Source organism: Nakamurella alba, assembly GCF_009707545.1.
Classification (GTDB): Bacteria; Actinomycetota; Actinomycetes; order Mycobacteriales; family Nakamurellaceae; genus Nakamurella; species Nakamurella alba.
In genome coordinates this window covers 1-230686 of record NZ_WLYK01000008.1, presented here as the reverse complement: position 1 = coordinate 230686, position 230686 = coordinate 1, and the positions used below count along the sequence as shown (strand labels likewise).

Annotated in this window: 193 protein-coding genes, 1 tRNA gene and 1 pseudogene; 81 read left to right on the top strand and 114 right to left on the bottom strand. The window is 71.6% G+C overall.

The genetic code is table 11. The features are described from left to right. Positions 1-251: 251 nt before the first annotated feature. From GIS00_RS18805 to GIS00_RS18795, 3 genes are all read left to right on the top strand, one after another. On the top strand, positions 252-1559 hold the full coding sequence (locus GIS00_RS18805; RefSeq protein WP_154769983.1) for an acyl-CoA dehydrogenase family protein: 1308 nt from the start codon (positions 252-254) through the stop codon (positions 1557-1559). After that, positions 1556-2317 carry an SDR family NAD(P)-dependent oxidoreductase gene (locus tag GIS00_RS18800; protein WP_154769982.1) on the top strand — a complete coding sequence of 254 codons (762 nt, stop codon included), beginning with the start codon at positions 1556-1558 and terminating at the stop codon, positions 2315-2317. The genes GIS00_RS18805 and GIS00_RS18800 overlap by 4 nt, the downstream gene beginning before the upstream one ends. 94 nt (positions 2318-2411) lie before the next feature. Then, positions 2412-3131, top strand: a complete 720-nt coding sequence (locus GIS00_RS18795; protein ID WP_154769981.1) for a TetR/AcrR family transcriptional regulator — start codon at positions 2412-2414, stop codon at positions 3129-3131. Between the two features lie 6 nt (positions 3132-3137). On the opposite strand, the gene GIS00_RS18790 is transcribed toward GIS00_RS18795, so the two are convergent. After that, the gene (locus GIS00_RS18790; protein ID WP_154769980.1) at positions 3138-3953 is read right to left on the bottom strand and encodes an enoyl-CoA hydratase/isomerase family protein; all 816 of its coding nucleotides are present in this window, start codon (positions 3951-3953) and stop codon (positions 3138-3140) included. Between the two features lie 209 nt (positions 3954-4162). On the opposite strand from GIS00_RS18790, the gene GIS00_RS18785 reads away from it, so the two are divergent. The 5 genes from GIS00_RS18785 to GIS00_RS18765 all read left to right on the top strand — a co-directional run bounded on the left by GIS00_RS18785 (position 4163) and on the right by GIS00_RS18765 (position 9262). Next, entirely contained in the window at positions 4163-5185 is a 1023-nt protein-coding gene (locus tag GIS00_RS18785; RefSeq protein ID WP_322098126.1) for a CaiB/BaiF CoA transferase family protein, read from the top strand. Positions 5186-5347: 162 nt separating this feature from the next. Then, positions 5348-6133 (top strand): crotonase/enoyl-CoA hydratase family protein, encoded by a 786-nt coding sequence (locus tag GIS00_RS18780; RefSeq protein ID WP_154769978.1) that lies wholly within the window; start codon positions 5348-5350, stop codon positions 6131-6133. Beyond that, entirely contained in the window at positions 6130-7320 is a 1191-nt protein-coding gene (locus tag GIS00_RS18775; protein ID WP_322098124.1) for a thiolase family protein, read from the top strand. The genes GIS00_RS18780 and GIS00_RS18775 overlap by 4 nt, the downstream gene beginning before the upstream one ends. A gap of 26 nt (positions 7321-7346) precedes the next feature. Beyond that, on the top strand, positions 7347-8111 hold the full coding sequence (locus tag GIS00_RS18770; protein WP_154769976.1) for a 3-hydroxyacyl-CoA dehydrogenase: 765 nt from the start codon (positions 7347-7349) through the stop codon (positions 8109-8111). Then, positions 8108-9262, top strand: a complete 1155-nt coding sequence (locus GIS00_RS18765; RefSeq protein ID WP_322098123.1) for an acyl-CoA dehydrogenase family protein — start codon at positions 8108-8110, stop codon at positions 9260-9262. The genes GIS00_RS18770 and GIS00_RS18765 overlap by 4 nt, the downstream gene beginning before the upstream one ends. A 356-nt stretch (positions 9263-9618) precedes the next feature. On the opposite strand, the gene GIS00_RS18760 is transcribed toward GIS00_RS18765, so the two are convergent. The 3 genes from GIS00_RS18760 to GIS00_RS18750 are packed head-to-tail and all read right to left on the bottom strand — an operon-like array spanning position 9619 to position 12431. Continuing rightward, on the bottom strand, positions 9619-10734 hold the full coding sequence (locus tag GIS00_RS18760) for a 3-hydroxyacyl-CoA dehydrogenase family protein (RefSeq protein WP_154769975.1): 1116 nt from the start codon (positions 10732-10734) through the stop codon (positions 9619-9621). A 57-nt stretch (positions 10735-10791) separates the two neighbouring features. Then, positions 10792-11256 carry a MaoC family dehydratase gene (locus GIS00_RS18755; protein WP_322098122.1) on the bottom strand — a complete coding sequence of 155 codons (465 nt, stop codon included), beginning with the start codon at positions 11254-11256 and terminating at the stop codon, positions 10792-10794. After that, positions 11253-12431, bottom strand: coding sequence for a steroid 3-ketoacyl-CoA thiolase (locus tag GIS00_RS18750; protein WP_154769974.1), 1179 nt, complete (start codon positions 12429-12431; stop codon positions 11253-11255). The genes GIS00_RS18755 and GIS00_RS18750 overlap by 4 nt, the downstream gene beginning before the upstream one ends. A gap of 158 nt (positions 12432-12589) precedes the next feature. Between GIS00_RS18750 and GIS00_RS18745 the strand changes: the two genes are divergently transcribed. Beyond that, positions 12590-13405: an SDR family oxidoreductase gene (locus tag GIS00_RS18745; RefSeq protein WP_154769973.1), complete on the top strand. Its 816-nt coding sequence runs from the start codon at positions 12590-12592 to the stop codon at positions 13403-13405. A gap of 62 nt (positions 13406-13467) precedes the next feature. On the opposite strand, the gene GIS00_RS18740 is transcribed toward GIS00_RS18745, so the two are convergent. Then, the gene (locus GIS00_RS18740) at positions 13468-14241 is read right to left on the bottom strand and encodes an SDR family NAD(P)-dependent oxidoreductase (protein WP_154769972.1); all 774 of its coding nucleotides are present in this window, start codon (positions 14239-14241) and stop codon (positions 13468-13470) included. Next, the gene (locus GIS00_RS18735; RefSeq protein WP_154769971.1) at positions 14238-15047 is read right to left on the bottom strand and encodes an enoyl-CoA hydratase-related protein; all 810 of its coding nucleotides are present in this window, start codon (positions 15045-15047) and stop codon (positions 14238-14240) included. The genes GIS00_RS18740 and GIS00_RS18735 overlap by 4 nt, the downstream gene beginning before the upstream one ends. Before the next feature lie 211 nt (positions 15048-15258). Here GIS00_RS18735 and GIS00_RS18730 point away from each other — a divergent pair, with 211 nt between their 5' ends. The 4 genes from GIS00_RS18730 (at position 15259) to GIS00_RS18715 (ending at position 19554) form a co-directional block, all read left to right on the top strand. After that, positions 15259-16464: an acyl-CoA dehydrogenase family protein gene (locus GIS00_RS18730; protein WP_322098121.1), complete on the top strand. Its 1206-nt coding sequence runs from the start codon at positions 15259-15261 to the stop codon at positions 16462-16464. A 77-nt stretch (positions 16465-16541) separates the two neighbouring features. Beyond that, entirely contained in the window at positions 16542-17549 is a 1008-nt protein-coding gene (locus GIS00_RS18725) for an NAD(P)H-dependent flavin oxidoreductase (RefSeq protein ID WP_322098120.1), read from the top strand. Next, complete coding sequence (locus GIS00_RS18720) at positions 17546-18526, top strand: LLM class F420-dependent oxidoreductase (protein ID WP_322098119.1); 981 nt, start codon at positions 17546-17548, stop codon at positions 18524-18526. Before GIS00_RS18725 ends, GIS00_RS18720 begins: the two co-directional genes overlap by 4 nt. After that, entirely contained in the window at positions 18523-19554 is a 1032-nt protein-coding gene (locus tag GIS00_RS18715; protein ID WP_154769970.1) for a phosphotransferase family protein, read from the top strand. Before GIS00_RS18720 ends, GIS00_RS18715 begins: the two co-directional genes overlap by 4 nt. A gap of 31 nt (positions 19555-19585) precedes the next feature. On the opposite strand, the gene GIS00_RS18710 is transcribed toward GIS00_RS18715, so the two are convergent. Genes GIS00_RS18710 through GIS00_RS18665 form a run of 10 tightly spaced genes read right to left on the bottom strand, consistent with a single transcriptional unit; the run spans position 19586 to position 30335 of the window. After that, entirely contained in the window at positions 19586-20488 is a 903-nt protein-coding gene (locus GIS00_RS18710; RefSeq protein ID WP_154769969.1) for an SDR family NAD(P)-dependent oxidoreductase, read from the bottom strand. Then, positions 20485-21933 carry an MFS transporter gene (locus GIS00_RS18705; RefSeq protein ID WP_154769968.1) on the bottom strand — a complete coding sequence of 483 codons (1449 nt, stop codon included), beginning with the start codon at positions 21931-21933 and terminating at the stop codon, positions 20485-20487. Before GIS00_RS18705 ends, GIS00_RS18710 begins: the two co-directional genes overlap by 4 nt. Further along, positions 21927-23483, bottom strand: coding sequence for an acyl-CoA carboxylase subunit beta (locus tag GIS00_RS18700; RefSeq protein ID WP_154769967.1), 1557 nt, complete (start codon positions 23481-23483; stop codon positions 21927-21929). Before GIS00_RS18700 ends, GIS00_RS18705 begins: the two co-directional genes overlap by 7 nt. Continuing rightward, on the bottom strand, positions 23473-24261 hold the full coding sequence (locus GIS00_RS18695) for an enoyl-CoA hydratase/isomerase family protein (RefSeq protein WP_154769966.1): 789 nt from the start codon (positions 24259-24261) through the stop codon (positions 23473-23475). Before GIS00_RS18695 ends, GIS00_RS18700 begins: the two co-directional genes overlap by 11 nt. Then, the gene (locus GIS00_RS18690; protein ID WP_196073356.1) at positions 24254-25750 is read right to left on the bottom strand and encodes a class I adenylate-forming enzyme family protein; all 1497 of its coding nucleotides are present in this window, start codon (positions 25748-25750) and stop codon (positions 24254-24256) included. Before GIS00_RS18690 ends, GIS00_RS18695 begins: the two co-directional genes overlap by 8 nt. A gap of 58 nt (positions 25751-25808) precedes the next feature. Further along, a complete protein-coding gene (locus tag GIS00_RS18685; protein ID WP_196073355.1) occupies positions 25809-26513 on the bottom strand; it encodes an ABC transporter ATP-binding protein in 705 nt (234 codons plus the stop codon). Next, on the bottom strand, positions 26510-27301 hold the full coding sequence (locus tag GIS00_RS18680) for an ABC transporter ATP-binding protein (protein ID WP_154769963.1): 792 nt from the start codon (positions 27299-27301) through the stop codon (positions 26510-26512). Before GIS00_RS18680 ends, GIS00_RS18685 begins: the two co-directional genes overlap by 4 nt. Beyond that, on the bottom strand, positions 27298-28212 hold the full coding sequence (locus GIS00_RS18675; protein WP_154769962.1) for a branched-chain amino acid ABC transporter permease: 915 nt from the start codon (positions 28210-28212) through the stop codon (positions 27298-27300). The genes GIS00_RS18680 and GIS00_RS18675 overlap by 4 nt, the downstream gene beginning before the upstream one ends. Next, positions 28205-29092 carry a branched-chain amino acid ABC transporter permease gene (locus GIS00_RS18670; protein WP_154769961.1) on the bottom strand — a complete coding sequence of 296 codons (888 nt, stop codon included), beginning with the start codon at positions 29090-29092 and terminating at the stop codon, positions 28205-28207. The genes GIS00_RS18675 and GIS00_RS18670 overlap by 8 nt, the downstream gene beginning before the upstream one ends. Before the next feature lie 52 nt (positions 29093-29144). Continuing rightward, positions 29145-30335, bottom strand: a complete 1191-nt coding sequence (locus GIS00_RS18665) for an ABC transporter substrate-binding protein (protein ID WP_154769960.1) — start codon at positions 30333-30335, stop codon at positions 29145-29147. A gap of 333 nt (positions 30336-30668) precedes the next feature. Here GIS00_RS18665 and GIS00_RS18660 point away from each other — a divergent pair, with 333 nt between their 5' ends. Beyond that, complete coding sequence (locus GIS00_RS18660; RefSeq protein ID WP_154769959.1) at positions 30669-32315, top strand: AMP-binding protein; 1647 nt, start codon at positions 30669-30671, stop codon at positions 32313-32315. A 43-nt stretch (positions 32316-32358) separates the two neighbouring features. On the opposite strand, the gene GIS00_RS18655 is transcribed toward GIS00_RS18660, so the two are convergent. From GIS00_RS18655 to GIS00_RS18635, 5 genes are read right to left on the bottom strand one after another with little or no spacing between them, the layout of a single operon-like run. Then, entirely contained in the window at positions 32359-32745 is a 387-nt protein-coding gene (locus tag GIS00_RS18655; protein WP_154769958.1) for a DUF6285 domain-containing protein, read from the bottom strand. After that, positions 32742-33752: a phosphotransferase family protein gene (locus GIS00_RS18650; protein ID WP_154769957.1), complete on the bottom strand. Its 1011-nt coding sequence runs from the start codon at positions 33750-33752 to the stop codon at positions 32742-32744. The genes GIS00_RS18655 and GIS00_RS18650 overlap by 4 nt, the downstream gene beginning before the upstream one ends. Continuing rightward, positions 33749-34939, bottom strand: coding sequence for an acyl-CoA dehydrogenase family protein (locus GIS00_RS18645; protein ID WP_154769956.1), 1191 nt, complete (start codon positions 34937-34939; stop codon positions 33749-33751). The genes GIS00_RS18650 and GIS00_RS18645 overlap by 4 nt, the downstream gene beginning before the upstream one ends. Then, the gene (locus GIS00_RS18640) at positions 34936-36174 is read right to left on the bottom strand and encodes an acyl-CoA dehydrogenase family protein (protein WP_154769955.1); all 1239 of its coding nucleotides are present in this window, start codon (positions 36172-36174) and stop codon (positions 34936-34938) included. The genes GIS00_RS18645 and GIS00_RS18640 overlap by 4 nt, the downstream gene beginning before the upstream one ends. Continuing rightward, positions 36171-37274: an acyl-CoA dehydrogenase family protein gene (locus GIS00_RS18635; RefSeq protein WP_322098118.1), complete on the bottom strand. Its 1104-nt coding sequence runs from the start codon at positions 37272-37274 to the stop codon at positions 36171-36173. The genes GIS00_RS18640 and GIS00_RS18635 overlap by 4 nt, the downstream gene beginning before the upstream one ends. Positions 37275-37464: 190 nt before the next feature. Here GIS00_RS18635 and GIS00_RS18630 point away from each other — a divergent pair, with 190 nt between their 5' ends. Continuing rightward, on the top strand, positions 37465-38367 hold the full coding sequence (locus GIS00_RS18630; protein WP_322098117.1) for an SDR family NAD(P)-dependent oxidoreductase: 903 nt from the start codon (positions 37465-37467) through the stop codon (positions 38365-38367). Positions 38368-38426: 59 nt separating this feature from the next. On the opposite strand, the gene GIS00_RS18625 is transcribed toward GIS00_RS18630, so the two are convergent. The 7 genes from GIS00_RS18625 to GIS00_RS18595 form a co-directional block, all read right to left on the bottom strand. Then, complete coding sequence (locus GIS00_RS18625) at positions 38427-39179, bottom strand: ABC transporter ATP-binding protein (RefSeq protein WP_154769954.1); 753 nt, start codon at positions 39177-39179, stop codon at positions 38427-38429. Next, the gene (locus tag GIS00_RS18620; RefSeq protein WP_154769953.1) at positions 39172-39981 is read right to left on the bottom strand and encodes an ABC transporter ATP-binding protein; all 810 of its coding nucleotides are present in this window, start codon (positions 39979-39981) and stop codon (positions 39172-39174) included. The genes GIS00_RS18625 and GIS00_RS18620 overlap by 8 nt, the downstream gene beginning before the upstream one ends. Beyond that, positions 39968-42004 carry an ABC transporter permease gene (locus tag GIS00_RS18615; protein WP_322098116.1) on the bottom strand — a complete coding sequence of 679 codons (2037 nt, stop codon included), beginning with the start codon at positions 42002-42004 and terminating at the stop codon, positions 39968-39970. Before GIS00_RS18615 ends, GIS00_RS18620 begins: the two co-directional genes overlap by 14 nt. A gap of 107 nt (positions 42005-42111) precedes the next feature. Beyond that, positions 42112-43473, bottom strand: a complete 1362-nt coding sequence (locus GIS00_RS18610; RefSeq protein WP_154769952.1) for an ABC transporter substrate-binding protein — start codon at positions 43471-43473, stop codon at positions 42112-42114. 217 nt (positions 43474-43690) lie between these two features. Continuing rightward, positions 43691-45274, bottom strand: coding sequence for a class I adenylate-forming enzyme family protein (locus tag GIS00_RS18605; RefSeq protein WP_154769951.1), 1584 nt, complete (start codon positions 45272-45274; stop codon positions 43691-43693). After that, positions 45274-46182: an enoyl-CoA hydratase-related protein gene (locus GIS00_RS18600; protein ID WP_154769950.1), complete on the bottom strand. Its 909-nt coding sequence runs from the start codon at positions 46180-46182 to the stop codon at positions 45274-45276. Before GIS00_RS18600 ends, GIS00_RS18605 begins: the two co-directional genes overlap by 1 nt. Before the next feature lie 85 nt (positions 46183-46267). Next, positions 46268-47290 carry a phosphotransferase family protein gene (locus tag GIS00_RS18595; protein ID WP_154769949.1) on the bottom strand — a complete coding sequence of 341 codons (1023 nt, stop codon included), beginning with the start codon at positions 47288-47290 and terminating at the stop codon, positions 46268-46270. Between the two features lie 123 nt (positions 47291-47413). Here GIS00_RS18595 and GIS00_RS18590 point away from each other — a divergent pair, with 123 nt between their 5' ends. Continuing rightward, positions 47414-48433, top strand: a complete 1020-nt coding sequence (locus GIS00_RS18590; protein WP_322098115.1) for an MBL fold metallo-hydrolase — start codon at positions 47414-47416, stop codon at positions 48431-48433. Positions 48434-48439: 6 nt separating this feature from the next. Here the strand turns inward: GIS00_RS18590 and GIS00_RS18585 are convergent, their stop codons facing one another. Then, positions 48440-49963 carry a class I adenylate-forming enzyme family protein gene (locus GIS00_RS18585; protein ID WP_154769948.1) on the bottom strand — a complete coding sequence of 508 codons (1524 nt, stop codon included), beginning with the start codon at positions 49961-49963 and terminating at the stop codon, positions 48440-48442. Positions 49964-50085: 122 nt separating this feature from the next. Between GIS00_RS18585 and GIS00_RS18580 the strand changes: the two genes are divergently transcribed. Beyond that, entirely contained in the window at positions 50086-50907 is an 822-nt protein-coding gene (locus GIS00_RS18580; protein ID WP_154769947.1) for an SDR family NAD(P)-dependent oxidoreductase, read from the top strand. 26 nt (positions 50908-50933) lie between these two features. Here GIS00_RS18580 and GIS00_RS18575 read toward each other — a convergent pair whose 3' ends face one another. From GIS00_RS18575 to clpB, 17 genes are all read right to left on the bottom strand, one after another. After that, on the bottom strand, positions 50934-51185 hold the full coding sequence (locus GIS00_RS18575) for a hypothetical protein (protein WP_154769946.1): 252 nt from the start codon (positions 51183-51185) through the stop codon (positions 50934-50936). After that, positions 51186-52169, bottom strand: coding sequence for a hypothetical protein (locus tag GIS00_RS18570; RefSeq protein ID WP_154769945.1), 984 nt, complete (start codon positions 52167-52169; stop codon positions 51186-51188). Then, positions 52166-52714 carry a UGSC family (seleno)protein gene (locus GIS00_RS18565; protein ID WP_154769944.1) on the bottom strand — a complete coding sequence of 183 codons (549 nt, stop codon included), beginning with the start codon at positions 52712-52714 and terminating at the stop codon, positions 52166-52168. The genes GIS00_RS18570 and GIS00_RS18565 overlap by 4 nt, the downstream gene beginning before the upstream one ends. Positions 52715-53050: 336 nt before the next feature. Next, a complete protein-coding gene (locus GIS00_RS18560; protein WP_154769943.1) occupies positions 53051-53800 on the bottom strand; it encodes a crotonase/enoyl-CoA hydratase family protein in 750 nt (249 codons plus the stop codon). Continuing rightward, positions 53793-54584 carry an SDR family NAD(P)-dependent oxidoreductase gene (locus GIS00_RS18555; RefSeq protein WP_154769942.1) on the bottom strand — a complete coding sequence of 264 codons (792 nt, stop codon included), beginning with the start codon at positions 54582-54584 and terminating at the stop codon, positions 53793-53795. The genes GIS00_RS18560 and GIS00_RS18555 overlap by 8 nt, the downstream gene beginning before the upstream one ends. Further along, positions 54581-55780, bottom strand: coding sequence for an acyl-CoA dehydrogenase family protein (locus GIS00_RS18550; RefSeq protein WP_154769941.1), 1200 nt, complete (start codon positions 55778-55780; stop codon positions 54581-54583). Before GIS00_RS18550 ends, GIS00_RS18555 begins: the two co-directional genes overlap by 4 nt. Beyond that, entirely contained in the window at positions 55777-56925 is a 1149-nt protein-coding gene (locus GIS00_RS18545; RefSeq protein ID WP_154769940.1) for an acyl-CoA dehydrogenase family protein, read from the bottom strand. Before GIS00_RS18545 ends, GIS00_RS18550 begins: the two co-directional genes overlap by 4 nt. Beyond that, on the bottom strand, positions 56922-58304 hold the full coding sequence (locus tag GIS00_RS18540; protein ID WP_154769939.1) for a 4-hydroxyphenylacetate 3-hydroxylase N-terminal domain-containing protein: 1383 nt from the start codon (positions 58302-58304) through the stop codon (positions 56922-56924). Before GIS00_RS18540 ends, GIS00_RS18545 begins: the two co-directional genes overlap by 4 nt. A 60-nt stretch (positions 58305-58364) precedes the next feature. Beyond that, positions 58365-59105: an ABC transporter ATP-binding protein gene (locus GIS00_RS18535; RefSeq protein WP_154769938.1), complete on the bottom strand. Its 741-nt coding sequence runs from the start codon at positions 59103-59105 to the stop codon at positions 58365-58367. After that, positions 59102-61027 (bottom strand): branched-chain amino acid ABC transporter ATP-binding protein/permease, encoded by a 1926-nt coding sequence (locus GIS00_RS18530; protein ID WP_154769937.1) that lies wholly within the window; start codon positions 61025-61027, stop codon positions 59102-59104. Before GIS00_RS18530 ends, GIS00_RS18535 begins: the two co-directional genes overlap by 4 nt. Further along, positions 61020-61892, bottom strand: a complete 873-nt coding sequence (locus GIS00_RS18525) for a branched-chain amino acid ABC transporter permease (RefSeq protein WP_154769936.1) — start codon at positions 61890-61892, stop codon at positions 61020-61022. Before GIS00_RS18525 ends, GIS00_RS18530 begins: the two co-directional genes overlap by 8 nt. A 2-nt stretch (positions 61893-61894) precedes the next feature. Further along, entirely contained in the window at positions 61895-63550 is a 1656-nt protein-coding gene (locus tag GIS00_RS18520; protein ID WP_154769935.1) for a class I adenylate-forming enzyme family protein, read from the bottom strand. A 129-nt stretch (positions 63551-63679) separates the two neighbouring features. Then, complete coding sequence (locus GIS00_RS18515) at positions 63680-64972, bottom strand: ABC transporter substrate-binding protein (RefSeq protein ID WP_196073354.1); 1293 nt, start codon at positions 64970-64972, stop codon at positions 63680-63682. A 137-nt stretch (positions 64973-65109) separates the two neighbouring features. After that, a complete protein-coding gene (locus GIS00_RS18510) occupies positions 65110-65565 on the bottom strand; it encodes a peroxiredoxin (RefSeq protein ID WP_154769933.1) in 456 nt (151 codons plus the stop codon). Positions 65566-65590: 25 nt separating this feature from the next. Beyond that, positions 65591-66412: a DUF1295 domain-containing protein gene (locus GIS00_RS18505; RefSeq protein WP_154769932.1), complete on the bottom strand. Its 822-nt coding sequence runs from the start codon at positions 66410-66412 to the stop codon at positions 65591-65593. Continuing rightward, on the bottom strand, positions 66406-67692 hold the full coding sequence (locus tag GIS00_RS18500) for a class I SAM-dependent methyltransferase (RefSeq protein WP_407666891.1): 1287 nt from the start codon (positions 67690-67692) through the stop codon (positions 66406-66408). The genes GIS00_RS18505 and GIS00_RS18500 overlap by 7 nt, the downstream gene beginning before the upstream one ends. A 161-nt stretch (positions 67693-67853) precedes the next feature. After that, positions 67854-70454 (bottom strand): ATP-dependent chaperone ClpB, encoded by a 2601-nt coding sequence (clpB, locus tag GIS00_RS18495; protein ID WP_154769931.1) that lies wholly within the window; start codon positions 70452-70454, stop codon positions 67854-67856. 279 nt (positions 70455-70733) lie between these two features. On the opposite strand from clpB, the gene GIS00_RS18490 reads away from it, so the two are divergent. From GIS00_RS18490 to GIS00_RS18460, 7 genes are all read left to right on the top strand, one after another. Beyond that, positions 70734-71582, top strand: a complete 849-nt coding sequence (locus GIS00_RS18490; RefSeq protein ID WP_154769930.1) for a hypothetical protein — start codon at positions 70734-70736, stop codon at positions 71580-71582. Positions 71583-71627: 45 nt separating this feature from the next. After that, the gene (locus tag GIS00_RS18485) at positions 71628-73193 is read left to right on the top strand and encodes a CYTH and CHAD domain-containing protein (protein ID WP_154769929.1); all 1566 of its coding nucleotides are present in this window, start codon (positions 71628-71630) and stop codon (positions 73191-73193) included. A gap of 180 nt (positions 73194-73373) precedes the next feature. Beyond that, positions 73374-74981: a cellulase family glycosylhydrolase gene (locus GIS00_RS18480; protein ID WP_154769928.1), complete on the top strand. Its 1608-nt coding sequence runs from the start codon at positions 73374-73376 to the stop codon at positions 74979-74981. Positions 74982-75209: 228 nt separating this feature from the next. Continuing rightward, on the top strand, positions 75210-76049 hold the full coding sequence (locus GIS00_RS18475) for a hypothetical protein (protein WP_154769927.1): 840 nt from the start codon (positions 75210-75212) through the stop codon (positions 76047-76049). Between the two features lie 104 nt (positions 76050-76153). Further along, positions 76154-77002, top strand: a complete 849-nt coding sequence (locus tag GIS00_RS18470; RefSeq protein ID WP_154769926.1) for a hypothetical protein — start codon at positions 76154-76156, stop codon at positions 77000-77002. A gap of 348 nt (positions 77003-77350) precedes the next feature. Next, a complete protein-coding gene (locus GIS00_RS18465) occupies positions 77351-78166 on the top strand; it encodes a hypothetical protein (protein ID WP_154769925.1) in 816 nt (271 codons plus the stop codon). A 233-nt stretch (positions 78167-78399) separates the two neighbouring features. After that, positions 78400-79254 carry a hypothetical protein gene (locus GIS00_RS18460; protein WP_154769924.1) on the top strand — a complete coding sequence of 285 codons (855 nt, stop codon included), beginning with the start codon at positions 78400-78402 and terminating at the stop codon, positions 79252-79254. 61 nt (positions 79255-79315) lie between these two features. Here GIS00_RS18460 and GIS00_RS18455 read toward each other — a convergent pair whose 3' ends face one another. The 5 genes from GIS00_RS18455 to GIS00_RS18435 all read right to left on the bottom strand — a co-directional run bounded on the left by GIS00_RS18455 (position 79316) and on the right by GIS00_RS18435 (position 84414). Next, entirely contained in the window at positions 79316-79798 is a 483-nt protein-coding gene (locus tag GIS00_RS18455; RefSeq protein WP_154769923.1) for a heat shock protein transcriptional repressor HspR, read from the bottom strand. Then, positions 79795-80979, bottom strand: coding sequence for a molecular chaperone DnaJ (gene dnaJ / locus GIS00_RS18450; protein ID WP_154769922.1), 1185 nt, complete (start codon positions 80977-80979; stop codon positions 79795-79797). The genes GIS00_RS18455 and dnaJ overlap by 4 nt, the downstream gene beginning before the upstream one ends. A 94-nt stretch (positions 80980-81073) precedes the next feature. Then, positions 81074-81736 (bottom strand): nucleotide exchange factor GrpE, encoded by a 663-nt coding sequence (grpE, locus tag GIS00_RS18445; RefSeq protein WP_154769921.1) that lies wholly within the window; start codon positions 81734-81736, stop codon positions 81074-81076. A gap of 8 nt (positions 81737-81744) precedes the next feature. Continuing rightward, on the bottom strand, positions 81745-83580 hold the full coding sequence (gene dnaK, locus GIS00_RS18440; RefSeq protein WP_154769920.1) for a molecular chaperone DnaK: 1836 nt from the start codon (positions 83578-83580) through the stop codon (positions 81745-81747). A 273-nt stretch (positions 83581-83853) separates the two neighbouring features. After that, positions 83854-84414 carry a hypothetical protein gene (locus GIS00_RS18435; RefSeq protein WP_154769919.1) on the bottom strand — a complete coding sequence of 187 codons (561 nt, stop codon included), beginning with the start codon at positions 84412-84414 and terminating at the stop codon, positions 83854-83856. 129 nt (positions 84415-84543) lie between these two features. Between GIS00_RS18435 and GIS00_RS18430 the strand changes: the two genes are divergently transcribed. Continuing rightward, the gene (locus GIS00_RS18430) at positions 84544-85248 is read left to right on the top strand and encodes a TIGR00266 family protein (RefSeq protein WP_154769918.1); all 705 of its coding nucleotides are present in this window, start codon (positions 84544-84546) and stop codon (positions 85246-85248) included. A 20-nt stretch (positions 85249-85268) separates the two neighbouring features. Here GIS00_RS18430 and GIS00_RS18425 read toward each other — a convergent pair whose 3' ends face one another. Beyond that, positions 85269-85832 (bottom strand): DUF1697 domain-containing protein, encoded by a 564-nt coding sequence (locus GIS00_RS18425; protein WP_196073353.1) that lies wholly within the window; start codon positions 85830-85832, stop codon positions 85269-85271. Between the two features lie 65 nt (positions 85833-85897). Between GIS00_RS18425 and GIS00_RS18420 the strand changes: the two genes are divergently transcribed. Continuing rightward, complete coding sequence (locus GIS00_RS18420; protein ID WP_322098113.1) at positions 85898-87865, top strand: glycoside hydrolase family 15 protein; 1968 nt, start codon at positions 85898-85900, stop codon at positions 87863-87865. 4 nt (positions 87866-87869) lie between these two features. Beyond that, positions 87870-88736, top strand: a complete 867-nt coding sequence (locus GIS00_RS18415; RefSeq protein WP_322098112.1) for a haloalkane dehalogenase — start codon at positions 87870-87872, stop codon at positions 88734-88736. A gap of 28 nt (positions 88737-88764) precedes the next feature. Here GIS00_RS18415 and GIS00_RS18410 read toward each other — a convergent pair whose 3' ends face one another. After that, positions 88765-89190 (bottom strand): hypothetical protein, encoded by a 426-nt coding sequence (locus tag GIS00_RS18410; RefSeq protein ID WP_154769916.1) that lies wholly within the window; start codon positions 89188-89190, stop codon positions 88765-88767. A 169-nt stretch (positions 89191-89359) separates the two neighbouring features. Between GIS00_RS18410 and GIS00_RS18405 the strand changes: the two genes are divergently transcribed. After that, on the top strand, positions 89360-91408 hold the full coding sequence (locus GIS00_RS18405) for a TPM domain-containing protein (RefSeq protein WP_154769915.1): 2049 nt from the start codon (positions 89360-89362) through the stop codon (positions 91406-91408). A 320-nt stretch (positions 91409-91728) separates the two neighbouring features. Here the strand turns inward: GIS00_RS18405 and GIS00_RS18400 are convergent, their stop codons facing one another. Beyond that, complete coding sequence (locus tag GIS00_RS18400; RefSeq protein ID WP_154769914.1) at positions 91729-92109, bottom strand: hypothetical protein; 381 nt, start codon at positions 92107-92109, stop codon at positions 91729-91731. Between the two features lie 470 nt (positions 92110-92579). Beyond that, the gene (locus tag GIS00_RS18395; protein ID WP_322098111.1) at positions 92580-94856 is read right to left on the bottom strand and encodes a (Fe-S)-binding protein; all 2277 of its coding nucleotides are present in this window, start codon (positions 94854-94856) and stop codon (positions 92580-92582) included. Between the two features lie 190 nt (positions 94857-95046). Between GIS00_RS18395 and GIS00_RS18390 the strand changes: the two genes are divergently transcribed. Then, the gene (locus GIS00_RS18390) at positions 95047-95427 is read left to right on the top strand and encodes a VOC family protein (protein ID WP_154769913.1); all 381 of its coding nucleotides are present in this window, start codon (positions 95047-95049) and stop codon (positions 95425-95427) included. A gap of 36 nt (positions 95428-95463) precedes the next feature. Here GIS00_RS18390 and dcd read toward each other — a convergent pair whose 3' ends face one another. Next, positions 95464-96045 carry a dCTP deaminase gene (dcd, locus tag GIS00_RS18385; protein WP_154769912.1) on the bottom strand — a complete coding sequence of 194 codons (582 nt, stop codon included), beginning with the start codon at positions 96043-96045 and terminating at the stop codon, positions 95464-95466. A gap of 73 nt (positions 96046-96118) precedes the next feature. On the opposite strand from dcd, the gene GIS00_RS18380 reads away from it, so the two are divergent. Next, positions 96119-96192, top strand: a tRNA-Gly gene (locus tag GIS00_RS18380). Between the two features lie 294 nt (positions 96193-96486). Next, positions 96487-97125 (top strand): hypothetical protein, encoded by a 639-nt coding sequence (locus GIS00_RS18375; RefSeq protein ID WP_196073352.1) that lies wholly within the window; start codon positions 96487-96489, stop codon positions 97123-97125. Between the two features lie 2 nt (positions 97126-97127). On the opposite strand, the gene GIS00_RS18370 is transcribed toward GIS00_RS18375, so the two are convergent. Continuing rightward, on the bottom strand, positions 97128-97619 hold the full coding sequence (locus GIS00_RS18370) for a pyridoxamine 5'-phosphate oxidase family protein (RefSeq protein ID WP_154769910.1): 492 nt from the start codon (positions 97617-97619) through the stop codon (positions 97128-97130). An 81-nt stretch (positions 97620-97700) separates the two neighbouring features. On the opposite strand from GIS00_RS18370, the gene GIS00_RS18365 reads away from it, so the two are divergent. The 3 genes from GIS00_RS18365 to GIS00_RS18355 are packed head-to-tail and all read left to right on the top strand — an operon-like array spanning position 97701 to position 100147. Continuing rightward, positions 97701-98516, top strand: coding sequence for an arginase family protein (locus GIS00_RS18365; protein ID WP_322098110.1), 816 nt, complete (start codon positions 97701-97703; stop codon positions 98514-98516). Between the two features lie 53 nt (positions 98517-98569). Continuing rightward, positions 98570-99484: an NmrA family NAD(P)-binding protein gene (locus tag GIS00_RS18360; protein ID WP_154769909.1), complete on the top strand. Its 915-nt coding sequence runs from the start codon at positions 98570-98572 to the stop codon at positions 99482-99484. Positions 99485-99505: 21 nt separating this feature from the next. Then, positions 99506-100147, top strand: coding sequence for a DUF402 domain-containing protein (locus tag GIS00_RS18355; protein WP_322098109.1), 642 nt, complete (start codon positions 99506-99508; stop codon positions 100145-100147). Here the strand turns inward: GIS00_RS18355 and GIS00_RS18350 are convergent. Both GIS00_RS18350 and GIS00_RS18345 read right to left on the bottom strand, forming a co-directional pair. Next, positions 100136-100579, bottom strand: coding sequence for a TIGR03668 family PPOX class F420-dependent oxidoreductase (locus GIS00_RS18350; protein WP_154769908.1), 444 nt, complete (start codon positions 100577-100579; stop codon positions 100136-100138). The genes GIS00_RS18355 and GIS00_RS18350 overlap by 12 nt on opposite strands. A 22-nt stretch (positions 100580-100601) precedes the next feature. After that, on the bottom strand, positions 100602-102281 hold the full coding sequence (locus GIS00_RS18345; protein WP_322098108.1) for a bifunctional 3'-5' exonuclease/DNA polymerase: 1680 nt from the start codon (positions 102279-102281) through the stop codon (positions 100602-100604). 175 nt (positions 102282-102456) lie between these two features. Between GIS00_RS18345 and GIS00_RS18340 the strand changes: the two genes are divergently transcribed. The 3 genes from GIS00_RS18340 to GIS00_RS18330 are packed head-to-tail and all read left to right on the top strand — an operon-like array spanning position 102457 to position 105957. Then, positions 102457-104307, top strand: coding sequence for an acyl-CoA dehydrogenase (locus GIS00_RS18340; protein ID WP_154769906.1), 1851 nt, complete (start codon positions 102457-102459; stop codon positions 104305-104307). Positions 104308-104360: 53 nt separating this feature from the next. Beyond that, on the top strand, positions 104361-105026 hold the full coding sequence (locus tag GIS00_RS18335; RefSeq protein WP_322098107.1) for a uracil-DNA glycosylase: 666 nt from the start codon (positions 104361-104363) through the stop codon (positions 105024-105026). Positions 105027-105072: 46 nt separating this feature from the next. Next, a complete protein-coding gene (locus GIS00_RS18330; protein ID WP_154769904.1) occupies positions 105073-105957 on the top strand; it encodes a hypothetical protein in 885 nt (294 codons plus the stop codon). Between the two features lie 35 nt (positions 105958-105992). Here GIS00_RS18330 and GIS00_RS18325 read toward each other — a convergent pair whose 3' ends face one another. Next, positions 105993-107135 carry an MFS transporter gene (locus GIS00_RS18325; RefSeq protein ID WP_154770204.1) on the bottom strand — a complete coding sequence of 381 codons (1143 nt, stop codon included), beginning with the start codon at positions 107133-107135 and terminating at the stop codon, positions 105993-105995. A 267-nt stretch (positions 107136-107402) separates the two neighbouring features. Between GIS00_RS18325 and galT the strand changes: the two genes are divergently transcribed. Both galT and galK read left to right on the top strand, forming a co-directional pair. Then, positions 107403-108485 carry a galactose-1-phosphate uridylyltransferase gene (galT, locus tag GIS00_RS18320; protein WP_407666890.1) on the top strand — a complete coding sequence of 361 codons (1083 nt, stop codon included), beginning with the start codon at positions 107403-107405 and terminating at the stop codon, positions 108483-108485. Next, the gene (galK, locus tag GIS00_RS18315) at positions 108482-109624 is read left to right on the top strand and encodes a galactokinase (RefSeq protein ID WP_322098104.1); all 1143 of its coding nucleotides are present in this window, start codon (positions 108482-108484) and stop codon (positions 109622-109624) included. The genes galT and galK overlap by 4 nt, the downstream gene beginning before the upstream one ends. Positions 109625-109736: 112 nt before the next feature. Here galK and GIS00_RS18310 read toward each other — a convergent pair whose 3' ends face one another. The 16 genes from GIS00_RS18310 to pdhA form a co-directional block, all read right to left on the bottom strand. Further along, positions 109737-111107, bottom strand: coding sequence for a vWA domain-containing protein (locus GIS00_RS18310; RefSeq protein ID WP_154769903.1), 1371 nt, complete (start codon positions 111105-111107; stop codon positions 109737-109739). A gap of 96 nt (positions 111108-111203) precedes the next feature. Continuing rightward, positions 111204-112187 (bottom strand): TerD family protein, encoded by a 984-nt coding sequence (locus GIS00_RS28690; RefSeq protein ID WP_154769902.1) that lies wholly within the window; start codon positions 112185-112187, stop codon positions 111204-111206. A 56-nt stretch (positions 112188-112243) separates the two neighbouring features. Further along, positions 112244-113413 carry a phosphotransferase gene (locus tag GIS00_RS18300; RefSeq protein WP_154769901.1) on the bottom strand — a complete coding sequence of 390 codons (1170 nt, stop codon included), beginning with the start codon at positions 113411-113413 and terminating at the stop codon, positions 112244-112246. Then, positions 113346-113927, bottom strand: a complete 582-nt coding sequence (locus tag GIS00_RS18295) for a DUF1802 family protein (RefSeq protein ID WP_154769900.1) — start codon at positions 113925-113927, stop codon at positions 113346-113348. Before GIS00_RS18295 ends, GIS00_RS18300 begins: the two co-directional genes overlap by 68 nt. Next, the gene (locus tag GIS00_RS18290) at positions 113927-114379 is read right to left on the bottom strand and encodes a MarR family winged helix-turn-helix transcriptional regulator (RefSeq protein ID WP_154769899.1); all 453 of its coding nucleotides are present in this window, start codon (positions 114377-114379) and stop codon (positions 113927-113929) included. The genes GIS00_RS18295 and GIS00_RS18290 overlap by 1 nt, the downstream gene beginning before the upstream one ends. Before the next feature lie 4 nt (positions 114380-114383). Further along, positions 114384-116045, bottom strand: a complete 1662-nt coding sequence (locus GIS00_RS18285) for an MDR family MFS transporter (RefSeq protein WP_230313802.1) — start codon at positions 116043-116045, stop codon at positions 114384-114386. 82 nt (positions 116046-116127) lie between these two features. After that, positions 116128-116583 carry a MarR family winged helix-turn-helix transcriptional regulator gene (locus GIS00_RS18280; RefSeq protein WP_154769898.1) on the bottom strand — a complete coding sequence of 152 codons (456 nt, stop codon included), beginning with the start codon at positions 116581-116583 and terminating at the stop codon, positions 116128-116130. Between the two features lie 132 nt (positions 116584-116715). Then, on the bottom strand, positions 116716-118167 hold the full coding sequence (gene sthA, locus GIS00_RS18275; RefSeq protein WP_154769897.1) for a Si-specific NAD(P)(+) transhydrogenase: 1452 nt from the start codon (positions 118165-118167) through the stop codon (positions 116716-116718). 242 nt (positions 118168-118409) lie between these two features. After that, on the bottom strand, positions 118410-118703 hold the full coding sequence (locus GIS00_RS18270; RefSeq protein WP_154770200.1) for a GroES family chaperonin: 294 nt from the start codon (positions 118701-118703) through the stop codon (positions 118410-118412). Between the two features lie 105 nt (positions 118704-118808). Then, complete coding sequence (locus GIS00_RS18265; RefSeq protein WP_322098102.1) at positions 118809-119249, bottom strand: pilus assembly protein CpaE; 441 nt, start codon at positions 119247-119249, stop codon at positions 118809-118811. Next, positions 119246-120019 (bottom strand): trans-aconitate 2-methyltransferase, encoded by a 774-nt coding sequence (locus tag GIS00_RS18260; RefSeq protein WP_154769896.1) that lies wholly within the window; start codon positions 120017-120019, stop codon positions 119246-119248. The genes GIS00_RS18265 and GIS00_RS18260 overlap by 4 nt, the downstream gene beginning before the upstream one ends. Before the next feature lie 496 nt (positions 120020-120515). Then, positions 120516-120665, bottom strand: a complete 150-nt coding sequence (locus GIS00_RS18255; RefSeq protein WP_154769895.1) for a hypothetical protein — start codon at positions 120663-120665, stop codon at positions 120516-120518. 4 nt (positions 120666-120669) lie between these two features. Next, positions 120670-120810 carry a hypothetical protein gene (locus GIS00_RS26990; RefSeq protein WP_196073351.1) on the bottom strand — a complete coding sequence of 47 codons (141 nt, stop codon included), beginning with the start codon at positions 120808-120810 and terminating at the stop codon, positions 120670-120672. A gap of 937 nt (positions 120811-121747) precedes the next feature. Continuing rightward, entirely contained in the window at positions 121748-123382 is a 1635-nt protein-coding gene (locus tag GIS00_RS18250) for a dihydrolipoamide acetyltransferase family protein (protein WP_154769894.1), read from the bottom strand. Between the two features lie 140 nt (positions 123383-123522). Next, on the bottom strand, positions 123523-124503 hold the full coding sequence (locus tag GIS00_RS18245) for an alpha-ketoacid dehydrogenase subunit beta (protein ID WP_154769893.1): 981 nt from the start codon (positions 124501-124503) through the stop codon (positions 123523-123525). After that, the gene (gene pdhA, locus GIS00_RS18240; protein ID WP_322098100.1) at positions 124500-125738 is read right to left on the bottom strand and encodes a pyruvate dehydrogenase (acetyl-transferring) E1 component subunit alpha; all 1239 of its coding nucleotides are present in this window, start codon (positions 125736-125738) and stop codon (positions 124500-124502) included. The genes GIS00_RS18245 and pdhA overlap by 4 nt, the downstream gene beginning before the upstream one ends. 216 nt (positions 125739-125954) lie before the next feature. On the opposite strand from pdhA, the gene GIS00_RS18235 reads away from it, so the two are divergent. Further along, a complete protein-coding gene (locus tag GIS00_RS18235; RefSeq protein ID WP_322098099.1) occupies positions 125955-126677 on the top strand; it encodes an SRPBCC family protein in 723 nt (240 codons plus the stop codon). 96 nt (positions 126678-126773) lie between these two features. Here GIS00_RS18235 and GIS00_RS18230 read toward each other — a convergent pair whose 3' ends face one another. Then, positions 126774-128642 (bottom strand): phosphoenolpyruvate carboxykinase (GTP), encoded by a 1869-nt coding sequence (locus tag GIS00_RS18230; RefSeq protein ID WP_154769891.1) that lies wholly within the window; start codon positions 128640-128642, stop codon positions 126774-126776. A gap of 604 nt (positions 128643-129246) precedes the next feature. Between GIS00_RS18230 and GIS00_RS18225 the strand changes: the two genes are divergently transcribed. After that, entirely contained in the window at positions 129247-130062 is an 816-nt protein-coding gene (locus tag GIS00_RS18225) for a helix-turn-helix domain-containing protein (RefSeq protein ID WP_154769890.1), read from the top strand. Here GIS00_RS18225 and GIS00_RS18220 read toward each other — a convergent pair. The 6 genes from GIS00_RS18220 to GIS00_RS18195 all read right to left on the bottom strand — a co-directional run bounded on the left by GIS00_RS18220 (position 130043) and on the right by GIS00_RS18195 (position 138347). After that, positions 130043-131104, bottom strand: coding sequence for a class I SAM-dependent methyltransferase (locus GIS00_RS18220; RefSeq protein ID WP_154769889.1), 1062 nt, complete (start codon positions 131102-131104; stop codon positions 130043-130045). The genes GIS00_RS18225 and GIS00_RS18220 overlap by 20 nt on opposite strands. 136 nt (positions 131105-131240) lie before the next feature. Next, a complete protein-coding gene (locus tag GIS00_RS18215; RefSeq protein ID WP_154769888.1) occupies positions 131241-132521 on the bottom strand; it encodes a DUF6802 family protein in 1281 nt (426 codons plus the stop codon). 307 nt (positions 132522-132828) lie between these two features. Continuing rightward, positions 132829-133044 carry a hypothetical protein gene (locus GIS00_RS18210; RefSeq protein ID WP_154769887.1) on the bottom strand — a complete coding sequence of 72 codons (216 nt, stop codon included), beginning with the start codon at positions 133042-133044 and terminating at the stop codon, positions 132829-132831. Further along, positions 133041-134699, bottom strand: a complete 1659-nt coding sequence (locus tag GIS00_RS18205) for a DUF6802 family protein (RefSeq protein ID WP_154769886.1) — start codon at positions 134697-134699, stop codon at positions 133041-133043. Before GIS00_RS18205 ends, GIS00_RS18210 begins: the two co-directional genes overlap by 4 nt. Before the next feature lie 90 nt (positions 134700-134789). Then, positions 134790-138089, bottom strand: coding sequence for a dynamin family protein (locus tag GIS00_RS28685; RefSeq protein ID WP_154769885.1), 3300 nt, complete (start codon positions 138087-138089; stop codon positions 134790-134792). 87 nt (positions 138090-138176) lie between these two features. After that, positions 138177-138347, bottom strand: coding sequence for a hypothetical protein (locus GIS00_RS18195; RefSeq protein WP_154769884.1), 171 nt, complete (start codon positions 138345-138347; stop codon positions 138177-138179). Positions 138348-138372: 25 nt separating this feature from the next. Here GIS00_RS18195 and GIS00_RS18190 point away from each other — a divergent pair, with 25 nt between their 5' ends. After that, complete coding sequence (locus GIS00_RS18190; RefSeq protein WP_322098098.1) at positions 138373-138930, top strand: CGNR zinc finger domain-containing protein; 558 nt, start codon at positions 138373-138375, stop codon at positions 138928-138930. Here the strand turns inward: GIS00_RS18190 and grpE (GIS00_RS27875) are convergent. From grpE (GIS00_RS27875) to GIS00_RS27870, 3 genes are all read right to left on the bottom strand, one after another. Next, on the bottom strand, positions 138903-139661 hold the full coding sequence (grpE, locus tag GIS00_RS27875) for a nucleotide exchange factor GrpE (protein WP_230313801.1): 759 nt from the start codon (positions 139659-139661) through the stop codon (positions 138903-138905). The genes GIS00_RS18190 and grpE (GIS00_RS27875) overlap by 28 nt on opposite strands. Next, complete coding sequence (locus GIS00_RS18180) at positions 139658-141229, bottom strand: dynamin family protein (protein ID WP_154770195.1); 1572 nt, start codon at positions 141227-141229, stop codon at positions 139658-139660. Before GIS00_RS18180 ends, grpE (GIS00_RS27875) begins: the two co-directional genes overlap by 4 nt. Before the next feature lie 106 nt (positions 141230-141335). Then, the gene (locus GIS00_RS27870) at positions 141336-143477 is read right to left on the bottom strand and encodes an Hsp70 family protein (RefSeq protein WP_322098096.1); all 2142 of its coding nucleotides are present in this window, start codon (positions 143475-143477) and stop codon (positions 141336-141338) included. 135 nt (positions 143478-143612) lie between these two features. Here GIS00_RS27870 and GIS00_RS18170 point away from each other — a divergent pair, with 135 nt between their 5' ends. The 3 genes from GIS00_RS18170 to trmB all read left to right on the top strand — a co-directional run bounded on the left by GIS00_RS18170 (position 143613) and on the right by trmB (position 146244). Next, entirely contained in the window at positions 143613-144629 is a 1017-nt protein-coding gene (locus tag GIS00_RS18170; protein WP_154770194.1) for an ABC transporter ATP-binding protein, read from the top strand. Position 144630: 1 nt separating this feature from the next. Next, positions 144631-145392 carry a hypothetical protein gene (locus GIS00_RS18165; protein ID WP_154769883.1) on the top strand — a complete coding sequence of 254 codons (762 nt, stop codon included), beginning with the start codon at positions 144631-144633 and terminating at the stop codon, positions 145390-145392. Between the two features lie 114 nt (positions 145393-145506). Next, positions 145507-146244, top strand: a complete 738-nt coding sequence (gene trmB, locus GIS00_RS28490) for a tRNA (guanosine(46)-N7)-methyltransferase TrmB (protein ID WP_322098095.1) — start codon at positions 145507-145509, stop codon at positions 146242-146244. Between the two features lie 29 nt (positions 146245-146273). On the opposite strand, the gene GIS00_RS18155 is transcribed toward trmB, so the two are convergent. The 3 genes from GIS00_RS18155 to GIS00_RS18145 are packed head-to-tail and all read right to left on the bottom strand — an operon-like array spanning position 146274 to position 149825. Continuing rightward, a complete protein-coding gene (locus GIS00_RS18155) occupies positions 146274-147464 on the bottom strand; it encodes an acyl-CoA dehydrogenase family protein (protein ID WP_154769881.1) in 1191 nt (396 codons plus the stop codon). 10 nt (positions 147465-147474) lie between these two features. Then, complete coding sequence (locus GIS00_RS18150) at positions 147475-149067, bottom strand: 5-oxoprolinase subunit B/C family protein (RefSeq protein ID WP_154769880.1); 1593 nt, start codon at positions 149065-149067, stop codon at positions 147475-147477. Next, positions 149064-149825, bottom strand: a complete 762-nt coding sequence (locus GIS00_RS18145; protein ID WP_154770193.1) for a LamB/YcsF family protein — start codon at positions 149823-149825, stop codon at positions 149064-149066. Before GIS00_RS18145 ends, GIS00_RS18150 begins: the two co-directional genes overlap by 4 nt. An 84-nt stretch (positions 149826-149909) precedes the next feature. Between GIS00_RS18145 and GIS00_RS18140 the strand changes: the two genes are divergently transcribed. Beyond that, on the top strand, positions 149910-150707 hold the full coding sequence (locus tag GIS00_RS18140; protein ID WP_154769879.1) for a VOC family protein: 798 nt from the start codon (positions 149910-149912) through the stop codon (positions 150705-150707). Between the two features lie 24 nt (positions 150708-150731). On the opposite strand, the gene GIS00_RS18135 is transcribed toward GIS00_RS18140, so the two are convergent. Beyond that, the gene (locus tag GIS00_RS18135) at positions 150732-151943 is read right to left on the bottom strand and encodes a CaiB/BaiF CoA transferase family protein (RefSeq protein WP_154769878.1); all 1212 of its coding nucleotides are present in this window, start codon (positions 151941-151943) and stop codon (positions 150732-150734) included. 193 nt (positions 151944-152136) lie between these two features. Between GIS00_RS18135 and GIS00_RS18130 the strand changes: the two genes are divergently transcribed. From GIS00_RS18130 to GIS00_RS18120, 3 genes are all read left to right on the top strand, one after another. Further along, positions 152137-152682: a hypothetical protein gene (locus tag GIS00_RS18130; RefSeq protein WP_154769877.1), complete on the top strand. Its 546-nt coding sequence runs from the start codon at positions 152137-152139 to the stop codon at positions 152680-152682. A 76-nt stretch (positions 152683-152758) separates the two neighbouring features. Continuing rightward, positions 152759-153256 carry an RNA polymerase sigma factor gene (locus GIS00_RS18125; RefSeq protein ID WP_196073350.1) on the top strand — a complete coding sequence of 166 codons (498 nt, stop codon included), beginning with the start codon at positions 152759-152761 and terminating at the stop codon, positions 153254-153256. Further along, positions 153253-154464: a hypothetical protein gene (locus GIS00_RS18120; protein ID WP_154769875.1), complete on the top strand. Its 1212-nt coding sequence runs from the start codon at positions 153253-153255 to the stop codon at positions 154462-154464. Before GIS00_RS18125 ends, GIS00_RS18120 begins: the two co-directional genes overlap by 4 nt. A 17-nt stretch (positions 154465-154481) precedes the next feature. Here GIS00_RS18120 and GIS00_RS18115 read toward each other — a convergent pair whose 3' ends face one another. Further along, positions 154482-155138, bottom strand: coding sequence for a TetR/AcrR family transcriptional regulator (locus tag GIS00_RS18115; RefSeq protein WP_154769874.1), 657 nt, complete (start codon positions 155136-155138; stop codon positions 154482-154484). A 408-nt stretch (positions 155139-155546) separates the two neighbouring features. Between GIS00_RS18115 and GIS00_RS18110 the strand changes: the two genes are divergently transcribed. The 7 genes from GIS00_RS18110 to GIS00_RS18080 all read left to right on the top strand — a co-directional run bounded on the left by GIS00_RS18110 (position 155547) and on the right by GIS00_RS18080 (position 168104). Next, positions 155547-157745, top strand: coding sequence for an MMPL family transporter (locus tag GIS00_RS18110; protein WP_154769873.1), 2199 nt, complete (start codon positions 155547-155549; stop codon positions 157743-157745). Positions 157746-157997: 252 nt separating this feature from the next. After that, positions 157998-159326 carry a glycosyltransferase 87 family protein gene (locus GIS00_RS18105; RefSeq protein ID WP_196073349.1) on the top strand — a complete coding sequence of 443 codons (1329 nt, stop codon included), beginning with the start codon at positions 157998-158000 and terminating at the stop codon, positions 159324-159326. A 181-nt stretch (positions 159327-159507) separates the two neighbouring features. Continuing rightward, positions 159508-160089 carry a Dps family protein gene (locus GIS00_RS18100; protein WP_154769871.1) on the top strand — a complete coding sequence of 194 codons (582 nt, stop codon included), beginning with the start codon at positions 159508-159510 and terminating at the stop codon, positions 160087-160089. 196 nt (positions 160090-160285) lie between these two features. Continuing rightward, positions 160286-161689 (top strand): L,D-transpeptidase family protein, encoded by a 1404-nt coding sequence (locus GIS00_RS18095; RefSeq protein WP_154769870.1) that lies wholly within the window; start codon positions 160286-160288, stop codon positions 161687-161689. Positions 161690-162118: 429 nt separating this feature from the next. Beyond that, on the top strand, positions 162119-164347 hold the full coding sequence (locus GIS00_RS18090) for a hypothetical protein (protein WP_154769869.1): 2229 nt from the start codon (positions 162119-162121) through the stop codon (positions 164345-164347). Beyond that, a complete protein-coding gene (locus GIS00_RS18085) occupies positions 164344-166041 on the top strand; it encodes an ArnT family glycosyltransferase (protein WP_154769868.1) in 1698 nt (565 codons plus the stop codon). The genes GIS00_RS18090 and GIS00_RS18085 overlap by 4 nt, the downstream gene beginning before the upstream one ends. A gap of 5 nt (positions 166042-166046) precedes the next feature. Next, positions 166047-168104 (top strand): glycosyltransferase, encoded by a 2058-nt coding sequence (locus tag GIS00_RS18080; protein WP_230313798.1) that lies wholly within the window; start codon positions 166047-166049, stop codon positions 168102-168104. Positions 168105-168545: 441 nt separating this feature from the next. Here the strand turns inward: GIS00_RS18080 and GIS00_RS18075 are convergent, their stop codons facing one another. From GIS00_RS18075 to GIS00_RS18065, 3 genes are all read right to left on the bottom strand, one after another. Beyond that, complete coding sequence (locus GIS00_RS18075; RefSeq protein ID WP_322098094.1) at positions 168546-169580, bottom strand: zinc-dependent alcohol dehydrogenase family protein; 1035 nt, start codon at positions 169578-169580, stop codon at positions 168546-168548. Next, on the bottom strand, positions 169577-170629 hold the full coding sequence (locus tag GIS00_RS18070; protein WP_154769867.1) for a zinc-dependent alcohol dehydrogenase family protein: 1053 nt from the start codon (positions 170627-170629) through the stop codon (positions 169577-169579). Before GIS00_RS18070 ends, GIS00_RS18075 begins: the two co-directional genes overlap by 4 nt. Before the next feature lie 542 nt (positions 170630-171171). Beyond that, positions 171172-172851, bottom strand: coding sequence for a sugar transferase (locus tag GIS00_RS18065; RefSeq protein ID WP_230313797.1), 1680 nt, complete (start codon positions 172849-172851; stop codon positions 171172-171174). Positions 172852-173573: 722 nt separating this feature from the next. On the opposite strand from GIS00_RS18065, the gene GIS00_RS18060 reads away from it, so the two are divergent. Genes GIS00_RS18060 through GIS00_RS18050 form a run of 3 tightly spaced genes read left to right on the top strand, consistent with a single transcriptional unit; the run spans position 173574 to position 176367 of the window. Continuing rightward, on the top strand, positions 173574-174551 hold the full coding sequence (locus GIS00_RS18060; protein ID WP_154769866.1) for a glycosyltransferase: 978 nt from the start codon (positions 173574-173576) through the stop codon (positions 174549-174551). A 17-nt stretch (positions 174552-174568) separates the two neighbouring features. Next, positions 174569-175525, top strand: coding sequence for a glycosyltransferase family 2 protein (locus GIS00_RS18055; RefSeq protein ID WP_154769865.1), 957 nt, complete (start codon positions 174569-174571; stop codon positions 175523-175525). Beyond that, positions 175522-176367, top strand: a complete 846-nt coding sequence (locus GIS00_RS18050) for a polysaccharide pyruvyl transferase family protein (RefSeq protein WP_154769864.1) — start codon at positions 175522-175524, stop codon at positions 176365-176367. Before GIS00_RS18055 ends, GIS00_RS18050 begins: the two co-directional genes overlap by 4 nt. Before the next feature lie 292 nt (positions 176368-176659). Here GIS00_RS18050 and GIS00_RS18045 read toward each other — a convergent pair whose 3' ends face one another. The 6 genes from GIS00_RS18045 to GIS00_RS18020 are packed head-to-tail and all read right to left on the bottom strand — an operon-like array spanning position 176660 to position 184070. After that, positions 176660-178012, bottom strand: coding sequence for a right-handed parallel beta-helix repeat-containing protein (locus tag GIS00_RS18045; protein ID WP_196073348.1), 1353 nt, complete (start codon positions 178010-178012; stop codon positions 176660-176662). Beyond that, positions 178006-178923, bottom strand: a complete 918-nt coding sequence (locus tag GIS00_RS18040) for an SGNH/GDSL hydrolase family protein (RefSeq protein ID WP_196073347.1) — start codon at positions 178921-178923, stop codon at positions 178006-178008. Before GIS00_RS18040 ends, GIS00_RS18045 begins: the two co-directional genes overlap by 7 nt. A gap of 5 nt (positions 178924-178928) precedes the next feature. Next, positions 178929-180590, bottom strand: a complete 1662-nt coding sequence (locus tag GIS00_RS18035; RefSeq protein ID WP_154769861.1) for a lipopolysaccharide biosynthesis protein — start codon at positions 180588-180590, stop codon at positions 178929-178931. Beyond that, entirely contained in the window at positions 180587-181459 is an 873-nt protein-coding gene (locus GIS00_RS18030; protein ID WP_196073346.1) for a glycosyltransferase, read from the bottom strand. The genes GIS00_RS18035 and GIS00_RS18030 overlap by 4 nt, the downstream gene beginning before the upstream one ends. Before the next feature lie 50 nt (positions 181460-181509). Next, positions 181510-183144 carry an O-antigen ligase family protein gene (locus GIS00_RS18025; protein WP_154769859.1) on the bottom strand — a complete coding sequence of 545 codons (1635 nt, stop codon included), beginning with the start codon at positions 183142-183144 and terminating at the stop codon, positions 181510-181512. Between the two features lie 5 nt (positions 183145-183149). Next, a complete protein-coding gene (locus tag GIS00_RS18020; protein ID WP_154769858.1) occupies positions 183150-184070 on the bottom strand; it encodes a hypothetical protein in 921 nt (306 codons plus the stop codon). A 768-nt stretch (positions 184071-184838) separates the two neighbouring features. Here GIS00_RS18020 and GIS00_RS18015 point away from each other — a divergent pair. The 9 genes from GIS00_RS18015 (at position 184839) to GIS00_RS26985 (ending at position 196377) form a co-directional block, all read left to right on the top strand. Further along, on the top strand, positions 184839-186203 hold the full coding sequence (locus tag GIS00_RS18015) for a glycosyltransferase family 4 protein (protein WP_154769857.1): 1365 nt from the start codon (positions 184839-184841) through the stop codon (positions 186201-186203). Beyond that, complete coding sequence (locus GIS00_RS18010; RefSeq protein WP_154769856.1) at positions 186200-187120, top strand: glycosyltransferase family 2 protein; 921 nt, start codon at positions 186200-186202, stop codon at positions 187118-187120. Before GIS00_RS18015 ends, GIS00_RS18010 begins: the two co-directional genes overlap by 4 nt. Positions 187121-187130: 10 nt before the next feature. Then, the gene (locus GIS00_RS18005) at positions 187131-188453 is read left to right on the top strand and encodes a wax ester/triacylglycerol synthase domain-containing protein (protein ID WP_154769855.1); all 1323 of its coding nucleotides are present in this window, start codon (positions 187131-187133) and stop codon (positions 188451-188453) included. Beyond that, entirely contained in the window at positions 188450-189019 is a 570-nt protein-coding gene (locus GIS00_RS28680) for an acyltransferase (protein ID WP_154769854.1), read from the top strand. Before GIS00_RS18005 ends, GIS00_RS28680 begins: the two co-directional genes overlap by 4 nt. Positions 189020-189023: 4 nt before the next feature. Next, the gene (locus GIS00_RS17995) at positions 189024-189980 is read left to right on the top strand and encodes a glycosyltransferase family 2 protein (RefSeq protein ID WP_154769853.1); all 957 of its coding nucleotides are present in this window, start codon (positions 189024-189026) and stop codon (positions 189978-189980) included. Next, entirely contained in the window at positions 189977-191182 is a 1206-nt protein-coding gene (locus GIS00_RS17990) for a glycosyltransferase (protein WP_154769852.1), read from the top strand. The genes GIS00_RS17995 and GIS00_RS17990 overlap by 4 nt, the downstream gene beginning before the upstream one ends. Continuing rightward, complete coding sequence (locus GIS00_RS17985) at positions 191179-192504, top strand: glycosyltransferase (RefSeq protein WP_154769851.1); 1326 nt, start codon at positions 191179-191181, stop codon at positions 192502-192504. The genes GIS00_RS17990 and GIS00_RS17985 overlap by 4 nt, the downstream gene beginning before the upstream one ends. Positions 192505-192836: 332 nt before the next feature. Continuing rightward, positions 192837-194432 carry an Ig-like domain-containing protein gene (locus tag GIS00_RS17980; RefSeq protein WP_154769850.1) on the top strand — a complete coding sequence of 532 codons (1596 nt, stop codon included), beginning with the start codon at positions 192837-192839 and terminating at the stop codon, positions 194430-194432. A gap of 235 nt (positions 194433-194667) precedes the next feature. Then, a complete protein-coding gene (locus tag GIS00_RS26985; protein ID WP_196073345.1) occupies positions 194668-196377 on the top strand; it encodes a S8 family serine peptidase in 1710 nt (569 codons plus the stop codon). A gap of 392 nt (positions 196378-196769) precedes the next feature. On the opposite strand, the gene GIS00_RS17970 is transcribed toward GIS00_RS26985, so the two are convergent. The 3 genes from GIS00_RS17970 to ilvA form a co-directional block, all read right to left on the bottom strand. Continuing rightward, on the bottom strand, positions 196770-198083 hold the full coding sequence (locus GIS00_RS17970) for an acyltransferase family protein (RefSeq protein ID WP_154769849.1): 1314 nt from the start codon (positions 198081-198083) through the stop codon (positions 196770-196772). 378 nt (positions 198084-198461) lie between these two features. Then, positions 198462-199553 carry a glycoside hydrolase family protein gene (locus GIS00_RS17965; protein ID WP_154769848.1) on the bottom strand — a complete coding sequence of 364 codons (1092 nt, stop codon included), beginning with the start codon at positions 199551-199553 and terminating at the stop codon, positions 198462-198464. Next, a complete protein-coding gene (gene ilvA, locus GIS00_RS29065; protein ID WP_322098093.1) occupies positions 199553-200839 on the bottom strand; it encodes a threonine ammonia-lyase IlvA in 1287 nt (428 codons plus the stop codon). Before ilvA ends, GIS00_RS17965 begins: the two co-directional genes overlap by 1 nt. A 75-nt stretch (positions 200840-200914) precedes the next feature. Between ilvA and GIS00_RS29060 the strand changes: the two genes are divergently transcribed. The 6 genes from GIS00_RS29060 (at position 200915) to GIS00_RS17930 (ending at position 207337) form a co-directional block, all read left to right on the top strand. Further along, on the top strand, positions 200915-201436 hold the full coding sequence (locus GIS00_RS29060) for an NfeD family protein (RefSeq protein ID WP_154769847.1): 522 nt from the start codon (positions 200915-200917) through the stop codon (positions 201434-201436). Between the two features lie 227 nt (positions 201437-201663). After that, the gene (locus GIS00_RS17950; RefSeq protein ID WP_154769846.1) at positions 201664-203274 is read left to right on the top strand and encodes a flotillin family protein; all 1611 of its coding nucleotides are present in this window, start codon (positions 201664-201666) and stop codon (positions 203272-203274) included. A 110-nt stretch (positions 203275-203384) separates the two neighbouring features. Further along, entirely contained in the window at positions 203385-204197 is an 813-nt protein-coding gene (locus GIS00_RS17945; protein WP_322098092.1) for a DeoR/GlpR family DNA-binding transcription regulator, read from the top strand. Beyond that, on the top strand, positions 204194-205144 hold the full coding sequence (galE, locus tag GIS00_RS17940) for a UDP-glucose 4-epimerase GalE (RefSeq protein WP_154769845.1): 951 nt from the start codon (positions 204194-204196) through the stop codon (positions 205142-205144). Before GIS00_RS17945 ends, galE begins: the two co-directional genes overlap by 4 nt. Before the next feature lie 331 nt (positions 205145-205475). Then, on the top strand, positions 205476-206663 hold the full coding sequence (locus GIS00_RS17935) for an MFS transporter (RefSeq protein WP_196073344.1): 1188 nt from the start codon (positions 205476-205478) through the stop codon (positions 206661-206663). A 218-nt stretch (positions 206664-206881) separates the two neighbouring features. Then, positions 206882-207337, top strand: a complete 456-nt coding sequence (locus GIS00_RS17930) for a methylglyoxal synthase (protein WP_154769843.1) — start codon at positions 206882-206884, stop codon at positions 207335-207337. A gap of 252 nt (positions 207338-207589) precedes the next feature. Here the strand turns inward: GIS00_RS17930 and xylB are convergent, their stop codons facing one another. From xylB to deoC, 6 genes are all read right to left on the bottom strand, one after another. Continuing rightward, positions 207590-208981 (bottom strand): xylulokinase, encoded by a 1392-nt coding sequence (xylB, locus tag GIS00_RS17925; RefSeq protein WP_322098091.1) that lies wholly within the window; start codon positions 208979-208981, stop codon positions 207590-207592. A 262-nt stretch (positions 208982-209243) separates the two neighbouring features. Beyond that, positions 209244-210476 carry an ROK family protein gene (locus GIS00_RS17920; RefSeq protein WP_196073343.1) on the bottom strand — a complete coding sequence of 411 codons (1233 nt, stop codon included), beginning with the start codon at positions 210474-210476 and terminating at the stop codon, positions 209244-209246. Between the two features lie 361 nt (positions 210477-210837). Continuing rightward, on the bottom strand, positions 210838-212130 hold the full coding sequence (locus GIS00_RS17915) for a sugar ABC transporter permease (RefSeq protein ID WP_154769840.1): 1293 nt from the start codon (positions 212128-212130) through the stop codon (positions 210838-210840). Then, positions 212127-212912, bottom strand: coding sequence for an ATP-binding cassette domain-containing protein (locus GIS00_RS17910; RefSeq protein ID WP_154769839.1), 786 nt, complete (start codon positions 212910-212912; stop codon positions 212127-212129). Before GIS00_RS17910 ends, GIS00_RS17915 begins: the two co-directional genes overlap by 4 nt. Before the next feature lie 88 nt (positions 212913-213000). Next, a complete protein-coding gene (locus GIS00_RS17905; protein WP_407666889.1) occupies positions 213001-214044 on the bottom strand; it encodes a sugar ABC transporter substrate-binding protein in 1044 nt (347 codons plus the stop codon). Between the two features lie 851 nt (positions 214045-214895). After that, positions 214896-215741 carry a deoxyribose-phosphate aldolase gene (gene deoC, locus GIS00_RS17900; protein WP_230313794.1) on the bottom strand — a complete coding sequence of 282 codons (846 nt, stop codon included), beginning with the start codon at positions 215739-215741 and terminating at the stop codon, positions 214896-214898. A 191-nt stretch (positions 215742-215932) separates the two neighbouring features. Here deoC and pdxY point away from each other — a divergent pair. Continuing rightward, a pseudogene (gene pdxY / locus GIS00_RS29410) lies at positions 215933-216487 on the top strand (pyridoxal kinase); the annotation flags it as partial. A gap of 696 nt (positions 216488-217183) precedes the next feature. On the opposite strand, the gene GIS00_RS17890 reads toward pdxY, so the two are convergent. Then, positions 217184-217702 carry a peptidoglycan-binding domain-containing protein gene (locus tag GIS00_RS17890; RefSeq protein WP_154769837.1) on the bottom strand — a complete coding sequence of 173 codons (519 nt, stop codon included), beginning with the start codon at positions 217700-217702 and terminating at the stop codon, positions 217184-217186. Between the two features lie 13 nt (positions 217703-217715). On the opposite strand from GIS00_RS17890, the gene GIS00_RS17885 reads away from it, so the two are divergent. Beyond that, positions 217716-218705, top strand: a complete 990-nt coding sequence (locus GIS00_RS17885) for a hypothetical protein (protein ID WP_154769836.1) — start codon at positions 217716-217718, stop codon at positions 218703-218705. A 74-nt stretch (positions 218706-218779) separates the two neighbouring features. On the opposite strand, the gene GIS00_RS17880 is transcribed toward GIS00_RS17885, so the two are convergent. Then, the gene (locus GIS00_RS17880; protein ID WP_322098090.1) at positions 218780-219610 is read right to left on the bottom strand and encodes a UbiA family prenyltransferase; all 831 of its coding nucleotides are present in this window, start codon (positions 219608-219610) and stop codon (positions 218780-218782) included. A 69-nt stretch (positions 219611-219679) separates the two neighbouring features. Here GIS00_RS17880 and GIS00_RS17875 point away from each other — a divergent pair, with 69 nt between their 5' ends. The 4 genes from GIS00_RS17875 to GIS00_RS17860 all read left to right on the top strand — a co-directional run bounded on the left by GIS00_RS17875 (position 219680) and on the right by GIS00_RS17860 (position 223724). Continuing rightward, positions 219680-220756 (top strand): type III polyketide synthase, encoded by a 1077-nt coding sequence (locus tag GIS00_RS17875; protein ID WP_154769835.1) that lies wholly within the window; start codon positions 219680-219682, stop codon positions 220754-220756. Between the two features lie 82 nt (positions 220757-220838). Continuing rightward, complete coding sequence (locus GIS00_RS17870) at positions 220839-221372, top strand: isoprenylcysteine carboxyl methyltransferase family protein (RefSeq protein WP_154770185.1); 534 nt, start codon at positions 220839-220841, stop codon at positions 221370-221372. Then, entirely contained in the window at positions 221369-222388 is a 1020-nt protein-coding gene (locus tag GIS00_RS17865) for an NAD(P)/FAD-dependent oxidoreductase (protein ID WP_322098088.1), read from the top strand. The genes GIS00_RS17870 and GIS00_RS17865 overlap by 4 nt, the downstream gene beginning before the upstream one ends. Before the next feature lie 265 nt (positions 222389-222653). Beyond that, positions 222654-223724 (top strand): isopenicillin N synthase family dioxygenase, encoded by a 1071-nt coding sequence (locus GIS00_RS17860; RefSeq protein ID WP_154769834.1) that lies wholly within the window; start codon positions 222654-222656, stop codon positions 223722-223724. A gap of 514 nt (positions 223725-224238) precedes the next feature. Here the strand turns inward: GIS00_RS17860 and GIS00_RS17855 are convergent. After that, positions 224239-225495, bottom strand: a complete 1257-nt coding sequence (locus tag GIS00_RS17855) for a right-handed parallel beta-helix repeat-containing protein (RefSeq protein WP_154769833.1) — start codon at positions 225493-225495, stop codon at positions 224239-224241. A 305-nt stretch (positions 225496-225800) separates the two neighbouring features. Here GIS00_RS17855 and GIS00_RS17850 point away from each other — a divergent pair, with 305 nt between their 5' ends. Further along, positions 225801-227651, top strand: a complete 1851-nt coding sequence (locus GIS00_RS17850; RefSeq protein ID WP_154769832.1) for a Na+/H+ antiporter — start codon at positions 225801-225803, stop codon at positions 227649-227651. A 458-nt stretch (positions 227652-228109) separates the two neighbouring features. Here GIS00_RS17850 and GIS00_RS17845 read toward each other — a convergent pair whose 3' ends face one another. Beyond that, positions 228110-229474: a uracil-xanthine permease family protein gene (locus GIS00_RS17845; RefSeq protein ID WP_154769831.1), complete on the bottom strand. Its 1365-nt coding sequence runs from the start codon at positions 229472-229474 to the stop codon at positions 228110-228112. Positions 229475-230273: 799 nt separating this feature from the next. Further along, positions 230274-230686: HNH endonuclease signature motif containing protein (locus GIS00_RS26980; RefSeq protein WP_196073342.1), on the bottom strand; the 413-nt coding region annotated here is incomplete at its 5' end.

Here is a 230686-nt window from a genome sequence, read left to right as displayed (position 1 = left end):
CCCGATCAATGTGCACCAGGTCACGTCCTGACTCCAAGACCTCTTCGCGAAGTTCTTAGTGAACGTACGCTCAGCCGGCGCGGAAATCACCCTTTCGGCGGAGTTCGGTGCAGCGGGTCCCGCGACCGCCCCCCGGTGACCGCCGGCGGCGCGGGTCCGTTGGAAGTTCTGACAACCACTACCGGACGCCGGGGTTCGCGGTCCGCCGCGGTGCCCCACGCTGCTAGGACACGACGAGGGAGGACCTGGGCATGTGGAGTTTCGCCACGGATCCGGAGTTCCAGCTGGAGCTGGACTGGATCGACGACTTCGTCCGGACGCGGGTGCAGCCGCTCGACGAGATCCTCGGCAGCCAGTGGAACATCCACGACCCCGAGTTCGTCCGCCTGGTCCGCCCGCTGCAGGCGGAGGTCAAGGCCCGCGGGCTGTGGGCCTGCCACCTCGGACCGGAACTCGGCGGCCCGGGGTACGGCCAGCTCAAGCTGGCCCTGATGAACGAGAAGTTCGGCATGTCCCGCTTCGGGCCGATCGTGTTCGGGGCGCAGGCGCCGGACACCGGCAACGCCGAGATCCTGGCTCGGTTCGGCACCGACGAGCAGAAGCGCACGTACCTGGAACCGTTGCTGGCCAACGACATCGTCTCCTGCTTCTCGATGACCGAGCCGCAGGGCGGCGCCGACCCGCTGATGATGCGCACGCTCGCGGTGCGGGACGGTGACGACTGGGTGATCAACGGCGAGAAGTGGTTCGCCTCCGAGGCGGAGACCGCGGCGTTCTTCATCTTCATGGTGGTCACCGACCCGGACGCGGAGTCACCGCACCGGCGGATGTCGATGTTCGTGGTGCCCACCGGCACCCCGGGCATCGAGGTCGTCCGCAACTACGGCTTCTACGGCGAGAAGGACGACACCCACGCACATCTGCGGCTCACCGACGTGCGGGTCCCGGACTCGGCCATGCTCGGCGGACCCGGTGACGGCTTCCTGGTCGCGCAGTCCCGGCTCGGCGGCGGCCGGATGCACCACGCCATGCGCACGCTCGCCCAGGCCACCCGGGCCTTCGAGATGATGTGCGAGCGGGTGGTGTCCCGGTCCACCAAGGGCGAGCTGCTGGCGAACAAGCAGATGGTGCAGGAGAAGATCGCCGACAGCTGGGTGGAACTGCGCCAGTTCCGGCTGCTGGTGCTGGAGACGGCCTGGCTCGCCGACCAGGGTCATGACTGGAAAGCGCTGCGGGCCAATGTGTCCGCGGTGAAGTCGATCATGCCGAAGATCCTGCACGACATCTCGGCGCGGGCCCTGCACCTGCACGGCTCGCTCGGCCTGAGTCACGAGCTGCCGCTGGCGGCGTGGCTGGTCAACTCCTTCCACGTGGGGCTGGCCGACGGGCCGACCGAGGTGCACAAGGTCGTGGTCGCCAAGGAGGTGCTGCGGACCGTCGCCCCGGCCGCCGGCATGTTCCCGGACTACGTCCGCTCCACCCGGCTCGAGCATGCCCGGGAGCTCTATCCCGAGGCGGCACCCACCGCGGAGCCGTCGCCGGAGCCGGCCGCGGTATGACCACCGACGCGCCGGCGCGCGACCTGGCCGGTCGCTGCGCGGTGGTCACCGGGGGCAGCCGCGGCATCGGCCGTGCCGTCGTCCTGGCGCTGGCCGCCCGGGGCTGCGACGTGGTGATCGCCAGCCGGAAGGAGTCCGCCTGCGCGGATCTCGCGGCCGAGGTGACGTCGGAGCACGGGGTGCGGGCGCTGCCGGTGGGCATGAACGTGAGCAGCTGGGACGACTGCGACCGGCTCGCCGCGACCGCGCTGGAGACCTTCGGCGACGTCGACATCCTGGTCAACAACGCCGGTCTCTCCCCGCTCTACGACGACCTGACCTCGGTCACCGCGGACCTGTTCGACAAGGTCATCAACGTGAACCTGCGCGGCCCGTTCCGGCTGACCGCCCTGCTGGGTGGTGCGATGGCCGCCGGCCGCGGCGGCAGCATCGTCAACATCGGCTCCTCGGCCGCGGTGCGGCCGGTCCCGGCGGCGCTGCCCTACTCCGCCGCCAAGGCCGGACTGCACGTGCTCACCGAGGGTTTCGCCCAGGCACTGGCACCGAAGGTGCGGGTGAACACCGTGCACCCCGGCCCGATCCTGTCCGACATCGCCACGCACTGGCGGGAGGGCGAGCAGGAGCGGCTCGCCGCGTCGGTGGCACTCGGCCGGTGCGGCACGGTCGAGGAGGTGGTCGGCGCGGTCGTGTACTTCGCCACCGACGTCTCCGGCTACACCACCGGGGCGGTCCTGCGGGTCGACGGCGGCCTGCCCTGATCACGCACACGCCGCCGCCGCGGACCCGCTCGGTGACGGCCCCGCTGGGCTATCGTGGGCGCGGCCCGACGCCGGAGGAACGGGGGTGTGACCGATGAGCTCGCGACCTGCGCCGGGGCGCACCCGCAAGGCCCGGGTCGATCCGACGACGGCGGGCCCCGCGCTGCCGGTGACACCGCTCCCCGTGGCCGCACCGGCGGTCGACTGGCGATCGGTGCCGCCGACCGCGCTGTCCCCGATCCTCACCGAGGCCCTCGCCGCGTTCCGCGAGAACGGTTACCACGGAACGTCCGTCAGGGACATCGCGCGCCGGGTCGGGGTCACCGTGCCGGCCCTGTACTACCACCACGCCAACAAGGAAGCGATCCTCATCGGCCTGCTGGACCCGGCCATCACCGCGCTGTACGAGCGCTGCCGGCTGGCGCTGGCCGATGCCGGCGACGACCCGGTCCTGGGCCTGAGCAACCTGGCCGAGTGCCTGATGCTGCACGTCACGCACAACACCCACCTGGCCCACCTGGACAACGAGATCCGCAGCCTGTCGCCGTTCGAGCGGGAGTCCTACGTCGAGAAGCGGCGCCGGATCGAGCTGCTCATCCGCGGCACCATCGAGAACGGCGTCCGCAGCAGTGTTCTCGTGGCCGAGTCACCGAAACAGACCGCCCGCGCCCTGCTCGGCATGTTCCAGTCCGTCGCCGTGTGGTTCCGCGCGGGCGGCGAGCGGTCGGCGACCACCGTCACCGCCGACTACGTGGTGACCGCCCTGCGCTCGGTGAACGCCCCGGAGCGGGCACTGCAGCCGTTCCTCGGGTAGGGGTGTTCAGCGCCGGCTGTAGACCGGCGGCCGCTTCTCCAGGAACGCGGTCACCGCCTCGGTGCGGTCCTCGGTCATCGCGGTGTACACCTGCTGCCGGTTCTCGAACTCGACGGACGCCCGGAACGACGGCGTCTCCAGCGCGATCCACATGCCCTGCTTGGTCATCTCGACCGAGAGCGGCGGGTTCTGCAGGATCTCGGCGGCGACGGCCAGTGCGGTGTCCTGCAGGTCCGCGCCCGGCACCAGCCGGGTCACCAGACCGATCCGCTCGGCTCGCTCCGCGTCGATCCGCCGGCCCGTCAGCATCAGCTCGTGGGCGTGACCGGCACCGATCACCCGGGGCAGCAGCCAGGACAGCCCGATGTCACACCCGCTGAAGCCCGCCCGGATGAAGCCGACCGCGAAAGCCGCTTCGGTGGCGGCGATCCGGACGTCCGCGGCGAGCACCATGGCCAGCCCGCCACCGGCGGCCGGGCCGTTGACCGCGGCGATCACCGGCTGCGGCAGCTCGTGCAGCCGCACCGCGATCTCGGCGATCTCCCGCTGCCGGCTCATCGTCCGCCCGGGGAACCCCTGCCGCTGCACCTCGTCGTCGTCGCCGTAGCCGCGCAGGTCCAGACCGGCGCAGAAGCCCCGGCCGGCGCCGGTGAGGACCACCACCCGGCAGGTGGTGTCTACGGCGATCTCGGCCAGCACCCGCAGCAGGGTGCGGGTCATCGAATGGTCGAGGGCGTTGAGCACCTCCGGCCGGTGCAGGGTGATCCTGGTGACCCCCGGGGCGGGGGTGTCCACGACGACCGCGTTGTCCGTGGGGGTCATCCGGGCTCCGTCCGACAGGCCCGATGCGGGCAGCGGTACTGAGCGATCGCTCAGTGCGTCTGGTCCTGCAGCCTAGGTCCGGCCGCCGGGTCCCGCTCCCGCCGTCTGTCGACTTCCACAGACCGGGCCCGACGGGCGGACCCGGCCGGGACGCCCGACCCTGGTCGGATGGCGGGGAGTTCCAGGACGAGCGTGCAGGAGGGTGCAGGGTGACCGGACCGTTGGACGGCGTCGTGGTGGTGGAGTTCGGCGGCGAGGGCCCGGGTCCGCACGCCGCGATGCAACTCGCCGATCTCGGCGCCACGGTGACCCGGATCGACCGACCGGGTCCGGCCGGGTTCCCTGACTCCCCGGATCATCTGCTGCGCGGCCGGCACCGGATCCTCACCGCGGACCTGAAGGATCCGGCCGATCTGGCCTCCGTGCGCGAGCTGCTGGCGGGCGCCGACGTGCTGATCGACGTCTTCCGGCCGGGTGTGCTGGAACGGCTGGGACTGGGTCCGGACGACCTGCACCCCCGGTTGGTCTACGCCCGGATGACCGGCTGGGGGCAGACCGGGCCGTGGGCGAAGGTGGCCGGCCACGACATCAACTTCCTCTCGGTCACCGGTGCGCTGCACGCCATCGGCACCGCGGAGGCACCGGTGCCGCCGCTGAACCTGCTCGGCGACTACGGCGGCGGGTCGGCGTACCTGGTCGGCGGCGTGCTCGCGGCCCTCTACCGGCGGGAACGCACCGGGGTCGGCGGGGTGGTCGACGTGGCGATCCTGGACGGCGTGCTGAACCTGATGCAGATCATCTGGCAGGCCCGGGCCGCCGGTACCTGGTCCGACGAACGGGCGGACAACCTGCTCGACGGCGGCGCCCCGTTCTACCGCTGCTACGAGTGCGCGGACGGGCGGCACGTCGCGCTCGGCTCCCTCGAACCGCGCTTCTTCGCCCTCGCCGCCGCGGGGCTCGGCCTCGATCCGGTGTGGGTGGAGCGGCAGTACGACCGGAGGTACTGGCCGGAGCTGGCCCGCCGGATCGCCGGCGCCTTCGCCGGCCGCACCCGCGACGAGTGGGCCGCGCACTTCGCCGGCACCGACGCCTGCGTCACCCCGGTGCTGGCGCCGTCGGAGGCCGCCGGCCATCCGCAGGTGGCGGCCCGCGAGTTGCTGGTCCCGGTGCCGGGTGGTCGTGACGGTGCCGTGGCGGCCGCTCCCGCGCCACGGATGTCCCTGCGCGACTGACCCGGCCACCCGCGGCCCACCCTGTTGTTTCCCACCCTGTTGTTTCCCACCCTGTCGTTTCCCACGAATGCCAGGACCGCCGGCGCACCGCCGGGCTTCCGCCGGGGCCGATACTGCGACCGGAGAGAGCTGCGTCCGCAGCGTGATCGACGAGGAGCCTGCATGACCGACGAACCCGCCGTCCTGTACCACCGCGACGGCACGGTCGGCGTGATCACGCTGAACCGGCCCAAGGCCATGAACTCCGCGAACGCGGCGCTGTCCGACCTGGTCGGCGAGTACCTGGAGCAGATCGCCGCCGACCCGGAGGTCCGGGTCGGAGTGATCACCGGAACCGGGCGGGCGTTCTGCGCGGGCATGGACCTCAAGGCCTTCGCGGCCGGCGAGGACGTCGCCGGCAAGCACCCCGAGTGGGGTTTTGCCGGGGCGGCCCAGCACTGGATCGACAAGCCGCTGATCGCCGCGGTCAACGGGTTCGCCTTCGGTGGCGGCGCCGAACTGATGCTGGCGTGCGACCTGGCGGTGATCAGCTCGACCGCGTCGATCGCGGTGCCCGAGGTCAAGCGCGGCCTGTTCGCCGCCGGCGGCGGTGCCGTGCGGCTGGCCCGGCTGCTGCCCCGCCGGCTGGCCGCCGAGCTGCTGCTCACCGGCCGCCCGCTGACCGCACCGGAGGCGCTGGCCGCCGGACTGGTGAACCGGATGGTGGAGCCGGACGAGCTGATGCCGGCCACCCTGGAGCTGGCCCGGGAGATCGGCGCCAACGCGCCCCTGGCACTGCAGGTCACCAAGCAGGTCATGTACCGCAGCCTGGCCGCCGGTGACGACTGGACCGACGAGGCCTGGGCCGAGAACGCCGCGGCCTTCGCGAAGATCGCCGTCAGCGCGGACGCCGCCGAGGGCGCCACCGCCTTCGCCGAGAAGCGCGACCCGGTCTGGACCGGCAAGTGACCGAGGTCCGCGATGCGGTGATCGTCGACGTCGTCCGCACCCCGTCCGGGCGCGGCAAGCCGGGCGGCGCACTGTCGGCGGTGCACCCGGTGGACCTGCTGGCCGGGGTGCTGCGCGCGCTGGTCGACCGGACCGGGATCGACCCGGCCCTGGTCGAGGACGTCATCACCGGCTGCGTGTCGCAGGCCGGGCAGCAGGGCCTGAACATCGGCCGGAACGCCCTGCTGTCCGCTGGTTTCCCGGAGTCGGTGCCGGCCACCACCATCGACCGGCAGTGCGGCTCCTCGCAGCAGGCGATGCACTTCGCGGCGCAGGCGATCATGTCCGGCACCCAGGACGTGGTGATCGCCGGCGGTGTGGAGATGATGTCCCGAGTGCCCATGGGATCGGCGATCGCCGGCAGCGACCCGTGGGGTCCCGGCGTTGCCGCCCGCTACCCGGAAGGGCTGATCGCGCAGGGACACTCGGCCGAGCTGATCGCCGCCCGGGCGAAGTTCACCCGGGCCGAACTGGACGAGTACGCCGCCCGGTCGCACCGGCTGGCGGCGGCCGCGGCGGCCGCCGGGGACTTCGCCGGTGAGATCGTCCCGGTGACCCTGCCGGACGGCGCCGTCGTGGACACCGACCAGACGGTCCGGGCCGGCACCACCCCGGAGTCCCTGGCCGGGCTGAAGCCGTCCTTCGCCGACCCGGCGATCGCCGCCCGGTTCCCGGAGGTCGACTTCTCCATCACCGCAGGCAATTCCTCCCCGCTCACCGACGGCGCCTCCGCCGCGCTGATCATGGCCGCGGACACCGCTCAGCGGCTCGGACTGCGGCCGCGGGCCCGGTTCCACGCGCTGTCCGTCGTCGGCGACGACCCGCTGCTCATGCTCACCGGCGTGCTGCCGGCCACCCGCGCGGTGCTCGCCCGGTCCGGGCTGACCATCGGCGAGATCGACGCCTACGAGGTCAACGAGGCCTTCGCTCCGGTGCCGATGCTCTGGCAGCGCGAGTTCGCCGCCGATCCGGACCGGCTCAACCCGCGCGGCGGCGCGATCGCCCTCGGCCACCCGATGGGCGCGTCCGGGGTGCGGATCATGGCGACCATGCTCGGGTTCCTGGAGGCCACCGGCGGCCGGTACGGCCTGCAGACCATGTGCGAGGGCGGCGGTCTCGCGAACGCCACCATCGTCGAACGACTCTGAACCCGCTGCAGCGAAAGGGAAATCGTATGGAGATCAAGGGCACCACCGCACTGGTGACCGGAGGTGCGTCCGGCCTCGGCCTGGCCACCATCCGCCGCCTGCACGCCGCCGGCGCCGAGGTGGTCATCCTCGACCTGCCGTCCTCGCCCGGCGCCGAGCGGGTCGAGGAGCTCGGTGAGCGAGCGAGTTTCGCTCCCGCCGACGTCCGCGACGCCGACCAGGTCGGCGCCGCGCTGGACGTCGCGGGCGCCACCGGTGCGCCGCTGCGCATCGTGGTCAACTGCGCCGGTGTCGGCAAGCCGTCGAAGGTGCTGGGCCGCGGCGGGCCGTTCCCGCTGGACCTGTTCAGCACCACCGTCGGGATCAACCTGATCGGCACGTTCAACGTGATCCGACTGGCCACCGAGCGGATGGCGCAGGTGGAGCCGCACGGCGAGGAGCGCGGGCTCATCGTGAACACCGCCTCTGTCGCCGCCTTCGAGGGGCAGATCGGCCAGGCCGCGTACTCCGCGTCCAAGGCCGGCATCGTCGGTATGACCATCCCGATCGCCCGCGAACTGGCCGCGCTGAAGATCCGGGTGAACACCATCGCCCCCGGACTGTTCAAGACGCCGCTGCTGGCGAGCCTGCCGGAGGAGGCGCAGGCCTCGCTCGGCGCCCAGGTGCCGCACCCGTCCCGGCTGGGCGACCCGGACGAGTACGCCTCGCTGGTCGAGTTCATGGTGGGCAACCCGATGCTCAACGGCGAGACGATCCGGCTGGACGGCGCGATCCGGATGGCCGCGAAGTGAAGCGCGGCCTGTACACCGCGGATCACGAGGCGTTCCGCGAGGTGGTCGCGGAGTTCGTCCGCCGAGAGGTTGTCGACAAGCTGGAGAAGTGGGACGAGCAGCGGCTGATCGACCGGGCCACCTGGCTGGCGGCCGGCGCACAGGGCATCATCGGGCTGTCCGCGCCGGAGGAGTTCGGCGGCGCCGGACAGTCCGACTACCGGTACCGTTCCGTCGTTCTCGAGGAGCTGGCGAAGGTGCACGCCACCTCGCTGGCCTCCAGCTTCTCGCTGCAGGACGACATCATCATCCCGTACGTGGCTGCGCTCGGCACCGAGGAGCAGAAGGACCGCTACGTCCGCGGCATGGCCTCCGGTGAGCTGATCGGCGCCATCGCGATGACCGAACCGGGGACCGGCAGCGACCTGCGCGGCATCCGCACCTCCGGGCGCAAGGTGGACGGCGGCTGGATCGTCAACGGCGCCAAGACCTTCATCACCAGCGGGTACCAGTGCGACTTCGTGATCACCGTGGTGCGCACCGATCCCGAGGCCACGTCCAGGGCGTTCAGCCTGCTGATCGTGCCGGCCGACTCCCCCGGGTTCAGCCGCGGCCGCAAGCTGGACAAGGTCGGGCTGCTCGCCCAGGACACGGCAGAGCTGTTCTACGAGGAGGTCTTCGTCCCCGACTCTGCGGTGCTCGGCGAACTGGGTGGCGGCCTCGGCCAGCTGGCCCACCACCTGCCGCTGGAACGACTCTCGATCGCGGCGCATGCCATCGCGGTGAGCGATGCGGTGCTGAAGGACACGATCGACTACACCCAGCAGCGGGTCGCCTTCGGCCAGCCGATCGCCGACTTCCAGAACACCCGGTTCCAGCTCGCCGAGATGGCCACCGAGCTCGACGTCACCCGGGCCTACGTGGACAAGGCGATGCTCGCCCAGTCCGACGGCGAGCTCACCGCCACCGAGGCGGCCAAGGCGAAGTGGTGGGCCGCCGAGGTGCAGAACCGCATCATCGACCGCTGCCTCCAGCTGCACGGCGGCTACGGCTACATGCTCGAGTACCCCGTCGCCCGCGCCTTCCGCGACGCCCGCATCCAGAAGATCTTCGGCGGCACCAACGAGATCATGAAGATGATCATCGGACGCGAGATCATCGGCCGTCGCTGACTTTTCGCTCCACAACGTCCTGCAACCCGTGAGCCCGGACCCATGGTCGATCTCACTGGTTGCAGGACGTAGTGGTTTCGGCCGGGAAGGGCAAGGACCGCGGTTCGTGTGTGCTCGTCATCCACGGTCCCTCCAACCACATCGTGTGTCGCTGGAGGGACCACGACCCGCGGATCCGGCCGGCCGTCGTTCGTCGGCCTTCCAACCGGGTGTCACACGGAATGAGGGCCAACGAATGTGACACCCGCGGCCCGGTCGTCCGGTAGCCGCCGGCGAGCCCGCCACTCACCCCGGACGCCCGTGCTCTGGTCGCTATGACGACCACGGACGCAACGGGGGTTGCGCCGACGGGCGGGTCAGGGCTTGAGGGCGCCGAGTTCGGTGAGGACGACGGTGATCCCGCGCTCCGGGTACTCGGCCGCGAGGTGCATGGCGGTGTCGATCTCGGCGCGGCCCTCGGCGACACCCTCGTCGAGCATGCGGGTGACCTCGTCGGCGATGGCGTCGGCGACGACCCGGCCGGCCTCGTCGGCGGAGAGCGCGCCGGATCCGGCGGCCTCGGACGGGAAGAGCGCGGCGAACTCCGGAGTGGACCCGGTGCGCTTCCGGTCGGCGTCGCGCTCGAAGAAGGTGGTCAGCTGCCCGACCGCAGCGGACCGCTCACCGACGGCGTACCGCTCGCCGAACGCCGACTCGTGCTCGGTCATCACATGGACACCCACGGCGGGGCCTACCATCTCGAGCAGTTCGAACGGGGTCATCGGCAGCTCCAGCGGGGCCAGGCCCTTCTCCACGGTCTCCACCGGCGTCCCCGCCTCGGCCAGCTGCCAGGCGGCGGCGCCGGCCCGGGTGAGCAGCCGGTTGACCAGGAATCCCGCGGTGTCGGTGACCACCACCGGCGTCTTGCCCAGCGCACTCGCGGTTCCGACGGCCACCTGCACGACGTCCTCGTCGACGCCGGGCGTGCGGATCACCTCGATCAGTCGCATCACGGCCACCGGGTTGAAGAAGTGGAAGCCCACCAGCCGTTCCGGCCGCTGCAGCCGCGCGCCGATCCCCGCCACCGACAGCGAGGAGGTGTTGGTCGCCAGGATCGCCTGCGGCCCCACCTTCGCCTCGTACTCGGCCATCACCGCCTGCTTGACGCCGAGGTCCTCGTACACCGCCTCGATGACCCAGTCCGCATCCTCGAAACCCTCGCCCTGCGGCCGGCCCTCGAGCCGGGAGAGCGCCCGGTCCTTGGCAGCCGCGTCGATCTTCCCGCGGCTCACCTGGCGGTCCAGCACCGACGCCGCGTGCGCCAGTCCCGCGTCCACCCGGGCCTGGTCCAGATCGGTCATCACCACCGGGATGTCGAGCTTCTGCGCGAACAGCACGGCCAGTTGGCTGGCCATGGTGCCCGCGCCGATCACACCGACCTTGCGCAGCGGCCCGGCGTAGGAAGGGGTGTCGGGCTTCGGAGTGTCAGGCATGGTGCGTCCGTTCCGCCGGTCGGCCCGGCCGTCGTGCGAGGGAGCAAGGAGGCAGGTTCAGGGGTAGTACCGGATCAAGGACTGTGCGACACACACCGGCTTGTCGCCGCCCTCCCGGTGGAAGGTGTTGGTGAGCAGGATCTGCACGCCGTCGCCCGGGACGTCGGTCACCTCAGTGAGCTCGACGGTCAGTCGCACCCGGCTGCCCGTGGGCAGCGGGGACGGGAAGCGCACCCGGTCCAGCCCGTAGTTGAGACCGTAACCGAAACCTTGGATGTCGAACATCGACAGCTGCAGCTGGGACACCATCGACAGCGTCAGGTAGCCGTGCACGATGGTGCCGCCGAACCGGCTCGCGGTCGCGCGCTCGACGTCGACATGGATCCACTGGTGGTCACCGGTGAGGTCGGCGAAGGTGTTGACGTCCTGCTGGGTGATCGAGATCCAGTCGCTGGTACCGAGTTCCGTGCCGACCCTGGCGAACAGCTCGTCCCGGCCGGTCAGCACCAGGCCGGCGGTCACACCCGCTCCAGCAGCATGCCGGTGCCCAGCCCGCCGCCGCAGCACATGGTGATCAGCGCCAGCCGGCCCTGCGAGCGCTCCAGCTCGCCCAGTGCCTTGGAGATCAGGAAGGCTCCGGTGGCGCCCAGCGGATGCCCCAGTGCGATGGCACCCCCGTTGGGGTTGACCTTGTCCGGATCGACCGAGAGCTCGCGCTGCCAGGCCAGCACCACGGAGGCGAACGCCTCGTTGATCTCGAAGACGTCGATGTCGTCCACCGTCAGCCCGTTGCGGCGCAGCAGCAGCTCGGTGGCCGGGATCGGGCCGGTCAGCATCAGCTCGGGATCGCTGCCCACCAGGCAGCTGTCCACGATCCGGGCACGTGCGCGCAGACCCAGCGCCGCGGCCTTCGACGCCTCGGCGACCAGCACGGCGGCGGCGCCGTCGGAGATCTGCGAGGCGTTGCCGGCGGTGTGGACGCCGTCCGGGCGGGCCACCGGCTTCAGTCCGGCAAGGGCCTCCAGCGTGGTGGCGCGCAGGCCCTCGTCCTTGCTGATCAGCACCGTGCCGCCGGTCGGGTTGCCCTCCGCGTCCCGCTCGGCCACCTCGATCGGCACCACCTGTGAGTCGAACCGGCCCTCGGCCCAGGCACGGGCGGCGAGGTCCTGCGAGCGCTTGCCGAACGCGTCGGCGTCGGCCCGGGTCACGCCCCACTTGTCGGCGATCCGCTCGGCACCCTCGAACTGCGAGGTCACCTCGTAGTGGTCGGCGTACTCCGGCGGCCACGGCGTGCCGAAGCCGCGGGCCTCGTCCAGCGACGCGCCGATCGGCACCCGGCTCATCGCCTCGACACCGCAGCCCACCGCGAGGTCGGTCAGCCCGGACCCGACCAGCGCCGAGGCCAGCGAGGTCGCCTGCTGGCTGGACCCGCACTGGGCGTCGATGGTGGTCGACGGCACCTGCAGCGGCAGCCCGGCGGTCAGCCAGCCGGTGCGGATGATGTTGGTGGACTGCTCGCCGATCTGCGTCACGCAGCCGCCGATGACCTGCCCGACGGCTCCCGGGTCCACCCCGGTCCGGTCGACCAGCGCACGCAGCACGTGCGCGAGGGTGTTGACCGGGTGGGTGCCGGACAGGCCGCCCCGCCTCCGACCCACGGGCGTACGGACGGCATCCACGACCACGACGTCTGTCATGGTTCCGAACCTATCCCCGCGCGACCCACCACCGGAGGCCCCCCGCGGACCCCGATGTGGAACCCTCCAACGCGGACCGGACCGGACTTTGGACCGAACTCCAACGGGGCCGGACGACTCGCCGGGGCGCGCCGGGGCCGACCGTCAGGATCACCGGCATGAAGATCACCGACCTGTTCCCCTCCGACCTGTTCGCCGGCCGGCCGGTGTTCGTCACCGGTGGCGGCAGCGGCATCAACCTCGGCATCGCCCGGACCTTCGCCGCCCTCGGCGCGGACGTCGGGATCTGCGGCCGGCGGACCGAGGTGCTCGCCGCGGCGGCGGAGGAACTGGGTGCCTTCGGCCACGGGGTGCACACCGCGGTGGCCGACGTCCGGGACCCGGAGGCCTTGCAGGCCGCGCTGGACGGCACCGCCGAGAAGTTCGGGCCGATCGCCACGCTGGTCTGCGGCGCCGCCGGCAACTTCATCGCCCGCGCGGAGAACCTGTCCCCCAACGGTTTCCGCACCGTGGTGGACATCGACCTGATGGGCACCTTCAACGCCACCCGGGCCGCGTTCGCCCAGCTGAAGCAGACCCGTGGCAGCCTGCTCTACATCTCGGCGTCGCAGGCCGACCAGGCCTTCGCGTTCCAGGCGCACGTCGGCGCCGCCAAGGCGGGGATCGACGCTTTGATGCGCAATCTCGCGCTGGAGTGGGGATCGTACGGGATCCGCTGCAACGCCATCGCCCCGGGCCCGATCGAGGGCACCGAGGGGATGAAACGACTCGGCGAGGTGGCCGGCGAGGACGCCTGGCTGTCCATGGTGCCGCTGGGCCGGTACGGCCGGACCGAGGAGGTCGGGGCGATGGCGGCCTTCCTCGCCTCGCCGCTCGCCGAGTACGTCACCGGCGCCCGGATCACCGTCGACGGCGGCCAGAACCTCACCGGCTCCACGGCTTTCAACGCGGCCGCGGCGGGCGCACTGTCCTAGGCACTCTGTCCCGGGCGCACCGGCCCGGCCACCGGTGTCGCGCGGGTCCCGGGGCGACGCACCTACGACTGCAGCGAACCGCCGTCCACGTTGAACGCCTGGCCGGTGATCGCACCGGCCTGCTCGCCGGCGAGGAACGCGACCATGGCACCGATCTCGGCCGGCTCGATGAGCCGGCCGATCGGCTGGCCGCGCAGGAACAGCTTGACAGCGGCGTCGGCGGACACCCCGCGGGCCTCGGCCACGTTGCGTGCCTCGCCGGCCACCATCTCGGTGTCGGTCCAGCCGGGGATCACCGCGTTGGCAGTGACACCCTTGGCGGCGAATTCCGTCGCGATCACCCGGGCCAGCCCGAGCAGGCCGTGCTTGCTGACCGCATAGGCGCCGGAGAACTTGCCGCCGGTGCGCGAGTACAGCGATCCGATGACGACCACCCGTCCCCAGCCGGCCGCGGCCATCGGCGGCAGCACCTGCTGGGAGATGACCATCGCGGAGGTCAGGTTCACCCGCAGCACGGTGTCCCAGTCGGCCAGGTCGATGCCCACCACCGGGGCCGGCCGGGCGATACCCGCGCAGTGCACGAAGATCTCGATCGGCCCGCCGGCCGCCTCGGCAGCGGCCCCGGGCAGCGCGGCGGCCGCGGCGAGGTCGTCCATGTCCGCCGGGACCGGCAGCACGGAGCCGGGACCGGCGGCCGCCTGCTCCGCCACCGCCTGCAGCCCGGCCCGGTCCCGGGACGCCGCCACCACGGTGTGCCCGGCCTCCGCCAGGGCGAGCGCGACCGCGGCACCGATGCCGCGGCTGGCCCCGGTGACCAGGGCCCGCCGGGCGGTCACCGGCCCTCGAAACGGGGCGCGCGCTTCTCGGTGAACGCAGCCGTGCCCTCGGCGAAGTCGGCGGTGCCGATCAGCCGCCCCTGCGCGGTCGCCTCCCGGTCCAGCGCCGCCGGCAGCCCGCCCAGCACCGCGGCGTTGATCGCGGCCTTGGTGGCGGCGTAGGCGGCGGTCGGGCCGTTCGCCAGCCGCACGGCCAGTTCCGTCGCCACGGTGTCCAGTTCGGCGGCCGGCACCACCCGGTCCGCCAGCCCCCAGGCCACCGCCTCGGCCGCCGGCAGCCGCTCGGCGAGCAGCGCCATCACGAACGCCCGACCCAGCCCGATCCGGGCAGGCACCAGCAGACTGGACCCGCCGTCCGGGGTCAGCCCGATGTTGGAGAAGGCCAGCAGGAAGAACGCCTTGTCCGAGGCCAGGACCAGGTCCGCGGCCAGTGCGAGCGAGCAACCGATCCCGGCGGCCGGCCCGTTCACCGCCGCCACCACCGGCTTGCCCAGTTCGCGCAGCCCGATGATGGTCGGGTTCGAGACCTCCCGGAGCTCCTGCTCGATGACGCCCAGCGCGTCGTCCCCGCCGAACTGTGAGTTGATGTCCGCGCCCGCCGAGAAGGCGCGGCCGGACCCGGTGATCAGCACGCTGCGCACCGAGTCGTCGGACGCGGCGTTGCCGATCACCTCCAGCAGGGCCACCGCCATCGCGCTGTCGAAGGCGTTGAGGGCATCGGGGCGGCGGAACTCCACCCGCAGGGCGCCGTCGATCCGGCTCAGGCCGAGGGAGTCAGGTGAGGGCAGCGGCTGCCAATCGTTCATGTCGGCCACGCTAGCGCCGGCCCCCGCCGACCGCCGTCGCGCCGGACCCGCAGGTCAGCGGCATCGCTGGGGAATACTCCAACCTGCCCCGCCGCGGGCCGGGCGACCGGTCCGCCGCCGGTGATTCACTCCCCTTCCAAGGGACGGGCCCGTCACGGGCCCGCCGCGACCGCCCGGGGCACCGCCGCCGGGCACGACGAAGGGGTGTCGCGTGGACTTCGCGCCGAGCCCGCGGGCCCAGCAGCTCGCCACCGAACTCTCCGCGTTCATGGCGGACCACGTCTACCCCGCGGAGGCGGTGTACGAGCAGCAGTTGGCCGACTCCGGCGACCCGCACGGCCACCCGCCGGTGCTCGAGGAGCTCAAGGCGACCGCCCGGGCCCGCGGGCTGTGGAACCTGTTCCTGCCGCACGCCACGCAGTGGACCGACGGTCTGTCCAACCTGGACTACGCCCCGTTGGCCGAGCTCACCGGCCGCAGCGTCATCGGGCCGGAGGTGCTGAACTGCTCCGCCCCGGACACCGGGAACATGGAGCTGCTCACCATGTTCGGCACCCCGGAGCAGCAGCAGGAGTGGCTGGCGCCGCTGCTGGAAGGCACCATCCGGTCCGCGTTCCTGATGACCGAGCCGGCCGTTGCCAGCTCCGACGCCACCAACGTGCAGTGCCGCATCGAGCGGGACGGCGACGAGTACGTGATCAACGGACACAAGTGGTGGATCTCCGGCGCCGCCGACAGTCGTTGCCGCATCGGCATCGTCATGGGCAAGACCGACCCGTCGGCGGCCACGCACCTGCAGCAGTCGATGGTGCTGGTGCCGCTGGACGCCCCCGGTGTGGAGATCGTCCGGGACCTGCTGGTCTTCGGCTACAACGACCGTGAGGGCCACTGCGAGGTCACGCTCACCGACGTCCGGGTGCCGGTGTCGAACCTGCTCGGCGAGGAGGGGGCCGGGTTCGCCATGGCGCAGGCCCGGCTCGGGCCGGGCCGGATCCACCACTGCATGCGGTCGATCGGCGCGGCCGAGCGGGCGCTGGAACTGATGTGCCGGCGGGCCCGGGAACGCGTCGCGTTCGGCGGCCCGCTGGCCGACCAGGGCGTGGTGCAGGAGGCGATCGCGAACAGCCGGATCGAGATCGACCAGGCGAGACTGCTGACGCTGCACGCGGCCTGGCTGATGGACACGGTCGGCAACAAGGCCGCCCGGTCCGCGATCGCGGCGATCAAGGTCGCGGTGCCGACGATGGCGGCCCGGGTGATCGACCGGGCCATCCAGGTGCACGGCGGCGGCGGGCTCGCCCAGGACTTCCCACTGGCCAGGGCCTACGCGCACCAGCGGGTGCTGCGGCTGGCCGACGGGCCGGACGAGGTGCACCGCCGCACGGTGGCCCGGCTGGAGCTCGCCAAGTACCGCTGACCGGGACCGCAGTCCGACAACCGCTGTCCAGAAACAGGACCTGCACCGGATCGCCGCATCCGGGGAACGGGGCACCCGTGTTGCACACCCGCTTCACCGAGACCTTCGGGGTCCGGCACCCGATCACCCAGGGCGGCATGCAGTGGGTCGGTCGGGCCGAGCTCGTCGCCGCGGTGGCCGAGTCCGGCTGCCTGGGCTTCCTCACCGCGCTCACGCAGCCCACGCCGGAGGCGCTGACCCGGGAGATCGCCCGCACCCGCGAGCTCACCGATCAGCCGTTCGGGGTGAATCTCACGATCCTGCCGTCGATCTCGCCGCCGCCGTACGCCGAGTACCGGGCCGCGATCATCGAGGCCGGCATACCCGTGGTGGAGACCGCCGGGCAGAACCCGGCCGAGCACATCCCGGACTTCCACGCCGGCGGGGTCAAGGTGCTGCACAAGGCGGTCGCCGTCCGGCATGCCCGCACGGCCGAACGCGTGGGCGTGGACGGCATCTCCATCGACGGCTTCGAGTGCGCCGGGCATCCCGGTGAGGACGACATCCCTGGCCTGGTACTGATCCCGGCCGCCGCCGACGCGCTGACCGTGCCGATCATCGCCTCCGGCGGGTTCGCCGACGGCCGCGGCCTGGTGGCGGCGCTGGCCCTCGGTGCGCACGGGATCAACATGGGCACCCGGTTCCTGGCCACCGAGGAGTCCCCGATCCACCCGCGGATCAAGCAGCGGATCGTCGAGCAGGACGAGCGGGACACCCGGCTGATCTTCCGGACCATGCGCAACACGGCGCGGGTCGCCCGCAACTCGGTCAGCGACGAGGTGGTCGGGATCGAGGGCCGGGGCGGCACTTTCGAGGACGTCCGGGAGCTGGTGGCCGGTGCCCGCGGGCGGCTGGTCTACGAGGAGGGCGACCCGGAGCGCGGGATCTGGAGCGTCGGGCTGGCCCAGGGGCTGGTGCACGACGTGCCGCCGGTGGCCGTGCTGGTGCGCCGCATCCTGGACCAGGCGGAACTGCTCATCTCCACCGGGCTGGCCGGGCTGCTCCGGTCCGATCCGGTCGCGGCGAGCTCGGGAGTCTCCTCGTGACCGCCCATCTCGGACTCACCGTGCCGCTGGCCGGTGAGTCGCTCGGCGAGCTCGCCGGCATCGTCGAGGCGGCGACATCGTCCGGCTTCACCGACATCTGGAGCGCCGAGGGCACCGGCCCGGACGCTTTCACCCCGCTGGTGGCGGCCGCCACCCTGCACCCGGGTCTGCGCTACGGCACCGCCATCGCCGGTGCGTTCATCCGCAGCCCCGCACTGCTGACCATGCAGGCGGCCGGGCTGGCCGACCTGGTCTCGTCCCATCCGACCGGCGAGACCCTGGTCGGCATCGGCAGTTCCAGCGACATCATGGTCGGTCAGTGGCACGGCATACCGTTCCAGCGGCCCTGGCACCGGGTGCGGGACGTGGTGCGTTTCCTGCGCGCGGCGATGTCCGGCGACAAGGTCGACCTGCACACCGACAGCTTCGACATCACCGGCTTCCGGCTGCAGACGGTCCCGGCCCGGCCGCCGCTGCTGCTGGTGGCCGCGCTGCGCCGGCGGATGCTGGAGCTGGGCGGTACCGAGGCCGACGGGGTGATCCTGAACTGGCTGTCCGCCGGTGACGTCGCCGCGGTGAAACACCATGTGCTGGACAGCAATCCGGATGCCGAGATCGCCGCCCGGCTGTTCGCGATCGTGGCCGACGACCAGGAGCAGGCCCGCATCGCGGCCCGCCGGCAGATCGCCGCCTACCTGAACGTGCCGGTCTACGCCGACTTCCACCGGTGGCTGGGCCGCGGACCGGCGCTGGAACCGATGTGGACCGCGTGGGCCGCCGGTGACCGGCGCGGCGCCCTCGCCGCCATCCCGGACGCCGTGGTCGACGAGCTGTTCCTGCTCGGCACCCCGGCGCAGATCCGGGCCGGGATCGACGAGTACGTCGCGGCCGGGGTGACCAGCCCGATGCTGGCGGTCACCGTGCTGTCCGGCGACCGCAACGACGTCATCCGCTCGCTCGGGCCGGGTGCGGCATGAGCAGCACCACCACGGCCGATCCCACCGGCACCGACGGCCTGCTGGGCTGGCTGCAGGGCCGGGGCGTGCCGTTCGACGGCACACCGGAACTGACGCTGATCGCCGGCGGGCGTTCGAATCTCACCTACAAGATCTCCGACGGGGCCGGGCACGACTACGTGCTGCGCCGGCCACCGATGGGCGAGCTGCTGCAGAGCGCGCACGACGTCGCCCGGGAGCACCGGATCATCTCCGCACTGGCCGGCACCGATGTGCCGGTGCCGGCCGCCCGCGGGGTCTGCGAGGACCCGGCGGTGTTCGGCGGTGCGCCGTTCTACGTGATGGATCTGGTGCCCGGGGTGGTGCTCAACACGGCCGCCGACGGTGCGGCCTTCCCGGCGGACGTCCGCCCGGCGGCCACCGCGGACCTGGTCCGGGTGCTGGCCGCCGTGCACGGGATCGACCCGGACGCCGTCGGTCTCGGTGACCTGGGCCGGCGGGAGGACTACAGCAGCCGGCAGCTGCGACGCTGGCTACGGCAGTTCCACGCCTCTCGCACCCGGGAGATCCCGCTCGTCGAGCAGGTGCACGACCGGCTCGCCGCGAGCGTTCCCCCGCAGCGGTACACCGGCCTGGTGCACGGCGACTACCGGGTCGGCAACGTGCTGCTCTCCCCCACCGGCACGGTGAACGCCGTGCTGGACTGGGAGCTGGCCACCCTCGGCGACACCATGGCGGACCTGGGCTGGCTGCTGGCCACCTGGTACGAACCGGGTGAGCAGCAGGTCTTCGAGTCCCCCACCGGTGCACCGGGTTTCGGCACCCGCAGCGAGCTCGCGGCCACCTACGCCCGGATCACCGGGCACGACGTCTCGGCCGCACCGTGGTACCGGGCGTTCGCGCTCTGGCGGCTCACCTGCATCTGCGAGGGGATCTACGCCCGGTACCGCACCGGGAAGATGGGCGACGACGGCTTCGACGTGGACGCCCAGGGCCGTCAGGTGATCGCGCTGGCCGAGGCGGCCGCCGCCGCCCTCGACGAGAGCTGAGCCACCGCAGACCGTCTCACCCGGCCCCGCGTCACTCCACCCAGGAGGGCCGGTGGGTCCGCTGGGCGACCAGCTCGCCACTGCGGAACGCCTCGGCGACCCCGTCCGCCGTCCAGCCGGACGGACGGTGCGCCACCGAGGTCGTCTCCGGGTGCGACCAGACGCCGAGGTGCCGGCCGTCGAACGAGAACACCTGCCCGGTCAGGTCCGCCGACGCGTCGGAGACCAGATGCACCACCAGCGGGGCGATCTCCTCGACCAGGCCGATGCCCAGGTCGGCCGGGACAGGGGCGGCCTCACCGGCCGCGGCCGCCGCCGTGGTCGCCCGGTCCATCACCACCTGCGACATGTCGGTGAGCGCGGCCGGCGAGAAAGCGTTGACCCGGATCCCCTGCTTGGCCAGCTCCACCGCCCAGGTCAGCGTCAGGGCCACCAGGCCCGCCTTTGCCGCGGCGTAGTTGGACTGGCCGAAGGCACCGTAGAAGGCGACCTCGGACACCACGTTCAGGATCACCCCGCCGGGCCGGTCGCCGCCCCGCATGGCCGCCATGGCCGCCGTCCCGCACAGCCAGGCGCCGCGGAGATTGACCGCGACCACGTCGTCGAACTCGGCGGTGCTCATCTTCAGCGCCGACCGGTCCCGGGTGATCCCGGCATTGTTGACCAGCACGTCCAGCCCGCCGAACTCCTCGACGGCAGCGGCCACCGCGCGGCGCGCGACGTCCTCCTCGGCCACCGACCCGGACACCGTGACGACCCGGGATCCACGTCCGCGCAGCTCGCGTGCAAGATCCTCCAGCGCCTCCGGGTCGCGCCCGTTCAGCACCAGGTCGGCGCCGGCGGCGGCCAGCGCGACCGCGAAGCCGCGCCCCAGCCCGCGGGACGCGCCGGTCACCAGCACCGATCGTCCGGTCAACGGGGTTGCCTCGGTCATCGTGTTGTCCTCTCAGCAGTTCTCACCGGATCATCGGTCCGCGCCGTCACAGTCACCGTCACCGCCCCGGCCCGGCGCACCGGCACGGTCACCGCCGCGACCAGTGCCACCACCGCGCAGCCGGCCAGGAACAGGAAGCCGTTGCGCCAGTCGCCGGCCGACGGCACCAGCAGCTGCGGGTCGCCGGCCACCACGGTGGACATCACCGCGGCACCGACACAGCCGCCGACGGTGCGCATGTTGGCCGACATCCCACTGGCCACACCGGTCTGCTCCGGCGGTACGGCACCGACGACGATCGTCGCCATCGCCGCCACCGACAGTCCCATCCCGGCGCCGAGCACCGCGGAACCGACCAGGATCTCCCACTTCTCGGTGGAGAACCAGGCGAACCCGACGTAGGCCACCACGGTGAGCACCAGGCCGGACAGCAACGATCCCTTCGCGCCGATCCGCCGGCCGATCAGGCCGGACAGCACCCCGAAGAGCGCCATGCACAGTGTCTGCGGCAGCAGGAACAGGCTCGACTCGGTCAGCGAGGAGCCGAAGCCGTAACCGGCGGAGACCGGGGTCTGCACATAGGTGGGCAGGAAGCCGACGACGGTGAACTGCCCGGCGCCGAAGAACACCGCGGCCAGGTTGGTGGTGCGCACCGCGGGACGGCGCAGCATCCGCATGTCGATCAGCGGGTGAGTGGACCGCAGCTCCACCCGCACCCAGCCGGCGAGCAGCAGCGCGGCCGCGGCGAACAACGAGATCACCGGCAGCGGCGCCCAGTCCCACACCGGGCCCTGGCTGACGCCGAGCAGCAGCGCGGTCAGCCCTGCGGACAGCAGCAGCGCCGCCGGTACGTTGATCCGGCTGCGCAGCCGGACCGGCGACGCCGGCACCACCAGCGCCACCAACAGCGCCGCCGGCGCCACCGCGATCGCGGAGAACCAGAAGAGCCACCGGAAGTCGAGCCAGTCGACGATCGGCCCGGCCACCACCGCACCCAGCCCACCGCCGAAGGCGAGCAGGCCGGACACCGCGCCGATGGCGCCGGCCACCCCGGCCGGCGGGAATTCGTCCCGGATGATCCCGAAGCTGAGCGGCAGCACGCCGCCGCCGATGCCCTGCACCGCGCGGGCCGCGATGAGGAAGCCGAGGGACGGCGCGACCGCCGCGAGCACACAGCCGATCGCCAGCACGGCCAGGGTGAGGACCAGCACCTTCTCCTTACCGAAGGTGTCGCCGATCCGGCCCAGGATCGGGGTGGCCACCGAGGCGCTGAGCAGGTAGGCGGTGAGCACCCAGGTGACGTCGTGCTGGCTGGTGCCGAAGTGGTGCTGCACCGTCGGCAGGATCGGCAGCACCAGCGACTGCAGCACGCCGAACCCGATCACGCCGATCGCCAGCACCGCGAACACCCGGCGCGGGTGGGCACCGGAGGCGGGCCTCACCATGCAAGGGGCCACCGGGCGAGCGGCCGGTCCGCGCCGGAGGCGAAGGGCCGCAACCGGTACCGCTCGATGGCACACAGCAGCACCTCCCGGGTGCGCTCCGGGTCGATCACCTCGTCCAGGTGCATCCCGGCCGCGGCCGGGTAGGGCCCGGTGTCGTAGGTGACCGCGCCGACCGTGCCGGCGTCCACCCGCTCGGCGGCCGGACCCGCGCCGTCCGGGGTGAGCACGTTGGCCGCCGCGAGCGGGTCCATGAAACTGATCTCGGCGCCGGGCCAGGCCACCAGCAGGTCCGCCCCGGTGCCCAACCCGCTCATCACGTGATCGGCCAGCCCGAACGACTTCCGCACGATCACCGACAGTCTCGGCACGCCGGCCATCAGCACGGCCTGCTGCAGCAGCATCGCCTTGGCGATGAGCCGCTGGTGCTCGGCCTGCCGGCCGATCACGAAGCCGGGGGTGTCGTGCAGGAACACCAGCGGCAGGCCGAACGCGTCGCACAGCAGGATCAGCCGGGTCGCCTTGTCGCAGGTCTGCGGGGCCAGCACGCCCGCCTGGTGCAGCGGCTGGCTGGCCAGCACGCCGACCGGGTGCCCGCCGATCCGGGCCAGCCCGGTGACCAGGCTGCGGGCGAACTGCGGCTGCAGCTCCATCAGTGATCCGGCGTCGACAATGCCGCGGACCAGCCGCCGGGCGTCGTAGGCGCGGCGGCGCTCGGCCGGCACCAGCGAGGTCAGCGGACCCAGATCCTCCGGCGCCACGGCCGGCAGCACCGGCGGCGGCTGCTGCGCGTTGGACGGCAGGTAGGACAGGAAGCGGCGCACCTGGTCCCAGCTCTGCTGCTCGTCCTCGGCAACCAGGTCGATCTGGCCGGTGGTGCGGGCGTGCACGTCCACCCCGCCCAGTTCCTCCATGGTGATCCGCTCGCCGGTGGCCACCTCGATCACCTTCGGCGAGCTGACCGCCAGTGCACTGCCGCGCACCTGCACCACCAGGTCGCTGACCCCGGCCAGGAACGAGGAGGCGCCGAAGGACTCGCCGACGATCACGGTGGCCATCGGCACGCTGCGGGCCCGTCCGGACGGGTAGAGCAGCGGTCCGATCGCGCCGAACCCGGCCGACCCCATCATGTCCGGGATCCGTGCTCCGCCGGTCTCGCCGAAGAACACGAACGGCAACCCGTCCCGCACCGCGGTCTCGAACAGCCGGCGCATCTTGCGGGCCCCGACCGCCGAGGTGCTGGCCCGCTTCACGGTGATGTCGTCGGCGACCACGGTCACCGGTCGCCCGTCGACCCGCCCGAAGCCGCCGATCTTCCCGTCGCCCGGGGTCGACGCCGCGTCCTCCGGGCGCGCCGAGTGGGCGAAGGTGCCGATCTCGTCGAAGGTCCCGTCGTCCAGCAGGCCGTCGATCCGCTGCCGCGCGGTCAGCCGCCCGGCCGCCGCCAGCGCGGCCACCTTCGCCGCGCCGCCCATCCCGTCGCGGATCCGCGCGGCGCGCTCGTGCAGGTCGGCCACGGCATCGGGCGCCCCGACCACCGGTTCAGCGACCACGGAACACCGGTGCCCTGCGGTCCAGGAAGGCCTGCCGGCCCTCCCGCGCGTCGGCGGTCCGGAAGGTGGTCAGCGACGAGCGCTTCTCGGCATCCGTCCACTGCGCCACTGCCGGGAACGCCGCCGCCAGGTTGCGCTTGGTCTCCAGCAGCGCCACCGGTGGCAGCGCGGCGAGTTCCGCTGCCCGGCGCGCGGTCTCGGTGGCCAGGTCGACGGCCGGCACGTCCCAGGTGACCAGGCCCAGCTCCCGGGCACCGGCCGCGGACAGCACCTCGCCGGTGAACAGCAGGTACTTCGCCACACCCAGCCCGACGTAGCGGATCGCCCGGCCCATCGGCCCCTGGAAGCCGATCCGCGTCTCCGGCAGGCCGAACCGGGCGTCGTCCCCGGCGATCCGCAGGTCGCAGGCCAGCGCCAGCTCGGCGGCATTGCCCAGGCAGGCCCCGGCGACGGAGGCGACGGTGACGAACGGCAGCGCCTCGACCGCGTCGAAGAGCGCGAACTCGGCGTCGATGTAGCCGACGTAGTCCGGCTCGGAGATCCCGGCCAGCATGCCGAGATCCGCTCCCCCGCTGAACACCTCGTCCCGGCCTCGGATCACCAGCACCCGCACGCCGTCGATCCGGGACACCTCGTGCACCGCAGCGCCCAGCGCGTCCACCGCGGCCCGGGTCATCGAGTTCGCCGGCCGACCGGTGTCGAAGGACAGCACCGCGACCCCGGCCTCGTCCGGCCCGGCCAGTTGGACAGTCGGCGCAGGAGTCCCGTTCTCAGGCATCGAACACCGTCCCGTACTGCTGCGCCAGCTCGCCCTTGGCGATCTTGCCCATCCCGGTCCGCGGGAAGTCGTCCACGAAGTGCACGTCCTTCGGTGTCTTGAAGCCGGCCAACCTGGCTCGGACGAACTGCCGGAGCTCCTCGCCGGTGGTGCCGGTGGCGTCGCCGGACCGGCGCACCAGCGCCAGCACCCGCTCCTCGTAGACCGGGTCGGGGATGCCGATCACCGCGACCTCGGCCACCGCCGGGTGCTCGCTCAGCACGTCCTCGACCTCCTTGGGGTACACGTTCTCCCCACCGCTGATGATCATCTCCTTGGCCCGGCCGGCCAGGGTGAAGAAGCCCTGCTCGTCCCGGCTGACCAGATCCCCGGTGCGCAGCCAGCCGTCGGCGGACAGCACCGCCGCCGTCAGGTCGTCCCGCCGGAAGTATCCGGACATCACCGAGTCCGACCGCACCAGCAGCTCGCCGATCTCGCCGGCCGGCAGCTCGCGCGCGGCCTCCGCCGGGTCCACCACCCGGACCTCGGTGCCCGGTACCGGCAGCCCGAGAGTGCCGTAGTGGTCGAGGAAATCCTGGCCGCGCAGCGCCAGCGTGTGCGGGCCGGACTCGGTGGACCCGTAGCCCTGCACCAGGTCCGCGGCGGGGAAGTGGTCCGAGATCGAGCCGAAGAGCGCCTTGCTCGCCACACTGCCCCCCACGTAGCACCCGCGCATCCGGGTGGTGTCGATCTTCTCCAGCACCCCGGAGTCGAAGAGCAGGTGGTAGTGCGCGGGCACACCGATCATGTAGCTGGCCCCGCCCGCGATGGCCGCACCGACCACCTCCGGCTCGAAGGCCACGATGGTCGCGGTGCCGCCCTGCACCAGCACCTGGTTCGGCACCGACGCCCCGCCGATGTGGAACTGCGGCCCGCAGAACACCAGGTTCTCACTGCGCCGGACCTCGAAGGCCAGGGCGGAGAACACCGAGTCCAGGATCCGCCCGCGCTGGCTGCGCATCACGCCCTTCGAGGCGCCGGTGGTGCCGGAGGTGAAAACGATCTCGTGCAGCGCGTTCTCGTCGTCCGGCACCCCGTCCAGGGAGCCGGGCCCGGTGAGCACCTCGTCCCAGCCGGTCCAGCCCGTCGCGGCGCCGCCGAGCACCACCCGGGAGCGGGCTGCGCCGACCGCCGGCATCGCGTCCAGCACGTCGGTCCACTCCCGGCCGGCGAACACCACCGACGGCGCCACCAGGTCGACCAGGCCCTCCAGCTCGGCCGGCCGCAGCCAGTAGTTCAGCGGCGAGAACGCCAGCCCCGCCTTGGCCGTCGCGAAGTAGGCGATCAGGTACTCCAGGCAGTTGCCGCTCAGCCAGACGCTCGTCTCCCCGGGCCGGGCGCCTGCGCCGAGCAGCCCCGCGGCCAGCGCATCGGTCATCCGGTCCAGGTCGGTGTAGGTGATGCGCCGGCCGGAGGCGTCGACCAGGGCGGTCCGCGGTCCGTAGCTCACCGCACCCCGGTCCAGCATCTGCCGGTGGGTCAGCACGGGTACCGCCCGCTGTCACCGCTCATGCCAGGAACTCCTCGAGCAGGTCGGCGGGCAGCTCGCCGCGGCTGCCGGAGGCCCGGACGGTGCCACGCACCAGGATCAGTGCCCGGTCCGCGAGTTGGGTGGCCAGCGCCAGGTTCTGCTCGACGATCAGCACCCCGACACCCGTCTCGGCCGCCCGGCGCAGCATACCGACCAGCTCCCGCACCATGATCGGCGCGAGCCCCATGGACGGCTCGTCGATCGCCAGCAGGCTCGGCTGCGACATGAGACCCCTGGCGACCACCAGCATCTGCTGCTCACCGCCGGACAGCAGCCCGGCCCGGCGCCGCTTCAGCCGGCCCAGCGCGGGGAAGACCTCGTACATCCCGGCGATCCGGCGGTCGGTCTCCCGGGTGTTCTCCGAGAGTGCGCCGAGGCGCAGGTTGTCCTCGACCGTCAGGGGTGCGACGGTGCCGCGCCCCTCCGGCACGTGCGCCAGTCCGGCCCGGGCCACCCGGTAGGCCGGCAGCCCGACGACATCCCGCCCAGCGATGGAGATCCCGCCCGACGCGGGCTTCACCAGGCCGGACATGGTGCGCAGCAGCGTGGTCTTGCCGGCGCCGTTCGGGCCGACCACCGCGACCACCTCACCGGTGCCGACGGTCAGCGAGACGTCCTCCAGCGCCGTGACGTGCCCGTACCGCACGGTCAGGTCCCGCACCTCGAGCACCGGGGCGGTCACGGCTGCACCTCCGCGGGATCCTCGGCGGCGTCGGAGGTCTCGGCGCCCAGATAGGCCGCCCGCACCGCGGGATCGGACCAGACCTCGTCCGGGGTGCCGATTCGCACCACCTTGCCCCAGTCCAGCACGGCGATCCGGTCGCAGACCGCGGTCACCAGGCCGACGTTGTGCTCGATCAGCAGCACCGCGATCCCCTCCCGGCTGGTCCGCCGGACCAGCTCACCGATCTCGTGCGCATCGGTCCGGGTCATCCCGGCCGTCGGCTCGTCCAGCAGCAGCACCTCGGGCTCCATCGCCAGGGTCCGGGCGATCTCCACCCGCCGGCGCATCCCGTAGGACAGGCTCTCCACCGGCAGGTCGGCGACCGCGTCCAGCTCCAGCCGGGCGAGCAGCTCCCGGCAGGCCTGCTCCTGCGCCCGGGCGTCGCGACGGCGGGCCCCGATGCGCCACGGTTTGACCCGGAACAGCTGGTGCCGGCCGACCAGGACGTTGTCCAGCACCGACATCTCGTCGATCAGCCGGAGATGCTGGTAGGTGCGGGCGACGCCGCGCCGGGCCACCGACTCCATCCGCAGCCCGGTCAGCACCTCCTCGCCCAGCCGGACCCGCCCGCTCGCCGGCGGCATGTACCCGCTGATCACGTTGACCAGCGTGGTCTTGCCGGCGCCGTTCGGCCCGACCAGCCCGAGCACCTCGCCCGGGCGGACGTCGAGGGAGACGTCGGTGAGTGCGGCGACGCCCTGGAAGTGCTTGCCGACGTCCTCGACCAGCAGCGTGCGGGTGGTCATCGGGGCGCGTCCTCGAGCTCGGCGTCGGTGGACGTGGCGGAGGCCGGCACGGCCCGCCGGCGCCCGCCGGGCAGGATCCGGCGCAGCAGCCGGGCCAGCCGTGGATCGCCCAGGCCGCGCGGCGCGATGAGCATCAGCAGCACCAGAACGATGCCGTAGCCGATGTTCTCGGCGGTGGTCCCGGCACCGCGGAGCAGCTCGTGGAACAGGCCGAAGACGAGCGCGGCGATGAGCGCGCCGGAGAAGTGGGTGACACCGCCGACGACGGCATAGGTGAGGGCCAGCACCAGGATGGTGAAGTTGTACTGGTCCGGGCTGATCACCCCGACCTCGTGCGCGTTGAGCGCGCCGGCCAGCCCGGCCAGCACGCCGGCCCCGGCCAGCGCCATCAGCTTGAAGGCGCGGACCCGGATGCCCAGCCCACGGGCGATCACCGGGTCCACCCGCAGCGCGTGGATCGCCCGGCCGTTGTGCGAGCGCTGCACCAGCTGCAGCACCACGCCCATCAGCACCAGCGCCGGGATGACGTACCAGGTGGTGACCTCGGTCGGGTAGCCCACCAGACCCTCGACACCGCCGGTGAAGCCGACGGTCTCGATCAGCACGATGATCGCCTCGGCCAGCGCGAAGGTGGCCAGCGCGAGGTAGATCCCCTCGAGTCTGAGCACCATCAGCCCGAACACGAACCCGGTCAGCGCACCGGCCAGCGCCCCGCAGATCACCCCGAGCAGCACCGGCATACCGGTGTGCATGGTGAGCAGGGCCGAGGTGTAGGCACCGACCGCCATGAAGCCGACCGAGCCGAGGCAGAAGATGCCGGCCTGGAAGACCACGAAGAAGCTCATCACCAGCAGCGTGGAGATCAGCGTGATGTCGATGAAGAACTCGTTGCGGGAGAACCACTCAAGCACGGGCCACCACCTGTTGTCCGAAGAGCCCGGTCGGCCGGGCGATCAGCACGATCGCCATCAGCACGAAGGCGAAGCCGTCGCCGAGGGCGGAGCTGACGTAGCTGCCGAGCAGCACCTGGCCGAGCCCGAGCAGCAGGCCGCCGGCCAGCGCGCCCGGTATCGAGCCCATGCCGCCGACGACGACGGCCGCGAAGGTGAGGGTGAGCAGCACGCCGCCGCTGGAGTACGAGACGGTCGCGGTCTGCGCCGCCACGAAGGTGCCGGCCAGCGCGGCCAGCGCGCCGGACACCGCGAACGCGGTGACGAACACCTTCTGCGTGTTCACCCCGAGCAACGAGGAGATCTCCCGGGAGTAGGCCACCGCCCGCAGTTCCCGGCCCAGCCGGGTGCGGCGAAGCCACACCGCCAGCAGCACCATGATCACCACGGTGGTGCCGAGGACCACCAGCTGCAGGTTCGGCAGGTCGACCGGGCCGAGCGAGATGCTGCCGGAGGGCAGGGCATCCACCGGGAATGCCTTGATCTGCGAGTCGGACAGCGTCTTGACCACCGTCTCCAGCACGAGGCCGGTGCCGATGGTGACCACCACGTAGGAGAACTCATCGCTGGAGGCGCGCCGTTGCAGGGCCGAGATCACCGTCAGCTGCAGCAGCACCGCGAGCAGCGCGCCGACGGCGACCCCGACCACCACGGCGAGGATGCCGGGCAGGCCCTGCTGCAGCGCGAACCAGGCCCCGAACGCACCCCAGGTGATGAACTGCGCGTGGGCGAAGTTCAGCACGTTGAGGACGCCCCAGACCAGCGTCACGCCCAGCGCCAGCAGCGCGTAGACGCTGCCCAGGGCGATGCCGTTGACGAGCTGCTGCAGGAACCCGTTCACCGGACGCGCCCGACCCGGCCGGCATCGCGGTGAACCGCGCTGGAGGGTGACATCAGAGCGCGCACTTCGTCTCCGGCGTCCACGCCACGGTCTTGCCGCCCTGGATCTGCAGCAGGATGCCGCCCTGGCTCGGTGTCCGCTTCTCGTTCATGTCGTACGTGCCGAGCACGCCCTCGAAGCCCTTCAGGTTCGCGAGCGCGTCGCGCACGGCGGCCTTGTCGGTGGTGCCGGCGTTCTTGAAGGCGGTCGCCATCAGGTAGATGCCCTCGTAGCCCCACGCCGCGTACTGGCTCGGCGGGGTGCCGTACTTCTTCGTCCACGCATCGACGAACTGCTTGTTCTTCCCGGCCGTGGACGAGACGTCCCAGGTGGTGGCGAAGATCGCGCACTGGGCGGCCGGCAGCTTGACCACCTCGGGGTTCTGGAAGCCGAGGTCGGTCATCATCTGCAGGTTCAGCCCGGCCTGCTCGTACTGGGCCAGGAAGGTCGGGTCCTGCCCGCCGTTGATGTTCACGAACAGCACGTCCGGGTTCGCGTTCTTGATCGTCGTCAGCTGCGCCTGGTACGAGATCGCGTCCGAGGTGACCGTCTCGTCCGCCACCGTCTCGTAGCCGGCCGCCTCGTTCGCCTTCTTGCGGAACTCGTACTGACCGACGATGTTGCTGCTGTCGCTGGTGTGCAGGTACGCGATCTTCTTGGCGCCCAGCGCCTTCAGGATCTCCGGATCGGTCTTCGCGTACAGCTCGGACAGCGCCGGGTAGGTGCGGAAGATGTAGTCGCCGACCTCGGTGACGCCGTCGCCGGACAGCCCGACCGCGAGCGTCGGCATGCCGGCGGCCTGCGCGTTCGGGCCGGCCGCCAGGAACGACGGTGACAGGGTGAACCCGACGATGGCGTCCACGGGGTCCTGCTTGGTCATCGAGATGATCGCCTGCACCGCGAGTTCCTTCGCGGCCTGGGTGTCCACCACCCGCAGGTCGATCTTCGTGCTGCCGAGGAAGCCGCTGCTGTTGATCTCCTCGACGGCGAGTTCCTCGCCCTTCTGCTCGTCGCTGCCCACCACGGCCACGCCGACGCTGCCGGAGGTGTCCAGCGGGGCGCCGATGGTGATGGTGGCCGGGAGGCCACCGGAGCCGCTGCCGGTGCCACCGCCGGACGGCGTCTCCGAGGAGCCGCAGCCGGCCGCGACCAGCGCGCCCACCGTCAGGATCGCCGCCACCGTTGCCGTCGACCGTTTCCGCATCTCGAGTCTCTTTCCCGGGCCGCTTCCTCGCCTGCCCTGTTGTGCCGGACCGCTCTGTCCTGTTGCATCAGTTCTCGGCCGCGCGGCCGGGGCCGGCGGGCACCGGTGGGACCGGTGCCGATCGGCACGAGGGCGGACCGATCGATGGCGCACGACGCTGCGGACACCGGACACCGGCCCTCGGACGGCTCACCCACGGCAGCGACGTGCTGGTGACGCTAGGGACTTCCGCCCGCCGCGGCACCGGAGACCCGCAGCCGCTCTGTGCGCCCCCACAAACACCCCACGACAACGGTGTTGCGGCAGCTCCGGACCGGGACGAGCCTGCCGGTCATGAGCGTGTTGCCCAGGGCTCCGCAGATCCCGATGGAACGCCGGACGGTGCCGGCCCTGCTGGACGACGGCGCCCGGGCCTGGGCGGACCGGCCGGCACTGCGCGACGCGGTCACCACGCTGACCTATGCCGGGCTGCGGGACGCCGCCCGGGCCCGTGGCGCCGCGCTGGCCGCCCTGGGGATCGCCCGCCGGCAGACCTGCCTGCTGATGATGGACAACCACCTCGACCACGTGCTGACCTGGCTCGGCGCCGCCTGCTTCGGCCGGGTGCAGGCGCAGGTGAACACCGCCTACCGCGGTTCGTTGCTGGCCCACGTGGTGAACAACTCCGACGCCGACACCATCGTGATCGAGGACCGGTACGCCACCCGGCTGCTGGACATCGAGGCGGAGATCCCGGCGCTGCGCCGGGTGGTGGTCCGCGGCGCGGCCCCGGAGGCACTGCGGCACAGCCGGTTCGAGGTCCTGGACTTCGAGACGTCCTTGCTGGTGTCCGATGCCGCCGAGCCCGCCGACGCCGACGATCCGGTGCGGCCCTGGGACCCCTACGCGATCATGTACACCTCCGGGACCACCGGCCCGTCGAAGGGGGTGCTGCAGCCGCACGGGCTGCCGTTCAGCTACGTCGATCCGCACCACTGGCCGCTGGTGGACGGCGACGACGTGGTGCTGGAGCCGCTGCCCCAGTTCCACATCGCCGGCCAGTGGACGGGGGTGCTGGCACCGCTGATGGTGGGTGGCAGCTGCGCCCTGGTCGAGCGGTTCAGCGCCTCCGGCTTCCTGGACGAGGTGCGCCGGTTCTGCGCCACCCAGGTGACGATGATGGCGTCCATGGTGACCTTCCTGCTGGCGCAGCCGGTGCGCCCGGACGATGCGGACACCACGCTGCGCAAGGTGCTGATGGCGCCGGTGATCAAGGAGGAGGCGGCCTTCCGGGCCCGGTTCGGGGTCGAGATCGCCTGTGGGCTCGGCCAGACCGAGTCCTCCGCCCCGGTGGTGGCGCAGTACGGGCAGACGGTGCCGGGCGGGTGCGGCTGGATCCGGGACGACTTCGAGGCACGGGTGGTCGACGCCGACGACATCGAGGTGGCGCCGGGCGAGGTCGGCGAGCTGGCGATCCGGCCGCGGATGCCGCACTCGGTGATGATCGCCTACCACCACGCCCCGGACGCGACACTGCAGAAGTGGCGCGGACTCTGGCTCCACCTCGGGGACATGGTCCGGCAGGACGCCACCGGCCAGTTCTTCTTCGTGGACCGCAGCTCGGACGTGATCCGGCGGCGTGGCGAGAACATCTCCTCGGTCGAGGTCGAGTCGGAGATCCTGCGCATCCCCGGGATCAGCGGCGTCGGCGTGGTCGGGGTGCGCAGCGCCGACTACGAGCAGGAGGTGCTGGCCTGCGTCGAACTCGCCGCGCCGGACGCCGGCACCCCGGGATCGGAGTGGACCGCGGAGAGCCTGCACGCCGAGCTGCGCCGTCGGTTGCCGTACTTCATGGTGCCGCGCTACATCGAGGTGTACGACGAACTGCCGCGGACCCCGACGGCCAAGGTGCAGAAGGGCGAGCTGCGCGCCGCCGGGCTGACCGACCGGGTGTGGGACGCGCGGGCGCACGGCGTCGAGGCCCGGCACGACAGTCCCTGAGCCGCGGACGCTGTCAGTTCTCCCCAGGACTGCGGGGCCGCCCTCAGGACGGCAGGCCCGCACCCGGGTGGCCGGGCTTGGCCACCAGCAGCTTCTCCCGCACGGTGGCGGTGACCACCGCCCGCACGGCCGGGTCGTCGTACGCGAGGGCGCCGCTGCGGATGGCCGCGGCCAGCTCCCGCTCGTCCGCCACCCCGAGCCCGGCCAGCGCCCGCGCGTGCCGGGCACTGCGCTCGTCCGCTCCGGCCAACTCGCGCCGGACGACGTCGAGCACGTTCGCCGACACCCTGATGTAGAAACGGGTGTCGTCGCCGGCCGCGGGCAGCAGGGTGCCGGTGAGGAACTCCTGGACCGCCTCCAGCAGATCACCGGCCGACGGCACGTCGTTGGGTGCGCGGGCCGGTTCCGGTCCGGTGTCGGCAGTGCTCATGTGATGGCCTCCAACAGGTCCCACTCGATCTCGCACACCCGGCGGCCCAGTGCCGCCAGCTCCACCGAGCGGGTGGTGGACCGCAGGTGCCGCATGGTCTGGCCGACGCAGAGCACGCCCCAGCGCAGGGTGCCGAGCACCTCGAACCAGTGCAGGTCCGGCGCGGTGACGTCCAGCCCGGTGGCCTCCCGGTACGGGGTGAGCAGCTGCTCGTAGTCACCCACCCCGCCGACCGGCAGCGGGCTGCCGAACCGCCAGCTCGGCGCGCACAGCCAGCCGAGATCCTCACGCGGATCGCCGATGTGGGCCAGCTCCCAATCGAGCACGGCGGCCAGACCCGACGGGTCGACGATGATGTTGCCGACCCGGAAGTCGCCGTGCAGCAGCACCGGCGGCAGCGGCGCGGGCCGGTGCTCCTCCAACCAGCGCATGCCCAGCTCGAAGGCCGGGTGCGGCTGGTCGTAGGAATCGAGGATGTCGCGCCAGACGGCGATCTCGTCGGCGCCGACGGCGAGCCCGTCCAGCCGGGCGACCGTGGACTCCACCGGGACCCCGTGCAGGGCGCCGAGGGCCACCCCCAGCTGGGCCGGCAGCACGCCGCGGGCGGCGGCCAGCCCCGGCGCGGACAGGATGCGCTTGGGCAGCGTGTCGCCGGCGACGTGGTCCATCAGCAGGTACGGCAGGCCGAGCAGCGCCCCGTCGTCCTGCACCGTGCGCACCCGCGGGGCCGGCACCCCGGCCGACCGGGCCAGCTCCAGCAGACCGGCCTCCAGCCGCAGACCGTGGGCGGCGCCGAGGGTGTCGCCCTGCAGCCGCAGCACGTACCGGTCGGCCGGGCCGTCCGGCGGCGCGTGCTCCGGCCGGACCTGCAGCAGGAACATCGCCCGGGACGCCCCCGCGGTCAGCCGGCGCACCCCGACCCGGTCGTCCTCGTCCGCGAGACCGGCCAGCAGCAGCACCTTGCGGGCCGTCTCCTCGTCGACCCGGATCTCCGGCGGTGCGGTCATCGCCAGGGCACCCGCGACGGGTCGGCCAGCAGCCGGCGCGCCACCACCATCCGGTGCACCTCGTCCGGGCCGTCGTAGATGCGCGCGTACCGCGCCTCCCGGTACATCTGCTCGAGCGGGGTGTCCTCGGTGACCCCCATCGCCCCGAACACCTGGATGGCCCGGTCCACCACGTCGTGCAACACCTTCGCGCCCCAGAACTTCACCAGGCTGATCTGCACGGTGGCGCGGCCGTCCAGGTCGTAGGCCCGCCCGGCGTCCAGGGTCAGCAGCCGGGCCGCCTGGATCTCGGCGGCGGAATCGGCGACCATGCGCTGGATCTGGCCCTTCTCCGACAGCAGCGAGCCGTGCGCGAACCGCTGGTTCGCCCGCTCGCACATCAACTCGAAGGCGCGCTGCGCCTGGCCCAGCCAGCGCATCGCGTGGAAGATCCGGCCCGGCCCGAGCCTGCGCTGCCCGACGACGAACCCCTCGCCGCGGGCGCCGACCAGGCTGTCGGCCGGCACCCGCACGTCGGTCATCGAGATCTCGCAGTGGTCGCCAGCGGTGCTGCCCATGGTGTGCAGCACCCGGTCGATGCGCACCCCTGGGGTGTCCATCGGCACCAGGATCGCCGAGATCGCCCGGTGCGGCGCCGCTTCCGGCCCCTCCGTGCGGACGAACACCGTGGTGAAACCGGCCCGGCTGGCGCCGGTGGTGAACCACTTGTGCGCGTTGACGACCCACTCGCCGTCGACGAGCTCGCCGGTGCTGCGGATCAGCGTCGGGTCGGAGCCGGCGACCTCGGGCTCGGTCATCGCGACAGAGGGCAGCACGTCGCCGGTCACCATCGGTGCCAGCCAGCGCCGCTTCTGCTCCGCGGTGCCGTCCAGGTGCAGCATGATCGAGTCCTGGGTGGAGATCGTGCCGGTCGCCGCCTGGCCGTACCAGCTGCGCCCGATGATCTCGTTGACCAGCGCGTAGTCCAGGAAGGGCAGTCCGCCGCCGCCGATCTCGGCCGGGTGACCCAACGCCCAGAGTCCGCGTTCCTTGGCCTGCGCGCGCAGGCCGGTCATCACCTCCGCCGACTCCGGTCCACCGGCCCGCAGCACCGGCTCCGCCGGGATCACCGCGCCGTCGATGAAGTCCCGCATCCTGTCGAGGATCTCGGGGTGTGCGGTCGCAGGGGCCGGGTGCGCGGTGCTCATCGGACCGTCCTGGCGTCGAAGGGCAGGTCCCGGTCCGGATCGGGATCCTTGGGCAGGCCGAGCATCCGCTCGCCGATGATGGTGCGCTGGATCTCCGAGGTGCCGCCGGCGATGCTGATCTTCTTCATCTGCAGGAAGTCGTCGACGGCGGACGGCCGCGGCCCGGACGGGTCCCAGGCGGTGACCGCGTCCGGGTCGATGTCGGCGGCGAGCAGCCCGGCGGTCTCGTCCAGCTCGGCATTGCGCAGTTTGCGGACGGAACCCTCGGCGCCGGGCAGCTGGTGGGCGAGTTCGACGGAGGCCCGGATGGTGGTGGTCTGCAGGGCACGCTCCTCGACGAACAGCTGCACCAGCCGGTCCCGCAGCAGCGGGTCCTGCCAGGCCCCGGTGGCCAGCGCCCGCCGGACCAACCGGGTCGCCCGGCCCGGTCCGATGGAGGGGCGACCGGAGATGCTGCTGCGCTCGGACATCAGGGTGGAGATGGCGACCCGCCAGCCGGCGTGCAGCGGCCCGAGCAGGGCGTCCGGTGGCAGCCGCACGTCGGTGAGGAACACCTCGTTGAACTCGCTGTCGCCGGTGATCTGCCGCAGCGGCCGCACCTCGACGCCGGGGGCGTGCATGTCGACGACGAAGAAGCTGATGCCGTGGTGCTTGGGCCGGCCGGGATCGGTGCGGGCCAGCAGCATCCCGAGATCGGCGATGTGGGCGTAGGAGTTCCACACCTTCTGCCCGGTGACCAGCCACCCGCCGTCGGGCTGCGGCACCGCCCGGGTGGCCAGCGATGCCAGATCGGACCCGGCACCCGGTTCGCTGAACAGCTGGCACCAGCGCTGCGCGCCCCGTGCCAGCGGCGGCAGCCAGCGGGCCTTCTGCTCGTCGGTGCCCCACTCGAGCACCGTCGGCCCGCCCATGTCGATCCCGACCTCGTCGGCCGCCGGCCGGCCGACCCCGAGATCGGCCAGTGCGGCGCGAATCCCGGCGGCATCGGCCGGCGTCAGGCCGAGCCCGTGGTACTCCGCCGGCCAGGTGGGGGTGGCGAGCCCGGCCCGGCCGAGCACCTCGTACCAGGCGCGCCCGTGCTCCGGGTCCAGCCGCAGCCGCTCGAGCGCGGCGGCATCGCCTGCGTCGAGGGTGCGTCGCCACTCGTCGGGAAGGTGCGCTTCCACGAACTCCCGGACCTGTGCGGCGGTCGGGACCGTGCCGGGTGAGGTCACCGGCGTCGCTGTTGTCGTCATGCCCCGGCCTCCACCAGCATCGCGTCCTCCAGCACGGACACCGGCGGCCCGTACACCGCCAGCAACTGCTGGTCGGCCCGGGCGCGGCGCAGGTACAGGTGCGCGTCGTGCTCCCAGGTGAACCCGATGCCGCCGTGCAGCTGGATCATGTCCCGCGAGAGCTGGGAGAAGGCCACGGTGGCGTAGCGTGCGGCGACCGCGGCACCGGTGCGCTGTTCCGGGCTCCCGGGTGGCTGCCAGGCGGCGTGGAACGCGGCGGACACGGCGTTCTCGCTGCGCACGGACATGTCGGCCAGCCGGTGCTTGACCCCCTGGAACTGACCGACGGCCCGGCCGAACTGGCGCCGGGTGCGGGCGTACTCCGCGGTCACCTGCACCACCTGCGCGCAGGCACCGGCCTGCTCGGCGGCGAGGAACAGCGCCGCCGTCACGGCCACCGCGTCCAGCACCGCCCCGGCCGATCCCGGTGTCCCGACCCGCTGCGCCGGCACGTCGGTGAGCGTGACGGTAGCGAGACCTTTGGTGCCGTCGAGCACCTCGAGCGCGGACGTGGTCACCCCCGGGTTGTCCCGGCGCACCGCGAACAGCGACGGGCCACCGTCCGGCTCGGCGGCGACGAGCAGCAGCAGATCGGCATCCGCCCCGTCCGGCACGCCGGTCCAGTCGCCGGTGACCCGGCCGTCGCGGACCCGGGCGGGAGTACCGCCGGTGCGCACGGCCAGGGTCGCGGTCGACGTCCCGTCGGCGATCGCCGGGAGGTGTTCGGCGTTGCAGTCGTCGTCGCCGGCGGTGCGCAGGGCGGCAGTCGCCAGCACCGCGGTGGACAGGTAGGGCCCGCCGGTGAGCCGGCGTCCCATCTCCTCGGCCACGATGCACAGCTCGACCGCACCGGCCCCGTCGGGCCCGGCGGCGCCGCCGTACTCCTCGGGCACCGCCAGAGCGGTCAGACCCGATTCCGCCAGCGCGCGCCACAGCTCCGGGTCCTGCCGCTGCCCGTGCTCGGCCAGCCGCCGGGCCGCGGCCACCGGCGCGTGCCGGTCCAGCAACGCACGCACGGTGCTGCGCAGCTCCAGCTGCTCGGCACTCCATTCGAACTCCACGACCACCTCGCCTCACCGCCCCTCACCGCCCCGTCCGGCTGTCCGGTCATCCTCACGCCCCGCGGGAGCTCGCCGGGCACCGGCGCACGCGGCCGTTGGACTGTTCGACAACGGGTGCGGCCGCCGAGGCTCGCCACCACCCCGCGGCGGACCATCATCGGGCGAGCGCCCGAGGAGAGGACGACCGCCCGTGACGACCGGCGAGCAGCACCAGGAATCGATCCACGACGGACGCACGGGCCCCGGGGTGATCTCGGCCGGATCGGATCTGCTGGCCGGCCGGACCGCGCTGGTCACCGGTGCCGCCCACGGCATCGGCGCCGCCACCGCCGGCCTGCTCACCGCACACGGCGCCCGGGTGCTGCTCGCCGATGTGGACGCCGACGGCCTGGCCGCCACCGCCGCAGCGCTGCCGGCCGGGTCCACCGCGGTCCTCGCCGGTGACCTCACCGCACCCGGCCACCCGGCCGAGATCGTCGCTGCCGCGGTGGACCTCGGCGCCGGCGAGCTGGACATCGTGGTGAACAACGCCGGCTACAACCTGAACGCCCGGCTGGTGGAGATGTCGGACGAGGCCTGGCAGGCGATGCTCGACATCCATGTCACCGCACCGTTCGCCGTGCTCCGCGCCGCCGGGCCGCACCTGATCGCGGCCGCCGAGCGGGACCGCGCCGCCGGCCGGGAGGTGTTCCGCAAGGTCGTCTCGATCACCTCGATCGCGCTGATGGGCAGCGCCTACCAGGCGAACTACGCCGCGGCGAAGGCCGCAGTGGTGGGGCTGACCAAGAGCCTGGCCAAGGAGTGGGGCCCGCACCTGGTGAACGTCAACGCCGTCGGGTTCGGTTCGGTCGACACCCGGCTGACCCGCCCGCGCGATGCGGACAACGTGCTGCACCTGCCCGGCGGCGACGTCCGGCTCGGCCTGTCCGAGAAGGTGATGACCGTGGCGGCACAGTCGATCCCGTCCGGCCGGGTGGCCTCGCCGCAGGAGGCCGCGGGCGCGGTCTTCCTGCTCTGCACGCCGTGGAGCGACTGGATCACCGGCCAGGTGCTGCTCGCCACCGGCGGCCAGGTCTACGGCATGTCGGGCTGAACCCGGCCGACCACCCCGGGAGAGGACCTCTCCCCGGGACCGCTGCTCGGACCCGCTGCTCAGACCTCGGCCGGCAGGGCCTCGTGCTCCTCGTCGGCGTAGCCGCCGGCGCCGAAGTAGGCCTGCTGCACCTTCGTCCGGTCCGCCAGCAGGTCGCGGGCCGCGCCCTCCAGCACCATCCGACCGTGGTTCAGCACGATCGCCCGGTCGGCGACCGAGAGCGCCAGCTCCACATGCTGTTCCACCAGCACGACGCCCACGTTCTCGTCCTTGGCCAGTCGGCGGATCCCGGGCAACATCTCCTGCACGATCTTCGGCGCCAGGCCCAGGCTCATCTCGTCGATCAGCAGCAGCTTCGGCTCCGCCAGCAGGGCCTTGCCGATGGCCAGCATCTGCTGCTCGCCGCCGGACAGCAGCCCGACCCGGCGGTCACGCAGCGGGCGCAACGCCGGGAACCGGTCGAGCACGAAGTCCAGCCGCACCTTGTCCGCCTTCGCGCGGGCCATCCGGAAGTGCTCGCCGACGGTGAGATCGGCGAAGACACCACGGTCGTCGGGCACCAGCAGCACCCCGGCCCGCACCAGCTTGTCGGTGTGCCGGGAGCGGACCGGCCGGCCGAGCGCGGTGACGCTGCCCGCCATCGGCTCCAGCAGGCCGACCATGGTGAGCAGCGCGGTGGTCTTGCCGGCGCCGTTGGGCCCGAGCATGGCGACCACCTCGCCGGCGGACACCGACAGCGTCAGGTCCCGCACCGCGGCGACGCCGTTGTAGCCGGCGGTCACCGCGTCGAGATCCAGCAGTACGTCAGGCATCCTGCACCTCCATCGGAACGCCGAGATATGCGGCGATGACCGCCGGGTCGTTGCGCGCCTCGTCCGGGGTGCCCTGGAAGATCAGCCGGCCGAACTCGAGAACGTAGATCGTGTCGCAGACGCTGAGCATCATCGCCACGTCGTGGTCGATCAGCAGCGCCCCGGGACCGAGCTTCACGATCTCCCGGATCCGCTCGGCGAACTGCACGCTCTCCGCGCTGTCCAGCCCCGCGGCCGGCTCGTCGAGCAGCATGATGTCGCAGCCGCCGGCGATGGCCCGGGCGACGCCGACCAACTTCTGCTGACCCAGCGCCAGGTCGCCGGCCTTCAACCCGCCGGCACCCGGCAGCCCGACCATGTCCAGCACCCGCTCGACCCGCGCCGCGTCGTCGTGGTGCCTGGTGAACAGGTCCTTCCAGATCATCGCCGGACGCATGGGATGTGCTGCGGCCAGGATGTTCTCGGCCACGGTGAGGCTGGCGAACAGCTCACCGGACTGCCAGGTGCGGGACAGCCCGGCCCGGCGCCGCCGGTGCGGCGGCAGCCCGTCGATCCGCTCGTCGCCCAGCCGGATCTCGCCGACGCACTTGGTGAAACCGGTCAGCGCATCGACGAAGGTGGTCTTGCCCGCGCCGTTCGGGCCGATCAGCCCGACGATGGTGCCGGGCTCCACGGTGATCGAGACGTCCTCGTTCGCGACCACGCCGCCGTACCGCACGCCCACGCCGACGGCGCGCAGCGTCTTCCGCTGCTGGGCCGGCGAGATCTGCTGGGCCGGTGGGATCTGCTCAGGAGCTGACATCGGCACTCCTCGGTCCGTTCACGGCGACCTTCTCCGGCGGCGGCTGTTCGGTGGGCGGTGGGGCGCCGGGTTCCTTCGGCGCCTTCCGGTGCGCGAGACGTTCCTTCACCCAGGCGATCTGGCGGTTCGTCTCACCGGCGATGCCGCTCGGGTTGAGGATCGCGGTGAGGATCAGTGCGAGTCCGGAGATCAGCGCGTAGACGTCGCCGGTGTCCCAGATCTGGTTGACGATCGTGTAGACGATGCCCAGCGGCGCCAGCACGCCGGCCACCGCCGCGCCGCCCCAGCTGGTGATGCCGCCGAGGTAGGCGATGGCCAGGATCTGCAGGCCGACGAACACCGAGAACGACTCCGCGGACAGCTGTCCGTGGCTGTAGCCGATGAGACATCCGGCCAGGCCGGCGATGAACCCGGACATCGCGAAGCCGATGAGCTTGGTGAACCGCACGTTGATGCCGGCGGACGCGGCGGCCCGCTCGTTGGCGCGCACGGCCAGGAAGTTCCGGCCGGTGTGCCCGGACATGATCCGGATGAAGGCCAGCACCACCAGCACCGCGATGACCAGCACCATGATCGAGAACAGCAGCCGGGACAGGTCCCGGCCCTGCCGGACGGCGAAGTTCAGGCCGAACAACCGCGGATCGGCCAGCGGGTTGCCCTGCGGCGGGGTGAGGCTGTAGTTGCCGAAGACGAAGCGCTCGATGGCCAGCGCCGCGGCGAGGGTGACGATGGCCAGCTGCGCCCCGCGGATCCGGAAGGCGGGCAGCGCGACGATCATGCCGAGCAGCGAGGCGATGGCCGCGCAGAGCAGCACCGCGATCGGGAACGGGATCGACCAACCGGTGCTGATCTTGGACAGCGCGAACCCGGCGGCCCCGGCGAAAGCTGCCTGTGCCAGCGAGATCTGGCCCAGGTAGCCGGTGATCACCACGTAGGACAAGGCGAGCAGCATCATGATGATCGACGAGGTGATGCCGAACCGGTAGACGCCGTTGGTGACGATCAGCAGCACCAGCACCACCACGACCACCACCGCGGCCGGGATCGCCCGGATCCGCGGGATCACCACGTCCGGCAGCCGCATGGTGCGCAGCGAGCCGCGGGAGGGCAGCCGCTTGCCGAAGGCCAGCAGGATGATCATCACCACGATGAAGGGCACCACCTGGTCGATCCCGGCGGCGGCCCACTTCGGCCACCAGGGGAAGGTGACCATCAGGTTGAGGATCGACTGCACGGCGCCGAGCACCAGGGCCGCCACGGTCGCCCAGACGATCGAGGTCATCCGGGCCACCAGCATCACCGCCAGCGCCGGCACCACGTAGAGCGTGTAGTTGGCCGGGTTGATGCCGGTGAGCGGGCTGGCCAGCATGACACCGATGGTGGACAGGGCCGCGGACAGCACCAGGGCGATGGCGGCCAGCCGGTCCGGCGAGAAGCCCATCAGCACGGTGGCCCGCTCGTTGTCCGCCGCCGCCCGGGTGGCCAGGCCGGCCCGGGTGAACCGCAGGTAGGCCCAGACCAACGCGGACAGCGCGATCATGATGACGGCCATGATGATCTCGCCGGAGGAGAGCCGGACGCCGAACACGGTCCAGCTGCCCTTGGGGATCAGCGCCGCCACCGGGATGGTGTCCGGCCCGAACCGGATGATGACCAGCGCCTGCAGCGACAGCATCAGCGCCACCGACACGACGACCTGGGCCAGCACCGGTGCCCGCCGCACCGGCCGGAACACCGCCACGTGGATCAGCAGGGCCAGCAGCACCGCGGTCACCAGACCGATGACCAGCGCCGGGATCCCGCCCATCGGCCCGTCCGTCAGCTGGACGGAGAAGATCGGGAACACCAGCCGGCCGTCGGTGCGCAGCTGCGCGTAGACGTAGCCGCCCCACATCGCGGTGGCGCCCTGGGCGAAGTTGATGATGCCGGTGGCGCGGTAGAACAGGATCAGGCCGTTGGCCAGGCCGATGTAGATCGCGCCCAGGCCGAGGCCCAGGATCGCGAACTGCAGGTAGGTGTTCACGGACGTGCCCCGATCGTGTGTGGCGGGTCAGGTGCTGCTCTGGTCACCGGCGTGGTGCCGGTGGGACGGCCCCGCCCGGACGGCATGTCCGGGCGGGGCCGGTGTTCTCAGCCCGCCAGCGACGGGTCGAGGTCGAAGTAGCCGTCGCCGCCGACCTTCAGCGAGCCGTCGGCCTGCACCTCGAAGTAGATGGCCTGCTTGGTGCACGCGGTGGGCTTGCCCGGCCACTGCTTGCCGTCGCAGGTCACCGTCGGGCCGGCCATGATGCGCAGGTCCTTGATCTCGCTGAGCGCCTTGCTGGCCGCGGTGTTGGTGATCTCGCCGTCGATGGTGCCCAGCGTCTGGGCCAGCGCGACCACGGCGGAGAAGGAGTACAGCGAACGGGCCGACTGCTCCTCGGCGTGGTTGGTCTGGGTCATCGCGTTGGCGAAGGCGTCCAGGTCGGCCTGCACGTCGGCCGGGGCGTGGTCACGGGAGCCCGGCAGCCACAGCCGCGGCTGCGAGATCGCGCCCGCCGCATCGGCTCCCATCTTGGCGATGAACTGCGAGCAGGACCCGGCGAAGATGGTGCCGGTGTAGCCGGCGTCCCGCTCGGCCTGGAAGAGCTGGGTGCAGCCGTCCTCCGGCAGCGCGATGATGCCGGTGACGTCCGGGTTGCTCTGCAGCTGCGACGCCGCGGCCACCGTGTAGTTGACGTTCTTGGTGTCGATGTACTGGACACCGACGTTGAGCCCGAGCTTCTGCGAGATCGGGGTGATCAGCGTGTCCACGTAGGTGTGGGTGGCGGGCGCGTCGGTGAGTGCCAGCGAGGCGTTCTTCTTGCCCAGCTTCTGCAGGATGGTCATCGAGCCGACCGCGCTGACCGCGCCCGGGCCGGAGAAGTAGAAGCCCAGCGGGTACGGGGTCTCGTCCATGATGTTCGCGCCGGAGAGCATGCCCACCACGGGGATCTCGGCGCCGACCAGGATCGGCTGCGCGCCGCCCATGGACAGGTCGTAGGCGTCGACCACCACCGGGTAGTTGTTGGTGACGAACCCGTTGGCGCAGTTGACCGCGGTTTCCGGGGTGCCGTCACCGGCGCACAGGTCGACCTCGAGCGGCCGGCCCTGCACGCCGCCGAGCACGTTGTTGACGTACCAGACGCCGGCGTCGATGCCGAAACCCGACTGCGGGTACGCCGCGGCGCCGTTCATCGGCGCCATCGCGCCGATCTTGATCGGGTCACCACTGGCGACGGACGGGACCACCGATTCCGGGGCCGATCCGGTCGCCGAGCCGCCACCGGTGGCCGCCGAGGTGCTGGTGCCGCCACTGCTCGCCGGCGCCGCGGTGCTGGTGGCGGCCGGGGACGCAGCGGCGGTGCTGCTGGTGCCGGCACCGGGTGCCGGGTCCGACCCGCACGCGGCGAGCAGCAGGGCGGCAGCCGCCAGACCTGCTGTGCCGGAACGGAAACGCCTCGAAGTCCTCATGTGCTGCTGGCACCTCTTCCGGTGTCGTGGCGACCACCGCCCGGGTGGGCGCTGGTGGTGGGTGGTGCTGGTCGGGAACTCCGCGAAGGGTTCCGGGGTCCCCGGCCGGGCGGTCAGGCCGTCGTAGAAACGTGACGAGCGTCACGCGTGGGTGTTGCGGGTGTCAAAGTCCGGGCACACCGGCTTTGTGGTGCCGCACAAGTGCCGTTCCGGCTGGTCAGGACATGTCCCAGGTGCGCAGTTCGCGCTTGAGGATCTTGCCGCTGGCATTGGTGGGAAGTGCGTCCACCACCAGGAACTCGGCCGGCACCTTGTACCGGCCGAGCCGGCCGTTGCAGTGCTCGCGCAGTTCGTCCGCGGTCACCGACTGGCCCTCGCGGACGGTGACGAAAGCCCGCACGATCTCGCCCCAGTGTTCATCCGGCACACCGATGACCGCGCTCTGCACGATCGCCGGGTGCTCGGCGAGCACCGTCTCGATCTCGCTGGGGTAGATGTTCTCCCCACCGCGGATGATCATGTCCTTCTTGCGGCCGTAGAGGTAGAGGAACCCGTTCGGCGCCCGGTAGGCCATGTCACCGGCCCGGAACCAGCCGTCGCGGAAGGCCCGTGCCGTCTCCTCCGGCATGTCCAGGTACCCGTCCATCAACATGTCGCTGCGGGTGGCGATCTCGCCCACCTCGCCGTCCGGCACGTCGTTCATCTCGTCGTCCACCAGCCGCAGCGCGACCCCGTGGGCGGGCTTGCCGATCGAGCCGAGCAGTTCGGTCTCCCCGGCCGCCGCCCGCTGGTGCTCCTGCACCGACATCACCGCCTGCAGACCGGCTTCCGTGCCGGCGCCGAAGGCGTTGATGAAACCGCAGCCGAAGATGTCCATGGCCTTGCGCAGCAGGGTCGGCGACATCGGCGAGGCACCGTAGTAGATGGTCCGCATGTTCGTGAACGACAGCTCCGCCACGCCCGGCTGCTGGAAGAGCATGCTGATCATGGTGGGCACCAGGAACATCGCCGTCAGTTCGTCCCGGGCCAGGATCGGCACCAGCTCCTTCGCGCTGAACTGCGGGATGATCAGCGACGGGAACCCGTACGAGACACCGGCCAGCAGCGCGCAGATGCCGGTGATGTGGAACGTCGGCGCGGCGACGTAGCGGAAGTCGTCGATCCGCAGGTCGTAGTCGGCGATGTGCCCCTGGATGATCGCCTTCATCATCCGCTGCGACTGGACCACACCCTTGGGCAGCCCGGTGGTGCCGGAGGTGAAGGCCAGCCCGATGGTGTCGGTGTCGGTGCAGACCACCGGCGGCTCGACGTCGCGGCCGGTGCCCAGCAGGTCCTCGTAGTCGGTCTCGAAGTCGACCACCGTGCGCAGGCTCGGGAACTGCTCCGCCATCCCGGCCAGCAGCTCGGAGTACCGGTCGTCGTGGAACAGCATGACCGGCGCGGAACGCCCGATCAGCACCTCGATCTCGGGCCGGGTGAGCCGGTAGTTCAGCGGGACGTACACCGCGCCCAGCTTGAGCGCGGCCAGCACCACCTCGACGTAGCGGTGCGAGTCCAGCGCGAACACCGCCAGCCGGTCGCCCTTGCCGACACCGCCGGCGGACAGCGCATCGGCCAGCCGGTTCACCCGGCTGTTCACCTCGGCGAAGGTCAGGTGCGAACCGTCGGGGAAGACGAAGCACCGCTTGTCCGGATGCCGACGGGCCGAGAGCGGCAGTGCCTCACCGAGACTCACCTGCAGCCGGGCGGCCAGCGCCGGGGTGGCGAGGTGACCGCGATCGGCGTCGAGGAAGTCGGTCATCACACGCCTTCAGGGGCGAGCTGGGAGCGCTCGTAGGCGATCAGCGCCTCGGTACTGCCGAGGCGCTGCCAGTCCCTGACGTACTGCGGCAGGTCGGTCGACACCCGCATCGGGAACTCGGCCGGCCGCTTCTCCAGGAAGGACAGCACGCCCTCCTTCACGTCGTCCGCCCGGCCGAGATGGAAGATGCCGCGGGAGTCCAGCTCGTGTGCCAGCTCGGGGGTGCCGAAGGCCAGCATCTGCCACAGCATCCGGCGCGAGACCGCCACCGAGACAGCGGAACTCGCGTCGATCAGCTCGTGCGCGAGCTCGTAAGCGCGCGGCAGCAGGTCCTCCGGCGCGTGCACCGACTTGACCAGACCGGCCGACAGCGCCTCGTCCGCACCGAACACCCGACCCGAGTACACCCACTCCGCTGCCTGGCTGATGCCGACCACCCGGGTCAGGAAGAAGGACGACGCCGCCTCCGGGACCAGCCCGCGCCGGGAGAAGACGAAGCCGATCTTCGCGGTGTCCGAGGCCAGCCGGATGTCCATCGGCAGGGTGATGGTGGCGCCCATGCCCACGGCCGGGCCGTTGATGGCGGCGATCAGCGGCTTGGTGCTCTCGAAGAAGCGGCGGGTGACGATCCCGCCGTAGTCGGCGTCCCGCTCCATCCGGAACTCGCCCGGGTTCTTGTTCTCGAAGATGGCGGTGCCGTCGGACAGGTCGGCGCCCGCGCAGAAGGCGCGACCGGCACCGGTGACCACCACGGCGCGCACATCGTCGTCGGCGTCGATCCGGTCCATCACGTCGACCAGTTCGACCCCCATGGCGTGGGTGAAGGCGTTGAGCTTGTCCGGCCGGTCCAGCAGCAGGGTGGCGACCCGGTCGGTGACCGAGTAGCTGAGGAATTCGTAGTCCGGCATGTGATGTCCTTCTGGTCCGGGCGGCAGGGCGTGTGCGGTGGTGGGTGTGTGGTGATGGGTGCGGTGGTGACGTGCTGTCGGGGCGCTAGAGGCCGGCGAACACGGCGGCTTCCTCCAGCAACCGGGGCACGTCGGTGGCCAGGTCGCGGGCGTACGGGGAGTCGAGATCCCCTGCGGTGTAACGGGCGTAGGCCCCCTCGACGATCGCCGCGAGTTTGAAGAAGGCGAGCGTGAGGTACCAGTCCAGGTGCTCCACCGACCGGCCGCTCGCGGCGGCGTACCGGCCGGCCAGGTCCTTGCGGGTCGGCGCACCGGGCACCCGGGACAGGGCCTGCACCCGCGGCATCGCCGGTGCCGACGGGCGGTCGTTGCCCCAGAAGGCCAGGAACAAGCCGAGATCCACCAGCGGATCGCCGATCGTGGAGAGCTCCCAGTCGATGATCGCGCTGACCCGGACCGGCGGGCCGGGTACGAACAGCGCGTTGTCCAGGTGGAAGTCGCCGTGCAGCAGCGCGGGCGCGATGTCCGGCGGCCGGTGCCGCTCCAGCCATGCGGCGACGGGGTCGAACAGCGGCAGGTCGCGGGTCCGGTGCTGCTCGTACTGCCGGCGCCAGCGGCCGACCTGCCGCTCCAGGTAGCCGTCCGGTCGGCCGAACTCCTCCAGCCCGGCCGCCCGCCAGTCCACCGCGTGCAGCGCCACCAGGGCGTCGACTGCCGCCTCGCCGATCTGCGCCACCAGGTCGGGGCCGGTCCACTCCGCCGGGACCGCGGCCGCCAGCGGCACGCCGGGGCACCGCTGCATCAGCAGCATGGTCCGAGCGCTCCCGGGCTCGACATACAAACCGAGCACCCCGGGGCTCGGCACGTCGGCGTCCTGCACCGCGGACAGCACCCGGTACTCGCGCGACATGTCGTGGGCCGCCTCGTCGACGGTGGCGACCGGGGGCCGGCGCAGGATCCATTCCTGCTGCGGCCCGGAGCCGGTGACCAGCAGCGTCTCGTTCGAGTTGCCGCCGGTCAGCCGTTGCAGCCGGAACGGCCCGGGCACGCCGGTGGCCTGCTCGAGCCAGTGCCCCAGCGCCTCGTCGGCAGCAACGTCGGACGGCATGCGGCGATCGTCACACCGCCGGGTGGCCCCGGCGAACGACGCGCGACCGGCCTTTGTCCAACTCTCCACACGGTGCCGCACGGGCTGTACGGCGCCCGGTGCGGCGGGCGCGAGAGTGGCCCGGTGACCCAGCACTGGACCGACCCCGGCGTGCACGAGATCGCGCCAGGGGTGCACCGCATCCCCGTCCCGATGCCGCAGGACGGCCTGCGCGCGGTGAACGTGTACGCGATCAGCGACGGCGACGAGCTGGTGATGATCGACGGCGGCTGGGACGTGCCGGCCGCCCGCGCCGCGATGCTGGAGGGCATCGAGACCCTCGGCGCCACACCGGCGGACGTGTCGGCCTACCTGGTCACCCACCACCACAGCGACCACTTCACGCTGGCGACGGCGATGCGCCGGGAGTTCGGCATCCCGGTCGCGCTGGGCGAGGGTGAGCGCGACGGCTCGACCATCGCCACCACCCCGGTCATCGACGGGCTCTTCTCCCAGATCAAGCACCTGCTGCTGATGGGCGCACCGGAGCTGGCGACCGAGATCTCCGCCGGCGGCGCGGACCCGTACGAGGACCGGTTCCGGGTCTGGGAACCGCCGGACAGCTGGCTGGCCGACGGGCAGGTGATCGAGGTGGGCCGGCGCCGGATCACGGTGATCGCCACGCCAGGCCACACCTCCGGGCATGTGGTGTTCCACGAGCCGGCCACCGGGCTGCTGTTCACCGGGGACCACGTGCTGCCGACGATCACCCCGTCGCTGGCCTTCGACGGGGTGCGGGCCGAGCACCCGCTGCGCGACTTCCTCGGATCGCTGGCACTGCTGCGCGAGCTGCCGGACACGGTGATGATGCCGGCCCACGGGGAGCCCGGCGGCAGCGTGCACACCCGGGTCGACGAGCTGCTGGAGCACCACCGGGAGCGGCTGGACCGGACCGCCGAGGCTGTCGCCGACGGCGCGGACACCGGGGCCGCGGTCGCCGGCCGTCTCACCTGGACCCGCCGGCACCACCGGCTCGACGAGCTGGACCTGCTCAACCGGATGCTGGCGATCAGCGAGACCGGCGCGCACCTCGACGTTCTCGTGCAGCAGGGCCGGATCTCGCAGGACCAGCACCGCGGGGTGCTGCACTTCTCGCCGGCCTGAGACCTGTCAGGTGACCAGCAGATCCTTGACCACCTTGCCGGTGGCGTTGCGCGGCAACGACTTCACCACCGTGATGGTGACCGGCACCTTGTAGGCGGCCAGTACCTCGCGGCACCGCTGCCGCAGTGCCTGCTCGGTCGGTGCCGGCTCGCCGGTGGCCTCCACCCAGGCCACCGGCACCTGCCCCCACCGCTCGTCCGCCCGGCCGACCACCGCGGCATCGGAGACCCCCGGCTGCGCGGCGAGCACCGACTCGATCTCGGCCACGTAGATGTTCTCGCCGCCGCGGATGATCATGTCCCGACCGCGGCCGGCCAGGGTGAGATAGCCGTTCGGGCCGAAGGACCCGAGGTCGCCGCTGTAGAACCAGCCGTCCTGCAGCGCCTCCGCGGTGCGCTCCGGATCGTCCAGGTAGCCGCTCATCACCACGTCGGTGCGCGCCGCGATCCGGCCGACCACCCCGTCCGGTACCTCCCGGCCGGCGTCGTCGACGATCCGCAGGTCCACGCCGGTGACCGCCTGGCCGACGGTGGCCAGCAGGTGCTCCTCGCCGGCCAGCGCCCGGCGGTGGTCGGTGGGCCGCAGATAGGTCTGGCTGTTGGACTCGGTCCCGGAGCCGTACATGTTCCAGAAGTCGCAGTGCGGCCACCGGTCCAGCGCCCGGCGCAGCAGCGCGGTCGGCATCGGCGCCCCGCCGTAGAGCAATTGGCGCAGCCGGTCGGACCCGATGTCCAGGCCGGTCTCCGCGGCGTGGTCGAGCACCGCGGCGATCATCGTCGGCACCAGGAAGCAGCCGGTCAGCAGCCCGGAGCCGATGGCACGGGCGGTCACCTCGGGCCGGAACTGGTCGACGATCATCGATGCGCTGCCCATCGCGATCTGGCCGAGCAGCACGAAGAAGCCGGCGGCGTGGAAGAGCGGCGAGGCGGTGTACCGGACGTCGCCGGGTCGCGGCAGGCACTCCCACATCTGCAGGTACACCGACTTCAGCATCCGGTGCGACTGCAGCACGCCCTTCGGCCGGCCGGTGGTTCCGCTGGTGAACATGATGCAGAGGATGTCGTCGTCGGCCAGGTCCGCCCAGCTGCGTTCCGGGCCGCCCGCGGTGATGAGCTGCTCGAGATCGTCGGCCAGGTCGAGGATCTGCAGGGGCGGGTCACCGTCCCGCAGGGCGGTGGCGATCGCCCGGTAGCGCTCGGAGACGAACAGCACGTGCAGCGCGGCGCGCTCGTCGATGTAACGGAGCTCGTCGGCCGTCAGCCGGTAGTTCAGCGGGACCAGGGTGGCACCGACCGCGAAGCAGGCCAGGATCAGTTCGACATAGCCGGGGGTGTCGATCGACAGCACGCCGACCCGGCTCGCCCGGCCGATGCCGATCCCGCGCAACCCGTTCGCCAGCCGGGCCACCCGGTCGTCCACCTCGGCAAAACTGCGCCCGGCGCCGGTGTCGTCGACCAGGCACGGCAGGTCCGGGTAGAGGCGGGCGGACCGGCTGATCAACCGGCCGAGACCGTAGTCGGGGCGCTGCATCTGTCCGACCCTAGGTCCCTTCCTCGTCCCGGACCGCCGGGCGACGCAGTCCGTTGGACCTGCCTCCAACTCCGTCCGCGGCCGGCCCTGCGTCGAGGCCCGCCCGCACCCACGATGAGGTCATGGGCATCGAGGGTCAGGTGGTCGCGGTCACCGGGGTGACGTCCGGGGTCGGCCGGGAGACGGCGCGGGTGTTCGCCGAGCGCGGCGCCGTGGTGTGCGGGATGGGCCGCACCACCGCGGCGGGCGAGGCGCTGGCCGCCGAGATCACCGCAGCCGGCGGCGAGTTCGAGTTCGTCACCGGCGACATCCGCTCCGTCGGCGACTGCGCCGCCTTCGTCGAGCGGGCAGCAGGGCTGCGCGGCCGGATCGACGTGCTGATCAACAATGCCGGCACCCCCGGGGACCCGGTGATCGTCGACTCGCACCTGGCGGAGGAGCAGTGGTGGGACGACATCGTCGACACCAACCTCAAGGGTGCCTTCTTCTGCAGCCGCTACGCGCTGGGCCACATGCTGGAGGCCGGGAGCGGGCTCATCATCAACATCGCCTCCACCAACGCCGTCGCCCCGCTGTCCCGGATGCAGGCCTACAACGCCAGCAAGGCCGGCCTCGTGCACCTCGGGCAGGGGCTGGCCGTGGAGTACCAGGACAAGGGGATCCGGGTGAACACCATCGTGCTGGGCAGCGTGGCCGACGGCGACGCCGGACGCCGCACCCGGCACGCGATCACCGAGTACCTCACCGGTGTGGTGCCCAGCGACGAGCGCAAGGCCTCCAGCACCGTCCGCACCGCCCGCGAGGTCGGTTCCTACCTCGCCTCCCTCTGCGACACCGACGCCGCCGTCCTCACCGGCGCGGTCATCGCCCTCGACGGTGGTGTCTCCGCCGGGCTGCTGGGCAACAAGTACTGGCTGCACACCGCATCCCGGGTGAAGAAGTAGGGGCGGCGTCGGCTACGGCCCGCCATTCAGGCCGGGTCGACCCGGGGGTCGTGGAGGTCGACCGAGGTGACGTCGGGAGCGGCCAGGGCGAGGCGGTCGGTGAGGATGCCGAGCAGCAGCTCCTTGGGCACCACACACTCCGGGCACGACGAGCTGGTCAGATCCAGTTCCAGCTCGACCTTCTCCGTCGTGGCGGTGACCAGCCGCAGCACCGCACCGTCGGCCGCGACGATCCCGTTCAGTTCCTCCAGCACCGGCGCCACCAGCAGCGAGGACACTCAGACCACCCGCTCGGTGATCGGGTTCGACAGGTGCGGGGTGATCAGCCAGGACTCGGCCATGCCGGGGCCGCCGGCGGTGATCACCAGGATGTTGTCCGGCCCGGCCAGGTCGAGGGTGTTGTCCTCGGCGCCGGTGGTCGGAGCGGTCAGCAGCGGCCACAACCGCTGCTGCAGGGTCGGCTTGTCCCAGCCGGCGTCGGCGAACCGGCGGCGGTGTTCCGGACCGACCACGATCGCCAGGCTCCTTCCGGTGCCGAGGAACTCGTCGTGCGGGACGCCCTCGCGCCGCGCCGTGCGGGCGATGGTCGCGACCAGTTCCGCCGGGTCCTCGGAGTACGACGACGCGCGCAGCATCGACATCAGCGACAGCACGGTCACGGCGGACTCCCCGTCGGCCAGTCCCCGCTGCACGTGCAGCGGGGTCCAACCCGAGGTCTCGTCCTCGGCGAAGCAGAACGAGTAGCGCATCGGGGTGCTGAACGACGCCCGGTCCAGCCCGCCGGGCACAGCCAGGCAGACGTTGCGGATCACCAGCCGCAGCGCCCGACCGATGGTGGCGTTCGCCCGGAATCCCGGTCCGAAACAGGCCTGCCCGCCGTGGATCCCGAGCTCACCGGTGATCGGGCCGTTGACCACCACCACCTGCGCGGCCCCGGAGACGGTGGCCGTCGTGGAGTGGCAGTTGCCCTTCGGGTGCAGGTGCGCCCGCACCGCCGCGACCACCACCGGGAAGTACTCCGGACGGCACCCCGCCATCACCGCGTTGATCGCCGCCGCCTCAGCGGTGACCGTCAGCTTGCGGGTCGGGACGGCGCCGAGGACCTCCGACGGGTCCAGGCCGGCCGCTGCCAGCATCGCCTGCACCCGCCCCTCCGTCGGCGGCACGATCGGCAGGCCGTCGGTCCAGCCGCGCTCGGCGTAGCCCTCGGCGACCGCCTCCTCGCTGTCGAAGTCCACCCGGTCGGCGGCCAGCACGCTCATCGCGCGGCCACCAGCGCGTCGATCACCTGTGGCGCCACCTCTTTCGCGGTGGTGAGCGCCTCGTCGGCGGTCCAGGGCGCGAGCGGGCCGTGCGGGTAGCCGACGACCACCATCCGGTAGTCCGGCAGCCCCGCCATCGTCCGGATCACGCTGACCGCCGGCACCAGCGCCTCGTGCACGATGCACACGGCAGGGACGCCGCGGTCCTCGACGTCGAGCGCGTCCCGCATGCTCCGGGTGCTGCAGCTGCCGCAGCCACCGAACCCGGTCACCACCACGTCCGCCCGGCCCATCAACGCGTCCCACTGCTCCGGTGTCGGTGGCACGGACTGGCTGTCCTTCCACACCATGAACACGTCCGCGACGTCGGTGAGCTCGCGGATCCGGTCGGCCAGCGCGTCGAAGAACACCTCGCAGTTGGCCAGCCGGTTCATCAGGATGCCGACCGTCCTCCCCGACAAGGACGGTGGACGCGGGGCGACCGATGTCCGCGAGTCCGACAGGGTGGTGGCCGGCCGGTAGGTCGGGTCAAGAGTGGTGATCACGGCGTGTCCTCTCGTCCGGCCCACCGTACGAACTCCGTCACCACCCCGCGACCAGCGGTTTCCGGCCTTTGGTCCTCCGCACAACTCGCGATGCCGGGTGGTCGGCGGCCGGTGGTCGGGGGTGCTGCGGGCGAGCCCGACAGGTGGGCGCCGGCCGGGTGCGCAGTCGGGGTGGATGTCCCCACGGGGCCAGAGACAGCGAGAACCATTGTCTTGCAAACTCACCGGCCTGACAGCTACAGCAGGTGTCGTTCCGGGGACAGCGACGGCGGAAGGAACCCGGGGCCCGCTCGTACACTCCGCTGGAACTCCGCCAGAGTCCGTCAACAGCCGCACCTACCGGCCGGACCACACCGCCGATCGCTTGTCGACGAAGGCCGCGGCACCCTCCCGCGCATCCGCCGAACCCAGCACCTGCTGGAGCAACGGCTCCTGCCGCTCCCAGAACTCGGCGTCGGTGAGATCGGTGGTGAGGGCGAGGAGATCGCGGGAGTGCTGGACACCGAGCGGCGCACGGGAGGCGATGGTGTCCGCCAGCCGCAGCGCGGCCTCGAGCGCCCCGCCGGCCGGAGTCAGCTCGACGACCAGGCCCATGCGGTGCGCCTCCTCCGCGGTGATCGGGTCGCCGGTGAGCGCCATCCGCATCGCCACCGCATAGGGCAGCTTCCGCCCCAGCCGCAACACCCCGCCACCACCCGCGAACAACCCGACCTTCACCTCCGGGATGCCCAGCAGCGCACCGGATCCGGCGACGATCAGGTCGCAGGCGAGTGCGATCTCCATCCCGGCGGCCATCGCGAAGCCCTCGACCGCGGCGATCAGCGGCCGGCCGGACGACCGTCGGATGACCTCCTCGATGCCGTCCGGATCGCCGTGCTCCAGGAAGCCGCGCAGGTCCATCCCGGCACAGAACCCCTTGCCGGCCCCGGTGATCACCCCGACCCGCAACTCCGGGTCGGTGTCGAGCAGCCGGATCGCGGCCAGCAGCCCTCGGCCGAGGCCGGAGTCGACAGCATTGCGCACCTCGGGACGGTTGAGGGTGATGACCAGCACCGGCCCACGCCGGCCCAGCAGCACCTCAGACATTCATGTACCCGCCGTCCACGAACACCGTGTCCGCGGTGTGGTACGACAGCTCCGGATCGGCGAGAAAGGCTGCCAACCGGGCGAAGTCGTTCGGACTGCCGAAGCGCTGCACCGGCGTGCGGGCGGTGATCTTCTCGTAGAAGGATTCGTTCCCGCCCTCGGTCATCTCGGTGGCGACGAACCCGGGCAGCACCGAGTTCGACCGGATGCCCTTGCGCGCGTACTCGACGGCGATGGACTTCATCAGCGCCACCACCGCCGCCTTGGACGTGGCGTACGGGGCGTAGTTCCGCATCCCGAACCGGGCCGCCATCGACGCCACGCCGACCAGCGCGCCACCCTCACGGTGCTGCAGCATGTGCACGATGGCCTCGCGCAGCGTCCAGCGCAGTCCGTCGACATTGACCGACATGACCGACCGCCACTCGTCGTCGGTCTGCTCGTGGAACGGCCGGAAGGTGCAGGACACACCGGCGTTCGCGAACACCGAGTGCACGGTGCCGAGCCGGTCAACGGTCTCGGCGAAGGCACGCACCACGGCGGCCTGATCCGCCACGTCGCAACGGATCCCGACGATCTCCGCCTCGCCGCCCAGACCGCGCAACACGCCGGTCGCCGATTCCAGGGCGGCCTCGTCGCGGCCCCAGATCGCCACCCGGGCTCCGGCCAGCGCACAGCCCTGCGCCAGTCCGAGGCCGATGCCACGGTTGCCGCCGGTGATCACCACACCGCGCCCGGCCAATGACGTCCCCGGTGCCGGGAGTCGGACCGGTGCCGCGCTCATGCCCGGCTCCCTTCGGGTCGCGGCTCCCGCGGCAACCCCAGCACCCGCTCGCCGAGGATGTTCAGCATGATCTCGTCGGTACCGCCGGCGAAGCGCAGACCCGGTGCGGACAGCAGGAAGTCGGTCCAGGAGAAGGTGCCCCAGCTGCCCTCGTCACCGGTGGCGGCGTCGCCGAGGAAGCGCACTGCGGTGTCCGCCACCCGTTCCAGCTGCCGGCTGAACAGCAGCTTGCTGACCGAGCCCTTGGCACCGGCCGACTTGCCGTACATCTCGTTGACCGCGGCCATCACCCGGTCGGCCACGTACACCTTCGCGAGGTCCTGCCGGGCCAGCACGTCGGCGGCCAGTCCCTGGTGCACCAGCAGCTGGTCCAGCCGCTGCACGTACGGTGCGGCGACGGTGGACTCGCCGGACCCGACGGCGCCGCGCTCGCTGGTGAGAGTGGTCGCGGCCACCTTCCACCCGGATCCCGGCTCGCCGATGAGATTGCCCTCGGGGACGAAGACGTCGTCCAGGAAGACCTCGTTGAAGTGCGAGCCGCCGTTCATCTGGCGCAGCGGCCGCACGGTGATCCCGGGCGTGCTCATGTCCACCACGAACATCGACAGGCCGTGGTGCTTCGGCGCCGCCGGATCCGTGCGGGCCAGCAGCTCGCCCACCTTCGCGACGTGCGCGTAGGAGGTCCACACCTTCTGCCCGTTGACCAGCCAGCCGCCGTCCACCCGCACCGCCCGGGTGGACACCCCGGCCAGGTCGGAGCCGGCGCCGGGCTCGCTGAACAGCTGACAGGCCACCATGTCCCCGCGGAACAGCGGGCGCAGGTACTGCTCCTTGAGCTCCGCGGTGCCGTGCGCCAGCACCGCGGGCGCCAACATGTTCCGGGCGATGCCGAAGAACGCCCGGCCCGGTACCTGGTACTCGCCCTCGATCAGCCGGTACAGCTCGTCGTGCTCGGGGGTGAGACCGGCACCGCCGTACTCCGTCGGGCCGGCCAGCCACCCGAAGCCGGCGTCGAAGACCTGCTGCCGCCAAGCGGTCGCAGCCTCAAGTTCGGCCTTCTCCTGCACCGGGTCCGGCTGCTCCAGCAGCGCCACCCGGTCGTCCCCGCTCCCCCAGTTCTCCGTCGTCACCTCGAGCGGTGCCACATGCGCGTCCAGGAACTCCCGGACCTGCGCGGCGAAGGTGTCCAGGCTCATGCGGCACCCTCCGGGCGGGCCAGTCCGGCGACGGTGACCAGCCGGTCCCGGTGCAGCTCGGGACGGCCGAACATCACCTCGCTGCTGCGGGCCCGCCGGAAGTACAGGTGGCTCACCTGCTCCCAGGTGAAGCCGATGCCGCCGTGCACGTGCAGCGCGTCGGACGCGATCGCCGAGTACGCCTCGGAGCAGGCGATCTTCGCGATGCTCGCCGCCTCCGGCAGCATCGACGGCGGCAGGTGGTCGGCCACCCGCAGCCCGTCGGCCATCACCGCGAGTGCTCCCTCGTAGGAGATCAGCATGTTCGCGCAGGTGTGCTTGACCGCCTGGAACGACCCGATGATGCGGTCGAACTGCTTGCGGGTCCCGGCGTAGGCCACCGCGGTGTCCAGGCAGCGCCCGGCGCCGCCGACCTGCTCGGCCGCCATCAGCAGCATGGCCAGGTCGAGCACCCGCTCGACACCCGGTCCGACGTGCGGTCCGACGGCGACCTCGCGCGCGGCCACCCGGTCCAGCACCAGCTCCGCCTGCCGGCGGGTGAGGTCCAGGGTGCGCATGGCGGACCGGCTCAGGCCGTCGGCGTCCGCCGTCACCGCCAGCACCACGGGGCCCTCGACGGACCCGGCCACCAGCAGGATGTCGTCCGCCGTGGCGCCGTCGATGACGTGCAGGGCCCGGCCGAAGACGACCCAGCCGGCCGGCGTCCGCTCGGCCCGCAGGCCGTCGGTGGCCTCGTGCACCAGCCCGGGGTGCGGGCCGTAGGCGGCGGTCGCCCGCCGCGAGCCGTCGGCGATGCCGGGCAGCAGGTCGGCCTTGGCCTCGTCGCTGCCGAGCTCGGTGAGCAGCACGCCCGCCAGCACCGCCGACGAGTAGAGCGGCGCGCAGAGCAGACTCGCCCCGGTGGCCTGCAGCACCAGCCCCAGCTCGGTCAGCCCGAGCCCGACCCCGCCGTACTCCTCCGGGATCGCGAGGCCCGGCAGCCCCATCTCCGACAGCTGCGCCCAGGTGCCGTCCTCGAACCCGCGGGTGGTGTCCATCGCCCGCCGGACGTCGGCCTCGGTGCAGTGCGCGGCCAGGTACTCCTCGGTGGTGCGGGCGATGTCGGCCTGCTCGTCGGTGAGCCCGGGCCGCACCGTGCCGGTCATGACTTCGGGTCGAGACCGGCGGCGTGCCGGGCCATCTCGACCGCCTCGGCCATCGGGTAGTGCTTGCGGGTGACGATCCGCTGCGCGTAAAGACCGCCGCCGGACTGCACGTTGGTGACGTAGTGCCAGCCACCGAAGGCGTCCGCCACCATGTCCCGGACCGCGTGCATCAGCCGCAGCCGTTCCTCGCCCGGGACCGCGGGGTTGCCGGTCATGTACTGCCGGATGTGCCCCTCCAGCTCGGGCAGTTCCAGGTCACCGATGGTCGGCGCGGTGAGTACCGCGCCACCGGCGATGTCGATGAGATGCCGTGCCATAGTGGTGAACTCGGCCGCACCGTGGTACTTCGCGGCGTTGGTGTAGAGCTCGTCCGGGTAGACGAAGCCGTCCGTGGTGGTGTGCGCGTTGGCGATCGCCGCCTCCAGGCCGGCGCGGATCAGCGTCGCGTAGATGACCATCTCGGAGATCTTCTCCTTGACGTGCGCCACCCGGGTGAGTCCGTTCGCGTCCGCCACCAGCTGCGCCAGACCGACCATCAGGTCGGCGTCGTGCGCCATCTCGGCGACGCCGCCGAGCCGCTCCCACAGGCCGAGCGAGTGGGCGAAGATCGCCGAGAACTCGGTCTGGCCGTCCAGGAAGATCCGCTCGTTCGGCACGAACACGTCGTCGAAGATGACCATGCAGTCGGGCATCTGGCGCACCCGCGACAGCGGGTAGTGCCGGTCGTCCTCGCCGCGGAAGGCGTAGGTGGTGTTGATCGTCTTGACCCCGGGCGCATCGCCCGGCACGGCACAGGCGATCGCGTAGTCCTCCTCGCCCGGGCTCATCTTCTTGGTCGGCATGACGAACAGCTCGTGGGCCAGGGAGGCGCCGGTGATGTGCAGCTTGGCACCGCGGATGACCACGCCGTCCGGCCGCCGCTCGACGACCCGGACGTAGGCGTCCTGGTCCTCCTGCTTCCCGGGCGACAGTGACCGGTGGCCCTTCGCGTCGGTGATGCACTCGGTGACCCGCAGGTCCCGGTCCGCCACCAGGTCGAGGTGCTTGCGCACCCGCGCGGCGTACTCGGGGTAGGCCGCGTCCAACTGCGGCAGCACCGTCAGCAGGGTCATCACCGAGGTGAAGGTGGTGTGCGCCAGCATGTCGACACCGCGCAGCAGGCCGATGATCTCGCGCAGGGACTCGCGGTCGCGCGGCGGGGTGAGCAGCGGGTTCCGCGCGCCGGGGGTGGCGTCGTGGAAGGTGTCGTACCCGGAGGCGACCAGGTCCACCGCGATCCGGGTGGTGGGGTCGGTGGTGAGGTCGGTGATCCGGCGGCCGTCGATCCAGGTCTGCCGGTCGTCCTTCAGGGACGCGACGTACTGTTCACCAGTGAGCATGAAGAGCCTTCCGTAGCAAGCGGTGTCGATTGCGGTTCGTGATGTCGGGTGCGACCCGGGTCAGTGGGTATCGCCCAGGTAGGCGGCTGCCAGGGTCTCCCCGGCGAGCAGCTCCTCGGCAGATCCCTCGGCGGTGATCCGGCCGTGGGCGAGGACGTAGGCGCGGTCGGCCAGCCGCAGCGCGCGGGTGGCCAGCTGCTCCACCAGCAGGACCGTGCCGCCGCGGCGGCTGACCTCCGACAGCGCCTCGAAGACCTCGTCGATGATGACCGGGGCCAGGCCGAGCGAGGGTTCGTCGAGCATGATCAGGTCCGGCTGCCGGACGAGAGCCAGTGCGACGGCGAGCATCTGCTGCTGGCCGCCGGACAGGAACCCGGCGTAGTCGGCGAGCCGGGTGGTGAGCGCCGGGAAGATCGCCAGCGCGCCGTCGATCCGCTCCTGCTCCTCCGCCCGGGTCAGCCGGATGCCGTACATGCCGAGCAGCAGGTTGTCCTGCACGGTCTGCTTGGCGAAGAGCCGGCGCCCCTCCGGCACGTGGCAGAGCCCGCGCCGGGCGATCTTCTGCGGGGCCACCCCACGCAGCGGCGATCCCTGGAACTCCACGCTGCCGCCGAACACCGGGATCATCCCGGAGATCGCCCGAAGCAGGGTCGATTTGCCGGCGCCGTTGCTGCCCAGCAGCGCGACCGTCTCGCCCCGGCGGACCTGCACGCTGACCTGGCGCAGCACCGGCACCGAGCCGTAACCGGCGTCGAGATCCTTGACCTGCAGCACGGTGTCGGTGGTCACGGTGACGCTCATCCGAGCACTCCCAGGTAGGTCTCGCGGACCCGCGGGTCGACGAACACCGTCTCCGGATCCCCGGCGGTGACGACCTTGCCCTGGTCCAGCACGGTGACGTGTTCGCAGAGTTCGCGGACCCAGCCGATGTGGTGCTCGACGAGCAGCACGGTCACGCCGCCGCCGCCCAGGTTGCGCACCAGCTGGTCGAGCACCTGCAGTTCGTCGGCGGACAGGCCCGCCGCCGGCTCGTCCAGCAGCAGCAGGCGCGGCTGCACCATCAGCGCCCGGGCGATCTCCAGCATGCGCTGCAGGCCGTGCGGCAGGTCACCGGCCCGGGTGCCGGCGTGCTCGGCCAGCCCCAGTACGTCGAGCAGCTCGTAGGCCCGGGCACCCAGCCGGCGGGACTCCTTCCGGGCCCGGCCGATCCGCAGCAGCACCTCCAGCGAGGAGGACTTCTCGGCGGTGTACCCGCCCAGCATCACGTTCTCCCAGACGCTGAGATCCTTGAGCAGGCGCGGGGTCTGGAAGGTCCGGGCGATCCCGAGCGCAGCCAGCTTGGACGGCGCCACCCCGGTCAGCAGCTCGCCGTGCAGGTGCACCGATCCGGTGGACGGCTTGTAGATGCCGGTGATCACGTTGAGCAGGGTGGTCTTGCCGGAACCGTTCGGGCCGACCAGGCCGTAGATCTTCCCCGAGTCCAGGGTCATCGAGACGCCCTGCAGGGCCTTCACCCCGCCGAAGGACACGGCGACGTCGTCGACCGTGAGCCGGCCGATGTCGGTGCTCCCGTCGGGCGCCTCGGCCGACCGCAGCAGCGACGCCAGCCGTTCCGCCTTGGCCGCCGACGCGGACACCTCGAGGTCCTCGTCGTACCCGGCCTCACCACTGGATCTCGACCCGGGCCCGGCGGCGTCCTTCGGTGTGCGGCCGCGGACCCGGGCCCAGAGCGCTTCCAGGGCGCCCATGATCCCGTTCGGCGCGAACGCCATGAACAGCAGCAGCGCGGCGCCGTAGATGACCATCCGCCACTCGTTGAGATCGGTGAGCAGCTCGGGCACCGCGAAGAACGCCAGCGCACCGATCACCGGCCCGAGCCACCGGCCGTAGCCGCCGGCCACGATGATGACGATGAAGAAGATCGAGAAGTTGGTGGTGAACTGGTCCGGCGCGATGACCTGCTGTTCGTAGGCGAACAGCGCACCGGCCGCCCCGGCGTAGGCGCCGCTGATCGCGAACACGATGACCTTGATGGAGATCGTCCGGACGCCGGAGACGGTGCCCGCCTCACCGCCCTCCTTGATCGCGATGAGCCCACGGCCGAGACGCGAGTTGACGAAGGTGAAGTACAGCGCCAGGCCGACCACGTTGGCCGCGACGATCACCCAGTACAGCTCGCCGGAGGTCAGGTCGACGAAGATGCCGACGAGACCGTTGGTGCCGCCGGTGTACTCGCTGAAGTACTCGACCAGGCCGAGCACCAGCTCACCGAAGGCCAGGGTGGTCAACGCGAAGTACCAGGTGGACAGCCGCAGCGAGGGCAGGCCCATCAGGATGCCGGTGACCGCGCCGACGACGGTCGCGATGACCAGCGCCGTCCACATGTCGAGTTCGCCGTGCACCAGCGCGATCCCGGCGGTGTACGAGCCGACCGCGACGATCGCACCCTGGCCCAGCGAGACCTGGCCGCCCAGACCGTAGAGCAGGTTCATCCCGACGCCGACCAGGCAGTAGACGCCGATGCCGCCGGCCAGGAAGTAGATGTAGGTGCTGTCGGACAGCACCGGGAAGACCACCCCGGCCGCGACCAGCAGTGCCCACCAGAACCAGGTGCGCTGCAGCGAGTCCCGCAGCCGCGGCGGCCGGCCGGAGGCCAGCCGGGCCGCGGACCGGGATGCCTTGTCGCCCTTGGTGGGCCGGATCCGTTCCATCAGCTCAGACACGCTTGACCTCCCGTTCGGCGAAGATGCCCCGAGGGCGGATGAGCAGCACGACCAGCAGCACCGCGAAGGTGGCGGCCGGCACGAGTGCGGTGTTGACCCGGGCGGCCATCACACCCTCGGCCAGCGCGATGATGTAGCCGGCGACGAGGGCACCCTTGTTGCTGCCCACCCCGCCGATCGCCACGCACATGAAGCCCTTGATCAGCAGCATCGGCCCGAGGGTGACCGACGCGAACATCACCGGTGAGGCGAGGATGCCGGCGGCGGAACCGATCAGCCCACCCAGGAACCAGGAGGCCCGGGTCAGCGAGACCGGGTCGATGCCGCGCAGCAGGGCGCCGGGGCGCTCCTCGGCCACCGCCTTCACGGCGCGGCCCATCCGGGTGCGGTAGATCCAGGTGAGGATGCCGAGCACCAGGAACGGCACGATGATCAGCACGAAGCTGTAGCTGGACAGCCCGCCGCCGCCGGAGCGCACCACGAAGGTCGCGGAGAACGGCTCGGGGTAGGGCACCAGCCGGGCCTCGCCGCCCCAGATCTTGCCCATCAGGTCGTCCAGGATCAGCGACACCGCCAGCGTGGTGATGAGCCAGGAGTGCGAGGCCGCGTCCCGGTGCAGCACCGGTTTGATGGCGACGAGATCGATGACCATGGCCAGGATCCCGCCGGCCAGCATGCCGGCCAGCAGCGCCACCAGCCAGGGCACGTGCCCGGCCAGCAGTGTGGAGGCGAGCAGGGCGCCGATCACCACGACCGAGCCCTGGGCGAAGTTGAAGATGTTCGTCGGCTGGTACATGACGTTGAAGCTCATCGCGACCATGCCGTACAGGCCGCCGTAGACGAGCATGTAGAAGACGGCGTCCATGATCAGACCGACCCGCCGCCGGCGCCGGCGTCCTGCGGGGACCACTGCACCAGTTCGCGTTTCAGGATCTTGCCGCTGGCGTTCTTCGGCAGTTCGGGGACGAACCAGTACTCGGCCGGCACCTTGTAACGGCCGAGGTGCTCCAGGCAGTAGGCGTGCAGTTCGGCCGGAGTGACCGGTACCCCCTCGCGCAGCACCACCCAGGCCCGGACCTGCTCGCCCCAGTGCTCGTCCGGTACGCCGACGACGGCCACCTCGGACACCGCCGGGTGCTCGGTCATCACGTGCTCGATCTCCAGCGGGTAGATGTTCTCGCCGCCGCGGATCACCATGTCGCTGGACCGGCCGTTCAGCCAGAGGAACCCGTCCTCGTCCAGCATGCCGAGATCGCCCGCCCGGAACCAGCCGTCGCCGGGCAGCGACTGCCGGGTCTTCTCCGGCAGGCCCTGGTAGCCGGACATGGTGGTGTTGTTCCGGGTGACGATCTCACCGACAACTCCGGTGGGGACATCGACCAGATCCGGGTCGCAGATGCGCATCTCGTTCCCGATGCCGGGGCGACCGACGGACCCGAGCAGGTGCCACTCGCCGGCCGCGGCGCGCTTGTGGTCGGCCGGGGTGAGCCAGGCGGAGGCGCCGTTCTCGGTGCCGGCGCCGAAGCTGTTCGCGAAGTCGCAGCCGAACATCTCGATGGCGTCGCGCAGCAGGGCCGGCGCCATCGGTGCCGCGCCGTAGCAGATCATCCGCAGCTGGTGGTAGTTCGCCTCCCGCGCGCCGGGCACCGACATCACCCGCTGCAGCATGGTGGGCACCAGGAACACCGCCGTGGGCCCGTCCGGCCGGGCCAGCCAGCCCTGCACCTCCTCCGCGTCGAACTGCGGCAGCAGCAGCACCGGGCAGCCGAGGTAGAGACACATCATCGTCTGGAAGTAGCCGGCCGAGTGGAACAGCGGCGAGGACGTGAGATACACGTCGCTGCGCTTCATCTCGCACTCCAGCAGCTGCACGATGCAGATGCCGTGGAACATCCGGTACGAGGTCATCACGCCCTTGGGCAGACCCGTGGTGCCGCTGGTGAAGGCCAGCACGGCGATGTCCTCGGCCTGCGCCTGCTGCGGCGGCGGCTCGACCGCGGGGCGGCCGGTCATCATCTGCTCGTAGTCCAGGGCGCCGGCGGCCGGGCCGTCCAGGCACACCACCTCGGCGATCGACGGGTGGGCATCGGCGACACCGGCCAGCAGGTCGGCGTAGCGGCCGGAGTGGAACAGCAACGCCGGCCGGCCCCTGCCGAGCAGCACGTCCGCCTCCTGCCGGCTGAGCCGGTAGTTGAGCGGCATGAAGGTGGCACCGACCTTGAGGGTGGCGAGCAGCACCTCCACGTGGCGCAGCCCGTCGGTGGCCATGGTGGCGACCCGGTCGCCGCGGCCGATGCCCTTCTCGTGCAGGTAGTGCACCAGCTGGTTGACCCGGTCGTTGACCTGGGCGTAGGTCATCCGGGTGCCGTCGCCCAGGACGAACGCGGTGTTGCCGGCGGCGCGCCGGGTCTGCAGCCGCAGCCAGTCCCCCGGCAGCACGTTGAACGACCGGTAGCTCTCGTCCGCGAGCACCTCCAGCTCGATCCCCGTGGCTGTGTCCGCCGTCCCCAGGTCAAGGGTCATGTTCCGTGCTCCGCTCGGTCGTCACTTCGGTGTGCTCGTGCCGGTCAGGCCCGCCGCGGGCCGGTACCGGCACACCCGGCGGCGGGCGTGATCATGATCATGACCGCACCAGCCGCCGGTGTCATGTGCTCAGCCCCGCTCGAGCAGGAACCCGCCCTGGGACTTGGCCGCGTCGCCGCCGGAGGCGGCCTTGCAGACGACCAGTGCGTCGTCGGTCAGGCCGTTGTGCGACTCGGCGGTGAACTTGATGGTCCCGGCGACGCCGTCGTAGGGGTCCATCTCCTCGAGAGCCTTGACCACGGCCTCGGTGTCGGTGGACCCGGCCTTCTCCACCGCGATCTTCAGCATGTGCAGGAAGTCGTACGGGCCGTAGACCAGGCCGGCCGTGGTGAGGCCGTTGAAGTTGCCGGCCTGCGCGGTGACCAGCTTCAGGTAGTCCAGGTTCTTCTGCGAGACCTGCTCGGTGGCGGTGTAGCTGAACGACTTCAGGTACACCGCGTAGGTGTTCGCGTAGGCCTCGGCCGGCACCGCGACCCGGAGGGTCTCCGAGCTGATGCTGGTGGTGCCGATCTTCGGCACGTCGAAGCCCAGGTTCTGGAACGCGTTGAACATCGCGGTCTGGGTGGGCACCAGCGCCTGGATGCAGACCACGACGTCCGGCGCTGCCTCCTGGATCTTGGAGACGAACGGGGTCATCTCGGTGGCGTCCACCGCGTGCTCGACGACGGACACCAGCTCGGCGCCCTTCTCCTTGGCGCGGGCGGTGATCGGGTCGACGGCCTGCTGCCCGAAGGTGTCGTTCGAGTGCAGCAGCGCGATCTTGGTCCAGCCCTGGGCGACCGCGAAGTCGACGATCGCATTCATCGCCGGCGTGTTGGTCGGGCCGATCAGGAACGAGTACGGGTACGAGGCGACGTCGTTCAGCTTGTCCGAGGTCGACACGTTCAGGTTGAGGATCTTGCTCTGGGTGGCCAGCGGGACCGCGGCCAGACAGGTGGTGCTGGTGTTGGGCCCGATGACGAAGTTGACGCCCTCCTCGGCGAACTGGCGGAAGACCTGGGTCTCCTTGGCCGGGTCGGCGCCGTCGTCCTTCAGGTTCTCGGTGAGCTGCCGGCCCATGATGCCGCCGGCGGCGTTGAGCTCGGCGACCGCGATGTTGGCCGGGATGAAGTAGTTCTTGTAGGTCGATGCGGCCGGCCCGGTGGTGGCGTGCACCTCGCCGATGACGATGTTGCCACCGCCCCCGCCGCTGCCCGAGCTGGCACCGCCGCCGGTCGTGGTACCACCGGACGGCGTCTCGTCCGAGCCGCAGGCGGTCAGCAGGCCGCCGAAGGCGACCAGGCCGATCGAGCCGACGAAGCTCCGCCGGGTGATGCCCCGGGACAGCGGCGAACGGCTCATCATCGAGTCGTGGGGTGCCATCAGGACCTCTTTCTTGGGTGTGAGCGCTCGCGAGGGTGTGGGCGAGCAGTCCCAAGAGTCTTGATGAGATCCAGGCGACATCGCAGATCGGCCGGTGCCGCCGTTGGAGTTCCCTCCAACGGTCGGCGGCCGCACGATCAGGTGCTGCGCAGGGTCTCCAACGCGCGATCCGCATGCGCGGTCATGGAGAGTTCCGAGGCGAACACGGCGCGGATACGGCGGTCGGGATCGATGACGAAGGTGGCCCGCTTGACCGGGGTGAGGAACCTGCGGCGCACGCCCAGGGACTCGGCCACCTTCCCGTCGACGTCGGAGAGCAGCGGGTAACCGAGCCGGTTGGCCTTGTCGAAGGCCAGCTGGGCGTCGACGGTGTCGGTGCTGATGCCCACCGGTTGCGCGCCGAGGGCGGCGAACTCCGTCGTCAGGTCCCGGAAGTGGCAGGACTCCTTGGTGCAGCCGGAGCTCATCGCGGCCGGGTAGAAGAACAGCACCACCGGGCCGTCGGCCAGCAGGCCGCTCAGCGTGCGCGGGGTCCCGTGCTGGTCCGGCAGTTCGAAGTCGGGCACCTCGGTGCCGGTGGTCGCGGTCTTCAACGGACGCTCCTCCACTGGGGAATCTTCATCGGGGTTCCCCGGCGGTGACCGGCCCCTTCTTCGGCGGCAGCGGCAGGAAACCCGAGGTCCGCGCGACGTACTCGGCGTAGCCGGGCTTCGAGGACGACATGCGCTTCTCGGTGAGTGCCTTGCCGGTCTTGGCGACGATCAGGTACGTCATCGCGAGCGGGCCGACGAAGGCGACCAGGCCGGGCCAGGCCCAGACGACGGTCAGGCCGATCCCCCACCACTGGCAGGCGTCGCCGAAGTAGTTGGGGTGCCGGGTGAACCGCCACAGGCCGCGGTCCATCACCGTGCCCTTGTTGGCCGGGTCCTTCTTGAACGCGGCCAGCTGGGCGTCGCCGATCGCCTCGAAGCCGACCCCGGTGGCCCACGCGAGCAGGCCGACGACCAGCACGATCCGGGCGAACGTGCCCGGGTTCTCGAGCACCATGCCGACCTGCACCGGCAGCGAGACGAACCACATGGCCAGGCCCTGCGGCACCTGGACCTTGCGGACGATGGCGGACGGCCCGGCGCCTTCGAGCATCTCGGTGTAGCGCGGGTCCTCGGGCAGTCCGTGGTTGCGCAGCAGGATGTAGCCGCCCAGCCGCAGCCCCCAGATCGCGATCGCCAGCAGCAGGGCCAACCGCTGCAGGGTGTCACCGTGACCGAGCGAGAGCAGGAAGGACGCCGCGGCGACCACCACGAAACCGGGGCCCCAGATCGCGTCGATCACCGAGTACTTGCCGGTCGCCTTCCCGATCAGGAAGGCCACCGCCATCAGCAGTGCGACGGCGACCAGAGAACCGCCGAGCACCACCAGCAGGGCGGACCAGCTCACCATCCGTAGTCCTTGCGGGAGGCCGGCATCCCGGCGACCCCGTGCTCACCCGGGCGGACGGCGAGGATCTGGTCGACGCCCATCCGGTTCTCGGCGAAGGCCAGGGCGCCGCCGACCAGGTACAGCCGCCAGACCCGGGCGCCGACCTCGCCGATCATGTCGACCACGTCGTCCCAGCGGTCCTCGAGGGTGCGGTGCCAGGCCCGGACGGTCCAGTCGTAGTGCTCGCGCAGGGCGTGCACGTCGCGCACCTCCAGGCCGGACCCGGAGATCAGGTCGACGGTGGTGCCGAGCGACTTCATGTGCATGTCGGGCGCGATGTAGGTCTCGATGAACGCGCCGCCGCCGGGGGCGTTGACGCCGTGCGACATCTGCTGCACCAGCGCGCGGCCGCCGGGCCGCAGCACGTCGTGCAGGATCTGCGTGAACGCCGGGTACTCGGCATCTCCGACGTGCTCGCCCATCTCGATGGTGCTGACCGCGTCGAAGGCACCGCGCACGGCGGGGTCGTCGGCCAGCTCGCGGTAGTCGGCGTGCCGCACGGTGACCCGGTCGGCCAGCCCGGCCGCGGCCACCCGCTTGCTGACGTACTCGTACTGCGCGCGGGACAGCGTGACGCCGGTGGACACCGTGCCGTACTCCGCGGCGGCGTGGCAGATCAGCGATCCCCAGCCGCAACCGATGTCCAGGTGCCGGGAGCCCTCGTGCAGGCCGAGCTTGTGGCAGACCAGGTCCAGCTTCGCCTTCTGCGCCGCGGCCAGGTCACCGGACGGTCCGTCGGTGAAGTAGGCGCAGGAGTAGGCCATCGAGTCGTCGAGCAGCAGCTCGTAGAAGTCGTTGGACAGGTCGTAGTGGTGGGCGATCGCCGCCCGGTCGCGGTCCTTGGAGTGCAACCGGCCCTGCAGCGAGGCCTGCCCGGGGGCCGGCGGGCGCGGGCCGACGGCGCCGAGCCGCAGCGCCTCGGCGGCCAGCCGCGGCCAGTCACCGACGCCCACCTTCGGCTTGTTCAGCGCGCCGCTGCCCACGGCCGACCAGACGGCCGAGAGCCCTTCGGCCAGATCGCCTTCCACGTCGACGTCACCCGCGACGTAGGCCTCGGCGAGGCCCAGCTCGCCCGGGCTCCACAGCAGCCGGCGCAGCGCACGGCGGGAGTGGATCACCAGCACCGGCCCGACGGTCGGACCGGCGGTGGACCCGTCCCAGGCCCGGAGGCCGATCGGGAGCTCACCGCCGGTCAACCGACCGACCAGTTCCGCCAACCGTCCCGCTGTCGTCACACCCACCACGCACCCACCACTCTGCTCGTCGTCCGCAACCGCTCATCCGCACACGGCACTGCTGTCCGGATGATTCCCGGACGGGCGTCTTTCATGCCTCGCGGGGTGCTTCGCCGCCGGGGCCCGGCGGGATGGGTGAACGGCCGGGTGACGGGCGGCCTGCCGGGTCAGCCCCGGGTGACGATCAGCTTCGCCGGGTCCTCCGGCGAGACGTCCACCCGGACGGTGTCGCCGTCCCGGATGATGCCGCCGAGCAGCTCGCGGGCCAGCTGGTCACCGATGGCCGACTGCACCAGGCGGCGCAGCGGCCGGGCACCGTACAGCGGGTCGAACCCGTTGAGCGCCAACCAGTCCCGGGCCTCGGTGGTGGCGTCGAGGGTGAGCCGGCGGGCGGCCAGCCGCTGCGCCAGCGCCTGCACCTGGATGTCGACGATGCTCGCCAGCTCCTCGGTGCCCAGGGCGTGGAAGAACACCACGTCGTCGAGCCGGTTGAGGAACTCCGGCTTGAACGCCGAGCGGACCACGGCCATCACCGCGTCCTGCTTGCCCTTCTCGTCCAGGTCCTGGTTCATGATCGCGGCGCTGCCCAGGTTGGAGGTGAGGATCAGCACCGTGTTGCGGAAGTCGACGGTGCGGCCCTGACCGTCGGTCAGCCGACCGTCGTCGAGCACCTGCAGCAGGATGTCGAAGACGTCCGGGTGGGCCTTCTCCACCTCGTCCAGCAGCACGATGGTGTACGGGCGCCGCCGCACCGCCTCGGTGAGCTGGCCACCCTCCTCGTAGCCGACGTAGCCCGGAGGGGCACCGACAAGCCGGGCCACCGAATGCTTCTCGGAGTACTCGGACATGTCGATCCGGGTCATCGCGCGCGGGTCGTCGAACAGGAAGTCGGCGAGCGCCTTGGCCAGCTCGGTCTTGCCGACGCCGGTCGGACCGAGGAACAGGAAGGACCCGGTGGGCCGGTCGGGGTCGGAGATGCCGGCCCGGGCGCGCCGGACGGCATCACTGACGGCGCCGACGGCCTCCCGCTGGCCGATGACCCGGGAGCCCAGCTCCTGCTCCATCCGCAGCAGCTTCGCGGTCTCGCCCTCCAGCAGCCGGCCGGCCGGGATGCCGGTCCAGGCGGCGATCACCGTGGCGATGTCGTCCGGTCCGACCTCCTCGCTGACCATCGGCGTGCCGTCGGCCTTGACCGCGGACTCGGTGGCGGCGGCTTCGGCGAGCTCCCGCTCCAGGGCCGGCAGCCGCCCGTAGAGCAGCTCGGACGCCATCGCGAGATCGCCGTCGCGCTGGGCCCTCTCGGCCTGCATCCGGACCTCGTCCAGCTGCTTCTTGATCTCGCCGACCCGGTTCAGGCCGGACTTCTCCTGCTCCCAGCGCTCGGTGAGCACGCCCAGCTGCTCGCTGCGGTCGGCCAGGTCACGACGGAGCCGGCCCAGCCGCTCGACGGAGGCCTCGTCCGACTCCTTCTGCAGAGCAAGCTCTTCCATCTTCAGCCGGTCGACGGAGCGTTGCAGTTCGTCGATCTCGACCGGGCGGGAGTCGATCTCCATGCGCAGCCGGGATGCCGCCTCGTCGATCAGGTCGATCGCCTTGTCCGGCAGGAACCGGGAGGTGATGTAGCGGTCGGACAGCGACGCGGCCGCCACCAGTGCGGCATCGGCGATCCGGACGCCGTGGTGCGCCTCGTACCGCTCCTTGATGCCGCGCAGGATGCCGACGGTGTCCTCCACACTCGGCTCACCGACCAGCACCTGCTGGAAACGGCGCTCCAGCGCCGGGTCCTTCTCGATGTGCTCGCGGTACTCGTCCAGCGTGGTGGCGCCGACCATCCGCAGCTCGCCGCGGGCCAGCATCGGCTTGAGCATGTTGCCCGCGTCCATGGCCCCCTCGCCGGTGGCGCCGGCGCCGACCACGGTGTGCAGCTCGTCGATGAAGGTGACGACCTGGCCGTTGCTGCCGCGGATCTCCTCCAGCACGGACTTGAGCCGCTCCTCGAACTCGCCGCGGTACTTCGCGCCGGCGATCATCGCGCCGAGGTCGAGCGAGATCAGCCGCTTGCCGCGCAGGGACTCGGGCACGTCACCCGCCACGATGCGCTGGGCCAGGCCCTCGACGACGGCGGTCTTGCCGACGCCGGGCTCGCCGATCAGCACGGGATTGTTCTTGGTGCGCCGGGACAGCACCTGCACCACCCGGCGGATCTCCTGGTCCCGGCCGATGACCGGGTCGATCTTGCCCTCACGGGCCCGGGCGGTGAGGTCCACGCCGTACTTCTCCAGCGCCTGGAACGAGCCCTCCGGATCGGCGGAGGTGACCTTGCGGTCGCCGCCGCGGACCACCGGGAAGGCCTCGACCAGGGCATCGGTACCGGCGCCGGCGGCGATCAGCAGCTCGCCGACGTCGGTGCCCGGCCGGGCCAGCGCGGCCAGCAGGTGCTCGGTGGAGACGAACTCGTCACCGCCGGACCGCATGATCTGCTCGGCGCCGGTGATCACGTTGACCAGCGCGCGGGACAGCTGCGGCTGGGCAACCGTGGCGCCGCTGGCCGCCGGCATCCGGGCCAGGAGGGACTTGGTCTGGGACTCGACCGATGCGGCGTCCGCGCCGACCGCACGCAGCAGGCCGGGCGCGGTGGACCCCTCCACCGCGAGCAGGGACTGCAACAGATGCGCCGGTTCGACGGTGGCGTTGCCGGCGGTGGTGGCCGCGGAGATGGCGGACGCCAGCGCCTCCCGGCTCTTGGTGGTCAGGATGTCGAGGTTCATGCCTGCTTTCATCTTTCTCGTCTGATGTCGAGGGTGCCCGAACCGCGTCGGCACGGCCACCTCATACCGGTTCCAACGCAGCTAAGTTGAGTCTATTCCACTCAAGTCTGCCGTCGCCCTGCTCGTTCGGGCGAATCAGGCCAGAACTGGTCGGAGCCGAACCAGGAGGTCCGGATCGATCCAGACCGCACGGGGGCTGACCTGCCGTTTCGCAGTGCGTCAGGCTGACCGGGCGCGACCGGTCACCGGGACCGGTGCGCTCCTCCAGGAGGTCCGGCCGTGAACAGGTCCCGTTCCACCGCATGGTCCCGTCTCACCGCACTCGCCATCGGCGTGGTCGCCGTGCTCTCCGTCACCGGGGTCGCCTCCGGTACCGGTGAGTCCCCGGCCGGCGGTCCGCCGTCGCCCTCCGCCCTGGCCGCCGCACCGCCGCCGGCCTCCCGGCAGCCCGTCGCCGAGGCCTCCTACGTCGCGATCACGCCGTGCCGGATCGTGGACACCCGGCTCGGCACCGGGACCGGCGGCACCCCGTTCGCCTCCACGAACGTGCGGACGTACTACGTCGGCGGGACCACCGGGTTCGCCCCGCAGGGCGGGAAGACCGGCGGCTGCGGCATCCCGGTCGGGGCGACGTCCATCGCCGCGGTGGTCACCGCGGTCGATCCCAGCGCTCCCGGCTACGTCCGGGCCTGGCCGAACGGGATCGCCGAGCCCAACGCCAGCCTGCTCAATTACGCCACCGCCTCGAACGGCACCGGCGGCAACGTCGCGATCAACGCCTCGTCCGCCTACGCGCTGAAGATCCGCAACTACGGCGGCCCGACCGACATCGTTATCGACGTCAACGGCTACTACGTCAAGCCCATGGCCGGGATGATCAGCGACGCCGGCACGCCGTACAGCGGCAGCAGCCGGATCACCGCCGGCGTCCGGGTCAGCCAGGGCGTGTACGACGTGACCTTCGACCGCGAGGTGCAGTACTGCTCCGCCGTGGCCTCGGTCTACTACGAGAACTACTACGTCATCACCGACACGTACTTCGGCTCGTCGAACAAGGTCCGGGTCAAGGTCTACGACGCCGCCGCCAACCTCCAGGACGCGTACTTCTACATCACGGTGAACTGCTGACGGGCGCACTTGCCGTCGGCGGCCGGGACCGGGTACCAACGGGGCATGGCCAGGACCGTCGGGGCGACCCGCCACCTCGAGATCGAGACCAAACTGGAGATCGACACCGGACGGTCGCTCGATGATCTGATCACCGGCAAGGTCCGGGATGCCGGGATGGTGGCGGTCGCCGACCCGGTGCGGCACGAGCTCGACGCCGTCTACTTCGACACCGACGGGCACCATCTGCTCGCCGCGAAGCTGACCCTCCGCCGGCGGACCGGCGGCACCGATGCCGGGTGGCACCTGAAGCTGCCGTCGGTGGAGGGGGCGCGGACCGAGATCGGGCTGCCCCTGCAGGACGGTGACGAGCGGAGGGTGCCGTCGGCCCTGGCCGACCTGGTGTCCGGCGCGGCCCGCGGCCTGCCGCTGCGCCCGGTGGCGCGGATCCGCAACGACCGCACCGTCCGGCACCTGCTGGACGCGGACGGTACGGCCCTGGTCGAGATCGCCGACGACACGGTCACCGCGACGGCGATCGACGCCGCCGGCCACGAGGGCGAGCCGGCCGGCTGGCGGGAGCTCGAGGCGGAGGTGCTCGGTGGCGACCGCGGACACCTCGCGGCGGCCGTGACGATGCTGACGAAGAAGGGTGCCCGGCCGGCGTCGTCCGCGTCGAAACTCGCCCGCGCCCTGGCCGACACCGGGGTGGTGGTGCCGGCCGCGCCGCCACGGAAGAAGGACCGCAGCGCCGGCACCGCGGTGCTGACGGCCGTGCGCCGGCAGCTCGCCGTGCTGATCGCCGCCGACCGGGCACTCCGCGAGAAGGTGCCGGGGGCGCTGCACGACGGCCGGGCGGCGACCCGGCGGCTGCGGTCGCTGCTGGGCGTCTTCGGCCGGGTCTTCGAGGAGTGCGGGGCCGGCAGCGACGTCGCCCGGCTACGGGACGAGCTCGCCGAGCACAGCGCGATCCTTGGCGCGGCAAGGGATGTCGAGGTGGTGCGTGGGCGGCTGGAGACCCAGCTGATCGACGAGCCGGCCGAGTACGCGGGGGCGGCCCGGGTGCGGCTGGAGGAGGAGTACGCCCGGCGGATGCCGGCGGCCCTCGCCCAGGTGTCGGTGCGACTCCACTCGGCCGCCTACTTCGCGATGCTGCGGTCGCTGGACGCCCTGGTCGACGGCCCCGTGCTCTCGGCCCGGGCGGCGAAGTCCGCCGAGTCGGAGCTGCCGGCGATGATCGCCGTGGCCTGGGAACGACTCGGCACACTGGCCGACCGGGCACAGGCGGACCCGGAGAACCCGGAGGCGGTGCACGTGGTGCGCCGCCGGGCCCGGGCCCTGCGGTACGCGACCGAATGCGTGGCCGGGGCACTGGGCGAGCCGGCCGAACTGTTCGCCGCCGCACTGGAGGAGATCCAGGAGGTGCTCGGCGAGTACCAGGACGCGGTGACGGCCGCCGAGTTGCTGGCGGACCTCTCGCTCGCGCACGACACCGACGGCACCGCGGGGTTCGTCTTCGGCCGGCTGCATGCCTTCGAGCAGGCCGTCGCGCACGGGACGCTCGAGGACTTCGCCGATGCCTGGGACCGGGTGGAGGACGCCGCACTGCCGGTGCTGCCGCAGCGCAGCTGACCCGCAGTGATCGTCACCGGGCGGGCCTGACGCACCGGCCTGACGGAGCAGACGGTCCGGGTCGGGTCGGTCACTCCCCGTCGCCGAGTTCCACCCGCCCGGGCCGAGGTTGCACCCGTACCATCGTGATGCGTGAAAACGTCTGCGGCACACGGCATCACGGCAGTCCTTGGAGTCGCGGTGGCCACCACGGCCCTCCTGTTGTCGGTGACCGGGGCGGTGCGCCCCGCTCCCGCGCCCGGTACCGCGACCGTCGCGGCCGCGGCGGCGCGCCCCGTGGTGCAGGGCAACGTGCTGGTCGACTCCCGGACCGGCGCGACGTGGAGTCCGCGCGGGGTGAACTACCCGAGCTTCGAGTACGCCTGCGCGCAGGGCTGGGGCACCTCGCGGAGCACCGCCCAAGGCAGTGCCGGCTCCGCGACCGCGGCGGCGATCGGTGCCTGGGGTGCGAACGCCGTGCGGCTGCCGCTGAACCAGGACTGCTGGAACGCCACCGGCGGAGTGCCGTCGGCCTATGCCGGGACGCCGTACCGACAGGCGGTGCAGTCGTTCGTGACCGCACTCAACAACGCCGGGCTGGTCGTGGTGCTGGACCTGCACTCCCGGCGCACCGGCGGCCCGCAGGTCGCCGGGCAGCGGGCGATGCCGGACGCGGCGTCGGTGACGATGTGGTCGTCGGTGGCGGCCGCCTTCGCCGCGAACCCGTCGGTGATGTTCGATGCGTTCAACGAGCCGTACAGCCGGTGGAACGACAGCACCGATGCGTGGACCTTCCAGCTGACCTGGTCGTGCTGGGCCTCCGGCGGTTGCAGTCCGATGGTGGAGGACGACTACACCACCACGTTGAGCGGGAACACCTACACCGCAGCGGGTATGGCCTCGATCGTCGCGGCGGTCCGAGCGGCGGGCGCGGAGCAGCCGATCCTGCTGGGCGGGCTGGACTACGCGAACGACCTGCGCGGGTGGCTGGCGGCGCGACCGGACGACGACCAGCTGGTGGCGTCGCTGCACTCCTACCGCGGGCAGCGCTGCTCGTCCACCGCCTGTTGGAACGGAGAGATCGCCCCGGTGGCGGCGGTGGTGCCGGTGGTGATCGGGGAGTTCGGCGCGACCACGTCCGATGCCGGGACGAACGCCACCTACCTGGAAGCGTTGATGGACTGGGCGGATGCGCACCATGTCGGGTACCTGGCGTGGGCCTGGTGGGTGCTGCCGGACACCTCGGTCGGCACCCTCGCCCTGCTGTCCGCCGACGACGGCACGCCCCGGGCACCGGCCGGGACGGCGCTGCGGACACATCTGCTGGAGGTGGCGTCGCAGCCGACCACGCCCACCACCGTGACGGTGACCTCGACGGCGGTGTCGACCACGACGGTGACCCAGCCGCCCGCGGGCGGTGTGGGCCTGCATCCGCTGGCACCGTGCCGGCTGGTCGACACCCGGGTGGCCGGAGGCATTCTCGTACCCGGGATGGCGCGGACGCTGACGGTCGGCGGCAGCGCCGGCTTCCCCGCGCAGGGTGGTCGGAGCGGCGGCTGCGCGATCCCGACGGGAGCGACGGCGATCAGCGTGGTGCTGACCGCGGTCGGCCCGACCACCGCGGGCTACCTCCGCTCCCGTCCGACCGGCACCTCGGCCACTGCCACGGTGTTGAGTTTCCCCGCCGGCGGGTCGACCGGCACCGGGCTGGTGCTGCCGGTGGCGGCCGGTCGGCCCGATGCCGTCGTGTTCGAGACCGCCGGTGCCCGCACCCATGTGGTCATCGATGTGCTGGGCTGGTTCGGCTGACGGTCTGCACTCCGGGAGCACCCACCCGGTTGCGGCGACAACGGTTCGCGGGCTCCCACGGAGCGTGACGGCTGCGGCCGACGACAGGGCCGAACGGCGGACGATCGCGGTTGTCCGGGTGATGGGCAAGCCGTCGCGTATCCACGACGGCCGATCACCGTCCCGAAGGATGCCGCCCGTCCCCCGCACGCGCGGTGACCCGACTTCCGTGCTCCCGAAAGGTCTGCCATGAAGAAGTTCCCGTCACTGACCACCCCGGCCCTGCTGGTCGCGCTGATCTGCGCACTGATCGTGGGCGCGGGCATGACCGCGTCCGCGGCATCCGACCGGACCGCGGCGGCACCAGCCGCGACGGTGACCCCGGCGGTGTTCGAGCCGCAGGTGCGGGCGCTGCCCGCCAAGGCCGACCACGTCTTCGTGCCGCTGGCCCCGTGCCGGATCGTGGACACCCGCGTCAATTCGACTCCGCTGGGCAGCGAGGTCGCCCGGAACTACTACGTGGGCGGCACTTTCGGCTTCGCCCCGCAGGGTGGGAAGAGCGGCGGCTGCGGGGTGCCGACGACGGCCGTGGCGGTGTCCGCGATCGTCACCGCCGTCGACCCGTCGAACCGCGGATTCCTGCGCGCGTGGCCGACCAACCAGTCCGAGCCCGCGTCGACACTGCTGAACTACGGCACGATCTCGACCGGCACCGGTGCCACCGTGCCGATCGCCATCACCTCCGGCCCGGCGCTGCGGGTGAAGAACTACGCCGGGCCGACCGACCTGGTGATCGAGGTCAACGGCTACTACGAGATGCAGATCCAGGCGCAGGTCGAACCGAACGGGATCCTGCTGGACAGCACGTACCGCTTCCTCAGCTCCAGCAAGCTCGCCACCGGCACCTACCGGATCACCGTCGACACGAACATCACCGCCTGCGCGATCCAGGCCCAGTCGACCGTGTTCTCGTACTACACCTCGGTCGGGACCGTCTCCGGCAGCACCTTCGACATCTACGTCTGGCGGATCGTCAACGGCATCAACACCCTCACCGACGGCCGGTTCCTCGTCACGGTCACCTGCTGACATCTGCCCCGGCGAGTATCTGGCGGCCCCGCAGCACCTCCGGTCGACCACACGACGTTCACGCAGCCGCTCGCGGGCGGCTCGGCAGAGAGGTACCAGCAGTCATGAAGAAGTGGATGACCACCGCGCTGGCAGCGACGACGGCGGCGGCGTGCATCACCCTCGGCACCATGGTCGGACCGGGGTCGGCGGCCGGTTCCGCGCCGCCCCCGGAAGCAGCAGCCTCGCCGGCAGCGGTCGTCGCGGCCGCGAAGGGCGAGCCGGTCCGGGACCAGGGTGGCACCCAAGCGACACCGCCGAACCTGGAGAACCTGTACGTCCCCGTCGAGCCCTGTCGGGTGGTCGACACCCGCAGCGGGTCGCCGTTCGGCAGCGGTACCACCCGGGCCTACTACGTGGCCGGCACCTTCGGGTTCGCGCCGCAGGGCGGCAAGTCCGGCGGCTGCGGGATCCCGACCGGCGCCAAGGCCGTGACGGCCACCATCACCGCAGTGGATCCGTCGAGCGTCGGTTTCATCCGGGCCTGGGCCACCGGCGGCACGGAGCCCTCGGCGACCCTGCTGAGCTACGGCACCTTCAGCATGGGCACCGGCGCGACGGTGCCCATCCGACCCGGCGCCGCGCAGCACCTCACCGTCAAGAACTATGCGGGGCCGACCGACGTGGTCATCGACGTCACCGGCTACTACATCCCGCAGATGGAGGCGTACATCCTGTACAACGGCACCATCAGCGATCAGTCCGGACGGCTGCTCAGCTCGACCAGGACGGCGGCCGGCACCTACACGCTGCAGTGGGACCGCGACGTGACCTACTGCTCGGTCCAGGCCACAGCGGACTACTCGGCGAAGTACGCGACCGCCTACACCTCCGGCACGTACACCTACGTGTACACGTTCGACAGCGCCGGGGCCCCGACGGACTACTACTTCAACATCAACGTGAACTGCTGACGTCGTGAAACCCTGACGTTCGGGCAGGCCCACGGTTCCACCCGGCCGGGCAACGGATTCCTCGGATTCCGTTGTCCGGCCGGGTTTTTGCCGTGCCCGGGTAATCACGTTCGTCCGATCGGGTGCATTGCCCCGGCACACCCGGATCCGACAGAACCTCGACGGCACCCGTACGTCTTGGCTGCACGGTTCGAACGAGGTGCACCCGCCCGGACCGCAACTTCCGATCCGCATTCCGCGGAGGCCGACGGGCCGAGCGTCATCCCTCGTTCCAGGGCTGACATGTTCTGCCATCCATCAGATCTCGTCCGGTGTCCGACCCGACGCCGGGAACAGAAGGGAACTCCGATGAGAGTCCTGACCCGTCTTCTCGCACTACCCCTCCTCGTCGGGGCGGTCCTCGGACTTGCCGCGACCGGTGCCTCCGCCGCCGGCGTGGCCGGGGCCGGCGCGGCACTCGCCGCACCGACCTATCAGCCGACCTCGCCGGAGGCCAAGTACGTGCCCGTCTCCCCCTGCCGGATCGTCGACACCCGGACCGGTACCGGGACGAACGGCACGCCCTACGGGTCCGAGGTGACCCGGCAGTACTACGTCGGCGGCACCTTCGGCTTCGCCCCGCAGGGCGGGAAGTCCGGCGGCTGCGGCGTTCCCGTCGGCGCCGTGGCGATCGCGGCGGTGATCACCGCCGTCGATCCGCAGGCGGGCGGCTTCGTCCGGGCCTGGCCGGCCGACGAGAGCGAGCCGGGGGCCACCGTCCTCAACTACTCCACCCACTCCAACGGCTCCGGGCTGACGCTGACCATCGACCCGGACAGCGCGCAGAGCCTGAAGGTGAAGAACTACGGCGGACCCACCGACCTGGTGATCGACGTCAACGGCTACTACGTCAAGCCGATGGCCGCGATGGTCAGCGGTTCCGGTGCGCTGTACTCCGGCTCGTCGCGGGCGATCTCCTCGACGAAGGTCGGCACCGGCGTCTACGACATCGAGTTCGACCGCAACGTCCGGTACTGCACCGCGGTGGCCTCCCCGTACGTGACCAGCCTGTACGCCTCCACCAGCACCTTCGCCCCGACCAGTGTCAACGCCGTGCGGGTGTACGTCTGGAACGCCGCGGGCGCCGCGACCGACCAGTACGTGTACCTCACCGTCGACTGCTGACCCCCGAGCACCGCACCAGCACCAGCACACCAGCACCGACAGCTCCACCCGGAAAGCCCGGACGCAGTCGCGTCCGGGCCTTCCGGCGTGCCGGGCGGACCTGACCGGATCTCACCGCGGTCAGGGCGGATTCACCCGGGCAGGGCAGTCGGTTGCTCTGATCCGGGAGGGGGGTCCGCCGTTGACTGGGTCCACCACAGCAACCCCCGACCCGAGATCCGATGGAGCCCATGATGTCCCCGTTCCGCCTTCCTGCCGCAGTCACTGCGCTGGTCACCGCCGCGCTGGCCGGTACCGCACTCGCTCTGGCCGTCCCCGCCGCCGCGACCACGCCCGACCCGGCGGCGACGCCCGACGCCCGGTCGGCCGCGGCCGCACCTCTGCTCGCCGAGCCGGGTGTGCTGGCCGCACCGGCCCGGTCCGACCAGGTCTACGTGCCGATCACCCCGTGCCGGGTGGTCGACACCCGTTCCGCCTTCGGGCCTCTCGGCTCCCAGGTCAGCCGCAACTACTACGTGTCCGGCTCGTTCGGCATCGTCTCGCAGGGCGGGCGGCAGGGTGGCTGCGGCATCCCGGAGAACGCCACCGCGGTGGCGGCCACTATGACCGCCGTCGATCCCGCCGCGGTCGGCTTCGCCCGGGCCTGGCCGGCCGGCAGCCCCGAGCCGGCAGCGACCCAGCTGCAGTACCGGGAGACCAACGGCACCGGCGTGGTGCTGACCCTGCGCCCCGGTTCCGCCGCGCACCTGACCGTGCGGAACTACGGTGGCCCGACCGATCTGGTGCTCGACGTCGCCGGGTACTGGGCCCCGCAGATGCAGGCGTCGGTGAGCGCCGCGGGCGTGCTGTCCCACGGGACGTCCCGGGTGGTCTCGATCCAGCACACGGCGAGCTCCGGTGCCTACAAGGTCACCTTCGACGCCCCGGTGACCTCGTGCTCCCCGCAGGTCGAGACCCGCTCGCTGGGTCAGTTCGCCAGCCTCGGCAACCCGAGCGGCGGCACGGTGACGGTGTACCTCTGGACCCTCGGCTCCGACGGCGCACCCGACCTCAACGACGCGCCCTTCCACCTGACGGTCACCTGCTGACCCTCGGGAACGACGAAGCCCCGGAACCGGTTGCGGTTCCGGGGCTTTCCCGTGCGGTCGGTCAGTCGCGGCGGCGCGGCGCGGCCTGCCAGGTCACCATCGCGGTGCCGGGCCGGCGCCACGGCACCACGTCACGGCGCAGTCCGGCGATGGCGTTCGCGGCGGCGTTGGCCGCGTCGGCGCGGGCCTGGGCCAGTTCGGCCTGCAGCTCCCGCACCTCGGTGGCGAGCTCGGCCGCCCGGGCGCGCAGCGCGTCCGCCTGTGCCTCCAGCTCGATGACCCGGCGGATGCCGGCACGGTTGACACCCTCCTCCTGGGACAGTCGCTGCACCTCACGGAGCAGCTCGATGTCCCGCTGGGAGTAGCGGCGGCCGCCGCCGGAGGTACGGCCGGGCGAGACCAGGCCCTCGCGGTCGTAGGACCGGAGGGTCTGCGCATGCATGCCGGCCAGCTGCGCGGCCACCGAGATGACGAACAGCGGTGCGTCCATCTCGAAGCCGGGGCGCTGCTGGTCGCCGCCCGGCGGACCGGGGCGGGGGCTCATGACGCCGCCTCCGTCCGCGTCTCGACGGCGCGGGTGATGCCCGGCCGCGGGTCGGTGTCGACCAGATCGGCGAACTGCTGCAGCAGCACCTTCGCGTCCTCCGGGATCCGTTGCGGCACAGCGACCTCCACGGTGACGATCAGATCACCGGTGCGGTCCTTGCGTTGCACACCGGCGCCCTTCACCCTGAGCTTGCGCCCGGAGGCGGTGCCGGCGGGCACCCGCAGGGTGACCGTGCCGTCCAGCGTCGGGACCGCGAGATCGGCACCCAGGACAAGTTCCGGGTAGCTGACCGGCACGGTGAGCGTCAGGTTGTCCCCGGACCGGCCGAACAGCTCGTGCGCGGCCACGTGCACAACGACGAAGAGATCACCGTTCGGGCCGCCGTTGCTGCCGACGCCGCCCTTGCCGGCCAACCGGATCCGCTGGCCGTCCGACACCCCGGCCGGGATGCGGGTGGTCAACGTGCGGGTCTCCAGCACGGTGCGCTCGCCGTGGCAGGTGGGGCACGGGTCGTCGATCAGCGAGCCACTGCCACCACAGTTGGCGCACGGCTCGGAGAACGCGAACGACCCCTGGTTGCGGGTGGTCAGGCCGGTGCCCTGGCAGACCGGGCACTCGCGCGGTGCGGTGCCCGGGCGGGCGCCGGTGCCGTGACAGGTGCCGCAGGTGGCGCGGTCGGAGATGCGCAGCGGGACGGTGACCCCACGGACGGAGTCCGCGAAGGCCAGCGTCACCTCGGTCTCGTGGTCCTGCCCGCGCCGGGCGCGGGTGGCCCGGCCGCCGGCGGCACCGCCGCCGCGGTTGAACAGGCCCCCGAAGAGATCACCGAGCCCGCCGGCACCGCCCTGCTGGGCGCCGCCGTTGCGGAACAGGTCACCCAGATCGAAACCGCCTGCGCCACCGGGTGTCTGACCACCGCCGAAGCCGCGGAAGGCGCCGGACGCGGCCAGCGCCCTGGCCTCGTCGTACTCCTTGCGTTTGGTGTCGTCGGACAGCACGTCGTACGCCTCGGAGACGTCCTTGAACTTCTCCTCGGCCTTCTTGTCGCCGGGGTTCTTGTCCGGGTGCAGGTCGCGGGCGAGCTTCCGGTACGCCTTCTTGATCTCGGCGGCGGTCGCGGTCTTCCCGACCCCGAGAGCGGCGTAGTAGTCCTTCTCGTAGTAGTCCTTGGCACTCATCCGCGAACCTCCCTTCCGAAAGTCCCATCATGGCAGCCGGTCCCGGCCCGGTGGAGGGCCGGGACCAGCTGTGGTTCCTGTGTCGGCGTGGGTGTCACTCCCCCGCCGGATCGCCGGCCGCGGACTCCGCGGGGACGGCGTCCGGATCGGGGCCGGTGACGACGACGACCGCCGGGCGGACCAGCTTGTCGCCCACCAGGTAGCCGGTGCGCAGCACCTCGGTCACCGTCTGCTCGGTGACGTCGGCGGAGGTGGCGAAGTGCACCGCCTCGTGCTGCGCCGGGTCGAACAGGTCGCCCTTGGCGCCGAAGCCGGTCAGGCCCAGGCGCTGCAGGGTCTCGGCCAGCTTGTCGGCCGTCGCCTTGAAGGCGCCGGTCACGTCGCCGTGCGCAGCGGCACGGTCGACGTCGTCCAGCACCGGCAGCAGCTCGGTGAGCACCCGGGCCTTCGCCGCCTGGGCGACCACCTCACGGTCGCGGTCCACCCGCTTGCGGTAGTTCGCGTACTCGGCGGACACCCGCTGCAGGTCGGCGGTGCGCTCGGCGGCCTCCTGCTTCGCAGCCTCGAGATCCGCGGTCAGTTCCGGGTTGTCGAGCACCGTCGCGGTGATCGGCTGACCGGCCTGGGCCGGGTCCGCCGGGTTCGTCCCGGGCGGGACCGCGCCGGGGGTCCGCAGACCCCCGGTCTCCGGGTCGATCCGCCGCTTGTCGTTCACCACCACGCGCGGCTCGTCGGCGTGGTTCTCCGGATGAGACATGCCTGCCGTCACTTCTTCTCGTCGTCGACGATCTCGGCGTCCACGATGTCGTCGTCCGCGGACTGCGACTGACCGGTGGCACCCTCGGCGCCCGGCGCGGCCGACTCCTGCGAGTACAGCGCACCGCCCAGCTGCTGGGCCTCGGTGGACAGTGTCTCCACCGCGGTCTTGATCGCGGCGAGGTCGGTGCCCTTGAGCGCCTCGGTCACCGCCGTGATCGCGTCCTGGACCCGGGTCTTCGGCTCCTCGGGCAGCTTCTCGTCGTTGTCCTTGAGGAACTTCTCGGTCTGGAAGACCAGCGACTCGGCCTGGTTGCGGACCTCGGCCTCCTCGCGGCGGAGCTTGTCCTCCTCCGCGTGCGCCTCGGCGTCCTTCATCATCCGGTCGATCTCGTCCTTCGACAGCGCGCTGCCGCCGGTGAGCTTGATCGACTGCTCCTTGCCGGTGCCCAGGTCCTTCGCGGTCACGTGCACGATGCCGTTGGCGTCGATGTCGAAGGTGACCTCGATCTGCGGCACGTTGCGCGGGGCCGGCGCGAGGCCGGTGAGCTCGAACATGGCCAGCTTCTTGTTGTAGGCGGCCACCTCCCGCTCGCCCTGGTAGACCTGGATCTGCACGGAGGGCTGGTTGTCCTCGGCGGTGGTGAAGATCTCGGACCGCTTGGTCGGGATCGTCGTGTTCCGCTCGATCAGCTTGGTCATGATCCCGCCCTTGGTCTCGATGCCCAGGGACAGCGGGGTCACGTCCAGCAGCAGGACGTCCTTGACCTCACCGCGCAGCACACCGGCCTGCAGGGCGGCGCCGACGGCGACGACCTCGTCCGGGTTGACGCCCTTGTTCGGCTCCTTGCCACCGGTCAGCTCCTTGACGAGCTCGGTGACGGCCGGCATGCGGGTGGAACCACCGACGAGCACCACGTGGTCGATGTCGGACACCTTGACGCCGGCGTCCTTGATCACCTGGTGGAACGGGGTGCGGGTGCGGTCGAGCAGGTCGGAGGTGATCCGCTGGAACTCGGCGCGGGACAGCGACTCGTCCAGGAACAGCGGGTTCTTGTCCGCGTCGACCGTGATGTACGGCAGGTTGATGGAGGTCTGCTGGCTCGAGGACAGCTCGATCTTCGCCTTCTCCGCGGCCTCGCGGATGCGCTGCATGGCCATCCGGTCCTTGGTCAGGTCGATGCCGTGCGCGGCCTTGAACTTGTCGACCAGGTAGCCGACGACACGCTCGTCCCAGTCGTCGCCGCCGAGCTTGTTGTCACCGGCGGTCGCCTTGACCTCGACGACGCCGTCGCCGATCTCCAGCAGCGAGACGTCGAAGGTGCCACCACCGAGGTCGAAGACCAGGATGGTCTGCTCCTTCTCACCCTTGTCCAGGCCGTAGGCCAGGGCGGCCGCGGTCGGCTCGTTGACGATGCGCAGCACGTTGAGACCGGCGATCTCGCCCGCCTCCTTGGTGGCCTGGCGCTGGGCGTCGTTGAAGTACGCCGGCACCGTGATCACGGCGTCGGTGACGTTCTCGCCCAGGTAGGACTCCGCGTCCCGCTTCAGCTTCCCGAGCACCCGGGCGCTGATCTCCTGCGGGGTGTAGCTCTTGCCGTCGATGTCGACGGTCCACTTGGTGCCCATGTGACGCTTGACGGACCGGATGGTCCGGTCCACGTTGGTGACCGCCTGACGCTTGGCCACCTCACCGACCAGCACCTCGCCGTTCTTGGCGAAGGCAACGATCGACGGGGTGGTCCGGGCGCCCTCGGCGTTGGCGATGACGGTCGGCTCGCCGCCCTCCAGCACGGAGACGACGGAGTTGGTGGTACCGAGATCGATACCGACGGCACGCGACATGCGTTCCTCCTGCTTGCAAATGGCTCGTGCCGTCGGGATGGCGACACGAATCGGGGTTTCAACTGTCCGGTTCGCACTTGAGCGCCCCGGGCTCAAGTCGACTCCAGGATGCCGATGCCCCGGCACCCTGTCAATCCGGCTTGAGTCGGGTCGACTCAGGTTTGCTGATTCGTCCAACCGGTGGCGAGGATGGATTGTTCCCGGCGCAGCAGAACCACCCGGTCGGGTGAGTGCGGCCGGATGGAGATCGGGAGCAGCGGCGGGTCGAGCAGGTCAGAAGCGCTGGTCGGGGGCGATCCAGAGGTCGCGGGCGGCCTGCGAGAAAGCCATCACGGACACTCCCAGCACGCCCGCACTCAGCCAGACGACACCCCAGCCGAAGGGCGCGTCCGCCCGGCCCATCGCGACGAACATCAGCAGCCAGCAGACCGCGGTGCCGATGATCATCAGCACGGCGGTGGTCTGCAGGGTCCGCAGCCCGGCCCGACTGCCGCTGCGGCCCCAGACCTGGACCATCGCGAGGATCGCGACCACGACAGTCAGCGCCAGGCCAAGGTGACCGACACCCAGCGCGACCGAGAAGCCGTCGTCGTAGCCCACCGCGTCGAACCCGGCGGACACCACCCCGAACGAGTTGTCCTTCTTCGAGCTCTCGATGTCGGCCATCAGGTACGGCACGAACAGGCCGAGCACCAGTGCCAGGTCGATGACCCCGACCAGCACCCGGAGCAGCATCGTCTGCTGGGCGCGGAGCTGTTGCTCCAGCCGGCCGAGGTCCCGGCGCAGGGCGACGACGTCGGCCTGGGATGCGGGGGTGGGCTCGGGGGTGCTCATGCGCGCGGACTCCTCTGTCTCGGGACTCGGCAGGCTCAGGGTGGCTCAGGGTGGCTCAGCACCGGCTGTTCGGTGCCGGTGTCACCGTAGGTGCCTCGCGCCGACGGCGGGCTCGCTACGGTGATCCCCATGCAGATCCAGCTCCGCCACGCGCCGTCGTTCACCGTCGCCCGCGCCTTCCTGGCGCCCGGCGAGAGCGTGCGGGTGGAGCGCGGCGCGATGATCGCGCACAGCGGCGGCGTGCAGCTCCACTCCAAGTCCGAGGGCGGGATCATGGCCGGCCTGCGCCGGTCGGTGCTGGGTGGGGAGTCCTTCTTCGTCAACACCTTCACCGCGCCGGCGGAGGGCGGCTGGGTGGACATGGCCGGGGTGCTGCCCGGCGACATCGCCTCGATCGACATCCAGCCGAACCGGCCGTTCTTCCTCTCCCGCGGCAACTGGATCGCCAATGCCGAGGGCGTCACCATCGACACGCAGTTCGGCGGCATGTCGAACCTGTTCGGCGGCGAGGGCGGGTTCGGGATCCGGGCCAACGGCCAGGGCCAGGCGCTGGTGTCCTGCTACGGCGCGATCGACGTCTTCGACCTGGCCCCGGGCCAGCCGGTCACCATCGACACCGGCCACGTCGTGGCCTACGACCTGGGGATGAACTTCAACATGCGGCGGGCCGTCGAGGGCCGGTCGATCCAGTCGATGAAATCGGGCGAGGGTTTCGTGTTCGACTTCGTCGGGCCGGGCCGGGTGCTGCTGCAGACCCGGAACCCGGAATCCTTCTCGGACTGGGCCCGTTCCCCCGCGCCGGGCAACAACCCGCGCTCCGGCCTCTTCGGCTGACATCCGGAGCCGCTGTCGGATCAGCCCCGCGCGAGGGCCAGCAGCCGGTTCGCGGTGTCCCAGTTGCGCATGGTCACCTGCACGCCGAGCAGCTTGTCCCAGTCCAGCGAGGCGAACAGCGACTCGTGCACGTTGACCGGGCACCAGAGGTAACCGCGGTCCCGGTCCAATTCGTACTCGTCGCCGGAGTCCTTGCCGCCCTTGGCCTGCCGCGCGGCCACCGCGTCGGCGAGCTTCTTCTTCGCTGCGGCCGAAGGGGTCTCGGACAGGAAGGCGAGCAGGTAGGTCTTCGGGTTGGTCGCCTTCGTCCCGAAAGGGTCGTCGCGCAGCGCCTTCTCGAGCCAGTCGGCGGTGCGGACGAGGATGGGGACGTCGATCCCGGAGCCCTCGTGCACGGCCTTCCGCAGGGCCGCGGCCACCTTGTCGGTGGAGTCGGGATGATCGAGCACGGCGTTGCCGCTCTGCAGGTAGGTGCCGACGCCCGTCCCCCCGATGGATTCCAGGGCGGCCCGCAGGTCCGCCATCGGCAGCCGGTTGTTCTTCCCGACGTTGATCCCGCGCAGCAGGGCGACATACCTGGTCACGGCGTCACAGTTGCACATCCCGCGGGCGCTGCACAGACCGGATCCGCGAGGGCCACAATGGAGGGGTGACCGAGACCAGCACGCCGCCCGCCGCATCGGCCCACACCGGCCCGTTGGGGCTGGACACCGCCCCGGGAACGGCCGGCCACCCCTCGAGCGGCAGCTTCCCGCACATCGCCGACTACGCGTTCCTGTCCGACTGCGAGACCAACTGCCTGATCGCCCCGTCCGGCGCGGTCGAGTGGTTCTGCCTGCCGCGGCCGGACTCGCCGAGCGTCTTCACCTCGCTGCTGGACCGGTCCGGCGGGTCGTTCCGGGTCGGGCCGTACGGGGTGAACGTGCCGGCCGCGCGCCGCTACCTGCCGGGCACCCTGGTGCTGGAGACCACCTGGCAGACGCCGACCGGCTGGCTGATCGTCCGGGACGCGCTGATCATGGGGCCTTGGCACAACGTCACCGAGCGGTCCAAGACACACCGGCGGGCGCCCAACGACTTCGACGCCGCGCACGTGCTGCTGCGGACCATCAAGTGCATCTACGGCACCGTCGACCTGAACATGACCTGCGAGCCGGTGTTCGACTACGGCCGCAAGGGCGCCACCTGGAAGTACGACAACGGCAGCTACAACGTGGTCAGCGCGACCGCGGACGGACAGCCGCCGCTCAAGCTGACCTCCTCGCTGCGCATCGGGGTAGAAGGGCGGGCCGCTACGGCCCGCACCCGGATGAAGCTCGGCGACTCGCACTTCGTCGCACTGTCCTTCTCCGAGCTCCCGGCCCCGCAGACCCAGGCCGAGGCCGAGGACCAGATGTGGCGCACCGGCGAGTACTGGCGGGAGTGGCTGACCAAGGGCAGCTTCCCCGACCACCCCTGGCGCACCTACCTGCAGTCCTCCGCGCTGGCACTGAAGGGGCTCAGCTACTCGCCGACCGGCGCCCTGCTCGCCGCGGCGACCACGTCGCTGCCGGAAACGCCTCAGGGCGAACGGAACTGGGACTACCGCTACTCCTGGATCCGCGACTCGACCTTCGCGCTGTGGGGCCTATACACCCTCGGCTTCGACCGCGAGGCGAACGACTTCTTCTTCTTCATCCACGACGTCTGCGTGGACAACCCGAACGACCTGCAGATCATGTACGGCATCGGCGGCGAGCGGGAACTGGTCGAGTCCACGCTCGACCACCTGACCGGCTACGACGGGGCCTCGCCGGTGCGGATCGGCAACGGCGCCTACAACCAGCGGCAGCACGATGTCTGGGGCGCCCTGCTCGACTCCATCTACCTGCACGCCCGGTCCCGTGACCAGCTGCCGGAGGAGCTGTGGCCGATCGTCAAGGCGCAGGTCGAGCAGGCCGCGGCGCACTGGCGGGCGCCCGACTGCGGGATGTGGGAGGTGCGCGGCGAGCCGCAGCACTTCGTCTCGTCGAAGATCATGTGCTGGGTGGCGATGGACCGCGGCGTCCGGCTGGCCCGGCTGCACGACTCGCAGTCGACGGCCGACAAGTGGCAAGCCATCGCCGACGAGATCCACGCCGACATCTGCGCGAACGGCGTCGACGAGCGCGGCGTGCTGGTCCAGCGGTACGGCAGCGACGCCCTCGACGCCTCGCTGCTGCTGGCGCCGCTGCTGCGCTTCCTGCCGCCGGACGACCCGCGGATCCGGGCCACCGTGCTGGCGATCGCCGACGAGCTGACGCACGACGGGATGGTGCTGCGCTACCGGGTCGACGAGACCGACGACGGGCTGTCCGGCGAGGAGGGCACGTTCACCATCTGCTCGTTCTGGCTGGTGTCGGCGCTGGTCGAGATCGGCGAGCTGGCCCGGGCGAAAGCCCTGTGCGAGCGCCTGCTCTCGCACGCGTCCTCGCTGGGCCTGTACGCCGAGGAGCTCGACCCGACCACCGGGCGGCACCTGGGGAACTTCCCGCAGGCGTTCACCCACCTCGCCCTGATCAACGCGGTGACCCACGTGATCAGGGCCGAGGAGTCCTCCCCCGCCTTCGGTTTCACCCCGGCGAACCGCCAGGCCTGACGCCGTGACCGCCGCCCCGGAGACCGTGACCGTCATGGGGCGGCGGATGGCGTACCGCTTCGCCGGCGACGGCCCGGCGGTGCTGCTGCTGCACGGCAACCCGACGTCGTCCTACCTGTGGCGTGCGGTCATTCCCGAGGTCGGCGCCGGGTTCCGTTGCGTCGCACCGGATCTGATCGGCATGGGCGGATCGGACAAGCTGCCGGAGACCGGGGACGAGCGGTACCGGTTCGTGCACCACCGGGAGTTCCTGGACGCCTTCGTCGACGCCGTTCTCGGCGATGCGCCCTTCGTGGTGGTGGGCCACGACTGGGGCGGGGTGCTGGCGATGGACCTGGCCCGGCGGCGTCCGGAACGGATCCGCGGGATCGGCTACCTGGAGACGATGGTGGCGCCGCACCGGTCCGGCACCCCGACGGCGCCGGACCCGGACTTCTTCGGCAGCCTGCGCTCGGAGCGCGGCGAGCAGCGGGTGTTGCAGGACAACGTGTTCGTCGAGCAGATCCTGGCGGTGGCCACGTCGGTGCCGCTGGACGACGAGGCGATGACCGAGTACCGACGGCCGTACCTCGAGCCCGGTGAGGGCCGGCGCCCGATGCTGACGTGGGCCCGGCAGATCCCGATCGACGGGTCCCCGGCCGACGTGGCGGAGATCGTGACGGCGAACGGCGAGTTCATGGCCGGGTCGTCGATCCCGAAGCTTTTCGTGAACGGTGATCCCGGGGTGCTGCTCGTGGACGCACCGCGGGAGTACTGCCGCAGCTGGCCGGACCAGACCGAGGTGACGGTGCCCGGCGGTCATTTCCTGCCCGAGGACGCCGGGCCGGAGATCGGCCGGGCGCTGCGGGACTGGCTGTCCACCCTCGGCTGATCCCGGGGCGCGGGGTCCGGCGGCTCGCTCAGCCCTGGCCGAGGGAGCGGCGGATCTCGGCGAGCTTCTCCGCGGCCAGCCGGGCCCTTTCGGCCTCCTGCTCCGCGCGGGCCTTCTCCACCTCGTCGGCCTTCGCCGCCGCCCGGGCCAGTTCCTCCGCACCCATCGCGGTGCCGAGCCGGCCCTCGACCTTGGACCGCACGTAGTCCAGCGTCGGCACGCCGGCATCGGTGTAGTCGAAGGCGGGCGGCGGGGGCAGGGTCAGGTCGGGCGTGCTCCCCGGGACGAACGGCGCGGGCACGATCGCCGCGGGCTCCACCAGCTCCGCATCCTGGACGTCCTCGGAACTGTCGTCGTCAGAGTTGTCCGAATGGTCCGGCGTCGGCGCCGGCGTCTCGTCGACCAGTTCGGCATCGGTGACGTCGTCCGGTGCGCCCGGTGTCTGCTCGGCCATGCCGGCCCTCCTCGGCGGTGCGTTCTCCTGGAGCGTGTTCCCCTGCTGTCCCACGGTAACGGCAACCGTCCTGAGCAGTCCCGATAGGGTGAGGCCCGTTCGGTGGCACGGCAGCCGGCGTGGTGAGTGGCCGGCGTGGTGAGCAGTACGTGGAAGGGGCAGGACGGGCATGCGAAGGCTCAGCAGGATCGCGGTCGCGGTGATCGCGGCCGTGTTGCTCGGTGGCGCGGCGATCGGTCCTGCGGCCGCGGATCCCCCGTTCCGGCTGGACGACAGGATCAGCGACACGAACGGCGCGCTGGGCGGGAACACCTCCGCGGCCCAGTCCGCCATCGACTCCCTGCAGAGCGAGGACAACGTCCAGCTCTGGGTGGTGTTCGTCGATTCGTTCGATGGGACGCCTGCTGCCGACTGGGCGGCGGAGACCTTCGCCGACTCCGACTTCGGTTCCCGCTACGCCCTGCTCGCCGTTGCCACCGAGGACCGCGCGTACCGGATCGAGGTCGGGGACTCCTTCCCGCTGACCACCGATGAGGTCGACACCATCGGCACCAACGACGTGGCGCCCCGCCTGTCCGGCAGCGACTGGTCGGGCGCAGTGGTGGCGGCCGCGGACGGTCTGCGGTCCGAGATCGGCGGTGGCGGGGCGTCGTCGTTCCTCTGGGTCCTCGTGGTGATCGCGGTCGTGGTCGTCGTCGTCGTGCTGCTCTGGCTCCGGGCCCGACGCAAGAAGTCGCAGCCAGCGGCTGCCGGTGGAGCTCCGGCAGGCGGCTCCGGTGACGGTCCGGGCGGCGCGCCGGCCGAGCCGCCGGTGCCGGTGGAGCCCTATGAGCAACTGTCCGAGCGGTCCGTCCAGATCCTCATCGCCACCGACAACGCGGTCCGCACCAGCGAGGCGCAGCTGCAACTGGCCGAGCAGACCTTCGGCGCCGCGGCCGTCGTGGACTTCCGCCGCGCCTTCGAGCAGGCACGGGACTCGTTGGCCGCGGCGTTCCGGCTGCGCCAGCAGATCGACGACGACGAACCGGAGGACGAGGCGACCCGGCGGGCCTGGATGACCGAGATCATCGACCGCTGCACCAAGGCGGACGAGGCGCTGGACGAGCAGAGCGAGCGGTTCGACGAGCTGCTGGACACCCGGAACCGGCTGCCCACGGTGCTGGCCGAACTGCCCGGCCGGATCGACGCGGTGGCCGCTCGCCTGCCGGACGTGACCGCCGCTCTCGGCCGGCTCAGCGGGACCTACGCGCCGACCGCGCTCTCCACGGTGTCGACCAACGTGACCGAGGCCGGAGCCCGGCTGGAACTCGCCCGTGACGAGTTGGCCGAGGCGACGGCGGCGAACACCGCCGCGGCCGGCGGGGACCCGCAGGCCGGCCCGAACGACGCGGCCGTGGCCGCCCGGGACGCGGAGGAAGCCCTCGCCCAGGCGACCACCTTGCTGGATGCCGTCGGCTCTCTGGAGGCCGAGCTGTCCGCGGCGGCATCCCAGCTGCAGAGCCGGCTGGCACCCGTGCAGGCGGAGCTGGCCTCGGCCCGATCGGCGCTGACGCACGGGTCGGCCGGCGCCGAGTCGCAGGCGCTGGTGCAGCGGTTGGACCAGGTCGAGCTCGCGGTGACCGCGGTCGCCGGCCTGGCCGGGCAGCGTGATCCGGTGCTGGCGACGCAGCGCATCCAGGAGGCGGACGAGGCGCTCGACGACATCCTGGCCGACACCCGGAGCGCACAGCAGAACGAGCAGCGGGCGGCGCAGTTGCTGCAGGAGACGCTGGCCACCGCGCGGCAGCGGATCGCCACCGCCTCCGACTACGTCACCACCCGGCGCGGCGCGGTCGGCAGCCAGGCCCGCACCCGGCTGGCCGAGGCGAACCGGCACCTGGCCGCGGCCGAGGGTCTGGCCGGTTCCGATCCGCGGCAGGCGCTCGCCGAGGCCAAGCAGGCCACGGCGCTGGCCGACGCGGCCATCCAACTCGCGCAGCAGGACGTCGGTGGTTTCGGCGGCGGCTTCGGCGGCGGTGGTTTCGGCGGCGGGGGCGGCGGCAGCAACATCGGCGGCGCGATCCTCGGCGGGATCATCGGCGGGATCCTGTCCAGCGGCGGCGGCCATCGCGGGCACAGCCGGGGGTTCGGCGGTTTCGGCGGCGGTGGCGGATTCGGCGGCGGATTCGGCGGAGGTGGGGGCGGCGGAGGCAGCCGGGGTGCGGGCGGACGGTTCTGACCCGGCCGGTTCTGGCCCGGCGGGGTTCCGATCCCGGCAGGGTTCTCACCGCGGCAGGGTTCTGACCGCGGCAGGGATCTGACGGTGCAGGTGACGAGCCGGCCGGTCACGCCTGATCGGCCCTGGGCTGGTGCGGCACGACGGTCGCCAGGCAGGTGCCCGGTCCTCCGACGGCACGGCACCCCGACCTGAACAGCACGAAGGCCGGGACCCGTGGGTCCCGGCCTTCGTAGTTCCCGGTCTGTGTCGTTCCCGGTCTGCGCTGTGTCGTTCCGGTCCGTGTCGTTCCGGTCTGCGCCGCGCGATGTCGCGCGGTGCGGTCAGACGGTGCGGAAGTCGGTGGAGCAGCTCCAGCCGATAGAGCCCTGACGCGCGGTCACGGTGATGTCGGCGGTGCGGCCGGCCTGGCCGGCGAGGAAGTAGACGACCGCGGTGCCGTTGGCGGTGCTGGTGACGCGGCGGGTGCCGTCACCGATCTCGACGACGTTCAGGCCGCTGCCGATGGTCTGCGAGATGCGCAGCGCGACGACGGACCCGGCGGCCGGGGTGGTGGTCGACAGCTCGGCGGAGCAGCCGAGGACGACCGACGGCTTGCCGAGGTTGTTGCCCTGCTCCGGAGCGGCCGAGGCCATCGAGGCCGGGCCGGCCAGGACGAGAGCGGCGGCGGCGATGGTTCCGCCGAGCAGGTGGCGCAGACGCATGGGATGTTCCTCGCGGTCGGTCAGCTTCTTGTGCCTCCAACGGTAGAACCACTCGACCTACCGGGGAACGGTTATCCACATGCATCAACCTCCTGTGACGAGGTGACCACACTTTGGAGTCGCGGGAGGCCGCTACGGCCCGTCCCGGAGGGCTTCCGGTGTCACCCGACCGGGAAAATCGTCATGCTCACGAGCGCGTGACGAACACCGCCGGTCTGCGTCGCACCGGATTGCCCGGCCCGATCGGGGTCTGCGGAGCAGAATCCGGGTGACCCACCACCGCACCCGATGAACCTCCCCGATCGGGTGCACCCACTCCCCCGGAACCACGAGCGCCCTGCCTCCAGTGAACTGGTCACCGTTGTCGCGGCCCTCTTGCCAGCGCCTGAAACGACGACGGTCCTGCAACCCGTGAGCTATAGCTCACGGGTTGCAGGACCTCCGGTGTGGAGCCGCGGGGGTAGCGCGGGTCAGCTGCCCTTGACGCCGGCGAGGAGGAGTTGGGCGACGTCCATGACCTCGACGTCGGTGCCCTGGGGTTCGTCGGCGTTCTGCCGGGCGGTGAGGCCGTCGGTGAGCATGACGCGGCAGAACGGGCAGCCGGTCACGATGGTCTCGGCGCCGGTGGACAGGGCCTCGTCGGTGCGTTCCAGGTTGATCCGCTTGCCGATCTTCTCCTCCATCCACATGCGGGCGCCGCCGGCGCCGCAGCACAGGGCGCGGGAGGAGTTGCGGGGCATCTCGGCCAGGGTGGCGCCGGTGGCTCCGATGAGCTCCCGCGGCGGGGAGTAGACCTTGTTGTGCCGGCCCAGGTAGCACGGGTCGTGGTAGGTGACCGTGCCCGGATCCTTCGCCGCCGACCCAGCCGCCGGAGCGGTGCTGTCGCCGGTGATGTGGTCGGGCAGCGCGGCACCGGTGGGCACCTTCTTGCGCACCAGGCGCTTCTCCCGGACCAGCTTGTTCAGCAGCTGGGTGTGGTGCACCACTTCGTAGGCGCCGCCCATGTCCGGGTACTCGTTGGACAGGGTGTTGAAGCAGTGCGGGCAGGTCACCACGATCTTCTTGCGGACCCGGTCGCCGAACGCGGTGTTGATCGTCTCCACGGTCTCCTGCGCCATCATCTGGAACAGGAACTCGTTGCCCGACCGGCGGGCCGGGTCACCGGTGCAGGTCTCGCCCTCGCCCAACACGGCGAACCCGACGGCCGCCATGTGCAGCAGCTCGGCCACCGCGCGGGTGGTGCGGCGGGCCCGGTCGTCGAATGCACCGGCGCAGCCCACCCAGAACAGGTACTCGTGGTCCGGGTCGATGACGTCCTCGACCACCGGGACCTCGAAGTCCAGGTCCTTGGCCCAGTCCATCCGGCCGGACTGGTTCTGCCCCCACGGGTTGCCCTTGTTCTCCAGGTTCTTGAACAACCCGGCCAGCTCGGACGGGAACTCGGACTCGATCATCACCTGGTAGCGGCGCATGTCCACGATGTGGTCCACGTGCTCGATGTCCACCGGGCACTGCTCCACACACGCACCACAGGTCGTGCAGTCCCACAGCACCTCGGGATCGATGACACCACCGAGGATCTCACCGTTCGGGCCCTCCGCGGCCTCCGCGCCGCCGATCAGCGGCCGGGCCGCCTCCAGCAGGGCCAGCGGGTTCTCGTGCGCCAGCCGGGCACGGGCCTCGTCCGTGAGTTTCTCGTCCCCGTCGGAGTTCAGCCCACCCCCGGCGGCCAGGTAAGGCGCCTTCGCGTGCGCGTGATCGCGCAGCGAGAGGATGACCAGCTTCGGCGACAACGGCTTCGCGGTGTTCCACGCCGGGCACTGCGACTGGCACCGCCCGCACTCGGTGCAGGTGGAGAAATCCAGCCAACCCTTCCACGAGAAGTCCTCGACCTTGCCGGCGCCGAACACGTCGACCTCCGGGTCGGCCTCCTCCAGGTTGAGCACCTCACCGTTCGACATCATCGGCCGCAGCGCACCCAACGCGGTGCGGCCGGAGTCCTCCCGCTTGAAGTAGATGTTGAAGAACGCCAGGAACCGGTGCCAGGCCACACCCATGGTCAGCGACCGGGAGATCACGATCGCCCACACCATCGACACGATGACCTTGAGCAGCGCGACGATGCTCACCGCGGCCAGCGACGCAGGCAGGATCGATCCCAGCCCGACCGAGATCGGCGCCGCCCACGTCGGGTACGGCAGCAGACCGTTCGCCGCCTTGAACCCGCGGATGAAGAAGATGCACAGACCGATCACGAAGATGACCGACTCGACGAAATAGGCCTGCCGGATGTTCGACCCCTCGAACCGAGACCGGCGGCCGCCCATCCGGCCCGGCAGGTTCAGCTGCCGGATCGCGATCAGCGTGCCGATACCCAGCACCGTGGTCAGTCCGATGAACTCCACGAACAGCCCGTACCAGGCCTGATGCCCCAGCCACGGGATCTCGAACGCCGGGTCGAAGGTCTCCCCGACCGCCTCCACCAGGGTGAGCACCAGGGCGCCGAAGCCGACCATCACGAACCAGTGGGCCGCGCCGACGATGCCCCACTTCAGCATCCGGGTATGACCCAGGAACTCCTTGACCAGCGTGCCCAACCGCTTGCCGATCGGACCGGCCCGGTGCGGATCCGGCTGACCCAGCCGCATCGTCTTGTAGATCTGCCAGCCGGCACGCCCCAACAACCCGAAACCGACCACGATGAAAACGGCGGCGACCGGCCCGGTCACCCACTGCACGACACTCACGACGGACGTTCCTTCCCGATGGCACAGCGCCGGGTCATCGAGCCACCCGGGGACCGCGCGGCGGTGCGATCCGGGAGCTGTTACTCACCGTTCACCTTGACACGGCGGGCGCGCATCCACCTATCCCGAGGGTGCCGGGGGCCATGTGAGCACGCACACGTCGCACCTGTTCCCTGCTTAGGGTGTGGGTATGGGGATGACGATCGAGCAGTGGTCCATCGACGCGAACGATCCGGTGGTCGTGGCGCGGTGGTGGGCCGAGGTGATGCGCTGGCAGTTCGTCGAACCGTCCGCGGAGGACCTGGCCGACCCGCTCGGCCCGGAGGAGGTCTGGATCCACACGCCGGGTGACGACACCGAGGGCTGGCTGTTCGTGCGGGTGCCGGAGGCGAAGTCGATCAAGAACCGGATCCACGTCGACCTGCGCCCGGACGACCAGGACGCCGAGGTGGAGCGGGCGATCGGGATGGGTGCGACCCGGGTCGATGTCGGTCAGGGCGACGTCAGCTGGGTGGTGCTGGCCGATCCCTTCGGCAACGAGTTCTGCATCCTGTCCTCGCGCAAGGCCTGATCCGACGTTCGGCCGGCCTCCGGAGAGCGCAGTGGTTCAGCGGCTGGTGTCGTCCCGGCGGAAGTTGAGGTAGGAGCGGGAGGGGGTCGGGCCGCGCTGTCCCTGGTAGCGGGAGCCGTACTCGACCGAGCCGTACGGGTGGGTGGACGCGGAGGTCAGGCGGAACAGGCAGAGCTGGCCGACCTTCATCCCCGGCCAGAGGGTGATCGGCAGGTTCGCCGCGTTCGACAGCTCGAGAGTGATGTGTCCGGTGAACCCGGGATCGATGAAACCCGCGGTCGAGTGCGTGAGCAGGCCGAGGCGACCGAGCGAGGACTTGCCCTCCAGCCGTCCGGCCAGGGTGTCCGGCAGCGTCACCTGCTCGAACGTCGAGCCGAGCACGAACTCGCCCGGGTGCAGCACGAACGCATCGCCCTGCGCGACCTCGACCAGCTCGGTCAGCTCGTCCTGCTGCAGGGCCGGGTCGATGTGCGTGTACTTCGAGTTGTTGAAGACCCGGAACCAGCGGTCCAGGCGCACGTCGATGCTGGCCGGCTGCACCAGCGTCGGGTCGTAGGGATCCAGCACGAGCGCACCGGATTCGATCTCGGCCCGCAGGTCCCCGTCGGAGAGCAGCATCCCGGGAGCCTATCTGCCCGGCTGGACCTGACCTTCCAGGCCCGTATACTGGCCGTCGCTGCTCCGGCAGCGTGCGGGTGTAGTTCAGTGGCAGAACTTCAGCTTCCCAAGCTGATAGCGCGAGTTCGATTCTCGTCACCCGCTCCACGGTCGGCAGGAACAGGCGTTGCGGGGTCGACGCCCAGGGGTGGGGATCTCGTGAAGTCGGTTCGAACGGCGTTGGCCGGAATCGTTCTGCTCGCGGCCGCCGCGTGCACCACCACACCGATTGCCGGTACTCCCGGCAGTGCATCGGTGCAGGGTGGCGCGAACACCGTCACAGACGCCCTGGCGCCCGGCCCTGCGACGTCGGGCCCGGACACGAGCTCCCGGCCGGACGTGTCATCGGCTCCTCTCCCCGATCCCGCAGCCGCCGCGTTGCTGGACCGGATCCTGGCGAGCATGGACGAGCTCAGCTCCTTCTCCGCGGTCCAAACGGTCGACATCGAGGGGAACCCGGCCCGCTTCGGACAGACGTTCCGGGCAGAGCTGACAGATGGCGGGATCACAGCGGCGGAGCTGGTCATCGATCGGTACCAGGACCCGCGCCGGATCATCGCGACCGAGGCCTCGGCGGTCATTTCGGTCGACGAACTGGAAGGCCCGTTCCACGAGATCCCTTCGGACACCACCGATCCCGTGTACCGGGCCGTTCTGATCTGCATCGGCGCATCGTGGGAATCAGTGGGCTTCTCGCCGGCTGTCCTCCTCCTCGCCCGGGACATCCAGCCGGGCGACAAGGAGGCCATCAACGCCATCCCCGTCGTCGGCTACTCGATGACCCTCGACCTCACCGCAGTGCCCGACTCCGCACTCGCCGCTCGCAACCCGGAACTGGCCAAAGGATTCTCACAACTGCTCGATCAGGGCGTCACCGAGATTCCTGCCGAACTGTGGATCGACGATCAGTTCCACGTCGTGCGCTACGCGCACACCGTCGACAACGACGGGGTCGCGATTGCCATGGAGTGGACGCTCGACGACTTCGACGTCCCGTTCGACATCCGACTGCCGGACCCCTCGCAGATCCGGCCGGGCTGACGTCAGTCCCGGCCGGACTTCTCCGCGAGCTCGGCGAGGAAGCCGGGGAGCCGTCCGGCGCCGTAGTCGTAGAACCGCGCCCAGGTCGGGGTGATCGCGATCCGGGCCATCCGGTCGTACATCCCGCGCACGTTGGTCTCGAACTCGGCTGCCGCATCGGCATCCATCGACTTCCGCGCTGCCGCAAGGTACTCCGGGACGATGCCGTCGACGATCTCGACCGCCGCGGTGCCGCGCACCGACAGTGCGCGGGCGGCACCGGGTGAGTCACCGGAGTCGATGGCGAGCGCGACCTCGGGATGCCGCCGCAGCACCGCGACTTTCGGGGCGGTGTCGGCGGTGGAGACGACGAACTCGGTGCCGGTCCAGAAGTAGCCGACCGGCACGACCCGCGGACTGCCGTCGCCGACGGTATAGGCCAGATGCGCGGCCGAGGTGGCGTCGAGGAGCTCGGCGGCCGCGGTCAGCTCGTCCTTCAACTCCGTGCTCTTCATGGGTCTCCGGTGCCCGCAGGCCTGAGCCGCGACACCTCTGCTGACCTTGCCGTTCCCGGGATGCACGGCAGGATGGTGCGGGTGACGACTGCGACGACATTGCTGCACTTCGCCGGCCGGGCGGGCGATCACAACGACCGAGCGATGCAGGGCTCGCCGGTGCTCGCCCGCGAACTGGCCGATCGCCTGGGTGTCCCGCTGGCGGCCGTCGGCGTCCCGCGACCCGCGCTCGGCACCGGGTGGGAGGTGGAACTCGCCTCCGCTGCCACCGATCTCGCTGCGATGCAGGCGCAGCTCGACGAGGTGATGACCGCCGGGTCGCGGCCGGTGATCGCCCTCAGCAGGTGCGCCGTCGCGCTGGCCACGCTGCCGGTGGTGGCCCGGCACCGGCCGGACGCGGTGGTCATCTGGTTCGACGCGCACGCGGACATCAACACCCCGGAGACCTCGACCACCGGGTACCTGGGCGGCCTGGCGCTGAGCGGTCCGCTCGGCTGGTGGGTCTCCGGCTTCGGCGCCGGACTCGCACCCGGCAACAGCATCCTGGCCGGCACCCGGGACATCGATCCGCCGGAGCAGGCCCGTATCGACACCGGCGCGCCGTTGCTCGTAGCGCCCGGTCCGGCGTTCACCGAGCGACTGCTCGCGGCCTGCGCCGGATGTCCCGTGTACGTCCACATCGACTGCGACGTCCTGGATCCCGGCATCGTCCCGACCGACTATGGCGTGCCCGGCGGGTTGACTCTCGACGACCTGCACGACGCACTCACCGCTCTCGCGACGCTCGAGGTCGTCGGCGTCGAGGTCGGCGAGTTCGAGGCGGCCCCCGGGGACGACGCTGCCACTGCCGCAGCAGCCCGCCGGATCGCAAACGCGGTCTCGCCGCTGCTGACCTGACCCGGCAAGTCCGCGCCAAGGGCGCGACAAGGGGGCCGGGCGACGCTGGTGGCATGGACATCACCACGAACCCGCGCCGCATCCTGGTCACCGGCGCCACCGGCACGATGGGCGGCGCCGTGCTGCAGGCGCTGCTCGACAGCAACACCCCCGGTCTGCAGATCCGGGTGCTCACCCGGCGACCGTTCGCCGCACCGGTGGGGGTCGAGGCAGTGGTCGGCGACCTGACCGATCGCGAGGCCGTGCGGCGGGCGCTGACCGGGGTCGACGCCGCGTTCTACGTCTCCCCGCACGAGGACGCCGAGGTGGAGATGGCGCAGCTGTTCGTCGACGAGACCCGTCGGCAGGGTGTCCGCATCGTGTTCGCCGGTGTGCACGTGTCCACCAGGACTCTCGGCGGGAAGCTGATGATGCAGTTCTTCAAGGTCATCATGAAGCCGTACCGGCCCAAGCTCGCCATCGGAACGATGATCGAGAAGAGCTGCCCGGACGCCGTTCTCATCTCCCCGTCCAACTTCATGGACAACGACCTGACCTTCGTCGAGGACATCGCGGCCGGTACCTTCCCGACCCCGCTCAAGCGGGTCAACCGGATCGCCGCGTCCGACATCGGCGCGGTCGCGGCCCGCGCACTGCTCGATCCGGCGGCCATGACGGGCACGGTGAACATCTGTGGTCCCGAGTCGCTGACCGGCGAGCAGTCCGCGGCGATCTGGTCGGAGGCACTCGGACATCCGGTGACCTACACCGGTAACGACCCGCAGGCCTGGGCCCAGGCCGCAGACCGCCGGCTGGCCGGCGGCAAGAAGGGGCAGGACTGGCGGAACTCCTACCGGCTGCTGTCCAAGGTCTCGGCCGGCACCAGCGCGAAGGAACTGCAGCGCACCACCGCACTGCTCGGCCGCGCCCCGGTCGACTTCCGGACCTGGACGGCGCAGCAGGTGCACCGGCGGACGATCGCCCGCTGACTGCAGGTAGCGTCCGCAGGCGTGGAGCCCTGGCCCGTCGGCAGCACCGTCCAACTGCGGTTCGTCCGTGCCGACCGCAGTTGGCGCAGCATGATCCCGCTCCGGGTGGTCGCCGACGACGGCTCGTCGCTGCTCGGCTGGAACCCGCCCGGCACACCGATGATCACCGGCGCCGCGGCGGACGGGCGCGGCCTGCGGGAGGTGCCGCTCGCCCAGCGGTTCGCCGTCCCACGCCGCCGTACCCGCGACATCTGGCGCGGCACCAGCACTCTCCGACTGATCGAGGAGGGCGTGCCCAGCTCGGTGTGGTGGTTCTGGGATGCCGACAGCGAATTCCTCGGCTGGTACGTCAATCTCGAAGAACCGCACGGGCGGACCGCCACCACGGTCGACCGGGCCGACGGCATCCTGGACGTCCTGGTGCTGCCGGACCGGACCGCGCAGTGGAAGGACGAGGACGAGGCGGCGGCCGCGGTGGCCGTCGGCCGGCTCGACGGGCCACAGCTGGCGGCCCTGCGGCTCGAGGGCCGGCGCCGGATCGAACAGGCACAGCGCAACGAGTTCCCCTTCGACGGCAGCCATCTCGACTTCCGGCCGGATCCGGACTGGCCACTGCCGCAGCTCCCGACGGACGTCGAACTCGGCGGGGAACTACCCGCCTGAGCCGGTCGGTGCCGAGAACGCCCAGCCGCTCCATCCCGTGATCCGGGTACCGACCACCACACCGTCCGGCACCACCTCGCGGTACTGCCGGTACTTCACGGACAGCGCGTCGATCGATGCAGTCCGCAGCGCACCGTCCGGCAGCACCTCGGACCGGCCATCGACGCGCACCCACCAGAGCCGGGACCAGTCGTCGTCGTAGACGTCCACCAGGAAGCTGGAGGCCGGCTGCGCCCGGATGTTGTCCAGCCGGCGCAGGTGGGTCGTGGACTTGGGCTTGTGGTCGATCGCGTAGACGATCAGATCCGGTCGCGGCAGGGCGAACGTCACCGGGACCTGGTGCGGTGTCCCATCGGGTCGGACCGTCGCGAGCCGGGCGACCTGGGCGTCGGCGAACCGTTCCCGGCAGATCTCGATCGGCAGCGTCGGCATCGTCACAGCCTGCCGCACCGGGTCATTTCGCGTCGGCGTAGCACTCCACGACGACCGGCCGGACCGGGGTGGACACCGGCGACCCGGGGAAGACCAACCGCTTCGCCTCGTCGGCCGCGCCGACCACCAGCTCGGCCACCACGTCCGCCGACCCGGCCGGGACGTGCACCAGCAGCTCGTCGTGCTGGAAGAACACCAGCTCCGCACCGGGTACCGCGGCGATCTCCCGGCGCACGCCGGACAGCCATACCGCGGCCCAATCGGCGGCCGAGCCCTGCACCACGAAGTTCCGGGTGAACCGCCCCCAGGCCCGCGCCACCTCACGGGCCCGGGCCTGCTCACCCCGCCCGGCGTCCGGCAGCGACCCGGCCAGCACGGTCGCCCGCCAGGAGGCGCTCGGCGGCGGGCTGGTGCGCCCCAGCACCGAACGGACCACCCCGCCCTGCTCGCCGCGGTGGGCGGCCTGCTCCACCGTGGCCATCGCGACCGGGTACCGCCTGCGCAGCACCGGCAGCAGCCGGCCCGACTCGCCGGTGGTCGCCCCGTACATCGCGCCGAGCATCGCAACCTTGGCGTGCGCGCGGTCGCCGCCGAACCCGTCGTCGGCCAGCGCCGTGTAGAGATCCTCGTCGGCGGACACCGCGAGGAGCGCGGGGTCGCCGGAGATCGCTGCCAGCACACGGGGTTCCAGCTGTGCAGCATCGGCGGCGACGAACACGTGACCAGGTTCGGCCAGTACCGCCCGCCGGGCCAACTTCGGGATCTGCAGGCCGCCACCGCCACGGGCCGCCCAACGGCCGGTGACCACGCCGCCCGGCAGGTACTCGGCGTGGAAGCGATCCCCGCGCACCCACTCGTCGAGCCAGTTCCAGCCGTTGGCGGTGAAGAGCCGGGAGAGCTCCTTGTACTCGAGCACCTCCGGCACCGCGGGGTGGTCGAGATCCTTGATCACCCATGACCGGGTGGTCGAGATGTCGAAACCCGCCCGCTGGAAGGCCGATCGCAGGTCCACCGCCGAGTCCGGGTTCACCGGGTAGCCGAACGCCTCCGTGATGCCGGCGGCCAACTGCGCGAGCTTCGGCGGCCGCACCCCGGCCGGCGGCCGGGCACCCAGCAGGTCCGTCAGCTGCCGGTCGTGCACCGATGCCCGTAACGGCAGTCCGGCCGCGCCCATCTCCGCCGCCGCCAGCGCCGACGCCGACTCGGCGGCGATCAGCAGTCGCAGTGCATTCTCCCCGGCCGAGCGTTCTGCCTGACTCCGGAACGCCTCGGCCAGCACGTCGAGCGGATCCCAGTCGGCTTCCGGACGCGACGGCGCGGACGGCTCGGCCATGAACAGGCCCGGTTCGACCGCCGGTGCCACCTCTGCGACCGGATCGTCGGGCACCGGCAATCCGTGCCGACGCGCGTACACCGCCGCGGCAGCGGAGGGTTCGGCGTGCCGCGACTCCCGGCCCAGCAGGATCCGCTCGGTCAGGGTGACGTCGTGCACCCGGTCCACCCGGATCCCGGCGGCCAACAGTGGCGGGTAGACCGACGTCGTCGCGTCCCACAGCCAGCGGACACCCGGGGCGGTCGACGCGGCGAACTCCTGCAGCGCCGCCCGGTCGGGAAGAACGGTCACCGGCCCCGTCGGCGTGCCGGCATCGTCCAGGGCCCGCGCCACCCAGCCGGCACCGGAGGGAGCGAGCGCGCACAACACCGGCCCATCCTCGCCGATGCCACCGACAGCTCCGGTCTGATCCCGGCGAGGGTCACGGTCGCGTATCACCCGACCAGGGACGTTGCCGAAGTTACCGACGAGTAATAACCTGGGTCTACCGGTGGGTAACTTGCCGCCGGCCGGGCCGCCGTCCCCGTCCGAAGGAGCACACGTCATGGGTCACTACCGTTCGAACCTGCGCGATCTCGAGTTCAACCTGTTCGAGGTCTTCGGCGCCGGAGCCCGGATGGGCACCGCTCCCTTCGAGGAGATGGACCCGGACACCGCGCGCGGCGTGCTGTCCGAGTTGGAGAAGGTGGCCTCCGGGCCGATCGCGGAGAGCTTCGCCGACGCCGACCGCCACCCGCCCGTCTTCGACCCGCAGACCCACTCGGTCACCGTGCCCGAGTCGTTCAAGAAGTCCTTCGCCGCGGTGATGGACGGCGACTGGTGGCGTCTCGAGCTGCCGGTCGCGCTCGGTGGTTACGGCGCCCCGCCGTCGCTGCGCTGGGCCGCCGCGGAGCTGATCCTCGGCGCCAACCCGGCGGTCTTCATGTACGCCGCCGGCCCGAACTTCGCCCAGGTGCTGCACGCGCTGGGCACCCCGGAGCAGCAGCGCTGGGCACAGATCATGATCGAGAAGCTCTGGGGCTCCACCATGGTGCTCACCGAGCCGGACGCCGGGTCCGACGTCGGCGCCGGCCGCACCAAGGCCGTGCTGCAGGAGGACGGCAGCTGGCGCCTGGAAGGTGTCAAGCGGTTCATCACCTCCGGCGACCAGGACATGACCGAGAACATCGTGCACCTGGTGCTCGCCCGCCCCGAGGGCCCCGGGGTCGAGAGCCGTTCCGGCACCAAGGGTCTGAGCCTGTTCGTGGTGCCGAAGTTCCACTTCGACGGCGAGACCGGCGAGCTCGGCGAGCGCAACGGCGTGTTCGTCACCGGCGTGGAACACAAGATGGGCCTGAAGGTCTCGTCCACCTGCGAGCTGTCGTTCGGACTGCACGGCACCCCGGCCGTCGGCCACCTGGTCGGCGAGGTGCACGACGGCATCGCGCAGATGTTCCACATCATCGAGTACGCCCGGATGATGGTGGGCACCAAGGCCATCGCCACCCTGTCCACCGGCTACCTGCACGCCCTCGAGTACGCGAAGGAGCGGGTGCAGGGCGCCGACCTGACCCGGTCCACGGACAAGAGCGCGCCGCGGGTGACGATCATCCACCACCCGGACGTACGGCGGATCCTCATGCGGCAGAAGGCCTATGCCGAGGGACTGCGCGCCACCTACCTGTACACGGGCAGCTGGCAGGACCGCATCGCGTCCGGGGATCCCGGCGAGGGCATCGATCTCGCGCTGACGAAGAAGGTCAACGACCTGCTGCTGCCGATCGTCAAGGGTGTCGGCTCGGAGCGCGCCTACGAGAACCTCGCGCTGTCGCTGCAGACCTTCGGCGGGTCCGGCTACACCCAGGACTACCCGATCGAGCAGTACATCCGGGACGCCAAGATCGACACCCTGTACGAGGGCACCACGGCGATCCAGGCCCAGGACTTCTTCTTCCGCAAGATCGTCAAGGACGGTGGGCAGGCGCTCGGCGTCGTCGCCGCCGAGATCGCCGGTTTCCTGAAGACCCAGGTCACCGATGGCAGCCGGCTCAAGGAGGAACTGGCCGCACTGCAGACCGCGCTGACCGACCTGCAGGGCATGGTCACCACCCTCGGTGGCTACGCGATGGCCGCCATGCAGGACCCGGCCTCGCTGTACAAGATCGGCGAGCACGCGGTCACCCTGCTGATGAGCGCCGGTGACGTACTGATCGGCTATCTGCTGCTGCGCCAGGCGACCGTCGCCCAGGCCGCCCTCGACGGCGGCGTGAGCGAGAAGGACATCCCCTTCTACACCGGCAAACTGGCTGTCGCACACTGGTTCTCGCGCAACATGCTGCCGGAGCTGAGCACCCGCCGCGCCACGATCGAGGCGGCCGACGGCTCGCTGATGGAGATCCCGGAAGGCGCGTTCTGAGCGGACGCCCGACGAGGGATCCCGCGGTTGCCCTGGCGCGACTGGACGCCAGGGTGACCGGCTGCCGGCGCTGCCCGCGGCTGGTCGCCTGGCGGGAGCAGGTGGCCGGCGAACGCCGCGCCGCCTATCGGGACCAGACCTACTGGGGTCGTGCGGTTCCCGGCTTCGGCCCCGCCGATGCCCGGGTGCTGGTGGTCGGGCTGGCCCCGGCCGCGCACGGCGCCAACCGGACCGGCCGGATGTTCACCGGTGACCGCAGCGGCGACGTGCTGTTCGCGGCGCTGCACCGCGCCGGGTTCGCCTCGCAGGCGGCCTCCGTGTCCGCCGACGACGGCATGCAGTTGGACGACCTGCGCATCACCGCGCCGGTGCACTGCGCACCACCGGACAACAGGCCGTTGCCGTCGGAGCGCGACCACTGCCGCCCGTACCTGGTCGAGGAGCTCCGGGTCCTCGGCCCGCGACTGCAGGTGATCGTCACCCTCGGCGCCTTCGGTTGGACCACCACGGCGACCACCCTGCAGTCGCTCGGTTGGCAGGTGCCCCGCCCACGCCCGGTCTTCGGCCACGGCGCCGTCACCGAGCTGCGCTCCCCGACCGGCAGCCCGGTGCACCTGGTCGGCAGCTACCACGTCAGCCAGCAGAACACCTTCACCGGACGGCTCACCCCGGCCATGCTCGACGAGGTGTTCACGCAGGTCCGCGCGCTGCTCCGGTAGCGTTCCGGCACTGTCGCGGCGGTCCTCGCAGTTCTAGGATCGGGCGATGGACCGCAGGGTTGCGGGATGGTGGCTGGTCGGCCTGACCGTGGTCGGCATGCTGGTCAGCGCCCTCTACCTCGGTCCGGGGCGGGGCGGCGACGCGGTCCGCGGGCCGGTGCCGCCGCCACCACCACCCGGTGCCTGCGTGCAGCAGCATCCCGGCCGGGTCGTCCTCGTCGCCTGCTCGGAGCCGCACTCGGCGGACGTCGTGCTGGCCTGGTCCGCTGCCACCGGCACCACCCCGGAGGGCGACCCCTACTCCGTCTGCCAGGCGGCCGCCGCCGAGTTCGTCGGGGTGCAGCGACAGATCAGCGAGGCCGTCGACCGGGGCACCAGTGGATGGACTCCCCCGCCGCTGTCCTGGACGAGCACGCTGGTGTCCGGCCCGGCGGGCGAGATGATCCCGGGCTGGTCCTGGACCGCCTGCCTGGTGCGGCCGCTGATCGGCCACCGGCCGATCGGCGAGTACCAGGGATCGATGCTGTCGCTGGGCCGCACCGAGCGGCGGCCCGCTGTGCTGCGCTGGTGCTACCGCTTCTCCGGCGCACCGTCCGGTGTCACCGGGTGCACGGAACCCCATGCGGGAGAGTTCCTCTCGGCCAGGATGGTGCGGGTGGCCGGCGACCGGCCGGCGCCGGTCGCGCCCTCTGCCGAGGCGTTGACCTCCTGTGCCGGGCGGGCGGCCGCCGTCGCGGGCAGCGGCGACCCGACCTACGCCGGGAGTCTCCGGGTGGCCGTCGGCTACCAGCTCCAGGGCGCCGGCAACAGCACCGGGGGCGACGCCGGATACCTCGTCTACCTGGAAACCTGCTCGCTGGAGGCCGCCGGCGGGCGGCTGCTCATCGACTCGGTCATCGACTGGGGCACCGCGCCGCCGCCACTGCGGTGACGCCGCCGATGGCTCAGCGGTGAACCGCCTGCGGCTCAGGGGGTGTCGCGCCTCGGCACCAGCGGGGCGGCCAGCAGCGCGGCCAGACCGACGATCGCGAAGGTCCACGGGTACCCGATCCCGGTGATCAGGGCGCCGGCCACCGGCACGATCGCGGCGCCGGCCAGGAACTGGGCGGTGTTCTGCACACCGAGCGCGCGGCCGGCCCAGAAGGGCCCGCCGATCTCGGCAACCGAGGTGAACGCGAGGCCGTTGGGTGCGGCGCTGACCACCGAGGCGATCACCAGCACCACCACCGCGACCGGCGTCCCGATGACGTCGGTGACCGCGAGCAGCAGCATCGAGGCCGAGACGCCGAGCGCCACCCACCGCAGCGGCCGCATCCGGCTGCGCACCCGGTCCGACCACGCCCCGACCACCAGCCGGCCGATCGCCCCGAGCACCTGGGTCACGGTGACGAGCACCCCCGCCGCGGCGGTCGACCAGCCCCGCTCCGTGGTGAGCCAGACCAGCGCGAAGGACCAGGCGACGAACTGCGGCATGACCAGCAGCACCGAGACGCCGTGGATCCGCCACAGCATGCTGCTGCCCCGATAGGGGTTCGCCGTCAGGTGCGGCTCGGCGTCCTTGCGCGGCGGTCGCGGAGGATCCCGGACCAGCAGGGCGCAGGCCAGCCCGATCACCCCGGCGATGATCGCCGAGACGGTGAGAGCAGCCGGCGCACCGTGCTTCTCGCCGATGATCGGCAGCGTGAGCGCAGCGACCGCGACACCGAACGGCTGGGCACCCTGCCGGATGCCCATCACCAGACCGCGACGCTCCGGCGGGAACCAACCGACGACCACCCGGCCGCTGGCGGCATTCGCACTGGCCGCGAACATGCCGGCGACCAGCATCGCGGCACCGAACCACCACTCGTCGTCGGCGGTGGCCGCCCAGACCACCGCACCGGCAGCGCCGAGCACGCCGACCCCGAGCACCACCCGCTCGCCGATCGCGTCGGCCAGCGCGCCCCAGAGGATCAGCGTGGCCATGACACCGAAGGTGGGCAGCGCCACCAGCAGCCCGGCGCCGGCGAGGTCGAGTCCCCAGCGCTGCTGCAGGGTGGGGATGAGGAACGGCGCGCCGTTGACCACGAGTCCGCACACGGCCTGGGCACCGAAGCCGAGCCCGAGCATCGACCACCGCCGCGCCGTGCCGATGTCGTCGCGTTGCCAGACCACGATCCCGTCGCCCACCGTTCCACACTCCGTCCCAATATATGGGAAACGATTCTCACTTCCTGGATACGGTACACCTAGCAGTGCTCACGACCACCGATCACAATCGAACACCCAGACCTGATTGAACGTGTTGACTTCTGATCGATCACCCGGTGGAATGGACTCGTGCCGGTGACCCCTACTCCCTCCTCTCCCGCGCCGGTCCCGACCGTCCGCCCGGCCGTGCATCGCACCAGCGGCCGGCTCGCCGACGGCCGGGAGATCCTCTGGTTCGACGAGCGACCCGGCCGGGACCGCGGTGTGCGCGACCTGCGCGACCTGCCGGCGGTCGAGCACCTCTCGCAGATCCGCTACGACGCGGTGCTCGACGAGTGGGTCGGCATCGCCGGTCACCGGCAGACCCGCACTTACCACCCGCCGGCGCAGACCTGCCCGCTCTGCCCGTCGACACCCGTCTTCAGCAGTGAGATCCCCTCCGCAGACTATGATGTCGTGGTCTTCGAGAACCGCTTCCCGTCCTTCGCCGGGACGCCGGACGGTCCGGCAGCACCGGACACCTCCCGTTTCGTCGCCGCCGCCGGCGCGGGGCGTTGCGAGGTCGTCTGCTTCACCTCCGACCACGACGGCACGTTCTCCCGGCTGCCGCCGGAGCGGGTGCGCACGGTGATCGAGGCCTGGGCGGATCGCACCGCCGCGTTGTCCGCCCTGCCCGGCGTCGAGCAGGTCTTCTGCTTCGAGAACCGCGGCGCCGAGATCGGGGTCACGCTCGCCCACCCGCACGGACAGATCTACGGCTATCCCTTCGTGACCCCGCGGACCGCGACCATGCTCCGGACCGCCCGGGCACACCGCGAGCGCACCGGCCGGAACCTGTTCGCCGATGTCCTGGAGCGCGAGATCGCCGACGGCAGCAGGATCGTCGCGGCGACCGCACACTGGCTCGCCTTCGTGCCGTTCGCCGCGCGTTGGCCGTTGGAGGTGCACCTCTACCCGCGCCGGCACCGGGCGGATCTGAGCGAGCTGGACGAGGACGAGCGGGCGGAGCTGGCCGAGCTGTACCCACAGCTGCTGCGCCGGATGGAACGGGTCTTCGACGACACCCTGCCGGCCATCGCCGGCTGGCACCAGGCACCGGTGCACCAGGGCCGGGACGAACTGCGGCTGCACCTCGAGCTGTTCACCATCCGACGCGCCGTCGGCCGGCTGAAGTACCTGGCCGGGTCCGAGTCCGCGATGGGCGCGTTCGTCAACGACATCCCGCCGGAGACCGCCGCGGAGCTGCTGCGCGCCGCGGACCCGTCGTGAGCACCGGCGATGCGGCCGCGACGACGCTGTTCGCCGACACCTTCGGCGGTGCACCGCAGGTCGTCCGGTCGGCGCCGGGCCGGGTCAACCTGATCGGCGAGCACACCGACTACAACGGCGGGCCGGTGCTCCCGTTCGCCATCGACGACCGGACCCATGTGGCCGCGCGCATCTGCAGCACCCCCGGGCTGTCGGTGGTGTCGTCCAGGGCGCCCGGCGAGGTGGTGACGGTGGATGCCGCAGACCTGCAGCCCGGCCTGGTGTCCGGGTGGGCGGCGTATGTCGCCGGTGCGGTCTGGGCGCTGGCCGGCACCGGGGCGGCAGTACCGGGACTCGAGGTGGCGGTGCACTCGACGGTGCCGATCGGCGCCGGGCTGTCGTCCTCGGCGGCACTGGAGTGCGCGACCCTCGCCGCGTCGGCCATGGTCGCCGGGGTAGAGCTGGACGCCGATACCCTGGCCCGCCTCGCGCAGCGCGCGGAGAACGACTTCGTCGGCATGCCGTGCGGTCTCATGGACCAGATGGCCGTGACCGCCTGCCGCGAAGGGTCGGTGCTGTACTTCGAGACCGGACCGGGCACCATCCGACACCTGCCGTTCGACCCGGCCGCGGAAGGTCTCGAGGTGCTGGTGATCGACACCCGGGCGCACCACGCCCTGGCCGACGGGGAGTACGCCGAGCGTCGCCGGTCGTGCGAGAAGGCCGCAGCACTGCTGGGTGTCGGCCTGCTGAACGAGGTGAGCGACCCGGCCGGCGCGCTCGACCGCCTCGACGACGACGTGCTCCGCCGGCGGGCCCGGCACGTGTTCACCGAATCCGCACGCACCCGGGAGGTGGTGCGGATGCTCGCCGCCGGCCCGGTGGCGCCGATCGGCCCGCTGCTCACCGCCTCGCACGTCTCGCTCCGCGACGACTTCGAGGTGTCCTGCCGGGAACTGGATCTCGCGGTCGACACCGCTCTCGGCTCCGGCGCACTCGGCGCCCGGATGACCGGCGGCGGGTTCGGCGGGTCGGCGATCGCGCTCATCCCGACCGACCGGGCGTCGGTCCTGGTCGACCGGGTCCGGTCCGCCTTCGCCGACGCGGGGCTGGCTGCGCCCGCGATCCGGGCGGTGCAGCCCTCGGCGGGACTGCTCTGACACCGCACCGCGCCGACGCCGCGTGACGCCGGCCCCGCGCCGACCACGAGCGGAACACCTCACCGAGCAGCGACAGCCCTGGCCGGGAAACAGTTCCCGGCCCGCCTGCGGCTCAGGCCCCGACGATGCCCATCCCACGGGCGGCCCGCAGCCAGTCCGGGAACTCGCTGAGCAACCGGCGGTAGAGCTCGGCGTCGTCGATCCGGTCGATGTCGCTGACCGCGAAGAAGCCGACGTTGTCGACCACCCGACCGGCCATCTCGTCGAGCTTGGTGAGCACGCCGAAGTTGTTGTTGCCGATCCCGACGAACTGCCAGAAGGCCGGCAGGTTCGCCGCCTTCTGCATCAACTTGGTGATCTCCTTCTTCTTGGAGAACCCGCCGTCGGTGAAGAACAGCACCAGCACCGGCTTCCCGCCGCGCTGCAGCGAGTTGATGATGTGCGACATGATCGGGATCTCGTCGTTGTATCCGCCGATGGCGTTGTAGTCGATCCCCTGCCGCACCCCGTTGATGTGCACGAAGTCGGCGATCCACTGCTCCAGGTACTCCACGCGCAGGTCCGGCAGCTGGGCGAAGGTCACTGCGTAGAGGTAACTCTCGAGCGCGCCGTCGTCGTCGAGCTGGATGGCGACCGGCACCATCTTCTCCACCACGCGGTGCACGATGCCGGCCTGGTACTCGTCGTACATCGAGCCGGTCTTGTCCATCACCATGATCACCCGGGCGCGTTCGTTCTGCGCACCCTTGGTGAGCAGGACCTTGTGCACCTCCTTCTTGCGCATGTCCAGCGCCTGCCGCTTCTGCAGGGACAGCTTCTCCTCACCGGGCACCGAACGCGGGCCGTCCTGGACCGGCGGTGCCGCCGGAGCGGGAGGCGCGGCCTGCGGCATCGGCGCGGGCGGCGCCTGCGGGGCGACCGTCGGCATCGGTGCGGGCGGCGCCTGCGCTGCCACGGTCGGCATCGGGGCGGCGGCCGGGGCCGGATCGTCGTCGACGCTGACCCCGTGGTTGCGGACGAGGTCGGCGAAGCCACCGGACCAACCGGCCGACACGTTGCGGATCTTCCACGCGCCCTGACGGCGGTAGATCTCCACCAGCACCGCGGCCCGCTCCGAGGTGAGGCCGGCGGCCGGGGCGGACTGCTGGTCGGCGGCGCCGGACACGGTGACCCCGAGCCCGCCGATCGACGCCAGCGACCCGCTGACCGAGTCGTCCAGGGCCACCGCGACGGCCAGGTTCTCCACGTCGGCCGGCACCCTCGAGAGGTCGACGGCGATCCGGTCGGCCGAGGTCAGACGGACCGCGCCCTCAGCAGAGGCGGGTTGGTTGAAGAAGATGAAATCGGCGTCGCTGCGGACCTTCCCGGCCGCGGTCAACTGGAAGATCATCAGGTCGACGGTGCCCTGCTGCGCGCCGGAGACGGCGACGTCCAGGGCGGGGCCGGTGACCGGCGCGTTGGCACCACGGGAGAGATCAGGCATGTCCCCACCCTGCCAGAGCCGTCCGTGGGCGACGTGGGTTTCACCGGTTTGCCCCACGATCGACACCCGCCGGTCGGTGGCCCGGCAGGTGATCGATCAGCGGCCGCCGGGCGGCGGGTAGCCGGCGACCATCCCCGGGGGCGGCGGCAGCGGGACCGGCTGCAGGTCGCCACCCGGTGGCGGCCACCCACCCGGACCGGACGCGGGCGGCGGCGACCCGGTCGACGGCATGCCGCCGCCGGGCAACGGGAATCCGCCGGGTGCAGCGTAGCCGGGTGGTGGCCCCTGCGGCGGTTGGACACCGTGCGGGGCGCCGTTCTGCGGGAGCACCGGCGGCGGCAGCTGCGGGTTCGGCGAGTGCTGCGCGGCCGGGTACTGCTGCTGCGGCGGGTACTGCTGCCCCGCCGGGTAAGGCTGTTGCGGCTGCTGCTGCGGCGGATACGGCTGCGCGCCGGTGTTCTGTCGCCACGGCGCCTGGGACGGCTGGTTCGACGGCGCCGGCTGTGCCGACGGTGCCGGCTGCGGCGGTGGGTACTGCCCTGCCGATGGTGCAGCGGCGACCGGCGGGGACGCCGGTGCGGGCGCGTCGTCGACCGACACCCCGTGCTCGCGGGCGAGGGCCGGCAGCCCGGCCGTCCAGCCGGCGGAGACGTTGCGCACCTTCCACGACCCCTGCCGCCGGTAGATCTCGACCAGCACCGCGGCCCGCTCCGAGGTGAGGCCGGAGGCCGGCGCGGAATGCGCGTCCGCCGGGCCGCCGACGGTCACCCCGAGCCCACCGATGTCGCGCAGACCGCCGGCAACCGCGTCGTCCAGGCTGACCGCGACCGCCAGCGTCTCCACCGCCGGCGGTACCGCACCCAGGTCCACCTGCACCCGGTCCGCACCGGTCAGCCGCACCGCTCCCTCCGGCGAGGTGGGCTGGTTGAAGAACACGAAGTCGGCGTCGCTGCGCACCTTCCGGTCGGCGCCGAGCTGGAAGACCATCAGGTCGACGGATCCCTGCCGCGCCCCGGCGACGGAGAGTTCGAGGGTGGGACCGGACACGGGGGCATTGGCGCCGCGGCTCAGCTCGGTCATGGCCCCACCCTGCCAGAGCGGGCCGCTCTCCGGCCCGGAATCAGCCCGGAGTGCCGTCAGCGGTAGGCCGGGGCAGGCGGCAACCGGGGCGCACCGATCGTCGAATCCAGCCGATCCAGTACCTGCCCGGCCAACTCCTGCACGGCGCCCAGCACCGGGTGCGTGGTCGTCGCGGCCCGCCGCAGCCGCTCGCCGAGGAACATCCGGCGGGTCGGTGCCGACCGGTGCGGGTGCAGGGGCGAGTCGTCCTCCAGCGCGCGGCGCAGGAACCAGCGCAGTCCGACGACGGCCCATCCCACGGTCGCCGCCTCGAGGTCCACGGCGAACTCGGGACCGTCGACCTCCGGAAAGGCGGGCCGCACCTCCGCCCGCCAGGCATCCAGCGCCGAGGTGACCGCCTCGCCGGGAAGGGAGAAGCTGCACCAGCAGGAGGGGAAGGGCACGGTCAGATACGCGGCGTCCCAGACGATGTGACGCACCATCGCGCCCTCGAAGTCGATCAGGAGCAGTTCGCCGTCCCGGCCGAGGTTGTTGTCCGGGCAGGTGTCGGCCGGGGACAATGCGGGGAGATCGGTCTGCAGGACGTCGCCGAACGCGGCGACGGTGTCGATCACGGCGGTCTCTGCCCGGATGTCGATCAGCTCCAGCAATTCCGGCAGTTCGTCCGCGGCCTCCCGGAACAGCCGCGGCATCAGGTCGACGGCCAGACCTGCGCCGCCGTGCCGCTCCAGCGTGGCAGCGAAATCGTCTGCGCTGCAGGCCGTTCCCGCATGGAACCGGCCGACTGCCCGGGCCCATGCCAGCAGCGCACCGTCGGCCGCAGGAGCTGCCGTGCCCAGCAGGGCGTCGGCGAGCGAGCCGTGCGCACCGAGATCGCTCATCACGACCAGGGGTGGATCCCCGGCCGAGGCCAGGAGCGCCGGGGCAGGCAGCGAGCGGGCGGTCGCCATGTCCAGTGCAGCCGTCTCCCTGGCCGGTGCGTCCGATCCGGCGGACGTGGTCCAGCCCTTCACCACCGCTGTAGCGGGACCACCGTCGACCGTCACCCGCAGCACGACGGAGCGGTCGCTGCCGACACCGGCCACGTCGATCAGGGTCAGCCGGTGGCCGGTCCAGGCGCGTTCGGCCGCGGCGAGCAGGTCGTCGAACCCGCCCGGCTCACCCGACCCGGTCGCGGACCTCCTGCGCCAGGAGGTCGAGCGCCGGGCGGTCCAGCACCGGATCACCGATGGCTGCGGCCGCCGTGTCGGGCAGGTCCAGCCAGCTGCGGCACCCGGCGAACTCCGGCAGCCGGGGCACGACGACCGGCTCGACAGGCCGCACCTCGACCACGAGCACCGACAACCGATGCCGCGGGCGGAAGTCGAGCCGGTCCGCCCTGACCGACTCCGCGGTCCAGATGTGCAGCGGGAGCAGGGAGTCCAGCTGCTCGGGGCGGTGCACCTCGACCGCGGCGACCACGGAGGCGAGCGCCCGCAGCACCACGGCGTCCTCGCCGGCGTCGGGCGCCGACAGGGCCAGCAGGTCCTGGTGTTCCGGCCGCACCCGTTCCGCGTGCGCATGGGACACCGTGGGGAACAGCAGGAACGGCAGGGCCCCGGCACCGTCGGACCCAGCGGTGACCACATCGGGCACCGTGAAACGCTTCTCGTGGATGCCACCCTTGCGCAGCAGCACCGACTGCCGTCCCGCGAGCAACGCGTGCACGGCGGCCGACCACTCCTTGAGCGCCGGCGTCATCACTCCGGCCCCATGGTCAGGGTGTTGAAGCGCGCGAGCAGCCGGCCGAGATCGCGGACCTCCCCCGGCGTCCACTCCTGCAGCTGACTCCGCAACGCGCCCCGGCTGCGGGCGGTCGCCGCCCGGCAGCGGGCCGTCCCGTCCGCGGTGGGCTCGATGATCTGCGCCCGGCGGTCCGTCGGGTCCGCCGACCGGTCGGCGAGCCCGAGCGCGACCAGCTGGTTGACCTGCCGGCTGATGGCGGCCTTGTCGATCCCGAAGATCTCGATGAGCTCGGCGGTGCGCAGCGCACCGGCGTCCACGATCCGCACCAGCATGGAGAACGCCGCCGGCGCGAGGTCCGGATGGACCTCGGCGGCGGCACTCCGGCTGTAGGTACGCGCCCGGCGGAACAGCAGGGCGATCTGCTCCTCGATCCGGCGCAGATCGATCTCCTCGACCGGGTCGCTCACCCCGTCAGTCTAGGGCGTCGCGTCGCCGGTCCTGGGCGGCGTGCGTCGCGGGGACCAGCGCGGTGGCGGCCTCCGCCTCGTCGACCAGCTGGTCGGCCAGGACCGGAGCCGCCCCGGCCTCGTCGGAGCCGGTCTGCTGCTGGACACCGGAGCGGGTGCCCAGCACCGCGTTCGGCAGGAAGACCACAGCGACCAGGGTGATGATCGCCAGCGGGACCGCGAGCAGGAAGATGTCGCCGACCGCCTCGCCGTAGGCGGACTCGACCACGGTGCGGACCGGGGCGGGCAGCGTCGCCAGGTCGGGGATCGTCCCACTTCCGCCGGAGGTCGGCAGGCCCAGCTCCGCCATGCCGGCCGCGGTCAGCGTGCCGACCCGGCTGCTCAGCACCGCGCCCATGACCGACACACCGATCGCGCCACCCAGGCTGCGGAAGAACGCAACCGCTGCGGTGCCGGAGCCCATCCGGTCCTGCGGCAGGGTGTTCTGCACGACGAGGACCAGGTTCTGCATCACCATGCCGACGCCGACGCCGACCAGGAACATGTAGACCGACAACGGGACCCAGCCGGTGTCGTACCGGATCGTGCCCATCAGCAACAGTCCCACGACCAGCACCGCGGAACCGGTGACGACGTAACGCTTCCAGAAGCCGGTCCGGCTGATCAATTGGCCGGCGATCGTCGAGGCCAGCAGCACGCCGGCGATCATCGGGATGGTGAGGATGCCGGACATGGTCGGGGTCTTGCCCCGGGCCAGCTGCATGTACTGGCTGAGGAACACCGAAGTGCCGAACATCGCCACACCGACGGCGAGGCTGGCCACGACAGCGAGCACGAAGGTGCGGTTGCGGAACAGGTCCAGCGGCAGGATCGGCTCGGCGACCCGCAGCTCCACCACCACGAACAGCACGGCCAGCAGCACGGCGCCGATCACCATCACGATGCTGGTGGCGGACCCCCAGGCGAACTGGTGGCCGCCGAGAGTGACCCAGATCAGCAGCAGGGACACGGCTCCGGTGATCAGGGCGACACCCAGCACGTCGATGCGCACGCCGTCCCGGCGGCGGGTCGGCAGGTGCAGTGTCTTCTGCAGCAGCACGATCGCAACGGCAGCCAGCGGCACACCGACGTAGAAGTTCCAGCGCCAGCCGATGGAATCGGTGATGACCCCGCCGAGCAACGGGCCGCCGACCGTGCCGACGGCCATCACGGCGCCGAGCAGACCCATGTACCGGCCGCGTTCCCGCGGCGAGATGATGTCGGCGATGATCACCGTGGCCAGCGCGGTCAGGCCGCCGGCGCCCAGCCCCTGCAGCACCCGGAAACCGATGAGCTCACCGGAGTTCTGGCTCAGCCCGGCCAGCGCCGAACCGATGACGAAGATCGCCAGCGAGAGCTGCACGAGCAGTTTGCGGTTGAACAGGTCGGCGAACTTCCCCCAGATCGGCGTGCTCACCGTGGTGGCGAGCAGCGTCGCGGTCACCACCCAGGTGTAGGAGGCCTGCGACCCGCCGAGGTCACCGATGATCCGCGGCAGCGACGTCGACACGACCGTCGAGCTGAGGATCGCGACGAGCATCCCGAGCAGCAGCCCGGACAGCGCCTGGATCACGGCGCGGTGCGACATCTTCGGCGGTGCGGCCACTTCCGTGGCTGTTGCGGACATGGTTGTTCTCCTCGGTTCCAGGCGTCAGGTGCCGCTGCGGCGGTGCGGCGGGCGGTGCGATGCGGTGTGGCGGGTGGTGCGGTCAGCGGGCGGAGACCAGTCCGTGATGGAGCCGACGGAGAAGTGTTCCCAGTTGGTCGATCTCGTCGTCGGACCAGCTGTCGAGCACGGTCCGGACGCGGTCGTCGACCTGCGCCGAGATCTCCCTCATCACGGTGAGTCCGTGGGGTGTCAGGTCGATCTCCTGGGCGCGCCGGTCGTCCGCGTCGGTCCGTCGGACCAGGAAACCGCGATCCTCGAGCGTGCGGATGTGCCGGCTGACCACGGAAGGATCGAGGTCCATCGAGCCGGCGATCCGGCAGGCCCGCTGCGGCCCGGTGGTGGCCACATGGGCGAGCACCATCAACGCCCCGACCGGGGCACTGGTGGTCAGGTCCCGGCCGAGTTCCTTGGTGAGCAGCTTCATCTCGCCGACCACACCGCGCAGCGACCGGGTCGCGTCGGTGAGAGCGGCGGCCGGGGCCGACGTCGTTGTCATCCCATCCTCCTGGCGTTCGTTGACTTCAGCAACTGTTAGCAACAGTAGGCTTATCTGTTGCTGAAGTCAACTATCAGGCCGGGTGGTCGCCCGGAGACCGGCGCCGCTCGCACGGCGCCGGTCATGGACTGCTCAGACGGGGAGTTCGACGCGCTCGCGGCCGGGGTCCTCGTGCCCCGAGGTGACCCGGGCGATGGCCCGCATCTTGTTGACGGCATCCAGTGCCGCGACCTTGTAGGACTCGGCCAGCGTCGGGTAGTTGAAGACCGCGTCGACCAGGTAGTCGACGGTGCCGCCGCAGCCCATGACGGTCTGGCCGATGTGCACCAGCTCGGTGGCGTTGCTGCCGAACACGTGCACGCCGAGCAGCTGCCGGGACTCCGCGTGCACCAACAGCTTCAGCATCCCGTAGGAGTCTCCCAGGATCGCCCCGCGGGCCAGCTCGCGGTAGCGCGAGACCCCCACCTCGAACGGCACGTTCTCGCTCGTCAGGTCGTCCTCGGTGCGGCCGACGTAGGAGATCTCCGGGATCGTGTAGATGCCGATCGGTTGCAGGTCACCGAGTTTCCCGCCGACCGGCTCGCCGAACGCGTGGTACGACGCCCGGCGGCCTTGCTCCATGGAGGTGGCGGCCAGCGCCGGGAAGCCGATCACGTCACCGACCGCGTAGATGTGGTCCACGGAGGTCTGGAAGTACTCGTTCACCTCGATGCGCCCGCGGTCGGCCGTCTCGATACCTGCTGCGGTGACGTTGAGTTCGTCGGTGACACCCTGCCGGCCGGCCGAGTAGAGCACCGTCTCGGCCGGGAACTTCTTGCCGGACTCCAGGATCGTCAGCGTGCCGCCCGGGTGCTTCTCGACCGTCTTCACCGACTCGCCGAACCGGAAGGTGACCGCCAGGTCGCGCAGCTGGTACTTGAGCGCCTCGACGATCTCCTCGTCGCAGAAGTCGAGCATCCGCGGCCGCTTCTCCACCACGGTGACCTTGGTGCCCAGGGCCGCGAACATCGAGGCGTACTCGATGCCGATGACTCCGGCGCCGACCACGACCATCGAGGTCGGCACCTTCTCCATGTTCAGGATCTGGTCGGAGTCGACGATCGTCTGGCCGTCGAAGTCGACGGAGCTCGGGCGGGCCGGGCGGGTGCCGACGGCGACGACGAACTTGTCGCCGGTGATGGTCTGCCGGATGCCGACCTCGTTCTCCACCTCGACGGTGTGCGGGTCGAGGAAACGCGCGGTGCCGGGGATCAGGCCGACCCGGTTGCGGGAGAGCTGGTTGCGGATGACGTCGATCTCGCGGCTGATCACGTGATGGGTCCGGGCCGACAGGTCGCCGACGGTGATGTCGTCCTTGACCCGGTAGGCCTGGCCGTAGAGCTCGCGCTGGTTCAGCCCGGTCAGGTAGAGCACCGCCTCGCGCAGCGTCTTCGACGGGATGGTGCCGGTGTTGATGCAGACGCCGCCCACCATGTTCTTGCGCTCGATGACCACGGCGCGGCGGCCCAGCTTGGCGGCGGCGATGGCCGCCTTCTGACCGGCCGGGCCGGATCCGATCACAACGAGGTCGTAGTGGTCCGCCATGGTCGGGCTCCTGTCGGTGGTGGGGCTCGCTCCGATCGTGGTGCCGTGCCGGCACTCCCCGTCGGGATGCCGGCACCGCGCGACCGCGGGCCCATCCTCCCCCACGACCCCACTCCGTGGTGAGCCCCCGGCGATCAACAGGTGACCGGATCCCGACGGGCCGGCTCGCGGAGGCCCGGGCGCGGCCTGGAGAGACAGGCCCAGCGGTACAGGCTCAGCGGTACGGGCTCAGCGGTACGGGCTCAGAGGTACAGGCCGGTGCCGCCGCTGCTGGACTCGTTGGCCACGGCCTGCAGGTCGCGCTCGCGCAGGACGAGGTAGGTCTCGCCGCCGATCTCCACCTCGTACTGGTCCTCGGGCGAGTAGAGCACCCGGTCGCCGACCTTGACCGAACGGACGTGCTGGCCGGCGCCCTGCACCTCGCCCCAGACCAGTCGCTTGGCCACCTCCGCCGTCGCCGGGATCAGGATCCCGCCACGGGAGGTGCGTTCGCCCGGTCCGCTCGCGGTCCGGATGAGGATCCGGTCGTGCAGCATCTGGATGGACAGCGGATGGTCGACCACCGGTCGAGACTACGTGCCGCCGGCTCGGCCGGACGCCGCCCGCGTCGGTCCCGCCCGGCACACCGGGGACGACTGCGGTCAGTCCGGCGCGGCCCGGCCGGCGGCTTCCTCTGCCGCACCCAGCCGGGCCAGCACCGCCAGGGCGTAGGCATCCGGGGCGGTCTCGGCAGGAATGGTCCGCGGGTCCTCACCCGGCAGGTGCACGGTGACTTCGTAGCCCTGGTCGGTGAGCTCGAGCCCGCGGAAGTAGGCGCCGAGCAGCTCCCTGAGCTGGTCCTCGCGCGGGAGCCACAGTGCGTCGACGAACTCCACGGAGTCCAGGGCCCACTCGGTGGTGCCGTTGAAGCCGAGGACCTGTCGGCCGGCCGGGCCCTGCGGTTCGATCGTCATGTCGGCGAGGGTGAACACGTCGCCGGCGAAGTTCTCGTCGAGCAGGCTGAACCTGTCCCCGGAGGCCGGGTTCCACGGCAGACCGGCGTGCCGGAGTGCCAGCGCCAGCCCGCGGGAGATCGCGCTCACGGCCGGCTGCCGACGGCGAAGATCCGGCGGAACGGGAAGAGGGTGCCGTGCGGTCCCGGCGGGTAGGCCTGCCGGATCCGCCGGGTGTACTCGTCGACGAACTCGTCCCGGTCGGCACCCTGCAGCACCTCCAGCACCGGGCGCAGTCCGGTGCCGCGCACCCAGTCGACGACCGGGTCCGCCCCGGTCAACCGATGGATGTAGGTGGTCTCCCAGGCATCGACCTGCCAGCCGGCGTCGAGGAAGGTCCCGGCGTAGTCGACGGCGGGGAGCACGGTGTCCTGGTGGCGGAGCACCCCGGCGAGCTGTGGCGCCCAGCGGGGCGACTCGGCCAGCTCCCGCATGATGACGTGCGACGGGGCGGTGAAGTTGCCGGGGATCTGCAGCGCGAACCACGAGCCGTTGGCGAGAGCGGCGAGCCAGCCGCGGAGCAGGTCGGGGTGGCCGGGCACCCACTGCAGCGCGGCATTGGAGACCACGACCGTGGGCCGGGCCGGCGGTGTCCAGTCGGCGATGTCCTGCCGGCGGAAGTCGACCGGGCTGCCGAGCCCGGTCGCCTCCTCGATCATCTCGGCGGAGGAGTCGATGCCCTCGACGGCCGCCTGCGGCCAGCGACCGGTCAACGAGACGGTCAGATTGCCGGGCCCGCAGCCCAGGTCGACCACCCGCTCCGGCGCGTCGGCCCCGATCCGGGCGACAAGGTCGAAGAACGGGCGGCCTCGGTCGCCGGCGTGCCGGCGGTACTGCGCGGGGTCCCACCTGAAGGCCATGCCGCCACGGTACGACGGGCGGTGGACGGTGGCGCGCGGGAGGCTTCGCGGGATCGGGGCGGGGCCGGACGGTCTCGGCAGGCGACCTGCGGCGAGCGCCGGGATCGGGCAGGGCCGGGCGGTCCGGCAGACGACCTGCGGCAAGCAGAGGGGCCGGACAGTCTCGGCAGGCGACCAGCGGCGAGCGCCGGGATCGGGCGGGTCCGGCATGTGTTGGCGGCGACCTCGGCGCTGTGACTGCCCCGGCCACACCCCGCGGCCGCGGCCGGATCGGCGTCACCGTGGTCCGGACACGCAGTGACCCCGGTGGCTGCCAGGTCGGGGGTCCGGCAGCAACCGGGGTCACAGGGTCTTTCGCCGCTCACCGTGAAGGCGTTACACGCTTCCGCAAAATTCTTTCGAAGAAGTTGTCACGCTTCCGGGAGCGGGGCATCCGGCCTGGTCGGGCCGGGTGCGTGGGTCCCACCCGGGATCGGCGGGACCGGTGGGGGCTTGCTCAGCGCAGGCCCGCGTGGCGCACCTGGGACATCACGATCAGCTCGTCGCGCATGCCCGGGGTCACGGCCGTGGAGATCGCGTGATCGACGGCGCGGCGGGTGCGGGCGAGCTCGCGGCGGTTCCGCAGGGACTTCAGCATCGTGCTCATGTGATCAGCGGCCCGAACGCTGAGCCATGAGGATCAGCTCGTCACGCATCGCCGGGGTGCTGGCGGCGTCGATCGCGCGGTTGACGGCGCGACGGGTACGGGCGGACTCACGGCGGCTACGGATCGCCTTCGCGAGGGTGGTCATTCTGATCAGTCCTTCAATCTGTGTACTCGGGTGGTGGTTACGCATGTATAGACGCGCGAGAGGCCGAAAGTGATACCACAATCGCCGGTGAACTGCCTCACACTCCGACGATCGTCCGGTTGAGATCGGACATCGCCTCGATCTGTCCGGTGCCATCGTACTGAACGCCGGCGCTGCCGATCGCCTTCCCGCGCTTCTCCCACAGGTGCGGGGCGCGGATCCGAGGAGCAGGCGGGGCGGGCGGTGATACCCGCATCGGCGGCCGGTCGGATCCGTTGAGTCCCGGTTTCCGGACCCTGTTCGCCCCGTTCACGACCATGCGAGGCCCAGGAACGATGCGGCCGGAAGTCAAAAGTTCCGGGGCCGGCAGCGTCCACCCCTTGGGCTCCGACAGGCGCGGTGGCGTGCCTTCGTTGGACAAAGATCCGTGTGCCGGACGGCGGACGGGCCAACGAATCCAGGGGCATGGGCGTGGTCAACGATCCGGTCGGGGCACAGATCTGCAGGTCGAGCCGTCGGGGGCCTCCCGGCTACAGCCCGTGAAGGTGGACGGCCCCGGAACGACAGATCCCGTGGATCGGACCCTTCCGGGGCCAAATCCGCACACCCAGGAAGCCGCCCGACCCAGGCCGCCGCACTTGACGACCTCATGTCCGGGCGCAGTTCTCCTCGCCCGACCACCCACCCGACGCACGACCCGTTCGTGGCCGGCCTCGGAGCTACCACCCGTGAAGCCCAACGGCCACTGACGGACACATCCGTTGGTCAGATCCGTCCCCGACCCCTCCACCACACCCACGAAGCCGCCCGACGCAGGCCGCCCCACTCCCGACCTCACGCCCGGGCGCAGTTCTCCCGGCCCGGCCCTCACCGCGCCGCCGCCCACCTCGGAAACCCGAGCACCTCGCGAGCCGGCCGGCCCGAACGGCCCCCGACCTCAGAAGGTGATGGCCAGCGCCGGATCGGCCAGCAGCGCGCCGACGTCGGCGAGGAACCGGGACCCCTGGGCGCCGTCGACCACACGGTGGTCGAAGGAGAGGGCGAGCTGGCAGACCTTGCGGACGGCGAGCTGACCGTCGACCACCCAGGGTGCATCCTTGACCGAGCCCAGCGCGAGGATCCCGGACTCGCCGGGGTTGAGGATCGGGGTGCCGGTGTCGACCCCGAGCACCCCGATGTTGGTGATGGTGAAGGTGCCGCCGGACATCGCGGCGGGAGTGGTGCGGCCCGCCCGGGCGGTGGCGGTGAGGTCGGCCAGCGCTCCGGCCAACCCGGCGAGATCGAGGGCGTCGGCGTCCCGGATGTTCGGCACCACCAGGCCCCGCGGGGTGGCGGCGGCGATGCCGAGGTGGACGTATTGCTTCTCGACGATCACCCCGGCGTCCGCGTCCCAGGTGGCGTTCAGCTCCGGGGTCCGGCGCAGCGCCAGGCAGACGGCCCGGGCGGCGAAGGTCAGCGGACCGATCTTCAGATCGGCGAACCCCGGCGTCCGGCGCAGCCGGTCGCGCAGCTCGATCATCGGCGTCACGTCGACGGTGAGGAACTCGGTGACGTGCGGGGCGCCGAACGCACTGGCCACCATGGCCTGCGCGGTCGCCTTGCGCACGCCCTTGATCGGGATACGCCGCTCCCTGGTCACCGGGTCGAACCCGGACCCGCCGGCCGCTGCCAGAACGGCACCGGCAGGAGCCGGCGGAGCAGCGGCAGCAGTCGGGGCAGCCGACGGAGCGGCAGCAGCCTCGACCTCGGCGCGGCTGATGATCCCGTCGGCCCGCGCAGGGGCGATGGTGCGCAGATCGACGCCGAGCTCCTTGGCCAGCTTGCGCACCGGTGGCGCCGCCTTCGGCGCCAGGCTTCCGGCCGGCGAAGGGTCGGCGACAAGGCCGGCCGGCGCGGCTGCCGCGTCTCCGGTCACCGCGGCCGGGGCCGACGCGTCGGCAGCCGGAACACCGCCCACGGGAGCAGCCGGAGCAGGAACCCCAGGCGTCGGATCGACGGCGGCAGGGATCGCGGCGGCAGCAGGAGCGGCCGCGGCAGGAGCGGCCGCGGCAGGAGCGGCCGCGGCAGGAGCGGCCGCGGCTGGATCGGGGGCGGTGTCGGTCGGGACCGGCGCCACGGGTTCCCGACGCGGGGCCCGCGGGATGTCCTCGCGGTCCAGATCGAGCTCGTCGGAGTCCAAGGGGCGGGACCGCCGCGGCCTCCGGGTCACCCCGGCGTGCGGATCGACGAATCCGACCAGGGTGGCGATCCGGCCGTCGGCGCCGGTCTCCCCGATCCGCGTCCCACCGTCCCCGGACGTGGCCGGAGCGGCGGCCGCCGGGTCACCGGAGGTGCCGGTCTCGACCGCGATGATCGGCGTCCCGACGGCGACGGTGACGCCCGGCTCGACGAGCAGTCGGTCGACGCGGCCGGCGAACGGCGACGGCAGCTCGACCGCCGCCTTGGCGGTCTCGATCTCGACCAGGATCTGGTTGACCTCGACGGTGTCACCCGCCGCGACCCGCCACGACAGGATCTCGGCCTCGGTGAGGCCCTCCCCCACGTCCGGCAGGGCGAAGGTCCGGATGCTCATGCTGTCCTCTCGCACGACAGGTTCTCGACACTCACAGATCTGCCCGGCCGGCGCGCGGCACCACCCGGCGGTCGCGCCACGCACTGCCCGATCGGTCGTGGCTCCGACATCCAGCGCACACCCGGCATCGTCAACACCTCTCAGAAGGACAGGACGCGGTCGACCGCGTCCAGCACCTTGTCCAGGTCCGGCAGGTACAGGCTCTCCATCCGGGTCGGCGGGTAGGGCACGTCGGCGCCGGCGACCCGGATCACCGGTGCCGCCAGCGAGTAGAAGGCCTCTTCGGTGACCCTGGCGGCGATGTCACCGGACAGCGACGCCTCCCGCGGCGCCTCCGACACCACCACCAGCCGGCCGGTGCGGCGGACGGAGTCCAGCACCGGGTCCAGGTCGAGTGGGGACAGCGAGCGCAGGTCGATGACCTCCAGCGACCGGCCCTCCGCCTGCGCCGCGGTCGCGGCGGCCTCGACGACCGCCATCGTCGGCCCGTACCCGACCACCGTCACATCGTTCCCGGAGCGCCGCACCACCGACGAGAACGTCGATTCTGTAGGGGTTCTCGTGACGTCGAGCGCGGACTTCTCCCAGTAGCGGCGCTTCGGCTCGAAGAACACCACCGGGTCGTCGGAGGCGATCGCCTCCTGCAGCATGTCGTAGGCGTCCTGGGCGTTCGAGCAGGCGACCACCCGGAGCCCGGCGATGTGACAGAAGAACGACTCGGGCGACTCCGAATGGTGTTCGACCGCGCCGATGCCGCCGCCGAACGGGATCCGGATGACCATCGACGCCCGGAACGCACCCTGGGTGCGGAACCCGAGCTTCGCGACCTGCGACACAATCTGGTCGAAGCCGGGGAAGACGAAGCCGTCGAACTGGATCTCCGCCACCGGACGGTAGCCGCGCATCGCGAGACCCACTGCGGTGCCGATGATCCCGGACTCGGCGAGCGGGGTGTCGAACACCCGGTGCTCGCCGAAGTCCTTCTTCAGCCCGTCGGTGATCCGGAAGACGCCGCCGAGGGTGGCGACGTCCTCGCCCATCACCAGCACCTTCGGGTCGGCCTCCATCGCCGACCGCAGACCCAGGTTGAGCGCCTTCGCCAGGGTGACCTGCTCTTTCATCGGGCACCCCCGTGTGTCGCGGCGCCACCGTCGTCGGCGAAACCTGCCAGGTAGTCGAGGAACTCGGCCCGCTGCCGGTCCAACTGGTGGTGCGGCGTCGCGTAGACCTCGGAGAACATCCGGTCCGGTGGCGGTGTCGGCATCTCCAGGCAGAAGGTGCGGAACCGGGCGGCCAGCTCGTCGGCCTCCGCCTGGACCCCCGCGAAGAACTCTGCGGTGGCGGCACTGTCGGTGCTGTGCCGGACCAGGTGCACCCGGACCCGCTCGATCGGGTCGAGCAGCTTCCATGCCTCTGACTCGTCTGAGGTGCGGTACCGGGTCGGGTCGTCGGAGGTGGTGTGGGCGTCCATCCGGTAGGTGAAGGCCTCGATCATCACCGGGCCGTTGCCGGACCGGCACTCGTCCAGCGCCCACCGGGTCACGGCCAGGCAGGCCAGGACGTCGTTGCCGTCCACCCGGACCCCGGGGAACCCGTAGCCGTCGGCCCGCCGGTACAGCGGCACCCGGCTCACCTGGTCGACCGGGTGCGAGATGGCCCACTGGTTGTTCTGGCAGAAGAAGACGACCGGGGCGTCGAAGGCGGCGGCGAACACCATGCCCTCGTGCACGTCCCCCTCGCTGGTGGCGCCGTCGCCGAAGTAGGTGATGGTGGCCTCGTCCGGCGCCCCGCCGTCGGTGCCGCTGCCGACGCGGCCGTCCAGCCGCTGCCCCATGGCGTACCCGGTGGCGTTGAGCACTTGGTTGCCGATCACGATCGTGTAGGTGTGGAAACGGGTCTCGGCCGGGTTCCAGGTCGAGTGGTCGGCGCCGCGGAACACCCCGATCAGGTCGGTCGGGTCGATGCCGCGGGTCCAGGCGACACCGTGCTCGCGGTACGAGGGGAACGCCATGTCCTGCGGCTGCAGCGCGCGGCCGGAGCCGATCTGCGCGGCCTCCTGGCCCAGCAGCGGCACCCAGATCCCGAGCTGGCCCTGCCGTTGCAGGGCGTTGCCCTCACGGTCGAACCGGCGGACCAGCACCATGTCGCGGTACAACCCGCGCAGCAGGTCCTCGGTGACCTCCAGCGGGTACTCGCCGGACAGCGCGGTGGGCGTCAGCTCCCCCTCGGGGCTGAGCAGCTGCACGGTGTGGTCGGTCGTCGCCTTCAGGCCGGCCACCACCCGGTGCGGTGGCGGCGCCGCCGGGGTCCCGCCCGCACCGATGCCCGCCGCGCCTGTGGGGTCGCTCGGTGCCACGGTTCTCCTCCTCGTCGGCGGCCCGTCCGGGCCTGCGTCCGCGAACCCGGCCGGAAGACCGGTCAGCTCCCGATCCTGGCACGGAACCGGCCGGGACGTGACCGGGGCCACGTCCGATCGTCGGAGCCTCGACAGTCGGGGCTCCCGGGTGGGCGGGGCGCGGTGGCCCTACGATCAGGTGATCCGCCGTAGTTGTCGTCTGGGAGGTTTGTCGCCGTGGAACTGGAGCACCGGTTCGAGGTACCGGTCGGGGTCGAGACCGCGTGGGAGACCCTGCTGGACATGGAGAAGGTCGGCCCCTGCTTCCCGGGAGCGACGCTGGAGACGGTCAACGGTGACGAGTTCACCGGATCGGTCCGGATCAAGCTCGGGCCGGTGCAGATGACGTACAAGGGCAAGGCCCGGATCGTCGAGAAGGATCCGGTCGCACACCGCGCCAAGATCGAGGCCACCGGCAATGCCGCCCGGTCCGCCTCCACCGCCGCCATGCTGGTGACCGCGACCGCGACCCCGATCAACCCGAACCGCACCGCGGTGGACCTGGTGACCACCCTGTCCATCACCGGTCGGCCGGCGCAGTTCGGCCGCGGGGTCATGGTCGAGGTCGGCAACAAGCTGATCGGCCAGTTCGCGGATGCCGTGTCGCAGAAGCTGGTCGGCCGCCCGGCGGGCGGGGCCGAGCTGCTCGACGTGGTGAACCCGGACGAGGTCGCGGCGGAGGAGGTCGGCGAGACCCCGGCGACCTCCCTCGGTACCTCGGCCACCGTGCCCCCGCGGTCGGCGCCGCTGCGCGTCTCCGCGCCGAGCTCCCAGCCGATCGACCTGCTGCAGTCGGCCGGCGCCCCGGTGCTCAAGCGGGTGCTGCCGGTGATCCTCGGGATCGTCGCGCTGGTCGTGCTGCGCAAGCTCACCCGCCGCCGCTCCGCCGATTCCGAATAGCGCTCCGGGCCACAGCACCACGGACGAACGACAGCGGGCCGGAGCGCAGCAGCGCTCCGGCCCGTTGTCATCGTGGGGATGTCGCGGTGCGGATGATCAGCCCTGGCCCAACCGCAGCTTCAGCGACTGCAGCTCGTCGCGCAGGGTCGACGGCACGGTGTCGCCGATGTGCTCGAACCACTCCTCGATCAGCGGGATCTCGGCCGCCCACTCCTCGGGCGAGACGGCCAGCGCGGCCTCGATCTGCTCAACGGTCAGGCCCAGCCCGTCGACGTCCAGCGCACCGGGCGCCGGGACGTGCCCGATCGGCGTCTCGACTGCGGCGGCGGACCCGTCCAGCCGCTCGACGATCCACTTCAGCACGCGGGAGTTCTCGCCGAAGCCCGGCCACAGGAAGCCGCCGTCGGCGTCCCGGCGGAACCAGTTGACGTAGAAGATCTTCGGCAGCTTGTCGGCGTCCGCGCCCTTGCCGACGTCGATCCAGTGGGCGAAGTAGTCGCCGGCGTCGTAGCCGATGAACGGCAGCATGGCCATCGGGTCGCGGCGCACCACACCGACCGCGCCGGTGGCGGCGGCGGTGGTCTCGCTGGACAGCGTGGCGCCCATGAAGACGCCCTGCTGCCAGTCACGGGACTGGGTCACCAGCGGCACCGTGGTCTTGCGGCGGCCACCGAACAGGATCGCCGAGATCGGCACCCCGACGCTGTCGGCGTACTCGTCGGCCAGGATCGGGCACTGGGTGATCGGCGTGCAGAACCGCGAGTTCGGGTGCGCCGCAGGCGATCCGGCGGAGGCGAGGGTGTTGCCGTCGGCATCCAGGCCGGACGGCGTCCAGTCCCGGCCGCGCCAGTCGATGAGGTGGGCCGGCGGCTCGTCGGTCATGCCCTCCCACCACACGTCGCCGTCGTCGGTCAGCGCCACGTTGGTGAACAGCGAGTGGCCCTGCTCGATGGTGCGCATGGCGTTCGGGTTGGTCGCCCAGCCGGTGCCGGGGGCGACGCCGAACAGTCCGTACTCCGGGTTGACGGCGTACAGCCGGCCGTCCTTGCCGAAGGTCATCCAGGCGATGTCGTCGCCCAGCGTCTCGACCTTCCAGCCCGGGATGGTCGGCTCCATCATCGCCAGGTTGGTCTTGCCGCAGGCGCTCGGGAAGGCCGCCGCGACGTAGTGCACCTGCTGCTCGGGCGACGTGAGCTTCATGATCAGCATGTGCTCGGCGAGCCAGCCCTCGTCACGGGCCATGGCGGACGCGATACGCAGCGAGTAGCACTTCTTGCCGAGAAGCGCGTTGCCGCCGTAGCCGGAGCCGAACGACCAGATCGCCCGCTCCTCGGGGAACTGGACGATGTACTTGGTCTCGTTGCACGGCCACGCGACATCGGCCTGACCGGGACGCAGCGGGGCGCCCAACGAGTGCAGGGCCTTGACCCACGGCTGGCCGGCCTCGATCAGCTCGATGGCCTTGTGCCCGAGCCGGGTCATGATCTTCATGGAGATGACGACGTACTCGGAGTCGGTGATCTCGACGCCGAGCTTCGGTACCGGGGCGTCGAACGGGCCCATGCAGAACGGCACCACGTACATCGTGCGGCCACGCATGCAGCCGTCGTACAGACCGGTCATGATCTGCTTCATCAGGGCCGGGTCCATCCAGTTGTTGGTGGCCCCGGCATCGGCCTCGTCGACCGAGCAGATGAAGGTGCGGTCCTCGACCCGGGCGACGTCGATCGGGTCGGACAGCGCGAGGAACGAGTCCGGCTTGGCCTGCAGCCGGGTGATGGTGCCGGCGTCGACGAGCTGGTCGGTCAGCGCCTTCCACTCGGCGTCGGAGCCGTTCGCCCAGACGATGCGATCGGGGCGGGTCAGCGCCGCGACCTCGGCCACCCAGGCCAGCAGGGCGGGGTCGGAGGTCGGTGCCCCCTGTCGGCCGATGGATTCCTCGAGCGGCGTGTCGACCAGTGTCATCCCGGACCACCTGTTCGTTTTCGTTGAATTCCATCGGAACACGTACCGGAACGTCGTCGGCCTGGGGTGTCCAGATGCGTGGATTCGGACGACACTAGCCATGTGGCACCGGAGAACTGGCGGGTAGGAGTGTCGGCCACGCCACAGAATCGTGAAAGTGATCGATTCAGAAAACGTGATGGCACACACGAATGTTGATATGTGTTCGGCAATGGCCGGGCTTGGCTGCTGTCAGGACAAATGATCATCGGCGGTGCGCTGTGCGGATCGGGTGACCTGGCCGGGCAGAGGGCACCGACCTGCCCGGTCGGGTAGGTGCCGTGCCGGAACCGAGATCCGCGCGCCGATCGACGCTGATCTGCCTTTTCGAGGTGGTGGAGTGGGAGTCGCCCTTCGAGGCGCCCCTCACCAGCGCGGATCCGGTGCCGACAGCCACGTCCGACGTGGCGCAGCGCACCCGATGCGGAACGGACCCAGGGGTCATCGTCCAGGAGTCCTCGACAGCACCGATCCCGCACCGTCCACCGCGGTCGAGTGGCAGACGGTGACAGGGACGCCCGGCACTCCACTGCTCTTGTCGGGCGCGGCTCCTAGGGTTCTGGCCATGACGACGCGTCCGGCTCCGACCGGGCGGCCGCATGCGCTGCTGCGGCCGGACGTCGCCACCCGGGTCCTGGACATCCGTCGGCTGCCGCCGCCCGCGGATCTGGCCGGGCTGGTCGACTACTTCTGGTACGTCGGCTGGGATCTGGAGTCCCCGCACCGGCAGCAGGTGGTGCCGCAGCCCTGTGTGGACCTGGCGGTGGAAGCAGGCGGGCTGTGGGTGCACGGCGTGCGCCGGCGGCCGTTCGTCCGGGTGCAGTCGGGGCGCGGGCACACCCTGGGCACCCGGTTCCGGGCCGGTGGCGTCCGTCCGTTCCTCTCCGGTCCGGTGTCCGTTCTCACCGATCGGATGCGCCCGGTGCCGGAGGTGTTCGGGGTCGACGACGCCGCGGTGGTGCGGGCCGTGCTGGACGCCCACGACCCGCAGGTCATGGTCGAGGCGACGGCGGACTTCCTCCGGCGCCTGGCGCCGGCGCCCGATCCGCGGGTGGCGGAGGTGGCGGAGCTGATGGGCGCGGCCGAGCACGACCCCGGGTTGCACCGCGCCGCCGACCTGGCCGGCCGGGCCGGGCTCGGTCTGCGGTCGCTGGAGCGGCTGTTCGGCGAGTACGTGGGCGTCGGCCCGAAATGGGTGATCCAACGGTTCCGCATCCTGGATGCCGCGGCCGCCGCCCACGCCGGCTCGGACGTCGACTGGGCGGATCTGGCCAGGCGGCTCGGCTTCGCGGACCAGGCGCACCTGGTGCGGGCGTTCTCGCGGGTGGTCGGCACACCGCCGGCCGGCTACCGCCTGGAGGTCACCGGCCGGCGGGGGTGAGGGCGTGGAAGGTCCAGAAGTCATGTGCCACCGGCACCGTCACCGCGTCCAGACCGGCCCGGCGGGCGTAGTCCCGCAGCAGGGGGGCCCGGAAGACCGTGCCGGTGGCGGCGCTGGGCCGGGCGGTCATCGAGTCGGGCAGGCACACCAGCAGGCTGAACCCGTACCAGAGCCGGTCGATCTCGTCGCCGGGCGCGGCGTAGTCGTCGGCCACCTTCATGTCGGCGACCAGGACGACGCCGCCGGGGGCGAGCCGGGCACCGGCAGCGGCCAGCACACCGACCGGATCCGGTACGTCGTGCAGCATCTCGGCCATCACGACGAGGTCGAACGGCGGCCCGTCGGGCTCGATCGGGCCGGTCACCACCGTCGCCCGGCCGGCCACACCGGCCTCCGTGATGTTCTCCGCCGCGCGGGACGCCGAGTACTCGTCGGGATCGAAGGCGGTGATCGTCGCTTCCGGGAACCCTTCTGCCAGACCGACTGTCGCCCAACCGAATCCACACCCGACGTCGGCGGCCCGACCCCCGGCGGACAGTTTCTCCGCGGTGGTCGGGAGATGCTCCCGGATCCAGCCGGCCAGCGCGGTGCGCAGTGGCAGCTGGTTGACATCGCCCTGTGCGTCACGCATGTCGATGTCGAACTCGGCCCAGCCCACTCCCCCGCCGGCGCGGTAGGCCGCCTCGAGCGGGCGCAGCGCGGCCGCCGCGGCAGCGGACTGGCGCAGCATCGGCATCAGGTTGTGCCCGGAATCCGGGTCGACCAGCACCTCGCGGACACCGGGCGCAAGCGAGAACGCGGGATCACCGCTGCCGTCGGCCACCACCAGGTAGCCCGCGGATCCCATGGCCTCCAGCCACTCCCGGGCGTAACGGGGATGGATCCCGGCGGCCGAGGCCAGCGCCGCCGCGGTGACCGGACCGCCGGCCCCGTCGACGGCGAGCCACAGTCCCAATCGGTGCCCGAGGGTCACCGATGACGCCTCCAGCGCCCCCAGCAACGTCCCGAACACCCGGCCCTCGACATCGTCCACGGCAGTCATGCGGGCAGTCTGGCCGCGTGACGGCGCCGTCGCCGGACGAATCGGACAATCTCACCCGGACGCCGAGAGCGGGCCGGCACCCGTGGGTACCGACCCGCTCCGGATCGTGCTGGTGGTCGTCGTGCGACCTGCCGGGTCAGCCGCCGTAGCTGCCGGTGCCGGTCTCCTCGGAGGTGCCGTAGGCACCCGAGCCGGAGGCCGCACCCGCACCGGCCGGCGCACCCGCACCGGTCGGCCGGCTCTCCACGAAGTTGCCGTCCTCGTCGAGGTAGCCGGTGGCCGCCTGCTCCCAGCCGCCCTGGCCGTCCGGCACGCCGATCACGACGGATCCGTCGGGCGAGATGGCGGTGATCTGGTCGGCCTCGCCGTCACCGTCGACATCGGTGTAGCCGACGATGGTGCCGTCCTCGGCCTGGCTGACCACGGTGTCCGGGGTGCCGTCGCCGGTCATGTCGGCGGTCGGGGCGCCCAGGTCGTACTCCTGGCCGTCGTTGGTGACGGTGATGTCGCCGCCGGCGCCACCCTCGGTGCCGTAGCCGCTCTCGGTACCCGTGCCGCTCTCCGTGCCCGTGCCGCCCTCGGACCCGTAGCCGGTGCCGCTCTCGGTGCCCGTGCCGTAGCCGCTCTCCGTGCCCGCGCCGCCCTCGGACCCGTAGCCGGTGCCGCTCTCGGTGCCCGTGCCGTAGCCGCTCTCCGTGCCCGCGCCGCCCTCGGACCCGTAGCCGGTGCCGCTCTCGTTGCCGTAGCCGGCCTCGGTGCCGCCGGTGTTCTCGTCCTGCACCAGGTTGCCGTCCTCGTCCAGGTGCCCGGACGCCGCGACCTCCCAGCCGCCGTTGCCGTCGGTGACCGCGATGAGCACGTTGCCCTCGGCGTCGATCTGGGTGATCTGGTCGGCCTGGCCGTCGCCGTCCACATCGGTGTAGCCGACGACCGAACCGTCGTCGTTCTGCACGACCGCGGTGTCGGCCTGGCCGTCGCCGTCGAGGTCGGCGGTGGGATCGCCGACCGCCACCTGCGAGCCGTCGTCGGCCAGCACGGTGATGCCCTCGTCGTCGCCGGAAGCGGTGCCGTAGCCGGTGTTCGGGTCCTCGATGGGATCCTCACCCGGTTCCGTGGTGCCGCCGGTACCGGTGCTGCCGGTGCCGATGCTGCCGGAGCCGGTCTCGACCGGCTCGCCGGTCTGCGGGTCGATCTGGTTGCCGTCCTGGTCGTAGGCGGTCATCTCGTCGGCCTGGCCGTCGCCGTCGTGATCGGTGACCACGTAGGTGATGTCGCCCTCGCCGACGACGACCGAGTCGGCCATGCCGTCACCGTCGGAGTCGTACGTGGCGGGGCCGAGGTCGACCGTGCCGCTCTGCGTGGTGACCGAGATGTCCTCGCCGGTCTGGACGTCGTCGTTGTACTCGTCGAAATGCATGGTGGTGAACTCCTCGTGGGCCGGCCGGTGGGCCGGGAAGTGGCTGTCGGTCTGCGTGTGCGGTGTCGCTGTGTTCCGTTGCTGCGGTGCTGCGATGTCCTGCGATGTACTGCGATGTACTGAGCCGGGCGCTCGCGTTGTCGCGTTCCCGGAAGGCCTGTACTGCTCCGACGGGGTCGCCCGCCGTTCGGTTCCCTGCTCCCTGCGTCTATTTTGTCCGACTTCCGTCGGTTCCGCCCGGCGATCCGCAGCATTGCCGCGGATCGTCAGGCGGCGCCGGATCCGCTGCACTGCAACGGATCCGGCATCATTCCTGGGACGTTCGCCGGAGGGCGAGCAGCGCCGACGGCAACGCGGGCGCCGCTGCGTTCCCACCACCGGCGGCCACCGGTCGGTTCCCGGCCAGCCGGGTGACCCGAGGTCCGTTCGGTCGGGACTGCCGGCCGAGCTCGGGCAGTGCGGCCCGGATGGCGTCGACCACGGCCTGGGCCTGGGCCAGGTCCATCGTCGGTCGGGAGGTCACGACTGCGACCCGGCACCGATGCCGCTGCCCGGGGTCCAGCTGCCCTGCGCATCCAGGACATAGGTCGCAGTGACCTCGCCGGAGGAGTCGGTGGTCCAGGCCTTGTCGGCCACCCCGTCGCCGTCCGAGTCCTGGTAGAACAACGTCGAGTCGTTCGGGCCGGGTACCTGCACGGTGTCCGCGACCCCGTCGCCGTCCGCATCCAGGGTGGCCTCCCCTGCATCGAAGAACTGGCCGCCGGACGAGGACACCATCACCGAGCCCTGGGACTGCTCGGTGGTGTGGCCCGCCGGCTGGACGGCCGACTGCGGTTCTGCGTCCATCACCAGGTTGCCGTCGCTCTCCAGGTGTCCGGTGGCCACGACCTCCCAGCCGCCGTCGCCGTCCGGGACGGCCCAGGTGGCGTCGCCGGAGTCCGGGTCGATCTGGATGATCTGGTCCGGTCCGCCGTCGGCGTCCACGTCGGACACGATGAGGTAGCTGCCGTCCTCGGCCTGGGCCAGCACCGACTCGGGGACACCGTCGCCGTCAAGATCCTGGTCCGGGACGCCGAGATCGGTCTGCTCGCCGGATGCGTCGGTGAAGACGATCTCCGGGGAGTCCGCCGGGTCGGAGGTGCCGGCCTCCTGCACGGTCCCGGTGGTTCCGTCGGCCGGGACGAAGTCGCCGTCCTCGCCGATGGTGCCCTGCGCCGCGACGGTCCAGGTGCCGGAGCCGTCGTCGGTGAGGATGACGGCCTCGTTGGTGGTGGTGTCCACCTGCAGCATCTCGTCGGCGCGGCCGTCGCCGTCGATGTCGGAGATCTGGATGATCCGGTCGTCGGACTGCACCACGGCGGTCTCCGGGACCCCGTCGCCGTCCATGTCCTCGGTCGGCGGGCCGGCGTCGATGTACTCGTCGCCGTCGGCGACGGCGAGGTCACCGGGCACCACTCCGGGGTACTCCTGTGCCGCGGTCGGCTCGTCGGTGCCGGCGGCCCCGGCCGGATCGGTGGTGCCGACCGGATCGGTGGTGCCGGCAGCGTCGCCGGCGATCGCCGACGGCGGAGTGTCCGCGAACCCGGTGTCGACGGTGTCGTCGATCTGCGCCTCGCCCGAGGAGTCGACGACACCGGTGGCCTGCAGGTCCCAGCCGCCCGCACCGTCGGAGACCCAGATGCCGAAGGAACCGTCCGGCTGGATGCTGATGGCGACGTCGACGGTGCCGTTGTGGTCGGCGTCCGCGTACACCTCGACGCTGCCGTCCTCGGCCTCGACCGCCACCGCGTCGTACTCGCCGGCGAAGGTGACGTTGGGCTCGCCGAGGGAGACCTCGCTGCCGTCCGCACCCACCATCACCAGGTCGTCGCCGGTGGCCGGGTCCGCACCCCCCTCCGGGGTGACCGGGTCCTCGGTGCCCGGGTCGGTGGACTCGAGCTCGCCCTCCTCGTTGTAGCCGGGGTGCGGCCAGGGATCGGAGGGGTCGGCCGTGGTGCCTGCCGGGTCCTCCGCTTCCGGGCTCGACGTGTCGGGGCTGCCACCCAGGCCTTCGGAGTCGGCGGTGGAGAGATCGACACCGGTGTGATCGGTGCCGTCGTCGATCGGGTCGTCGGCGACGAAACCGGTGTGGACCTGGTCGTCCGCGTCGTCCTGCGAGATGTCACCATCGGTGAACATGTGGTCCCCCTTCCCGGGGACGGGGCAGCCAGGCTGCCGAGGTCAGTACCGGTCCGACTCCTGGCGGAGCGATCCGGTTCCCTGTCCCGCTCAGTTCGTGTGCGGGCCCGAGGAGTCCCCTTCCGCGGTCGCAGATACCTCCGGCGATGATCCGGTGCCGTCCGGTTGGCCGCCCGGCGCCGGGTCATGGTCCGGATCCGGCGCGTGATGGCGTCCCCGCGGAGCGGGTGTGACCGCGTCGAGGGTCGCCGGAGCTGCCGCGATCGCCGGCGCGGTGGCAGCCAAGGCAATGGTCCCAGTGGGCGCAGCGGGCGGAGTGGGCGCAGCGGGCGCAATGGGCGGCGCAGCCGGGACCGCGGCCGGAGAGGCGTTCGGGGGGTGCGGTCCGACATCGGGCACGGGCGAGGTGGCCGACGCGCCGGCCGGGCGGACACCCGCCGCCCGGGCGATCGCCGAGATCCCGGCGAAGGACACCCCGCGCGGCGGCTGGTTCGCCGGCGGCCGGATGAACGGTGCGCCACCGGCCGGGCGCTGAGGAGCCGGCGGCGGGGCCGGCGCTCCTGCCGCTCCCGATTGCGGGACCGGTGCCGTTGCGAGCTGCGGTGCCATTGCGGGTTGCGGTGCCGTTGCCGACGGCGGTGCTGCCGGCGATGCCGGTGCCGTTGCAGGGTGCGCTGCCGATGCCGGCGACAGTGCCGTTGCCGGCGACATGAACGCGGGTTGCGGGGACGGCGGCGGCCCCGACGCAGCGGGGGCGGCGGGCGCGCCCGGAGCGGGCTGCTGCGTGGCCGCCTGCTCCGCGGCAACCTGCTGGGCCCGTTCGCGGAGCCGGACCAGGCCCTGCGGCAGCACCGGCCGGAACACGGCCGGTGTGGGCGCGGCAACTCCCGGCGCGGCGGCTCCCGCCTGGGTCTCCGACACGTCCGGACCACCGGGCGCGGCGGCCGGCCCGGGGCTCACCGGCACCCCGGGTGCCGGTGCCGGGCGGGCACCGGCGATCACCGCCGGCAGTCCGGCCGGGACCCGGATCGGCCGCAGTCCCTGCGGTCCGGGCGGAGCGATCGGTGAGGAGGCAGGAGGTGGTGTCGCCGGTACCGGGACGAACGGGCCGGCGGCCACCTGCGCCGAGCCCGCAGGACCCGCGGCCGGGGGCGCTGCAGGATGTGCGGGCGCCGCGGCCGCCGGAACCGGGGCCGGCACGGGAGGAACGGGGGCCGCGGCAGCAGCGGGAGGGCCGGCCGGCACGGGGGCCGCGGCAGCAGCGGGTGGCCCGGCCGGCGCGGGAGCAGCAGGGGGGCCGCCCGGAGCGGCACCGTTCTTACGCAGCAGTGCACCGAAGGACAGGGTTGCCGCCCCGGCACCCGGCCGTGGCGGACCGGCGGGTGCAGCCTGCGGAACCGGCACGACCGGCGGGGCGGCAGTGGCACCGGGAACGGTCGGCAGCGCAGCCGGGCGGAACCCGGCCGGGATCCCGGGCGCGGCCGGATTCACCGGTGCCGCACCGAATCTCGTCGACCGGATCCGCTGCAGCAGCGCCTCCCCACCCGAGATCAGCGTGGTGCCGGCACCTTTGCGTTCGTCGATGGACCGGAGTCGGCCGGCCCGCTCGCTCGCGTCCAGCTTCAGCGCTCCGTCCACCTCCTTGATCTCCGCGTCCAGCGCCGCGACCTGGCGCGAGAGTGCGTCGTCCAGCGCCAGTGTCAGCTGCTGGTCGGCATCCACGAACTGCTCGGCGATGCCCTGGTCGATCTGCGCCTTCGACTCGCCCAGCACCTCCATCAGCCACTGCTTGAGGTGCTGGCGCTCGGCCATCCGCTTGCGCGACTTGAGAAGGAACAGCGCGGCCGCGCCGCCCACCACCACCGAGATCGGCGCGAGCGCGATGCCGAAGGCGGCCGGGAGCGCCATGAACGGCAGGCTGACCACGATGTGCGAGAGCGAGAACCCCATGCCCGCACCGGACAGCGTCATGATCGACTCGTCCAGGTTGCGCTGCTTCTCCGGCCCGCGGGACTGCACCGCCTCGTACGGCCGGGTCGCCAACTGCGAGATGAGCACCGTCAGCTCGTCCTGGGTGAACAGCTCGGCCAGCACGTTCCGGGTGATCCGCCCCATCGCGTCGATCAGCCGGGCGTGCGCCCGATGCGTCATCGCCTTCGCGTAGGCGTCGATGTGGTACGGCATGTTCTTCAGCTCGGCGTTGTCCGCGGTGTCGATCGACCCGCGGAACATCTGCCCGGCCTCACGCACCTCGCGGGCGGTCTCGTGGGTGAGATCGACACGGGCGCGCTGGATCTCGGAGCGCAGGTTGACCTGCCAGCTGCGGCCGCCCGACTTCCGCTGCCCCAGCAGCTCCTCCCGCCTGGACTTCAGCGACTCCGCCTGTGCCGCACCGGCGGTCAGCGCCTTGCGGGACAGGTCGAGCTTGGTGACCGCACCCGCGATCACCGTGATGCTGCTGCGGATGGTGTTCGCCTCGGAGAGCATCGCCGCGGCGGCCGCGACCTCGCCGGTGAGCACGTTGCGCAGCGCCGGCACGCCGGACTGCTCCAGGATCATGCCGGCGATCTTCGGGTCGGCCTGGCCGGCGGCGGCATCGGCCAAACGGCTGGACACCGGGTGGAACAGCGCATCGGTGAAACGCGGGGCGTGCCGGGCCAGCAACTGCCGGTCGGCATCGACGATCTCGCGCCAGCCGCGGTACGCGTCGGTCTTGGTGACGGCGAAGTGCACGCTGTCCACGCGGTCGGCGACCATGTTCAGGAAGCCGAGCTCACCGCTGGTGAACGGCGCGGACGCGTCGACCACGAAGAGCAGCGCGGTCGCCTCGGCCGCCGCCTCGGCGGCGAGTTCGGCGTGCGCCGCGACCAACCCGCCGACACCCGGGGTGTCGACAACGGTGACCGCGCGGGCCATCTCGGACGGCAGTCCGATCTCGATCATCCGGGGCGGCGGGACGTCCAGGTCCGGTTCGCCGTCCACCGTCGCCCAGTTGCGGAGATCGGTGACGGGGAAGGTGATGTCGGCCATGCCGCCGCCGAACCGGGCGACCGCGTACGGCTGGTCGGAGTGCACGAAGGTGAGATAGCTGCAGGTGGCGACGCCGGCGTCGACCGGCGACAGGCCCGGGGTGCCGAGCAGCGCGTTGACCAACGACGACTTGCCGCGGTTGGTCTCGCCGACGACGACCATCCGGGGCGCGGTGGTCGAGGGCTGCCGGGCGGCCAGCACCCCGGCGGCCTCCGGGTCGTCCACCCGCAACCAGGTCACCGAGGCGTCACGCCATTGCTTCACCGCCTGCGGCAACGGTGGCTGCACCGGACGCGCACCGGCGCGCGGGGCGGTGATGCCCAGCGCCTGGACGGTGGCGAACGGGTCCCTGGGCGTCATGGGGGTGAAACTACCGGTCCGGGCGCTTCCAGGGGAGTGGTCCGGCAGGTCCGCACCGGGCGATCGGCGCCGGTCACCGCCCGGAGATCACCGGGCCACCGGAACCCGTGCAGGACGGGCGAGTTCGGCCGACGGAGCGCCGCCGTCGAAGGCGTCCAGCAGCACCCGCTGCCGGCCGCAGGCGCACTGCTGGTAGCGGACGAGGCCGTCGCTGGTGAGGTGACTGGAGCGGGTGGACCAGATGTGGGTGGTGTGCATGGTTCCAGCGTGATGTCATGTGCTTGTGCAGTTCAACCCTTACGGGCGGGATCCGGTGCTGCTGGCCGTCGATCTGGCCAATGACCCGCCGACCGACACCACCGCACTCGCCGATCGCTGTGCCGGGGCGGGTCTGGTGCTGGAGTGCGCTGTCACCCCGGCCGACCTGACCGCCCTTGCCTCGTTCTTCGACCGATGGTCGGCGGTGGTGGACGCCGCGGCGCCGATCACCCGGGCCGAGCTGCTCAACGGCCTGCTCACCGAGTATTCGGCCCCGCCGCAGCTCACCGACCACGCGGGAACCGGCTGGCACCTGCACTTCCGGGCGGACGGCCTGCCGGTGCACCGCCAGGTCGCGGCGCTGGTCGCGGTGGGCACCGCCCTGCACCTGACCGGGCTGGGCATGGGAAGGCTCGGCCGGTGCGCGGCGGTCGACTGCACGCGCGTGTACGCGGACGTCTCACGCAACGGCCGGCAGCGGTACTGCAGTCCCGGCTGCGGCAACCGGGCGGCCGTTCAGCGCCACCGGTCCCGGATCTCCGGGTCAGGGGCGGTTCAGGGCACCGGGTCGGCGAGCCGGTAGACGACCACGACCGGCTCCCGGATGACGGTGCCGCGGTCGACGAACCCGGCCAGCTCGGTCTCGGCGACGACGTCGTGCCTGGCCGGGTCGTCGGTCCGCTCGATCCCGCCGGCCTCGTGGTGGGCAGGGTCGAACTTCTCCCCGTCCGGCCGGATCACCTGCACCCCGACGGACTCCAGCCCCGCGGACAAGCGCTCCCACACGCCGGGGCTCTTCGCCCGGTCCCAGGCGTAGATGAGCAGGTCGATCAGCACCCGGCGCTCGGCTGCGGCGGGATCCGTGACGGCCTCCACCGCTCCGTCCCCCGGTGCGGTCTCCTCGTCGGATCCCGCCTCGACGAAACCGTCCTGGAACGACCCGGCCAGCGCCTTGAGCCGGTCGGCGCCGGCCTCGCCCACGGACCGGCCCTTGGCACCGGCGGACTCGGCGAGCGCACGCAACCGTCCCGCCTCGTGGTCGTCGGCCGACGCAGCGCCTTCGCGGAACCGGTCGGCCAGTGTCTTCCGCTCCGGATCGGCGGTCGCCGCGCCCTCCCGGAACGAGTCCGCAAGGTGGTGGCGGGGTTTCAGCGGCTCCGGGGTGTACTCGGTGGCCGCGGCGTCCCGGAAGTCGTCGGCCAGGTGCCGGCGCGGGGCCAGCGGCTCCGGCGGTGCGATCGGTTCCGGCGGCGGGATGTCATCGACCGGCTCCCGTTCGTGCTCGCCCCGCCGGAATCCGGACAGCCAGCTCATGATCGCCAATCCTCACCGGCCGGTCGGGGCGGCCTGCCGAGGGTGCCCGGCGCGGCCGCCGGGACGTCACCCTTGAGTTCCTGCCAGAGCAGGAAGTACGCGCGGTGCACCACGTGCGCCACCCGGCTCTGCGCCGGGGTCGCACCGAACGAGGCGTAGGACCGCCACCACCCGGCCCGGTCCAGCGCCGCCTGCTGCAGCGTCGCCTGGTCGGCACCGGCCAGTCCCAGCTGCTCGTCGGGCCGGGTCGACCCGCCGAGGGTGAGGATCTCGGTGGCCAGGTCGTCCGGCATCGCTACCGACCGGCTGGTCACCAGGGTGAGCGCCTCCATCAGCCTCAGCTGGTGTGCCTCCGGGCGTTGCAACAGCACCTCGATGGCGTCATGGATCCGCTGCCGCTCGGCCCAGTCGGTGGACGCGGCGGCCAGCGAGGCCAACGACGCCAGGGCCGCGCTGGCCTTGATCCCGTCGGCCCGGGACCGGAACACCTCGCCCAGCCGGCGGCGCAGCTCGGCCAGACCGGAGGCGTCCAGCAGCCGGCGCCGCAGCTCGCCCGCCGAGATCGCCGGGTCCTCCCGGATGATCGCCACGGCCTGCCCGATCCCGTACAGGTCGAGCAGTTGCAGCAGCCGGATCCGGGTGGCCGGGTCCACCGGCGCGTCCATCATGGTGAACAGGTCGGCGGCCATCGTCATCGCCGAGAACATGCCCGGGTCGACGCCGGCCAGCGCGCGCAGCGCCTCGGCGTCGCCGGCGGTGAAGGCGCCGGTCTCGGCGGTCTCGGCCAGCAGCCCGATCAGCGGCAGCACGTCGGCCACCCGCGGCCGCAGCACGGCGGCCTGCTCGGCGGCGAGCAACCGGGCGGCACGGGCCACCGAACCCTCGGCACCGGCCACCGATTCCGGCGGCACCGTGTCGGCCTTGTTCAGCACCGCGAGCGCGTTGACCGGGCCGGCCTCACGGGACGCGGTGGCCGCGGTGAAGGAGGTGAGCACCGCGGTGTCGTCGGCCCGCACCGACTGGGTGAACACGTAGATGACCGCCTCGGCGCCGGCCACGGCGAACCGGGAGACCGGGTCCATCTCGGTGGTGCCGTCCTCCGACTCGCCGCCGGCCGGCGCGGCACCCGGGGTGCCGAGCAGCGCATCGGTGCGCGAGACCGACGCCGCGTCCAGCGATCCCAGCCCGGGGGTGTCGATGACCGTGATGTCGGCCAGCAGGGCCGAGGTCAGGTAGGCCTCGAGGTGGGACACCGTGTCGATGTCCAGGCCCAGCTCGGCGGGCACCCCGCCGTCGGGCGCGAACGGGATCGTGGTGCGGTTGCCGTCCTTGAGCACGACCTCGATGCGGTCGACGGTCCCGTACTGGAAGCGGGTCACCAGCCGGGTGCACTCACCGACGTCGGTGGGCGCCACGCGGCGGCCGATGATCGAGTTGACCAGGGTGGACTTGCCGGACTTGATGCGGCCGGCGACGGCCAGCTGCAGCGGGGTGTCCAGCCGGGCGAGCACCTCGCGGACACCGGCGGCGACCGGTCCGGAGACCTGCGGCAGCAGCGCGGTGCACATGCCGCCGACGGCGGCGGACAGCGGTCCCTGCACGCTCGGTCTCCCTCCTCCGCCGATCGGGTGCGCGACCGGGCCGTGCGGACACGGGACCGGTACGAGCCGCAGGTTACCCGCGTGGTTTGTACTGACTGTCCCAGAGCCCGAGCATCTCGGACGCGACCGTGGCGCCCTGCACCGCGATCAGCCCGACCAACGGTGTGCCGTCCAGGGTCCAGGCGAGCACCGAGTTGCCGTGACCGGTGTAGGCCTCGCCGAAGGCCGGCATGTCCTCCGCGGTGACAACCCTTCCGCCGGGCCCGGTGTCGAAGGTCTCGTCGCTGTCCCGCGGGTCCGAGCCGTCGTCCGGCACGGCGCGCAGCTCGGCGAACCGGTCGAGATAGCCACTCGCATCGGCGTCCGGCGCGGTCAGCACGTAGACCAGTGTCCGGTAGAAGATGCCGGCCTCGTCGGAGATCGATTCCGGCAGGTCGCAGCGGATCACCCGGTCCGCCGACAGCTCGGTCGGCAGCGAGCTGTTGAACCCGTCGGTGAGGACGGTGCAGTTGGTCAGCCGACTGATCGACGCCCCGACGAAGTCGACCTCGTCGGTGGTGAACACGCCGTTCGGCCCGGCACCGGAGGTCCCGGCGGACTGCGACGGATCGGTGCCGCCGGACGACGCGCCCGAGGACGGCGACCCGCCCGACGTGCTCGGCGCCGACGTGCTGCTGGTCGCGGTGCCGCCGGTGCCGGAGAAGACCCCGGTGGCGAACAGCACCACCAGCACCGCGGCGATCGCGACCACGGCGCCCACCCCGCCGACCAGCAGGCCGCGCCGGCGGCGGGCGGTGCCGCGGTCGTTCTGCCCCGGGGGACGCGAGCCGACAACGGGCGTCCCCGAGCTGTGCGGACCCGAGGCGTGCGGGCCGGCGCTGTGCGGACCGGAAGGCGTGTGCGGGCCGGTGGGCCGGGCGTGCGGCCCGGTCGGCGGCTGCGGCGGGCGGCCCGGGGTGCCCTCGGTGAGGGCGACGGTCCGCTGGGCGTTGCGGCGGACCGGCACCAGCAGCGCGCCGAGGGCGACGGTGGTCTCCGGCTGGTCCAGGGCCACCGGGGTGAGTCGCAGCCGCTCCTGGATCAGCCCGGCCACCAGGGGCACGCGGGAGGAGCCGCCGACCAGGAACACCCCGGTCAGCCGGTCCGGGGTGACCCCGGCGGTGCGCAGGGTGTCGCCGAGCAGATCGATGGACCGCACCAGGTCGGGCCGGATCAGGCCCTCGAACTCGGTGCGGGTCAGGTGCGCGTCGGTGAACGGGTCGGGCAGCGCGACCTCGGTCTGCGCGTACCGGGACAGCGTCTCCTTGGCGGCCCGCACGTCCTCGGCGAGGGCGCGGGCGGTGCGTCGCGCGGAGGCGTCGGCCGGCCGCAGCAGCTGCTGCCAGCGGCCCGGGTCCACGGCGGAGGCGCCGCGTCCGACGTGGTCGAGGATCGCCTGGTCGAAGTCCAGACCGCCGAGGTCGGGAAGACCGGCCTCGGCCAGCACGTGGAACTCGCCCTGACCGGGGCCGTCACCGTTGCGGGTGACCACGGCGACGTCGAAGGTGCCACCGCCGAGGTCGTAGACGGCGACCGCGCCGCCGGGCGGCAGGGTCCGGCCGGGCAGCCGGGTGAACTGGGCGGCCGCGGCGACCGGTTCCGGCAGCAGCACCGGGTTCGCGCCGAGCCCGGCGGCCCGGGCCGCGGTGATCAGCGTGTTCTGTCGGGCCGCGCCCCAGTTCGCCGGATGGGTCAGCCGGACCTCGTCGGGCAACCCGCCACCCAGCTGGCGGCGGACCTCGGTCGCCACCGTGCGCAGCACCGCGGCCAGCAGGTCCACCACCGGCACGATCCGGTCGCCGAGCAGTACCTCGCCGTCGTCGATGCGGCGCTTGGGGTTCGGCTCGAAGCGGCTGGGATCCAGCCGGGCCTGCCGGAGCGCCTCCCGCCCGGTGGCCACCGACCCGTCCGGTGCGACGTACACGGCGGAGGGCAGCAGCGGCGAGGTGTCGAAGGTGACGGTGCGCGGGGCCTGGCCGTCGACGGCGAGCGCGGCGACCGTGTTCGACGTGCCGAAGTCGATGGCCAACAACCGCATGGTTCCGTGTTCCGCCCGGTCCGTCAGGTTCCGGTGCGCACCCTGCACACCGGTGGCCCATCGTGTCATGCCGTCGACGGCTGCGTGCCCGGACGGCGAGGTCCCGGCGAACACCACGCTCCGGTGATCACTCCTCACCCTCCGTCCGTGGCACGGAGGAGTCGGTACGGCATGCTGTGAGGCGCACAGTGCTGACCAAGGCCGGCGCGGCGTTGACCGAGGCCGTCGATGACCGAGGCCGGCGCCGGCTCGACCGATCCCAGAGAGGCCGACATGATCGACGTGCAGGGCCTGACCAAGGTCTACGGCCGCACCAGGGCCGTGGACCAACTGTCCTTCCAGGTCAGACCGGGGACGGTGACCGGCTTCCTGGGCCCGAACGGGGCCGGGAAGTCCACCACGATGCGGATGATCCTCGGCCTGGACAACCCGACGTCCGGGCAGGCCCTCATCGACGGCGTCCCGTACGCCGCGCTGAAGAAGCCGCTCACCAAGGTCGGGGCGCTGCTCGACGCCAACTGGGTGCACCCCAACCGCACCGCCCGCGCGCACCTGCGCTGGATGGCCGCGGCGAGCGGGATCCCGGCCGGCCGGGTGGGCGAGGTGCTGGAGGTCGTCGGGCTGTCCGACGTGGCCGGGAAGTCCGTCGGCAAGTTCTCCCTCGGCATGAAGCAGCGGCTCGGCCTGGCCGGGGCGCTGCTCGGCGACCCCGAGGTGCTGCTCTTCGACGAGCCGGTGAACGGACTCGACCCCGAGGGCATCCTCTGGATCCGGCAGTTCATGAAGTCACTGGCCGCGGCCGGCCGGACGGTGCTGGTCTCCTCCCACCTGCTGTCCGAGATGGCGCTCACCGCCGACCATCTCGTGGTGATAGGGCGGGGCCGGCTGATCGCCGACGCGGCCACCCCGGACTTCATCGCCCAGGCGACGGAGACCTCGGTGCGGGTGCGCAGTCCCCGGCTGGACGACCTGCGGGCCGCGCTCACCGCACGCGGGATCGCGGCCGAGCCGATCGCCGGCGACGAGAAGACCCCACCGGCGCTGTCGATCTCCGGCGTCCCGATCGAGCAGGTCGGCGACATCGCGGGTCAGGAGGGGATCACCCTGCACGAGCTGACCGGGGTCACCGGATCACTGGAGCAGGCGTTCATGCAGCTGACCGGGGACTCGGTGGAGTACGGGGCGCACGGTTTCGCCGGTTCCCCGGCCGCACACGCCGCCGCGGCGAGCGCGCTGACCGCCGCCGACCTGCCGCCCGCCGATCCGTTCCGACCGGAAGGGAACCGCTGACATGTCACTGGTCAACGTCGAACGGATCAAGCTCTTCTCCACCCGCTCCCCCTACTGGTGCCTGGTGGCGATCCTCGTCGCGTCCGCGCTGTTCGCGCTGCTGGCCGGACTGCTGGAGAACGGCCGCAACGCCGTCCCGACCTTCGCGCTCAGCGGGGTCGGGCTGGGGCAGAACATCTTCCTGGTGCTGGCCGCGCTGGCGGTGACCACCGAGTACCGGTTCGGCACCATCCGGACCGCGTTCCTGGCCACCCCGAACCGGTTCGCGGTGCTGCTGTCGAAGACCGTGGTGCTGGCGGTGCTCGGCGCGGTCATCGGCTTCATCTGCGCCGTCGGCGCCTTCTTCCTCACCAAGCTGCTGGCGAAGAGCCCGCCGCTGCCGCTGGACCTGCAGGGCGAGCTCTGGCGGGTGGTGGCCGGCCACGCGGTGCTGTTCCCGATCTGCGCGGTGATCGCGGTGGCGGTGGGATCGTTGCTCCGGCAGTCCGCGGGGGCGGTGGCGATCCTGCTGCTCTGGCCGCTGCTGGTCGAGCAGCTGGTCGGGCTGATCCCGACGGTCGGCGAGAAGATCGGCCCGTGGCTGCCTTTCCGCGCCGGTGCCCAGTTCGTCGCCGACCTCCGGCAGCTGCCCGGACCGGCCGGCAACTTCAACGTCGTCGACCCGAACGCCCCGACCCCCGTCCAGGGTCTGCTCGCGTTCCTCGGCTACGCCGTGCTGATCTGGGTGATCGCGCTGATCGTGCTGCGCCGCCGGGATGCCTGACCCGCACACACCGGTGGCCGGTCGCGCGGCAGCCGACTCCGGGCTCCGTCGATGGACTCCGTCGATCCGGATCCGGGTTGGCCGGGGACCGGGGGCGGCCCTACTGTGCCGACTGTGGAGGCACGCCCCGTTCAGCACACCCGGATCCGCACCGGTACCCCCGGTGACGGGGTGCCCGCGCACTTCCGCCGGGTGGTCAGCTTCACCCCGCGCGGCGGCCGGCTGAACGACGTGCAACGGCGGGCCTGGGAGGCGCACGCTCCGGCCTGGTACCTGGACGTCGACGGGGTCGGGACGACGCTGGACCCGGTCGCGCTGTTCGGCCGGGACGCCCCGCTGGTGGTCGAGATCGGTTCCGGCATGGGCGAATCCACCGCCGCCATGGCCAAGGCGCGGCCGGAGGCGAACATCCTGGCGATTGAGGTGTACCGGCCGGGGGTCGCGCAGACCTTCCACCACCTGGCCCGGGCCGGGGTGGACAACGTCCGGGTGCTGCGGGCGGATGCGGTGCAGGTGCTGACCGAGCTGGTCCGGCCGGGGTCGCTCGCCGAGATCTGGTTGTTCTTCCCGGATCCCTGGCCGAAGACCCGGCACATCAAGCGGCGGCTGGTGTCCGCCGAGTTCGCCGAGCTGGCCGCGAGCCGGCTGCGCCGCGGCGGGCTGCTGCGGATGGCCACCGACTGGGAGCCCTACGCCCTGCAGATGCTGGCCGTGCTGGGCGGGGTGAAGTCGCTGCGCAACGTCCACCCGGGCTGGGCGCCGCGCCCGGCGTTCCGGCCGCGGACCCGGTTCGAACGCCGCGGTCTGTCCGCCGGCCGGGAGATCAACGACCTGGAGTTCGTCCGGCGCTGAGCGGGTGATACGGCCGGCCGGCCCGCTGCTCAGACGAAGGCGCTCTTGCCGGTGATGGACCTGCCGACGATCAGCGCGTTCATCTGCGCGGTGCCCTCGTAGGAGTAGAGCGCCTCGGCGTCGGCAAAGAACCGCATGGCGTCGTTGTCGAGGACGATCCCGTTGCCGCCCAGCACTTCCCGGCCCCAGGCGACGGTCTCCCGCAGCCGCGCGGTGCTGTACCACTTCGCCAGCGCCGCCTGCTCGTCGCGGAACACCCCGTCCTGCTGCAGCTGCGCCACCCGCACGGCCATGCCGAGCGAGGCAGTGATGTTGCCGAGCATCTTCGCCAGCAGTTCCTGGACCAGCTGGAAGTGGCCGATCGGCCGGCCGAACTGCTGCCGCTCGGCGGCGTAGCGCACCGCGGCGTCGTAGGCGCCCAGCTGGGTGCCCACCGCCGACCAGGCGACCCCGCCCCGGGTGAACCGCAGCACCCGGGCGGTGTCCTTGAACGACTCCGCCCGCTGCAGCCGGTTCGCCTCCGGGACCCGGCAGTCGGTGAGGGTGATGTCGGCGTTCTGCACCGTGCGCAGCGAGTACTTGCGCTCGATCCGCTCGGCGGTGAAGCCGGGCGTGCCGGCCTCGACGACAAAACCCTTCACCTGGTCGTCGGCCACGTCGCGGGCCCAGATCACCGTCAGGTCGGCGAATGTCGCGTTGCCGATCCAGCGCTTGGCACCTTGCAGCACCCAGGTGTCGCCGATCCGCTCGGCGGTGGTCCGCATGCCGCCGGCGACGTCGGAGCCGCCCTCTGGCTCGGTGAGGCCGAAGGCGCCGATCAGCTCCATCGACCGCATCGGCGGCAGCCAGCGCTGCTGCTGCTCGTCCGATCCGCAGAGCGCGATGGTGCCCATCGCCAGGCCGGAGTGCACACCGAAGAAGGTGGCGATCGACGGGTCGACCCGGGCTATCTCCATCGCCAGGAACCCGGTCAGCAGCTGCCGGGAGGCCGGGCGGTCCTCGAAATCGATGGTGAGACCGGCGATCCCGAGCTCGGCGAGCGGCGGCACGATCTGGTGCGGGAACCGGGCGTACTCCCAGCAGTCCGCCGCGATCGGCGCAACGTGCTCGTCGAGGAAGGCCCGGGTCCGTCGCACCACCGACCACTCGTCGGCGTCCAGCAGGGATTCGTAGCCGAACAGGTCGCCCGGCAGCAGCGGGATCTCGTCGTCGAGGGCCATGCCCGCGACGTTACGCCCCCGGTCTGACCGGCCGGTCCGGAGCCAGGGCGAACCGCAGGGTCTCGCCCGGGACCAACTGCGCCGCCCGGTCCACCGACGCGTCGGTGAGCACTCCGATGACCGGGTAGCCGCCGGTCACCGGGTGGTCGGCCAGGAACAGCACCGGCAGCCCGTCCCACGGGACCTGCAGGGATCCGGTCACCATGCCCTCGCTGGGCAGCTCTTCCTGTCGAGCCCACTGCAGGGGTGCGGGAGCGTCGAGGCGCAGGCCCACCCGGTTGGACCGCGGGGTCACGGTGTACTCCTGGCCGATCAGCTGGTCGAGCGCGCCGCCGTCGAACCGCTCGAGGTGCGGACCCGGTATCACCTCGAGCACCGCGGGTGCCGACAGGTCGGCGGCGGGTGGCCGGTGCCCGGCCGGCACCGGCGCGGGACCGTCGTCGGCGGCGCCGATCGGCAGCACGTCGCCACGCTGCACCGGCGGCGGGCCGAGCCCGGACAGCTGATCGGTGGAGCGGCTGCCCAGCACCGGCGGCACGTCGATGCCGCCCTTGACCGCGAGGTAGGTGCGCAGACCCGTTGACGGGCGGGCGATCCGGATCTCCGCACCGGGCCGCAGGGTGATCACGTCACCCACCGGGGTGCCGTCGGGATCGTCCGCGGTGTGCACGGTGACCCGGGCCGGGGCACCGGCCACGGCGAGCAGCAGGGCCACCTCGTGGGCCCGCGCCCGGAAGCCGCCCAGGGTCAGCTCCAGCACCGCCGCGCCGTCGGCATTGCCGAGCCTGCGGTTGGCCCGGATCGCCGCGGAACGATCGGCCGCGCCGGACCCGGGCACGCCCATGTCCGCCTGGCCGGTGCGCCCCAGATCCTGCACCGTGCAGAGGATCCCGGGCCGCAGGATCTCCAGTCCGGGACCACGGTGGGGCTCGGCCGGCGGCGGTGGAGTGACCGCGATCTGCTCCCGCACGGCCACGAACCGCACCGGGGTGCCCGGTGTCAGCAGGGCCGGTGGTTGCCGGTCCTGGTCCCACAGCGGCGCGGCTGTGTGACCGATCAGTTGCCAGCCACCGGGTGAACGGCGCGGGTAGACACCGCTGAAGAAGTCGGCGAGACCGACCGCACCGGCGGGCACCTCGGTCCGGGGCGTGCTGCGGCGGGCGATCGTCGGCAGGCGCGGGACGCCGGACGGCAGCAGGTAGGCGAAGCCCGGGGCGAAGCCGACGAAGGCGGCCACCCAGACGATGTCGGCGTGCAGCCGGATCAGCTCGTCCCGACCGAGTCCGGCGGCCTCGGCGACATGGTCCAGATCTCCGCCGTCGTAGACGGTCTCGACGACCACCGGCTCCCGGTCACCGGGGTCGATCCGGCCCTGCGCCTCCGGGGCATCGGGAAGCTCCGCGCGCTGCGCGGCCACCGGCGAGTCGAACACCGCGAGCACCGTGCGGGCGCCGCTGACCAGGTCGACCAGGCCGGCGGGCGGATCGGAACGGATCAGCTCGCGGAGCAGCATCGCGGCGGCCGGGTCCGGCGCCTCGAGCAGCCAGGCCCGCTCCCCCACCTGCCGCCGACCGGCCGGCCTGATCGCCGCGCCGTCGGTCATGTGACGAAACCACCGACAGTGACGCCGTTCTGCGCGAGCCGCTCGCGCACGGCGGTCGCCATGGCCACCGCGCCGGGCGAGTCCCCGTGCACACACACCGATGCGGCCTGCAACGGCAGCACACTGCCGTCCACCGCGACGATCTCGGAGTCGACCACCATCCGCAGGACCCGTGCGGCCACCACCTCGGGATCGGACAGCACCGCCCCGGGCAGCGACCGGGACAGCAGGGTGCCCTCCGGGGTGTAGGCGCGGTCGGCGAACGCCTCCGGCACCGCGCGCAGCCCGGCGTCGGCGGCGAACTGCAGCACCTTCGACCCGGGCAGCCCGAGCAGCGGGCAGTCCGGCGACCAGGCGCTCACCGCGTCGACCACCGCGCGGGCCTGGCCCTCGTGGTGCACGATCGTGTTGTACAGCGCGCCATGGGGTTTCACGTACCGCACCGAGGTGCCGACGCTACGGCACAGCGCATCGAGCGCACCGATCTGGTACAGCACCTCGGCGGTCAGCTCGTCCGGGTCGACATCGATGAACCGCCGGCCGAAGCCGGCCAGGTCGCGGTAGCCGACCTGGGCGCCGACGGTGACCCCGGCGGCCGCGGCGGCGCGCACCGTCCGGCGCAGGGTGAGCGGGTCGCCGGCGTGGAAGCCGCAGGCGACGTTCGCGCTGGACACCAGCTGCAGCATCGCGTCGTCGTCGCCCAGGCTCCACCGCCCGAACCCCTCGCCGAGGTCGGCGTTGAGGTCGATGGTCGCCAGCATGTCGTCCAGGCTAGAACAGCGGCAGCTGAACATCCGGTGTCTCCCCTGGCAGGCCGTGGACCGCGGGTATGTACTGGTCGCATGACGATCCTCGATGCCCCGCTCCCGCCCGGCACCCCGTGCTGGGTCGACCTGTTCACGAGTGACGAGGCCGCGTCCCGGGCCTTCTACTCCGAGCTGCTGGGCTGGGAGATCCTGCCCGGGCGGCCCGATTTCGGTGGCTACGCCCTGGCGCAGATCGGCGGCCACAACGTCGCCGGCATCATGCCGAACTCCGAAGGTGGCCCGGACGTGTGGTCCACCTACATCGCGGTCACCGACGCGGAGGCCACCACGGCCGCTGCGACCGCGGCCGGCGCGACCGTGCTGGCCCCACCGCTGGCGGTCGGGCCGCTGGGCACCATGGCGGTGCTGTTCGACCCGATCGGCGGCGCGTTCGGGCTCTGGCAGCCCGCCGAGCACACCGGGTTCCAGCTGGTCGACGTCCCCGGCGCGGTGGCCTGGGACGAGTACCACTCCAAGGACTTCGCCACCTCCCGCGCCTTCTACGGGGACCTGTTCGGCTGGACCTACCGGGTCATGTCCGACACCGACGACTTCCGCTACATCACCGCGGAGGTCGACGGCAATCCGGTCGGCGGGATGATGGACTCGGCCGGCTTCCTGCCGGAGCAGGTGCCCTCGCACTGGGCGGTGTACTTCACCGTCGAGGACGCCGATGCCGCGCAGGCCACCGCGGTGAGGCTCGGCGCGACCGTGCTGCGGCCGGCCGAGGACAGCCCGTTCGGTCGGATCGTCGATCTGGTGGACCCGACCGGTGCCGCGTTCAAGCTGCACAGCCAGACCCTGTCCGACGGCACCAAGGTGTTCAACGGCTGAGCCGAGTGCGGGACGGCTCCGGGATCAGGACGCCGGGGTCTCCGGGGTGGCCAGCCAGGCGAGCACGTCGTCGGTGTGCTGGCCGAGCAGCGGCGGCGACGTGTGCTGCCGCTTCCACTCGCCACCCTCGCCGTCGAAGAAGCGCAGCGGCGGTCCGGGCAGCTCGATCGGGCCGAGGGTCGGGTGGTCGACGTCGATGACCAGGCCCTGGGACCGGGTCTGGTCCCACTCGTAGACCTGCTGCAGGTTCTTCACCTCGCCGGAGGGCACGCCGACGGCGGACAGCTTCGCCAGCAGGTCGCCGGTCGAGTACCGCGCGAAGGACTCCTCGACCGCCGCGCGCACGGCGGTCGAGTTCCGCACCCGCTCCTGGTTGGTCCGGAAGCCCTCGCCGTCCACCGGCAGGTCGAAGGCCGGGGCGAACTTGGCCCACAGCCCCTCCGAACCGACGGCGATCTGCACGATGCCGTCGGCGGAGTGGAACAGGCCGTACGGGCAGATCGACGGGTGGTGCGGGCCCTCGGCCTTGGGGATCTCCTTGGCGACGGTCCAGCGGGTGCCCTGGTAGGCGTGCACACCGACGACGGCGGCGAGCAGCGAGGTGCGGACGAGCCCGCCCTTGCCGGTCCGCTCCCGCTCGTGCAGCGCGGCGAGAACGCCGTAGGCGCCGTACATCCCGGCCAGCAGGTCGGAGATCGGCACACCCGACTTGGTGGGCGTCTCCGGGTCGGGGCCGGTCATCGACATCAGGCCGCCCTCGCCCTGGGCGATCTGGTCGTAGCCGGCCCGGCCGCCCTGCGGTCCGTCGTGGCCGAACCCGGAGATGGAGAGCACCACCAGTCGCGGGTTGAGCTCGGTCAGCCGCTCCATCGGGAAGCCGAGGCGGTCCAGCACGCCGGGCCGGAAGTTCTCCATCAGCACATCGCTGCGGCGGACCAGCTCGGTCAGCGCGGCGACGCCCGCCTCGCTCTTGAGGTCGAGGGTGATCGACTCCTTGTTCCGGTTGCAGGACAGGAAGTAGGTCGCGACGTCGGAGTTCTCGCCGACGAACGGCGGACCCCAGCCACGGGTGTCGTCACCGGATCCGGGGGTCTCCACCTTGATCACCCGGGCACCGAGGTCGCCGAGCATCATCGCGGCGTGCGGGCCGGCCAACGCCCGGGTGAGATCGAGCACGATCACGTCGGCGAGCGGACCCCCGCCGGTGGTCGGGGTGGTCTCCGGGGACGCTGACATGCGGTTCCTCTCCTTGATGACGGCTGCCCGACGACCGTAGCCGCCGCGGGACCGGGTCCGGTCCGCCGGGTGGTGCCGCACACGTCGGCGAGGGTGCCAGTAGGGCCGAACGGGTCTGTGACTTCTGTCGGAAATGTCTGTTTCGACGGCCCGCTCGTCCGGCCGGGTGTGACTTCCGCCTAGCATTCGTGTGGTGGATGTCCTGGCGTGGGTCGTGGTCGCGGTGCTGGTGGTGCTCGTCGCACTGGTGGTGACCGCGCGACGCATGGTGCGCAAGCCCGGGATCGACCCGACCGATCTGCTGCTGGACCCGGCGCTGATGGCCAGGGTCAAGGAGCTGGCGATCAGCGACCGGAAGATCCAGGCCATCAAGGAACTGCGCGACGGCGTGCCCGGGCTGGGGCTGGCCACCGCGAAGACCATGGTCGACCGGATGGCCGCCGGGGCGCGACCCGTTCCGCCCCCTGCGCCGGCCGCACCCACGGTGGACCCCACCCCGGTCGAGACCGTCGATCCGGTGCCGTCCGTTCCTCCTGTCCCCGGTCCGGTTCCCGCTCAGGGCACCTCTCCCGACGGTGGCCTCGACGCGGCCCCCAGCTCCTCGCCGGTACCGCTGGAGGTCGAGCTCGAGGTGCGCACCCTGCGCAGTGCGGGGAACACCGCAGCCGCCATCAAGCTGGTGCGCGAGCGGACCGGTATGGACCAGATCGACGCCACCTACTACGTGAACTCGCTCTGACACTCCCCTGGCACCCCTGCCCGCCTTCTGATCGGATCGACCCAACCGGACGGCGCGCCCCTGGCGTATCCACCTGGTGAGCGCACAGGGGGTGGCGGTGGACACCGGCCCGTTCGAGGATCCGGCCTTCGCCGCCTGGGTGCGCCCGCACCTGGCCGTGCTGTCCGGGCTCGCCGTGCGCGAGGTGGGGCCCGCCGACGCCGAGGACCTCGTGCAGGAGACGCTGCTGCGGGCCTGGCAGCGGCGCAGCAGCTACCGCGCGACCCGCGGGTCCGAGCGCACCTTCCTGGTGATGATCCTGCTGGACAAGGCGCGCCGGGCCAGGACCAGGGCGCACCGTGACCCGGACCAACCGCTGGTGCACACCGGTCCGGTCGATGCCGACGGCGTCGACCTGGAACGGGCGATCGCCGCGCTGCCCGACCGCCAGCGCCAGGTGGTCACCTTGCACTACCTCGCCGACCTGCCCGTCCAGGACGTCGCCCGGCTGCTCGGGATCAGTCCCGGGTCGGTGAAGTCGAGCCTGTTCGACGCGCGCGCCGCACTCCGTCCGTTGCTGGAGGAACAGCCATGACCGACCCCGATCCGCTGCGCCGCTGGGGCGCCGCCGCCCGCGACCATGCCCCCGAGATCCGCCTGCCCGATGTCGGCGCCCGCCGCCGTCGCACCGCGCTGCCGGCGCTGCTGGCCGCGGCGGTGGTGGCCGTGGTGGTCCTCGGGGTGACCGGCTACGGGTTCGTCCAGCGGCAGCAGGATTATCGACCCTTGGTGCAGAACGCCACCGTCACCGCGAACGCACCCGATCCCACGACGAGTTCCGCCGGGTCTTCCACATCCGCTGCCCCGACGACGACCGCGAACACCACCCCGCCGGTCAACGCCTTCCCCGCCCCCGCCCTCACCACCCCGATCTCCGGACCACCGACCGGTTTCACCCAGTACACCTACCGCGGCATCACCCTCCAGGTCCCGGCGTCCTTCGGGATGAACGAGATCCACTGCGGCTACGACCCTGTCGGTGACACGGTGATCATCGGTCCCCGGGCGGTCAACTACTGCTACATGCTGACACGGGAGTCCACATTCACTGCCGTGCTGTTCCGCAACAACTGGTCCGGCGACACCGAGAGCACCGCCACCAGATCGAACTTGACCGGGACGCGCGAGATCTCGGCACTCCGGCGGGAGAAATCGGGTGAGGGTGGCGAGCACCGGGTCGTCCTCGCAGTACCGGATGTGGGAGCGACGGTGGAGATCTACGGCCCGGATCCGGCACTCATCGAGACGATCGAAAGATCCATCACCATCACCGATGCCGACCAGAACGGTTGCGCTGTGTCGTATGTTGACGTCCCCGACTTCCCGGAGGCATTACCTGAGCCGCGCCCCGGAGCAGCTGCCGAGATGATCCCCGGCACCCCGGAATCCATCACGTTGTGCCGGTACCGTTCCGGCGGGTTGGACGAGAGCGCGCGACTGACCTCCACCAGTGCGTCGAAGCTGCAGGCTGCTCTCAATGATCTGCCCCCCGGCCTGTCCACGCCGGCCTGGCCCCAGCCGGACGTTTGTGCCAGCGATCTCGACACGCCTGCGAACATCGTGGCGACGGCCGTCTATCCGAGCGGACCACCGGTGGTGGTCGTGATCCGATCTGCTCACTGCGGAGACTCGGGCGTCACCAACGGCTCCCGGACCGGTCAGTTGGCCAACACCCTGTTCGCGATCCTCACACCACTCGCCGGCCCCTTTGATGTCGGCGGCCAGATGAAGCCGCAGGGATAGTTCCGCCACTCGGGACCTCAGCGGGCCATCAGACCCTGCAGCAGGATGTGCACGGCGTCGTCGTAGAGGGCTTCGCGCTGATCGTCCGTGAAGTCGGCGAGGGGGCCGGCCAGGGTGAGCATGGCGAGGCCGTGCACGGCGGCCCAGGCCACGAGGGCACCGGAACGGCGGAACTGCTCGGGCACGACCCCGGCGTCGACGAGCTGACCCAGCAGGTCGAAGGCGACACCGAAGGCGGGGGTGGCGGAGTCGAGGGTCCAGCTGCCCTCGTCGTGCTCCTCGCCGATGCCGGCGCAGATGCAGCCGAAGAGCCCGCTCTCCCGGAGCGCGAAGTCGAGGTAGGTGCGGCCGAGGGCGGCGAACCGGCCGATCTCCGCGGCCGGGTCGCCGGCGGCGCCGGCCGGCAACGCGGCGGACGCAGCGGCGGCCATCTGGGCGCCCAACTCCTGCATCGCGCGTTCCTTCACCGCCAGCCGCAACGCCGCGTGTCCGGCGAAGTGCCGGTAGGCGGCCGCGGCGGACACACCGACCCTGCGAGCGGCCTCACGGAGCACCACCGCATCCGGACCACCGGTCCGCGCCAACTCGAACCCAGCGTCCACCAGCGCCGCGGCGAGGTTGCCGTGGTGGTAGCGACGCGCGCCGGCGTCGGCGGGGTCGGGTGCGGCGGACACGGCACCAGTGTGGCCCAGCGGAGCCCGGATCTCACCTGACGTTCACCAGCTGCCGATGGCCGCCACCATCGGCCGGCCCGACAGCCACATCCCACAGCCACGCCCTACTGCCGCCGACGCCACGCGCGCCGGTTGCCATCCGAGGGCTTCGCGGCCGGCAACAGGTCCCCTCCATGCGGCCCCGACTACTCCTCCCCGCGGGCGATCACATCTCCCACCACCGGCCGGTCCACGGTTCCTCCGATCTCCGTCACCCACTCCGACCTGCGGATGTGGCCGTACGGGAATCGGCCACGATCCTGCGTCCGACCGGGTGGTTCGTGACGCGCAACCGTTGACCAGGGCTGCCGGGCGTTCCTATGTTAACGGCGTCAACTTCTCCGTCACGACCCCTGACCAGGAGCCGAGATGAGCGTGCAGACCACAGGCAGCACCCCCGACACCGAGCAGCACGGCGTCCTCTACCGGTTCGGGCTGTTCCTCGCCCGGCACGCCCGGGCCGTCTGCATCCTCGGCCTGCTGTTCCTGCTCGGCGCGGCGGCGCTCGGCACCACCGCCTTCGGCAAGCTGCAGAGTGGCGGGTTCGAGGACCCGGCGGCCGACTCCTCGCTCGCGGCAGGGATCGACAACGCCCACTTCCCGCCGGAGGCCAATCTGGTGGTCATGGTGCACGCCGACCAGGGCACCGTCGACGACGCCGCCGTCCGCCAGGTCGGCCAGGAACTGACCGCGGAACTCAAGGGTGCGCAGGGACTCTCGGTCGCCGCATCCTGGTTCGACACACCCGCTCCCGGACTGGTGGCGCAGGACAACTCCTCCGCACTGATCCTGCTCGTCATCGACGGCGACCAGGGCACGGCGGTGGAGCGGGGCGGCGAGCTGGCCACCGAGATCAGCGGTCCGCGCGGCCCGGCGACCGTGCAGGTGGGCGGCGAGATCGGCGTCTTCGGCGACATCAACAACCAGGTGTCGTCCTCGCTGGCCCTGGCCGAGGCGATCGCCGTGCCGGTCACGCTGATCCTGCTCATCCTGGTCTTCGGGTCGCTGGTCGCCGCGCTGCTGCCGCTGCTGATCGGGATCTTCGCCATCATCGGTACTTTCGCCGAGCTGGCGATCCTCGGCAGCATCACCGACGTCTCGATCTTCTCCATCAACCTGACCACAGCACTCGGGCTGGGCCTGGGCATCGACTACGGGCTGCTGCTCGTCGCCAGATTCCGCGAAGAACTGGCGGGCGGACGCGAAGTCCCGGAGGCGGTGGCCCACACGGTGGCGACAGCCGGTCGCACCATTGCCTTCTCGGCGGCGGCGGTGATCGCTGCACTGGCCACCCTGCTGGTCTTCCCGCTCTACTTCCTGTCCTCCTTCGGCTACGCCGGCATCGGCGTCGTGCTCATCGCCGCCCTGGGTGCACTCGTGATCACCCCGGCCTGCCTGGCGCTGCTCGGCCTCCGGGTGGAGAAGGGCAAACTGCCGTTCCCCGGGTTCGCCCGCGGCACGCCGTCGCCGTTCTGGAAGAAAGTGGCCGGAGCCGTCTTCCGCCGGCCGATCCTGGCCGCCGCGCCCGTGCTCGGCGCGCTGGTCGTCGCGTCGATCCCGTTGTTCGGCACCGGTTTCGCCCTGCCGGACGACACCGTACTTCCGCCGGATGCGGAGAGCAGGCAGGTGTCGGTGGCGCTGGACGAGCAGTACCCGTCCCGTTCGGACGCGACCTTCACGGTGGTCTCGGCGGATCCGGTGGACGACTCCTCGGTGGCGGCGGCAGCGACGGCGGTGGCCGCGGTCCCGGGCGTGGTGTCCGTCGACACCGCGGCCGGCCCGGTGACCGCCACCGGCACCGGAGCGGTCGACCCGGCGGCCGGTGTGCTCGGCGCCGACGGCTACCAACGAATGCTGGTGCACACGAGCGCACCGGGCGGATCCGATGCGGCGTCCGACCTGGTCGCCGACGTCCGCGCGGCCCTGCCCGGCGGGTTCCTGGTAGGCGGCACCGACGCCTCGCTGGCCGACACCCTGGCCGGGATCGCCCGACCGCTGCCGATTGCCCTGGCGATCATCGTGATCACGACCTTCGTGCTGCTGTTCCTGTTCACCGGCAGCGTGCTGCAGCCGCTGCGCGCCCTGGTCGTCAACAGCCTGTCGCTGTGCGCCTCGCTCGGCATCGTGACCTGGGTGTTCGCCGACGGACACCTGATCGAGCTGTTCGGTGCCACCGCGAGACCGATGGACGCGTCGATGACGGTGCTGCTGTTCTGCATCGCCTTCGGCCTGTCGATGGACTACGAGGTCTTCCTGATCAGCCGGATCACCGAGCTGCACGACCACGGCGCCGACCTGCGCACGGCCGTCACCGAGGGTCTGGCCCGGACCGGGCGGCTGGTCACCAGCGCTGCCCTGCTGCTGGCGGTGAGCTTCTTCGCCTTCACCAGCTCGTCGGTGTCGATGTTGCAGCTGTTCGGCCTGGGTGCCGGCCTCGCGGTGATCATCGACGCCACCCTGATCCGTGGGGTGCTGGTGCCGGCGGCGATGCGGCTGCTGGGACCGGCGAACTTCTGGGCCCCGGCGCCGCTGCGGCGGCTGCACGGCAGGTTCGCGCTGCGCGATTGATCCGATCCGGACATCGGGAATATTAAACGTGACAATCCTCACAAATGATCCGGAGGGCGTGCCGACCGGCACCATCCGGAAAGGCGACCGGCCACGATCGGTACGTCGTCACGGATCCCACCCGACCACCACCGGAGCCACCAGGAATGGCGAGGCACATTTCCTCACTGCATCTTCACAATGGCACCATCGGCACCAACGTTCCCTGAGAAGCTCTCCGGGAAGAGCTGTGCGCATGCGAGAATGTCCGGTGTGACCGCCCCTGACCAGCCTCTCGACGCTCCGCCGACCCCCCGGTCGACGACACCGGGAGCCCGGTTCACCCGGCGGCAGGCCGTCGTGGCGGTACTCGGGGTGGCACTGCTCGCAGTGGTCACCTATTTGTGGGCCCACTGGATCGTCGGACCGCACCATCACCAATTCGATCTTCGGATCTATTACAGCGCGGTCAACTTCTGGACCGACGGTCACAACATCTATCGATACATGCAGCCCGATCCGGTCAACGATTGGCTGGGATTCACCTATCCGCCACTGGCAGCCGTGCTCATGTCGCCGATGGCGATCCTCCCGTTGGGTGTCGTGAAGGCGATCGCCCTGCCGGCGATCATCACGACCACCGCCGTCATCGTGTGGCTCTCGTTGCGCGACCGATTCGGGTTCCAGGGGCAGCGGATGCTGCTGGCGGTCGCCGTCGGCACCTGTCTGGCCTTCTGGATGGAACCGATCCGGGAGACCCTGGGCTTCGGTCAGATCAACACCATGATCGGCGCACTGATCATGCTGGACGTGCTCGTGCTGCGCCCCCGTGGCAGCCGGTGGACCGGCGTCGGCATCGGCCTGGCCATGGCCGTGAAGATCACCCCCGGCATCTTCCTGCTGTACCTGCTGCTGTCGAAGCAGTGGCGGGCGACCGCCACCGCCGTCGTCACCGCCGCGGTCACCACCCTGCTGGCCGCCGTCATCACCCCGGTCGAGACCTGGCAGTACTACACCACTCTGCTCTGGGACTCCTCCCGCGTCGGCTACCTCGGCAGCTCGGCCAACCAGTCGCTCAACGGTCTGCTGGCCCGGTTCCTCGAGCCGGGCACCGAGCCGTCCCGTGCCCTGTGGCTGGTCCTGGTGATCGGTGTGCTCGCCCTCACCGTCGTCCGCACCCGCAAGGCGCTGGCCGGGGGCGATCACCTGGTGGCGATGACTCTGGTCGGCATGGCCGGGGTGCTGATCAGCCCGGCCAGCTGGTACCACCACATGGTCTGGGTGATCCCGGCGGTCGTGGTGCTGGCCCGCGTGCTCACGGATCTGGTGCAGCAATGGCGGTCGCACACCGGTGTTCGTCCCGAGATCCCTTGGGCAGCCGTGTGTCTGGCACTTCCCGCCCTGCTGATCGTCGGGTTCGACACCAAGATCCTCTTCGGGCTGCCCGATGTCGACTACACCGGCCTGGGATGGTTCCCGGTCCTGGTCGCCAGCCTGCCCATGTGGTGGGCCCTGGCCACCATCGCCCTCCTCCCGATCCGCGGCGACCGGAGCTCCACCACGACGCCGGCGCTCTCCGGGAGTGCCGCCGCCCTCGACTGAGCTGTTGTTGCGGCGCACCGGGCTGTCGTTCCGGCGCACCGGGCTGTTGTTCCGGCGCACCGGGCTGTTGTTCCGGCGCACCGGGCTGTTGTTTCGCCGGAGCGGGCCAGGGGTACGGGACCCACGGAGCGCGAGCACACCGCGCACACCACGATGTCGAGATGAAGGAGGCCCTTTCCTGATGGCCACCAAGAACAGTCTGCCGAAGTTCACCGTCCCGTCGCTGGATGCCACGACCGGCGCCGAGGTCGCGGCGATCCTGCAGCAGCGGCTGCACGCCCTCAACGACCTGGCCCTGACGCTCAAGCACGTGCACTGGAACGTGGTCGGCCCGCACTTCATGTCGGTGCACGAGATGATCGATCCCCAGGTCGACGTCGTCCGTGAGTACGTCGACGAGATCGCCGAGCGCATCGCCACTCTCGGCGTCTCGGTGAAGGGCACCCCCGGATCGATCGTCGCCGACCGCAGCTGGGACGACTACTCCATCGGACGCGCCGACGCCATCGCGCACCTCGGTGCGCTGGACGTCGTCTACCAGGGTGTGATCGCCGATCACCGCAAGGCCGCCGACGACACCGAGGAGACCGACCCGGTCACCAACGACATGCTGATCGGGCACCTGCACCAGATCGAGCTGTTCCACTGGTTCATCCGGGCGCACCTGGAGAACGCCGGCGGGGCCCTGGCCACCGCGGGCGACGTGCACGAGACCGAGGGTGCCGCCGATGGCGCCAAGGCCGCTGCGAAGGGCGCCGCCTGACCGCCGCTGTTCCCGTGACGACGACCCCCACCCGGTTCCCCGGGTGGGGGTCGTGGCGTCTGCCGGGCCGATCGCTCGTCCCCGGCCTGCTTCCGGATGGTTCGCACCGGACCGGCGTGTCCGGGCTTGCCGCTCAGGAACGGGGCGGAGCATGGTGGGCCGGGCCGTGAGGTACGCGGCCGGTGGGAGGTACCCGATGGTGAGGTCAGCAGGATCCGGCGAGACGAGAGGATCCACGGCCCGTCGGCACCGCCGGGTCGCGAAGGTCCTGGCACCGCTGCTCGCGGTGGCACTGGCGGTCCTGCTGCCGGCGAGCGCCGGCGCCTCGGCCCTGCCGACGACGAACACCGCACAGGCCACGACTCCGATGCCGGCCCTCGCCGCGATCCCGGCGTCGAGCTCCCAGGTGATCAGCGTCGCGACGTCCTCGTCGAGCGCCACCAGCGGCACCCTCACCGCCTGGCAGCGCAACTCCGACGGCACCTGGCGCCAGGTGGTGGGGCCGGTGGTCGCCCGGGTCGGCGCCGGAGGGATCGGTGCGGCCTCGGAGGGCTCGACCCGTACCCCGGCCGGACAGTTCGTGCTGGACCAGGCCTTCGGTCGGCAGGCGAACCCGGGGACGAAGATGCCCTGGTTCACCACCGACAGCTACGACTGGTGGGACTCCAACACCTCCTCCCCCACCTACAACACCCATGTGCGGCAGGCATCTTCGCCCGGCGGCGCCTCGGAGAACCTGCTGGCCGCCGGCCGTGCCTACGACTACGCGGTCAACATCGGCTACAACCTCGACCAGGTGCCGGGCGCCGGGTCCGCGTTCTTCCTGCACGTCTCGACCGGCAGTGCGACGGCAGGTTGCGTGGCCATCGACGCCGGCGCCCTGGTCGACATCCTGCAGTGGCTGGACCCGGCCCAGCACCCGTACATCGACATCCGGGTCGGCACACCGTGGACACCGTTCCCGCGCTGGACCTCGAGCCGGGCGATCGACTTCGTGAACCGCGTCTACTACCGGATGATCGGGCAGTCCTACTACTCCACCGCGCCGGGATCCTCGGCGCGCCAGGCGGTCTCGAACCTGATGATCGGCGCCACCAGCCGGGACCGGGTGGCCGCGGTGGTCGCCGTCTCGGCCTCCTGGTACGGCCGCTACACCACCGGCGCCCACGAGCAGTGCCTCGGCCGGGCACCGTCGTCCGCGGGCACGGTCACGTTGGTGGCCCGGCTGGCCAAGGGCGCCACCCTGAGCGACATCTACGAGCAGTTGTGCGGATCTGCGGAGGCCTTCGCCCTCGCGGGCAACAACACCACCACCTGGGTGGGGCGGCTGTACCGGAGCGTCATCGGGCGGGCGCCGACCGCCGCCGAGACCGCACGTGACGTCTCGCTGGCCCAGCGGTACGGCCGCGGGCACGTCACCGCCGCACTGGTGCACTCGACCGCCTTCGCCCGGATCCGGATGGATGCGCTCTACAGCCGCATGCTGGGCCGACCGGCGAGTGCCGCCGAGTTCTCCGCCCACCGCACCTACGTGGCAGGTCGGGGCATGTTCACCCTCCCCGTACTGATCGCGAACGGCCAGGAGTTCTACCGGTCCTGAGCCGTCCGGCGAGCGGCCGCAAGTGCCCGGTCCACCGATCGCTGACGCCGCGATCATGAGCGTGTCGTGGCGGACACGCCTCGCGTGCGCGAAAACGTTGAAAAGTCACCCGACGGTGGCGTGTCGCCCGTTCGTCACCCCTGAGGGTGAGGTCGCCGTGACCGTGCGCCGATCCCGGAGATGATCTCTCGTCACCCCGTCGCCGGATCGTGGCGCTGGAGACCAGTAACACCCTCACCGTGGGTATTTCGACCCCTCGGACGGCGCAACTGTCCCTCTTGTGGAGTAACACTTTCGAGCCGCATCCTTGCACCGTCAGCGTGGCGCACCGACCGGAGACGCCCGGGGTCGGTGAACCCCTGACCGTGCATCGCACGGCGCGACCACCACCTGTAGGACCGGGCCCGCCGACGATCGGACACGTTGGGGATGCACCGCTCCAGTCGACTCGCCCTGGCCCTGCTGCTCACCGCCGCGGCCGCCCTCACCCCGTTGGGAACGGCCGCTGCCGCGGCGCCCACCGGGGAGACCACCGCCGAGAGCACGGTCGGCGCCGCCCGCTCGTACCCGACCTCGCTGTCGGCGAACCTCGGCGGCGGCACCACCTCCCTCGCCGTGCCGGTGGCCGCCGGGCTCACCCCCACGCGGCTGACCGCGACGGTCACCCCCGGCTACGACACCGCCCTGCAGACCGTGGTCTCGGTCGGCGACCGGATCGTCGCCACCGTCGCCGGCACCGCCCCGAAGGCGATCGACGTCCCGCTGGTGGCAGGTGATCTCGGCACCGACGGCCTGCTGCTGTCGCTGGCGGTGACCCCGCAGACCGGCGTGGCGGTCTGCGCCGACCCCAACTCGTTTGCCACCCTGGACGGCATCGCCGTGGACACGACGGGGACCGCCACGGCGCCGACCACCGTCGCCGGGTTCTTCGACGACTCGGTCGACCGCATCACCGTCGTCGTGCCCGAGGGCACGGCCCCGGACGGCGCGGACGGGCTGGGCGCCGCCGCCCTGCAGGCGGTCGCCGCACTCTCCCACCGCTACGGCCGGATCGGTACCAACACCGCGGTCGTCGACCTCGCGGTCGGCGGCGCGGACGTGGCCGGCGGCAACGGCACGGTGATCGAGACCGGCACCCGGATCGCCCCGGGCGGCGAGACCGCCACCGACGCCCCGGCGGTCGCGAGCAACCCGCGGGTGGTGGCCCTGACCGCCGGCACCGGTGACGTCACCACCGTCGTCGGCGAGACCTCCGGCGTCCCGACCATGACCTTCACCGGCCCGGCCGCGGGCCTGCTCGCCGCCGTCCGCGCCCTGGACACCGACGCACTGGTCCTGGCCGACGGCGACTCCACCATCGGCCTGGCCGGTGACACCATGACCGCGTCGCAGGCCGTCGCCTCGCTCGACGACCTGACCGGCCAGAGCGTCATCACCCTCTCCGGCTACGGCCGGCACACCTCCTACGTCGGGGTGCGGCAGGCAGCGTTCGGCGGCCCGGTGTCCTCCGCGAAGGTCCACCTGGAGGCCACCACCACCGCGCTCGCCGACTCCACCCAGGCCCGGCTCTCGGTCTACTGGAACGACTACCTGCTGTCCTCGTCGATGATCGGGGCGGGTGAGCCGATCCGGCTCGACCTCGAGGTGCCGGCCGACCGGATGCAGCGGGACAACGGGCTGGTGCTCCAGCTGGACGCGTTGCCCAGCGCCGCCGGCTGCACCGACAACGGGCTGCCCGTGCAGATCACCGTGGACGGCGCCGGCAGCTTCGTCGAGGCCTCCGGCGGCCAGACCCTGCCGGCCGGCTTCGGCCGGTTCCCGCAGGCGCTGGCCGGCTCGCTGCCGGTGGCCTTCGGCAGCACCGATGCCACCTCGCTCCCGCTGGCCGGGCACTACGTGTCCGCACTGCAGGGCGGCAGCCCGGTCTCCCTGCAGGTCGCGGTCGTCCCGGCGGACGCGCTGATCAGCGGTGACCGCTCCTCGGCCTCCGGCCTGCTGATCGGCGCCACGCCGGAGCAGGTCAACGCCGCCGGTGCCCCGCTGCGTGTCGGCCAGTTCCGCCAGCTCGGTGGCACGGCTCCGCTCACCGTCGGCTCCAACACCCCGGTCGCCACGGTGCAGGCCTTCCAGTCCGGATCCCGCGACCTGGTGATGACCGCCGCCTGGGCGCCCAGCGGCACGCCGACCGACAACCTGTCCACGGCGCTGGCCGACCGGGTCGACGGGGTCACCGGCGCCGAGGCGGTCGACGGCGACGCGGCGGGCCAGAGCCGGCCGAACGGCTGGGCCGACCTGGGCTCGGACCTGCTGATCGCCACCGCGGCCGGGATCGATTCCATCGACAGCAACGCCCTGGCTCCGCAGGCGCAGATCCTGGTCGAGCACAGCGGTATCCCGTGGTGGGTGTGGGTGCTGGTCGGCGGCGTCCTGCTGGTCGCCTTCGCCCGCTGGCGGATCACCGTCCGCCGCCGCGCCGCGGTGGCCCGCTACCTCGACGAGGAGCAACGCCGCATCGCCGAGACCGCTGCTGCGGCCGCCGAGGCCGAGGCGGTCCTGGTGCCCAGGGCCCCGGCGGACGAGACCCCGACCGGTCCGATCCCGACCAACCCGGGCCCGGCCCGCCACGCCCGCTCCGAGTCCGACGGCGCCGGCGGATGACCTCCCCCATGGTCCGGCGGGCAGCCACCCGGCTGCCCGTCGGACCGCTCGGCCGGCGCATCACGGCCCGCATCCGGCAGGAGTGGGCGAACCTCGACGCCGACCCGATCGGCCGCCGGATCCCCGGCACCGGGGTGGTCATCTGGCTCTCCCTGGCGATCGGCCTCACCGCAGCGATCATCACGACGTCCAACGGCAGCAACCTCTGGTACTCCGACGCGCAGTCGCACCTGACGATCGCGCGGCGGATCATCGAGTCGAAGAGTCCCGGACCCGGCCAGCTCGGCACCGTGTGGCTGCCGTTCCCGCACGTGCTGCTGCTCCCCTTCGTCCAGGTGGACGTGCTGTGGCACACCGGCTGGGCGGCCTGCATCCTCGGCATCGGCTGTCTCGCGGCGACCACCGCCTCGCTCTACCGGATCGCCTCGTTGGTCGGCCTGCGCCGGGCCGGCCGGATCGTCGTGGTGCTGGCCCTGCTGGCCAACCCGAGCCTGCTCTACACCTTCACCACCGGTCTCACCGAGCCCTCGTTGATGGCCGGGATGTTGCTGGCCATCAGCGGTCTCGCCCGGTGGGGGCTGCAGAAGCGGCCACCGACCGGCGGCGAGCTCGCGGTGTTCGCCGGCTTCCCGGCCGCCTTCGCCGTGCTGTCCAGGTACGAAGGATGGGCACTGCTGGCCGCCGGCAGCGTGTTCGTGGTGATCGTCGGCCTGCGCCGCAAGCGCGGCTGGGCCTGGTCGCTGAAGATGGCCGCGTGCTTCGCCACCGCCCCGGCGATCGGCATCACCGCGTGGCTCGCCTACAACTGGGCCGTCTACGCGAACCCGCTCGAGTTCATGAACGGCCAGTACTCGGCGTTCGCCCAGCAGAAGAACCTGCTGGACAACGGCATGCTCACCTCCCGGCACAACATCGGCGTCACCCTGTGGACGTACAACTGGGCGCTCATCGAGACCGCCGGCGCGGTGCTGATCGTCTGCGCCGCGCTGGGTCTGCTCGCGGCGCTGTGGCGCTGGGGACCGCTGGGCCGGCGCACGCTGGTGGTCGGCCTGCTCGCCGTCTCCTACGCCTTCTCGCTGCTCAGCCTCTACCTCGGCCAGACCGCGGTGAACAACGACCACTCGTTCCCGGAGAACTGGTGGAACAACCGGTTCGCGCTGTCCGTCTGCCCGCTGCTGGCCCTGCTCACCGGGGTGCTGGTCGATGTCGTCGCGCACCGGGCCCGGATCCTCGGCGCGGCCGTGGTGCTCAGCGCGATCATGGTGCAGAACGTCTGGTGGGCACAGGATCTCACCGGTCGGTCGGCCATCCTGGCGGAGGCGGCGCAGAGCCACCGGGACACCCTGGACTCGACCGCGGTCGGCCGGTACCTGGCCGAGCACTACCAGGGCGGCGGGATCCTGATGGACGAGAGCGCCCGTGGCAACGCCATTCTCCCCAGCATCGGCATCCCGCTGGCCAACTACGACATCCGCGCCTCCGGCGACTCCTTCGACGAGGCGCTGCGCAACCCGGCCGCCCACGACGAGTGGATCCTGGCCACCATCCCGACCCCGGACGCGCCGATCGACACCGGCCCGGTCGACCTGGTGGCGAAGGCGCTGCGGGAGAACCCGTCGCTGGCCGCCCGCTACCGGATCGTGTTCTCCTCCGGCGACCATGCCCTGTACCAGCGGATCGACAACGGAGGATGAGCCCGATGAGTCCGTCTCCCGAGACCGCGGCCGCCCCACCGGTCGCCGCGATGGTCACGGTTCCGGCCGACAGCCACACCGGCACACCGGCCCCCGTGTGGCAGGCACCGGAGCAGCTGCCGCCGGCCCAGCCGCGGCAGATCGGCGCCTGGCTGCTGATGCACAACCTGGTGACCCGCGAGCAGCTGGAGCGCGCGGTGGCCGGCCAGGGCACCGACGGCGGCCTGCTCGGCGAGCACCTCGTCGCCGACGGCGCCGTCACCGGCAACGTCCTCTACGACGCGCTCGCCGCGCTCTGGCAGGCGCCGCGGATCGACATCAGCACCGTGGCCCCGGATCTGTCGCTGATGAAGGGCCTGGACGCCCGGAAGGTGCTGGGACAGGGCTGGATCCCGATCGCGCGGGACGAGACGACCGGCACGATCACCGTCGCCACCACCGCCCCGCCCGGCGACAGGCTGACCGCGAAGGTGCACGAGCTGCTCGGCGAGCACGAGGTCGAGTACCGCACGGCCACCCCGGGTGAACTCATCGAGCTCGTCGGCGGCGTGTTCCGTGACGACCTGCTGTTCGACGTGACCTCCCGGCTCGCCGAGGACCAGCCGGACATCTCCGCCCGGCAGAGCCTGATGCCGTGGCAGAAGGTGCTGCCGTTCGTCTTCCTCGGCCTGCTCGCCGTCGGCCTGGTGGTACGGGCCGAACTGGTCTTCATCGTCCTGCTGGCCGCGGCGAACATCGCCTTCGCCGCCAACGTCGGGTTCCGGTTGCTGGCCACCATCCGCTGGCCGATCCGGCAGGCCCGGCGCACCGCCTGGGAACACCTGATGATCAAGGAGCGACACCGGCGCGGGATGCCTCTCAAGGCACCGTCCTTCGAGGAGGACGAGTCCATGCCGATGTACACGATCCTGGTGCCGGCGTTCCGCGAGGCGAACGTCATCCACAAGATCATCGCGAACCTGGACGCCCTGGACTACCCGAAGAGCCGGATGGAGGTCCTCGTCCTGCTCGAGGAGGAGGACCTCGAGACGATCGAGGCGGCCTACGCCGCGAACCCGCCGTCCTACATGCGGGTGATCATCGTGCCGCGGGGCAACCCGCAGACGAAGCCGCGCGCCTGCAACTACGGCCTCACCTTCGCCCGCGGCGAGTTCGTGGTCATCTACGACGCCGAGGACAAGCCGGAGCCGGACCAGCTGCGGCGCATGGTCGCGGAGTTCCGCTGGGACTCGGTGAACACCGAGCCGAAGAGCGGCAAGCCGCTGGTCTGCGTGCAGTGCGGCCTGAACTACTTCAACGCCGAGCAGAACGTGCTCACCCGGATGTTCGCGATCGAGTACTCGTTCTGGTTCGACGCGATGCTGCCCGGGCTGGACAACACCGGCATCCCGATCCCGTTGGGCGGCACCAGCAACCACTTCCGCACCGACATGCTGCGGCGGCTCGGCGGCTGGGACCCGTACAACGTCACCGAGGACGCGGACCTCGGGATGCGCGCCTCCGCCATGGGCTACCGGGTGGGTGTGAGCACCTCGGTCACCTGGGAGGAGGCCTGCTCGCAGACCCCGGCCTGGATCAAGCAGCGCACCCGCTGGATCAAGGGCTACATGATCACCGCGGCGGTGAACTTCCGGCACCCGGTGAAGTTCGTGCGCGCCACCGGTTTCCGCGGCCTGCTCTCGCTGGTCGGCCTCATCGCCGGGACGCCACTGGCTTTCCTGCTCTACCCGATCATGCTCGGCTTCACCATCGCCACCTACGTCGCGACCCGGGTCGTCACCATCCACCTGCCGGACTGGCTGCTCTGGTTCGGCGGGCTCAACATGCTGATCGGCGCCGGCTCGATGATCGCGCTCTCCGCCGGTGTCGCCGCCATCCGTCACGGCTGGCGCATCGCCGGGTACGCCATCTTCAGCCCCATCTACTGGCTCCTCCACTCCGTCGCCTCCTACCGCGCCGCCTGGCAGACCCTCTTCTCCCCCCACCAATGGGAGAAGACACCGCACGGGCTCGACGAGTTCGACGAGGAGGACGAGAAGGTCGTGGCGGTCGGGGTGCACTGAGAAGGGGAGTCTCCCGGATCGTGCGGATCGGGGACCGAAAGCATCGGTGAGCGAGGGAAACGGTCCCGGACTCAGCAGTCGGGCGGCGGCCGGACGGGCAGGAGCGAAGAGCGCCTGGCGAAGTCCGGCTTTCGGGGCGGTGCGGTTCGCCGGCGCCGGATCGTGCGGATCGGGGACCGAAAGCATCGGTGGGCGACGGAAACGGTCCCGGACCGAGCAGTCGGCCGGCGGCCGGACGGGCAGGAGCGAAGAGCGCCTGGCGAGGTCCGGCTTTCGGGGCGGTGCGGTTCGCCGGCGCCCGATGAGTCGGAATCTGGAACAGGTTTCGGCCGGATCTGGTGGATCCGGGACCGAAACCATCGGCACACGAGGGAATCGGTCCCGGACCGGGCCGCGAGATCAGTGGCCGCCGTCGGCGCCCGGGACGGACAGTCTCCCCGATCAGGGGATCAACACGGTGATGCCCGGGCCGGGAGTGCCGTCGAGCTCGGCCAGGATCCCCTCGGCCTCCGAGAGCGGCAGGGTGCGACGGACCAGTCGGCCGGGGTCGAGTCTGCCGGAGGCGATCAGCGCGAGCATCGCCGGGTAGTCCGCGGCCGCCATCCCGTGCGACCCGTGCACGGACAGCTCCCAGGCAACCACCCGGTCCATCGGCAGTGCGGTCATGGCGTTCTCGCCCAGCAACAGTCCGACCTGCACGTGCCGGCCCCGGCGTCGCAGGGATCGCACCGAGGCGGCGGCGACCGCGGGATGACCGATGGCGTCGATCGAGACATGTGCGCCGCCGCCGGTCAGATCGTGGACCGCAGCCGCGGTGTCGCCCACGACGCCGGGATCGACGACGACCGCTGCGCCGAGTTCGACGGCCAGATCCCTTGCCGCCGGGTTGGTGTCGACCGCCACGACCTGCGCGCCCAACGCCACCCCGATGAGGATCGCCGACAGGCCGACACCCCCACACCCGTGCACGGCCAGCCACTGCCCCGGGCCCAGCCCACCGTGACCGGTCAGCGCACGGAAGGCGGTGGCGAACCGGCAACCGAGCGATGCCGCAGTGGCGAAGGAGATCTCGTCCGGCAGCGCCACCAGGTTGGTGGCGACGTGCGGCACGGCGACGCGGTCCGCGAAGGATCCGGCGTAGGTGAAGCCCGGTTGCTGCTGGTCGGGGCAGACCTGCGGATCACCGGCGAGGCAGTACTCGCAGATACCGCAGCCGAGGACGAACGGCGCGGTGACCCGGTCCCCCACCGCCCAACCGGTGACCTCCGGTCCGACAGCGGTGACGGTACCGGCGAACTCGTGACCGGGGACGTGCGGGAGGACCACCGGGTCGTGACCGCGCCAGGCGTGCCAGTCGGACCGGCACACCCCGGTGGCGCCCACCGCCACCAGCACACCGTCCGCGGGACAGGCGGGCTCGTCCAGTTCGACGGTGCGCAGCGGACCGTCGTACTCCTGGTACTGCAGGGCTCTCACGGGCGCAGCAGCACCTTGACCGAGCGCCGCTCGTCCATCGCCCGGTAGGCGTCGGCGACATCGGACAGCGGGAGTTCCGAGGTGAACACCGGGCCCGGGTCGAGGGATCCGTCGAGCACGTCGGCGAGCAGCTCGGGCAGGTAGACCCGGGCCGGGGCCACTCCGCCGGAGACGGACACGTTGCGGCCGAACATCTTCCGCAGCGGAAGTCCGCCACCTTCGACGCCGCTGGGGACGCCGACATAACCGACGGTGCCGCCGGGGCGGGTGATGTCCAGTGCCGTCTCCCAGGACTGGGTGGTGCCGACGCACTCACAGGTGGCGTCGACGCCGACCTCGTCGGTCAGCGCCATGATCTCGGCCAGCGCGTCCGCGTCGCGGCTCGCGACGATGTCCGTCGCACCGAACTGCCGAACGAGTTGCTGGCGATCCTCGTAGCGGGACAGCGCGATGATCCGCTCCGCTCCCAGCCGCTTGGCCGCGAGCACCGCACACAGGCCGACGGCCCCGTCGCCGACCACCGCCACGGTGCTGCCCGGGCCGACCCCGGCGTGCAGGGCCGCGTGGTGCCCGGTGCCCATGACGTCGGACAGGGTCAGCAGGGCAGGGATCCGCTCGTCGTTCTCGTCGACGGGGGCTGCGACCAGCGTCCCGTCGGCCAGCGGCACCCGGATCGCCTCGCTCTGCCCACCGTCGGCCGGGATGCCTTCCTTGTCCTTGTGCCCCCAGCCGCTGCCGCGCAGGCAGGACGTCGTCCAGCCGGCCTTGCAGTGCACACACTCACCACAGGAGATCACGAAGGGGGCGATGACCACCTGACCCGGCTTGACCGTGGTGACATCCGCACCGACATCGGTGACCACACCGAGGAACTCGTGCCCGATCCGGCCCTCGCGCCGCTGCTGGATCCCCCGCCACGGCCACAGGTCCGATCCGCAGACACAACTGGCGACCACACGCACCACCGCATCGGTGGGCGACTGCACCACGGGGTCGGGGAAGTCCTGGACGTCGATCTCACCCGGGGCGATGAAGTGTGCGGCACGCATGACTCCATCATCCTCCCCGGTTCATTGCCGGCAGCGGGCGGGGCGGTGCCGGTCGATACACAGCTCGACTCCTCCGCCGTCGACCTCGGCGGTGCGGGCCGGCATCACGAGCGGCTCGTCACCCGGCCGTCCGCAGACCTCGCCGGTGAGGGCTGATGTCACGAGCAGCTCGTCGGGCGCTCCTGACCCCATCGGGGACCGTTTCCGCCGCCCACCAACGGTTTCGGTCCCCGGTGCACGGCCGACCACCGATCCGGGACCTCTCCTCGTCCGGCACGGATAGCTGACGTCACGAGCAGCTCGTCGGGCGCTCCCGACCCCATCGGGGACCGTTTCCGCCGCCCACCAACGGTTTCGGTCCCCGATGCACGGCAGGTACCGATCCGGGCCGGGGCAGCGGTTCCCTCACACGGACAGTCGTCCGAGGCACAGCTCGCCCGGAGACACGGCCCGGTGGTGCACCTCTCCGGCCGCAGTTCGCCTCCCGCAGACAGACGTCCACAGCCGGGCTCACCAGCCGGACACCGACCGGTACGACCGGGTCAGTAGGCCCCGCGGGAGGAGAGCATGACCCGGACGGTCTGCGCCATGATGACGAGATCGCTCATCGGGGACCAGTTCTCGACGTAGTACAGATCCAGCCGGACGCTCTCGGCCCAGCTCAGGTCGGAGCGGCCGGACACCTGCCAGAGTCCGGTCATCCCGGGCTTGACCATCAACCGGCGGCTGACGTCGTCGTCGTACTGCGCGACCTCGGAGACCAACGGCGGCCGGGGTCCGACCAGGCTCATCTGCCCGGCGAGGACGTTGAACAGCTGCGGGATCTCGTCCAGCGAGTAGCGGCGCATGACCCGGCCGATGCGGGTGACCCGCGGGTCGTCCTTCATCTTGAAGAGCATGTCGTTGCCGTCGGAGGAGGCCCGCAATGCGGCCAGCCGGGCCTCGGCGTCCACGCACATGCTGCGGAACTTCCACATCCGGAAGGTGCGGCCGTCCAGCCCGACCCGCTCCTGCCGGAAGAACACCGGACCGCCGTCGCCGGAGCGCACGGCCACCGCGAGCGCGATCATCACCGGGGAGAGCAGCACCAGCCCGATGAACGCGCCGATGAGGTCCACCGCGGTCTTCGCGACGAGCTTCGGGCCGTGGAAGCTCGCCTGGCTGACATGCATCAGCGGGATCCCGGCCACCGGGCGCAACCGGATCCGCTGGCCGGCCACGTCGTGCATCGACGGCGCGAGGACCAGCCGGACGCCGGTGCCTTCCAGCGCCCAGGACAACTTGCGGACGTGGGCGGACCCGAATCCGTCGGTCGAGGCGATCACCACGGTGCTGGCGCCGGACGCCGCGACCGCGGCCTGCACGTCCTCCAGCGCACCGAGCACCGGGAAGCCACCCAGGGTCGCGTGGTCGGAGCCGGCACCGCCGTCCTCCAGATCACGCCGGCCACCGCCGTGCACACACAGGCCGCACACCCGGTAGCCCCAGGCCGAGGCGCGCCGGAACTGGTCGGCCAGCGTCACCGCACTGATCCGGCCGCCCACCACCAGGGTCTCGATCAGGTCGAGACCGCGGGCCCACCGTCGCCGCATCCAGTGGCGCCAGTAGAGACGGAGGCCGACCATGCCGAGCAGCCCCAGCGGGAGCGTGACGAAGAGGAACCCGCGCGCCACCTGGATGTTGAGGGCGTAGTCCACGGCAGTGACGACGGCGAAGAGCACCAGCGTCGAGCGGACCACCTTGCGCAGGTCGATCGCATCCGGTGCCGGGGGCTCGCGGCGCCAGGTGCCGTTCATCGCGAGCGACAACAGCCAGGCGATGCCGATCGCGACGCCGACGGCGGCGTAGGACCAAGTACGGAAGGCGCCGGTCGAACTCAGCCGCGCCTGTTCCAGTCCGAACCGGAAGACCGCGCCGGCCGCGACGGCCGCCGCCACCACCACCACGTCGCCGATGACCACGCGACGGAGGTAGCCGGCGGCACCCTCGCCCGGATCCACCCGTGGGGCGGGCCCGCCGACAGGATCCGGAAGCGGCGCCGGCTCCGGATCGACATCCGTTGCAGGCAGCGACTTCCGGAGATCGGCGCGGGCCAACAGGCCGACCGCGGGTTGCTGGGCAGGGAGCACCGGCGCACTGCTGCGCGACGGCTTCACCAGACCCGGCACGTACTGCTCGGGGAGGGCAGTCGCCGGCGCACCGGACACGACCGTCTCTTCCATACGTCCACCTCGGAGTCTCGACGGCACCGACGACGCGCGGCGGCGCCGACACCTGGGAGGGAGCACCGTTGCGCGAGGGCCATGTTCTCGACCGGGTTCCAACGGTATCGGCACGCGATTGGAGGTGTAAAGGTGACAGGTTCCACAGCGGTCGGCCGCGATTCATCCGTTCGCCGAAAACGTTGTTGCGAAAGGCCGGAGATGAACATTAGGCGAATCACACCATCGTGGGAGCGTTGCCCGACCGAGGCTCGCTTCGAGGACATCGGTACCACCTGCGGGCATACCGGACCGGGTCACAGCGGGCTTGACCAACACCCTTTCGGCCCCAACGAGGTCCGGGCAGCGGCAGAGCAGGGGCGTCACGATTCGCACGTGCGGCTGCTCCGACCGGGGTTCGAACATGACGAACATGTGACGACTGCGCCGAACGAGTGGATTTCAAATCGTCGATTCGACGATCTGTCCGCCTTCACTCCTCCGGTCGCACCTTCCGCCCGGGCAGCCCCGCACGATATGGTCCGTCCCAAAGGTTGCACGGGGTCGGCGTGTATCGGTCCTTCCCAGCCCTGGGAAGTGGTTCCGATAGGTGCCGGAACCTGTTCCAGGAATTGTCGGGGAAGAAATCGCTCGCAATTCCTCCTGCACCTCGACAGGGCTGTCGTCGATGACCGACGTTCCGTTCGCCGAACGGACATCACAAGCGGCAGGAGGACCGGAGGATGGGCAGGATCCTGCTGGTGTGCTCCGGCGGCGGGCATCTGAAGCAGCTCTTCACCCTGGCCGGCCGGATGGGGATCGCGCCGGAGGACCAGTTGTGGGTGACCTTCGACACCGGCCTCTCCCGGAGTCTGCTCGAGGGCCGTGACGTGCAGTTCGCCCGGTACGCGGCTCCCCGTGACATCCCGGGCACCATCCGCAATGCCGCACTCGCCCGCCGGATGCTGCGCTCCGAGCGTTTCGACCTGGCCGTGAGCACCGGGTCCAGCCTGGCCGTCTCCTTCCTGCCGCTGGCCGCCCGCAAGGGTGTGCCCAGCCACTTCATCGAGACCGCGGCCCGCGCCGACGGCCCGTCGATGTCCGGCAAGATCCTGCAGCGGGTCCGGTCGGTGCAGACCTACACGCAGTACCCGGCGTGGTCCGGCCCGCGCTGGCAGTACCGCGGGTCGACCTTCGACCAGTACGACGTCGGCCCGGCCGTGCCGTCCACCGATTTCGACCGGGTCCGGAAGGTGGTCGTCACCGTGGGGACCACCGAGTCCTACGGGTTCGAGCGGCTGCTCACAGCGCTCGTCCCGCTGCTCGGGGATCGCGAGGTGCTCTGGCAGACAGGGCGTTCGGACGTCAGCGCGCTCGGGATCGAGGGCAGGGAGAGCGTCCCGCACCACGAGTTGAACATGGCGATCGCCGAGGCGGACCTGGTGATCTCGCACTCCGGTACCGGAGCTGCGCTGTCCGCGATGGAGCACGGGAAGACCCCGGTACTCGTGCCCCGGCTCGCCCGGCACGACGAGCACATCGACGACCACCAGCTGCAGATCGCGAGCGAGCTGCAGCGGCGCGGTCTCGCGGTCATGGCCCACGTCGAGGAACTCGACGAGCAGCTGCTGGCCCGGGCGGCGGGCATGAGCACCGTCCGCCTGGACGTACCCCCACCGTTCGAACTGATCGGGTCGCCCGGCCCTTCGGCCAGGTTGTGAAGCGAGAGGTGACGACGATGAGAGCCACTCCGGATCCGGTGTCGGGTCGGTCCCAGGTGACCGGCCGCGTCTCCGTGGTGATCACCCACTACCGCGCCCAGGACGAGCTGCTCGCCTGTCTCGACACCATCGCCGGCCTGCCGGGAGCGCAGCACCTCGAGGTCGTCGTCGCCGACTCCGACGCGGAGCCGCACACCGCCGCGCTGGTCGACGAGCACCTGCCCGGAACGCGCTACGTGCCGTTCGCTTCGAACTGCGGCTACGCCGCCCTGGTCAACGCCGGCCTCGCGGTCACCGACCGGCCGTACGTGCTGGTCCTCAACGCCGACATCCAGGTCACCGACGAGCTCCTCCCCCGGCTGGTGGCGCACCTCGACGAGCACCCGGACGTCGGCATCGTCGGGCCCGGGGTGCTGGGCGGGGACGACCACCACCAGACGACCGCGTTCCGGTTCTACCGGCCGTCGACCATCGCCTACCGCCGCACCCCGCTCGGCTCCCGGACCGGGCGTGGCCGCGCCGAGCTCGAGCGGTTCGAGATGGTGCACGAGGTCTCGCATGCGCGGACGCACGACGTGCCGCTCGAGGCGGACTGGTTGATGGGCGCCGCGATGCTGGTGCGTCGGTCGGCAGCGGTCGAGGTCGGCCCGATGGACGAGTCCTACTTCCTCTACTTCGAGGACGTCGACTGGTGCCTGCAGTTCTGGCAGCGCGGTTGGCGCGTGCACCAGCTGCCCGGCGTGCAGTGCCGCCACCTGTGGTCGCGCGCCTCGGCGAAGGGCGGCGTGGCCGCGCTGCTGGTCAATCCTCTCGCCCGCCGGCACCTGCGATCGGCGCTGAAATTCTTCCTGCGGCACGGTGTCTCGCCGTCACGTCCGCGCATCGCCGCTCCGGTCCGGCCGGCGGACCGCGCGGTCGCCCTGCCCGAACAGCGCAGCGTCGACGACGACATCTCCGCTCGAGCGGCCTCGTGACGTCGACTCCCGTGGCGGTGCCGGACCAGACCCGGGAGGCGGTCGTCGCCGGGATCCCGGTGATGTTCTGGAATCCCGAGCGCAAGACCAACATCTGGGGTCGGCGTGCGCTGCGTTTCCGCCCGGTGGACAACTTCGGCGACCTGCTCGGCCCGGTCGTCGTCAAGGGCATGATCGACCGCTTCGGCGGTACCCCGCCGCAGGGGGACGCCGCCCGCCGGCGGCTGTTCGCCATCGGCTCGATCCTCCAGTTCTCCCGACCGGGCGATGTCGTCTGGGGCGCCGGCGTGAACGGCAAGGTCGATCCGGGCACCTACCGGCTCGAGGGCCTGGACGTCCGGGCGGTCCGCGGGCCGCAGTCCCGGGCGCTCCTGCAGGACCGCTTCGGTCTCGACGTCCCCGAGGTCTACGGGGATCCCGGGCTGCTGCTGCCGTACCTGCGCCCCGAGGTCACCGAGTGGGCGAAGACCAAAAAGCACGACCTGACCGTGGTCCCCAATCTGAACGACCTGCGGTCGGCGCCGCGCACCAAGGACACCGTGTCACCGCGCGACGAGCTGTGGTCGGTGATCAAGCGGATCGTGCAGAGCCGGTTGGTCGTCGGGTCCTCGCTGCACGGCGTCATCGTTGCCGAGGCCTTCGGGATCCCGGCGAGAGCCGTGGTGTCGCCGGAGGAGTCGGCCTTCAAGTACGAGGATTACCTGCTCGGGACCGGGCGCGCACCGGAGGGGGCCTTCGCCCCGACCGTCGAGCGGGCCGTCGCGATGGGCGGTGCGCAGCCCCCCGCCTGGTCCGCCCAGCCCCTCCTCGCCGCCTTCCCCCGCGACCTCTGGAAGAGTTGAGGTAGAGGGACAGAAACATTGCGAGCTGGCGCTCGCGGGCCGTTGTTCCCCGGAAGGGATCCCGCGTCCTGCGCGTCTCGCCTACGCTCGTTCCTCGCTACGACTCGATGCTCGACCGCACGATCCCGGGAACAACGACCGGTCGTTTCCTGCTCAGGCGGATGCCCGGTCGCTCGTCGGAATCGTGCGGTCGAGCATCGCAGCACGGCGCGAGGAACGAGCAGAGTGCGAGAAGCGCAGAACGCGGGATTCCATCAAGGACGAGCGACCCGCGGCCCCCGGGCCGCCATGTTCAGCCTGCGCTGGCTCCGGCGACATCGGCGGGCAGGGGTGAGCCGTCGATGCCGGCGGCCGCCGGCTCCCCACCGACCGGGCTGATCAGCACGGAGGCCGGGTCGGTGGGGGTCAGGTCGCCGGCGACGGCGTCCGCCACGGGCACCTCCCCCATCCGGTTCCCGTTGCTGCCCAACGCATCCGGCTGACTGCACAGCCCCGGGTTCCAGCGTTGGACGATGGTGTTGGTCATGGCGGAGTCGCAGGACGACAGGTAGTCGATGATGTTGCGGTCGAAGACCGCATCGGGTTGGGTGCCGATCCGGACCGATCCGTTGAGCACGGTGTTGTTCCGGACCACCATGCCCACCGCCGAGCTCTCCCGGATGTCCAGGGCGGAGCCGCCGCGGCAGGCGTCGCCGCGCACCACACACCCCTGGACCCAGTTGGACTCGATGACCAGTCCGTCGATGCCCTTGCCGCTGCCGTGCGACAGGATGATCCCGGCGTTGGAGCAGTTCGCTATCCGATTGCCGACGATGGTGACGTCACTGGCGTCGAACACCTGGATGCAGTCGGAGTGGTACTGGGTGTCGCCCTGCTGGTTGTAGTCGCGGATGACGTTGTTCTCGATCCGCACCCCGGACGCCCCGTTGCCGATCTGGATGCCGTCCAGCGAACTCCCGTCGCGGAACACCGAGTTGCGGACCACGGTGTCGCCGGAGCGGACGAAGAGGCCGCCCTGCTCGACGGTCACCCCGTCCAGGATCGTGCCGACCGCGGACGGTCGCAGGTAGAGCACGCCGGTGACGGTGATCCCGGTCCAGGTGGTGTTCGGCGACAGCACATTCAGCCGGTCGATGGACACGTCCGCACCGTCGGCGACACCGATCAGCACCCGGCCGTCCTCGGTCACCGACGACGCCGCGATCTCGAGCACGCCGTAGTCGCCGGCGGTGAGCAGGATCCCGGAGGCGCTGTCCGGATGATCACGCAGGTCGGCGAACGCCCGCCCGACGGTGCAGGGGTCGTCCTCCCGGCAGCTGCCCTGGCGGTTGCCCGGAGCCACGTAGAGCGCATCGCCGGGTGCGACGGACGCGGAGGCGGAGGGGGTGGCCGGCGCCGTGGCGGACGCCGTTCCGGAGGCGGAGGCGGTCGGTGCCCTGGTCGCACTGGTGGACGAGGTCGACGGGTCCGGACCGGCGATGAAGTCGGGCGGGTTCACACTGGTCGGCGCGACATCCCGCACGGCGAGCACGATCCCGCCGGCCACCAGCAGCGCGGCGATCACCGCCGCGGCCGCCATCCAGCGTCGGCGGCGCCGCCCGGGGCCGGTCGGCGGTGGGGCGGCCACGGCGGTGTCGCTCAGCACGTCCGGCCGCTCGCCGCGCACTCCTCCGCGGCGCCGAGCAGCGCCTGCCAGGCGACCTCGGCGAGCTTGCCCTGGCCGGTCTCCGAGGGGTGGAAGTAGTCCACGGTGGAGATGTCCTGCTGCGAGAACTGGGCGGCGTGCACCGCCCCGCCGTCGTAGGTGCAGCGCGGCTGGTCCTGGCACCGCTGCTCGATCTGCGCGTTGTACTGCACGATCCGCTGGCCGATCGCGGCCCGGCGGTCGACGTCGGCCTTGTCGGTCGAGGTCGCGTTCTGCAGCAACGACGCACAGCCCGCGAAGTCGGACCAGACCGCATGTGCCGCATCGCTGTCCGCGAACAGGTCGACCAGCTGCGGCAGGTCCGGGATGGAGGTGATGAAGATGTGGGTGTCCGGCAGCTCCGTGCTGATCGTGTCCAGCACCTCGCCGATGGACTCGCCGAACTCCTGGGCCCCGGTCACCACGCCGATGCTGGTCCGGCAGGCGTCGTTCGCACCGGCCAGGATCACCACCAGGCCGGGGGCGGTCTTCACCACCTGGTCCAGCTGGTCGCCGAGCTGGGCGGCGCGGATGCCGGGACGCGCCTCGTTGTAGACCGCGGGCGCGCTGCCCGCGAGGGAGGCGATACGGGACGACAGGCTCATCACCGAGGTGTCGGATCCGGTGGCCCAGGAAGCGGCGGCGCACGCACCCTGCTTGCCACAGGCGTTCACCCCGGCGGTGATGGAGTCGCCCATCGCGGCCACGGACGTCACGTCGGTGAGGAACGGCTCCGGCGCGGCGGACGTCGAGGGCGCCGGGGTGGGTGTCCCGTCCGTCGACGAGCAGGCGGCGAGCAGCAGACCCACCGCGGCCACGAGGGCCGGCAGCACCCGCCGGGTCGCCCGCCGCCGGTCGCGCGGACCACTCATCGTCTTCATCCGTTCCTGGGGTTCCTCACCGTGCGCACGAAGGCGAGGATCTGCTTCACATCCCCGCGGAAGCCGGGGAGGAGGCACAACAACGCCAGGACGAGCACGCCGGCGAGTCCGCCGGCCAGCAGTTGCAGGATCGCGATGTCCCCGACGACGTGTGCGACCCCCCAGCTCACCAGGAAGCACGGTACCGCGAGGGAGGCCGGTCGGAGAACCGGCTTCAGCACATCCGCGCCGGTGACGGCCGTCCCGCTGATCGCCATCCGGAAGCCCGGCCAGAGCAGCAGCAGGGAGACGACGCCGTAGCAGAGCGCCAACCCCTCCACCTCGTCCCACCAGTAGCCGAGGAAGAACGAGGCGATGACGATCGGCCTGGTCACGACGTAGTACACCAACTGCTTGCGGGTGCGGCCGAGCGAGATGTACAGCCAGCCCTGGATGTTGCCGAAGGCCTGGGCCACGCCGGCGATCGCCAGCAGACTGAAGATGGTGCCGGCCCGGCTCCACTCGTCGCCCAGCAGCACCTCGACGAGCGGCACCGCGACGCCGGCCGCGACGGCGAACACCGGGCAGGCCAGGTAGCCGATGACCAGCAGCGCGCTGCGCACGTAGCGCCGGTAGCGCTCGTGGTCGTCCTGCAGCCGGCTGAGCACCGGCAGCGCGACCCGGGTCAACGGTCCGTTGAGCTGGGACAGCGGCAGCAGCAGCAGGTTGTAGGCCCGCGAGTACAGACCCAGCAGCGCGGCGCCGCCGAACCGGCCGACCACGATGTTGTCGATGTTGCGGGCCGCGTAGTTCAGCAGCTGCACGCCGAAGATGTTGGCGCCGGTGCCGACGAAGGGCATCACCTCGCGGTTGATCCGCGGGCGGCCCACCTTCGGCCAGGCCACCCGGATCAGCGCGATCAACCGGTACACCACGCCGACGCCGGTGAGCAGCACCAGCGACCAGACACCCCAGCCGAGCAGCGCACCGGCGATCGAGGCCGTCACGCCGAACAGCATCGACAGCACGTCGATCGACGCCAGGGTGGAGAACCGCAGCTCCCGTTGCAGTTTCGTCTGCAACGGCATGCAGAGCCCGTTGATCAGCAGGCCCGGCGAGAGGACCAGCACCAGCACGGTCAACCGGGGCTCGCCGTACAGCGCGGCGATCAGCGGGGCGCAGGCGGCCACCACGACCATGCAGATCGCACCCAGCCCCAGCGACAGCCAGACCAGCGACGACCAGAGCTCGCTGCTGATCTTCTTGACCTGGACGATCGCACCGGACAGGCCGAAGTCGCGGAGCAGGTCGGCGACGCCGACGATCGCGGTGACCATGGCCACCAGGCCGAAGTCCTCCGGCACCAGCAGCCGGGCGAGCAGCACGGTGGACACGGTCTGCACGACCGTCCGGCCCCACTGGCCGCCCAGGGTGACCAGGACGCCGCGGCTGGTGGCGCGGGCCAGCCCGCCGGGCGGGATCGCCTCGGGGTCCGGGGAGGCCACCGTGGCTTCGGTGGCCGCCGTGGCCGCCGTGGCCGCCACCGGCATCGTGCCCTCCGTCACGACCGGGTCCGGTTCCGGCACCGTCACTGCCTCGGCGGCCACCACCGCCGCCGGTCCGGTCACCGGCTCGCCGGGCACCCCCGGATCACGGGCGGTGTCGCGGATCTCGCTCATGTCCGGCTCGTCTCGTCCCGTTCCCAGACCTGCGCCTGGCCCCGCGCCAGTTTGCGCCGTCCGAGGATCCGCGGCACCACGTACCCCACGCAGTAGACGGCGAAGTCCGGCCAGAGCAGCGGGCGCCGGGCCACCCGCTTCACCAGGTTCTTCATCCCGGACCCGCCCGGGGCTGTGGCCACGGAATCCGTCCGCCCGTCGGCGCCGGAACGGCTGCGCAGCTGGGCGTTCCCGGCCGAGGACCGGACCGAGCGGTGCACCAGGGCCCGGAAGGTGCGCGGGGCGTGCACGGTGAAGGTCCGGGTCCCGCCGCGCCGCTCGTCCAGGGTGAACAGCTCCTGCACGTAGCGGTCGTCGGCGATCACGTCCGGGAACTGGCCGAACCGGCCGCGGCCCGCCTCGGACAGGGCGTAGATGCCGGAGCCCACATGGCCCAGCGAGCGGTAGTCGGTCAGCTCCCAGATCCGGTAGTGGGCGCGGACCGGCCAGGACGAGCGGGAGGCGTCCACCACCATGGCCGGGGCACCGACGAGCGGCTGCTCGGGATCGGTGAGCATCGCCGCGATCTCGCGGAGCGCCGCGGTGTCCACCGCGATGTCGGCATCGACGTAGGCGCGGGGGAAAACGGTCGCGACGTCGTCGCCGAGGTTGAGCGCGGCGATCTTGGAGGCGGTGGTGGTCTCGGCCACCCGTACCGCCGGGTGCACGGCCCTCGCCGCCGCGACGGTCCCGTCGGTGCACCCGTTGGCCGCGACGACGACCTCGAGCTCGCCGGAGGAGATGCCGTCGAGCAGTCCGGACAGCAGCCGGGTGATGACGGCCTCCTCGTTGTGCGCCGGTACGACGACGCTGAGCACGGGGGAGGTCACGGCAGGAGGCTCGATCGGCGGGACGGCGGGGCTCACGGGGGACGGGTCCGTCATCCGCTGACCGGTGCCTTCCCCGTGCGTTCGGCCCGCTCCCGGGCACGGATCAACGTGGCGACGGAAGGCCGCTTGGTCCAAGGGATCTCGGTGATCAGGAAGCCCCCGATGGCCAGCATGATCGACGCCACCAGCACGGTCTGCAGGAATCCGAAACCGTCGAAGAAGAACAGCGCGACCAGGTAGCCGAGCAGGATCACCGACAGGGCGGCGCCGAGGTCGGTCCAACGGTCCGGCGTGGTCGGCGAGTGGGAGAACCGCCACAGCCGCACGGCCGGGTAGGCCAGCAGCACGACGACGCCGAGCAGCCCGAGGAAGCCCGACTCGATGAAGGTGTTGAGCAGCTGGTCGTCCAGGATGAAGGCGTTCGCCTCCGGCCCGACGACGATCCGGCTGCCGACGCCGATGCCGAAGAAGGGGCTGCGCAGCGCCTCCTCGATCCCGGGCCCGAGGTCGGCGAGCCGGCCGCTGCCGGTCCAGCCGGCCGAGGCGTACTGCGACGCGATGAGCTCGTCGGTGTCGAGGAATTCCCGGAAGATACCGAGCACCACCCGGGGTGCGGCCAGGGCCGCGACGGCCGCCAGCGGCAGACCGATCAGGACCAGCGGCCGGAAGATCCGGGGTCGGACCATGATCCCCAGCACCACCATCACACCCAGGATCACGAAGCTGGTGCGGGACACCGTGCAGATCAGGCCGGCCAGCATGGCCATGGCCGTCGCCAGCCAGAAGATCCGGCAGCCGGACGCGGTGCGCATCGGCTTCGTGGCATGCCGGGCCAGGTAGATCGCCAGCGGGAGCAGCATGCAGAAGAGCACGGAGAGCGCGATCGGGTGCTGCGCGGAGCCGAACGCCCGCGCACCACCGCTGCGGACCAGTTCGCTGGGATCGGCCATCCGCTGCAACTGCAGCCAGCCGCCCAGCGCCATGAAGACGTTGAAGCCGAGGTAGCGCTCGACGACGGCGCCGAGCCCGATGATCCCGCCCGCGGCCGCCAGGAACATCACCACCCGCTGGACGATCTCCTCGCTGCGCAGCAGCACGCGGACGATGAAGAAGACGCCGAAGAGGAAGACGTAGTTGAGCAGGCCGCCGAGAGAGGTGTTGAGCAGACCCTGGTCCGCGAGTTCGCCGGTGTTGACCGCCAGCGAGGCGGTGAGGGTGGCCAGGAAGAAGCCGATCGCTCCGCCGAAACCGCTACGGCGCCAACGGAATCGGGGATCCACCAGCAGCGAGATGATGATGCCCAGGGCCACCACCACCAGCACCGCCCGGTAGGGCTCCAGCGCGAAGGGCAGCGGGATCGGCAGCTTGTACCGCCGGACCGGCAGGAACATGATCACCGCGAGCAGGATCATCAGCAGACCGGTCCAGCCGAAGATCGCCTTGCGCAGCACGACCACGATCGACAGCAACGCCAGCACGGCGCCGACCAGTTGGCCGGGCAGGTACAGCGCGGCGACCAGGCAGACCGCGGTCAGGATGACCGCACTCGCCCACACCCGGGCGATCTCGGCGCGGGCGGCGCGGCGCCGCCGGTCGAGGCGGTCGCTACGCCGCGCCGGACCGGGCGGTCCGCCGTCCGCGGCCGATGCCTCGGCCGGGTCGATGCGGGGTTCGACGTCGGTCACGTCGGTCAGTCACGCGGGGAACGGTCGTCGCCCCGGGGCGGGAAGCCCGGCAGCAACGGCGGCCGGCCGTCGCCGCGGTCGACCGGGAAGGCGCCGTTGCGGTCGAAGCCCATCGGTCCGGGAGCGCCGGGAACGGGTCCGCTCGCCGGGAAGTCGGCGGGGCCGGCACCGACCGGCTCGGCGATGCGCTCGTGGTTGCGGGCCTCCTCCAGGGCGTCCCGCTCCTTCTCCAGCCGGCGGGTCCGCACGTTGAAGAGGACGAAGATCAGCGCGATGAAGGCGGCCAGCACACCGATTCCGGTGACCACCACGCCGAGCAGCGGGTTGCTGGTCTCCACCGGCTGCGCCTCGTTCTGGTTCAGCGTGACCAGGGTCGTGCGCTGCTCCGCCGGGGTGCCGTTCTGGTCCTGCTGTTGCGCGACGAAGGTCTGGAAGGCCTCGTTCGCGGCCCGGGAGATGTCCTGGGCGCGGGCGGCGGTCGGCGCCTGGCCGATGATCGAGAGCACCGGGAGCGAGAACCGGCCGCCGGTGTCGTCCGGGCTGCCCGGCATATTGGTGCGGGCGATCGCGGTCAGCGCCTCGTCCTCGCCGAAGGCACCGACCTGGTCCTCGACGGCCTTGCGGATCACGTCGCTGGACACGTAATAGGCGTAGGTCGGCGCCAGGCCGGCCAGGTCCACGTCACGCGGGGCGGAGGAGCCGTCGGGCACCGCTTCCCCGGGGACCTGGTTGAGGAACAGCTGGCCGTTGTTCCCACCGATCAGCACGTAGGTGGAGGCGGTGTACAGCCCCTCCGACCGCGAGACGACCTTTCCGTCCTGGATCTTGAAGCCGACCAGGAAGGCGGCGGCCGCGGCGACCACGACACCGACCACCAGCAGCCACTTGTAGGTCCAGAGCGCTCGACCGTAGAGAGCGATGTCCATGAGATCTCCCAACCTGTGACCGGAGTCGCGAATCGATGTCGGTGATGTCGGTGCTGTCGGTGACGGCGTTGCTGACAGGGCGATGAGTTCGGCGACAACGACGAGTGCTCAGACGATCAGGAGGGTCCGGGACCGCTGTACCACTGCACCACGTGCCTGCCCGACGGCTCTCGGACCGTGAACCGCTCCCGGATGCGGTTCTCGGTCATCGTCGGGTAGCAGGGTTACAGATATGTTTCGTCCAAGGCAATCCGGTGCGACGGAGCGGTGTCCTGTCCTCGCTCGGACGGCCTCGATCGGCCCAGGTCCGCGCCCTGATGCACGGTTCGTGTGACGGTTTGACACCGATCCCACAGGCGTTCGGGTGGCGTGCCCGTTCGGCCTGCCGGTCCGTAGGACAGACCGGCGGCTCCGCACACCATCGAGTTCTTTCCGGTTGCTCCCGCCCGGTCCCCTACGTCCGGAACAGCGGAGAGTGACCTCCACCACGCGCCGGTGGCGCAACCGGGGACGCGCACCCCTGCCAGGTCGGTGCCGGGTCGACCCTCGGTGTGGCTTTCGGCCATGTGAGCGACCCGGGTGACCGGCGCGTTCGCCGATTGGTGACAGCCGTCGCCGTGTGCCGTACGGTTTCCGCCAGGATGACCGGTCCGTAGGTCGGGGGCACCGCGGTGTCGGGGAACAGCGGTACCGGTCGGGCAGTTCACCGCGGCAGTGGCCGGAAGCACCCCGTCCGGAGACGCCGCCGACTTCTCGAGCGAGGTTCGTGTGCCCCAGGGGCCAGTCACGCGCGGAGCGGCCGACCCCGCAGCGCGCGGAACAGGCACGCGGGCCACCGGGACCGCTGGGACCACGGGAACCGCTGGGACCCCTGGAACCGCTGCCGAAACCACCGGCACCGCCGCCGACGGCGGCCGGCCGCTGTCCGTCCTCTACAGCTTCCCGCACGACCTGGGCAATCCGGGGATCGGCACCACCGCGTGGCACCAGGTCAGCGATCTGGTCGCGAAGGGGCACCGGGTCACCCTCGTCACCGGCACGGTGGCCCGGCCGGTGGAGGGCCTGGAGAAGGTCGTCGAGACGCTGCGCTTCGCCGGCCGGCGGATCCCGCGCCGCATCATCGGGCTGAACCGATCGCTGACCTACCACGACCTGCGCGCCCGGTCCGTGCTGCGCCGCGGCCACTTCGACGTGGTGCACACCTGGCCGCTGGCCGCGGCCCGCACCCTGGCGGCCGCCCGCCGGTCCGGCGTGGCGGGCCTGCGGGAGTCGCCGAACACCCACACCGGGCACGCCTACCGGGTGGTCGCCCGCGAGATCGCCTCGCTGGGAGTGAGACTCGCCACCGGCAGTCCCCATCGGTTCAATGCCTGGCGGCTGCGCACCGAGCAGGACGAATGGTCCTACGCCGGCGGGATCCTGGTCCCCTCGGAGACCGTCGCGGACACGTTCCGTACTGCCGGATTCGCGGAGCGTGTTCTTCTCCGGCACCGCTACGGCTACGATCCTGATGTCTTCCGTGCCGCTCCGCAGGGTCGCGAGCCGGGCGGGTTGCGTGCCGTCTACGTCGGCAGGTGCGAGCCCCGAAAGGGTCTGCACCACGCGCTCCGCGCCTGGCGTGCCTCGGAGGCGTCGGTGGACGGGACCTTCTCGATCTTCGGCTCCTTCGACCCCGGATACCGGGAGCACCTGGCCCCGTTGCTCGACCACCCGTCGGTGCGGCTCGCCGGGTTCTCCGGTGACGTGGCCCGCGCCTACCGGGAGTCGGACGTCCTGCTGTTGCCGTCGGTCGAGGAAGGTAGTGCCCTGGTGATCTACGAGGCGATGGCGAGCGGATGCGTGCCGTTGGTCTCGGACGTCGCCGGTGCCTACGTCACGGACGGCGTCAGCGGATTCCTGCACCGGGCCGGCGACGAGGCGACCCTCACCTCGCAGCTCGACGACCTCGCCACCGACCCGGAGCTGCTGGCCCGCGCCCGCGCCGCGACCATCGCCCGGGCCGCGGACCTCACCTGGTCCGATGCCGGCGACCAGCTGATCACCGCGTATCGCACCGCGATCGACCGCGTCGGAGGTTCCGGTCGCATCGGCGCCGGTTCCGACGACCTGCGCCCGGCCGGCCCGCCCCGATGACGGCACCCCGCACCACCGCGACCGTGGTGGTCTGCACCCGGAACCGCCCGGAGATGCTCACCCACCTGCTCGCCTCGATCCGTGACCGGGGCCCCGAGGGCACCGACGTGCTGGTGGTCGACTCGGCCTCCGACGGACCGGGGACGCGCGCCGCTGCCGAGCGGGCCGGTGTGCGCTACGTCCGGTCCGCCCGCCCGGGCCTGTCGATCGCGCGGAACATCGGCGTCCGGGAGGCGACCGGCGACGTGGTGATCTTCACCGACGACGACTGCGAGGTCGCCGCCGACTGGATCCCGACACTGCTCGCCCGGTTCGAGGACTGGCGGGTCGGTGCGGTGTCCGGCCGGATGCTCGATCCGGGTGCACCGACGGCCGTCTACGAGGACCCGCACCGGAAGACCTACACGCGGACGGTCCAGGGCCTCGATGCCGGTCACGGCGCCCTGATGGCGTTCGACCGGACGGCGGTGCTGGAGCTCGGTGGGTTCGACGAGGTGCTCGGCGCCGGCCGGACCCACGCCGGCGCAGAGGATCTCGACATGTTCTGCCGGATCCTGCGGGCCGGCTGGCTGGTCGTCCACGAGCCGGCGTCCGCCGTGATCCACCTGAACCAGCGGCAGGGCGGCGACTACACCGCACTGCTCCGCGGCTACGGCCTCGGACTCGGCGCGCTCGTCGGCAAGTTCCTCCGCATCGACCTCTCGGTCGGCCTCGCCCTGGGGGCGATCGTGCTGCGACGCACGGTCATCCGCGCCGTACGGCTCACCCTGCGCCGGAGCAAGCGGGCCAGGGGCGACCGCGCGATGCTCGCCGGCATCGTCACCGGCCTGGTGGGTACCGCCCGGATCCCGGTCGAGGGTTCGTGTTTCGTCGACGAGCACCCGCCGGCGACGGTCCCGGAGCCGGCATCGGCATGAGCGCACCGGCATGAACAACCCCGCCCGGCCCACGGTGGTCCCGCTGTCCACCGTGGACGAGCGGTACCTGACCTCCCCGGCCGCCTGGGCCGCCTTCCGTCCGACCGGCAGCATCTTCCTGACCGGCGCGGACCTGCGGGGACCGGACGGCCGGATCGACATGCGTCCGGTGGTCGACGTGCTGGAGCGGGTGTCCGGCCGCATCCCCGAGATGCGGCGCCGGATCCTGCGGCCGGTTCTCGGGCTGCACGCGCCGGCCTGGGTGCCGGACACCGGGTTCCGCGCCGTCGACCACGTGCGGCTGGTGCCCGGCGTGCTGCCCGCCGGCGACCTGCCGGCCGCCCTGGTCGCCGGATTCGAGAACGGCCCGATGTCAGCGGACAGCTCCCCCTGGGACGTGGTCGTCGCCGACCTGGACGACGGCCGGGTGCTGCTCGTCGTGCGCATCCACCACGTGATGGGTGACGGGCTGTTCGGGCGGCGCGTGCTGACCGAGCTGGTGAACGCCTCGGCCGCGGTCGGCGTGGGTGCGGCCGCCGCGGCGGACGAGCCGTTCGCGACCGAGCACGGCCCGTCGGGACGGGCCGGGTTGCTGGTGCACACGGTGCGGGAGTTCGGGCGGGACGCCCGCCGGTCCGGCGGGCCGGTCCGGGTCTTCCGGCAGCGGTCGTTCGCCGGCCGGCTGCGTCGGTTCGCCGGCAGGAACCTCCGGCCGCTCCGCCACCGGCTGCGCTTCCTGCAAGGCGGTGCCGACACCCTGCTGCAGCGTCGCGAGACAGCGGTCATGACCTACGATCTCGCACCGGTCCGGCGTTTCGCCCGGGAGAACGGCGGCGGTATCGCCGATCTCATGGCCGCGTGGCTGGGCATGTCGGTCGGACAGGTCACCTCGCAGCGGGGCCCGGTGCGGGTGCTGCTGCCGATCGCGGCCCGGGAGCGCGGCTCGGAGGTCACCGGCAACGCCGTCCGCGTGCTTGTCACCGAGGTGCCCGCGGGGAGTCCGGACGAGCTGGGCGGCCGGACGGCCGCCGTGGCAGGCAGTGTGGCCGATGCCGCACGCGAGAACCGTTTCCCGACACCGACTCCCGGCACCTGGGACGGTTACGCCACGTACCTCCCGGTGAGCCCGCGGGTGCCGCGCATGTTCGGCGGCACGGCCGACACCATCATCTTCTGGCCGGCGATGGACCCCCGGGAGAAGTGCGCGGTGCTGGCCTGCTCGGTCGGCACCCGGATCGCGATCGGCGTGGTGACGGGCAGCGGGCTGTCCGCCGACGAACTGGCGGCCGCGATGCGGCGCACCTGGGACGAGAGAGAAGGAGTCGCGGCATGAGACTGCCGTCGTTCGTCCGGTCGTTCACCGACGTCCGGACCTACCTGCACGGGTTCCGGTTGGCCCACTTCTACTCGTACAGCCACGTGCGTGAGGTGCGGAAGATGCGGGTCGGCGCGGGCGCCTCGTTCGCGCCGAACGTCTCCTTCCGCAACGGGGAGCGCATCGTGATCGGGGCCGGCAGCCACATCGGCGAACACTCCGTGGTGTGGGCCGGCAACTCCTCCGGATCGATCACCTTCGGCGAGAAGTGCCTGCTGGCACCGAGATGTGTGCTCACCGCGTCGAACTACGCCATCGAGCAGGGCACCCCGGTGATGGACCAGCCCAAGATCGAGAAGGACATCGTGCTCGGCCGCGACGTCTGGCTCGGGGCCGGGGTGGTGGTCACCGCCGGCGTGACCATCGGTGACGGCGCCGTGGTCGGGGCCGGCGCGGTCGTCACCAAGGACCTGCCCGCGCAGTGCATCGCCGTCGGCATCCCGGCCAAGGTGGTCGGCTACCGCCCGGCCGCCGGGACGTCCGCAGCGGTGACTACGGAGGTGACCAGTGGCGCCGGGACCTGAGGACGTGCCCACGGTCTCCGTGCTGCTCGTCAACTACAACACCCGCGACCGCACCGCGGAGTGCCTGAGATCCCTCCAGGAGCAACGGATCCCGGGGCTGGACGTGGTGGTCGTCGACAACGGCTCCGCCGACGGCAGCGCGGCGGCGTTGGCCGCGGCCTTCCCGGAGGTGACGGTGGTCCCCTCCCCGGAGAACCTCGGGTTCGGCCGCGCGGTGAACCTCGCCGCGGAGCGGGCCACCGGCGAGTTCCTGCTGCTGCTCAACCCGGACACCACGGTGCGCCCCGGCGCACTGGAGGCTTTGCGGGACCATGCCGTGCTGCATCCGGGGAACGGCCTGTACGGCGGCCGGACCCTGCGCCCCGACGGCACTCTCGATCCCAGCTCGTGCTGGGGGGCGCCGACCCTGTGGTCGATGGTCAGCTACGCACTGGGTCTGTCCACGGTGTTCCGGCGCTCGACCTTCTTCGACCCGGAGTCGCTCGGTCACTGGCAGCGGGACACCGTGCGCGAGGTGCCCATCGTCACCGGCTGCCTGCTGCTCGTCTCCCGGGCCGACTTCGACCGGCTGCAGGGCATGGACCCGGTCTACTTCCTCTACGGCGAGGACGCCGACTTCTCCACCCGGGCCTGGGCTCTCGGCATGCGGCCGGTGATCGTGCCGACCGCGGAGATCATCCACGACAACGGCGGGGCGAGCGCCGACAAGGGCCTGAAGATGTGCATGGTGTGGGCCGGCCGCGCCACCTACCTGTGGCGCAACTGGACCACCTGGCGGGCCCGCTTCGGCGTCGCCGCGCTGCAGCTGGGCGCCTTGCTGCGGTCGGTGGGCGAGCGCGCCACCCGGCGCCGCAGCCGGACCTGGACGACGGTGTGGTCGCGGCGCGAGGACTGGCGGTCGGGCTATCCGATCGCCGAGGAGACCCTGTTCGGACGCACCACCCCTGCGGAGGCAGCATGACCACCGGGATCCGTCCCCACGACAGCGCGGCCGGATCCGCTCCCGCCGGGGCGATCGCGCGGGACATCGTGTTCACCTTCACCTTCGAGACCTACGGCGATGCCGTGCATCGCGGCATGAACCGGCCGCCGGACCGGCTGCTGCAGAGCCTGATGGTGTCCGAACAGGTCCGCCGACTGCTGGTGGTCAACCCGTTCCGCAGTGCCCCGGTGCGCGCGCTGCGCACCGTCCTGGGGAAGGGCGATGCCCGGTTCCCGGCCGACGACGAGCACACCCTGTACACGCCGCTGCGGGTGCGGCGGCAGGACCCCACGGACGTGCCGAAGGTGCGCAGCGCGTTCCGCGAGTTCGACCGGAAGGTCGGCGAGACCGCCCGCGGCCGTGGACTCGTGCATCCCGCGGTGATCACCGCCAACCCGTTGATGGGCGCCTTCTGCCCGTTCGACTGGGCCGGACCGGTCACCTTCTACGCCCGCGACGACTGGGCGGCGCTGCCGTCCCGCGAGCCGTGGTGGCCGGCGATCCGTGCCGCCTACCGGTCGATGCAGGCCTCCGGCCGGGCCGTGGTGGCGGTGTCGCAGAAGATCATCGACCGGATCGAGCCGACCGGTCCGGCCGCGGTCGTACCCAACGGCGTCGAGCCGGCGGAGTGGACCGGCCCGATGCCGGAGGCGCCGCCCTGGCTGCAGGCGATCCCGCACCCGCGGGCGATCTACGTCGGCACCCTCGACTCCCGTTTGGACGCCGAGGGTCTCGCGGTGCTGGCGAAGGCACGCCCGGACCTGCACGTGGTGCTGCTCGGGATCCGGGCGGACGCCGGGTACCTGGACCGGGTGCTGGAACTGCCGAACGTGCACGTGCACGACCAGGTCGGCCGCGCCGAGCTGGCCGCGTCCATCCGGAACTGCGATCTGGCCCTGCTGTCCCACCAGCGCACCGAGCTCACCGAGGCGATGAGCCCGCTGAAGATCTACGAGTACCTGGCCGCCGGCTGCCCGGTGCTGTCCATCGATCTGGCGCCGTGCCGGAACATCTCCGACCGGGTGCTGCTGACCGACACCGTGGACGACTTCGTCGACGTGCTGGACGACGCCCTGGCGCTCGGCCGGCAGGCCGAGCCGGACCGGCTCGCCTTCCTCGAGGCCAACTCCTGGAAGGCCCGGCACCAGCAGATCCTGTCCGTGGCACTGCGGGCGACGTGAGGCGGACGAACCGCAGCCGGACGGTGCTGGCCGACCCGGCCTTCCGCACCCGGGCGGCCAACCCCTACAACGCCCGTCTGTACGACGCCGTCCGCGGCACGGGTTGGCAGGTGCAGGAGTTCAGCTACCTGGGCATGCTGCGCGGGCCGGCCGTGGTGCACGTGCACTGGCCGGAGCTGCTGTTCCTGTCCAGCCACCGGCCGGTCCAGGTCGCGGTCCGGATACGCCTGTTCTTCGCACTGCTGCGGCTGGCCAGACTCCGTGGGACCCGGCTGTTCTGGACCGCGCACAACATCGGCCACCACGAGACCCGGTCCACCCCGTCGATGCGGCGGCTGCTGCGCCGGCGGTGGGGCGCGGAGGTCGACGGTGCGCTGGTGCTGTCGGCGGATGCCGTCACCGCGCTGCGTGTGGAGTACCCCGAGTTCGCCGCGGTGCCGGTGACAGTGACCCCGCACGGTCACTATCGCGGTGACTACGACTTCTCCCCTTCCCGCGAGAATGCCCGGGAGGCACTGGGTCTGGATCCGGATCGAACCCTGGTCGTGCACGTCGGCCAGATCCGGCCGTACAAGAACGTGCCGGCCCTGGTGCGCGCCGTGGCAGGGATTCCAGGCAGACCCGCCGACCTGCTGGTGGCCGGCTCGGCGAACGCCGACCTGCGCGCTGAGATCGAAGATGCGATCGAGGACGCGATCGGTGCTGCCGGGGCTGCGGTCGCCGACGGTGCTGCGGTCGCCGACGGTGCTGCGGTCGCCGACGGTGCTGCGGTCGCCGACGGTGCTGCGGTCGCCGCCGGTGCCGAGGTTTCCGCCGGTGCCGAGGTTTCCGCCGGTGCCGAGGTTTCCGCCGGTGCCGAGGTTTCCGGGGCTACAGGTACGGGCGATGCTGCCCGCGCCGCCGGTACCGCCGGCGCGGGCAGCGCTGCCGGTCCGGCCGGGATCCGGTTCGACCACGGGCACATCCCGGACGAGAAGATGGGTGCCTACCTGCGCGCCGCCGATCTGGTGGTGCTCCCGTACACGGCGATCCAGAACTCGGGTTCCGCGATCCTCGCCCTGTCCGCCGGAAGACCGGTGGTGGTACCGGATCTCGGCGGCATGGCGGAGCTCGCCGTGTCGATCGGCAGCGAGTGGGTGCACACCTACCGCGGGGACTTCGACAGCGCTGCCCTGGCAGCCGCTCTCGAGTGGTGGCGGGACACCCCCCGCGCCGGGGCGCCGGATCTCGACCATCTGGACTGGCCCGCGATCGCGGCCACCACCGTGGCCGCCTACCAGGACGCGGTGGGCGGGCCGAGGGTACGCCGCCGACCGTCCTGAGGCCGCTCCCGGGCCGCGCACCGCGCACCTCGCGTCCAGTTTCCGTCCCTCCAGGTCGACTGCGCCATCCGTGGGGCGGTGGTGACAGGTCGCACTGTCGCGTCACAGATCCGCGGGACCCTGCCACGGATGCCCGGGCCATGTGTGCGACGACACCCCTCCCTGATCACGTCCGCCACCCGATCAGACCCACCTGGCGCTGTTCTCGCAGGTCAGTGCCTGTCGATAATGATCAGTGACACAAACGTGACCATTCCGGGACCGTTCGTTCACCTGTTGACAGGCCTCCGCGTCCGCCGTGGGGGCGACCCGCACCTTGGAGGTACCCGCTCGTGCACGCCCCCCGCCACGGCTCCGTGTCCCCGCTCCGCCGGTGGCTGCTCGCGCTGGCCGCCCTGCTCACCGGGATCACCTCCGTCGTCGTTCTCGCGCCCGCCTCGGGCGCAGCCGGGAAGTCGCTGTCCGCCTCGCCGTCCGGGTCCGGCACCGACTGCACCTCGTCCCGGCCGTGCAGCGTGGTCACCGCGGTCGGCAAGGCGGCCGCCGGTGACACCGTGCTGCTCGCCGGCGGGTCCTACGGCGACGTCGACGTCAAGGGCGGCACCGGCACGGCGAACGCACCGATCACCATCCGGCCGGCCGGCAGCGCCGTGCCGAGCTTCCGGATCCTGAAGACCTACGCGCCGCACGCCAACTGGCAGGGGGTCACGGTCACGCTGAACTTCTACATCCAGGCGGCGGCGGTGGGCACCACGGTCACCCGGTCGAAGGTGATCGGCGGCGGCATGTTCCTGCGCTCCGAGGACGTCGTGGTGCGGGACAACGAGTTCCGCGGCGGGCACTCCATCGACGGCATCCAGATCGCCCGCGCCACCAACGCTCTCGTCGAGGGCAACACCATCCGGGACTATGACCAGAACGGCACCGGCGGCTACCACTCCGACTGCATCCAGATCTTCGACTCGACGAAGATCGTGCTGCGCGGCAACAACATGGCCAACTGCTACAACTCGGCAATCATCTTCTCCACCGGGAGCGGCTGGGGTGTCGACGAGGTCACCATCGAGTCGAACTTCATCCAGGGCTGCCTGGTGGTCTCGAAGAACTGCGGCAACGGCAACACCCTGGACCTGCGCGACCGGCAGTCGACCCGGGTCGTGGTCCGCAACAACACCTTCATGGACGGCAACATCCGGCTCGGGTCGCCCGGCGCGGTGTTCGACCGGAACACTGTCGGCTACCTGACCGACTGCAACGCCCCGATCACCAACAGCGTGATCCTCGACTGGAACAAGGGACTCTGCAAGACGCCCGGGGCCGCCGGGAAGAACGGCAACCGGACCGGGACGCTGGACGTCCGCAACCGGCTGACCGGCGATCTGCACGCGAAGGACTTCTCCCAGGTGCGGATCACGCCGACCGGCAGCCGCAAGCCGGCCGCCGCGGACTACGACGGCGACCCGATCCCGGCCGACATCGCCGGCGCCGACGCCCCTGCCTCCGGCACGCCGACCACCACCGCGAAGCCGACCACGACCGCGAAGCCGACCACGACGACGTCCAGGACCACCACGACCACCACGAAGCCGACCACGACCACCTCGCGCACCACGACGACGTCCAGGACCACCACGACGGCCGCCGACCGGACGAAGCCCACCGTCCGCGTCACGGCGCCGGCCACCAACGCGACCGTGACCGGCCGAGTCACCATGGCCGCGATGGCGTCCGACAACGTGGGCGTCACCCGGGTCACGTTCTTCGTGAACGGCGTCAACCTCGGCGACGGGACGCGGTCCGGCAGCACCTGGTCCCGCACGGTCGACACCTCGAAGTACCCGGCGGGCCGCTACCGGCTGACCGCGCGTGCCTACGACGCGGCCGGCAACTGGGCCGACAGTGCGGCGGTGACCGTCACTCTCCGCTGATCGGAGCAGCGACCTCGACACCTGGAGAGCGTCGCCACGGCCTCACCCACGCACGGACGGTGATCATCAGCGCGACGTGCATTCACCCGGACGGGAGAGGTACACCCCGTACGGCGGACGCCTCCGGCGCCCGGCTCGGCCATACTCGTTCCGTCCGCCGGGCCGCGAACGGTGCCGGATGAACGGTGCGCTCGCCGTGGAGCCGCCGAGGTGGGGTCCTCCGGAGGAATGTGCAGTGACTGTGTCGACCGGGCGTGCCGTGCGCGCCGGAGCCTTCGCCCTCGTCGCGGCCGTCGCACTGAGCGCGGTCGCCTGGAACTCCGCGTCGGCGGCCGGCACCCAGGTCATCCGCCCCGCGGTCGGCGCCGTCGAAGCGACCCAGGCCCCGGTGAACGTGGGCTCAGGGACGGCGTGGGACGGGCCCGGAGTGGCGGTGATCGACTCCGGCACGGACAGCCACACCGACTACAACCTCAAGCAGCAGGTCGACTGCACCGGCCTCGGCTCCGGCGCCGACGGCAACGGGCACGGCACCGGGGTGGCCGGCACCATCGCCGCCTACGACGACAGCAAGGGCATGGCCGGCATCGCCCCCGGGGCGCCGATCTACTCGGTCCGCGTGCTCGACAACAAGCTCAAGGGCTCGATGACCACACTCACCTGCGGCCTGCAGTGGGTGCTGGACAACGCAGCGGCGAAGAACATCAAGGTCGTCAACATGTCGCTCGCCACCACCGGCGCCGACGACGGCAACTGCGGCGCCACCAACAACGACCCGCTGCACGCCCTGGTCTGTCAACTGACCGCCGCCGGGATCCTGGTGGTCGCCTCGGCCGGCAACGAGTCGCGGGATCTCGCGGCCCTGGTCCCGGCCTCCTACGACGAGGTGCTCACCGCCACCAACGTCGTCGACTACGACGGCGCCCCCGGTGGGCTGGGCACCGTCCCGTCCGGCTGCACCGCCACCGACCCGGACGACACCTACTACTACAAGAGCAATTTCGCCGTGTCGGCGGCCGACAAGGCGCACGTGCTGGCCGCGCCCGGCGTCTGCCCGTGGACCACCAAGAAGGGCAACGGCTTCAGCTACATCCAGGCCGGCACCAGCATGTCCGCCGCCGCCCTGTCCGGGGTCGCGCTCAACTGCTACCGCCCGTCCGGCGCCTGCGTCGGCAAGAGCGTCGCCGACGCGAAGGCCACGCTGATCGCCCAGGGCGCCGCCGCCGCGCAGCGCGGGCACACCTTCCTCGGCGATCCCACCCGGCCCGTCGCCGGCAAGTACTTCGGCTACGCCGCCTCCACCGTCCCGGTGACCGGCACCACCACCCCGCCGACGAGCACCACCACCAGCACGACCACCACACCCACCACGACACCCACCACCAGCACCACGACGCCGACCACCACGACACCCACCACGCCGACGACGCCCACCACGTCGACCACGACACCGACGACGTCCACGACCACCAGCACCACCACCACTCCGACGACGTCCACGACCACCACCACGCCGACGACGAGCACCACCACCAGCACGACCACCACGCCGACCACAACCACGAGCACGAGCACGAGCACCACGACCAGCACGACCAGCACGACGACATCCACCACGACGACACCCACCACGACGACGACCAGTACCCCGGCACCGGACCGCACGGCTCCGACGGCCGTGATCACCGCGCCCGCCGCCAACACCACGGTCAGCGGGACGGTGACGCTCACCGCCACCGCGACCGACAACGTCGGGGTCACCGGCGTCAGCTTCTGGGTCGGGACGACCAAGCTGGGCGACGGGACACAGTCCGGCACCACGTGGTCGGCGGCGATCAACTCGAGGACGTTCCCGAACGGCACCTACTCGGTGGTGGCGAAGGCCAAGGACGCCGCGGGCAACACCGGGACCAGCGCCGCTGTCAAGCTGATCGTCAAGAACTGACGGAGCGCGCCGGCGGCACCGCCCTGGCGGCGAAGGCTGCGAAACGGGTCTACCACCGGGCAACGGCCCGCGGTCGAGCCGATCGTCAAGAACTTCCGAGAACCTGCCGGTACACCGCCGAGGTTGCGGAGGCGGGAGACGTGCCCGTCACCACCGCGAGCTGCAGCGATCAAGCTGATCGTCAAGAACTGACGAGATCCGGCCGGCTCACATCGGGCGACGAGGCCACTGACCTGGCCGGCACCGGCACCAGCGGCGACCTCAGGCCGGTCGTCCGGAACTGACGAGATCCGGCCGGCTCACACCGGTCGACGAGGTCACTGACCTGGCCGGCACTGGTACCAGCCGCGGCATCAGGCCGGTCGTCCGGAACTGACGAGGATCCGGCCGGGTCAGACCGGGGTACCGGATCCGGACCGCGCCGTCCCGGACGACCCGGCGACGGGGTCCGTCGGCCCGGCCGCCTCCACGGCGCCGCCCGACGACGAGCGTTGCCCCGGCACCGAGGAGCGTTGCACGGGCACCGATGTCGATGTGCGTTGCCCGGGCACCGGGGTGCGCTGCTCCGGTACCGATGCGCCCCCGCCAGGCCCTCCGGCCCCGACCGTCGCTGCTGTCGGAGCGTCGCCGGCCGTCACAGCCGGAGCTGCGGCACCCTGCCGGAACCGTCGACGGGCCTTCTCGAAGGGCTTCTCGACCGCCACCCGGAGCAGCAGCGCCGCCCCGAGCATCAGCACCCCGGCGAGCAGCAGCTCGACGACCTTCGGCGCATGTACGTACTGCTCGACAACCATCAGCACCGGACGGTGCACCAGGTAGAGCGAGTAGGAGAGCACGCCGATGTAGGCCAGCGGCCGCCAGTTGAGCACCAGGCCGGGCAGCGACCGCGGGGCCAGGACCACCGCCACGAAAACACCTACCAGACAGAGGGATTGGCCGGTGTACCCGACCGACATCACCACCGACTCGGGCAGTTCGCTGATCCCCCAGAACGCGGCGAACGAGGCCACGGCCACCAGGGTCCACGGCCAGTTCCGCCGCGGTGGACGCATGTCCAGCACCGGGTTCCACGCCAGCGCCAGCACCGATCCCCAGAGGATCGCGTCGGCCCGGGTGTCGGTCGCCAGGTAGACGCGGTCGTAACCGGCGCCGTGGGTGACCAGCCACGTGCGCCACACCAGGATCGCCACGCAGATCCCGGCGAGCACCCCGGCCTGGCCCAGCCGGCGCAGTCGGGTCCGCCGCAGCACCAGGTACAGCACGGGTAGCACCAGGTAGAAGTGCTCCTCGACCGCCAGCGACCACAGCGCGTTCATCCCCGCCGGGATGCCCTCACGGCCGGAGCCGATCAGGTAGTAGTTCTGCCAGAAGGTGGCGGCCGAGGTGACTCCCCAGCCGGACATCCGGTCCGGGAGCACGTCGACGAGGCTCATCACGATCGCGGCCACCAGCACGACGTACAGCGGCGGCAGGATGCGGAAGGTCCGGCGCAGATAGAAGTCCCTGATCGAGATCGTTCCGGTGCGTTCGGCTTCGCGGCGCAGCAGCGTGGTGATGAGGTAGCCGGACAGGAAGAAGAAGATCGTCACCCCGGTGGACCCGACGATGTACTGCGGCAGGCCCGCGTGGCCCCACACCACGATCCCGATCGCCAACGCGCGGAGCCCGTCCAGCGACGGGATCTGCTGGGAACGTCCCTGTGCCATCCGACCTCCCGCCCTGTGGTTGCGGGGATCGTAGGGCCCGGATTGCCCGGTTCCACAGCCTGCTCACAACCCGTGGACCTGCGGGAACGGTGGTTCTCCGGCATCCGGTCGTGGGGAATTCAGCACTCTGCCGCTACGTCTGCAGAGGCATCAGCAGCCCGGATGGCACCGCCGTCGCCACCGCAACGCCGTCAGCAATGACCGTCGGTGACGGGCACATCCACCGTTCGCCGGGAACGGCGTCCGTCACCCGAAGTCCGAACGGTCCCGGACACCCTCGCACGCCTCGGCGCGACCGAGCGAGCGCCTGTGACCGCACAGCGCCGGGTCGTTCTGGCCAACCGGCCGAGCGGGGCGGCCACGGGGGCCGCGACGCCCTCAGAGCAGCTGCGTCCGCAGCTCGTGACCGCCGTCGGTGCGCGCGCTCTCGTAGAAGATGCGGGTGCGACCGGACCCGGGATCGGTCACCGCGGTCAGGTAGCGCAGGCCCCCGGACCCCTCCGGCGAGACGAACACCGGTGCGGCGGCCACCGGCCGGAAGATCCCGTCGACGCCCGCCGAGAGGGCCGCCCCGGTCCGTTCCTCCCAGTTCTCCGCAGCCGAGGCCCGCCCGTCGTAGAACATCAGCAGCCCGTCGGCAACGTCCAGCAGTGCTGCCGGCCGCACACCGCGGGCGTCCCAGGTCCCCGCTGTTCCGGTGAGCACGGTGCCCTGCCACGTCCAGTCGATGCCGTCGGTGGAGGTGGCGTGATCCACCGTCATCCGGTCGGTGGCATCGGGGTCGTCGAGCGGGTGGCAGGAGGCCCACAGGTGCCACGTCCCTGACTGCTCGCCCGCGCTGACGACGTGACCGGCAATGTCGGCGAGACCAGCACTCCCGGCGGCAGCGGCTCCCTCGGCGGCAGCGGCACTCCCGGCGGCAGCGGCCCTTCCGGCGGCACTCGCCCTTCCGGCAGCACCGGCCTTCCCGGCAGCACCGGCCTCATCGGCGCCCGGCACCCACCGGATCACCGGATCCTTCACGGCGACGACCGCCGGGTCACCGGCCAGCACGGTGCGCGGCGGCGCATCCGGCAGCCCCTCGAGGGTGTCCGCCTCCAGCAGGTCGACCCGCCAGTGCTTGCTGCCGACCGTCGCGCAGCTGATGTACAGCCGCCAGCGCCCCTCCGGCGTGCGCACCAGGCACGGTCGCTCCAGCGAGTCGCAGTCGTGCCGTTCCCGGTCGATCACCGCGACGGTGCGCGGGGTCTCGCCGTCCTCGCTCACCGCGATCACGTTCGCGAAGCCACGGCCCTCCCCCACCGGCCGGCGCATCCGGTACGCCAGCACGATCGTTTCGCCGTCCACCACCGCCGACGGACCGCCGACCCACGACCCGGGCCGGGGATCGTCCGGCACCAGAAGTGTTGTCCCAGCGGCGAAGTCGATCCTGGAGAGGAGCTCCGCGACGGTGGGGAGCGGGCCGGGCATCAGGTCAGGAACCGGTAGGCGGGGCTGCCCGGATCGATCCGTTCCACCTGCATCGGGCCGCTCGCCATCCGCTCCAGCAGACCCGGAAGCCCTTCCGGCGCACCGAGTTCGATGCCGACCAGGGCCGGCCCGGTCTCCCGGTTGTTCCGCTTCACGTATTCGAACAAGGTGATGTCGTCGTCCGGCCCGAGCACCTCGTCCAGGAACCGGCGCAGCGCGCCCGGCTCCTGCGGGAAGTCGACCAGGAAGTAGTGCTTGAGACCGGCATGCACGAGCGATCTCTCGAGCACCTCGCCGTACCGGGAGACGTCGTTGTTGCCACCGGAGACCAGGCAGACCACGGTCTGACCCGGTCGCGGCCGGACGGCCCGCAGCGCGGCCACCGAGAGCGCGCCGGCCGGCTCCGCGATGATGCCCTCGTTCTGGTACAGCCCGAGCATCTCGGTGCAGATGGCGCCCTCGTCCACGGCGATCACCTCCAGTGGGCGCCGTTGCAGCACCGCGAAGGGCAGTGCGCCGATCTGCCGGACGGCAGCGCCGTCGACGAACGGGTCGATGTGGTCCAGCCGGACCGGGCGGCCGGCGGCCAGCGCGGCGGTCAGCGACGCCGCACCCGTCGGTTCCGCCCCGACCAGTCGCACCTGCGGGTGGTCGGCCAGTGCCGTGGCCACCCCGGCGATCAGCCCGGCACCGCCCACCGGCACCACCAGCACGTCCGGGGCCGCGCCGAGCTGCTCCAGGATCTCGACGGCCACCGTGCCCTGCCCGGCGACCGTGCGCGCATCGTCGAACGGCGGCACCGGCACCGCACCGGTGCGCCCCGCGTGCCGCGCCGCCGCCTCGGCCGCGTCGTCGAAGGTGTCGCCGACCATGATCAGCTCGACCTGGTCACCGCCGTGCGCCCGGATCCGGTCCCGCTTCTGGCGCGGGGTGGTCCGCGGCAGGTAGATGGTGCCGTCGATGCCCAGGGCCCGGCAGGCGTACGCCACACCCTGGGCATGGTTGCCCGCGCTGGCGCAGACCACCCCGGACTCCCGCTCCACCGGGCCGAGCTGGGCCATCAGGTTGTAGGCGCCGCGGAGCTTGTAGCTGCGCACCCGCTGCTGGTCCTCGCGCTTGAGGTAGACCGTCGCCCCGGTCAGCGCGGACAGCCGGTCCGACCGTTCCAGCGGGGTGCGGGCGACCACGCCGGAGATCCGCCGGGCGGCCGCCGCGATGTCCGCGCCGGTGGGGAGCGGATCGGAGGTGGCGGACGGGGGCGCTGCCGGGGTGCTCGTGCTGGTCACCGGACCATCCTGCCCGGTCGTCACCGGTTCCCCCGTTCCGGCCCGGCGGAGCGGCCCGGACGATAAAATTCCTGTGTGGATCCGTTCGTGCTCACCCTCCTCCTGGTGGGCGCGGCCGGGGTCGTCCTGCTGCTGCTCGCGCTCGTGATCGGCGACTTCTCGCACCTCGGGCACCCGGATGCCGACGGTCCGTTCTCGTTGCCCGCGCTCTGCGCGTTCATCGGCGGCGGCGGTTTCGCCGGAGCCATCGCGGCCACCGTGCTGGACGGCATCCCGGAGGCCTGGCGGATCACCGGGTCCATCGGGATCGGGCTGGTCGCCGCCGTCCCACTGGCCTGGCTGGTCGTCCGGTTCGCCGGCGCGCTGATGCGGATGCGCACCGACGAGACGCTGTCCGACTCGCACCTGATGGGCGCGCTCGGCGTCGTGATCAGCGCGATCCCGGCCGGTGGGCTGGGCGAGGTGCGGCTGTCGGTCGCCGGGCAGCAGCTGAAGTACAACGCCCGCGCGGAGGACGCGCTCGCTCCGGGCACGCCGGTCTACGTGATCGGCACCCCGTCGGCCACGTCGGTCGAGGTGGTCTCGGTCGCACCGTGAGTGCGGGGCCGACCCCGCCACGTCCGGCGGTCGCGCCGGACGGCCTCCGACGGCCGGGCACTCGGGACGCACCGCAGCACCGCACCGACCCGAGCACCACCGGATCCCGAGCAGTACCGGACCTGAGCACCGCAAGACCGAGCACCACGAGACCTGAACACCAGCAGACCTGAGCACCACGAGACCTGAGCACCACCCGAGAAAGACCCCGAGAAAGGGCCCTTCCCATGTCACCCGTCCTGATCGCCATCGGCGGCATCGTCGTCCTCGTCGTGCTGCTGGTCCTGCTCGTACTGTCCCGGATCAAGGTGGCCGGCCCGAACCAGGCCTTCCTGGTCACCGGCCGCCGCGGCAACAGCACCACCTCCGCCACCGGCGAGATCTCCACCGACTCCTCCGGCCAGAAGGTCGTGATGGGGGCGAGCGTCTTCGTCCTGCCGATCGTGCAGAAGCTCAACACCATCGACCTGTCCAGCCGTCGGATCCCGGTCGGCATCCGGGGCGCGGTGTCCAAGCAGGGCGTCAAGTGCGACCTGGAAGGCGTGGCCATCGTCAAGGTGGGCGGGTCCGAGTCCAGCGTCCGGGCCGCGGCCCAGCGCTTCCTCAACCAGCAGCAGGGCATCGACGTGTTCACCTCCGAGGTACTGGCCGGTGCGCTGCGGTCGATCGTCGGCCGGCTGACCATCGAGGAGATCATCCGGGACCGGGCGGCTTTCGCCTCGGCGGTCGCCGAGGAGGCCGAGACGTCGCTCACCGGCCAGGGTCTGGTGCTGGACACCTTCCAGCTGCAGGACATCCAGGCCGAGGGAACCTATCTCGCGGATCTCGGACGGCCGGAAGCCGCGCGGGTGGTCAAGGAAGCGGCGATCGCCGAGGCCCGGGCCCGCCAGGCCGCCGAGCAGGAGCGGCTGCTCGCCGAGGAGGCCATCGCGGTGGCGAACCGCCAGCTGGCCCTGAAGCAGGCACAGATCTCGGCCGAGATCGACGCGGCGAAGGCCGAGTCGGACGCGGCCGGTCCGCTGGCCAAGGCGGCGCAGGACCAGCGGGTGCTCACCGAGCAGGAGAAGGTCGCCGAGCGCACCGCGGCACTGACCGAGCGGCAGCTGGACACCCAGGTGCGCAAGCCGGCGGACGCCGAGCGGTACCGGATCGAGCAGGAGGCGGAGGGCCGCAAGACGGCCACCATCGCCCAGGCCGAGGCGAACCAGCGGGCCACCATCGCGAAGGCGGACGCCGACCGGCAGGCCACCATCGCGGCCGCACAGGCCGCCGCCGAGCAGGCGAAGCTGACCGGTGAGGGCGAGCGGTCCCGGCGGTCGGCGCTGGCCGAGGCCGAGGCGATCGAGGGCGCGAAGAAGGGCGAGGCCGAGCGGCTCCGGCGGCAGGCGATCGCCGAGGCCGTGGAGAGCGAGGGCGCCGCGGAGGCGTCCGCGATTACCGCACGCGGCCAGGCCGAGGCCGGGGCGATGGACCTGCGGGCGCAGGCGTTCTCCACCTACGGCGAGGCCGCCGTGCTGGACCTGCTGGTCAAGGTGCTCCCGGAGATCGTCGAGGCAGCCGGCAAGCCGCTGGCCGCGGTCGACAAGATGACCGTGATCAGCGCCGACGGTGCGCAGTCGCTGACCCGGTCGGTGGCCGGCACCGTCGCCCAGGGCATCGCACTGACCAACGACCTCACCGGGACCGACCTGACCGCGCTGCTCAAGGCCGTCACCGACCGGGCGACCGCGAAGGCCGGGAACGGGACCACCGCGGCCGGCTCGACAGCGGCCGCCGGGAGCGGGAGCGGGAACGGCAAGGGCATCGAGTCGGTGCCGATCGACGGCACCACCCGCTGATCCGGGCGGTCGGGGAGCCACAGGGATCACACACAGCCTCACAGTCGGATGTGCGGTTCTGTTTGTTAGGTTGACCCGGTCCCAGCAGGCGGCGACCAGGAGGAGGCACCGTGCTCGCCCAGGTCCGGCAGGCCCGCATCCTCGACGAGGTGCGTCGCACCGGCGGTGTCCGGGTCTCGGATCTGACCGTGCTGCTGGGTGTCTCGGACATGACGGTGCGGCGGGACCTGGATGCGCTGGATCGCAAGGGACTGCTCGCCAAGGTGCACGGCGGCGCCACCGCGGTGGAGACGGTCACCGCGGTGGAGCCGGACTTCGAGACCAAGAGCGTCCGCGAACTGGAGGAGAAGGAGGCGATCGCGGCGCACGCCGCGACGCTGGTCCGCCCGGGCATGGCGATCGCGATCACCGCCGGCACCACCACCTGGACCCTGGCCCGGCACCTGGCCGAGGTGCCGGACCTCACCGTCGTCACCAACTCGCTCAAGGTGGCCGAGGTGCTGCACCACCACGAGCGGCCGGACCTGACGGTGGTGCTCACCGGCGGGCTCCGCACCCCGTCCGACGGGTTGATCGGACCCGTTGCGGTGCAGGCGATCCGGTCGCTCCGGGTGGACATGGTGATCATGGGTGTGCACGGCGTCGACGAGCACGCCGGGCTCACCACGCCGAACCTGATGGAGGCGGAGACCAACCGTGCGCTGGTCGAATCGGCCCGCCGGCTGGTGGTGGTCGCCGACCACACCAAGTGGGGCGTGGTGGGTCTCGCCCAGATCGTGCCGCTGCGGTCGATCTCCACCTTCATCACCGACGACCATCTCGAGCCGCACGCGGCCGAGGTCCTCGCCGACCAGGTCGGCGAGGTCATCCTGCTGCCCACGCCGGATCCCCCGGCCGAACACGACGAAGGACGACGAGCATGAAGACCCTGGTGGTCGGCGGAGCCGGTTACATCGGATCCGTGGTGGTACGGCTGCTGCTGGCCGAGGGCCACGCGGTGACGATCCTGGACGACCTGTCGACCGGTCACTCCGACTCGGTGCCCGACGGGGTGGAACTGGTGGTCGGCGACATCTCCACCGCCGGGGACGTGTTGCGCGGCAACGGTTTCGACGCGGTGCTGCACTTCGCGGCGAAGTCCTTGGTCGGCGAGTCGGTGGTGCGGCCGTCGCTCTACTGGCACACCAACGTCATCGGCAGCCGGGCGCTGCTGGACGCCATCACCGAGCACGAGGTGCCGCGGCTGGTGTTCTCCTCGACCGCCGCCACCTACGGCGAACCCGACGTCGTGCCGATCACCGAGGACACCCCGACCCGGCCGACCAACACCTACGGCGCCACGAAACTGGCCGTGGACATGATGATCTCGAACGAGTGCGCGGCCACACCGCTGGCCGCGGTGTCGCTCCGGTACTTCAACGTGGCCGGCGCGGCCTGGGGCGCCGGCGAGCGGCACACCACCGAGACCCACCTGATCCCGATCGCGCTGGACGCCGCCGACGGCCGCCGGGACAAGCTCGACATCTACGGCGACGACTGGCCCACCCCGGACGGCACCGCGGTCCGCGACTACGTGCACGTCGCCGACCTGGCGAGGGCGCACGTGCTGGCGCTCACCGCCGCCGATCCCGGCGAGCACCTGATCTGCAACCTCGGCAACGGCAACGGGTTCTCGGTGCGCGAGGTGGTCTCCTGCGTCGAGGACGTGACCGGGCTGCCGCTGCCGGTGGCGGCGGCCCCGCGCCGGGCCGGCGATCCCGCCCGGCTCGTGGCCTCGGCCGACCGGGCCAAGGCGCGGCTGGGCTGGGAACCCGAGCACGACCTGCGCCGCATGGTCGCCGATGCCTGGGAGTTCACCCGCTCCCGGTAGCGGTCCCCCGCACCGGTGACTGACGGACACCGACGGACACCGACACCGGCCGCTCCACCGACGACTGCACCGGCCGCACCACAGGCCGCACCACCGACGACAGCACCATCGGCTGCGCGCCGAGTGCACCGGCGACTCGCGCCGATTGCACCGGCGACTCGCGACGGTGGAGGCGGCAACCAGGGGCGGTCGGGCGGACAAGCGAGTTGCACCGGTAGGCTGCACCCATCCCTCCGGGGACCTCCTCGTTACCCCGTGCAGCGGACGACACCCCCGGCCGGGCCTTTCGGGGACCATGCCGCCTCCGGCGGCTGTCATGAAGGCCCCTGCCATGCCCCCGACCACACGGTCCGAACAACCCGGTTCGTCCTCCCTCTGGCACCTGCCCGCCCTGCGCCGGCAGATCGTGCTCGCGCTGCTCTCGTTCGGCGGCTTCTTCGTCACGCTGTCCTCGATCCCGCTCTGGGCGGTCGACGGCGGGGTGCCGGAGGGGCTGGCCGGCCTGGCCACCACGGTGATGCTCGCCGCGACGGTGGCCACCCAGCTGTTCGTGCCGGCGATGGTCCGGCGGTTCGGCCAACCGGTGGTGCTGGCCGCCGGCCTGATCGCCCTCGGAGCGCCCACCCCGCTGCTGCTGCTGGACCGGGACCTGTGGTGGTTGCTCGTGGTCTCGGCGATCCGCGGTCTGGGCTTCGCGGTGGTCACCGTGCTGATGCCGATCGTCGCCACCCAGATAGCGCCACCGGGGCGGCACGGTGAGGCGATCGGCATCTACGGCCTCGCGATCGCGATTCCCAACCTGATCGCGATCCCGCTGTCCGTGGCGCTGACCACCGCCGGGCACTTCGCCGTGGTCGCCTGGATCGGCGCGCTGCCGTTGCTGGCCCTGCCGCTGATCCGCAGTTTCCCGGCACCGGCCCCGGTCACCACGGACCCGCGGGATCCCGGGGCCGGACGGGCCCGCGTCCCCGTCGGCGCGCTGACCGGCATCACCCTGGTACTGCTGGTGATCACCATGATCGGCGGCGGCCTGCTGGCGATCCTGCCGGTGCAGCTGCCGTCCGGATCGTTGGCCACGGTGGCGCTGCTGCTGTTCGGGCTCACCTCGGCGGTCGCCCGCTGGCGGTCCGGGGTGCTCGCCGACCGCACGGGCTCCCGGCCGCTGCTCGTCGGCGGTCTGGTGTTCGCGGTGGTGGCGCTGTTGCTGATGTCCGGCGGGCTGCTGCTCGATCCCGGCCCCACAAGGACGGTCATGGTGCTGGTCGGCGCCGCCATCCTCGGCGTCGGCTACGGCGCGGTGCAGAACCTCTCGCTGCTGGTCAGTTTCGTGCTGGCCGGCCCCGACCGGCGGGCCACCGCCAGCGCGCTGTGGAACGCCACCTTCGATGCCGGCACCGCGGTCGGCGCCCTGCTGATCGGGGCGGTGGCCGCCGGGGCGGGGCTCGGGCCGGTGCTGGCCGGCTGCGCCGCGCTGGTCGCGGCCACCCTGCTGCCCGCCTGGCGCAGCACGCCGCGCTGAACCGCGCCGCCGCACCCGGCGCCGCTGCCCTGTTGATCGACGAACGGAAGTCGGCGCCGGCAGGGGGCCGACACCGTGCCGCCGGGCGCGGCTCAGCACGCTGCCGATCGGTTGTACCGCTGCGAGCTGCAGCGATGTGAGCTAGCGCTGTGCGGGTTCCCGGAGTGAGCACTCTCTCGCCGGCCCAACCCACGCCGCCGGTGACCCGTCCCTCCTGCATGACACACGCACCACGACGCATCGCACTGGTCGCCCACGACAACAAGAAGGTCGAACTGCTCACCTGGGCCGAGTTCAACCTCGGCACGCTGCGCGAGCACGAACTGTTCGCCACCGGTACCACCGGCACCATGCTGGAGTACGAGCTCGGCCTGCCGGTCCACCGGTTCCTGTCCGGACCGCTGGGCGGTGATCAGCAGATCGGCGCGAAGATCGCCGAGGGGCTGATCGACCTGCTGGTCTTCTTCTGGGACCCGCTGGAGCCGCAGCCGCACGACCCCGACGTGAAGGCACTGCTACGCCTGGCCGCCGTCTGGAACGTGCCGGTGGCGAGCAACCTGGCCACCGCCGACATGATCATCTCCTCGCCACTGCTGGCCGGTGACTACGTCCCGGCGCGACCGGAGCACGACCGACCGGCCACCGGAAAGGCGGAGTTCCCCCGCGCCGCCTGAACGGACAGATGTCACGGATGCGGCCCGACCACGAGCGCTCGGCCAACCGGGACCGCCGATTTCCCGCGAGCCCGAGGGTCGTGTCGGCCCCGGGCCGGTCGGATGCGGGAAGCGCGTCGCCCGCCGGGACCCGGCAGCCGCACTCGACGATCGGGCCGCGGGGTTCCGCTCGCGGCCGGAGCCTGATCATGCCCGGACTCCGGGCGGGAGCGGGTCGCCCGGCGAAGACCTGACCCGCGGCCCTGGTGCGACCTACCAGCCGACGGTGGCGTCCCGCAGGGCGTCGTACTGCTCGCGGACACGTGGCTGCGGCTCGCCCTCGAAGGCAACGCTCGGCGCGGGCGCCCAGAGCGGCGGGGTGGCGGCACCGGAGAGCGCCCAAGCGGCCTGCCGGGCGGCGCCCAGCGCGACGTACTCGCCCGGCTCCAGCACCTGCACCTGCTGGCCGAAGACCGACGGCGCCAGCTGCTGCACCGCGGCGTTCCGGGACCCACCACCGATCATCAGCACCCGGTTCGGCTTCACGTCCAGCGCGTCCACCGCATCGGCCAGCGAGCAGAGCAGCGACTCGACCGCGGCGCGGGCGAAGTTCTCCCGGGTCACCCCGGAGGTGAGGCCGCGCAGCACACCGGTCGCGTCCGGCCGGTTCGGCGTGCGCTCGCCGTCCAGGTACGGCAGCAGCGTGAGCCCGCCGGCACCCGGCTCGCCGGCCAGCGCCAACCGGGCGAACTCGTCGTGGTCCACCCCGAGCAGGGTGCCCACCACGGCCAGCACCCGGGAGGCGTTGACCGTGCACACCAGCGGCAGGTAACGCCCGGTGGCGTCGCAGAAGCCGGACACCGAACCGGTCGGCTCGGCCGTCGGGGCGTCGGCAACGCAGAACGCGGTGCCGGAGGTGCCGATGGACACCACCACGTCGCCGTCGGCGATGGCCAGGCCCAGTGCGGCGGCCATGTTGTCGCCGGTGCCGGCGGACAGCACCTGACCGGACGGGGTGCGCAGGGCGACCGCGCCCGGGTCGACCAGCCGCGGCAGCACCGGTGCGGTGTCCCGGCCCAGTGCCCAGGCCGCGACCTCCGGCAGCCAGGCGCGCTGTGCCGGCGAGTAGTACCCGGTACCGGAGGCCTCGCCGTGATCGGTGATCAGGTCGGCGCCGGCCTCGGTACCACCGGCCAGCTTCCAGGTCAGCCAGTCGTGCGGCAGCGCGACCGAGGCGGTGCGGGCCGCGTTCTCCGGCTCGTGCTCGGCCATCCAGCGCAGCTTCGTCACCGTGAACGAGGCAGGCGGGACGGATCCGATGGTGTCGGCACACGCCTGCGGGCCGCCGAGATGCTCGACCACGGTGTCGATCTGGGGCGCCGACCGGAGATCGTTCCAGAGCAGCGCCGGGCGCACCACCTCGCCGTCCGCGTCCAGCGCCACCATGCCGTGCTGCTGCCCGCCGACGCCGATGGCCGCGGCCCGGTCCAGCAGGCCGCGACCGGCCTCCTGCAGGGCGGCCCACCACGCCGCCGGGTGCACCTCGGTGCCGCCGGGGTGCGGCGCGCTGGCCTGGTCGACCACCACGCCGTCCTCGGCACGGACCAGCAGCACCTTGACGGACTGGGTGGACGAGTCGATGCCGGCAACCAGGGTTTCGCTCACCTCGCCATCATCCCCTGACTCCGGACCGGACGCACACCCCGGCAGGAACGTACGGCCACCGGACGATCACCGGTGTTGTGGCCGGTCACCGGGCGACCACTGGCGACGTGGCCGGTCACCGGACGACCGCCGGTGTAGTGGCCGGTCATCGGACGATCACCGGTGTAGTGGCCGGTCACCGGGCGACCACTGGCGACGTGGCCGGTCACCGGACGACTACCCGCGTCGCGGCGGGTCACGGGTGACGACCGGCTTTGGCCGGTCACCGGGCAGCCACCAGCGTCGGGTCGCCGACCAGCAGGTCGATCCCGGCGTGTGCCGCGCCCAGGGCCGGCGCCTCCGAGCCGAACTCGGAGAACTCGACCCGGACCGTCTGCGGCTCGGCGACCACGCGCTCGCGCATCTCCGTGCGCACCGCCGGGCCGAGATACCGCTGCAGAGCTGCGAAGTGGCCACCCAGGATGATCACCTCCGGATCCAGCACGTTCGCCAGCAGGGCGGCGCCGCGACCGAGCCACACCCCGACCTCGGTGAGGACGGCGAGGGTCTGCGGGTCGCCCGCGGCGGCCAACCGCTCCACCTTGTCCAACCGGCTGCCCAGGTCACCGGGGGCGTGCGCGGTGCCCGGGACCCCGTCCACCACGGCGGCCAACCCGACCGCGGACTCCCAGCAGCCGCGCCGGCCGCAGCCGCACAACTTCTCCGGCCGGCCGACCGGCATGTGCCCGACCTCGCCGGCGAAACCCATGCGGCCGCGGACGATCCGGCCGTCGACCATGAGGCCGGCGCCCACACCGGCGTCGCCCACCAGGTAGAGCAGATTGCGGGTACCTGCCGACCGGCCGGTGGTGTACTCGGCCATCGCGCCCAGGTTCGCGTCGTTGTCCACGCTGACCCGCGCGTGGTGCCACTGCAGCCGGCCGAGCAGCGAGTGCACGACGTCCACCTGCCGCCAGTGCAGGTTCGGCGCGTAGGACAGGACGCCGGCCTCGACATCGATCAGGCCGGGGACCGAGACGTGCAGCGTCTCCACCTGTTCCGGCGCGCAGCCGCTCTCCTGCACCGAGCTGCGGGCGAAGTCGGCGACCTCGCCGAGGCCGCGGGCCGGGCCGAGATCCCGCAGCGGGACGGACAACCGGCGGCGGTAGCGGACCCGCCCGGTCAGGTCGGTGATCACCGCGACCACGTAGTCGACGTTGATCTCCAGCCCCATGCAGCGCACCACCGACGTGTCGATCTGCACCATCCGGCCGGGCCGGCCGATGTTGCCGCGGTCGATGCCGCCCTCGCTGACCAGCCGGCGCTCGCCCAACTCGGCGACCAGGCTCGAGACGGTGGCTTTGGTGAGACCGGTGTCCTCGGCCAGCCGGGCCCGCGAGCGCGGGCCGTCGGCCAGCAGGTTCTTCAGCAGCAGGGCGAGATTCATCCTGCGGACCGTGGTCTGGTGCGCGGGCGCGGTCCCGCCGGTGCTGCCGGCTCCGCCGGTGGTGCGCATGCGACCTCCCCACGCCGGGTTCTCGCTCGACATCTGTGTCCGGGCACCGTCCGTCTGTTCTCCGGCAGCGTCCAGGTGCGTCCGGCCGTGCCCGTCTGCTACCGGGCGCGCCCGTCCGTTCGCGGCCGTGCCCGTCTCCTCCCGGGCCATGCCCCTGTGTTTCCGAGTCATGCCCGGGTGCTCCCGGGCACTGCCCTGTGTGTCCGTGCAATGCCAGGTGCTCCCGGGCACTGCCCCGTGTTTCCGACCAATGCCCAGGTGTTCCCGGGCCAGGCCCACGGTTGCCGGGCAGCGCCCATCGCCGCCCGGCGGGCGCCGGCGCTCGCCGGCGCCTGCCGGGCACGGTGGCCGGGTGGTCCGGCTATCTCCCCGCGGAGGCCCGGCGCCGCCGGGTCAGCGCGTCGACGCTGGCGGCGAGCAGCAGCACGACACCGGTGAGGATGTAGTTGATCTTGGCGTCGGACCCGAGCAGCCGCAGTCCGTTGTCGATGACGGCGATGACCAGGCCACCGATGATCGCGTCCCGCGCCTTGCCCTTGCCGCCGAACAGCGAGGTGCCGCCGATGACCGCCGCAGCCACCGCGTACAGCAGGGTGTTGCCGGCACCGGCATCCGGGGTGACGGAGTTGAGCCGGGAGGCGGCGATGATGCCGGACAGCACGGCCATGCCGGAGGCGATGACGAAGCAGCTGATCGTGATGAACGCGACCCGGATACCCGCCCGCCGGGCGGCCTCGGCGTTGCCACCGACCGCGTAGACGTAGCGGCCGAAAGCGGTGCGGTTCTGCACGAAGGTCCAGATGACGAGCAGCACGGCGACCAGCGGCGCCACCCAGGGGATCCCGGCCAGCACGGTCGGCGGGCGCACCGCGCGGTTGACCGACAGCAGCCAGGTGGCGAGGACCAGTAGCAGCGCGATGACCGCGATGCGCAGCACCACCACCGGCAGCGGCGGGTTCACCAACTTCTTGGCGCGGCGGCCGTTCCACACGGCCAGGCTGATACCGGCGTAGACCGCGATGGACAGGATCACGATGATCCAGCCGGCGATCACCGGGACGTTCTTGTTGGCGATCGCGACGATGACCGGCTCGTTGATCGGGACGGTGCCGCCCTCGCCGATGATCCACAGCAGCACGCCCTGCCAGGCCAGGAAGAACGCGAGGGTCACCACGAAGCTGGGGATGCCGACCTTGGTGACCAGGAAGCCGGTGACCAGACCCATCGCGATGCCGACGACCAGGGCGATGAGAACGGCGAGGTACCAGGGCAACCCGGCCTTGAGCATGAGCATGGCCATGGTGCCGGCACCGACACCGCCGGTCACGCCGGCGGCCAGGTCGATGTGGCCGAGCAGGAGCACGAAGCCGACACCCATGGCCAGCACGCAGATCGCGCCGGCCTGGGTGAGCAGGTTCGCGAAGTTGAGCGCGGTCGGGAAGGTGGAGGGCCGCAGCACGCTGAACACGATGACCAGCACCAGGAAACCGAGAATGGCTGGCAGTGAACCGATGTCGCCGGAACGGATCTTGTTCCGGTAGCCCTGCCAGTACTGGCCCAGGGTGGCCGCGGCGACGGTGTCGCCGGAGAAGGCGGTGCGCGCCTCCAGCTCGGAGTCGCCCGAGGGCTTCTTGGACAGTCCGGGGGTGGTCATGCGGACTCCTGCGCGACGGCTCGGGGCAGACCGATGGAGCCGGTCCGGCCGGTGGTGATGAGCTCGACGATCTCGCCGGTACTCACCTCGGAGGCGGCGACGTCGGCGGCCACCCGGCCCAGGTACAGCGGTGTGATCCGGTCGGCGACCTCCTTCACGTCGTTCATGTTGTGGCTGATCAGCATCACGCCCAGACCGGCGTCGGCGAGCCGACGGACCAGGTCCAGCACCTGCCGGGTCTGCGCGACACCCAGTGCGGCCGTGGGCTCGTCGAGCATCACGACCTTGGAGTTCCAGAGCACCGCCTTGGCGATCGCGACGGTCTGCCGCTGGCCGCCGGACAGCGAGGACACCTGCTGGCGCACCGAGGAGATGGTGCGCACCGACAGCGAGGCCAGCGTCTCCCGGGCCTTGGTCTCCATCGACGCCTCGTCCAGCAGCAGCCCGGTCCGCGGCTCGCGACCCAGGAACATGTTCTGCACGATGTCCAGGTTGTCGCAGAGCGCGAGGTCCTGGTAGACGATCTCGATGCCCAGCGCCGCCGCATCGCGCGGGCTGTGCACCGTCACCGGGTTGCCGTCGAAGATGTAGTCGCCCGAGTCGATCCCGTGGATCCCGGCGATGCACTTGACGAGAGTGGACTTGCCGGCGCCGTTGTCGCCGACCAGCGCGGTCACCTGACCGGGCCAGATGGACAGGTCGACGTCGTGCAGCACCTGCACCGCGCCGAAACTCTTGTTGACACCGCGCAACTGCAGGATGGGGGTGGTGCCGGCGGTCATGGGGACTCCTCGGGGACGGGACGGCTGCGGGGGCGCACCGGCACCGGTGGCCCGGGTGGGATCACCACCCGGGCCACCGGCAGGCGGATCAACCGGTGATGCCGGCCTCGGTGCACTTGGCCGCGTAGTCGGCCGTGCACAGGTCCGCGAAGGCGACGCCGCCGTCGGCGACGACATCCTTGATGTTGTCCTTGGTCACGGCCAGCGGATCCTCCAGGACCGCCGGGACGTCCTTGCCCGAGGTGGTGTCCTTGACGGTGCCGGTGGTGGCCGGGGCCTCACCCTTGACCAGCGCGATCGCGGCGGCGGCCAGCGCGGCCGCCTCCTTCTTGGCGGACTTGTAGACCGTCATGCACTGGGTGCCGTCGAGGATGTTCTGCAGACCCTGCACGGTGGCGTCCTGACCGGTGACCGGCACGTCGGTCACGCTGTTCTTCTTCAGGATCGAGATCGCCGCGTTGCCCAGGCCGTCGTTGGCGGCCAGCACGCCGTCGATGGCGCCGCCCTGCTCGGTGAACATCTGCTCGAAGATCGTTGCGGCCTGCTGGTTGTCCCAGTCCGGAACGGCCTGCTCAGCGACAACCTTGTAGCTGGTGATCTTGTCGAGCACCGAGTGCGCACCGGCCGCGAAAGCCGTTGCGTTGGAATCGGTGGGCGAGCCGTTCAGGTAGACGATGTTCTTGTCACCCTCGCCGAGGCAGTCGGCCAGACCCTGGCCCTGCAGCTCGCCGACCTTGGTGTTGTCGAAGGAGACGTAGGCCTCGGCCGAACCACCCAGGGTGAGCCGGTCGTAGTCCAGGGTCTTCACACCCTGGTCAGCGGCCTTCTTCTCCAGCGCCGCACCGGACTCGTTGTCCAGGTTGACGATCGCCAGCACGGTCACCCCGGAGGTGATCATCTGGTCGGCGATGGTCTGCATCGCGGCCTTGTCGCCGTTGGCGTTCTGGATGTCGTACTCGACGCCGGCCGCCTTGAAGGCCGCCTCCAGCGCGGGGCGGTCGGCCGCCTCCCACCGGGCCGAGGACTTGGTGTCGGGCAGGATCACGCCGATCTTGCCGTCCACGGTCCCACCGGTGGACTCCCCGCCGGTGCTGCTCTCCTCGGACGTGGCCTCGCTGGTCGCGGAGGTCATCTCCGATGTGGCCTCGCTGGTCGCCGGCGGCGCACTGGTGGCCGCGGCGGAGCTCGTCGTCGAGCCCCCCGTGGTGGAGTCGCTGCCACACGCAGCGAGCACCAGCGAACCGGCCAGCATCAGGCCGATCGCGGCAGAAGTCCTGAGCCGCATACATTTTCCTCTCTCGAAGCGGACACCCGGGCCGGACGGCGGGGTGTCGGGGGTGCATCCGGGCCGACTCCGGGCACGCCGCGTCGGCGCGGGGTGCAGGGAGTAGGGGCGGAAGCGGGGAACGCCGGCGCTCAGCCGCCCGCGCCGGCCGCACGGGCCGGAGAGGGTCGGACGAACACAACAGGAGCGGGAGAGGTCAGCTGACGTGGAGCCGGGCGTCGCCGATGACGGACGGCGTCCGGAGCCGGGATCAATGACATCGTCGTCCTTGTCCAGTGCACGGGGGTCGGCACTTCCGGCCCTCGTCGGCCTACCGCGTGACTGGCGTCACGCTTAAGGTCAGTGGTTGTACAAACTAGGGACGCGGACACGGGGTGTCAAGTGGGACAGCGACGTCCATTCGATCAGTGGCTCTACTAAAGCCGTTGCGTGCAGGACGCGCCTGTTGCGTGGAGCGCTGATGCACCCGGACGGAGCAGCGGAACCGGCCGGGGCTGTCGGTCGGTGCGCGGAACCGACTGCGCACATGTGGGATCGACGTGGGGGAAGTTCCGGAACCCGCCACCTGCGGCCCGGCCGACGGACAGGAATACCCGGCCTGTCAGTACGACTGCAGGCTGCCCGGGCCCGGCTGATCGGTACGGGTACCCGGCTGATCACTACGAGTACCGGGCCGATCAGTACGAGTATCGGGCCGGTCAGTACGAGTACAGGCTGCCCGGCGCGCGGCCGGCGCCGGTGACGATGGAGACGCCGGCGGTGCTGCCCACCAGATCGGCACCCGCCACCAGTACGGCCCGCACCTGTTCCACCGTCTTGATGCCGCCGGTGGCCTTCACGCCGACCGACGGCGGGACGGAGCGGCGCAGGTAGCTGATGGTGGCCGGATCGGCGATACCGACCGCGCCGCGGGAGGCGTTCTCCACGAAGGCGACCCCGGCGTCCACCGCCGCCTGCACGGCCCGTTCACGCTGCACCTTGGTGAGCAGCGGCAGTTCGAGCATCACCTTGACGCCGATCGGCGAGGCCGCCTCGACGAGGGCCTTGATGTCGGCGGCGAACTCGGCGGTGCGGCTGGAGAGCAGGTACCCGATGTTGACGGTCGCGTCGATCTCGTCGACCCCCGCATCGACCAGCGCACGCGCCTCCGCGGACCGGCCGGCGGTGGTGCCGGCACCGTACGGGTAGTCGATGAAGGCCCCGATACGCCCTGCGGTGCTGCCCATCTCGTCCCGGGCGGCCCACACCCAGGACGCCGGGACGAAGGCGGCGTCGAAGCCGTGCTCGAGCGTCTCCGCGACGTGGGTGCGCACCTGTTTCTCGGTGATCGCCTCGCCGATCAGCGCGTGCTGGATGCGCCCCGCCAGCTGCGCCGGGGGCAGCAGCAGCGCAGGGTGCGTCTCGGGGGCGTGCGCGGGGTGCACATCGGTGTCCAGCACTGGTCCCACTTCCTGGCGGTTCCGGACGAAGTCGTCCGCGGGACCGCCCTGGCGCAGCAAGCGCCCGACGTTCGCCGGCACGATCGGAACGATCGGACTGGTCATGTTCCCGCGTCTCCCGCCCACGTCGCCGGTCGAACTGCACCGGAGGTTACCCGCCGGTCGGGCCTGCCGCCGCCTGTGCGGCGAGCCCCTGATCAGCCTCTGGTGCCCGCCGGCGGCCCGGGATCACCTGAGGTCCACCGGTTTCACCCCATCGCGTCGGCCGCGGGTGGTCCCGCCTACGCTGCTCGGTCATGCGGATCCTGTCCATCCAGTCCTCGGTCGCCTACGGCCACGTCGGCAACAGCGCGGCGACGTTCCCGTTGCAGCGTCTCGGGCACGAGGTGTGGCCGGTGCTCACCGTGCACTTCTCCAACCACACCGGATACGGGGAATGGCGTGGGCCGGTGTTCGCGCCGGAGGTGGTCGGCGAGGTGATCGACGGCATCGCCGATCGGGGCGCGTTGGACCGGGTCGACGCGGTGCTGACCGGTTACCAGGGCTCCCCCGGTGTCGCCGAGGTGATCCTGTCCACCGTGGCCCGCGTCCGGGCCGCGAATCCGGCGGCGGTCTACTGCTGCGACCCGGTGATGGGCGACGTCGGCCGAGGGATGTTCGTGCTGCCCGGCCTGCCGGAGCTGATCCGGGACCGGGTGGTGCCGGTGGCCGACGTGATCACACCCAATGTCTTCGAGCTGGCGTTCCTGGCCGGGACGACACCGGAGGAGCTGACCACCGTGCCGGCGCTGCTCGACGCGGTCGACCGGGTCCGGGCGACCGGGCCCCGCACGGTGCTGGTCACCTCGGTCGAACTGGCGGCCATTGCGCCGGGTGCGGTGCCGGGTGTCGTGTCCGGTGCGGTGCCGGTTGTCGTGTCGGGCACCGGGCCCGACACCGGCGGGTTCGACACCGATGGGTTCGAGACCAACAGGTCCGATGCCGACAGGTCCGATTCCGACAAGCCCGGTGCCGATAAGTCCGATGCCGACAAGCCCGGTGCCGATAAGTCCGATGCTGCAACGGATACCGTCCCGTCGGGCATCGGCATGCTCGCCGTGGACGACACCGGCGCCTTCCTGGTGCGCACCCCGCTGCTGCCCTTGTCGGTGAACGGGGCCGGTGACGTCACCGCGGCGCTGTTCCTGGCGCACCTGCCGGACGGGATCCGGGTCGCGCTGGAGCGGGTGGCCTCCTCGGTGTTCGCGATCCTGGACGAGACGGCCCGCCAGGGCAGCCGGGAGATCCGGTTGATCGATGCCCAGGGCGCGATCGCCGACCCGGCCTGCGAGTTCCCGGCCGAGCGGCTGCGCTGAGCGCACGCCACAAGCCGGCGGTAGGACCGCCACACAGTGCGCCGAGCAGCCGCGACCGATCGGCGACCACAGCGCCGACTGCGACAGGCCTGCCCGTGTCACAGCAGCAGCGCCGGCTCGTCACCGCACCGGCCGGAATGTGCCACAGCAGCGGCGGCCGCCGGTCGACCAGATCCTGTGGCCGCCGGCAGCTCAGCAGCCCTGTGCGGACTGCAGCGCCGCCCAGGTGCGGGCGTCCACCTTGCCGTGCGCGGGGATCTTCTGTTCGGTCTGGAACCGCTTGACCGCCGCGCTGGTGCCCTCGGTGAAGGTCCCCCAGTTGCCGGACAGGTCGGAGATGGAGATGTTCAGCCGATTGCCGAGCACCCGCTGGAGCTCACCGACCCAGACGTTCTGCGCGCCGATGGTGCCGAGCGAGGGCAGGTCCGACACCGTCGCCGGGCACAGGCAGGACACGTACCGCTGGGCATCGGCGGCGTTGGCGCCCTTGATGAACGCGTCGGCGGGGCCGGCCAGCCGGGCGGCGCACCCGTCGTAGGGCTGGGCGAACGGGCCGCTCCACAGCACCAGCGTGTTCGTCTGGTTGGTGAAGATGTCGCAGGAGTCCTTGGTGTCCGCGGCCTTCGCATCGGCCGGCACCTGGTTGGCCTTCTTCAGCGCCGCCACCCGCTGCTTGAAGGTCTCGGCGTCGAGCTCCGAGGCCAGCTGCACGACAAATCCACGGGTGCACTCGATCTGCTGCACGGGCACCCCGTACGGCGAGGCGGGCGTGGTCGGCGTGGCACTCGTCGGCGGGCTGGAGGGCGCGCTGCTCGGCGGGCTGGAGGGCGCGCTGCTCGGCGGGCTCGACGGGGCGCTGCTCGGCGGGGTGCTGCCCGGCGACGCGCTGGTCACCGTCGTGCTGGTGGTGACGGTGGTGACCGGCGCGCTCGGCGAGGCCGGGACGCCCGGGTTGCTGACCGACACCGTCGTCTGGGCGCTCGCGGTGGTGGGTGCGGCCGAGGACGAGGTCGAGGACACGCCCGAGCTGGGCGGCGCCGCGGTGGACGGGGTGGCGTCGTTGTCCGCCTGGTCGTCCCCGCCGGACCAGGAGGGCGCGATGAACAGTGCGATCAGCAGGACGATCACCGTCGCCGAGGCCACACCCGCGACCGCCCAGGCGGCCTTTTTCCTGCTGGAGGCCCGGGACACCGGCGGCGAGGCGGGCAGCACCAGTGCGGCCGGTGCCGGTTCCCGGGGATCGGCGCCTCGCGGGGCGGCCGCAACCGGCACCTCCCGGTCGCGGACCGGCGACATCGTGTCGGTGGGTGCATCCGGATCGGTGTCGACAGGAACCACCGGGATCGGTGCCGTCACATCACCGGCGGCGGGCTCCCGGTGCGTGAACAGAGCATCCAGACCGCCCGACTCCGGGACGGACGGGACCACCGGGATCTCGGTGCCGCACTGGCCGCAGAACCGGCTGGTGGCCGGCGCCCCGCACTGCGGGCAGGTCCGCGCCGCATCGTCCGTCACACCGTTCTCCGTTCCGCTCGGGTGCTGCTCGTGCTCGTACCGATCCTTGGTGCCGATGGTGCTGGTGGTGCTGGTGGTGGTGTCCGTCGTCAGCCGTGCCGGTCGCAAGGCGCAGGCCCAGTCTGTCGGACCGGGGTGTGGGATGCCCGTTCGCCGCTCCGCACGAGCGGTATCCCGACCCGCGCCGCGGGAGTCATGACCGGGAGGTCGCGGGCATCACGACCCGCGGTCGTGGGCGTCCCAACTCGCGCCACCGGCGTCACGACCGCACCGTCACGGCGCCCCGAGCGCGAAGAGCGCCAGGTCGAGCGCCGCTACGACGAGGGTCCCGACGAACAGTGCCCGGCCCTCCGGGTTCCGGAACCCGGCGACCGCCACCGCGCCCACCGCGACGGCGATCGCCACCCCGCCGACCAGCCGCACCGGGCCGCTCGCACCGCCCCCGACCACCAGCACCGCGCCGGCCGCGGCGAGCACCACCGGCACGCCGATCGCCGTCACCCGCATCCCCCACCGGTGCGGCAGACCACGGACCCCCGTGGCCGCGTCGTCCCGCAGGTCCGGCAGCACGTTGGCCAGATGCGCGGCCAGGCCGAGCAGCGCGCCGGCGGTCATTGCCCACCACCCCGGCCAGTAGGGCGGCGTCGCGGACAGGGTGGCCGCCGCCGGCAGGAACCCGAAGCCGGTCAGGTAGGGCAGGAACGAGAGTGCGGTGGCCTTCAGCCCCAGGTTGTAGGCCCAGCCGGACGCGACCAGCACCAGGGCCGCGGCGCCGCCCGCACCGAGCGGCACCGACAGTCCGACCGTCGCGACCAGCGCCAGGGCGGCGGCCGTGGTGACCACCGGCAGCGGCACGGCACCGCGGGCGGCCGGCTTGTCGGCGCGGCCGACGGCCCGGTCCCGGGCGGCGTCCAGCCGGTCGTTGCTCCAGCCGATCGACAGCTGCCCGGTGAACACCGCGGCGGTGAGCAGCACGATCCGTCCCGGGCCGAGCCCGGCCGACAGGCCCAGACCTGCGGTGACGGCGGTGACACCGACGGTCGGCAGCGGATGACAGGACAGCAGCAGACCGCGCACCGGCGAGCCCTGCCGATCGACCACCACCGGGTCAGGGTAGGCGGGCGGACCGGCCGGTCAGGGGCGCACCCGGGCGGGCGCTCGTAGTGTTGGGGCATGACCAGCCTGGTGGCCGCGCGCACCGCGTTGCCCGACCACCGTTATCCGCAGCAGCAGGTCACCGAGGCGTTCGCGGAGCTGGTGCTGGGTGCGGGGAACGCTGCCACCGGCCCGGGGGCGGTGTTGCGTCGCATCCACGGCAATGCCGGGGTCGGGTTCCGGCACCTGGCGCTGCCGATCGAGGACTACCCCGCGCTGGACGGCTTCACCGCCGCCAACGCGGCGTGGCTGACCGCGGCCGAGGAACTGGCCGCACGAGCGGTGGCCGATGCTCTGGAACAGGCCGGCCTGACCGCCGCCGATGTCGACCTGATCCTGTGCACCACGGTCACCGGAGTGGCCGCGCCGTCGCTGGACGCCCGGCTGGCCGGTCGGATCGGGCTGCGGCCGGACGTGAAACGACTGCCGCTGTTCGGGCTCGGCTGCGTCGCCGGGGCCGCCGGCATCGCCCGGATCCACGACCACCTGCTCGGCCGGCCGGACGGGGTGGCGCTGCTGGTCGCTGTCGAGCTGTGCTCGCTGACGGTGCAGCGCGCCGACGCATCGATGGCGAACCTGGTGGCCAGCGGACTGTTCGGCGACGGGGCTGCGGCGGTGGTGCTGGTCGGCACGGAGCATCCACTGGCCGGCCGCGGGCCGACCGTGGAGGACACCGCGAGCCACCTCTACCCGGACAGCCTGCGCACCATGGGCTGGGACGTCGGCGGCGACGGCCTGAAGATCGTGCTGGGCGCCGACGTCGCCGATCTGGTCCGCGCCTACCTCGGCGCCGATGTCCGGACCCTGCTCGACCGGCACCACCTGAAGGTGCGTGACATCGGCCGGTGGATCTCGCATCCCGGAGGCCCCAAGGTGATCCGGGCGATCGAGGAGGAGTTGGACCTGCCACCCGAGGCTCTGGCCCCGACCTGGCGGTCGCTGGCCGAGGTCGGGAACATGTCGTCGGTCTCGGTGTTGCACGTGCTCGAAGGCGTGCTGACCGGCGATCCGCCCGACCCCGGGACGACCGGGCTGCTGATGGCGATGGGTCCCGGCTTCTGCTCGGAACTGGTGCTTTTGCGGTGGCTCCCGTGATGGGCCCTGCACGTCGGGGTGTGGTTGTGGTGGTGCCGGTGATGGCGCTGCAGGTCGATGTGTGGCTGCGGTGGTGGCGGTGATGGCCCTGCACGTCTACGTCTGGCTGGTGGCGCTGGTCGCCCTGGAGCGGATCGTGGAACTGGTGGTGTCGAAACGGCACCTGCGCTGGATCGCCGACCGCGGCGGGGTGGAGTACGGCGCCGGCCACTACCCGGTGATGGTGGTGCTGCACGTCGGCCTGCTGGTCGGTTGTGTGCTGGAGGCCGATCTGGCGATGCGGCCGTTCGAGCCGGCGCTGGGCTGGAGCATGTTCGCCGTGGTGGTGCTGTCCCAGGCGCTGCGCTGGTGGTGCATCGGCACTCTCGGCAAGCGGTGGACGACCACCGTGGTCGTCATCCCCGGGTTGCCGCCGATCCGGCGCGGGCCGTACCGGTACCTGCGTCATCCCAATTACGTCGCGGTAGTGGCCGAAGGCGCGGCACTGCCGCTGGTCTACAACGCGTGGGTCACCGCCACCGTCTTCACCGTCTGCAACGCCGGCCTGCTCATCGTCCGGATCCGCACCGAGAACGCGGCGCTGCGGGCCGCCTACCCGCCGGGCACGCTGGTGTGAGCGGGCCCGACCTGCTGGTGGCGGGCGGCGGTCCGATCGGGCTGGCCACGGCGCTGTACGCGCACCGCGCCGGACTGGCGGTCGAGGTGCTGGAGCCCCGCACCGGGCCGATCGACAAGGCCTGCGGCGAGGGCCTGATGCCCGGCGCCGTCGCCGATCTCGCGGAACTCGGGGTGGACCCGGCCGGCCGGTCATTCCGCGGGGTCGCCTACCTGGACGGCCACCGCAGGGTCACCGCCCGCTTCCGCGGAGCCCCTGGCCGCGGAGTGCGGCGCACCACCCTGCATGCCGCGCTGGCCGCGGCGGTGGCCGATGTCGGCATCCCGGTCCATCCGGTGTCCGCCTCGGGCGTCCGTGAACTGCGGGAGGGTGTGGCCGTCGGTGATCTGACCGCCAAGTACCTGATCGCCGCCGACGGGCTGCACTCCGGCGTGACCCGCGAGCTCGGTCTGGTTCGCCGGGCACCCGGCTCGCGGCGGTGGGGACTGCGCACCCATGTCCCGGTCGCGCCGTGGACGGATCTGGTCGAGGTGCACTGGGCGGCAGGGTCCGAGGCCTATGTCACCCCGGTGGCGCCGGATCTCGTCGGCATCGCCGTGCTCACCGATCGTCCCGGCCGGTTGACCGACCACCTGCGCGACTTCCCGCTGCTGCGAGAGCATCTCGGAGATCTGGTGGCCGAGGCGGGGCCGGTCCGGGGTGCCGGGCCGTTGCGGCGGCGGACGGTGCGACGGGTCCACGGCCGGGTGCTGCTGGTCGGTGATGCGGCCGGGTACGTCGACGCGCTGACCGGCGAGGGCCTGGCGGTCGGACTCCGCACCGCGCGGGCCGCCGTCGCCGCGATTGCGCGGGACCGCCCGCAGCAGTACGAGAACGACTGGCGGCGGGTCACTCTCGCGTCGCGAGCGCTGACCGCAGGACTGCTCGCGGTGTCCCGCTCCCCCGCGCGCCGGGCGATCGTCCCCGCGGCGTCCTGGCTGCCCGACGTGTTCACCGGCGTGGTCCGCGCACTCTGAGCCCGGCCGCTGCGCCGACCACAGAGCCGGCCGATGCGCGGTGATCGGTCGGTCGCTGTTCGTAGGACGTGCGGGATGGAAGTCCGGCCGCTCGTCCTCATGCGCACCGACGTCCGACCGCCCCGGCGGGTACCGGCCTCCTCTTGCGGTACTTCCGCGGAGCCCTGCCGCCGTCGGGACGCACAGCCAGCAACCCTCCGGCAGCACCGCAGCGGCCGGCCGACACCGTCACCCGGCGGCAACACCCGGCGCGCATACTGGCGTGATGACCACCAGTCCGTTCACCGTGCCGGTCGTCGACATCACCCCCTGGGTGGAGCCCGACGGCGATCCCGCCGACCGCGCCGCGGCCGCCCGAGCGCTGGACAGTGCCTGCCGCGGCGTCGGTTTCGTGCAGATCATCGGTCACGGCGTGCCCGACGAGGCGATCGCCGGCCTCACGGCCGCGATGGACGCCTTCTTCGGCCAGGACCTCGAGGTCAAGAAGTCCTTCACCACCCCGCCGGAGATCAACCGCGGCTACAGCGCACCCAAGTCGGAGTCGCTCAGCCTGTCGCTGGGCGTCGAGTCGGCATCCCGGATGAACGACTTCTTCGAGGCCTTCAACGTGGGCGCCGGGGTCGCAGACTACCCGCACGTGTCCGGGCTGCCGGAGCAGGCCTACGCCGAGAACGTCTGGCCCACCGACGCTCCCGGCTTCGACGCGACCGCCTTCCGGGCCGGTGTCTCCGGCTGGTTCCTGCAGGCCGGCCGGGTCGCCAGGGTGCTGACCCGGATGCTCGCCGATGCGCTGGGCGTCGACCCGGAGCTGTTCGCCGGGGCCACCGACCACTCGCTGGACGTGCTGCGAATGAACAACTACGCACTGCCTCCCGGCACCGTCGACCTGGACGGCGACCTAATCGGCATGGGCGAGCACACCGACTACGGCATCGTCACCGTGCTGTGGGCCGACCAGGTGGCCGGACTGCAAGTGCTGGACACCGGCGGGACCTGGCACGACGTGTCGCCGGCCGACGGGGCACTGCTGGTGAACCTGGGCGACATCACCGCCCGCTGGACCAACGAGAACTACCTGTCGACCCTGCACCGGGTGAAGCCGCCGATCGTCGACGGCACCATCCGGCGGCGCCGGTCGGCGGCGTTCTTCCACGACGGGAACATCGACGCGGTCATCTCCACGCTGCCCGGCTGCATCGGTGAGGAGGGCGAGTTCTACCCGCCGATCACCGTCGGCGAGCACATCGAGGCCAAGCTCTCCGGATCCCGCTCCGGCCGCCGGAACACCCTCGCCGAGCGCGAGTCCGCCCGGGTGCTGTCGGCCCGGACGCCCTGAGCCGCCCTGCGGCGGGTCGGTCGCGCCGCTGCGCCGGTCCAGCGGTCCGGCCCCAGCCCCGGTAGGCACGGCCAGGCCGGGCACACCAGCGGGTGTTCATAGTTGGTCGCCCGCTGACCGGCACAGCGTGGCTGTCACGGGTCATGCTCGGTCGACCGGTGACCGGCCCCAGCCCGGGCAGTCCAGCGGCTGTTGATGGTTGGTCGCCTGGCGACCGGCCCCAGCCCGGGCAGTCCAGCGGCTGTTCATGGTTCGTCGCCTGGCGACCGGCCCCAGCCTGGCTGTCACCGGTCATGATCGGTCGACCGGCGACCGGCCCCAGCCCGGGCAGTCCAGCGGCTGTTCATGGTTCGTCGCCTGGCGACCGGCCCCAGCCTGGCTGTCACGGGTCATGCTCGGTCGCCCGGCGACCGAACTCAGCCCGGGCAGTCCAGCGGCTGTTCATGGTTGGTCGCCTGGCGACCGGCCCCAGCCCGGCTGTCACGGGTCATGATCGGTCGCCCGGCGACCGGCCTCAGCCCTGGCAGTCCAGCGGCTGGTAGTGGTTGGTCGCCCAGTTCCCGGCGGCGGCACCCGTCACCTGGTTGTCGCAGCCGATGACGTTGCCCTTGGCCGGGTCGGTGGCGGTGTTCTGCAACCAGATGCCGACGCCCGGCGCATCGACCTGCAACACGTTGCCGCGGAACACGTTCCGCTCCCCCCAACCCTCCAGCTGGACGTGCACCTGGAAGCCGTCCTCCAGCGTCGCGATGCCGGTGTTGCCCTCGATCAGGTACTCGTTGCCCTTGACGTCGATCCACGAGTCGGCGGAGTTCTTGCCGGCGATCTCCGACCCGTCGAAGGTGTTGCCGCGGATCACCCCGCCGGTGCTGCCCTCCTTGATGTCGATGCTCTCCGCCGTGGTCGCGCTGATCCTGTTGTCCAGCACCTGGTTCCGGTCGCTGCGGTCCGGCTCGCCGCCGGAGTGCTTCTCCCAGTTGGACTTCGCCGAACCGATGTAGACGCCCTCCCCGTACTGCTCGGACCGCCGACCGGTGTGGTCGATGTCGGAGTTCCGCAGGATGTTGTCGGACGAGAACGACCGGAAATGCACTGCCTCGGCGCCGATGTCGGTGACACGCACACCGTCGATGGTGACGAAGTTCGACCTGTCCAGCACGATGCCCTTGGAGGCCGACGACACGGTGAAGCCCTCCAGCCGCCAGTGGTCGGCGCCGACCAGGTGCAGCCCGTACCCACCGCCGGGGCCACCGCCGTCGAGCACCGCACCGCGCCCGCCACGCAGGGTGATCGGCTGCTCCGCCGTCGCGGCCACCGCGGCGACGAACCGGCCCGGCTCGTCGGGATTCCCGTCCCGCACGGACTTCCCGTCGTAGAGGCCGTCCGCCAGCACGATCGTCATCCCCGGTCGCACCGCGGCGAGCGCTGCTGTCAGTGACGCCGCGTCGCTCACCCGCACCTCGTTGCCGTTGGTGACCGGGACCGCCGTCGCCGACTCCCCCTCGTCCGCATCCTCCGACTCCGCCCTGTCGGTGTCTGCTGCGCCTTTCGTGTCGGTGGTGTTGTCGGTGGTGTTGTCAGTGCCCTGCGGGTCCCCGGTGGTCACCGGTCCGGCCGTGCCCGGCGGCGTGGTGCGGTCCTGGGCAGTCCGCTCCGTGCGGTCGGCCCGCTCCGTTCGGTCGCTACGGTCGGACCCTCCCGAGCACCCGGCCGAGACCACCATCGCCACCCCCACCAGCACAGCGGTCACCACCGCCGACCTCCACCGCATCCCGACTCCTCCCGCCGTTCACACCCGACGACCGTTCACACCCGACCGACGGTCCTCGACCGACAGCCCGCCGTTCACACCCGACCGGCCGTCCTCGTCCGACCCGCCGGTCAAGCTGACCCGATGGACACCTCCGACCTGCTGGACACCTCCGACGCGCCGCCGATCGGGCCCACTCGGCATACGAGTCCTCGTACGTCCGACCGCGGAGCCGGCACGCCCCGACGACCGCGCCCGGCTCTGCTACACGCTGAATCACACGCCTGACCGTTCCGCCCGGGAGCGCACGACCGCAGAATGCCCGCATGCACTCCGCGATCATCATCCTCGAGGTCGCCGCCACGGTGTTGGCGGTCACCGCGCTGTGCCGTCGGCTCCGGTTACCGGCACCGCTGGTGCTGGTGGTCGTCGGCATCGGTCTGTCCTACATCGGCCCGTCGGTGGAGCTGACCCCGGAGCTGGTGCTGCTCGGGTTCCTGCCGCCGCTGCTCTACGCAGCGGCCATCCGCACCTCGCTGATCGACATCCGCGCGAACCTGCGCACCATCGGGCTGCTCGCGGTCGGCCTGGTGCTGTTCACCATGGTCTGCGTCGGCGTGCTGACCGCCTGGTTGCTGCCGGTCCCGCTGGCCGCCGCGCTGGCCTTCGGGGCGGTCATCGCGCCTCCGGACGCGGTCGCGGCCACCGCGGTGGCCCGGCGGATCGGGCTGCCCCGCCAGGTGGTCACGGTGCTGGAAGGTGAGTCGCTGCTCAACGACGCGACCGCGCTGGTGGCCCTGCGCACCGCCGGACTGGCGATGGCCGGAACGGTGACCGTCGGGTCCGTCGGACTCGACTTCCTGCGGGCGGCGGGCGGCGGCGCCGTCATCGGGTTGGCCGTGGCGTTCCTGATCTCGCTGCTGCGCAAGCGACTCACCGACACCGTCAGCGACACCTCGCTGTCCTTCATGGCCCCGTTCCTCGCCTACATCCCCGCGGAGGAGGTCGAGGCCTCCGGGGTCATCGCGGTGGTGATCGCCGGGCTGATCCTCGGGCACAAGGCGCCGGTGATCCAGGATGCGCAGTCCCGGTTGTCCGAGCGGATCAACTGGAACACGATCCAGTTCATCCTGGAGAACACCGTGTTCCTCCTGCTCGGCATGCAGCTGCGGTCGATCCTGGAGGCGGTGGCGGAGGACGACCTGAGCGCCGGCACCACGGTGCTGTTCTGCGTGGTGGCACTGGTCGCGGCGATGGTGGTCCGGCCGGTCTGGGTGTTCCTGCTCGGCTACCTGCTGCCCCGTCGGTTCACCGGGTTGGGCACGTCCTCGTGGAAGCAGCTGACCATCGTGTCCTGGGCCGGTATGCGTGGCGTGGTCACCATCGCAGCGGCGTTCCTGTTGCCGGAGAACACCCCGCACCGGCCGACGCTGGTGCTCGGTGCGTTCGTCGTCACCGCGGGCACCCTGCTGGTGCAGGGGCTGACCCTGCCCGCACTGGCCCGTTCCCTGCACGTCCGCGGGCCCGACCGCCGGGAGGACGTGCTGCAGCAGGCCTCGGTGATGCAGGCGGCCGTGGCCGCCGGGGTGAAGGAGCTGGAGAACGTCCGGCGCCCCGAGGACAGCGACGAGGTGATCCGCCGGCTCTGCGACCTCGCGCTGTCGCGCCCGAACCGGCTGTGGGAGCGCCTCGGCGGGTCCGAGTCCGAACCGCCGTCCGCGCAGTACCGGCGGCTCCGGCTGGCGATGCTCGCCGCCGAACGCGCCGAGGTGCTGCGGATCCGCGACGAGGCACAGGTCGACCAGGAGATCCTCTCCACGGTGCTGGCGACGCTGGACGTCGAGGAGTCGATCATGACCGTCTACGAGGAGCGGATCGCCGGTGACGCGACCGAGCTGACCACCCCGGAGCCGGCCGCCGGGGACTGCGAACATCTCACCGCCGCGGTCGACTGCGCGGTCCCGAAGACGCCGGAGGGCTGCCCGGACTGCGTCCGCGAGGGCACCGTCACCGTGCACCTGCGGATGTGTCTGGAGTGCGGGAACATCGGCTGTTGCGACTCCTCGACGGGCCGGCACGCCGAACGCCACTTCCACGAGTCCGGCCATCCGGTGATGCGCAGTTTCGAGCCCGGCGAGTCCTGGCGCTGGTGCTATGTGGACGAGATCCTCGGCTGATCAGTGGGTCTCGGGGTACTGCCGGGAGAGAAGAACCCGAGCTGAGCACCGGGACTCCACGCCGGAGGAGCTGGGCGGGGAGGCGTGACGAGAACCGGACGCCGCAACGTCGTCATCCGGGGGCACGGAATCCGGACAGGCCAGGTCCAACCCCGAGGAACCACCGGCCGCGCAGTGGAACCGACCACCGTGTCGGGTCCCCGCGCACCGGGACACCGCACAGTCATCATCCGGGACACGGAACTCCACCGGTCACACAGTGGAAACGACCGCCGCGGCGGGTCCCCGCACACCGGGACACCGCACAGTCGTCATGCGGGGCACGGAACTCCGGGCCGGAGGTGGCCCCGGGCACGCGGGCACCCGCCGGCCGGTGGTGCCGGTCCTCGCGATGGAACTCCACTTGTGGCCGGATCCGGTCGCTCGCAACGCCTGTGCGTTGCCCGGCGACCGCTCCGTCAGCGCTTCCGCAGGCGCTGCTGCGGCGTGGGCTCCGCCGGCGGGACCGGCGGTTCGCGCAGGTCGGCAGGGGCGAGCGCGCGGGCGATGTGGTAGCCGGCGATCGCCACGATCGAGCCGAGGGCGATCCCGGACAGGGAGAAACTCGACCCGAAACTCATGGTGACACCGCCGATCCCGGCGATCAGGCCGGCGGAGATCGGTACCAGGTTGACGGGATTGCCGAAGTCGACGCCGTTCTCCCGCCAGATCTTGGCACCCAGCAGCCCGATCATGCCGTAGAGCACCACAGTGATCCCGCCGAGCACGCCGCCCGGGGTGGCATTCACGACCGCTCCGAACTTCGGGACCAGGCCGAGCAGGATCGCCACCACCGCGGCCACGTAGTAGGCGGCCGTCGAGTACACCCGGGTGGCGGCCATGACGCCGATGTTCTCGGCGTAGGTCGTGGTCGGAGACCCGCCGAAGGCCGAGGCCAACGCCGTGCCCAGACCGTCCGCGCCGATCGCCCGGCCCATGTACGGGTCCAGGTCCTCGCCGGTCATCTCGGCGACAGCCCTGACGTGGCCGGTGTTCTCGGCGATCAGTGCAATGACCCCGGGTAGCGCGAGCAGGATGAAGTTCAGGTGGAAGCTGGGCGCGTGGGTGGGCGGGAAACCGAACCAGTCGGCGTCCGCGACCCCGCTCCAGTTGACCCGGTCGTGCGTGCTGACCACGCCGGCACCGTCCGGTGCGGTGATGGGGCCGGCCACCCGGTCCAGCACCCAGGACAGCACGTACCCGAAGATGAGCGCGAGGAACACCGCGACCCGGCTCCAGAAACCGCGGAAGGCGACTGCAGCGATGATCGTGAACAGCATCGTCACCAGCGCCACGCCCTGGTCCTGCGGCCAGTAGGTCCCCGCCACCACCGGGGCCAGGTTGAAGCCGATCAGCATCACGACAGCACCTGAGACCACCGGCGGCAGAACCTTTCTCAGCACCCCCGCACCGACGAAGTGGATCAGCACGCCGACGAGTGCGAGCACCACGCCGGCCACCAGGATCGCACCGGTGATCGCACCCGGGTCGCCGCCGCCCGCCGTGATCGCTGCCGCGGCCGCGACGAAGGACGCGGAGGTGCCGAGGTAGGACGGCACCCGACCGGACACCACGAGCAGGAACAGGATCGTGCAGATGCCGGAGAACATGATCGCGAGGTTCGCGTCCAGGCCCATGATGAGCGGGAAGACGAAGGTGGCACCGAACATCGCGACGACGTGCTGCGCGCCGATGCCGATCGTCAACGGCCAGCTCAGCCGCTCCCCGGGCTTCACCACCTGGCCGGGACCGGGCGAGTGGACGACCTTCCAGCGGAACGCCATGACGACCTCCTGTGCAGTGCGGTCGACGATGACCGCAGCGACACGCTAGCGCCTGGGCCCGGTCCGACCCGTCACCGGCACGCCCGGGCGGCTCCCGCCGGCCGCGGGGTGGTACCAGTACCGGAGATCGACGGAGCCCGACCCGGGACGGCGTGGGTACTGGATCGGTCGCCGGTTTCGACCGTGACCGCGGCTCGCGTCCGCCCCGTGAGGGCGATGACACCGACAACGTCGGGAAGGTTCACCCGTCGAATCCCGATGGGATCTGGTGGGTCGTGCAGTAGATCAGCAGACGCGCCGACTGACAGTGGTATCTGGGACTGACAGTGGTATCTGGGACCGACAGTGGTATCTGGGACTGACACTGACGTCTTGGACCGACACGGGTATCCCGGACTTCTCGATCCGCGTGACCTGTAGCCACTGCGCTGCACCAGCGTTGGGATCGGTGCAGCAGATCGCCCTGCGGCTTGCGGTCTGCGGTCTGCGCTCTGCGGTCTGCGGTCTGCGGTCTGCGCTCTGCGCTCTGCGCTCTGCCAGGTCAACCGGGTCGATTCCTGCCGGCGCCGATCCGATCGCGAAGGCGCACCAGCTGGCCCACGCCACTCTGCGCTCTGCGCTCTGCGCTCTGCGCTCTGCGCTCTGCATGCAGCAGAACCACCCCGGCCGGGCTCTCCGGTCGGGGTAGTGCTGTGCGTGGTGTCCCGGCGGTCTCGGGTGGTCCGGTGGTGTCGATCTGCTCCTGGGGGCGTCGGGAATGGCTGCTCGGTGTCCGGGATGTGTTGGCGTGGTGCGACTGTCAGCCGCTGCTGGCGGCGGGGTGGTGGGGTGGGTGGTGGGTGTTGCGTCGTGGTCGTTGTCCGGGGTCGAGCCAGGGGGGTGGGATGAATTCGGGGAGCCGGTCTTCGGGGTTGAGCTGGATGGTCCAGTCTTGTTGGTGGATGAGGCGGTGGTGGTGTCCGCAGAGCAGGACGCCGTTGTCCAGGCTGGTGACGCCGAGGTCGCGGGCCCAGAACTGGATGTGGTGGGCGTCGCACCAGGCGGGGGGTCGGTCGCAGCCGGGGAACGCGCACCCGCGGTCGCGGAGGATGAGTGCTCCGCGCAGGGCTTTGGGGACGGTGCGGCGGGCGCGGCCGACGTCCAGCACCACCCCGAGGGCGTCCAGCACGGCGGGGATGACTTTGGTGTCGCACAGCAGCCTGCGGGTTTCGG

Bases quoted from the DNA above. Each gene is read 5' to 3' on its own strand.
- GIS00_RS18805 (WP_154769983.1), top strand. From the start codon at position 252: ATGTGGAGTTTCGCCACGGATCCGGAGTTCCAGCTGGAGCTGGACTGG.
- GIS00_RS18800 (WP_154769982.1), top strand. From the start codon at position 1,556: ATGACCACCGACGCGCCGGCGCGCGACCTGGCCGGTCGCTGCGCGGTG.
- GIS00_RS18795 (WP_154769981.1), top strand. From the start codon at position 2,412: ATGAGCTCGCGACCTGCGCCGGGGCGCACCCGCAAGGCCCGGGTCGAT.
- GIS00_RS18790 (WP_154769980.1), bottom strand. From the start codon at position 3,953: ATGACCCCCACGGACAACGCGGTCGTCGTGGACACCCCCGCCCCGGGG.
- GIS00_RS18780 (WP_154769978.1), top strand. From the start codon at position 5,348: ATGACCGACGAACCCGCCGTCCTGTACCACCGCGACGGCACGGTCGGC.
- GIS00_RS18770 (WP_154769976.1), top strand. From the start codon at position 7,347: ATGGAGATCAAGGGCACCACCGCACTGGTGACCGGAGGTGCGTCCGGC.
- GIS00_RS18760 (WP_154769975.1), bottom strand. From the start codon at position 10,734: ATGCCTGACACTCCGAAGCCCGACACCCCTTCCTACGCCGGGCCGCTG.
- GIS00_RS18750 (WP_154769974.1), bottom strand. From the start codon at position 12,431: ATGACAGACGTCGTGGTCGTGGATGCCGTCCGTACGCCCGTGGGTCGG.
- GIS00_RS18745 (WP_154769973.1), top strand. From the start codon at position 12,590: ATGAAGATCACCGACCTGTTCCCCTCCGACCTGTTCGCCGGCCGGCCG.
- GIS00_RS18735 (WP_154769971.1), bottom strand. From the start codon at position 15,047: ATGAACGATTGGCAGCCGCTGCCCTCACCTGACTCCCTCGGCCTGAGC.
- GIS00_RS18715 (WP_154769970.1), top strand. From the start codon at position 18,523: ATGAGCAGCACCACCACGGCCGATCCCACCGGCACCGACGGCCTGCTG.
- GIS00_RS18710 (WP_154769969.1), bottom strand. From the start codon at position 20,488: ATGACCGAGGCAACCCCGTTGACCGGACGATCGGTGCTGGTGACCGGC.
- GIS00_RS18705 (WP_154769968.1), bottom strand. From the start codon at position 21,933: ATGGTGAGGCCCGCCTCCGGTGCCCACCCGCGCCGGGTGTTCGCGGTG.
- GIS00_RS18695 (WP_154769966.1), bottom strand. From the start codon at position 24,261: ATGCCTGAGAACGGGACTCCTGCGCCGACTGTCCAACTGGCCGGGCCG.
- GIS00_RS18680 (WP_154769963.1), bottom strand. From the start codon at position 27,301: ATGACCACCCGCACGCTGCTGGTCGAGGACGTCGGCAAGCACTTCCAG.
- GIS00_RS18665 (WP_154769960.1), bottom strand. From the start codon at position 30,335: ATGCGGAAACGGTCGACGGCAACGGTGGCGGCGATCCTGACGGTGGGC.
- GIS00_RS18660 (WP_154769959.1), top strand. From the start codon at position 30,669: ATGAGCGTGTTGCCCAGGGCTCCGCAGATCCCGATGGAACGCCGGACG.
- GIS00_RS18655 (WP_154769958.1), bottom strand. From the start codon at position 32,745: ATGAGCACTGCCGACACCGGACCGGAACCGGCCCGCGCACCCAACGAC.
- GIS00_RS18650 (WP_154769957.1), bottom strand. From the start codon at position 33,752: ATGACCGCACCGCCGGAGATCCGGGTCGACGAGGAGACGGCCCGCAAG.
- GIS00_RS18645 (WP_154769956.1), bottom strand. From the start codon at position 34,939: ATGAGCACCGCGCACCCGGCCCCTGCGACCGCACACCCCGAGATCCTC.
- GIS00_RS18640 (WP_154769955.1), bottom strand. From the start codon at position 36,174: ATGACGACAACAGCGACGCCGGTGACCTCACCCGGCACGGTCCCGACC.
- GIS00_RS18625 (WP_154769954.1), bottom strand. From the start codon at position 39,179: ATGCCTGACGTACTGCTGGATCTCGACGCGGTGACCGCCGGCTACAAC.
- GIS00_RS18620 (WP_154769953.1), bottom strand. From the start codon at position 39,981: ATGTCAGCTCCTGAGCAGATCCCACCGGCCCAGCAGATCTCGCCGGCC.
- GIS00_RS18610 (WP_154769952.1), bottom strand. From the start codon at position 43,473: ATGAGGACTTCGAGGCGTTTCCGTTCCGGCACAGCAGGTCTGGCGGCT.
- GIS00_RS18605 (WP_154769951.1), bottom strand. From the start codon at position 45,274: ATGACCGACTTCCTCGACGCCGATCGCGGTCACCTCGCCACCCCGGCG.
- GIS00_RS18600 (WP_154769950.1), bottom strand. From the start codon at position 46,182: ATGCCGGACTACGAATTCCTCAGCTACTCGGTCACCGACCGGGTCGCC.
- GIS00_RS18595 (WP_154769949.1), bottom strand. From the start codon at position 47,290: ATGCCGTCCGACGTTGCTGCCGACGAGGCGCTGGGGCACTGGCTCGAG.
- GIS00_RS18585 (WP_154769948.1), bottom strand. From the start codon at position 49,963: ATGCAGCGCCCCGACTACGGTCTCGGCCGGTTGATCAGCCGGTCCGCC.
- GIS00_RS18580 (WP_154769947.1), top strand. From the start codon at position 50,086: ATGGGCATCGAGGGTCAGGTGGTCGCGGTCACCGGGGTGACGTCCGGG.
- GIS00_RS18570 (WP_154769945.1), bottom strand. From the start codon at position 52,169: ATGAGCGTGCTGGCCGCCGACCGGGTGGACTTCGACAGCGAGGAGGCG.
- GIS00_RS18560 (WP_154769943.1), bottom strand. From the start codon at position 53,800: ATGTCTGAGGTGCTGCTGGGCCGGCGTGGGCCGGTGCTGGTCATCACC.
- GIS00_RS18555 (WP_154769942.1), bottom strand. From the start codon at position 54,584: ATGAGCGCGGCACCGGTCCGACTCCCGGCACCGGGGACGTCATTGGCC.
- GIS00_RS18550 (WP_154769941.1), bottom strand. From the start codon at position 55,780: ATGAGCCTGGACACCTTCGCCGCGCAGGTCCGGGAGTTCCTGGACGCG.
- GIS00_RS18545 (WP_154769940.1), bottom strand. From the start codon at position 56,925: ATGACCGGCACGGTGCGGCCCGGGCTCACCGACGAGCAGGCCGACATC.
- GIS00_RS18540 (WP_154769939.1), bottom strand. From the start codon at position 58,304: ATGCTCACTGGTGAACAGTACGTCGCGTCCCTGAAGGACGACCGGCAG.
- GIS00_RS18535 (WP_154769938.1), bottom strand. From the start codon at position 59,105: ATGAGCGTCACCGTGACCACCGACACCGTGCTGCAGGTCAAGGATCTC.
- GIS00_RS18525 (WP_154769936.1), bottom strand. From the start codon at position 61,892: ATGGACGCCGTCTTCTACATGCTCGTCTACGGCGGCCTGTACGGCATG.
- GIS00_RS18520 (WP_154769935.1), bottom strand. From the start codon at position 63,550: ATGACCCTTGACCTGGGGACGGCGGACACAGCCACGGGGATCGAGCTG.
- GIS00_RS18515 (WP_196073354.1), bottom strand. From the start codon at position 64,972: ATGGCACCCCACGACTCGATGATGAGCCGTTCGCCGCTGTCCCGGGGC.
- GIS00_RS18505 (WP_154769932.1), bottom strand. From the start codon at position 66,412: ATGGTGAGCTGGTCCGCCCTGCTGGTGGTGCTCGGCGGTTCTCTGGTC.
- clpB (WP_154769931.1), bottom strand. From the start codon at position 70,454: ATGAACCTCGACATCCTGACCACCAAGAGCCGGGAGGCGCTGGCGTCC.
- GIS00_RS18485 (WP_154769929.1), top strand. From the start codon at position 71,628: ATGGCCAGGACCGTCGGGGCGACCCGCCACCTCGAGATCGAGACCAAA.
- GIS00_RS18475 (WP_154769927.1), top strand. From the start codon at position 75,210: ATGAAGAAGTTCCCGTCACTGACCACCCCGGCCCTGCTGGTCGCGCTG.
- GIS00_RS18470 (WP_154769926.1), top strand. From the start codon at position 76,154: ATGAAGAAGTGGATGACCACCGCGCTGGCAGCGACGACGGCGGCGGCG.
- GIS00_RS18465 (WP_154769925.1), top strand. From the start codon at position 77,351: ATGAGAGTCCTGACCCGTCTTCTCGCACTACCCCTCCTCGTCGGGGCG.
- GIS00_RS18460 (WP_154769924.1), top strand. From the start codon at position 78,400: ATGTCCCCGTTCCGCCTTCCTGCCGCAGTCACTGCGCTGGTCACCGCC.
- GIS00_RS18455 (WP_154769923.1), bottom strand. From the start codon at position 79,798: ATGAGCCCCCGCCCCGGTCCGCCGGGCGGCGACCAGCAGCGCCCCGGC.
- dnaJ (WP_154769922.1), bottom strand. From the start codon at position 80,979: ATGAGTGCCAAGGACTACTACGAGAAGGACTACTACGCCGCTCTCGGG.
- grpE (WP_154769921.1), bottom strand. From the start codon at position 81,736: ATGTCTCATCCGGAGAACCACGCCGACGAGCCGCGCGTGGTGGTGAAC.
- dnaK (WP_154769920.1), bottom strand. From the start codon at position 83,580: ATGTCGCGTGCCGTCGGTATCGATCTCGGTACCACCAACTCCGTCGTC.
- GIS00_RS18435 (WP_154769919.1), bottom strand. From the start codon at position 84,414: ATGAGCACCCCCGAGCCCACCCCCGCATCCCAGGCCGACGTCGTCGCC.
- GIS00_RS18430 (WP_154769918.1), top strand. From the start codon at position 84,544: ATGCAGATCCAGCTCCGCCACGCGCCGTCGTTCACCGTCGCCCGCGCC.
- GIS00_RS18410 (WP_154769916.1), bottom strand. From the start codon at position 89,190: ATGGCCGAGCAGACACCGGGCGCACCGGACGACGTCACCGATGCCGAA.
- GIS00_RS18405 (WP_154769915.1), top strand. From the start codon at position 89,360: ATGCGAAGGCTCAGCAGGATCGCGGTCGCGGTGATCGCGGCCGTGTTG.
- GIS00_RS18400 (WP_154769914.1), bottom strand. From the start codon at position 92,109: ATGCGTCTGCGCCACCTGCTCGGCGGAACCATCGCCGCCGCCGCTCTC.
- GIS00_RS18390 (WP_154769913.1), top strand. From the start codon at position 95,047: ATGGGGATGACGATCGAGCAGTGGTCCATCGACGCGAACGATCCGGTG.
- dcd (WP_154769912.1), bottom strand. From the start codon at position 96,045: ATGCTGCTCTCCGACGGGGACCTGCGGGCCGAGATCGAATCCGGTGCG.
- GIS00_RS18375 (WP_196073352.1), top strand. From the start codon at position 96,487: ATGGACGAGCTCAGCTCCTTCTCCGCGGTCCAAACGGTCGACATCGAG.
- GIS00_RS18370 (WP_154769910.1), bottom strand. From the start codon at position 97,619: ATGAAGAGCACGGAGTTGAAGGACGAGCTGACCGCGGCCGCCGAGCTC.
- GIS00_RS18360 (WP_154769909.1), top strand. From the start codon at position 98,570: ATGGACATCACCACGAACCCGCGCCGCATCCTGGTCACCGGCGCCACC.
- GIS00_RS18350 (WP_154769908.1), bottom strand. From the start codon at position 100,579: ATGCCGACGCTGCCGATCGAGATCTGCCGGGAACGGTTCGCCGACGCC.
- GIS00_RS18340 (WP_154769906.1), top strand. From the start codon at position 102,457: ATGGGTCACTACCGTTCGAACCTGCGCGATCTCGAGTTCAACCTGTTC.
- GIS00_RS18330 (WP_154769904.1), top strand. From the start codon at position 105,073: ATGGACCGCAGGGTTGCGGGATGGTGGCTGGTCGGCCTGACCGTGGTC.
- GIS00_RS18325 (WP_154770204.1), bottom strand. From the start codon at position 107,135: ATGCTCGGGCTCGGCTTCGGTGCCCAGGCCGTGTGCGGACTCGTGGTC.
- GIS00_RS18310 (WP_154769903.1), bottom strand. From the start codon at position 111,107: ATGCCTGATCTCTCCCGTGGTGCCAACGCGCCGGTCACCGGCCCCGCC.
- GIS00_RS28690 (WP_154769902.1), bottom strand. From the start codon at position 112,187: ATGACCGAGCTGAGCCGCGGCGCCAATGCCCCCGTGTCCGGTCCCACC.
- GIS00_RS18295 (WP_154769900.1), bottom strand. From the start codon at position 113,927: ATGACGCCGGCGCTCAAGGAGTGGTCGGCCGCCGTGCACGCGTTGCTC.
- GIS00_RS18285 (WP_230313802.1), bottom strand. From the start codon at position 116,045: ATGTCCGCAACAGCCACGGAAGTGGCCGCACCGCCGAAGATGTCGCAC.
- GIS00_RS18280 (WP_154769898.1), bottom strand. From the start codon at position 116,583: ATGACAACGACGTCGGCCCCGGCCGCCGCTCTCACCGACGCGACCCGG.
- sthA (WP_154769897.1), bottom strand. From the start codon at position 118,167: ATGGCGGACCACTACGACCTCGTTGTGATCGGATCCGGCCCGGCCGGT.
- GIS00_RS18270 (WP_154770200.1), bottom strand. From the start codon at position 118,703: ATGCTGCACGACCGGATCCTCATCCGGACCGCGAGCGGACCGGGCGAA.
- GIS00_RS18260 (WP_154769896.1), bottom strand. From the start codon at position 120,019: ATGGCCTTCAGGTGGGACCCCGCGCAGTACCGCCGGCACGCCGGCGAC.
- GIS00_RS18255 (WP_154769895.1), bottom strand. From the start codon at position 120,665: ATGAGCACGATGCTGAAGTCCCTGCGGAACCGCCGCGAGCTCGCCCGC.
- GIS00_RS26990 (WP_196073351.1), bottom strand. From the start codon at position 120,810: ATGACCACCCTCGCGAAGGCGATCCGTAGCCGCCGTGAGTCCGCCCGT.
- GIS00_RS18250 (WP_154769894.1), bottom strand. From the start codon at position 123,382: ATGAGCATCCGGACCTTCGCCCTGCCGGACGTGGGGGAGGGCCTCACC.
- GIS00_RS18245 (WP_154769893.1), bottom strand. From the start codon at position 124,503: ATGAAAGAGCAGGTCACCCTGGCGAAGGCGCTCAACCTGGGTCTGCGG.
- GIS00_RS18230 (WP_154769891.1), bottom strand. From the start codon at position 128,642: ATGACACTGGTCGACACGCCGCTCGAGGAATCCATCGGCCGACAGGGG.
- GIS00_RS18225 (WP_154769890.1), top strand. From the start codon at position 129,247: ATGACGACGCGTCCGGCTCCGACCGGGCGGCCGCATGCGCTGCTGCGG.
- GIS00_RS18220 (WP_154769889.1), bottom strand. From the start codon at position 131,104: ATGACTGCCGTGGACGATGTCGAGGGCCGGGTGTTCGGGACGTTGCTG.
- GIS00_RS18215 (WP_154769888.1), bottom strand. From the start codon at position 132,521: ATGCATTTCGACGAGTACAACGACGACGTCCAGACCGGCGAGGACATC.
- GIS00_RS18205 (WP_154769886.1), bottom strand. From the start codon at position 134,699: ATGTTCACCGATGGTGACATCTCGCAGGACGACGCGGACGACCAGGTC.
- GIS00_RS28685 (WP_154769885.1), bottom strand. From the start codon at position 138,089: ATGACGCCCAGGGACCCGTTCGCCACCGTCCAGGCGCTGGGCATCACC.
- GIS00_RS18195 (WP_154769884.1), bottom strand. From the start codon at position 138,347: ATGCACACCACCCACATCTGGTCCACCCGCTCCAGTCACCTCACCAGC.
- grpE (WP_230313801.1), bottom strand. From the start codon at position 139,661: ATGAGCTGGCTGTCCGGATTCCGGCGGGGCGAGCACGAACGGGAGCCG.
- GIS00_RS18180 (WP_154770195.1), bottom strand. From the start codon at position 141,229: ATGTGCACCGCGCTGCTGCCGCAGGTCTCCGGACCGGTCGCCGCCGGT.
- GIS00_RS18170 (WP_154770194.1), top strand. From the start codon at position 143,613: ATGATCGACGTGCAGGGCCTGACCAAGGTCTACGGCCGCACCAGGGCC.
- GIS00_RS18165 (WP_154769883.1), top strand. From the start codon at position 144,631: ATGTCACTGGTCAACGTCGAACGGATCAAGCTCTTCTCCACCCGCTCC.
- GIS00_RS18155 (WP_154769881.1), bottom strand. From the start codon at position 147,464: ATGGCCCTCGACGACGAGATCCCGCTGCTGCCGGGCGACCTGTTCGGC.
- GIS00_RS18150 (WP_154769880.1), bottom strand. From the start codon at position 149,067: ATGACCGACGGCGCGGCGATCAGGCCGGCCGGTCGGCGGCAGGTGGGG.
- GIS00_RS18140 (WP_154769879.1), top strand. From the start codon at position 149,910: ATGACGATCCTCGATGCCCCGCTCCCGCCCGGCACCCCGTGCTGGGTC.
- GIS00_RS18135 (WP_154769878.1), bottom strand. From the start codon at position 151,943: ATGTCAGCGTCCCCGGAGACCACCCCGACCACCGGCGGGGGTCCGCTC.
- GIS00_RS18120 (WP_154769875.1), top strand. From the start codon at position 153,253: ATGACCGACCCCGATCCGCTGCGCCGCTGGGGCGCCGCCGCCCGCGAC.
- GIS00_RS18110 (WP_154769873.1), top strand. From the start codon at position 155,547: ATGAGCGTGCAGACCACAGGCAGCACCCCCGACACCGAGCAGCACGGC.
- GIS00_RS18100 (WP_154769871.1), top strand. From the start codon at position 159,508: ATGGCCACCAAGAACAGTCTGCCGAAGTTCACCGTCCCGTCGCTGGAT.
- GIS00_RS18095 (WP_154769870.1), top strand. From the start codon at position 160,286: ATGGTGAGGTCAGCAGGATCCGGCGAGACGAGAGGATCCACGGCCCGT.
- GIS00_RS18090 (WP_154769869.1), top strand. From the start codon at position 162,119: ATGCACCGCTCCAGTCGACTCGCCCTGGCCCTGCTGCTCACCGCCGCG.
- GIS00_RS18085 (WP_154769868.1), top strand. From the start codon at position 164,344: ATGACCTCCCCCATGGTCCGGCGGGCAGCCACCCGGCTGCCCGTCGGA.
- GIS00_RS18080 (WP_230313798.1), top strand. From the start codon at position 166,047: ATGAGTCCGTCTCCCGAGACCGCGGCCGCCCCACCGGTCGCCGCGATG.
- GIS00_RS18070 (WP_154769867.1), bottom strand. From the start codon at position 170,629: ATGCGTGCCGCACACTTCATCGCCCCGGGTGAGATCGACGTCCAGGAC.
- GIS00_RS18065 (WP_230313797.1), bottom strand. From the start codon at position 172,851: ATGGAAGAGACGGTCGTGTCCGGTGCGCCGGCGACTGCCCTCCCCGAG.
- GIS00_RS18060 (WP_154769866.1), top strand. From the start codon at position 173,574: ATGGGCAGGATCCTGCTGGTGTGCTCCGGCGGCGGGCATCTGAAGCAG.
- GIS00_RS18055 (WP_154769865.1), top strand. From the start codon at position 174,569: ATGAGAGCCACTCCGGATCCGGTGTCGGGTCGGTCCCAGGTGACCGGC.
- GIS00_RS18040 (WP_196073347.1), bottom strand. From the start codon at position 178,923: ATGAGTGGTCCGCGCGACCGGCGGCGGGCGACCCGGCGGGTGCTGCCG.
- GIS00_RS18035 (WP_154769861.1), bottom strand. From the start codon at position 180,590: ATGAGCGAGATCCGCGACACCGCCCGTGATCCGGGGGTGCCCGGCGAG.
- GIS00_RS18020 (WP_154769858.1), bottom strand. From the start codon at position 184,070: ATGGACATCGCTCTCTACGGTCGAGCGCTCTGGACCTACAAGTGGCTG.
- GIS00_RS18010 (WP_154769856.1), top strand. From the start codon at position 186,200: ATGACGGCACCCCGCACCACCGCGACCGTGGTGGTCTGCACCCGGAAC.
- GIS00_RS18005 (WP_154769855.1), top strand. From the start codon at position 187,131: ATGAACAACCCCGCCCGGCCCACGGTGGTCCCGCTGTCCACCGTGGAC.
- GIS00_RS28680 (WP_154769854.1), top strand. From the start codon at position 188,450: ATGAGACTGCCGTCGTTCGTCCGGTCGTTCACCGACGTCCGGACCTAC.
- GIS00_RS17990 (WP_154769852.1), top strand. From the start codon at position 189,977: ATGACCACCGGGATCCGTCCCCACGACAGCGCGGCCGGATCCGCTCCC.
- GIS00_RS17970 (WP_154769849.1), bottom strand. From the start codon at position 198,083: ATGGCACAGGGACGTTCCCAGCAGATCCCGTCGCTGGACGGGCTCCGC.
- GIS00_RS17965 (WP_154769848.1), bottom strand. From the start codon at position 199,553: ATGCCCGGCCCGCTCCCCACCGTCGCGGAGCTCCTCTCCAGGATCGAC.
- GIS00_RS17950 (WP_154769846.1), top strand. From the start codon at position 201,664: ATGTCACCCGTCCTGATCGCCATCGGCGGCATCGTCGTCCTCGTCGTG.
- galE (WP_154769845.1), top strand. From the start codon at position 204,194: ATGAAGACCCTGGTGGTCGGCGGAGCCGGTTACATCGGATCCGTGGTG.
- GIS00_RS17935 (WP_196073344.1), top strand. From the start codon at position 205,476: ATGCCCCCGACCACACGGTCCGAACAACCCGGTTCGTCCTCCCTCTGG.
- GIS00_RS17930 (WP_154769843.1), top strand. From the start codon at position 206,882: ATGACACACGCACCACGACGCATCGCACTGGTCGCCCACGACAACAAG.
- GIS00_RS17920 (WP_196073343.1), bottom strand. From the start codon at position 210,476: ATGCGCACCACCGGCGGAGCCGGCAGCACCGGCGGGACCGCGCCCGCG.
- GIS00_RS17915 (WP_154769840.1), bottom strand. From the start codon at position 212,130: ATGACCACCCCCGGACTGTCCAAGAAGCCCTCGGGCGACTCCGAGCTG.
- GIS00_RS17910 (WP_154769839.1), bottom strand. From the start codon at position 212,912: ATGACCGCCGGCACCACCCCCATCCTGCAGTTGCGCGGTGTCAACAAG.
- GIS00_RS17905 (WP_407666889.1), bottom strand. From the start codon at position 214,044: ATGACCTCCGCGACCAGCGAGGCCACGTCCGAGGAGAGCAGCACCGGC.
- deoC (WP_230313794.1), bottom strand. From the start codon at position 215,741: ATGACCAGTCCGATCGTTCCGATCGTGCCGGCGAACGTCGGGCGCTTG.
- GIS00_RS17875 (WP_154769835.1), top strand. From the start codon at position 219,680: ATGACCAGCCTGGTGGCCGCGCGCACCGCGTTGCCCGACCACCGTTAT.
- GIS00_RS17870 (WP_154770185.1), top strand. From the start codon at position 220,839: ATGGCCCTGCACGTCTACGTCTGGCTGGTGGCGCTGGTCGCCCTGGAG.
- GIS00_RS17860 (WP_154769834.1), top strand. From the start codon at position 222,654: ATGACCACCAGTCCGTTCACCGTGCCGGTCGTCGACATCACCCCCTGG.
- GIS00_RS17855 (WP_154769833.1), bottom strand. From the start codon at position 225,495: ATGCGGTGGAGGTCGGCGGTGGTGACCGCTGTGCTGGTGGGGGTGGCG.
- GIS00_RS17850 (WP_154769832.1), top strand. From the start codon at position 225,801: ATGCACTCCGCGATCATCATCCTCGAGGTCGCCGCCACGGTGTTGGCG.
- GIS00_RS17845 (WP_154769831.1), bottom strand. From the start codon at position 229,474: ATGGCGTTCCGCTGGAAGGTCGTCCACTCGCCCGGTCCCGGCCAGGTG.